At 62.2% G+C, this 204,866-nt stretch carries 201 protein-coding genes, 1 other RNA gene and 1 pseudogene; 107 read left to right on the top strand and 96 right to left on the bottom strand.

Annotated elements, in window-relative coordinates; all coding sequences use genetic code 11:
* Nucleotides 1–1,804, bottom strand: a 1,804-nt coding sequence (locus HY26_RS01010) for a copper resistance system multicopper oxidase (protein ID WP_112072746.1), incomplete at its 3' end; no start/stop codon positions are given.
* Between the two features lie 76 nt (nucleotides 1,805–1,880).
* Nucleotides 1,881–2,279, bottom strand: coding sequence for a hypothetical protein (locus HY26_RS01005; RefSeq protein ID WP_034769353.1), 399 nt, complete (start codon nucleotides 2,277–2,279; stop codon nucleotides 1,881–1,883).
* Nucleotides 2,280–2,473: 194 nt separating this feature from the next.
* On the opposite strand from HY26_RS01005, the gene murI reads away from it, so the two are divergent.
* Entirely contained in the window at nucleotides 2,474–3,343 is an 870-nt protein-coding gene (gene murI / locus HY26_RS01000; RefSeq protein ID WP_051600306.1) for a glutamate racemase, read from the top strand.
* Here the strand turns inward: murI and HY26_RS00995 are convergent.
* Nucleotides 3,289–4,482 (bottom strand): type III PLP-dependent enzyme, encoded by a 1,194-nt coding sequence (locus HY26_RS00995; protein ID WP_034769348.1) that lies wholly within the window; start codon nucleotides 4,480–4,482, stop codon nucleotides 3,289–3,291. The genes murI and HY26_RS00995 overlap by 55 nt on opposite strands.
* A gap of 277 nt (nucleotides 4,483–4,759) precedes the next feature.
* Between HY26_RS00995 and HY26_RS00990 the strand changes: the two genes are divergently transcribed.
* Nucleotides 4,760–5,869 (top strand): substrate-binding domain-containing protein, encoded by a 1,110-nt coding sequence (locus tag HY26_RS00990; RefSeq protein ID WP_034769347.1) that lies wholly within the window; start codon nucleotides 4,760–4,762, stop codon nucleotides 5,867–5,869.
* 11 nt (nucleotides 5,870–5,880) lie between these two features.
* On the opposite strand, the gene HY26_RS00985 is transcribed toward HY26_RS00990, so the two are convergent.
* Entirely contained in the window at nucleotides 5,881–7,059 is a 1,179-nt protein-coding gene (locus HY26_RS00985) for a glycosyltransferase family 1 protein (protein ID WP_083180797.1), read from the bottom strand.
* Nucleotides 7,060–7,262: 203 nt separating this feature from the next.
* On the opposite strand from HY26_RS00985, the gene putA reads away from it, so the two are divergent.
* Together putA and HY26_RS00975 are read left to right on the top strand one after the other, a co-directional pair.
* A complete protein-coding gene (gene putA, locus HY26_RS00980) occupies nucleotides 7,263–10,397 on the top strand; it encodes a bifunctional proline dehydrogenase/L-glutamate gamma-semialdehyde dehydrogenase PutA (protein ID WP_065383300.1) in 3,135 nt (1,044 codons plus the stop codon).
* Nucleotides 10,398–10,406: 9 nt separating this feature from the next.
* Nucleotides 10,407–11,267 carry a DUF3298 and DUF4163 domain-containing protein gene (locus HY26_RS00975; protein ID WP_034769345.1) on the top strand — a complete coding sequence of 287 codons (861 nt, stop codon included), beginning with the start codon at nucleotides 10,407–10,409 and terminating at the stop codon, nucleotides 11,265–11,267.
* A gap of 3 nt (nucleotides 11,268–11,270) precedes the next feature.
* On the opposite strand, the gene HY26_RS00970 is transcribed toward HY26_RS00975, so the two are convergent.
* The 3 genes from HY26_RS00970 to HY26_RS00960 form a co-directional block, all read right to left on the bottom strand.
* Complete coding sequence (locus HY26_RS00970) at nucleotides 11,271–11,711, bottom strand: DUF6265 family protein (protein ID WP_034769344.1); 441 nt, start codon at nucleotides 11,709–11,711, stop codon at nucleotides 11,271–11,273.
* A gap of 199 nt (nucleotides 11,712–11,910) precedes the next feature.
* The gene (locus HY26_RS00965; RefSeq protein ID WP_034769343.1) at nucleotides 11,911–12,342 is read right to left on the bottom strand and encodes a PaaI family thioesterase; all 432 of its coding nucleotides are present in this window, start codon (nucleotides 12,340–12,342) and stop codon (nucleotides 11,911–11,913) included.
* Nucleotides 12,342–12,821, bottom strand: a complete 480-nt coding sequence (locus HY26_RS00960; RefSeq protein WP_051600305.1) for a PaaI family thioesterase — start codon at nucleotides 12,819–12,821, stop codon at nucleotides 12,342–12,344. The genes HY26_RS00965 and HY26_RS00960 overlap by 1 nt, the downstream gene beginning before the upstream one ends.
* 90 nt (nucleotides 12,822–12,911) lie before the next feature.
* On the opposite strand from HY26_RS00960, the gene HY26_RS00955 reads away from it, so the two are divergent.
* The 8 genes from HY26_RS00955 to HY26_RS00920 all read left to right on the top strand — a co-directional run bounded on the left by HY26_RS00955 (nucleotide 12,912) and on the right by HY26_RS00920 (nucleotide 20,769).
* Nucleotides 12,912–14,243 (top strand): NAD(P)/FAD-dependent oxidoreductase, encoded by a 1,332-nt coding sequence (locus tag HY26_RS00955; protein ID WP_065383299.1) that lies wholly within the window; start codon nucleotides 12,912–12,914, stop codon nucleotides 14,241–14,243.
* Complete coding sequence (locus HY26_RS00950) at nucleotides 14,240–14,911, top strand: M23 family metallopeptidase (protein ID WP_065383298.1); 672 nt, start codon at nucleotides 14,240–14,242, stop codon at nucleotides 14,909–14,911. The genes HY26_RS00955 and HY26_RS00950 overlap by 4 nt, the downstream gene beginning before the upstream one ends.
* 91 nt (nucleotides 14,912–15,002) lie before the next feature.
* Nucleotides 15,003–15,701: a DUF6498-containing protein gene (locus HY26_RS00945; protein WP_034769339.1), complete on the top strand. Its 699-nt coding sequence runs from the start codon at nucleotides 15,003–15,005 to the stop codon at nucleotides 15,699–15,701.
* 4 nt (nucleotides 15,702–15,705) lie between these two features.
* Nucleotides 15,706–16,740: a hypothetical protein gene (locus tag HY26_RS00940; RefSeq protein ID WP_065383297.1), complete on the top strand. Its 1,035-nt coding sequence runs from the start codon at nucleotides 15,706–15,708 to the stop codon at nucleotides 16,738–16,740.
* A 134-nt stretch (nucleotides 16,741–16,874) separates the two neighbouring features.
* The gene (locus HY26_RS00935) at nucleotides 16,875–17,498 is read left to right on the top strand and encodes a TetR/AcrR family transcriptional regulator (RefSeq protein ID WP_034769335.1); all 624 of its coding nucleotides are present in this window, start codon (nucleotides 16,875–16,877) and stop codon (nucleotides 17,496–17,498) included.
* 72 nt (nucleotides 17,499–17,570) lie between these two features.
* A complete protein-coding gene (locus HY26_RS00930; protein ID WP_034769333.1) occupies nucleotides 17,571–18,605 on the top strand; it encodes an alpha/beta hydrolase in 1,035 nt (344 codons plus the stop codon).
* Between the two features lie 9 nt (nucleotides 18,606–18,614).
* Nucleotides 18,615–19,589: an NADPH:quinone oxidoreductase family protein gene (locus HY26_RS00925; RefSeq protein WP_065383272.1), complete on the top strand. Its 975-nt coding sequence runs from the start codon at nucleotides 18,615–18,617 to the stop codon at nucleotides 19,587–19,589.
* A gap of 40 nt (nucleotides 19,590–19,629) precedes the next feature.
* Nucleotides 19,630–20,769, top strand: a complete 1,140-nt coding sequence (locus HY26_RS00920) for a zinc-binding dehydrogenase (RefSeq protein ID WP_065383273.1) — start codon at nucleotides 19,630–19,632, stop codon at nucleotides 20,767–20,769.
* Nucleotides 20,770–20,773: 4 nt separating this feature from the next.
* Here HY26_RS00920 and HY26_RS00915 read toward each other — a convergent pair whose 3' ends face one another.
* The 6 genes from HY26_RS00915 to HY26_RS00890 all read right to left on the bottom strand — a co-directional run bounded on the left by HY26_RS00915 (nucleotide 20,774) and on the right by HY26_RS00890 (nucleotide 25,568).
* On the bottom strand, nucleotides 20,774–21,514 hold the full coding sequence (locus tag HY26_RS00915; protein ID WP_065383274.1) for a type I pantothenate kinase: 741 nt from the start codon (nucleotides 21,512–21,514) through the stop codon (nucleotides 20,774–20,776).
* A gap of 35 nt (nucleotides 21,515–21,549) precedes the next feature.
* A complete protein-coding gene (locus tag HY26_RS00910) occupies nucleotides 21,550–22,449 on the bottom strand; it encodes an SDR family oxidoreductase (protein ID WP_112072745.1) in 900 nt (299 codons plus the stop codon).
* 100 nt (nucleotides 22,450–22,549) lie between these two features.
* Nucleotides 22,550–22,903, bottom strand: coding sequence for a hypothetical protein (locus HY26_RS00905; RefSeq protein ID WP_051600292.1), 354 nt, complete (start codon nucleotides 22,901–22,903; stop codon nucleotides 22,550–22,552).
* Nucleotides 22,896–24,026: a mechanosensitive ion channel family protein gene (locus tag HY26_RS00900; RefSeq protein WP_051600291.1), complete on the bottom strand. Its 1,131-nt coding sequence runs from the start codon at nucleotides 24,024–24,026 to the stop codon at nucleotides 22,896–22,898. The genes HY26_RS00905 and HY26_RS00900 overlap by 8 nt, the downstream gene beginning before the upstream one ends.
* Nucleotides 24,027–24,067: 41 nt before the next feature.
* Nucleotides 24,068–24,904 (bottom strand): mechanosensitive ion channel family protein, encoded by an 837-nt coding sequence (locus HY26_RS00895; protein ID WP_051600290.1) that lies wholly within the window; start codon nucleotides 24,902–24,904, stop codon nucleotides 24,068–24,070.
* Between the two features lie 13 nt (nucleotides 24,905–24,917).
* The gene (locus HY26_RS00890; RefSeq protein WP_139068774.1) at nucleotides 24,918–25,568 is read right to left on the bottom strand and encodes a hypothetical protein; all 651 of its coding nucleotides are present in this window, start codon (nucleotides 25,566–25,568) and stop codon (nucleotides 24,918–24,920) included.
* A 240-nt stretch (nucleotides 25,569–25,808) separates the two neighbouring features.
* Here HY26_RS00890 and HY26_RS00885 point away from each other — a divergent pair, with 240 nt between their 5' ends.
* The gene (locus tag HY26_RS00885) at nucleotides 25,809–26,225 is read left to right on the top strand and encodes an HU family DNA-binding protein (protein ID WP_034769228.1); all 417 of its coding nucleotides are present in this window, start codon (nucleotides 25,809–25,811) and stop codon (nucleotides 26,223–26,225) included.
* Between the two features lie 69 nt (nucleotides 26,226–26,294).
* Here HY26_RS00885 and HY26_RS00880 read toward each other — a convergent pair whose 3' ends face one another.
* The gene (locus tag HY26_RS00880; RefSeq protein WP_065382756.1) at nucleotides 26,295–27,896 is read right to left on the bottom strand and encodes a cisplatin damage response ATP-dependent DNA ligase; all 1,602 of its coding nucleotides are present in this window, start codon (nucleotides 27,894–27,896) and stop codon (nucleotides 26,295–26,297) included.
* 88 nt (nucleotides 27,897–27,984) lie between these two features.
* Here HY26_RS00880 and HY26_RS00875 point away from each other — a divergent pair, with 88 nt between their 5' ends.
* Entirely contained in the window at nucleotides 27,985–28,599 is a 615-nt protein-coding gene (locus tag HY26_RS00875; RefSeq protein WP_034769226.1) for a glutathione S-transferase family protein, read from the top strand.
* 72 nt (nucleotides 28,600–28,671) lie between these two features.
* Here the strand turns inward: HY26_RS00875 and HY26_RS00870 are convergent, their stop codons facing one another.
* From HY26_RS00870 to HY26_RS00855, 4 genes are all read right to left on the bottom strand, one after another.
* Nucleotides 28,672–29,244 (bottom strand): hypothetical protein, encoded by a 573-nt coding sequence (locus HY26_RS00870; protein WP_065382754.1) that lies wholly within the window; start codon nucleotides 29,242–29,244, stop codon nucleotides 28,672–28,674.
* Nucleotides 29,241–30,443 carry a trypsin-like serine protease gene (locus HY26_RS00865; protein WP_051600289.1) on the bottom strand — a complete coding sequence of 401 codons (1,203 nt, stop codon included), beginning with the start codon at nucleotides 30,441–30,443 and terminating at the stop codon, nucleotides 29,241–29,243. The genes HY26_RS00870 and HY26_RS00865 overlap by 4 nt, the downstream gene beginning before the upstream one ends.
* 109 nt (nucleotides 30,444–30,552) lie before the next feature.
* Nucleotides 30,553–31,014: a nuclear transport factor 2 family protein gene (locus HY26_RS00860; protein ID WP_051600288.1), complete on the bottom strand. Its 462-nt coding sequence runs from the start codon at nucleotides 31,012–31,014 to the stop codon at nucleotides 30,553–30,555.
* Between the two features lie 95 nt (nucleotides 31,015–31,109).
* Nucleotides 31,110–32,138 carry a ligase-associated DNA damage response exonuclease gene (locus HY26_RS00855; RefSeq protein WP_034769217.1) on the bottom strand — a complete coding sequence of 343 codons (1,029 nt, stop codon included), beginning with the start codon at nucleotides 32,136–32,138 and terminating at the stop codon, nucleotides 31,110–31,112.
* 178 nt (nucleotides 32,139–32,316) lie between these two features.
* Here HY26_RS00855 and HY26_RS00850 point away from each other — a divergent pair, with 178 nt between their 5' ends.
* Nucleotides 32,317–33,870 (top strand): serine hydrolase, encoded by a 1,554-nt coding sequence (locus HY26_RS00850; RefSeq protein WP_081813221.1) that lies wholly within the window; start codon nucleotides 32,317–32,319, stop codon nucleotides 33,868–33,870.
* A 14-nt stretch (nucleotides 33,871–33,884) separates the two neighbouring features.
* On the opposite strand, the gene HY26_RS00845 is transcribed toward HY26_RS00850, so the two are convergent.
* Entirely contained in the window at nucleotides 33,885–34,571 is a 687-nt protein-coding gene (locus HY26_RS00845) for a hypothetical protein (protein WP_034769216.1), read from the bottom strand.
* Between the two features lie 98 nt (nucleotides 34,572–34,669).
* Between HY26_RS00845 and HY26_RS00840 the strand changes: the two genes are divergently transcribed.
* On the top strand, nucleotides 34,670–37,177 hold the full coding sequence (locus HY26_RS00840; RefSeq protein ID WP_065383247.1) for a ligase-associated DNA damage response DEXH box helicase: 2,508 nt from the start codon (nucleotides 34,670–34,672) through the stop codon (nucleotides 37,175–37,177).
* A gap of 79 nt (nucleotides 37,178–37,256) precedes the next feature.
* On the opposite strand, the gene HY26_RS00835 is transcribed toward HY26_RS00840, so the two are convergent.
* A complete protein-coding gene (locus HY26_RS00835) occupies nucleotides 37,257–38,378 on the bottom strand; it encodes an acyltransferase (RefSeq protein ID WP_065383248.1) in 1,122 nt (373 codons plus the stop codon).
* A gap of 249 nt (nucleotides 38,379–38,627) precedes the next feature.
* Here HY26_RS00835 and pdeM point away from each other — a divergent pair, with 249 nt between their 5' ends.
* The 4 genes from pdeM (at nucleotide 38,628) to HY26_RS00815 (ending at nucleotide 42,837) form a co-directional block, all read left to right on the top strand.
* Nucleotides 38,628–39,353 (top strand): ligase-associated DNA damage response endonuclease PdeM, encoded by a 726-nt coding sequence (gene pdeM, locus HY26_RS00830; protein WP_034769211.1) that lies wholly within the window; start codon nucleotides 38,628–38,630, stop codon nucleotides 39,351–39,353.
* A gap of 354 nt (nucleotides 39,354–39,707) precedes the next feature.
* The gene (locus HY26_RS00825) at nucleotides 39,708–40,325 is read left to right on the top strand and encodes a helix-turn-helix transcriptional regulator (protein ID WP_065383249.1); all 618 of its coding nucleotides are present in this window, start codon (nucleotides 39,708–39,710) and stop codon (nucleotides 40,323–40,325) included.
* 67 nt (nucleotides 40,326–40,392) lie between these two features.
* Nucleotides 40,393–41,892, top strand: a complete 1,500-nt coding sequence (locus tag HY26_RS00820; RefSeq protein WP_051600287.1) for a pyridoxal-dependent decarboxylase — start codon at nucleotides 40,393–40,395, stop codon at nucleotides 41,890–41,892.
* A 39-nt stretch (nucleotides 41,893–41,931) separates the two neighbouring features.
* A complete protein-coding gene (locus HY26_RS00815; RefSeq protein WP_034769208.1) occupies nucleotides 41,932–42,837 on the top strand; it encodes a LysR family transcriptional regulator in 906 nt (301 codons plus the stop codon).
* A 159-nt stretch (nucleotides 42,838–42,996) separates the two neighbouring features.
* Here HY26_RS00815 and HY26_RS00810 read toward each other — a convergent pair whose 3' ends face one another.
* The 3 genes from HY26_RS00810 to HY26_RS00800 form a co-directional block, all read right to left on the bottom strand.
* Nucleotides 42,997–44,469 (bottom strand): sodium:solute symporter family protein, encoded by a 1,473-nt coding sequence (locus HY26_RS00810; RefSeq protein ID WP_065383250.1) that lies wholly within the window; start codon nucleotides 44,467–44,469, stop codon nucleotides 42,997–42,999.
* A 93-nt stretch (nucleotides 44,470–44,562) separates the two neighbouring features.
* Nucleotides 44,563–45,027 (bottom strand): Dps family protein, encoded by a 465-nt coding sequence (locus HY26_RS00805; RefSeq protein WP_051600285.1) that lies wholly within the window; start codon nucleotides 45,025–45,027, stop codon nucleotides 44,563–44,565.
* An 89-nt stretch (nucleotides 45,028–45,116) separates the two neighbouring features.
* Complete coding sequence (locus tag HY26_RS00800) at nucleotides 45,117–46,328, bottom strand: pyridoxal phosphate-dependent aminotransferase (protein WP_065383251.1); 1,212 nt, start codon at nucleotides 46,326–46,328, stop codon at nucleotides 45,117–45,119.
* A 256-nt stretch (nucleotides 46,329–46,584) separates the two neighbouring features.
* On the opposite strand from HY26_RS00800, the gene HY26_RS00795 reads away from it, so the two are divergent.
* Both HY26_RS00795 and uvrC read left to right on the top strand, forming a co-directional pair.
* A complete protein-coding gene (locus tag HY26_RS00795) occupies nucleotides 46,585–46,908 on the top strand; it encodes a hypothetical protein (RefSeq protein WP_034769204.1) in 324 nt (107 codons plus the stop codon).
* Nucleotides 46,909–46,947: 39 nt separating this feature from the next.
* Complete coding sequence (gene uvrC / locus HY26_RS00790; protein WP_065383252.1) at nucleotides 46,948–48,822, top strand: excinuclease ABC subunit UvrC; 1,875 nt, start codon at nucleotides 46,948–46,950, stop codon at nucleotides 48,820–48,822.
* On the opposite strand, the gene HY26_RS00785 is transcribed toward uvrC, so the two are convergent.
* A complete protein-coding gene (locus HY26_RS00785; RefSeq protein ID WP_034769200.1) occupies nucleotides 48,804–49,430 on the bottom strand; it encodes a TetR/AcrR family transcriptional regulator in 627 nt (208 codons plus the stop codon). The two genes, uvrC and HY26_RS00785, sit on opposite strands and share 19 nt — an antisense overlap.
* A 55-nt stretch (nucleotides 49,431–49,485) precedes the next feature.
* Between HY26_RS00785 and HY26_RS00780 the strand changes: the two genes are divergently transcribed.
* Nucleotides 49,486–50,871, top strand: a complete 1,386-nt coding sequence (locus HY26_RS00780; protein WP_197020309.1) for an oxygenase MpaB family protein — start codon at nucleotides 49,486–49,488, stop codon at nucleotides 50,869–50,871.
* Between the two features lie 66 nt (nucleotides 50,872–50,937).
* On the opposite strand, the gene HY26_RS00775 is transcribed toward HY26_RS00780, so the two are convergent.
* Nucleotides 50,938–52,431 carry a M20 family peptidase gene (locus HY26_RS00775; protein ID WP_065383253.1) on the bottom strand — a complete coding sequence of 498 codons (1,494 nt, stop codon included), beginning with the start codon at nucleotides 52,429–52,431 and terminating at the stop codon, nucleotides 50,938–50,940.
* A gap of 111 nt (nucleotides 52,432–52,542) precedes the next feature.
* Between HY26_RS00775 and HY26_RS00770 the strand changes: the two genes are divergently transcribed.
* Nucleotides 52,543–53,910 carry an MFS transporter gene (locus HY26_RS00770; RefSeq protein ID WP_065383254.1) on the top strand — a complete coding sequence of 456 codons (1,368 nt, stop codon included), beginning with the start codon at nucleotides 52,543–52,545 and terminating at the stop codon, nucleotides 53,908–53,910.
* On the opposite strand, the gene HY26_RS00765 is transcribed toward HY26_RS00770, so the two are convergent.
* Both HY26_RS00765 and ubiG read right to left on the bottom strand, forming a co-directional pair.
* Nucleotides 53,907–54,518, bottom strand: coding sequence for a DUF924 family protein (locus tag HY26_RS00765; RefSeq protein ID WP_034769196.1), 612 nt, complete (start codon nucleotides 54,516–54,518; stop codon nucleotides 53,907–53,909). The genes HY26_RS00770 and HY26_RS00765 overlap by 4 nt on opposite strands.
* 5 nt (nucleotides 54,519–54,523) lie before the next feature.
* A complete protein-coding gene (gene ubiG / locus HY26_RS00760; protein WP_034769194.1) occupies nucleotides 54,524–55,306 on the bottom strand; it encodes a bifunctional 2-polyprenyl-6-hydroxyphenol methylase/3-demethylubiquinol 3-O-methyltransferase UbiG in 783 nt (260 codons plus the stop codon).
* An 89-nt stretch (nucleotides 55,307–55,395) separates the two neighbouring features.
* On the opposite strand from ubiG, the gene HY26_RS00755 reads away from it, so the two are divergent.
* The 4 genes from HY26_RS00755 (at nucleotide 55,396) to ispG (ending at nucleotide 61,159) form a co-directional block, all read left to right on the top strand.
* Entirely contained in the window at nucleotides 55,396–56,643 is a 1,248-nt protein-coding gene (locus HY26_RS00755; RefSeq protein WP_034769192.1) for an aspartate kinase, read from the top strand.
* A 25-nt stretch (nucleotides 56,644–56,668) separates the two neighbouring features.
* Nucleotides 56,669–58,933, top strand: a complete 2,265-nt coding sequence (gene ptsP / locus HY26_RS00750) for a phosphoenolpyruvate--protein phosphotransferase (RefSeq protein WP_034769190.1) — start codon at nucleotides 56,669–56,671, stop codon at nucleotides 58,931–58,933.
* Nucleotides 58,934–59,024: 91 nt separating this feature from the next.
* Nucleotides 59,025–59,942, top strand: coding sequence for a helix-turn-helix domain-containing protein (locus tag HY26_RS00745; RefSeq protein WP_034769188.1), 918 nt, complete (start codon nucleotides 59,025–59,027; stop codon nucleotides 59,940–59,942).
* Between the two features lie 83 nt (nucleotides 59,943–60,025).
* Nucleotides 60,026–61,159, top strand: coding sequence for a flavodoxin-dependent (E)-4-hydroxy-3-methylbut-2-enyl-diphosphate synthase (gene ispG / locus HY26_RS00740; protein WP_034769186.1), 1,134 nt, complete (start codon nucleotides 60,026–60,028; stop codon nucleotides 61,157–61,159).
* Nucleotides 61,160–61,162: 3 nt separating this feature from the next.
* On the opposite strand, the gene HY26_RS00735 is transcribed toward ispG, so the two are convergent.
* The 3 genes from HY26_RS00735 to HY26_RS00725 are packed head-to-tail and all read right to left on the bottom strand — an operon-like array spanning nucleotide 61,163 to nucleotide 63,560.
* Nucleotides 61,163–61,696 (bottom strand): DUF1254 domain-containing protein, encoded by a 534-nt coding sequence (locus HY26_RS00735; RefSeq protein ID WP_034769184.1) that lies wholly within the window; start codon nucleotides 61,694–61,696, stop codon nucleotides 61,163–61,165.
* A complete protein-coding gene (locus HY26_RS00730) occupies nucleotides 61,693–62,298 on the bottom strand; it encodes a DUF1214 domain-containing protein (protein WP_034769183.1) in 606 nt (201 codons plus the stop codon). The genes HY26_RS00735 and HY26_RS00730 overlap by 4 nt, the downstream gene beginning before the upstream one ends.
* A 56-nt stretch (nucleotides 62,299–62,354) precedes the next feature.
* Nucleotides 62,355–63,560 carry an acyltransferase family protein gene (locus tag HY26_RS00725; protein ID WP_034769181.1) on the bottom strand — a complete coding sequence of 402 codons (1,206 nt, stop codon included), beginning with the start codon at nucleotides 63,558–63,560 and terminating at the stop codon, nucleotides 62,355–62,357.
* A 182-nt stretch (nucleotides 63,561–63,742) separates the two neighbouring features.
* On the opposite strand from HY26_RS00725, the gene HY26_RS00720 reads away from it, so the two are divergent.
* The 7 genes from HY26_RS00720 to clpB all read left to right on the top strand — a co-directional run bounded on the left by HY26_RS00720 (nucleotide 63,743) and on the right by clpB (nucleotide 72,134).
* The gene (locus HY26_RS00720) at nucleotides 63,743–64,579 is read left to right on the top strand and encodes a LytTR family DNA-binding domain-containing protein (protein ID WP_034769179.1); all 837 of its coding nucleotides are present in this window, start codon (nucleotides 63,743–63,745) and stop codon (nucleotides 64,577–64,579) included.
* 86 nt (nucleotides 64,580–64,665) lie between these two features.
* A complete protein-coding gene (locus HY26_RS00715) occupies nucleotides 64,666–65,952 on the top strand; it encodes an alpha/beta hydrolase (RefSeq protein ID WP_034769177.1) in 1,287 nt (428 codons plus the stop codon).
* A gap of 49 nt (nucleotides 65,953–66,001) precedes the next feature.
* A complete protein-coding gene (locus HY26_RS00710; RefSeq protein WP_034769175.1) occupies nucleotides 66,002–66,436 on the top strand; it encodes an MAPEG family protein in 435 nt (144 codons plus the stop codon).
* Nucleotides 66,437–66,488: 52 nt separating this feature from the next.
* Nucleotides 66,489–67,565 carry a peptide chain release factor 1 gene (prfA, locus tag HY26_RS00705; RefSeq protein ID WP_034769173.1) on the top strand — a complete coding sequence of 359 codons (1,077 nt, stop codon included), beginning with the start codon at nucleotides 66,489–66,491 and terminating at the stop codon, nucleotides 67,563–67,565.
* Between the two features lie 35 nt (nucleotides 67,566–67,600).
* Nucleotides 67,601–68,455, top strand: a complete 855-nt coding sequence (gene prmC, locus HY26_RS00700; protein WP_158531379.1) for a peptide chain release factor N(5)-glutamine methyltransferase — start codon at nucleotides 67,601–67,603, stop codon at nucleotides 68,453–68,455.
* Between the two features lie 196 nt (nucleotides 68,456–68,651).
* The gene (locus HY26_RS00695) at nucleotides 68,652–69,323 is read left to right on the top strand and encodes a DUF4167 domain-containing protein (RefSeq protein ID WP_112072742.1); all 672 of its coding nucleotides are present in this window, start codon (nucleotides 68,652–68,654) and stop codon (nucleotides 69,321–69,323) included.
* 195 nt (nucleotides 69,324–69,518) lie between these two features.
* Nucleotides 69,519–72,134: an ATP-dependent chaperone ClpB gene (clpB, locus tag HY26_RS00690; protein WP_112072741.1), complete on the top strand. Its 2,616-nt coding sequence runs from the start codon at nucleotides 69,519–69,521 to the stop codon at nucleotides 72,132–72,134.
* A gap of 73 nt (nucleotides 72,135–72,207) precedes the next feature.
* On the opposite strand, the gene HY26_RS00685 is transcribed toward clpB, so the two are convergent.
* Nucleotides 72,208–73,581, bottom strand: coding sequence for a M23 family metallopeptidase (locus tag HY26_RS00685; protein WP_112072740.1), 1,374 nt, complete (start codon nucleotides 73,579–73,581; stop codon nucleotides 72,208–72,210).
* A gap of 189 nt (nucleotides 73,582–73,770) precedes the next feature.
* Between HY26_RS00685 and HY26_RS00680 the strand changes: the two genes are divergently transcribed.
* The 8 genes from HY26_RS00680 (at nucleotide 73,771) to mnmA (ending at nucleotide 81,431) form a co-directional block, all read left to right on the top strand.
* The gene (locus HY26_RS00680; protein ID WP_112072739.1) at nucleotides 73,771–77,124 is read left to right on the top strand and encodes a YdbH domain-containing protein; all 3,354 of its coding nucleotides are present in this window, start codon (nucleotides 73,771–73,773) and stop codon (nucleotides 77,122–77,124) included.
* Between the two features lie 77 nt (nucleotides 77,125–77,201).
* A complete protein-coding gene (locus HY26_RS00675; RefSeq protein ID WP_112072738.1) occupies nucleotides 77,202–77,387 on the top strand; it encodes a YnbE family lipoprotein in 186 nt (61 codons plus the stop codon).
* A 19-nt stretch (nucleotides 77,388–77,406) separates the two neighbouring features.
* Nucleotides 77,407–77,754 carry a YdbL family protein gene (locus tag HY26_RS00670; protein ID WP_034769162.1) on the top strand — a complete coding sequence of 116 codons (348 nt, stop codon included), beginning with the start codon at nucleotides 77,407–77,409 and terminating at the stop codon, nucleotides 77,752–77,754.
* 43 nt (nucleotides 77,755–77,797) lie between these two features.
* Nucleotides 77,798–78,037, top strand: coding sequence for a hypothetical protein (locus HY26_RS00665; RefSeq protein ID WP_034769160.1), 240 nt, complete (start codon nucleotides 77,798–77,800; stop codon nucleotides 78,035–78,037).
* Between the two features lie 102 nt (nucleotides 78,038–78,139).
* Nucleotides 78,140–78,787 (top strand): histidine phosphotransferase family protein, encoded by a 648-nt coding sequence (locus tag HY26_RS00660; RefSeq protein WP_034769158.1) that lies wholly within the window; start codon nucleotides 78,140–78,142, stop codon nucleotides 78,785–78,787.
* Between the two features lie 86 nt (nucleotides 78,788–78,873).
* Nucleotides 78,874–79,239, top strand: coding sequence for a PleD family two-component system response regulator (locus tag HY26_RS00655; protein ID WP_034769156.1), 366 nt, complete (start codon nucleotides 78,874–78,876; stop codon nucleotides 79,237–79,239).
* A gap of 69 nt (nucleotides 79,240–79,308) precedes the next feature.
* Nucleotides 79,309–80,154, top strand: coding sequence for a protein-glutamate O-methyltransferase CheR (locus HY26_RS00650; protein ID WP_034769154.1), 846 nt, complete (start codon nucleotides 79,309–79,311; stop codon nucleotides 80,152–80,154).
* 92 nt (nucleotides 80,155–80,246) lie between these two features.
* Entirely contained in the window at nucleotides 80,247–81,431 is a 1,185-nt protein-coding gene (gene mnmA / locus HY26_RS00645; RefSeq protein ID WP_112072737.1) for a tRNA 2-thiouridine(34) synthase MnmA, read from the top strand.
* A 7-nt stretch (nucleotides 81,432–81,438) separates the two neighbouring features.
* Here the strand turns inward: mnmA and HY26_RS00640 are convergent, their stop codons facing one another.
* The 7 genes from HY26_RS00640 to HY26_RS00610 all read right to left on the bottom strand — a co-directional run bounded on the left by HY26_RS00640 (nucleotide 81,439) and on the right by HY26_RS00610 (nucleotide 89,077).
* Entirely contained in the window at nucleotides 81,439–82,170 is a 732-nt protein-coding gene (locus HY26_RS00640; protein WP_112072736.1) for a LuxR C-terminal-related transcriptional regulator, read from the bottom strand.
* A gap of 73 nt (nucleotides 82,171–82,243) precedes the next feature.
* Nucleotides 82,244–83,320: a mitochondrial fission ELM1 family protein gene (locus tag HY26_RS00635; protein WP_034769150.1), complete on the bottom strand. Its 1,077-nt coding sequence runs from the start codon at nucleotides 83,318–83,320 to the stop codon at nucleotides 82,244–82,246.
* Nucleotides 83,321–83,794, bottom strand: coding sequence for a transcription elongation factor GreA (gene greA, locus HY26_RS00630; RefSeq protein WP_034769148.1), 474 nt, complete (start codon nucleotides 83,792–83,794; stop codon nucleotides 83,321–83,323).
* A gap of 67 nt (nucleotides 83,795–83,861) precedes the next feature.
* Nucleotides 83,862–87,125: a carbamoyl-phosphate synthase large subunit gene (carB, locus tag HY26_RS00625; RefSeq protein WP_034769146.1), complete on the bottom strand. Its 3,264-nt coding sequence runs from the start codon at nucleotides 87,123–87,125 to the stop codon at nucleotides 83,862–83,864.
* Between the two features lie 125 nt (nucleotides 87,126–87,250).
* Nucleotides 87,251–87,811 carry a hypothetical protein gene (locus HY26_RS18810; protein WP_146740148.1) on the bottom strand — a complete coding sequence of 187 codons (561 nt, stop codon included), beginning with the start codon at nucleotides 87,809–87,811 and terminating at the stop codon, nucleotides 87,251–87,253.
* 89 nt (nucleotides 87,812–87,900) lie between these two features.
* Nucleotides 87,901–88,239, bottom strand: a complete 339-nt coding sequence (locus HY26_RS00615; RefSeq protein WP_112072734.1) for a YMGG-like glycine zipper-containing protein — start codon at nucleotides 88,237–88,239, stop codon at nucleotides 87,901–87,903.
* 100 nt (nucleotides 88,240–88,339) lie between these two features.
* Complete coding sequence (locus HY26_RS00610) at nucleotides 88,340–89,077, bottom strand: MBL fold metallo-hydrolase (RefSeq protein ID WP_112072733.1); 738 nt, start codon at nucleotides 89,075–89,077, stop codon at nucleotides 88,340–88,342.
* Nucleotides 89,078–89,199: 122 nt separating this feature from the next.
* Between HY26_RS00610 and HY26_RS00605 the strand changes: the two genes are divergently transcribed.
* Both HY26_RS00605 and HY26_RS00600 read left to right on the top strand, forming a co-directional pair.
* On the top strand, nucleotides 89,200–90,171 hold the full coding sequence (locus HY26_RS00605; RefSeq protein ID WP_233351487.1) for a M48 family metallopeptidase: 972 nt from the start codon (nucleotides 89,200–89,202) through the stop codon (nucleotides 90,169–90,171).
* Nucleotides 90,172–90,394: 223 nt separating this feature from the next.
* Nucleotides 90,395–90,982, top strand: a complete 588-nt coding sequence (locus HY26_RS00600; RefSeq protein WP_051600280.1) for a TetR family transcriptional regulator — start codon at nucleotides 90,395–90,397, stop codon at nucleotides 90,980–90,982.
* Here the strand turns inward: HY26_RS00600 and HY26_RS00595 are convergent.
* Both HY26_RS00595 and carA read right to left on the bottom strand, forming a co-directional pair.
* On the bottom strand, nucleotides 90,979–91,650 hold the full coding sequence (locus HY26_RS00595) for a 2OG-Fe(II) oxygenase (RefSeq protein ID WP_112072731.1): 672 nt from the start codon (nucleotides 91,648–91,650) through the stop codon (nucleotides 90,979–90,981). The genes HY26_RS00600 and HY26_RS00595 overlap by 4 nt on opposite strands.
* 26 nt (nucleotides 91,651–91,676) lie before the next feature.
* Nucleotides 91,677–92,864 carry a glutamine-hydrolyzing carbamoyl-phosphate synthase small subunit gene (carA, locus tag HY26_RS00590; RefSeq protein WP_112072730.1) on the bottom strand — a complete coding sequence of 396 codons (1,188 nt, stop codon included), beginning with the start codon at nucleotides 92,862–92,864 and terminating at the stop codon, nucleotides 91,677–91,679.
* 133 nt (nucleotides 92,865–92,997) lie between these two features.
* Here carA and HY26_RS00585 point away from each other — a divergent pair, with 133 nt between their 5' ends.
* The 5 genes from HY26_RS00585 to HY26_RS00565 all read left to right on the top strand — a co-directional run bounded on the left by HY26_RS00585 (nucleotide 92,998) and on the right by HY26_RS00565 (nucleotide 98,935).
* Entirely contained in the window at nucleotides 92,998–93,495 is a 498-nt protein-coding gene (locus HY26_RS00585; RefSeq protein ID WP_233348864.1) for a GatB/YqeY domain-containing protein, read from the top strand.
* Between the two features lie 86 nt (nucleotides 93,496–93,581).
* Nucleotides 93,582–94,346 (top strand): PRC-barrel domain-containing protein, encoded by a 765-nt coding sequence (locus tag HY26_RS00580; protein ID WP_034769139.1) that lies wholly within the window; start codon nucleotides 93,582–93,584, stop codon nucleotides 94,344–94,346.
* A 111-nt stretch (nucleotides 94,347–94,457) separates the two neighbouring features.
* Complete coding sequence (gene dnaG / locus HY26_RS00575) at nucleotides 94,458–96,338, top strand: DNA primase (RefSeq protein WP_112072729.1); 1,881 nt, start codon at nucleotides 94,458–94,460, stop codon at nucleotides 96,336–96,338.
* 65 nt (nucleotides 96,339–96,403) lie between these two features.
* Nucleotides 96,404–98,389, top strand: a complete 1,986-nt coding sequence (rpoD, locus tag HY26_RS00570) for an RNA polymerase sigma factor RpoD (RefSeq protein WP_034769138.1) — start codon at nucleotides 96,404–96,406, stop codon at nucleotides 98,387–98,389.
* A 3-nt stretch (nucleotides 98,390–98,392) separates the two neighbouring features.
* A complete protein-coding gene (locus tag HY26_RS00565) occupies nucleotides 98,393–98,935 on the top strand; it encodes a hypothetical protein (protein WP_146740147.1) in 543 nt (180 codons plus the stop codon).
* Between the two features lie 66 nt (nucleotides 98,936–99,001).
* Here the strand turns inward: HY26_RS00565 and HY26_RS00560 are convergent, their stop codons facing one another.
* Both HY26_RS00560 and HY26_RS00555 read right to left on the bottom strand, forming a co-directional pair.
* The gene (locus HY26_RS00560; RefSeq protein ID WP_112072727.1) at nucleotides 99,002–100,288 is read right to left on the bottom strand and encodes an O-acetylhomoserine aminocarboxypropyltransferase/cysteine synthase family protein; all 1,287 of its coding nucleotides are present in this window, start codon (nucleotides 100,286–100,288) and stop codon (nucleotides 99,002–99,004) included.
* Nucleotides 100,289–100,401: 113 nt separating this feature from the next.
* Nucleotides 100,402–101,250: a neutral zinc metallopeptidase gene (locus HY26_RS00555; RefSeq protein ID WP_034769130.1), complete on the bottom strand. Its 849-nt coding sequence runs from the start codon at nucleotides 101,248–101,250 to the stop codon at nucleotides 100,402–100,404.
* A 108-nt stretch (nucleotides 101,251–101,358) separates the two neighbouring features.
* Between HY26_RS00555 and HY26_RS00550 the strand changes: the two genes are divergently transcribed.
* Complete coding sequence (locus tag HY26_RS00550) at nucleotides 101,359–101,781, top strand: secondary thiamine-phosphate synthase enzyme YjbQ (RefSeq protein ID WP_112072726.1); 423 nt, start codon at nucleotides 101,359–101,361, stop codon at nucleotides 101,779–101,781.
* On the opposite strand, the gene HY26_RS00545 is transcribed toward HY26_RS00550, so the two are convergent.
* A complete protein-coding gene (locus HY26_RS00545; protein ID WP_233351486.1) occupies nucleotides 101,778–102,869 on the bottom strand; it encodes a class I SAM-dependent methyltransferase in 1,092 nt (363 codons plus the stop codon). The two genes, HY26_RS00550 and HY26_RS00545, sit on opposite strands and share 4 nt — an antisense overlap.
* Complete coding sequence (lgt, locus tag HY26_RS00540; protein ID WP_233348863.1) at nucleotides 102,821–103,777, bottom strand: prolipoprotein diacylglyceryl transferase; 957 nt, start codon at nucleotides 103,775–103,777, stop codon at nucleotides 102,821–102,823. Before lgt ends, HY26_RS00545 begins: the two co-directional genes overlap by 49 nt.
* Nucleotides 103,778–103,866: 89 nt before the next feature.
* Between lgt and HY26_RS00535 the strand changes: the two genes are divergently transcribed.
* From HY26_RS00535 to recR, 14 genes are all read left to right on the top strand, one after another.
* Nucleotides 103,867–104,124 (top strand): accessory factor UbiK family protein, encoded by a 258-nt coding sequence (locus tag HY26_RS00535; protein ID WP_034769126.1) that lies wholly within the window; start codon nucleotides 103,867–103,869, stop codon nucleotides 104,122–104,124.
* A 130-nt stretch (nucleotides 104,125–104,254) separates the two neighbouring features.
* The gene (locus HY26_RS00530) at nucleotides 104,255–104,758 is read left to right on the top strand and encodes a YbjN domain-containing protein (protein WP_034769124.1); all 504 of its coding nucleotides are present in this window, start codon (nucleotides 104,255–104,257) and stop codon (nucleotides 104,756–104,758) included.
* A 4-nt stretch (nucleotides 104,759–104,762) separates the two neighbouring features.
* A complete protein-coding gene (proC, locus tag HY26_RS00525; RefSeq protein WP_034769122.1) occupies nucleotides 104,763–105,569 on the top strand; it encodes a pyrroline-5-carboxylate reductase in 807 nt (268 codons plus the stop codon).
* A 15-nt stretch (nucleotides 105,570–105,584) separates the two neighbouring features.
* Nucleotides 105,585–106,241 carry a hypothetical protein gene (locus HY26_RS00520; protein WP_112072725.1) on the top strand — a complete coding sequence of 219 codons (657 nt, stop codon included), beginning with the start codon at nucleotides 105,585–105,587 and terminating at the stop codon, nucleotides 106,239–106,241.
* On the top strand, nucleotides 106,207–107,292 hold the full coding sequence (locus HY26_RS00515; protein WP_112072724.1) for a phosphotransferase: 1,086 nt from the start codon (nucleotides 106,207–106,209) through the stop codon (nucleotides 107,290–107,292). The genes HY26_RS00520 and HY26_RS00515 overlap by 35 nt, the downstream gene beginning before the upstream one ends.
* 206 nt (nucleotides 107,293–107,498) lie before the next feature.
* Nucleotides 107,499–107,771 carry a DUF1153 domain-containing protein gene (locus HY26_RS00510; RefSeq protein ID WP_034769116.1) on the top strand — a complete coding sequence of 91 codons (273 nt, stop codon included), beginning with the start codon at nucleotides 107,499–107,501 and terminating at the stop codon, nucleotides 107,769–107,771.
* 82 nt (nucleotides 107,772–107,853) lie between these two features.
* The gene (locus HY26_RS00505) at nucleotides 107,854–108,516 is read left to right on the top strand and encodes a hypothetical protein (protein WP_112072723.1); all 663 of its coding nucleotides are present in this window, start codon (nucleotides 107,854–107,856) and stop codon (nucleotides 108,514–108,516) included.
* Nucleotides 108,513–109,445 (top strand): flagellar motor switch protein FliG, encoded by a 933-nt coding sequence (locus HY26_RS00500; RefSeq protein ID WP_112072722.1) that lies wholly within the window; start codon nucleotides 108,513–108,515, stop codon nucleotides 109,443–109,445. Before HY26_RS00505 ends, HY26_RS00500 begins: the two co-directional genes overlap by 4 nt.
* A complete protein-coding gene (locus HY26_RS00495; protein WP_112072721.1) occupies nucleotides 109,445–109,864 on the top strand; it encodes a hypothetical protein in 420 nt (139 codons plus the stop codon). Before HY26_RS00500 ends, HY26_RS00495 begins: the two co-directional genes overlap by 1 nt.
* Nucleotides 109,861–110,127 (top strand): FliM/FliN family flagellar motor switch protein, encoded by a 267-nt coding sequence (locus HY26_RS00490; RefSeq protein ID WP_034769108.1) that lies wholly within the window; start codon nucleotides 109,861–109,863, stop codon nucleotides 110,125–110,127. Before HY26_RS00495 ends, HY26_RS00490 begins: the two co-directional genes overlap by 4 nt.
* Before the next feature lie 213 nt (nucleotides 110,128–110,340).
* Complete coding sequence (locus HY26_RS00485) at nucleotides 110,341–111,351, top strand: flagellar biosynthesis protein FlhF (RefSeq protein ID WP_034769106.1); 1,011 nt, start codon at nucleotides 110,341–110,343, stop codon at nucleotides 111,349–111,351.
* A gap of 4 nt (nucleotides 111,352–111,355) precedes the next feature.
* Nucleotides 111,356–112,198: an AAA family ATPase gene (locus tag HY26_RS00480; protein WP_034769103.1), complete on the top strand. Its 843-nt coding sequence runs from the start codon at nucleotides 111,356–111,358 to the stop codon at nucleotides 112,196–112,198.
* A 134-nt stretch (nucleotides 112,199–112,332) separates the two neighbouring features.
* Nucleotides 112,333–113,046 (top strand): response regulator transcription factor CtrA, encoded by a 714-nt coding sequence (gene ctrA / locus HY26_RS00475; RefSeq protein WP_112072720.1) that lies wholly within the window; start codon nucleotides 112,333–112,335, stop codon nucleotides 113,044–113,046.
* Nucleotides 113,047–113,163: 117 nt separating this feature from the next.
* Nucleotides 113,164–113,772 (top strand): recombination mediator RecR, encoded by a 609-nt coding sequence (recR, locus tag HY26_RS00470; RefSeq protein ID WP_112072754.1) that lies wholly within the window; start codon nucleotides 113,164–113,166, stop codon nucleotides 113,770–113,772.
* A gap of 6 nt (nucleotides 113,773–113,778) precedes the next feature.
* Here recR and HY26_RS00465 read toward each other — a convergent pair whose 3' ends face one another.
* The 3 genes from HY26_RS00465 to HY26_RS00455 all read right to left on the bottom strand — a co-directional run bounded on the left by HY26_RS00465 (nucleotide 113,779) and on the right by HY26_RS00455 (nucleotide 120,559).
* On the bottom strand, nucleotides 113,779–114,915 hold the full coding sequence (locus tag HY26_RS00465; RefSeq protein WP_112072719.1) for a PQQ-dependent sugar dehydrogenase: 1,137 nt from the start codon (nucleotides 114,913–114,915) through the stop codon (nucleotides 113,779–113,781).
* A 126-nt stretch (nucleotides 114,916–115,041) separates the two neighbouring features.
* Complete coding sequence (locus HY26_RS00460; protein WP_112072718.1) at nucleotides 115,042–117,843, bottom strand: TonB-dependent receptor; 2,802 nt, start codon at nucleotides 117,841–117,843, stop codon at nucleotides 115,042–115,044.
* Nucleotides 117,844–118,066: 223 nt separating this feature from the next.
* Nucleotides 118,067–120,559 (bottom strand): TonB-dependent receptor, encoded by a 2,493-nt coding sequence (locus tag HY26_RS00455; protein ID WP_158531378.1) that lies wholly within the window; start codon nucleotides 120,557–120,559, stop codon nucleotides 118,067–118,069.
* A gap of 311 nt (nucleotides 120,560–120,870) precedes the next feature.
* Between HY26_RS00455 and queC the strand changes: the two genes are divergently transcribed.
* The 3 genes from queC to HY26_RS00440 are packed head-to-tail and all read left to right on the top strand — an operon-like array spanning nucleotide 120,871 to nucleotide 122,608.
* Nucleotides 120,871–121,590 carry a 7-cyano-7-deazaguanine synthase QueC gene (gene queC / locus HY26_RS00450; protein WP_112072716.1) on the top strand — a complete coding sequence of 240 codons (720 nt, stop codon included), beginning with the start codon at nucleotides 120,871–120,873 and terminating at the stop codon, nucleotides 121,588–121,590.
* Complete coding sequence (gene queE / locus HY26_RS00445; protein ID WP_112072715.1) at nucleotides 121,587–122,234, top strand: 7-carboxy-7-deazaguanine synthase; 648 nt, start codon at nucleotides 121,587–121,589, stop codon at nucleotides 122,232–122,234. Before queC ends, queE begins: the two co-directional genes overlap by 4 nt.
* On the top strand, nucleotides 122,189–122,608 hold the full coding sequence (locus HY26_RS00440) for a 6-carboxytetrahydropterin synthase (RefSeq protein ID WP_112072714.1): 420 nt from the start codon (nucleotides 122,189–122,191) through the stop codon (nucleotides 122,606–122,608). The genes queE and HY26_RS00440 overlap by 46 nt, the downstream gene beginning before the upstream one ends.
* On the opposite strand, the gene HY26_RS00435 is transcribed toward HY26_RS00440, so the two are convergent.
* From HY26_RS00435 to HY26_RS00380, 12 genes are all read right to left on the bottom strand, one after another.
* The gene (locus HY26_RS00435; RefSeq protein ID WP_035571882.1) at nucleotides 122,605–123,090 is read right to left on the bottom strand and encodes a hypothetical protein; all 486 of its coding nucleotides are present in this window, start codon (nucleotides 123,088–123,090) and stop codon (nucleotides 122,605–122,607) included. The two genes, HY26_RS00440 and HY26_RS00435, sit on opposite strands and share 4 nt — an antisense overlap.
* A 79-nt stretch (nucleotides 123,091–123,169) precedes the next feature.
* Entirely contained in the window at nucleotides 123,170–123,865 is a 696-nt protein-coding gene (locus HY26_RS00430; protein WP_112072713.1) for a pirin family protein, read from the bottom strand.
* A 118-nt stretch (nucleotides 123,866–123,983) separates the two neighbouring features.
* Complete coding sequence (locus HY26_RS00425) at nucleotides 123,984–124,169, bottom strand: DUF3008 family protein (RefSeq protein ID WP_112072712.1); 186 nt, start codon at nucleotides 124,167–124,169, stop codon at nucleotides 123,984–123,986.
* Nucleotides 124,170–124,510: 341 nt separating this feature from the next.
* Nucleotides 124,511–125,206 (bottom strand): hypothetical protein, encoded by a 696-nt coding sequence (locus tag HY26_RS00420; RefSeq protein ID WP_146740145.1) that lies wholly within the window; start codon nucleotides 125,204–125,206, stop codon nucleotides 124,511–124,513.
* Complete coding sequence (gene gyrB / locus HY26_RS00415) at nucleotides 125,199–127,625, bottom strand: DNA topoisomerase (ATP-hydrolyzing) subunit B (protein WP_035570397.1); 2,427 nt, start codon at nucleotides 127,623–127,625, stop codon at nucleotides 125,199–125,201. The genes HY26_RS00420 and gyrB overlap by 8 nt, the downstream gene beginning before the upstream one ends.
* A gap of 168 nt (nucleotides 127,626–127,793) precedes the next feature.
* Entirely contained in the window at nucleotides 127,794–129,845 is a 2,052-nt protein-coding gene (locus HY26_RS00410; RefSeq protein WP_112072753.1) for a DEAD/DEAH box helicase, read from the bottom strand.
* Between the two features lie 232 nt (nucleotides 129,846–130,077).
* Nucleotides 130,078–130,917, bottom strand: coding sequence for a class I SAM-dependent methyltransferase (locus tag HY26_RS00405; RefSeq protein ID WP_112072710.1), 840 nt, complete (start codon nucleotides 130,915–130,917; stop codon nucleotides 130,078–130,080).
* A gap of 5 nt (nucleotides 130,918–130,922) precedes the next feature.
* Nucleotides 130,923–132,152: a cytochrome P450 gene (locus HY26_RS00400; protein ID WP_035570403.1), complete on the bottom strand. Its 1,230-nt coding sequence runs from the start codon at nucleotides 132,150–132,152 to the stop codon at nucleotides 130,923–130,925.
* A 74-nt stretch (nucleotides 132,153–132,226) separates the two neighbouring features.
* Entirely contained in the window at nucleotides 132,227–132,658 is a 432-nt protein-coding gene (locus HY26_RS00395; protein ID WP_112072709.1) for a PaaI family thioesterase, read from the bottom strand.
* A complete protein-coding gene (locus HY26_RS00390) occupies nucleotides 132,655–133,113 on the bottom strand; it encodes a PaaI family thioesterase (RefSeq protein WP_112072708.1) in 459 nt (152 codons plus the stop codon). The genes HY26_RS00395 and HY26_RS00390 overlap by 4 nt, the downstream gene beginning before the upstream one ends.
* Nucleotides 133,114–133,122: 9 nt before the next feature.
* Nucleotides 133,123–133,605, bottom strand: a complete 483-nt coding sequence (locus tag HY26_RS00385; RefSeq protein ID WP_112072707.1) for an SspB family protein — start codon at nucleotides 133,603–133,605, stop codon at nucleotides 133,123–133,125.
* Nucleotides 133,606–133,782: 177 nt separating this feature from the next.
* On the bottom strand, nucleotides 133,783–134,013 hold the full coding sequence (locus tag HY26_RS00380; protein ID WP_035570410.1) for a hypothetical protein: 231 nt from the start codon (nucleotides 134,011–134,013) through the stop codon (nucleotides 133,783–133,785).
* A 151-nt stretch (nucleotides 134,014–134,164) separates the two neighbouring features.
* On the opposite strand from HY26_RS00380, the gene HY26_RS00375 reads away from it, so the two are divergent.
* The gene (locus tag HY26_RS00375) at nucleotides 134,165–135,403 is read left to right on the top strand and encodes an aminotransferase class V-fold PLP-dependent enzyme (RefSeq protein WP_112072706.1); all 1,239 of its coding nucleotides are present in this window, start codon (nucleotides 134,165–134,167) and stop codon (nucleotides 135,401–135,403) included.
* 23 nt (nucleotides 135,404–135,426) lie between these two features.
* Here the strand turns inward: HY26_RS00375 and cls are convergent, their stop codons facing one another.
* Nucleotides 135,427–136,890 carry a cardiolipin synthase gene (gene cls, locus HY26_RS00370; protein WP_112072705.1) on the bottom strand — a complete coding sequence of 488 codons (1,464 nt, stop codon included), beginning with the start codon at nucleotides 136,888–136,890 and terminating at the stop codon, nucleotides 135,427–135,429.
* A gap of 62 nt (nucleotides 136,891–136,952) precedes the next feature.
* Here cls and HY26_RS00365 point away from each other — a divergent pair, with 62 nt between their 5' ends.
* Both HY26_RS00365 and HY26_RS00360 read left to right on the top strand, forming a co-directional pair.
* Nucleotides 136,953–137,684, top strand: a complete 732-nt coding sequence (locus HY26_RS00365; RefSeq protein ID WP_233351479.1) for an endonuclease/exonuclease/phosphatase family protein — start codon at nucleotides 136,953–136,955, stop codon at nucleotides 137,682–137,684.
* 390 nt (nucleotides 137,685–138,074) lie between these two features.
* Nucleotides 138,075–138,500 (top strand): hypothetical protein, encoded by a 426-nt coding sequence (locus HY26_RS00360; protein WP_112072704.1) that lies wholly within the window; start codon nucleotides 138,075–138,077, stop codon nucleotides 138,498–138,500.
* On the opposite strand, the gene HY26_RS00355 is transcribed toward HY26_RS00360, so the two are convergent.
* Entirely contained in the window at nucleotides 138,497–139,507 is a 1,011-nt protein-coding gene (locus HY26_RS00355) for an LLM class flavin-dependent oxidoreductase (RefSeq protein ID WP_112072703.1), read from the bottom strand. The genes HY26_RS00360 and HY26_RS00355 overlap by 4 nt on opposite strands.
* A gap of 189 nt (nucleotides 139,508–139,696) precedes the next feature.
* Between HY26_RS00355 and HY26_RS00350 the strand changes: the two genes are divergently transcribed.
* Nucleotides 139,697–140,368 carry a glutathione S-transferase family protein gene (locus HY26_RS00350; protein ID WP_112072702.1) on the top strand — a complete coding sequence of 224 codons (672 nt, stop codon included), beginning with the start codon at nucleotides 139,697–139,699 and terminating at the stop codon, nucleotides 140,366–140,368.
* Between the two features lie 5 nt (nucleotides 140,369–140,373).
* On the opposite strand, the gene HY26_RS00345 is transcribed toward HY26_RS00350, so the two are convergent.
* The 7 genes from HY26_RS00345 to dapB form a co-directional block, all read right to left on the bottom strand.
* A complete protein-coding gene (locus HY26_RS00345) occupies nucleotides 140,374–140,871 on the bottom strand; it encodes a hypothetical protein (RefSeq protein ID WP_146740144.1) in 498 nt (165 codons plus the stop codon).
* Nucleotides 140,861–141,505, bottom strand: coding sequence for a DUF5671 domain-containing protein (locus tag HY26_RS00340; protein ID WP_112072700.1), 645 nt, complete (start codon nucleotides 141,503–141,505; stop codon nucleotides 140,861–140,863). The genes HY26_RS00345 and HY26_RS00340 overlap by 11 nt, the downstream gene beginning before the upstream one ends.
* Nucleotides 141,506–141,598: 93 nt before the next feature.
* Nucleotides 141,599–141,962: a transfer-messenger RNA gene (gene ssrA, locus HY26_RS00335) on the bottom strand.
* Between the two features lie 36 nt (nucleotides 141,963–141,998).
* Entirely contained in the window at nucleotides 141,999–143,690 is a 1,692-nt protein-coding gene (locus tag HY26_RS00330) for a M20/M25/M40 family metallo-hydrolase (protein ID WP_199288524.1), read from the bottom strand.
* Between the two features lie 61 nt (nucleotides 143,691–143,751).
* Complete coding sequence (locus tag HY26_RS00325; protein ID WP_034769054.1) at nucleotides 143,752–144,045, bottom strand: HPr family phosphocarrier protein; 294 nt, start codon at nucleotides 144,043–144,045, stop codon at nucleotides 143,752–143,754.
* A gap of 23 nt (nucleotides 144,046–144,068) precedes the next feature.
* Nucleotides 144,069–144,473: a PTS sugar transporter subunit IIA gene (locus HY26_RS00320; RefSeq protein ID WP_034769051.1), complete on the bottom strand. Its 405-nt coding sequence runs from the start codon at nucleotides 144,471–144,473 to the stop codon at nucleotides 144,069–144,071.
* A 92-nt stretch (nucleotides 144,474–144,565) separates the two neighbouring features.
* A complete protein-coding gene (gene dapB, locus HY26_RS00315; protein WP_112072699.1) occupies nucleotides 144,566–145,402 on the bottom strand; it encodes a 4-hydroxy-tetrahydrodipicolinate reductase in 837 nt (278 codons plus the stop codon).
* 180 nt (nucleotides 145,403–145,582) lie between these two features.
* Here dapB and HY26_RS00310 point away from each other — a divergent pair, with 180 nt between their 5' ends.
* The 8 genes and pseudogenes from HY26_RS00310 (at nucleotide 145,583) to HY26_RS00275 (ending at nucleotide 150,918) form a co-directional block, all read left to right on the top strand.
* On the top strand, nucleotides 145,583–146,689 hold the full coding sequence (locus HY26_RS00310) for an S-(hydroxymethyl)glutathione dehydrogenase/class III alcohol dehydrogenase (protein ID WP_034769047.1): 1,107 nt from the start codon (nucleotides 145,583–145,585) through the stop codon (nucleotides 146,687–146,689).
* Complete coding sequence (locus HY26_RS00305; RefSeq protein ID WP_112072698.1) at nucleotides 146,689–147,186, top strand: thioredoxin family protein; 498 nt, start codon at nucleotides 146,689–146,691, stop codon at nucleotides 147,184–147,186. The genes HY26_RS00310 and HY26_RS00305 overlap by 1 nt, the downstream gene beginning before the upstream one ends.
* A gap of 22 nt (nucleotides 147,187–147,208) precedes the next feature.
* Entirely contained in the window at nucleotides 147,209–147,733 is a 525-nt protein-coding gene (locus HY26_RS00300; protein WP_051600272.1) for a DUF1993 domain-containing protein, read from the top strand.
* A gap of 387 nt (nucleotides 147,734–148,120) precedes the next feature.
* Nucleotides 148,121–149,176, top strand: a pseudogene (locus HY26_RS00295) (acyltransferase family protein); the annotation flags it as partial.
* Between the two features lie 83 nt (nucleotides 149,177–149,259).
* Nucleotides 149,260–149,637 (top strand): VOC family protein, encoded by a 378-nt coding sequence (locus HY26_RS00290; protein ID WP_034769045.1) that lies wholly within the window; start codon nucleotides 149,260–149,262, stop codon nucleotides 149,635–149,637.
* 129 nt (nucleotides 149,638–149,766) lie between these two features.
* Nucleotides 149,767–150,084 (top strand): hypothetical protein, encoded by a 318-nt coding sequence (locus HY26_RS00285; protein WP_051600270.1) that lies wholly within the window; start codon nucleotides 149,767–149,769, stop codon nucleotides 150,082–150,084.
* Between the two features lie 17 nt (nucleotides 150,085–150,101).
* Complete coding sequence (locus HY26_RS00280) at nucleotides 150,102–150,593, top strand: RidA family protein (protein ID WP_233351474.1); 492 nt, start codon at nucleotides 150,102–150,104, stop codon at nucleotides 150,591–150,593.
* Between the two features lie 13 nt (nucleotides 150,594–150,606).
* Nucleotides 150,607–150,918, top strand: a complete 312-nt coding sequence (locus HY26_RS00275) for a hypothetical protein (RefSeq protein WP_112072695.1) — start codon at nucleotides 150,607–150,609, stop codon at nucleotides 150,916–150,918.
* On the opposite strand, the gene HY26_RS00270 is transcribed toward HY26_RS00275, so the two are convergent.
* Both HY26_RS00270 and HY26_RS00265 read right to left on the bottom strand, forming a co-directional pair.
* On the bottom strand, nucleotides 150,919–151,296 hold the full coding sequence (locus HY26_RS00270) for a rhodanese-like domain-containing protein (RefSeq protein WP_112072694.1): 378 nt from the start codon (nucleotides 151,294–151,296) through the stop codon (nucleotides 150,919–150,921). It abuts the gene before it with no gap.
* Between the two features lie 97 nt (nucleotides 151,297–151,393).
* The gene (locus tag HY26_RS00265) at nucleotides 151,394–152,485 is read right to left on the bottom strand and encodes a glutathione S-transferase family protein (protein ID WP_112072693.1); all 1,092 of its coding nucleotides are present in this window, start codon (nucleotides 152,483–152,485) and stop codon (nucleotides 151,394–151,396) included.
* Between the two features lie 160 nt (nucleotides 152,486–152,645).
* Between HY26_RS00265 and fghA the strand changes: the two genes are divergently transcribed.
* Nucleotides 152,646–153,491, top strand: a complete 846-nt coding sequence (gene fghA / locus HY26_RS00260) for an S-formylglutathione hydrolase (RefSeq protein ID WP_112072692.1) — start codon at nucleotides 152,646–152,648, stop codon at nucleotides 153,489–153,491.
* Nucleotides 153,492–153,631: 140 nt separating this feature from the next.
* Here the strand turns inward: fghA and hemN are convergent, their stop codons facing one another.
* Nucleotides 153,632–154,981, bottom strand: a complete 1,350-nt coding sequence (gene hemN, locus HY26_RS00255; RefSeq protein ID WP_034769036.1) for an oxygen-independent coproporphyrinogen III oxidase — start codon at nucleotides 154,979–154,981, stop codon at nucleotides 153,632–153,634.
* 118 nt (nucleotides 154,982–155,099) lie between these two features.
* On the opposite strand from hemN, the gene HY26_RS00250 reads away from it, so the two are divergent.
* Both HY26_RS00250 and HY26_RS00245 read left to right on the top strand, forming a co-directional pair.
* Nucleotides 155,100–155,624, top strand: coding sequence for a DsrE family protein (locus tag HY26_RS00250; RefSeq protein WP_034769034.1), 525 nt, complete (start codon nucleotides 155,100–155,102; stop codon nucleotides 155,622–155,624).
* An 89-nt stretch (nucleotides 155,625–155,713) separates the two neighbouring features.
* Nucleotides 155,714–156,736, top strand: coding sequence for a GSU2403 family nucleotidyltransferase fold protein (locus tag HY26_RS00245; protein ID WP_112072691.1), 1,023 nt, complete (start codon nucleotides 155,714–155,716; stop codon nucleotides 156,734–156,736).
* Nucleotides 156,737–156,745: 9 nt separating this feature from the next.
* On the opposite strand, the gene HY26_RS00240 is transcribed toward HY26_RS00245, so the two are convergent.
* Together HY26_RS00240 and HY26_RS00235 are read right to left on the bottom strand one after the other, a co-directional pair.
* Nucleotides 156,746–157,105, bottom strand: coding sequence for a RusA family crossover junction endodeoxyribonuclease (locus tag HY26_RS00240; RefSeq protein WP_034769030.1), 360 nt, complete (start codon nucleotides 157,103–157,105; stop codon nucleotides 156,746–156,748).
* Complete coding sequence (locus tag HY26_RS00235) at nucleotides 157,102–157,419, bottom strand: ribosomal protein L7/L12 (RefSeq protein ID WP_034769028.1); 318 nt, start codon at nucleotides 157,417–157,419, stop codon at nucleotides 157,102–157,104. The genes HY26_RS00240 and HY26_RS00235 overlap by 4 nt, the downstream gene beginning before the upstream one ends.
* A gap of 175 nt (nucleotides 157,420–157,594) precedes the next feature.
* On the opposite strand from HY26_RS00235, the gene fumC reads away from it, so the two are divergent.
* The 7 genes from fumC to HY26_RS19330 all read left to right on the top strand — a co-directional run bounded on the left by fumC (nucleotide 157,595) and on the right by HY26_RS19330 (nucleotide 163,034).
* Nucleotides 157,595–158,989: a class II fumarate hydratase gene (gene fumC / locus HY26_RS00230; protein WP_034769026.1), complete on the top strand. Its 1,395-nt coding sequence runs from the start codon at nucleotides 157,595–157,597 to the stop codon at nucleotides 158,987–158,989.
* A gap of 91 nt (nucleotides 158,990–159,080) precedes the next feature.
* Nucleotides 159,081–159,890 carry an SDR family oxidoreductase gene (locus HY26_RS00225; protein WP_175354521.1) on the top strand — a complete coding sequence of 270 codons (810 nt, stop codon included), beginning with the start codon at nucleotides 159,081–159,083 and terminating at the stop codon, nucleotides 159,888–159,890.
* Between the two features lie 116 nt (nucleotides 159,891–160,006).
* Entirely contained in the window at nucleotides 160,007–161,644 is a 1,638-nt protein-coding gene (locus HY26_RS00220; protein WP_112072690.1) for a SulP family inorganic anion transporter, read from the top strand.
* A 99-nt stretch (nucleotides 161,645–161,743) separates the two neighbouring features.
* Entirely contained in the window at nucleotides 161,744–162,040 is a 297-nt protein-coding gene (locus HY26_RS00215) for a hypothetical protein (protein WP_034769254.1), read from the top strand.
* A gap of 3 nt (nucleotides 162,041–162,043) precedes the next feature.
* Nucleotides 162,044–162,634 (top strand): GNAT family N-acetyltransferase, encoded by a 591-nt coding sequence (locus HY26_RS00210; protein WP_051600266.1) that lies wholly within the window; start codon nucleotides 162,044–162,046, stop codon nucleotides 162,632–162,634.
* Nucleotides 162,635–162,643: 9 nt separating this feature from the next.
* Nucleotides 162,644–162,838, top strand: a complete 195-nt coding sequence (locus HY26_RS00205; protein ID WP_034769023.1) for a DUF4169 family protein — start codon at nucleotides 162,644–162,646, stop codon at nucleotides 162,836–162,838.
* A gap of 70 nt (nucleotides 162,839–162,908) precedes the next feature.
* Nucleotides 162,909–163,034, top strand: a complete 126-nt coding sequence (locus HY26_RS19330) for a hypothetical protein (protein ID WP_255342777.1) — start codon at nucleotides 162,909–162,911, stop codon at nucleotides 163,032–163,034.
* A gap of 3 nt (nucleotides 163,035–163,037) precedes the next feature.
* On the opposite strand, the gene HY26_RS00200 is transcribed toward HY26_RS19330, so the two are convergent.
* Entirely contained in the window at nucleotides 163,038–164,084 is a 1,047-nt protein-coding gene (locus HY26_RS00200; protein ID WP_034769021.1) for a hypothetical protein, read from the bottom strand.
* A 176-nt stretch (nucleotides 164,085–164,260) separates the two neighbouring features.
* On the opposite strand from HY26_RS00200, the gene HY26_RS00195 reads away from it, so the two are divergent.
* Together HY26_RS00195 and HY26_RS00190 are read left to right on the top strand one after the other, a co-directional pair.
* Nucleotides 164,261–164,749: a DUF3291 domain-containing protein gene (locus tag HY26_RS00195; protein WP_034769019.1), complete on the top strand. Its 489-nt coding sequence runs from the start codon at nucleotides 164,261–164,263 to the stop codon at nucleotides 164,747–164,749.
* Between the two features lie 127 nt (nucleotides 164,750–164,876).
* Nucleotides 164,877–165,983 carry an NADH:flavin oxidoreductase gene (locus tag HY26_RS00190; protein ID WP_112072689.1) on the top strand — a complete coding sequence of 369 codons (1,107 nt, stop codon included), beginning with the start codon at nucleotides 164,877–164,879 and terminating at the stop codon, nucleotides 165,981–165,983.
* Between the two features lie 293 nt (nucleotides 165,984–166,276).
* Here the strand turns inward: HY26_RS00190 and HY26_RS00185 are convergent, their stop codons facing one another.
* A complete protein-coding gene (locus tag HY26_RS00185) occupies nucleotides 166,277–166,795 on the bottom strand; it encodes a cupin domain-containing protein (protein ID WP_112072688.1) in 519 nt (172 codons plus the stop codon).
* A 122-nt stretch (nucleotides 166,796–166,917) separates the two neighbouring features.
* On the opposite strand from HY26_RS00185, the gene HY26_RS00180 reads away from it, so the two are divergent.
* Complete coding sequence (locus tag HY26_RS00180; protein WP_034769012.1) at nucleotides 166,918–169,260, top strand: ATP-dependent helicase; 2,343 nt, start codon at nucleotides 166,918–166,920, stop codon at nucleotides 169,258–169,260.
* Nucleotides 169,261–169,434: 174 nt separating this feature from the next.
* Here HY26_RS00180 and HY26_RS00175 read toward each other — a convergent pair whose 3' ends face one another.
* The 4 genes from HY26_RS00175 to HY26_RS00160 all read right to left on the bottom strand — a co-directional run bounded on the left by HY26_RS00175 (nucleotide 169,435) and on the right by HY26_RS00160 (nucleotide 176,479).
* Entirely contained in the window at nucleotides 169,435–172,680 is a 3,246-nt protein-coding gene (locus tag HY26_RS00175; RefSeq protein WP_112072687.1) for an efflux RND transporter permease subunit, read from the bottom strand.
* Nucleotides 172,677–173,753 (bottom strand): efflux RND transporter periplasmic adaptor subunit, encoded by a 1,077-nt coding sequence (locus HY26_RS00170; protein ID WP_112072686.1) that lies wholly within the window; start codon nucleotides 173,751–173,753, stop codon nucleotides 172,677–172,679. Before HY26_RS00170 ends, HY26_RS00175 begins: the two co-directional genes overlap by 4 nt.
* Nucleotides 173,754–173,938: 185 nt before the next feature.
* Complete coding sequence (locus HY26_RS00165) at nucleotides 173,939–174,928, bottom strand: CorA family divalent cation transporter (protein ID WP_112072685.1); 990 nt, start codon at nucleotides 174,926–174,928, stop codon at nucleotides 173,939–173,941.
* Nucleotides 174,929–174,940: 12 nt separating this feature from the next.
* Nucleotides 174,941–176,479, bottom strand: coding sequence for an amidase family protein (locus HY26_RS00160; RefSeq protein WP_112072684.1), 1,539 nt, complete (start codon nucleotides 176,477–176,479; stop codon nucleotides 174,941–174,943).
* A gap of 81 nt (nucleotides 176,480–176,560) precedes the next feature.
* Here HY26_RS00160 and HY26_RS00155 point away from each other — a divergent pair, with 81 nt between their 5' ends.
* Nucleotides 176,561–177,448 carry an aminoglycoside phosphotransferase family protein gene (locus tag HY26_RS00155; RefSeq protein WP_112072683.1) on the top strand — a complete coding sequence of 296 codons (888 nt, stop codon included), beginning with the start codon at nucleotides 176,561–176,563 and terminating at the stop codon, nucleotides 177,446–177,448.
* Here the strand turns inward: HY26_RS00155 and HY26_RS00150 are convergent.
* Complete coding sequence (locus HY26_RS00150; protein ID WP_233351471.1) at nucleotides 177,441–178,106, bottom strand: superoxide dismutase family protein; 666 nt, start codon at nucleotides 178,104–178,106, stop codon at nucleotides 177,441–177,443. The genes HY26_RS00155 and HY26_RS00150 overlap by 8 nt on opposite strands.
* A 67-nt stretch (nucleotides 178,107–178,173) precedes the next feature.
* Here HY26_RS00150 and HY26_RS00145 point away from each other — a divergent pair, with 67 nt between their 5' ends.
* Nucleotides 178,174–178,905, top strand: coding sequence for a TlyA family RNA methyltransferase (locus HY26_RS00145; RefSeq protein ID WP_112072682.1), 732 nt, complete (start codon nucleotides 178,174–178,176; stop codon nucleotides 178,903–178,905).
* On the opposite strand, the gene HY26_RS00140 is transcribed toward HY26_RS00145, so the two are convergent.
* Nucleotides 178,899–179,648, bottom strand: coding sequence for a glycine zipper domain-containing protein (locus HY26_RS00140; RefSeq protein WP_112072681.1), 750 nt, complete (start codon nucleotides 179,646–179,648; stop codon nucleotides 178,899–178,901). The genes HY26_RS00145 and HY26_RS00140 overlap by 7 nt on opposite strands.
* Nucleotides 179,649–179,767: 119 nt before the next feature.
* Between HY26_RS00140 and HY26_RS00135 the strand changes: the two genes are divergently transcribed.
* On the top strand, nucleotides 179,768–180,841 hold the full coding sequence (locus tag HY26_RS00135; protein ID WP_112072680.1) for a class I SAM-dependent methyltransferase: 1,074 nt from the start codon (nucleotides 179,768–179,770) through the stop codon (nucleotides 180,839–180,841).
* 240 nt (nucleotides 180,842–181,081) lie between these two features.
* Nucleotides 181,082–181,579, top strand: coding sequence for a porin family protein (locus HY26_RS00130; protein WP_034768995.1), 498 nt, complete (start codon nucleotides 181,082–181,084; stop codon nucleotides 181,577–181,579).
* A gap of 70 nt (nucleotides 181,580–181,649) precedes the next feature.
* Here the strand turns inward: HY26_RS00130 and aroC are convergent, their stop codons facing one another.
* Nucleotides 181,650–182,753: a chorismate synthase gene (gene aroC, locus HY26_RS00125; RefSeq protein WP_112072678.1), complete on the bottom strand. Its 1,104-nt coding sequence runs from the start codon at nucleotides 182,751–182,753 to the stop codon at nucleotides 181,650–181,652.
* Between the two features lie 26 nt (nucleotides 182,754–182,779).
* Nucleotides 182,780–183,760 carry a malate dehydrogenase gene (locus tag HY26_RS00120; RefSeq protein WP_034768983.1) on the bottom strand — a complete coding sequence of 327 codons (981 nt, stop codon included), beginning with the start codon at nucleotides 183,758–183,760 and terminating at the stop codon, nucleotides 182,780–182,782.
* 210 nt (nucleotides 183,761–183,970) lie between these two features.
* Between HY26_RS00120 and pdxH the strand changes: the two genes are divergently transcribed.
* On the top strand, nucleotides 183,971–184,642 hold the full coding sequence (gene pdxH / locus HY26_RS00115; protein WP_034768981.1) for a pyridoxamine 5'-phosphate oxidase: 672 nt from the start codon (nucleotides 183,971–183,973) through the stop codon (nucleotides 184,640–184,642).
* Here pdxH and HY26_RS00110 read toward each other — a convergent pair.
* Complete coding sequence (locus HY26_RS00110) at nucleotides 184,633–185,064, bottom strand: DUF1330 domain-containing protein (RefSeq protein ID WP_112072677.1); 432 nt, start codon at nucleotides 185,062–185,064, stop codon at nucleotides 184,633–184,635. The two genes, pdxH and HY26_RS00110, sit on opposite strands and share 10 nt — an antisense overlap.
* The gene (locus tag HY26_RS00105; RefSeq protein ID WP_034769249.1) at nucleotides 185,064–185,516 is read right to left on the bottom strand and encodes a glyoxalase superfamily protein; all 453 of its coding nucleotides are present in this window, start codon (nucleotides 185,514–185,516) and stop codon (nucleotides 185,064–185,066) included. The genes HY26_RS00110 and HY26_RS00105 overlap by 1 nt, the downstream gene beginning before the upstream one ends.
* Before the next feature lie 285 nt (nucleotides 185,517–185,801).
* Here HY26_RS00105 and HY26_RS00100 point away from each other — a divergent pair, with 285 nt between their 5' ends.
* A complete protein-coding gene (locus tag HY26_RS00100) occupies nucleotides 185,802–186,179 on the top strand; it encodes a DUF4345 domain-containing protein (RefSeq protein WP_034768978.1) in 378 nt (125 codons plus the stop codon).
* On the opposite strand, the gene HY26_RS00095 is transcribed toward HY26_RS00100, so the two are convergent.
* Nucleotides 186,176–186,958 (bottom strand): glycerophosphodiester phosphodiesterase family protein, encoded by a 783-nt coding sequence (locus HY26_RS00095; RefSeq protein WP_233351464.1) that lies wholly within the window; start codon nucleotides 186,956–186,958, stop codon nucleotides 186,176–186,178. The two genes, HY26_RS00100 and HY26_RS00095, sit on opposite strands and share 4 nt — an antisense overlap.
* A gap of 256 nt (nucleotides 186,959–187,214) precedes the next feature.
* On the opposite strand from HY26_RS00095, the gene HY26_RS00090 reads away from it, so the two are divergent.
* Both HY26_RS00090 and HY26_RS00085 read left to right on the top strand, forming a co-directional pair.
* Nucleotides 187,215–188,840 (top strand): long-chain-fatty-acid--CoA ligase, encoded by a 1,626-nt coding sequence (locus HY26_RS00090; protein WP_034768976.1) that lies wholly within the window; start codon nucleotides 187,215–187,217, stop codon nucleotides 188,838–188,840.
* A 5-nt stretch (nucleotides 188,841–188,845) separates the two neighbouring features.
* Complete coding sequence (locus HY26_RS00085; protein ID WP_112072676.1) at nucleotides 188,846–189,619, top strand: SDR family NAD(P)-dependent oxidoreductase; 774 nt, start codon at nucleotides 188,846–188,848, stop codon at nucleotides 189,617–189,619.
* A 33-nt stretch (nucleotides 189,620–189,652) separates the two neighbouring features.
* Here HY26_RS00085 and HY26_RS00080 read toward each other — a convergent pair whose 3' ends face one another.
* Nucleotides 189,653–190,183, bottom strand: a complete 531-nt coding sequence (locus tag HY26_RS00080) for a cytochrome c (protein WP_051600265.1) — start codon at nucleotides 190,181–190,183, stop codon at nucleotides 189,653–189,655.
* Nucleotides 190,180–190,536, bottom strand: coding sequence for a hypothetical protein (locus HY26_RS00075; protein WP_146740143.1), 357 nt, complete (start codon nucleotides 190,534–190,536; stop codon nucleotides 190,180–190,182). Before HY26_RS00075 ends, HY26_RS00080 begins: the two co-directional genes overlap by 4 nt.
* A gap of 286 nt (nucleotides 190,537–190,822) precedes the next feature.
* Between HY26_RS00075 and HY26_RS00070 the strand changes: the two genes are divergently transcribed.
* On the top strand, nucleotides 190,823–191,689 hold the full coding sequence (locus HY26_RS00070) for a DUF1499 domain-containing protein (protein WP_112072674.1): 867 nt from the start codon (nucleotides 190,823–190,825) through the stop codon (nucleotides 191,687–191,689).
* Here HY26_RS00070 and HY26_RS00065 read toward each other — a convergent pair.
* From HY26_RS00065 to HY26_RS00055, 3 genes are all read right to left on the bottom strand, one after another.
* Nucleotides 191,686–192,543 carry an alpha/beta fold hydrolase gene (locus tag HY26_RS00065; RefSeq protein WP_112072673.1) on the bottom strand — a complete coding sequence of 286 codons (858 nt, stop codon included), beginning with the start codon at nucleotides 192,541–192,543 and terminating at the stop codon, nucleotides 191,686–191,688. The two genes, HY26_RS00070 and HY26_RS00065, sit on opposite strands and share 4 nt — an antisense overlap.
* Before the next feature lie 98 nt (nucleotides 192,544–192,641).
* Nucleotides 192,642–193,850, bottom strand: coding sequence for a potassium/proton antiporter (locus tag HY26_RS00060; protein WP_112072672.1), 1,209 nt, complete (start codon nucleotides 193,848–193,850; stop codon nucleotides 192,642–192,644).
* 160 nt (nucleotides 193,851–194,010) lie between these two features.
* Nucleotides 194,011–194,832, bottom strand: a complete 822-nt coding sequence (locus HY26_RS00055; protein WP_112072671.1) for a LysR family transcriptional regulator — start codon at nucleotides 194,830–194,832, stop codon at nucleotides 194,011–194,013.
* 95 nt (nucleotides 194,833–194,927) lie between these two features.
* Here HY26_RS00055 and HY26_RS00050 point away from each other — a divergent pair, with 95 nt between their 5' ends.
* Complete coding sequence (locus HY26_RS00050) at nucleotides 194,928–195,335, top strand: hypothetical protein (protein ID WP_112072747.1); 408 nt, start codon at nucleotides 194,928–194,930, stop codon at nucleotides 195,333–195,335.
* On the opposite strand, the gene HY26_RS00045 is transcribed toward HY26_RS00050, so the two are convergent.
* Complete coding sequence (locus tag HY26_RS00045; protein ID WP_112072670.1) at nucleotides 195,332–196,243, bottom strand: ABC transporter permease subunit; 912 nt, start codon at nucleotides 196,241–196,243, stop codon at nucleotides 195,332–195,334. The two genes, HY26_RS00050 and HY26_RS00045, sit on opposite strands and share 4 nt — an antisense overlap.
* Nucleotides 196,243–197,214 (bottom strand): ABC transporter permease, encoded by a 972-nt coding sequence (locus tag HY26_RS00040; protein WP_233348858.1) that lies wholly within the window; start codon nucleotides 197,212–197,214, stop codon nucleotides 196,243–196,245. Before HY26_RS00040 ends, HY26_RS00045 begins: the two co-directional genes overlap by 1 nt.
* A gap of 132 nt (nucleotides 197,215–197,346) precedes the next feature.
* Here HY26_RS00040 and HY26_RS00035 point away from each other — a divergent pair, with 132 nt between their 5' ends.
* From HY26_RS00035 to HY26_RS00025, 3 genes are all read left to right on the top strand, one after another.
* On the top strand, nucleotides 197,347–197,757 hold the full coding sequence (locus HY26_RS00035; RefSeq protein ID WP_034768966.1) for a TIGR01244 family sulfur transferase: 411 nt from the start codon (nucleotides 197,347–197,349) through the stop codon (nucleotides 197,755–197,757).
* A gap of 134 nt (nucleotides 197,758–197,891) precedes the next feature.
* On the top strand, nucleotides 197,892–198,830 hold the full coding sequence (locus tag HY26_RS00030; RefSeq protein ID WP_112072669.1) for a hypothetical protein: 939 nt from the start codon (nucleotides 197,892–197,894) through the stop codon (nucleotides 198,828–198,830).
* A 35-nt stretch (nucleotides 198,831–198,865) separates the two neighbouring features.
* Complete coding sequence (locus HY26_RS00025; protein WP_112072668.1) at nucleotides 198,866–199,777, top strand: MBL fold metallo-hydrolase; 912 nt, start codon at nucleotides 198,866–198,868, stop codon at nucleotides 199,775–199,777.
* 6 nt (nucleotides 199,778–199,783) lie between these two features.
* On the opposite strand, the gene HY26_RS00020 is transcribed toward HY26_RS00025, so the two are convergent.
* Nucleotides 199,784–202,171, bottom strand: a complete 2,388-nt coding sequence (locus HY26_RS00020) for a transketolase (RefSeq protein ID WP_112072667.1) — start codon at nucleotides 202,169–202,171, stop codon at nucleotides 199,784–199,786.
* A gap of 175 nt (nucleotides 202,172–202,346) precedes the next feature.
* Between HY26_RS00020 and HY26_RS00015 the strand changes: the two genes are divergently transcribed.
* Complete coding sequence (locus HY26_RS00015) at nucleotides 202,347–202,850, top strand: Lrp/AsnC family transcriptional regulator (RefSeq protein ID WP_051600262.1); 504 nt, start codon at nucleotides 202,347–202,349, stop codon at nucleotides 202,848–202,850.
* A gap of 16 nt (nucleotides 202,851–202,866) precedes the next feature.
* On the opposite strand, the gene HY26_RS00010 is transcribed toward HY26_RS00015, so the two are convergent.
* Nucleotides 202,867–203,703 carry an enoyl-CoA hydratase-related protein gene (locus HY26_RS00010; protein ID WP_034768958.1) on the bottom strand — a complete coding sequence of 279 codons (837 nt, stop codon included), beginning with the start codon at nucleotides 203,701–203,703 and terminating at the stop codon, nucleotides 202,867–202,869.
* A gap of 78 nt (nucleotides 203,704–203,781) precedes the next feature.
* On the bottom strand, nucleotides 203,782–204,792 hold the full coding sequence (locus HY26_RS00005; protein ID WP_112072666.1) for an NAD(P)H-dependent glycerol-3-phosphate dehydrogenase: 1,011 nt from the start codon (nucleotides 204,790–204,792) through the stop codon (nucleotides 203,782–203,784).
* Nucleotides 204,793–204,866: the final 74 nt, after the last annotated feature.

Genomic DNA, 204,866 nt, shown 5'->3' with positions numbered 1-204,866 from the left:
CGACCTGCATCATGCCGGCATGCATGTGGTAAAGCAGGTGGCAGTGGAACGCCCAGTCGCCGACATGGTCTGCCGAGACATCGAAGGAGAGCTTCTCGCCCGGTTTCACGATCACCGTGTGCTTGCGGGGCTTATGGTCGCCGCCGCCATTGACGAGTTCGAAGAACATGCCGTGCAGATGGATCGGGTGCGGCATCATCGTATTGTTGATCAGCGTCACCCGCAGGCGCTCGCCTTCATGGAAGATGATGGGCTCCGTCACTTCGGAGAACTTCACCCCGTCGAAACTCCACATGTAGCGTTCCATGTTGGAGGTGAGGTGGATCTCCATCTCGCGGCCCGGCGGGCGCAGGTCCGGATTGCGGGTCAGGCTGCGCAGCTGGGAATAACGCATTACGCGGTGGCCCACGTCTTCAAGGCCGATGCCCGGCTCGTCGAGACGGCTCATCGGCATCATGGCGACATTTGCGACACCGGGGCCGCGTTTGATGGTTTTCTTCTCCACCGGCCAGCCGGCATCCTCAGCCATGCCGTGTGCGGAATGATCCATGGCCATATCGCCCATCTCATGGCCACTCATGTCGTGGCCTTCATGACCGGACATTTCCATTCCGCTCATGTCATGGCCCATTGTGGCGTGGTCCATTTCCGAATGGTCCATCTCGCTCATGTCCATGCTGCCATGATCCATGCCCATGTCCTTCATGGTCAGCGTCGGCACGGCCCGCAGGGCAGGGGCCTCGGCGCGCATGCCGGGTTGCGGACCGAAGGTCGCGACCGCCTGTCCGGACCGGTCGATGCTCTCCGCGACAAAGGCATAGGCATGCTCGTCCTTCGGCTCGATGATGACATCATAGGTTTCGGCGACGCCCATCTGGAACTCGTCGACCTCCAGCGGCTGCACGTTCAGGCCGTCGGCGGCGACAATGGTCATCGGCAGGCCCGGCAGGCGCACATTAAAGATCGTCATCGCCGAGGCATTGATGATGCGCAAGCGCACGCGCTCGCCCTTTTTGAACACGCCGTTCCAGTTGTCGGCGGTCGAATGGCCGTTGATCAGATAGTGATAGGTCGCGCCGGTCACATCGGCGATATCTCGCGGCGACATCCGCATCTGGCCCCACATGGCGCGCTCGTTCCAGGCGGCGCCGAGGCCGCGCGCCTGCGCGTCCTTCAGGAAGTCGCCCACGGTGCGCTGCTGGTAATTGTAGGCATCGCTCATCTTCTTCAGCTTTGCGAAGATCCGGTACGGGCTCTCGAAGCTCCAGTCGGAGAGGACCAGCACATATTCCCGGTCATAGGCGACCGGGTCGTGATGATGCGGATCGATGATGATCGGCCCGTAGTGCCCTTCCTGCTCCTGCAGGCCGGAATGGGAATGGTACCAATAGGTGCCCGATTGCGGCACGGCATATTTGTACGTGAACGTCTCGCCCGGCCGGATACCGGGGAAGGTGACGCCCGGCACGCCGTCCATCTGGAACGGCACGAGAAGGCCATGCCAGTGAATGCTGGTGTCCACGTCCAGCGTGTTGGTCACATTGAGTGTGATTTCGTCGCCTTCGCGGAAACGGATCAGCGGCGCGGGCAGCGTGCCGTTGACGCCGACGGCTTCGCCGGCACGTCCGTCGATCCGCACGGGGAAGCGCCCGACGGAAAGATTGAACTCCGTGGCGGTCTCCCTGGGGAGGCCGGTATTGCCGTCACTGGCGCTGCGGGCCCAGGCCGGCAACAAGGCGGCGGGCAGCATGGACGAAAGCCCCATCAGGGCGCTGCCCTGCAGGAAATGACGTCGATTGAACATGGGAATGATCCTTCTGAATTGAGGGGGAAACGGCATTGGCGGCGGGCGCGCAAAGGCGCGGCCCACCGGGCCGGTCTCAATTCAGGAGGCGGGTTTTCAACTGGAGCGGCGTCAGCCGAGGCGGGCCGGACGCTTCGTAGAGCGTGTATTTCGGCGGCCGCATGGGGGGCGCCGAGACCCTGAATGCCTCGGACGGCAGGAAGACCGCCGGGGCCGTGCTGACAGGCAGCAGGGGAGTGGCCATCGCCTGCGGGGCCTTGGCGATCAGGTCATAGTCAGCATTGCAATGCGGGCAGGCCGATTTGTCATGATGCGGTGTCTGGGTTTCATCGCAGGCATGCCCGGCTGGCATGCTGTGCGCCATTTCCATTGCGGCCGGTGCCTGTTCCTGCGGCGCATCACAGGCGCAAAGCGCCTGCTGGGCAGCGAAGAACAGGGCCAGGCCTGCCAGGAAGAAGGATCTCAGAATGACCATGCTCACTGCCTGCGGGGCTCCCGGCTGGCCGGGAGCGCGTTCCGGACCAGATAAGCACCCTCCGGGACGTTTTCAAAATAACTTTGCTGTGGAGGCGTTGCCGGGCGGGTAGGACATCGATGCGCGCCGAGTCTGAAAATCGACCCGATTTCTGCCCCGTTTTCGCCGCCTGCGAATGCGAATAGGCTTGCATCATGCCTGAGACACTGCCCGGCAATTTCGTTCCGTCTCCCGCCCGCGGGCGGGTGCTCGTCTTCGATTCCGGGGTCGGGGGCCTGACGGTTGCGGAGGAGATCCGCGCGCTCGGCCCGGCGCTTGGCGTGCACTATGCTGCCGATTCCGGTTTCTTTCCCTATGGCGACAAGTCAGACGAAGCCCTGCGAGAGCGCCTGCCGAAAGTGGCCAAGGCGCTGTGCGACCGGGTGAAGCCGGACGTGTTCGTCATCGCCTGCAATACCGCCTCGACGCTCGCGCTGCAGGACGTGCGCGCGGTGCTCGACATCCCGGTTGTCGGCACCGTGCCGGCAATCAAGCCGGCTGCCCAGCTCACCCGCACCGGCACGGTCGGCCTGCTGGCAACGCCGGGCACGATCCGCCGGGCTTACACATCCGAACTGATCGAGACGTTCGCCGGCCACCTGCATGTCATCATGCATGGCAGTATCGAACTTGTCCGCCTGGCCGAAGCGCATGCGCGCGGCGAGGACATTCACATCGACCGGTTTGCCGAAGTGCAGGCGCCTTTGTTCGAGGTGCCGGGCGGGGAGAAGATCGATACGATCGTGCTCGCCTGCACCCATTTCCCGCTTGTGCGCGGCCAGCTGATCGCCAGCGCGCCCCAGCCTGTCAGCTATGTCGACTCAGGCGCAGCCATCGCCCGCCAGACAATCCGTGTGCTGCCGGCAGATACGAAGGCGCGTGGCATCGGCGGCCACGCCTTCCTGACGAGTTCGCCCGAAGACGAGGCGGATCTCGCGCTCGTCCTCAGGCGATACGGTTTTCCGGAACTTCAGCGCGTTGCCATCGACCCGATGGACACGACTTCGGCGCCGATCGACCCGTAGAGCGTCGGCCACGGGGCGTCCTGCACTTCCACCACTTCGGTTTCGCCGAAGCCGTTGAAGCGGCTGGACATGGCACGGCCATAGGCGCCGAGATTGCCGAATTCGATATAGTCGCCCTCGGCCAGGCCCGCCGGCAGCATGATCTCTTCCGGGAACTTGTCGGTCGAATCGCAGGTCGGGCCGTACACGGTGTAAGCCGTCATGCCATGCAGCTTGCGGCCGTCGCCAGCAATGGCGCGCTTCGGGAAGTTCCAGCGCTCGTGCACCGCATCGTAGAGGGCGCCATAGGAGCCGTCATTGATGTAGAGCGCGCCATCTTTCGCCAATTCGATACGGCACAGCAGGCTTTCCGACTCGGCGCAGAGCGCACGGCCCGGCTCGCACCACAGTTCAGCGTTTTCGAGAACGAACATGTTCTCGAACGAGGCTTCGACCATGGCGGCATAAGCGTCCAGCGAAGGCGGGGCGTTGTCTGCATAGATCGACGGGAAGCCGCCGCCGACATCGACGATGTCGACCGTGACACCTGCGGTGATGATGATGCGGGAGACGTCGGCCATGGCGGTTGCCCATGCCGTCGGCTGCATCGCCTGGCTGCCCACGTGGAACGACACGCCCAGCTCGTCTGCATAACGGCGGGCTTCGCGCAGGATCTCTGCAGCGTCGTCTGCACCGGCGCCGAACTTGCCGGCCAGCGGCAGGGCCGCGCCGTCGCAAGACACAGCAACACGGACGATGATCGTCAGGTCCGTCGCGTAGCCGGTTTCCTCGAGGATCTTGTTCAGCTCCGTCATCGTGTCGGTGACGAAGATGCGCACGCCGAATTCCTTGTAGGCACGGGCGATGGCACGGCGATTCTTCACCGGGTGCAGGAACGCAATGCGGGCTTCCGGGAACCGGGTACGGATCAGTTCGACTTCCGTGTCGGAGGCGCAGTCGAAGCTGCGCACGCCGCCGGCCCAGAGCGCGTCCAGAACATGCTCGGCCGGGTTTGCCTTCACGGCGTAGAACGGCTCGGCCGAGAACGAGTCATGGAACCATTTAGCGGCCGCAGTGACGCGCTCCGGACGGAAACACCATACGGGCAGGTCCGGCTGGGACGCACGAACAACATGAATGGGAGTAGCATAGGAGTGCATGACACCTAACCTCCAAAGGGCTTTTAACCAGCTTTGGGCGTTAGTACGGGGGCCCCCACCGAGTGGGTTAGCGCAGAGTGTCCGCCACATCTCTTTATTTCGAAGGGGCATGTAATGGACTACATCCGGGCGTGCAAGTGAATTTTTGGGCCGGGACTGAAATTTTTCACGAAACCTTCTTCATCCCGGCCTGTAGCAGTTACTGAAGAAGTCCTACCTTGTTTGGCGCCGGCCCGGATTCCGGATAGAGGCAGGCGCAACTGGGAAAGAGTCAGGCATGACACGCGCACTCTCTTCAGGCCTTGCGCCAATCCTTGCAGCCGCGGCCTTGTTGTTGGCGGCGGCGTGCGGACGCACGGACCTGTCAAAGCTGGAAGTGGGCGACCGGATCGTCACGCCATCCATCACCGGCGTGGATGCCGAAAAGATCAAGATTGTCGGATCGTCCACCGTCTCGCCCTTCGCCACGGCGGTTGCCGAACAGTTTGGCGCCGTCACCAAATGGCCGACACCGGTGGTGGAGACGACCGGGACGGGCGGCGGCTTCAAGGCCTTTTGTCTCGGCACGGGGCCGTCGCAGCCTTCGATCTCGGACGCGTCCCGCCCGATCAAGGAAGGGGAGCGGGCGCTTTGCGCTGCCAATGGCGTCAACAATCCCGCCGAAATCCGCGTCGGTTACGACGGTATCGTCATCGCCAATTCCAAGGCCGGGCCTGATTTCGACATCACCAAGGCCGAGCTCTACCGCGCGCTCGCCATGGAGCTGCCGGACGGTGAAGGCGGTTTCGTGCCCAATCCGTACAAGTCGTGGAACGAGGTGAGCCCGTCTCTCCCGGATGAGCCGATCCTCGTCTTTGGTCCGCCGCCGACCTCCGGTACGCGCGACGCTTTCGTCGAGCTCGGCATGGAGCATGGTGCGCTGGAGGATCCGCAGATGGCCGCACTGCGCGAGCAGGACGAGACGGCCTTCCTGCAACGTGCCCGGACGATCCGCACCGATGGCGCCTGGATCGACTTCGGCGAAAATGATGCCGCAGTCGTGCAGGCGCTGACCAAGACGCCGGCGGCCATCGGCATTCTTGGCTTTTCCTTCCTTGAGCAGAATTCAGACCGTGTGAAAGCCGGGCTCCTGTCCGGTGTTTCGCCGGACTTCGTGCATATCAAGGACGGGGAGTACGGCCTCTCCCGCATGCTCTACATCTATGTGAAGCGCGAGAATCTGGGTGTTGTGCCGGGGATCGCCGAGTTCGTGCAGGAATTCATATCCGATGGCGCCATGGGGCCGGATGGTTACTTGCTCGAAAAGGGCCTGATTCCGTTGACCGAAGAAGACCGTGCGGTCGAACAGGCGCGCGCTGCAGAGCTGAAAGACGCGCCCGCAGACTAGGGCGCCTTCGCCTAGGGCTTGTCGTCCGGCTCCTCGGAGGTTTCCGGTGCTTCCTTCGGTTTCGGGCTGAGGTCCAGCAGGGGCGGGATCACCAATTCCAGCGGTTTCTTGCGACGCCGTAGGCGGATCTTCTGCCAGAAACGTTTCCGCGCCGGTGCGGGCAGGGGCTGCAGGTTTTCGATGAACGCTTCTGCGCAGGCCCGCCAGCTATAGCCTTCGGCATATTTGCGGCACGTCTCGCGGTTGAGATCGAGGCAGGCGATCGCGCCTGCGGCGAGGTCTCCGTCGACCGGCGTGATGGTGCCGGCATTCGAGCCCGGGATCACATCGCGCGGGCCGGTCGCATCATAGGCGGCTACCGGCGTGCCGGACGACATGGCCTCCAGGACGACCAGGCCAAACGTGTCCGTCAGGCTGGGGAACACGAACACGTCCGCGCTGGCATAGACGGTGGCGAGGTCCTCATTGAACCGCGCCCCGAGGAATTTGACGTCCGGATAGCGCTTCTTGAGTTCCTCGCGCTGCGGGCCGTCGCCGACGATGACCTTGGTGCCGGGCAGGTCCAGCTCGGCAAAGGCTTCGATATTCTTCTCCACCGCCACGCGGCCGACATTCAGGAAGATCGGGCGCATCAGGCCCTCGAACGGATCGCCTGGCTGGCCTTCCTCGATCCGGCGGGACGGGTTGAAAAGGTCCGTATCCACCCCGCGGCCCCAGGCGACGAGATTGATGAAGTTCTTGACCCGCAGCTCCTCCACCATGGAGGGCGTCGGCACCATCACCTTGCCGGAATACTTGTGGAACCAGCGGACGAAATTGTAGCCCCAGGAGATCGGGATCGGCAGGCGGGCGCTCACATATTCCGGGAAACGGGTGTGATAGGCGGTCGAAAAGGGGTGCTTGATCTTCAGGCACATGGCCCGGCCTGCCATGCCCAGCGTGCCCTCGGTCGCGATATGGATGGCGTCCGGCTCGAATTCGTTGAACCGTTCCTCGATTTCACCCCGGGCGAACAGGGCAAGCTTGATTTCGGGATAGGTCGGCAGCGGCATGGTCATGAACCCCTGACCAGGATGCACGATCTCCCATTCATGGCCCAGCGCCTCTGATTCGGCGATAACGCGCTTCATGGTGCGCACGACGCCGTTGACCTGAGGGTCCCAGGCGTCTGTCACGAGCATGATCCGCATGTGGACTCCCATCAATGCCACGCAGCCGAGCGCAACATGGCGGGCTTGGGCGGTATGGTAAAGGCCTGAAACGCTGTCCACTCCCCTCGCAACCGGCCGTCGAAGTCGATATAGATTTTCCCTGAATTCGGTGGAACCCGTACAAGTCCTGCCCCGTTAGTACGTTTTTGTGCCAAAACCATTGCCAGAAGGGAACTCTATTTATGTCCGACACCCTTGCCGCCACTCGGTTCGTCTGGGACGCGCTCGATTCCAACAAATTTGTGGATGAGGAGGCGTTGCTGGAGGATCTGCTGAAGGAGACACCCGTCAGCGACGATCTGCGACAGGCGGCCATGCGGCGGGCGCTCGACCTCGTCGAGACGGCGCGGGCGACCGGGCGCCGCAAGGGTATGATGGAGAGTTTCCTGGAGGAGTTCGGCCTGTCGAACGCCGAGGGCCTCGCCCTGATGTGCCTTGCCGAGGCGCTGTTGCGCGTGCCGGACGCCGAAACCCGCGATGACCTGATCGCCGAGAAAATCCGCTCGGGAAACTGGGGCTCGCATCAGGGCCAATCGGAATCCTGGCTGGTCAATGCGTCCACCTGGGGCCTGATGCTGACGGGCCGTGTGATCGGTGTGCCTGCGGCGGCCAAGAAAGGCCCCGGCCATTTTGTCTCCAGTCTCGTGCGCGAAAGCGGCGAGCCGGTGATCCGCGCTGCCATGATGCAGGCCATGCGGATCATGGGCGAGCAGTTCGTCCTTGGCCGGAACGTGAAGGACGCGCTAAAGCGCGGCACCCGGATGGTCCGCCAGGGCGATGCGGCGAATTTCAGTTTCGACATGCTGGGGGAGGGCGCCCGCACTGCCGCCGATGCCGAACGCTATCTGAAAGCCTATCAGGGCGCCATCGAACAGGTTGCCGCCAGCAAGGACAAGTCCGTTGCGCCGGAAGCGTCCAATGGTGTGTCGGTCAAGCTCTCCGCGCTGCACCCGCGCTATGAGGCGGTCAATGAGGCCCGCGTGATGGAGGAGATCTATCCCGGCCTGCTGGGGCTCTGCAAACAGGCGGCGGATGCGAACATCAATCTTTGTCTTGATGCGGAGGAAGCCGACCGGCTGGTCATCTCGCTCAAGCTGATGGAGGCTCTTGCGCGCGAACCGTCCCTGAAAGGCTGGAACGGTCTCGGCATTGCCGTGCAAGCCTATCAGAAACGCGCCCGCGGCGTGATCGAGAAGCTGAAGCAGCTGGCTGGCGACACCCGCCGGCGTTTCATGGTGCGTCTTGTGAAAGGTGCTTACTGGGATAGTGAGATCAAGCACGCCCAGGTCGAAGGTTTCCCGAACTTCCCGGTCTTCACGACCAAACAGGGCACGGACTTCCACTATCTTGCCTGCGCCAAACAATTGCTGGAGGCGAGCCCGGTCCTCTATCCGCAATTCGCGACCCACAATGCCCACACGCTGGCGACGGTGGACCTGATGGCAGACTCCATGGGCGTGACCGCATTCGAATTCCAGCGCCTGCACGGCATGGGCGAGGCGCTCTACGCCGCGGCCAAGGCTGGTAGCAAGGTGCGGGTCTATGCGCCTGTCGGTGCGCACAAGGATCTGCTGCCCTATCTCGTCCGCCGCCTGCTGGAGAATGGCGCGAACACGAGTTTCGTACATTCCTTCCTCGATCCGGACGTGCCGGCCGAACAGGTCGTTGCCGATCCGATCACCAAGGTCGAAGCTGGTCCGCGTCGCCATCCGCGCATTCCCACGCCGCCGCGCCTTTACGGGCCGGAGCGGCGCAATTCCTCCGGCATGGACCTGTCGCAGCAGAATGTACGCGACGACATCGCCGGAGCGATCCGCATCTTCCGCGACAGCCCGGCCATCGCTGCGGGCGCCATCGTCTCCGGCAAACCGGACACGGGCGGGGGCGAGCTGTGCCGCGTGCCGTTCCACACGGAAACCGTGCTCGGGGCCTGCAAGGAAGCCAGCGAAGAGGCGATGGACCGCGCGCTCGATGCAGCCGTCAAGTTCCAGCCGGAATGGGACAAGCTCGGCGGGCCGCAGCGGGTAAGCCACCTTCGCGCCATGGCCGAAGCGCTGGAAAGCAACATGCCGCGCCTCATCGCCCTGATGGCACGCGAGACCGGCAAGACGCTCAATGACGGCATCGCCGAAGTACGCGAAGCGGTCGACTTCCTGCGGTATTATGCGATGGGCGCCGAGAAGGATTTCGCCGCGCCGGTGCGCCTGCCAGGACCGACGGGTGAGACGAATCATCTGTCCCTGCACGGACGGGGTGTGTTCTGCTGCATCAGCCCATGGAACTTCCCGCTGGCCATCTTCACCGGCCAACTCGCCGCGGCGCTTGCCGCCGGTAACACGGTCGTGGCGAAGCCAGCCGAACAATCGCCGCTGATTGCCTTCGAAGCCGTGAGGCTGTTCCACAAGGCGGGCCTGCCGGTCGATGCCTTGCATCTCTTGCCCGGCAAGGGCGAGACGGTCGGTGCGAAGCTGACCTCCGACCTTCGTGTCTCCGGCGTCTGTTTTACCGGCGGTACGAACACAGCTCGCCTGATCAATCGCACGCTGGCAGAGCGCAATGGGCCGATCATTCCGCTGATCGCGGAGACGGGTGGCCTCAACGGCCTGTTCGTGGATACGACCGCCCTGCGCGAACAGGTGCTCGACGACATGATCATCTCCGCCTTCGGGTCAGCGGGCCAGCGCTGTTCCGCGCTGCGGGTCGCCTTCCTGCCGAATGAAACGGCAGACCACCTGATCGAGAGCCTGATCGGGGCGATGAACGAGCTGAAGCTGGGTGACCCGGCCCAGCCCGACACGGATATCGGTCCCGTCATCGATGCAGAATCCCGCGACATGTTGCAGGCCCACCTCGACGATATGAAGTCGCGGGCGAAAGTCCTGCATCAGGTCGATGCCGGCGTCATTGGTACGGAAGGCTATGGCTTCGGTCCGGCTCTGGTCGAGCTTTCCTCGCTCGATCAGATCACGGAAGAGAAGTTCGGCCCCATCCTGCATGTGATCCGCTACGATCCGGACGACATCGATGAGGTCGGCGCCAAACTCCACGCCAAGGGCTATGGCCTGACGCTGGGCGTGCATTCGCGTCTCGACAGCTTCTACAAGGAAGTCCGCGAGGCCTGTCCGGTGGGCAACACCTATGTGAACCGGTCGATGATCGGCGCCGTTGTGGGCGTCCAGCCCTTCGGCGGGGAAGGCCTTTCCGGGACCGGCCCCAAAGCGGGCGGGCCGCATTATCTTCATCGCTTCGCCGCAGAAAGGGCGCTGACCGTGAATATCACGGCACAAGGTGGTGACGCCGAACTGCTCAGCCTGTAGAGAATAGCGATGAAACGAGCCCTGCTTCTGTCCGCCGCCCTGATGCTGGCGATTGTTCCGGCTGCCTGCGGACAGGCAGGCGAGACGGCGGAGACGCCGGACACAGTGGTGCAGGTGGCCGGGGCCGACGGTGCGGCGACGGATCCGCAGGACATGTCCACAGCGGACATGCCGCGTTTCCTTCTTGTGGACACTGAGACTCTGAAGGCCGATGTCCGGTTCGAGGAAGCGATCTTCTCCCTGGCGCCCGCCATCGCGGCAGACCTCATCGAAGATGCGAATGGCCGGATCGAGGCCATGCAGGAAGATGCAGACACCTACAAGGACGCCGACCCGGAATATTTCCGGCCCTATGGCCTGAAGATCGACTGGCGTCTCACCGGTGCGGCGGGAACACTCGCCGGGCTGGAAGGGTTTATCTTCACCTTCACCGGCGGGGCGCATGGCAACTACATGACCGATGCGCGCATCTATGACACGCAAACCGGCGAGCGGATGCGGGCAGGGGATCTGTTTGCAAACCGCGCCGCTGCCGCCAGCGCATTTGCCCCCATTGTGTTCGAAGGCATTGCCGAAGCGAAGGTCCAGCGCAGCGGGTCACCTGACAGCCGGGACACTTTCCTCGGCGAAGCGAAAGACGCGCTCGGTGACCTCGATGTCCTCTCAGGAGAGATCAGCCTGATCGCCTCCACTGAAACGGACAAGCTCGGTGGCATCGTCCTGCATTTTGCCCCCTATGAAATCGGTTCGTATGCGGAAGGGGCCTATCATGTCACCCTGCCGCAGGCCGGTTTCCATGACCTGTTGAAGCCGGAATATGCGGACTTGTTTGCCGGAGACCCGGCAGACATCCAGCGCTTCGGCGATTGACCTCTAGTCTCTGCAGGCGCGGAAGGCGAAGCCCTGTCCTTCCGAGCCGTCGATCAGCGAAATTTCCGCCGTCATCCGGTCCCCGTCGCGAGCATAGCGGATGCGCTGGGGATAATCGTGACTGGCGTCTGCAAAGACGATGAATTTTTCGCCCCGCTCGATTTCGGTGAAGCGGAAGGGGCCCTCGCCGCCCGGATAGGCGTTGAATGTGAAGGCCTTGCCGGGGTGGATGCGGGACTGTTCGAAGAAGGTGACGGCTTCGCCTTTCAGGGACATCGCATAGCCGAACAGGTAGCCATGATCCGGCGCCGACCAGACTTCGCGATAGTCTCCGTCGGCATTCTCCCAGCAGCCGCTGATCCAGCCCAAAGGGTGGTCGCTTGTCGCCGCCGGCGCCGTCACGCAGCCTCCCAGAAGGAGGCAGGCAGCCAGCGCGCGCTTCATCGCATGCCTTGAAGTGCAAATGGGTGAGTCACGATTTCCCCTTGTCCCGATGCCGGAGATTAGGGGGCCCGCCACAGGATAGGCAATAGAGGACTCATGCCCGGCTTTGAGCGGCGCAAATCCGGGCCGTCTTCATGGTGAGTACATGGTGTATTCATTGGATTGTTCATTGCCTGAAGGCGGCCTTATCCAACTCCCCTCAGTCGCCGCTTACCTTGAAGTGCGCCAGCAGGCTGGTGACCGGTTTGGACCGCTCGTCCTGCCAGGCCTCGGCTCGCACCGAGCACATGCGCCGGCCCATCTTGGTGATGGTGGCGCGGGCAAACGTGTCCTTGGCGTGGCCCTGGCGGAGATAATCGATCGTAATGTTGATCGGCCGCGGCGGGCGCTCCAGATGCTCAGTCACGAGGTAGACCTGCGCCATGGCGGTCAGTTCCAGGAAGGCGGCAATGGCGCCTCCATGCAGAGCCTGGATTGTGAAATTGCCGATCAGTTTCTGCTGGAACGGCATGATGGCGGTCATCTCGTCGCCCATGACTTCGCAGCGCATGCCGATTTCCTGCGCGAAGGGCGTGCGGCCGAGGAAGGCCTGAACCTGTTCGCCGCGGGTGGGGAGAAGATCGTCAGACATTAGAACTCCCTCAGCGACTCGACCGAGCGGGGCTTGTTGATGGCAAAGGCGCCTGCAGCGGTGGCGATCACCTTGTCCCGGCTCTCATGATAGGCCCAGGCATGGGTGAAGCAGACATTGCGGGTGATGTGATAGCACTCGGCCTCGCCAAGGATTTCCCGGTGCGGCTCTGCCGGGCGCATATAGTCGATGCGCAGGTCCAGAGTGGAGACGAAGCGGGCTTTTTCGAGCGAGGAACTTGCGGCCATGCCGGACAGGTTGTCGAGGAAAGACGTCAGCACGCCGCCATGGATCACGCCGGTGTCCGGGTCGCCAACAAGGCGCTCCTTCCAGGGCTGCACGCCCCAGACGCGGCCCTTTTCCAGCTTCGTCACGCGGAAGCTCATCCGGCGTCCCCACGGGATGCCACCGGTCATGATGTCCAGGTTTTCTCCCATAACCTGCCACGGTTCGGCAGTTGGCGTGGCGTCATCTTCCATATGGGCCCTCATTCATTTGACCTGCATTTCGCCTCGGATAACATCCGCAAGGGCGAGAACATACATATGACCTGAGGTCAGGAGGAAACAATGGCATTTGAGGGAACGGGCAAGCCGAAAACCTGCATTATCGGCGCAGGATGTTCGGGCTTCACCATGGCGAAGCGGTTGAAAGACCGGGGCCTGCCCTATGATTGTTTCGAGATGTCGGACAATATCGGCGGGAACTGGTACTACAAGAACCCCAATGGTGCCTCGTCCTGCTACCAGTCGCTGCACATCGATACGTCGAAGTGGCGCCTCGCCTTCGAGGATTATCCCGTGCCGGAAGACTGGCCGGATTTCCCGCATCACGCCCAGCTGCTGCAGTACTTCCACGACTATGTGGATCATTTCGGCCTGCGCGAGACGATCACCTTCAATACGGCTGTGACGAATGTCGAAGACCTGCCGGGCGGGCGCTGGAAAGTGACACTATCGACCGGCGAGACGCGCGAATACGATGCCGTCGTGGTCGCCAATGGTCACCACTGGGACCCGCGCACGCCGACCTATCCCGGGCATTTCGATGGTTACCAGGTCCATTCCCACAACTATACCGACCCGTTCGAGCCTTACGATTTCCGCGGCAAGCGCGTGATGATCGTCGGGGCAGGGAACTCCGCGATGGATATCTCGTCGGAACTGTCCCAGCGCCCGCTGGCGGAAAAGCTGTTCATCTCCATGCGCCGGGGCGTCTGGGTGATGCCGAAATACATGGACGGCAAGCCGGCCGACAAGGCGGTGCTGCCGGCCTGGATGCCGGCCAGCCTCGGACGCAAGCTCGCGCGCAAGAAGATCAAGAAGACCATCGGCATGATGGAAGACTATGGCCTGCCAAAGCCGGACCATGAGCCGCTGGAAGGCCACCCCTCTGTCTCCGGCGAGTTCCTGACCCGCGTGGGTTGCGGCGACATTACGCCGAAGCCCGGCATCGAGAAGCTGGACGGCGACGCCGTGATCTTCACCGACGGCACGCGCGAGAAGATCGATGCGATCGTCTGGGCGACGGGCTACAATGTCACTTTCCCATTCCTCAAGCAGGACGACCTGACCCCGAAGGAGAATGTCTTCCCGCTCTACAAGCGCATGGTGAAGCCCGGCCGCGAGACGATCTTCTTCCTCGGCCTCGCCCAGCCGCTGCCGACGCTGGTGAACTTTGCAGAGCAGCAGTCAAAGCTGGTGGCTGCGGCCCTTGATGGCGAGTACGCTTTCCCCGACGCTGCCGAAATGGAACGCATTACGGTCGCGGACGAGAAGGAGCACCTCGGGCACTTCTATGACAGCCCGCGCCACCGCATGCAGGTAGACTTCAACCTCTATTGCCGGGACCTCTTGAAGGAGATCGAAAAAGGCATGAAACGCGCGAAAGTTCCCGCATGAGGCAGCTGCTGGGGGCTGCACTCACGCTTGTTTTCCTCGCTGGTTGCGCCTCTTCGCCGGCCCCGACACAGGTGCGGACCTATACGCCGCCACCGGGGCCGCCGCAGGTCACTGCAGCACAAGGCAGCTTCCAGCCGAACGCCTATCTCCGCTCCTGTGGGGGCATCTACGTCACCAATGCACCGCCCATGGATCGCGATTTCTGGGTGGTCGATTACAAGCCGATCATCGTCGTCGGTTCGGTCGTTCTGGCGACGGCGCCAGCCAACGAGGTGTGCCTCTCGTCTGGCTTCGGCATCCGCTCCGCCCGGCGCCATGACGGGATCGACCTGCAATCCATTCCGGCCGGGCCGATCTATGCCGCCGCGCCGGGGCGCATTCTCGAAGCACGCGTTTCGACCGGCTATGGCAATATGGTCCTGATTGATCATGGCGGCGGCGTATACACGCGCTACGCTCACCTTGCGCACTTTGCTCAGGGGATCCGCACCGGCGCGGAAGTGGGTTTCGGGCAGGAGCTTGGCATGATGGGCAGGTCTGGCAATGCGACAGCCATCCACCTCCATTTCGAGATCCTGACGGGCAACTACAATAATCCGAAAGGGTCCAAAGGGCTGGCGCCCCGCAACCCGTTCGAGTTTCCGGCCTACGATCCAGCGGGCAGCTGATACACAAAAGGGTGGAGGGACAAGACATGGTGAGGCGCTTTTCGACCTGGGCCGCTGGCCTAGTCATTGCAGCCTGTGCGCAGGTGCCGGAATGAACCGCTTTTTCGACCCTGACCTGTTTGCCCGGACCTATCGGGACCCGCTGGCCTGGCTGACCCTGTTGGTCGACTTGCTGCCCATCATCGCAGTGATTTTCTTCGGCTGGAAAGCTGTGCCGCTGGTGGCGCTCTACTGGCTGGAGAATTTGGTCATCGGCGCCTTCACTATTTTCCGCATGCTGGGAACGATTGCCGCCAACGCCCTGAACATCCCCATTGCGTTGTTTATGGTTCCGTTCTTCACAGTGCACTATGGCATGTTCTGCTTCGGCCATGGCATTTTCCTGAGCGCTTTTGCGGGTGGGAAGGTTGGCGATGCAGCCCCCGGAATCGATGGGATGCGGACGCTGGTCGACTGGGCCCTCGGCACCGGTCCCTATATGTTGTGGTTCATTGGCGCGATCATCCTCGTGAACGCGATTTTCTATCTGGTCGATTTCATCGGCCGCGGAGACTACCGGAATACGCAGCTGCCCGTCGAAATGTTCGCGCCCTATGGCCGGATCGTCACCCTGCACGTTGCGATCATTCTGGGGGCAGGCCTGATGCTGGCAGTCGGCCAGCCGCTGCTCGGCGTACTGATCCTGATCATCCTGCGCGTCGCGTTCGGCATGATCCTGAACATGCTTCGTCGACGGAAGATTGAGGGTGGCGGCAGCAAGCTCATGAATGCGGTAGCAGAAGCAGGATAGGGCCATGACACTGAACATTGCTGCGATCGAGGCACAGGCAGAGCTGCATCACCAGTGCCTGCTCGGGCTGGAATTGATGGTCGCAACGCGGGAAGGGCCAGAAGTCGTCGGCGACTGGATGTTCCGCCTGTTCCGCCGCCAGCATGAAGACAAGTTCCTGTCATCCTTCCGCAAGCTGGGTCTTGATGGCCTGCCGGACGCGGTGGCCTGCGCGAAGTATCACGTGCTTTCCAATGGGGTCGGCGGCGTGGCGGTCGAATACATGGAAGAGAGCGATACCAAGGCCTGGGTCCGCTTCCGTTATCCGCGCTGGATGTATGATGGCGCCGTGATCTGCGGCGTGCCGGTGGAGGCCAGCCGGGGCTTCCTGCGCGGCTGGTATGGACAGAACGGTGTCTCGCTCGGCAATCCGCGCCTCGGCTTTGTCTGCGTATCGGAAGACATGACCGGCCAGTTTGGCCTCTGCGGATATTTCCGGGAATATGACCACGACCTGTCGGACGAGGAGCGCCTCCGGTTCGCGCCGGACGAGCGCCCGCCGCCTTTCGATCCGGCGAAGCAGCCGGAACCACCCCCCGGGGAGTGGAGTGCGGAGCGCCTTGCCAAGGCCAACCGGAACTATGCGGTCGAGTATATCCGCAACGGTGTGCGCGAACTGGTCAATGTACTGGGGCAGGACCGGGCGCTTGAGCTCTGCCATCTTGCCGCGCGCCTGACGGGCCTGCAGCATTTCCGGCGCATGGCCGATGCTGTCGGCGGCGTCGATGGCGGCCCTGCAGAGGCGGCCAAATTCCTGGCCGCCATGTTCGCCGGCATGGGCGATGATGCCTGTGTCGAAATTGCCGGAGACGGGGCCGTTGTTCGGCAGTCCGGGCTCCGGATCGTGCGCGGTCTGGACGGCGCCGAACGCGACAATCTCCTGTCCTGCTGGACCGAAATCTGGCGCGGCGCCGTGCATTCTCAGCGGGCCTTCATGGATGTGGCCTGCGAACCGTCAGGAGATGGCCTGACGTGGCGGATCAGCCCGGCTGCACAGTAACCCGCATAAACCGCTGGCAATCCGGCAAACCCCTGATTCTTTTGAGACGAAATGCATTGCAGCCTTGCAGTGTTATAAAGTTGACACATGATGACGCCTTCGGCGACGATGTCGTCAGGTGAGGACAGGTATTCATGACGATTGACGTGAAAACGGCAGGCAAATCCGGCAAACGTGCGCGCTCAAAAGCTGCGAACCGCCGGGCGATTCTGGATGCTGGCCGGCGCGTATTCGCTCGCATCGGGTTCGAAGCAACGACGGTGCGTGACATCATCCGGGAAACCGACCTCGCCGCAGGGACGTTCTACAACTACTTCAAGTCCAAGGAAGAAGTGTTCGAGGCAATCGCCGAGGATTCCACGCGCCACTTCCGGGAACTTCTGAAAGACGTCCGCGCCAGCGCCCGCACAGCGCATGACTACATGCACGACGCCTACTACGCCTATTTCAGCTTCATTGCCGAAGAGAACCGGCAGGCCCTGTCCGAAGGGGCGCCGCACATGGCGCTGATCGGTGTCCGGGTGGATACGCCGGAAATGTCCGCCGTTGCCGCCGAAATCCGGTCGGACCTTGAGCGCATCCTGTCCGCGGATACCTCCTCAACGATCGATATCGACTATCTGACTGCTGCCGCCATCGGTACCGCCCGGGAAATGGGTGAAATCATGCTGCTGCGCCGGCCGGTTGATGTGGAAGGCGCGACAGAGTTTGCCTCGCGCATGCTGATGGCCGGCGTGAAGGAACTTGCCGCGAAGTAAGCCTGTTGCCCCCTTGGCGAGCGAGGCAGGGCAGGTCTAAGCTTTGCCTGACAATACAACAGGGGAGCGGCCATGAGCCTTCAGCAGACCATCACCAAGCTCGTCATGAAACTGCCGGGCGGCCTGCTCGTGAAAATGGCGGGCGGCAAACCGCTGACCATCCGCGGCCGTACGCTTGAGCCGCAGCTGCAGCTGATGGCGTGGAACGGCCGTAATGCGCCGCCGCTTTCCAGCCTGCCAGCGGAAACCGTCCAGGCGGTCACCAAGGAAACGCTCGCCTCCGTCGCCGCGCCCATCGAACCTGGTGTGCGGACGGAAGACCTGACTATTCCGGGCCCGAACCAGAACCAGATTCCGGCCCGTATTTACCGTCCAGACGGCCAGGATCCGAAGGCGCCGCTGATGGTCTACTACCATATGGGCGGCGGCGTGATCGGGGATCTGGAAACCTGCCATGCCTGGTGCTCCATTCTTGCCAGCCGCGTGAAATGTCCCGTCCTGTCAGTGGACTACCGCCTCGCGCCCCAGCACAAATTCCCGGCCGGCATCGATGATTGCTGCGCAGCCTATGAATGGGGCATGCGCAATGCTGCGAAATTCGGTGCGCCGGAAGGTGTTGCGGCCGTGGGCGGCGATTCCATGGGTGGCAATTTCTCGGCGATCATCGCACAGGAGATGCAGCGCGAGGACAAACCCCTGCCGGCGATGCAGCTGTTGATCTATCCGGCCATCGATCTGGTCGAGGAGTTTCCGTCCCGCAAGGAATTCAGCGAGACCTTCTCCCTGTCCACAGACACGATGGACTGGTTCATGGAGCAATACCTGCCGGAAGGCTTCGACAAGTCCGACAAGATGCTGTCGCCGGGCCAGACAGGGCATCTCGATGGCCTGCCGCCGGCAGTCGTTATCACGGCCGGGCACGATCCGCTGTGCGACGAGGGCGATGACTATGCCCGCCGCCTGAAGGATGCCGGCGTGCCAGTGATCCACAAATGCTACGACAATCTCGCGCACGCCTTCACCGCCTTCACGCTGATCTCGCCGGGCTCGCGCAAGGCCTGTCTGGAAATCGCGGACATGGTCCGCACCGTCTACTCAAAGCTCTAGGAGCGCCGCTTGAAAGCGCTAGTCTGTCACCAGATCACGGATGACTTTTCCGGGCTGGAGGTGCGGGATATTCCCGTGCCGCAGCCGGGAGAAGGCGAGGTTCTGGTTCGCGTAAAAGCCGCCGGGGTAAACTTCCCGGACCTCCTGATGAGCCAGGGCAAGTATCAGTTCAGACCGGAACTGCCGTTCACGCTCGGTATGGAAGTCGCGGGCGTGATCGAAGCGGTTGGTGAGGGTGTCGCGGAGTGGAAACCCGGCGACGAAGTGATCGGCGGCAACAAGACCGGCGCCTATGCGGAATACGCCGTGCTGCCGGCAGCGAGCCTGTCGCCCAAGCCTGCGCCTTTCTCCTTTGCCGAAGCCGCCGCATTTCCGGCGGCCTACATCACCGCTTATGTGGCGCTGGTCGTGCGAGCGAATCTGCAGCCGGGCGAGACCCTGCTTGTGCATGGCGCCAGCGGCGGGGTCGGCATGGCGGCGGTTGATGTCGGCAAGCTGCTTGGCGCGACCGTCATTGCCACGTCTGCCTCCGACGCCAAGCTTGAAAAGGTGCTGGAATACGGCGCGGATTACGGCATCAATGTCAGCCAAGGTTTTCGCGACAAGGTGAAGTCGCTGACGGGCGGGCGAGGCGCCGACGTCATCTTCGACCCGGTCGGCGGGGACGTTTTCGATGAAAGCGTGCGCTGTATCGCCTTCGACGGACGCCTGCTGGTGGTGGGCTTCACATCCGGCCGCATTCCGGAAGTCAAAGTGAACATGCCGCTGATCAAGGGTTTCTCGGTTGTCGGCGTGCGCGCCGGAGAATATGGCCGCCAGTTCCCGGAGCGGGGGCGAGCGAACCAGGCCGCAATCCGGAAATGGGCCAATGAAGGCAAAGTACATCCGCATGTCTTCCGCGAGATCGCGCTGGAGGACTGGCGCGAAGCGTGGCGCCTGCTGACGGACCGCGAAGTTGTCGGTAAGGTCATTATAAGGCCCTGACACACATTCAAAAATTCAAACCCTTAGAGAGGAATACCCGATGGCTGATCAACTTCCCGAGACAAGCCTCCAGATCCGCACGCTGGTGACGCCGGAAGGCAAACTCGAACTCTCCCTCGCCGAGGCGCCTGTAAAAGGGCCCGGCCCGGACCAGGTTGTAGTTCGTGTTGAAGGCACGCCGATCAACCCGTCCGATCTGGGCCTCCTGGTTGGCGGCGCTGACATGTCGACCGCCGTTCAGGGTGGCACGAAAGACAATCCGACCATTTCTGCCGATGTGCCGGAGGGCGGACTACGTGCCATGAAAGCCCGGCTTGGCCAGTCGCTGGCCGTTGGTAATGAAGGCGCAGGCACCGTGATTGCCGCGGGCGACTCCCCGGCAGCACAGGCCCTGCTCGGCAAGATGGTTACCTGCCTTGGCGGGAACATGTACCAGCAATACCGTACACTGCATGTCTCGCAGTGCATGGCCCTGCCGGACGGCACGACGGCAGAGCAGGGGGCATCCTGCTATGTGAACCCGCTGACGGCGCTGTCCTTTGTGGAAACGATGAAAGCCAAAGGGCATGAGGCGCTGGTTCATACCGCTGCCGCTTCAAACCTCGGCCAGATGCTGAACAAGATCTGCCTCAAGGACGGCGTGCCTATCCTCAACATCGTCCGCAAGGAAGAGCAGGCGGAAATCCTGCGCGGCATCGGTGCGAAGCATATCGTCAACTCGACCTCGCCGACTTTCATGGAAGACCTGATCAATGGCCTCGTCGAGACAGGCGCCACAATGGGCTTCGATGCCATCGGTGGCGGTCCGCTGGCCGGACAGCTGCTGATCGCGATGGAAGCGGCCGCCAGCCGCAAGATGAAGGAATATTCCCGCTACGGCTCTGGCACTGAAACGCAGGTCTATATCTATGGCCGACTCGACATGTCACCGACCATCGTCCCGGCCGGCGTCGGCTTTGCCTGGAACCTCAGCGGCTACCTGTTGACTCCGTTCCTGGAAAAGGCCGCTCCGGAAGTGCGTGCACGCATGTACAAGCGCGTCATAGACGAACTGAACACGACCTTTGCCAGCCACTATACGAAGACGATCTCGCTGGCCGATGCGCTCGATCTGGAAACACTGCACGCCTACAATGCCAAGGCGACCGGCGAGAAATACCTGATCGACCCGACCCTCTAGGCTGTTAAAGCAGCCTGTCTTCCGCGATCGTGATAGTATGGTCGCGGGTCTTGAAGAGAACGATATCGGCCCGCTGTTTCAGCGGGGCGATATTTTCTCTGAGGTTCGCCAGGTTGATCCGCTCCCAGACGGACTGAGCGAATTCGAGCAGCTCCGGTTCCGACATGTGCAGGAAGTTCGCATAGAAGGATGACGGATCCTCCCGTGCGGCGTTCCACAGGCGCACGAAGCGTTCCAGGAACCAGGCAAGCAGGTCGTCCTCGCTGGCATCAAGATAGATCAGCAGGTCCGGTTCGTGCGTTTCGCGCGGGGGCGGCGACAATGGCTGGAAGCCGAGCCCTTCCAGGATCAGGACGTCCGGCTGGGCGATGACGCGTGTCAGAGCCGGGTCCACATCATAGGTGACATGGCTATAGGCCGGAAAGGCGGCTTCGCCCGTGCGAAGGGTGCGGAGCGCCTCGCCGAGGGCCTGATGGTCATAGGTTTCGGGGAAGCCTTTGCGAAGCGTCAGCTCCCGCTCAGCCAGCACGCTGTTCGGGTACAGGAAGCCGTCTGTCGAAACGGTTGCGACGTCCAGCGTATCGTCCAGCACGTCGGCGAGCGCCCCGGCAAGTGTGGTCTTGCCGGAGGCGACGGAACCGGTGAGGCCGGCGATCAGGCCTTCCCGGTCCGCCTGCAGTTCAGAGAGGCGGACGGCCAGCGCTTGGATGCCGCCCCCATCGGTGTTCTGCGTCTCTGTCGTCATTCTGGTCCGTTCTGGTATTGCGAAACGCTCGCAACCTACACGGTTCGTTTCGCCTTGTCCTCTGCATTCGCGCCTTCAATGGCTTCGCGGGCAGCGGTCCATTGCTCGTCGCTCCAGGCGGCCAGCGCGCTGAAGTTTCCGCCGGAGGCGTTGTACATGCCGCCATCGATCGCGATGGTCTGGCCGTTGATGTACTCGGCGCCCGGCGCCATCAGCAGGACGGCAAGGTTCACCAGCTCATGCATCTCGCCCACGCGGCCCATCGGGTTGGCGGTGGAGCGCTCCATGCTGCTCGTGCCGGAGTCCGGCGAGAGACGGGCCCATGCGCCCTTGGTGGGGAAGGGCCCCGGTGCGATCGCGTTGAACCGCAGGCCGTAGCGGCCCCACTCGACGGCGAGGGATTGCGTCATCGTGTTCACTGCCGCCTTCGACATCGCCGAGGGCACGACAAATGGCCCGCCATTCCAGACCCAGGTCGTCAGGATGGAGCAGACACTGCCCTTGCGCTTCTGGTCGATCCAGCGCTTGCCGATGTCGTGCGTCATGTAGAACGAACCGCGGAACACGATGTTCGAAATCGCATCGAAGCCGCGGATGGAAAGATCTTCCGTGCGCGAGATGAAATTGCCTGCGGCATTGTTCATCAGGCCCGTTAGGGCCCCGTGCTTTGACCAGATCTCATCGTTCATGTCCGTGATCGCTTCGGCGACCCGGATATCGCAGGCATGCGGCACGACCTTGCCGCCATGCTTTTCTATGAGTTCGGCCGCTGTTTCTTCGCACACGCCGCCGCGGCGGCCGCAAATGTGCACCTCCGCGCCGAGTTTCAGGAAGCCTTCGGCCATTTCCTTGCTAAGGCCGGTGCCGCCTCCTGTGATGAGGATGCGTTCATCCTTCATCAGGCCGTCGCGAAACATGAGTTTGGATGTGTCCATGATGATCCTCCCGAGATCTCTGCTTGTTTTGGAGAGATCATAGGACGGGCAGCCGGACTGAACAGCCCGTATCGCGGCGTCAGCGAAAACAGATCGCTTGCTATTTGCGGAATGGCAGGCTGACCAGGCGCCAGAGTATCCAGAGTGGCAGGACAATGGTGGCTCCGGCGAGCGCAGGCTTCCAGAAATTACGGATCGCCCAGCCCGCAGCAGCCAGTGTCTGTTTTGCAATTGCCGCCAGGGCGGCCGGAATGTTTGCATCCGGAGCGGCCGGATTGAAGTTTGCCGCCATCACGAAAAAGCCGACCAGAATGCAAAGCCCGGTCAGCTTCACGCCGCCCCAGAGGCTGATCCCGAACAGGCGCCGCAGGAGCGGGCGTTTCGGCGGCTTGCCGGGCTTCTCCAGCGGAGCGGACGCCGGTGCCGGATCGCTAGTGGGGGGAAGGTCAGTCATCTTCCGAAGGGGCCATGGGTGGCGGCGCTGCCGCAGCACTCTGATTGGCATCAGCCGGTGCCTTGTACGGAACATAGACAACGTGCTGGAACGGGATTGTTACGCCATTGGCATCGAAGGCTTCTTTTACGGCCTTGGTGATATCTGCGCGGACATCGACGAATTCAGGTGTCGCCACGAAGGCGCGCAAGCGAACCTGGACGCTGGAAGAAGCGAGGGCGTGAATTCCTACCCAGGTTTCATCGTCCGCCAGAATTCTCGGATGCGCATCAGCGACTTCCCGGACCAGGCGCATGGCAAGGTCCATATCGTCATCGTAGGAAATGTCGAAATAGAGATCGAGGCGCCGGCGTGTCTGACGGGTGTGGTTGATCAGCGGTTCGGCCCACACCTTGTCATTGGTGATGGAGACGATCTTGTTGTCGATCTGCTTCACCTGCGTGAGGAAAGGCGTGATGTCGATCACTTCACCATCGAGCCCGGCCACGCTGACATAGTCACCGATCCGGAACGGCCGGAAGATTGCCAGCATGATCCCGGCGGCAACAGCCTTCAGCGTGTCCTGCAGGGCAAGACCGATGGCCAGGCCAGCTGCGCCGAGCAAGGCGGCAAGCGATGCCGTCGGGAAGCCGAGTTGTGTCAGCGCAAAGACGATCGCAACAGCAAAGATCAGGTATTTGAACAGCGACGCGGCAAAAGCAAACAGCGTGTCGTCCGCGCCAGTACGCCGATGCGCTTTCCGTCCGAACCGGCGCAATGAACGGGCAGTCCCATTGGCGATGATCACCGCGACCACGAGGATTGCCACGGCCCCGACGGCACCCGGTCCGCGTTGCTCCACCATGGCTTCCCAGTCATACCCGGCAAGGCCGAGCGGAATGGGGCTGAGCAGGATCAGGGCAAACACACGGGTGATGGAGGCCGCAAGGTCCCAGTTTGACCCCTCGAACTCCTTGTCCTTGGACAGGGCCCGTTTGCCGATCAGCAGAACCAGTCGGCGTGCCAGCCCGGCCATGATCCACACAGCGATGGCCGAAAGGAGCACGAACCCCCATTTCTCGACATAGGGTTCAATCGTTGTGGCCCATACCGGCCAGCCTGTGGTGTCTATCTGCAGCTTCATGCAAATCTTCTGTCATGCGGCGTGGCGTGCCACAACTGACTTCAGCTGACCTCTCGCGTGATATTCACCTGGTGTGGATACGGGATGGAGATGCCAGCAGCATCCAGGGCTTCCTTGACCGTTCTGGTGAGGGTCCAGCGGACTTCCCAATAGTCCGGCGTTTTCACCCACGGACGGGCCACAATGTCGACTGAGCTGGCGCCCAGCGTATTGACGCGCACTACGGGCGCCGGGTCTGCGAGCACACGGTCGTCGGCTTTCACCGCCCGTTCAATCACCTCCATCGCATTCTCCAGGCCATCGCCATAATCGACGCTGAAGACCAGATCGACCCGGCGTGTCGGATAACCGGCATAGTTGCGGATCACGCCAGAAATCGCCTGGCTGTTGGGGACGATGATCTGAACATTGTCGGGGGAGGCAAGGATGGTCTGGAACAGATTGATGTCCTTCACCGTGCCGCCCTCGCCGGCGAGTTCGACATATTGGCCGACGCTGTAGGGACGGAAAAGCAAGATCATGATGCCCGATGCGATGTTGCCGAGGGCGCCCTGCAGCGAGAGGCCAATGGCCAGTGTCGTGGCGCCGAGTATGGCGACAAAGCTGGTTGCCTGAACGCCGAACAGCTGCAGCGCGGCAATGATTGTCGCTGCCGTCAGAAACCAGCGCGTGATGGAGGCGAAGAAACTGCCGAGCGTATCGTCAATATTCGGTCGCTTCGTGGCCTGCGTGCGCACCATGCTGGCCACCCAACCGGAAATGCGGAGACCAATGATCAGGACAATGAAGGCCCCGACGGCTTTCAGCGCATAACCTGCAAGTACCGGCCAATGTTCCGCCAGCTGGGCTTCCCAGTCGATATTGTTCAGAAAATCCATTTTGTACTCCGTATCAAATTCCGGCTGGGACAGTCGTTCCGTCTGCGCCGCGCAACAGGCGCAGGCCGAGGATCAGCACCCCGGACACGCCAGTCATGATGGCAAGCCACCCCATGCCCGTCACCGTCCAGTTATTGGCGATAACGCCCATCAGGCCCCAGGCGAGGGCCGCAAAAAACCAAAGGCTGCGGCTGATATAGCGCGCAAAGACCCACGATCCCAACGCAGCAGTTGCCAAAAAGATCCATAGCATCTGCCATGGAAGATCGGTTGGGCCATAGCTCGTGAAATTACGAATCAGCAGGGGGACGGAGATGCTGATGGCAACGAGAATCCAGCCGGAAAGCAGGCCGGTGGCGGCGTCTGCGATTAATTTTACGACACTTCCGCCCATGCCTCGCATGTGGTCGAAACGTGCCGCGGCGGTCCAGGACAAGGCCGCGATGGGAAACAGGAGCAGGAAATCGAGTGGCTGATAAGCGATCAGTTGCGCGCTCAACATCCACGCAATGTTTGCTGCACCCGCCAGCGCGAGCGGTGCGCCGACGCGCAACATCCATGGCTCACGATGGCGCCATGTGGTGTAGGCAAAGGCAATATATGCCCCAAAAATAAGGCTCCAGATGGAAAAGAAGGCGGGCAGGGGCTGTTCCGGTGCCTGCATTCCGCGTGTGGCATCCCCGATGGGTGTGCCAATTCCAAGCCATGGCGCCATCGCGCCAGAGAGCGGCTGAAGGATTCCGAAGACGACAAGGAGAAGTGGAAGACGCGGTTTCATCAGCACCCATGTGGCAGGGTTTGTGTGTGTAGAAAATTGCGTCGAACTGAAAAAAAGCAAGGCAGGCCGGCATTTTTACGCTATTCGCCTGCCGACTCATTTGAGTCGGAATAGAGGAATTTGCTCATGGCAAAGAAACCTGTGGCCAAGAAGGCCGCTGCGAAACCCGCCGCTAAGCCGGCAACGACCCGGGCTGCTGCTGCGAAGCCGGCCGCAAAGCCTGCTGCACGCACTGCTGCGAAAACGGCTGCTGCTCCGAAGAAGGTCGTCACCGTCACCCTGCGCCAGCTGGCTGCTGAACTGGCCGAAGCGCATGGCATGACGAAAAAGCAGACCGAAGCTGTTCTGGGCGATCTGGTCACCATGACCACGAAGCGCCTGAAGAAGGGCGAAAAAGTCCGTTTCACGGGCCTTGGCACGATGGAAGTGCGCAAGCGTCCGGCCCGTATGGGCCGCAACCCGGCAACCGGCGAAGCCATCAAGATCAAGGCTTCCAAGAAAGTTGCTTTCCGCGTTGCGAAGGAACTCAAGGAATCCGTCTGATAACAGACGAAATTCCAGACTTACTGAAGGCCGGGCGTATTTTGCGCCCGGCCTTTTCTTATTCGCGTCCTATTCCGGCAACAAGGCTTCCAGCGTTTCCAGCCGGTCGGCTTCTTCAGCGGGTTTGTCCCAGCGGATGCGGTTGATGCGGGGGAACCGCATGGCGAGACCGGATTTGTGACGGGCCGATCGCTGCAGGCCTTCGAACGCAACTTCCAGGACGATTTCCGGCGTGACCGACCGCACAGGTCCAAAACGGTCGATCGTGTTTTCACGGACGAATTTGTCGAGCTGTTTCAACTCCTCATCCGTAAAGCCGAAATAGGCTTTGCCGACGGGGGTCAGCGCTTCGTCCTTCCAGACACCGAAGGTGAAATCGGAATAGAAGCCAGAGCGCTTGCCATGGCCCCGTTGGGCGTAGAGCAGCACGGCATCGACGAGGAACGGGTCACGCTTCCATTTGTACCAAAGGCCCGCCGGACGTCCGGCCACATACGTGCTGTCCCAGCGTTTCAGCATCAGGCCCTCGATTTCGGGGGCTGGCGGGTTCATGCGCAAGTCATCGAGGTCTTTGAGGTTCGCCACGGGGACGAGCGGCGAAAGGTCCAGCTGTTCCGTTCCATGCCTGGCGATGAAGTCTTCGAGCGCGGTACGCCGATGCCGGAAGGGCAAGGCGCGAAGGTCGCCATGGCCATCGTGCAGCAGGTCATAGGCGCGGATGAAAGCCGGATGGCTTTCCATCAGCCGCTTCGTGACCGTCTTCCGGTTCAGACGCTGCTGCAGCGCATTGAAGGACGCGACGCCTTCGCCGTCCTCCGTGCGGATCAGCAGCTCCCCGTCCAGCGTGCCCTGAAAATTCATGCCGGCCAGCACATCCGGAAAAGTGTGGGAAATGTCGTCGCCCGTGCGGGTGTAGATGCGCCGGACCGTACCTTCAACGGACGCCTGGATACGAACGCCGTCATACTTCCATTCGGCGGCGAACCTGTCCGCTGTGACGAGCGCCGGGTCTACCGCGTCCGGGTTGTCCCGGTCCGCTTTCGGGATCAGGGGATGGGCCAGCATAACAGGCCGGAAGGGCGCGGCAATATCCGGAGACGGACGGCTGGTTTTTCCTTCCAGCCATGCAAACAGGGTCTCATAAGGCGCCGCGAGGCCGTGCCAGATTTCCTCAATCTCTGTGATGTCGACATCGCCGAAGTCCGCCAAAGCCATTTTGGCCATGCGCGCTGACACGCCGATGCGGAGGCCGCCCATGATCAGTTTCAGCAGCGCCCACCGGCCAGTCGCATCCAGCCCGTCCAGCCAGCCGGCTACGAGGCGCGGTGCTTCGGCGCGTGTGGCCTCCTGCAAGGTTTCAACGATCTCGGAGAGGGGCGGGGTCCGGTTTACCCCATGCTCTCCTTGCCAGACGAGGCTGACCGTGTCGGCAAGGTCGCCGACATAGTCATACGACATGTTGAACAGGACCGGGTCTATCCGCTCTTCTGCCAGCGCGCGGATCGCGGCAGGCTTGATGCTTTTCAGGTCCAGCTCGCCGGTGAGGGCAGCGAGGGCATAGCCCCGGTCAGGATCTGGCGCGTTCGCGAAGAAGACCGTCATCAAATGCAGCTTGCCATTCCGCGAAGGCGTCAGCAGCAGGCGTTCGAGCAGGTCGGCAAAAGCTTGCATGGACTGATACATAGGGCCAAATGCGACGCATAACAGCGCCGGAAGCCTCGGTGCGCGATTAAATCAGGGCATCGAGAGGGAACGCCACATGACGCTGAAGCTCCATCACCTTAACGCATCCCGGTCGCAACGGATCGTCTGGCTGCTGGCCGAACTCGGTGTGCCGCACGAGATCGTTCACTACAAGCGCAACGAGGTGACGAACCTCGCGCCGCCGGACCTGTTGAAAATCCACCCGATGGGCAAATCGCCTTTGCTGGAGGACGGCGATGTCGTGATTGCGGAAACCGGCGCGATCGCGGAATACCTGATGGGCAGGTATGACACCGACTATCACCTGCACCCGCGTCCCAGCTCTCCGGAGTTTCCGCGATATCTTGAGTGGATCCACGCGGCCGAGGGCGCCGTGTTCCTTCCGGGCTTGCTACAGGTCTATTTTGCCCGTGTGGACATGACCGGCAATCCCGCAAAGGCCTTGATGGCGGCGGAACGGGAAAAGGCGGCGGACACGATTGAGGCGCACCTTTCCAAATATCCGTATTTCGCAGGCGAACGGTTCACCGCTGCGGACTGCCTGATGGGATTCCAGATCCTCATGTCCGATGCGCAGGGCGTGCTGGAAAACAGGCCGGCGACCAAGGCGTGGCTTGAAAAGATGAAAGCCCGGCCGGGTTGGCAGAAAATGATGGAAGTCGGGATCTAGGCGAAGTCGGGATCCAGACAAAGACCGTCCGGCTTCCGGAGGCTTAAACCGGAAGCCGGGAAATCCGGTCGTTTACTCTTCGTCGCCCATGTCGTCCTCCACGGTCACGGCCCCTTCGAATATGTGGGTGAGATCTGACATTTCCGCCAGAGCCTCCGTCACAAATTCTGCGCGCCGGGCATCAAGCGAGCCGGAACAGCCGGTGTCATAGTTGATCCGCTGGCCTGTATCCCCCCGGCCAAGGTGGATGTAATAGACCCGGCCGCGCTGCAGGTATTGCGGGCAGAGGGCCGGAATGTCCTTTGTGATGTCGAGCACGCTGTCGGTATCGTCAAAGCCCTGATCTTCGAAAGCTGTCTTCACGGCGGCGTACAGATCCCCCGGCGCGATGCCGGAATAGGCGCCGTCCTCCGCTGAGCGCTGCCAGTAATTGTCCGGGTCCAGCAGGACGTTCACGACCGGGCATCCAGCCGTCTGGCAGTCCATGATCGAAATGCTGATTGAGTGTGGGCCGCCGGTCGGCAACTCGTATGCAGCATCCGGCCGGGCGGGCAGGGGCGCGTACCGGTCCGCCTCATCCGCATTGCGGCTGGCACATGCCGCGAGAACGAACCCGGCCGCGAGTAGAATCAGATTACGTATCACCGGCAAATATCCTCGTCGCTGTCGCACAACGCCATCACATCGCTCAACCAGCCCGAATAGCCCTGCAGGTTTGTGTAGCGGCCATTATAGTCTCCGGCACAGAACTGCCCGGTTTCACGGTTCTGTTCGACGACGGACAGAACCCCGACCGCGGTCTTCGAACCGTCTTCCTCGGTCACGTAGAGCGGCCCGCCGCTGTCGCCGACACAGGGACCGGCACCTGCCTGGCTGGCGACATAGATGGTTGCAGGACCGGTGCCTGTGATGCGGATGCTGGCGGCAAGAAGACTGTTCGACAGCTTCCCACCGAAATGCGTCAGGCCCCAGCCCGCCATCTCGGCGGTCTGATAATTCGCAGGCGCCAGCGGCATATCCGTCGCGCCGTAGCGGGCGACGGGCACATCACCCAGCGCCTCCACTTCCTCATCAGACAGGCGGATCAGGGCGAGGTCGTTTGCATATCCATTTGCCGTGCCGGCATAGCCGCCATGGCAAATGGCAAACTCCCCCTCGGTCGTGTGGGCCAGCGGTGAACTCAGGTTTTCAGCCGTGCCGATGATGCGCAGCTGATCGAACGGCTCGTCGACGCAGTGGGCGGCCGTCGCCAGCCAGTGGTCCGCAATGCGCACCGCGCCGCAATGGCCGGTGGCGATCATGCCATCCTGGGCCGGTTTCACGGGCTCCAGCTTCACAATGCCGGGGAAACTGGCGAGGCTGGCTGCGAGGCCGTTCACTGCTTCGGCGCCGACGGCGGTCTCTTCGACCTCGGTGGCGCCGGCGACCGCGCCGACGGTCAGGGTGGGCGGGGCGTCCGCCGGCAGGCCACAAGGCACCGCGTTCAACTCGGCCAACGTCAGGCCGGGAACCGCGATGGCGGCGTCCTCGCTTTCGTCTTCGTCCACTTCTGGTTCGGCATCCGCTTCTTCGCCAACAATGCTTTCCGGGGACAGGAGCGTTTCCTCCTGCACCTCATCAAGAGGCATGTCCCGATCGACGGTTGGCGTTTCCCCCATGCCTGCAGAGTCTGCTTCAGGTTCGGCCATCAGCAGATCCGAATCGCTCTCGGTCATTTCGGTCGCGGGTGCGGCTTCGGGCTCTTCCTGGCCCGCCGGATTGATTCCCGGCAGGCGGACTGCATCGCAAGCGGGCAAGGCACTCAGCGCGATCAGCGCAGCACCGGCAAGCAGGTGGCGTTTCATTCTGAAATCCCCTTCTGGAACACCGTAGTGCGCAGTTAATGCCGGTGCCGCAGGCGGGGTCAACCGGCCTGATCGTCATGGCCAGTCAGACGCAGGAGGGAATGTGTCCTCAGAACATGGAATTCCCATGCTGCGAGGTTTCAGGCACCGGCTGGCTTGCGCCCCAGTGCTCTGCGAACTTACCGTCTTCCATACGGAAGATATGGATCACGGCATTGCCGCGGGAGTCCGGTTCCGCCTTGAAATGGACGTGCAGCCAGACAAGGTCGCCATCCGCAGCGGCGCGTTTGACGTCTGCATGCATCTCTGGGAATTTCTCAATGCGTCCGGCGAAATAGGCAAGGAAGCCATCCTTGCCATCAGGGACGTGCTGCGAATGCTGGATATAGCCGTCAGCGATGCATTCGCGGCCGGCCGTTTCAAGGTCAAGCTCCACCTCAATGACATTCATACACCAGATCGCCTTTTCAAGGTTTGCGGCTTCCAGTTGTTCCTGTGCGCTGGGTAGCGTTGCGCATGCACCAAGCGTGGTCAGGGTGAGCATGCTGAGAAGGGAGCTTTTGATACGCATAAATGTCCTTCCGGGGCCAATTTGAAACTGATTTGAGGCGTAAAGCCGAGGGGCGTGCAAGTCGATGCAACTAATTGTTATCGCTCACCGCCCCCTTATCCGGCCTCTTCCTCGTAGCCCACCAGGCGCAGCGGCCGGGCGCGGCGTCCTTCCAGCATGGCCCAGCGCACCAGCGCATCTTCCCGGCCATAGGTGACCCACAGCTCGTCGGGATTCACGTCCCGCACCGTGCCGGTCAGCTCGTCCCAGTCGGCATGGTCGGAAATGATCAGGGGCAGCTCGACGCCGCTCGCCTTGGCGCGCTGGCGCACGCTCATCCAACCGGAAGCAAAACCGATCAGTGGATCCGGGAAGCGCTGCGCCCATGTCCCTTCGAACGAGCCCGGCGGAGCGATCACGACCTGGCCGCGGAAGGCTTCGCGGGCAGCTTTGGATGTATCGTCCGTTGTGGCCGGGCGCAGGTCGCCCATCGGGACGCCGGCATCTTCATAGACCGCGCAGAGCTTTTCCAGTGCGCCATGGATGTAGATCGGCGCGTCATGCCCGGCGAGGCGCAGGTGACGGATCATCCGCTGCGCCTTGCCGAGGGAGTAGGCGCCGACACAGTGCGTGCGGTCCGGGAAGTCCGCGATGTTGCGCAGCAGCTTGCCCATTTCGTGCTCGGTCGGCGGGTGACGGAAAACCGGCAGGCCGAAGGTCGCTTCGGAGATGAAGACATGCGTGCCGTCGACGGGCTCGAAACTGGCGCAGGTCGGGTCCCACCGGCGCTTGTAGTCGCCGGTAAAGGTCATCCGCAGGCCCTTGTATTCCACGGTGATCTGGGCAGAGCCGAGGATGTGCCCGGCGGGCGTCAGCCAGACCGAGACGCCATTGATGTCGATGACTTCGCCATATTCCAGCGCCTGCGTGGATTTCGCGAAATTCTTTCCGTATCGCGCCGCCATGATAGCCAGCGTGTGCGGATGCGACAGTACCGCGCCATGGCCGCCGCGGGCGTGATCGGAATGGCCGTGGCTGATGACAGCCCGGCCGACTGCACCGCGCACGGGATCGAGATAGAAATCCCCCGGCGGGCAATAAAGGCCTTTTGGCGTTGGCTGCAGCAGGAGGTCCGGGCGGAGCATGCGGTTAATGTAGCGGTCCGTTGGCGGCAGGGAAGGCGGGGTTCGGTCAATTTCAACCCCGGCAGAAATGCCTCGCCCTGAATTTTCAGAGATTTTTCCAAATTCTAACTGAGTTGCCACACTTGCGACACGAAAGCCTGTGCATAGACTTCCCCCGGAGAAGAGGGAGTTTTCCAACATGCAGCCAGCCCGTTCCGTTTTTGCCTCCGCTATCGCGCTGGCCCTGATGGCCATGCCATCTTTCGCCCAGGAGGGCGGGAATACGGACCTGATGGACAAATCGCTGGCAGCTGGCTGGAAAGCGAGCTTCATCTGCTCCGACACGTTCGTTGCGGGCATGGATATGGAGACGATCGAGGACAACGACCTCGACGGCATCTACACCGACTACCGCCGCGCCTTTAACCAGCTGCCCGACGCGAAGATCGACTTGAACGAGCAGACGGTGAGTGTGCAGTATGACCGCTCCATGCCGCCGCGCATGGCGGTTTACCGGCCAGGCTTTGGCTGTACCCAGCTGCCGGCAGGCGCTGATGAAATCATGATCGGCTACCTGCCGCGCTTCGCGGCCTGGCCGGAAGCGACCGGTGAGGACCGGGGCAGTGCCATCGGGTCCAATGTGAAAGTCAGCCTGCGGACCGAAGAGGCAGAGCGTCTCGACATTCCGGTCTCTTTCGCCTTTGACGAACGCACCTATGGCAATGGCACGCGCACCAGCGCCGTGGTTGTGGTCAAGGACGGCCAGATCGTGGCCGAGCGCTATGCCCGCGGGATCGATCATGAAACGCCGCAGCGGACCTGGTCCGTTGCCAAGTCGATCACCGCCACTGTGCTTGGCGCCGCGCGCCGTCAGGGCATGATCGATATCGATTATCCGGCCGTGATCGAAGCCTGGGATTCCGGCGCCGACCCGCGCCGCAACATTACAATCCGCAATCTGATGCACATGGCCAGCGGCCTGGACAGCGGCGAATCCGGTTCGCGCACCGACCGGCTCTATTTCGGCGGCGGGCGCGTCGTGGATCAGGCGGCGTCCAAAGTGATGGAGGCGATGCCCGGCAAGCGGTTCAAATATGCCAATGACGATACGCTGATCGCCATGCGCTCCCTGCGGGAGGCGCTGGAGGATGACAGCAAGTTCCACAGCTTCCCGTACGAGGCTGTGCTGCACAAGATCGGCGCGCGCCACACCACGATGGAAGTGGACTGGAATGGCGACTTCATCTCATCCAGCCAGGTCTGGTCGACGGCGCGGGATCTCGCCCGTGTTGGCCAGCTCTACCTGCAGGACGGCATGTGGGGCAGCGAACGCATCCTGCCGGAAGGCTGGGTCGATTTCGTGAAGGCTCCGGCACCGGCCCAGCCGGCCAGCGGCCCGGGTTACGGCGCCCAGTTCTGGCTGATGACGGATGCGGAAGGCGTGCCGGCGGACACGTTCTACATGGCCGGTAATCGCGGACAGTATGTCGTCATCGTGCCCAGCATGAATGCCGTTATCGTGCGCCGCGGCTTCGATGTGATCGGCGGGGCCCGGTTCAACATCAACAATTTCACGCGCGATGTGCTGATGGCGCTGCAGGCGGCCGCAGACGAGCGGGCCGCTGTCACCGCGCAGCGCGATGCTGCCGAGGCTGAAATCGAAGCTGAGATCGACCGCCGGCGCGCGCGCAGCGAGAAGGCCATTCAGGCGATCCGCGAAGAGATCCTGGCGAAGTACGGGCTGACGGAGTAGCGGCGGACCAGGGCCTAGCGCTGGCCGAGCGCGGTGTCTGCCGAGTCAGGCAGGGCCACGAGATTGGTCACTTCGCGCCGCTCCGACTGGCTGAAGGGCTGCATCATCGCATTGCCGCTTATGTCCAGCGCGAAGGCCTGGATGTACGTCCGCCCATCCGGGGCGCGGGCGCAATTCGCCTTCATGCTGAAGCTGTCGATCTTTGCGACCATGGCAGGCTTGAACGGCTTTTCAGCGAACATCTCAAAGGCGAGGATACCGGGCGCGTCCTTGGACACCGTCACCCGACCGGTGAGATGCTTGTAGACTTTTGCGGTTTCCTCATCGTCGCCGGGCAAGGGCGTGAAGCTGTAGACGGCGGCCTCGCCGGATTCCGAAATCATCTTCGCGTCGGCAGGAATGTTCTCCTTGAAGCTGCTGCACCAGATCTTGTCACCGGAAGTGTTGGCCTTCAGGTCCGCGTAGCGCTCTGCGGCGTCGCCCTCCAGTGTGTCGGCGGCGGGGGAGATCAGCACCAGACGCTCGCCTTCCGGCAAGGACGGGTCGACCTGCGCCTCAGCGTTCAGGTCATCACCTTCGAGCTTCAGGTCGAACTTGTAGGCCGGCCCTTCCGCCGGTGCGGAGAGGGCGGCTTCCAGCGGTGTTTCAGCGAAGGCCGGAAGGGCAAACAGGGGCAGGGCGATCAGGAAGGCAGGGCGCATCGGGTTTCCATCAGCTGGGGAGAAGGCCTCACCTTGCCGGAAAGTGACTGGAAAAAAACCCGCAAATGCCGTGTCTTGCGGTAGTTTAATCTGAAGCCATGCCAGACAGCGCCCATCCTCCCGCATTTACCTTGCCCGAGCCTTTCGCAGGCTGGTTCGGCGCGCGCGGCTGGTCGGCGCGGCCGCACCAGCTGACGCTGGCGGAGGCATCGCTCGCTGGCGAGAGCGCGCTGCTGATCGCGCCGACGGGCGGCGGCAAGACGCTGGCCGGCTTCCTCGGCAGCCTGATCGAGCTCAGCCAGCAAGGCGCGCGCAAGAATTCCGGCATCCCGGCGCTGCACACGCTCTACATCTCGCCGCTGAAGGCGCTGGCGACGGATGTGCAGCGGAACCTCATGATGCCGGTCGAGGAGATGGGGCTCGGCCTGCGCATCGAGACGCGCACGGGCGATACGCCTTCCCATGTGCGCCAGCGGCAGCGCAAGACCCCTCCGGACGTGCTGCTGACCACGCCGGAACAGCTCGCCCTGTTCATCGCGTCCGACCATGCGAAAGAGTTCTTTGCCGACCTCAAATGCGTGATCGTGGACGAGATCCACGCCATCGCGGCTTCCAAGCGGGGGGATTTGCTCTCCCTTGGCCTTGCGACATTGGCGCAGTGGGCGCCGGCCTGCCGCTTCCTCGGCCTCTCCGCCACGGTGCGGGACCCGCAGGGCCTTGCCGACTGGCTGGATGTGCGCGGCGATGGCAAGGGCGTGCGGATCCTGCAGGCCGAAGGCGGCGTCTCGGCAGATGTCGATATTCTCATTTCAAATCAGCGTATTCCATGGAGCGGTCATTCCGGGCGGTTCGCCGTTCCTGAGGTTTATGAGGCCATCAAGCGCGCGACGATGACACTGGTCTTCGTCAACACGCGCAGCCAGGCGGAGCTGATGTTCCAGGAGCTGTGGAACGTGAACGAGGACGGCCTGCCGATCGCGCTGCACCATGGCTCCTTGTCGCGGGAACAGCGCACAAGAGTCGAGGCGGCGATGGCGGCAGGCAAACTGAAAGCCGTTGTCTGCACGTCCACTTTGGACCTTGGCATCGACTGGGGGGAGGTGGACCTCGTCATCCAGATGGGCGCGCCCAAGGGGGCCGCGCGGCTGATCCAGCGCATCGGCCGGGCGAACCACCGGATGGACGAGGCGAGCCGCGCCGTGCTGGTGCCGACGAACCGGTTCGAAGTGCTGGAATGCCGCGCCGCCGAGGCCGCCGTGGAGGCAGGCGAGATCGATGGCGAAGGCCTGAGACAGGGCGCGCTCGACGTGCTGGCCCAGCATGTCATGGGCCGCGCCTGCGGCGACGGGTTTGATCTTGCGGAGCTCTATGACGAGATCGTCCGTGCCGGGCCGTATCAGGACCTGGACTGGGAAGTCTTTGAAAGAATTGTCGATTTTGTTGCCACCGGTGGCTACGCGCTGAAGACTTATGACCGCTATCACCGCATCGTGCGCCGGCCCGACGGGCGCTGGGTGGCGCGCACGCCGCGGGATGCGCAGGCGCACCGGATGAATGTCGGCGCCATCGTTGAGGCGCCCATGCTGTCGGTGCGGATGGCGAGCTTTATCGGCAAACCCACAGCAGGTGAGCCGCGAGCGGTTCGGGCCGGCCACAAGCTGGGCGAGATGGAAGAATACTTCCTCTCGCAGCTGACCCCCGGCGACACGTTCCTGTTTGGCGGCGAAGTGCTGCGCCTTGTCGGCATCGAGGGGCTGGACGCGCTGGTCGTCCGCGCGACCGGCGACCGGCCCGCGATCCCCAGCTACAATGGCGGCAAGTTCCCGCTGACGACCTTCCTGGCCGACCGCGTGCGCCACATGATCCACAACCCTGCTGAATGGCGCCACCTGCCGCAGCCAGTGCAGGAATGGTTCGAGATCCAGCGCCTGCGTTCCGAGATCCCGCCGCCCGATCACCTTCTCGTCGAGACCTTTCCGCGCGGTGACCGGCACTACCTCGTCACTTACCCCTTTGAAGGCCGCCTTGCACACCAGACCCTCGGCATGTTGCTGACCCGGCGGCTGGAGCGGATTGGCGCCAAACCAACTGGTTTTGTGGCTAGCGAATACGCGATGGCCGTCTGGGGTATGGAAGATTTGAGTCCTGCAAACATGGAAGAATTGTTCCATCCGGACATGCTGGGCGATGACCTTGAAGCCTGGCTGGACGAGAGCGCGCTGATGAAGCGCACCTTCGGCCAGTGTGCGCAGATTTCCGGCCTGATCCACCGGAACCTGCCGGGCAAGGAGAAGAACTCAAGGCAGGTGAGCTTTTCCACAGACCTCATCTATGACGTGCTGCGCAGCCATGAGCCGGACCACGTCCTCCTGCAGGCGGCACGGCAGGATGCGGCGACGGGCCTGCTCGACGTCAGGCGTCTTGGTGAGATGCTGGTGCGTATCCAGGGCAAGATCGACCATGTGCCGCTCACCCGGATCAGCCCCTTTGCCGTGCCCGTGATGCTGGAGATCGGGAAGGAGCCCGTCTTCGGCGCGAGCGTGCAGGATGCGATCCTCAGCGAGGCGGAAGACACGCTGGTGCGCGACGCCATGCGCATCGATTAGGTGTTGGATAGATTGGTCCCCGGGACCATGAACAACACCGTGTATACACCATAAATACCTTGGCCCGGTGCGACGAACCTCAGGTGCCGCGCGCCTCGGCCGCCGGGAGGGCGGTGAGCCGCTGGAGAAGCGCGCTGACCATCCGTTTCCAGACATCCAGCCGCCGTTCCGACACTTCCGCGAGCGCAAAGCAGGCGGCCAGCGTCGCGGCCAGCAGCATCTGAACATGGAGCGGGTTGGCGGCGTCATAGCCCGGCAGCGCATGCAGGAAGCTGAGAATGGGGAAGTGGAACAGGTAGATCGAGAAGGTGGCGCCTGCGCACCATCGGATGAGATGCCCGGCCCGCGTGGACATCCACTGCGCTTGCCCGGACAGGCAGTAGACGCCAAGGAAGTGCACCGCAATCAGGAGGCCAAGCAGGTTTTCCCAGACGAACCTGTCGGAAAACCCGAGCAGACCGGGCGTCAGCCCCAGATCGATCGCGACCGATGTCAGCTTTAGCGGCACACCGCCGGCCAGCATGCCGGCGTACAGCCCCAGCGGCGCCGCGGCAAAAATCAGCGCCATCGGCCGCGACACCCGCTCCGCGCCTCCAGCCCGCAGGTGCAGGAACAGGCCTACGCCGATTGCCCATGCGGGCGCCAGCAGAAGGATCCGCGGCCCCGCTGCCAGGGCAACGGCCGCCAGGAGCAGGGCGCGCATCCGCCCTTTCGCGAACACGGCGATGCCGAAGGCGAGGTAGTACCAGGCCTCGTACGAGACTGACCAGAAGGGCGCATTCGAGCCGAGCCGGATGTTTTCGGGCATGATCTGGGTGCTGAAGAAAAATGCCTTCAGGTATTGTTCGGCGCGCCCGGCATCATTGTACCAGGCGGCGTGATAGGTCTGCGGGAACAACATCGTGCCTGCCGTGTCCAGCGCGAAGGTCAGGATCAGCGCCGGAATGACAACGGAATAAAGGCGGGCCAGCCGCGCTTCGGCGAAAACCTGCGCGCCGCGTGTTCTGGCCAGCGTCGTATAGGCAATGACAAAGCCGGACAGCACGAAGAAGACGATGACCGCATCGCTTGCCATGTCCAGCTGGCGCAGCCGGTTCAGGAAGCCATCACTGAAGCGCGCATGGCCGGCGTGCGAAACGAAGACGAAAACGGCCGCGAGAAAGCGGATGGCGTCCAGGTACAGTGAAAAACCGCGGGACATTTCCGCAGATCCGCCTGTGTGGGCGCCGCCTCCATGAGGGGCAGACAGAGACTTGCCGGTTTTCAGAACTAGTCCCGCCCAGATTCCCGAATTCGAGCCCATCATGACAGAGCGGCCCTAATTTCTGCGTCAAACGGAGGGGGAAATTTCATTGAAAATTGAACGTCCTTCTCGGGCCGCCTTTGGCAGCAGGACGCGTGGCGGCATTCGGCATTTGACCGGTTTTGCGAGCCGGTCCAGAGTTCGCCCATGACCGCAGCCCTCGCAAACCGGCGTGAAGAGACTTTCCTGCATCTTGCGGGCGAGCTGCTCGTGCCGCTGCCGGAGGGCGGCCTCTGGTGGCCGGGCCAGCGCCTGCTGGTCGTCTCGGACCTGCACCTTGAGAAGGGCAGTTCCTACGCCGCGCGAGGCCAGATGCTGCCGCCCTATGACACGGGCGCGACGCTCGGCGTGGTCGAGCGGCTGTGTGCGCAGTTGATGCCGCAGACGATCATCTCGCTTGGTGACTCTTTTCACGACCGTGCGGCCGAGCTGCGCCTGCCGGAACCCTATGCGGAGCGCATCCGCGCGCTGACCTCTGCCCATGACTGGATCTGGGTGGAAGGCAACCACGACCCGGACCCGCCGGCGCATCTGGGCGGCCGGGCGGAGAAGACGGTTCACCTCGGCCCGCTCGTCTTCCGGCACGAGCCGGAAGGGGAGGCGGGCGAGGTCGCCGGGCACCTCCATCCCGTTGCGAAAGTGAAAGGCCGTGGACGGAATGTCCGCCGCCGCTGCTTTGCCAGCGACGGCGCGCGGCTGGTGATGCCCGCCCTGGGCGCCTTCACCGGCGGCCTCAACGTGCTCGACGACGCCTTCGGCAAAGTCTTCCCGGAAGGCCTGACGGCCTTTGCCCTCGGCGAAGGGAAAGTGTTTGTGCTTTCGGGTGGGAACCTGCTTGGGGATGTTCCGCGTGGGGCGCAATGGAAGTTGTGAAGATTCCCGAGGGTGGGGTACCCGGTAAGCAGAAATCGTGGGATCTTCGTTTGGTGTGCGCTGTTCATCGCTGTCACCAGCTTAGGAGTTTTAAAGGCGTATATCAGCCTGTTCTGTGATGATGGGTCGATCTGTTGGGCTACACCAAACAACGATAGCTTATTGCAACCGTGGCAGTTGCTTGTTGCGTGCATTTTGGTAGGCGGTGTTTCCGCGACAATCGCCTTGTATGAGCTCACCAGAGACTAGTTTGGCGCGGGGGAATTCGCTCTATGACGATATTTCTCCCTCGCTTAACCGTAGGCAAATAATCCTATAGCGCTGGCCTCCGCGAACATGGCGGAGTGTGGCCTCATGCGGCACAAGGATATCTGGCGGGGGATTGACCAGCTGGCGGCCCATCATGGGCTGGCCCCCTCGGGCCTCGCGCGCCGGGCGGGGCTGGACCCGACGGCCTTCAACCCGTCGAAGCGCGAGAGCGCCGATGGCCGCCCGCGCTGGCCGAGCACCGAGAGCCTCGCCCGCGTGCTAGACGTGGTCTGCTCGGGCTTTGACGATTTCGCTGCGCCGATCGATGCCCGCCAGGGCGCGGCCGCACCGCTGATCGGCTTCGCGCAGGCGGGCCGGGACGGCTATTTCGACGATGCCGGCTTTCCCTTGGGGCAGGGTTGCGAAGAGGTGCGCTTCCCCGGCCTCGGCACGGAAACGGTCTACGCCCTCGAAATCAGCGGCGACTCGATGGAGCCTGCCTACCGCGCGGGGGCCCGGATCATCGTTGCCCCCGGGGCAGAGGTGAAAAAGGGCGACCGTGTCGTTGCGAAAACCACTGGCGGGGAAGTGATGGCGAAGGTTCTGGAGCGGAAAAACAGCCGCACAATCGCGCTGGCCTCGCTGAATCCCGACTATCCCACGCGTGAGTTCAAACCGGGTGAAATCGCGTGGATCGCGCGGATTTTATGGGCGAGCCAATAGAAATTATTGACACCCTTGTGACATCCGGTGCTTTGCAAAACGCCTAAAAGCGGGTGATTACGCGCGCATGACTGACAAGCCCATTGAAGAGCCGACACCGCAGGAATCCCTCGACCCGGAAAACTGGGACGAATTCCGCGCGCAGGCCCGTCACATGCTGGATGCCGCCATCGACCGGCTGCAGGACGCGCGCCAGGGCCGCGTGTGGACAGAGCTGCCGGGCGAGATCAAGGACACGCTGAAGGCTCCGCTGCCCCGCGAGGGCTGGGGTGTGCCCGACGTGATGGGCCGGATGGAGGCGCTGCTGCCCTATGGCGCGGGCAATACCAATCCGCGTTTCTTCGGCTGGGTGCACGGCTCCGGCACGCCGGCAAACCTGCTGGCCGAGATTGCCGCCAGCGCGATGAACGCCAATGTCGGCGGGCGCGACCATGGCGCGATCTATGTCGAGAAGCAGGTCGTCGCCTGGTGCCGGGAACTGTTCGAGTTTCCGGAGACCGCGAGCGGCATCGTCGTCTCCGGTACGTCCATCGCGACGATCATCGCGGTGAAGGTGGCGCGCGATGCGCGGCTGAACTTCCATAGCCGCAAGGAAGGCATCTGCGGGCATGGCCTCGTCGGCTATACCTCGACCGAGACGCATTCCTGCGTGGCGCGGGCGTTTGACCTCCTGGGCCTCGGCACGGATGCGCTGCGCAAGATCCCGGCGAATGACCGGTTCGAGATTGACATGGACGCGCTGAAGGCCGCCATCGCCACCGACCGGGAAGCGGGCCTGACGCCCTTCATCGTGATCGGCACGGCCGGCACGGTGAATGTCGGCGCGATCGACCCGCTGGAAGAACTGGCTGACCTCGCCGCCGAAGAGAGCATGTGGTTCCACATCGATGGCGCCTTCGGATCGCTCGGTGTACTGAGCGACCGGGTGAAGGGCCGGTTGACCGGCGTGAAGCGCGCCGACTCGCTGGCCTTCGACTTCCATAAATGGCTGCACGTCAATTACGATGCTGGCTTCGCCCTCATCCGCGACGAGAAACTGCACCGCGCCGCCTTTACCGACCGGCCGGATTACCTGACCGCCAAGGCACGCGGCCTTGCAGGCGGTAATCCGTGGCCTGTTGAATATGGGCCGGAGCTGTCACGTGGGTTCCGGGCCCTCAAAGTGTGGGCGCAGATCGCCGAGTTCGGTACCGACCGCCTCGGCCGCATGATCGAGCGTAATTGCTATCAGGCCTCATATCTCGGCGAGCAGGTGGAGAAGACGCCGGGCCTCGAATTGCTGGCGCCGGTGGCGCTGAACATCTGCTGTTTCCGCTATACCGAGCCCGGCCTCTCTGACGCTGTGCTCGATGCGATGAACGACGAGATCGTCATCCAGCTGCAGGAGCAGGGGAGCGCCGCGCCATCGACCACGCGGCTGAAAGGGCGCCTCGCCATCCGCGTGAATATCACCAATCACCGCACGGCCCGCGCCGATCTCGACATCCTGCTGGATGAAGTGCAGCGCATCGCCGCTTCGCCGGAAGTTGCAGCAGTTAAGGAAGCGGCGCTCAAGGATGCGGGCTAGGCCCTTGCCGCAGGCACAAGAAACGGTCAGAAGTCACAGATGGATTGGGGCAAACTGAGATCTTTCCATGCTGCAGCGGAAGCTGGCAGCCTGACGTCCGCCGGAGACCGGCTGGGCATTTCGCAGTCGGCTGTCTCGCGCCAGATCGCGGCGCTGGAGGAAACGCTGGGCGTGTCGCTGTTCCAGCGCCATGCCCGCGGCCTTGTGCTGACCGATGCCGGCCACACACTGTTCCGCTCGACCATGGACATGGCGCAGGCAGCCCAGTCTGCGAACACGGCGCTGCGTGACCAGCAGGAAACCCCGCAGGGCGAACTGATTGTGTCCGCGCCGGTGGCCTTCGGGTCCACCTGGCTGGTGCCGCGGCTCGGCGGCTTTGTGAAGAAGCACCCGGACCTGCACCTCGACCTGCGCCTGGAAGACCGGGAATACGACCTCCTGAAGCTGGAGGCCGAATGCGCTATCCGCCTCTGGGCCGCTGACAAGGCAGACCTGATCCAGCGCAAGCTCGGCACGGTGGCGACGAACCTCTACGCCTCGCCGGAATATCTGAAGACCGCCGGCATGCCGCGCACGCCGCAGGACCTCGATAATCACCGTATCATCGCCTATGGCGACGAAAGCTCGCCCCTGCAGGAGATGAGCTTTGCCTGCCGTGTCGGCCGCGACGACGCCCCGCCGCGCCCGGCCACGCTGAAGGTGAACAATGTCTTCGCCATGCTCCGTGCGGTCGATGCCGGTCTCGGAATTGCGGACGTGCCGGACTATATGGCCTCCACCATGCCGCGGCTGGTGAAGGTCTTGCCGGAAAATGTCGGCCCGATCTTCGATCTCTACTTTATCTACCCAAGCGATCTGCGCCGTTCGAAGCGGGTTGCGGCCTTCCGCGACTTCGTAACAGCTGAAACAGAACAGCTACGCCGCTCAGCCATGCGGCAGGTGTAAATTAACTGCAGTTAATCATGCATAATTGCATGAGTGATCTGACGCAGTGGTGGTTGTGCAAGTGCGAAAAGGGACTATCTAGGCGTCATGCCAAGGGTCCCGGGCATTACCCAATCATTCCTCCGATTGGGCGTTTCCTCCCCCTTCGGGACCCGATACTCACAAGCCCGGCGCGTCAATCGCAGCCGGGCTTTTTTTTCGATCCCCAATCAGGCCGCGGGATTCCAACTGGCCAATTACCAGATAGACCGCCAACGCAGCGAGTACGGCAAACAGGTATGAACCCTCATAGCCCTGCGTCCAGCCGGGCATGGACTGCGCTGTTGCCTCGTCGAACAGGCTGACGAACCAGGCCGGCATACCCTCACCGAAGAAGCTGGCGAGCGCCCCGGCCACCATGGCCCCGAGGGCCGCCATTTCGCGTCCAAATTTGGAATGCAGTCCGATCAGCAGCGCGACGGCAATGCCCGCCGAGCCAAAGGAGGAGGCAATCTCGACAAGGCCCTTGATCGTCTCGCCCGAGGCCGCGATGGCATAGGCGAAGAGACCCGCCAGCAGGGTCAGCGAGCGGCCGAAGAGGAGTTTGCGAGGCTCCGGCAGGTTGCGCGCCACCCGCTCGATCAGGTTCCGGCTGGCAATGGCGGAGACGGCCAGCAGCGTCGTGTCCACGGTCGACAGGATGGCCGAAACGAGCGCGCCCATCAGCACGGTGTACATAAGCGGGGAGAGGTATTGCCGCGCGAGTTCCGGCAGGTAGCTGTCGGTGCTCTCGGCCTCGAACCCTGCCGCATGGCCGAGCAGGCCGATGATCAGCGGGATGGCGCCGAGCACCAGGTAGAGCCCGGAGGCGAGGTAGCAGCCCATACGGGCGATGCTGGCGGACTTCGCACCGAGGAAGCGGGAGATTGCCTCCTGCGCCACGAGCGAGCCGACAATGGGGGTCATCCAGGCGTCGATCATGGAGAGCCAGCTTTCCTTCGTGCCGTCCTCTTCGGTGAGACGCCATTGCATCTGTTCCGGCCCGATATGAGAGAAGGAGAAGTCCCCGGTCGCCAGTACCGTGATCAGCAGGACGACGAGGCCGCCCATCATCACGCTACCTTGTACCATGTCGGTCATCGCATCGCCGAGCAGGCCGCCAATCGTCGTATAGGCGATGATGATCACGGCGCCTGCAAACAGAGCAAAGCCGAGATCTATCCCTGCCGTCTCCGACAGGATCTGTCCCATGGCGAGGAGCTGGGCCGAGGCCCAGATAATCGATGTGGGGATGGTCAGCACAGCGGCGGTGACCTCCGCCCGTGCACCGAAACGCAGCTGCATGTAGTCCGGAAACGTCATGACGCCGGAATCGCGCAGCTTGTAGGCTAGGAAGAGGGCCATGCCGATCAGGCAGAGCGTGTAGCCAAACGGGTCTGCCCGCCCGCCCGCAAGGCCTTCCTCCGCGACGGCGCCGGAGGCGCCCATCACCGTCTCCGCCCCGAACCAGGTGGCGAACACGGACACGCCGACCATCAGCACACCGAGCCGGCGCCCGGCGACAAAGTAATCGGCTTCGGAATTGACGAACCGGCTGGCCCAGATGGCGATGGCAAACTGAAGGACAATATAAACTGCAAGCGCAGCGACCATCCGCCAGATCTCCCGTCTCAGTCCGTCAGAAGAGCGAAACGGTTATGAGGTTTTGGCCGCCGCGCAAGCGGTTTGTTTTGCTGGCCGGATGCCTCAGATGCTGGCGCGCAGCATCCAGGCGGTTTTCTCGGCGATCGTGGCCCGCTGGGTCATCAGATCGACCGTGACAGCGTCGCCCACTTTCTCGGCCACCTCGATCCCGTGCTTGGCGGCACGGCTGACGGCCTCATGCCCCTTGGCGAGGTTGGCGACCATGTCGCTGGCATCCGGGATGCCGTTGTCCGGCTTGATCGTGGCGAGGTCCGTCATCTCACCGGGGGAGCCCGGGGCGAAATGATCGAGCGCGCGGATGCGTTCGGCGATCTCGTCGAGGGCGGCCCAGAGCTCTGTGTACTGGGTCATGAACATGGCGTGCAGCTCGTTGAAGCGCGGGCCGGTCACGTTCCAGTGGTAGCCATGGGTCTTGGCATAGAGCGCATAGGTCTCGCCCAGCAGCTTCTTCAGTGCCTCCACGGATTGGGCCCGTTGGTCTTCCGTCAGTCCGATGTCGATCGGCATGAAATCTCTCCTTCTGGTTACCCCAATCATATGGGGATTTGCTGCTGTTGCAGCCAATCGAATGGTCGCAGGCAACCTATAGGGAAAATCTATTTCAGGGCTTCGCAGAAGCGCTGAATCCGGGTCAGCGCTTCCTTCAGGGCCTCTTCCGAGGTCGCATAGGAGACACGGAACGCCGGGGAGAGACCAAAGGCAGCGCCGAACACGACGGCGACCTTTTCGGTTTCCAGCAGTTCGGTGGCGAAATCCTCGTCCGTCTCGATCACCTTGCCGGATGGAGCCGTCTTGCCCAGCACGCCCGCGCAGGACGGATAAACATAGAACGCGCCTTCCGGTGTCGGGCAGTGCAGGCCGGGCGCCTTGTTCAGGCCCTCGACCACCATGTCGCGGCGGGCCTGGTAGGCGGCCTTGCGGACGGGCAGGAAATCCTGCGGGCCGTTCAGGGCCTCGATGGCGGCATACTGGCTGATCGAGCAGGGGTTCGAGGTCGTCTGGCTGATCACCTTGCTCATCGCCTTGATCAGCTTGTCAGGTCCGCCGGCATAGCCGATCCGCCAGCCGGTCATGGCGTAGGCTTTCGACACGCCATTGATGGTCAGCGTGCGCTCCCACAGGGCCGGCTCGACCTGGGCGATCGTCGTGAACTCGAAATCGTCATAGACGAGGTGCTCATACATGTCGTCGGTCATCACCCAGACGTGCGGGTGGCGCAGCAGCACATCGGCCAGCGCCTTCAGCTCGTCACGGGTGTAGGCCGCGCCGGTCGGGTTCGACGGCGAGTTCAGGATCAGCCATTTGGTGTTCGGCGAGATCGCCGCTTCCAGAGCCTCCGGTGTCAGCTTGTAGCTGGAGTTCGGGCCGCACTCGACCTTCACCGGCTCGCCGCCTGCCATGAGCACCATTTCCGGATAGGACACCCAGTAAGGGGCCGGGCAGATGACTTCGTCGCCGGGGTTCAGCGTCGCGACGAGGGCATTGTAGATCACCGGCTTGCCGCCCGGGGCGACGTGGATCTGGGCTGGGGTATAGGTCAAACCGTTTTCGCGCTTGAACTTGCCGCAGATGGCTTCCTTCAGCTCCGGCAGGCCGTCGGCCGGTGTGTACTTGGTCTTGCCTTCCTGAATGGCGCGAATGCCGGCCGCCTTGATATTCTCCGGCGTGTCGAAATCCGGTTCGCCCGCGCCGAGGCCGATGACGTCATGGCCAGCGCGTTTCAGTTCGGCCGCCTTGGTGGTGACGGCGATGGTGGCAGAGGGTTTGACGCGGTCGAGCGCGTCCGACAGGCGGAGATCAGCAGCCATGATAAGTCCTTGAGGCGGTCCCAGGAGTTCGGCCCCGGCAGGAGCGCCGGGCCGTGCCCGCAATACGCTTCGCAGACGGTGCCCGCAAGCCCTGTTCCCGCGGCATTTCGGGCACGGCGATGGTTAACAAAGCATGGCGCGGGCTGGCGCGATTTCACGTCACGCGGCGCACGATATTTAAAGATTATATGCGATCCTGCCCCGCGGTTGAGGGAGCTTTCTTTTCCTGTGGCAGGGGAGGAGAGGTGTCATGAGAATGGCGAACATACCGAACGCGTACGAGAAGATCGAACGCGACCTCGGCAGACTGATCGACGAAGCAGCCAGAGACGCACAGATCTGGTTTGAGCGGCTTTCCGACATGGAACGCCTGATGGGGCTTTGCGGCTTCATCCTGATATTGTTCTGTCTGGTCATTTCGAAATCGGCGACCCGGGCGGCAGATCCCGGCACCAGCCGCAGCTTTGCCGGCTCGTTCACACTGGTCGTGGTGTTCAGCTTTCTGGCAGGCATGCTGATCGACAGTCCGTTCGATCCGCGCAACTTCGTGAACGAAGACTTCATCCGCCGCATCCTCTAAAGCTCGCATAACGGCGCCAGCTCGCCTATTTTGCGGTTCATGGAGACTGAATCGCCGGGCGCAGCCCCCTTGCGGGGTGTTGACGTCATCAAGGACAATCTGACCCGCCTGCCGGCGAAGCCCGGCGTCTACCGCATGTACGGGGACGCCGACGAAGTGCTGTATGTCGGCAAGGCGCGGAACCTGAAGGCGCGGGTCTCGAACTATGCCCGCCTTGGCGGCCATACCCAGCGGATCGCCCGGATGATCGCGCTGACCAAGCGGATGGAATTCGTCGTCACCGAAAGCGAGACCGAGGCGCTGCTGCTGGAGGCAAGCCTGATCAAGAGCCTGAAGCCGCGCTTCAACGTGCTGCTGCGGGACGACAAATCCTTCCCCTACATCCTGATCCGCCGGGATCATGAGGCGCCGCAGATCAAGAAGTATCGCGGATCGAAACAGGACCAGGGGGATTATTTCGGCCCCTTCGCCAGCGCCGGCGCGGTGATGCGCACGCTGGACACGCTGCAGAAGGCCTTCCTGCTGCGCACCTGCGAGGACAGTGTCTACAATGCCCGCACGCGGCCTTGCATGCTGCATCAGATCAAGCGCTGCGCGGCGCCCTGCGTGGGCCTGATCTCCATTCGCGACTATCAGGAGCTGGCCGATGAGGCGGCCGACTTCCTGCGCGGGAAGGGGGCAGACCTGCAGAAACGGCTCGCCAGGGAAATGGAAGAGGCCGCCGAGGCGATGGATTTCGAGCGCGCTGCTGCCCTGCGCGACCGCATCCGCGCCATCGCTCATGTGCGCGGCAGCCAGGACGTGAATCCGGACGACATCGAGGAAGCCGACATCTTCGCCATCTCGATGGAGGGCGGGGTGTCCTGCGTGCAGGTCTTCTTCATCCGCGCCGGGCAGAACTGGGGCGCGAGTGCGCACTATCCGCGCCATGAGCGTGATCAGACAGCGGAGGAAGTGCTCTCGGCCTTCCTGGTGCAGTTCTATGACAAGCGTCCGCCGCCGCGGCTGATCCTGGTTTCCGACATGCCGGAACAGGCGGACCTGATCGCCGAGGCGCTGAGCCTCAAGGCCAACCGCAAGGTCGAGATCCGCAAGCCGGAGCGCGGCAGCAAGAAGGATCTCGTCACTCAGGCCGCCCGCAATGCCAGCGAGGCCGTGACGCGCAAATTGTCGGAAACGGCCAGCCAGGCGCGGCTCCTCTCCGAAGTGGCGAAAGTGTTCGAGCTGGAGAAGCCGCCGGAGCGGATCGAGATCTACGACAACTCCCACATTCAGGGCACGAATGCCGTGGGCGGCATGGTGGTCGCGGGGCCGGAGGGCTTCATGAAGAACGCCTACCGCAAGTTCAATATCAAGGATACGAGCCTCGAGCCGGGCGACGATTATGGCATGATGCGCGAGGTGATGCGCCGCCGGTTCAATCGCGCCAAGAAGGAGCGGGAGGAGGGTGACCCGTCCAACTGGCCGGACCTTGTTCTGATCGATGGCGGCCTCGGCCAGCTGAACGCCGTGATTGAGGCGCTGAAGGAAATTGATCTGACGCCGGATGATGTGACGCTGGTCTCCATTGCGAAGGGCGTCGACCGGAATGCCGGGCGGGAGCAGTTCTTCCGTCCGGGCAGGGCGCCGTTCAAGCTGCCGGAGAATGCGCCGGTGCTTTATTACCTGCAGCGCCTGCGCGACGAGGCGCACCGCTGGGCGATCGGCGCGCACCGGCAGAAACGCTCGGCCGCGATCGGCAAGTCTCCGCTGGACGAGATCGAAGGCATCGGCCCTGCGCGCAAGAAGGCGCTGCTGCACCATTTCGGCTCGGCGAAGGGCGTGTCCCGCGCGAAGGTGGCGGACCTGATGGAAGTGGACGGCGTGAACGAGGCGCTGGCAGAGCGCATCCACGGTCACTTCAACGGAGGCTGACCGTCCACATAACCCGCGCGTGCCGCCAGGTTTGCGATATAGCTTTCCATCAGGTGGACGAGTTCGTCTTCCAGAGTCTGCGGATCGAGTTCCAGTTCAGGCTCAGCGATCGTTGCGCGCAGCAGGTAGATCACGGTGTGCGTCAGGATGAAGGACGCCTCTTTGCCGAGGCCGAAGCCGAATTCCTCCCGCTGGCCGAGGGAGTCCATGAAGGTGAAATGCTGGCGGCTGACTTCCTTGCCGCCCTGGGACTGGAAGACGGTGTTGGACAAGATGAGCTGCGTTTCAGGCGTGCCCTGAACACCCTGCATGGCGGCGCGGATGATCAGGCGCACCGAGCTCATGTTCGGCTCGTCGAGCAGCAATTGCGTGATCTTTTCCCGCAGGGCGTCGCTGTAACGCCGGCTGAGTTCCACCAGGATTGCGTCGCGGTCATCGAAATACTGGTAGAGCGTGCCGATGGAAACGCCCGCCCGCTTGGCGATGCGACTGGTCGTGAATTTGGCGTATCCGTCCGAATCCAAAACCTGAAAGGCGGCTTCCAGAATTGCGTCGACCGTGGCTTTGGCGCGCGCCTGTTTTGGATTTCTTCTATTTATATCAACCATTTAGATCGGGCCCGCACTTTCTGAGACTCGCGTTTTCAGAAAGCGAATAGAAAATATGAGGATTTCTTACATTATTGGCGAAGCAGCGTCTGAAACGCAACCGGAGTACATGATGACCGCATCGCTCGAAGATGTGCACAAGCGCATTGCGCTTCAAAAAACGGCCTTGCCGGTGATGTATGGAGACATCGACTTTTCGATGGTGCCGGAGCGTTACACCGAGGATCTCTCCGTCAGTTCCATGCGGGACTATGCGAAGAAATTCCCGCCGCCGCCGGCTGACATGGTGGAGCGGGTGAAGGCCTATACGATGCTGGGCGACATCACGGCGGACGCCTATGCGGCCCTGATGCCGCAATACGGTTTCAAGCGGCTGGTCGACATGCTGACCACGGCCTGTGACGAAGGCATCGACGCGGTGCCGGACGCGCCGGCGGAGCTGGCCGCGCTGATCGCTGAAATGGAAGTGAAGCCCGAGTGGCTGAATATGGACCTTGTGCGCGAAGGCGCGCGGCTGAACCGGCTGCCCATGGCCGAGACCTCGCCCTGGATGATCCGCGGCGCATTTCTCGCAACCTTCCTCAACAAGTATACCGCGCTTCCCATGGCGCTGACCGGTACGCTCAGCCACTCGACGGCATCGCGCCGTGTGAACGAGACGGCGACCTTCTTCACCATCACGACACTGCCGGGTGCGCTCGAGCCGCGTGGGGAAGGTTTCAAGGCCGCCGCCATGGTGCGCCTGATGCATTCCATGGTGCGGTTCAACGTGTTGCGCCGGGTGAAGGGCTGGGACCCATCCGTCTACGGTATTCCGATCCCGCAGGTGGACCAGATGCCGGCTGGCCTGATCGATGTGTTCCTGCTGGCCTTCAAGATGGTGGAAGAAGGCCGGACAGAGTTCACGGCAGAGGAGCGCGCCCGCGTAGAGTTCAGCCGCTACCGCTGTTTCCTGCTGGGCCTGCCGGAAGACCTGTTGATGGATACGCCGCAGGGCATCATCGACATCATGAATGCGCGCAGCGGATCGATCCTCGCCGGGTTCGATGACGAGACCTGCGGGGCGCTGGTGCGGGCGACCCTGTCGACCTATCTGCCGCCGAACAAATCTCTCGGAAACCGGATCCACAACGCTCTGGAGCGCCGCCTCGCGCGGCTGGTCCTGGTGCAGCACTTCCTGGGTGGGAACAGCCAGATGGCACGCGATATCGGCGTGCCCGTCGGCCCGCTGGACTATGCGGTTGCCGGCGTTCTGTTCCCGATGATAGCGGCGAAAATGGCGATCTACAGCACGGCACTGAAGGTGCCGGGTCTGCGCGGGCTCGTGGATCGTCACCTCGTCGCCAAACTCCGCCGTCTGCTCGTACGCTACGGCCATGCCGAGTTCACGACGGACGCGTCAGCCTATCGACAGGCTGCACCTGCTGTCCCGGCGGAGTAGGGGGGCGCAGCGGCCGGCTTCTTCAATTGAAGGGCCGGCCGCTGTTGTTCCGTAACCGGAGAAGAATCAGTCGCCCTGGTCCATGGCGACGATGATCTGGGCGAAGCCGTTGGAGATGCGGCCCATATTCTCAACCGACATGCGTTCATTCGTTCCATGGAAACCGGTCAGGTCCACCGGCGTGATGACGGCTGGCGAGAAACGGTAGACGCGCGGCGTGATCGCCGTGGCGTAGCGGCCATCCGTTGCGCCGATCACCAGGGCCGGGGCAACCGGGGCGCCGTCACCGGCCGCTTCGGCCACACTGGCCAGCACGGCATAGGGGCGGCCATCGGTCGGCGAGACGGGCGAGGCTTCGCCGCCACCTTCTTCCGGCACGCCGACCTGGATGCCTTCGATATCTTTCGTCACGTCCTTCACATGCTCGACCACGTCGGCGACCGTGTCGTTCGGGTGGACGCGGAAATTGACCACGGCGGTCGAGCGTTGCGGCAGCACGTTTTCCTTAGCTGATCCGCCCAGCATGGTCGGTGCGGTCGTGGTCCGGATCATCGCATTGCCGGCAGGCGTCGCGGCGAAGGATTTCTCCACCATGCCGCCGAACAGCCACATGTTTGCCAGCGCCATTTTCTGCATGAACGGCATGTCACCGGAAGAGGCGAGCAGGAGGTCGGAGACCGGCGGCCTGGAGAAGTCTGCCGGCATCTGGTTCTCGTCGAGTGCGACGATGGCCTTGCCGAGCTGCACGTTCGCAGAGTCGCGCGGCGGCATGGACGAGTGGCCGCCGGTGCCGACCGAGGTGACCTGCAGCGTGACATAGCCTTTTTCCGAAACGCCGATCATGCCCATCTTGGCGCCGGTCAGTGGCGACGGATCAAGAATGGCAAAGCCTTCATCGACGGCCATCACAGGTTCGATGCCACGGGATTTCAGCAGGGCGATGGCTTTTTCCGCGCCGGAGCCCAGCACTTCCTCGTCATGTCCGAACTGGAGAATGACGGTCCGCTTCGGCTGGAAGCCGGAGGCGGCGAGGGCTTCGACCGCTTCCATGATACCGATCAGGTTGCTCTTGTCGTCGAGGGCGCCGCGGCCATAGATATAGCCGTCGATGATGTCGCCCTTGAACGGCGCGCCGGTCCAGTCACCCTCAGTACCGATGTTCACGGGCACGACGTCCTGGTGCGCCATCAGCAGCAGGGGCTGGAGCGACGGGTCGGAGCCCTGCCAGGTGTAGAGCAGGGTCAGCGTGTCCGGCACGATTTCCTTCGTCATCGCCGCATGCGCGGCCGGATAGGTTGCTTCCAGCCAATCGTGCAGCGCCAGCCAGGGGCCTTCCTGTCCGGGGCGCGGATCGCCGCCTGCCAGCGTGATAGTCTTGAACTGGATCGCCTCTGACAGGTGTTCCGCCGCGGTGTCAGCCGAGATGGCCGGCACGTCCGGCAACTCCACCCGGTCGCCCACAGGGGCGCCGCCATAGGTGAAGGTGCGGTACAGCACGACGGCAACCAGCAGCGCGACTAGGGCGCCGAGCCCCAACAGGAATTTCTTGAACACTGACATACCCTCCAGTCCGTTCGGCGCGGACGGTCGCGGGTCGCCCGGGGTTCGTCAAGCCGTCGGGTGGCAAAAAAATGACTTGGCCGTCACGATTTTCGAGGCAATCATGGACGCATGACTGACGCTCCGGCCAAGCGCCTGTCCCTGCCAAGGGTTCTCGCTTTTTCCTCTCTGAGTATCCCGCTCGCCGGAGTCGGCTTGCCGGTCGGTGTCTACCTTGCGCCGCTCTATGCGCGGGAAGTCGGCCTTGGCCTCGAGCTGACTGGCCTCCTGTTCATGCTGCTCAGGTTCTGGGACATCTTCACCGATCCGGTGATGGGCTACCTGGTTGACCGCTACCGCAGCCCGTGGGGCCGTGTGCGCCACTGGATCGTGCTGTCGGTGCCGATCCTGGGACTGGCCACTTATTTCGTCTACATGCCCAGCGTAGGGGCAGGGCCGGGTTATTTCGTCGGCTGGATGGTGCTCTTCTATATCGGCTTTACCCTGTTGCAGACGGCCCGCTCGGCCTGGGTGCCGGCGATCGCGGTCGACTATGATGACCGATCGCGCTTCTTCCAATGGGCCGAAATTGTCAGCGTTCTGTCGATGCTGTTCCTGCTGGCGATCCCGGTGGTGCTGGAGCTTGCCGGCTTTGGTGTCGGGCGGATGGGGCAGGTGGCTGTCATGGGCTGGGTGCTGCTGATCGCGCTGCCGATCTCGGCTTTCCTGTCGTGTGCCTTCGTGCGCGACGAGCCCGTGCGCGGCGACAAGGGGAACGCCGAGAAGTTCCGGTTGCGTCCCTTCATTGCCGCGCTGCGTAACAAATACCTCGGGCACATCCTGCTCCTGGAACTGTTGTCCGGAACGGCGATCGCCGTGACCTCGGCGAACTATTTGTTCGTTGCGGAATTTGTGTTCGGTCTTTCGGACGGCATGAGCAGCCTGGTCCTGATGTTTTTCTTCATCATGGCGGTCTGTGCCTTGCCATTCTGGCTGAAACTGGCCGCGCACACCGAGAAGAGCTTTGCGTTCAAGGTTGCGGCGCTTTTGTCCTGTTCCAGTTTCTTTATCTACTATATCGCCGGGCAGGTCGGCGGGTTCTGGCCGCTTTTCATCGGTGCCTTCTTCAATGGCGCGGCGTTCAGCGCCCCCATGGTGCTGGCGCGGTCAATGACGGCGGATGTTGTGGAATGGCAGGTGTCTCAGACCGGGAAGAACCGGTCCGGCATCTATTATTCCCTCATCACCAGCGCCTACAAGGTCGGCAGCAGCCTGGCCCTCGGCGTCGGCTACCTGATTCTCGGTCAGTGGGCCGGATTCCATCCGAACAAGGATAACTCGCCGGAAGCGATCCATGGCCTGTTGCTGGTCTTCTGCCTGTTGCCGGGCTCGCTCTACCTGCTCGCAGCGCTTGCCGCGTCGCGCTACCCGTTCACGCGGGCCATGCAACAGGAAGTCAGTAAATCGCTTGACCCGCGCGGGCCGGAGATCATGGACTAGAAGCCGCCGCCTTCGGCGAGCCATTCCTTCTCCGCATCTGTCGACTCCCGGCCGAGCGCCTTGTTGCGGTGCGGGAAGCGGCCGAATTCGTCGATTACCTTCTTGTGATCCTTGGCATATTGCAGCGTGCTTTCGATCAGGTTGCGGAAGCCTTCGCGGGATTCGACCAGAAGGTCTGTGAAGACCGACACCGAACGCTCCTGGTCCTCCGGCACTTCGGAATGTTCGAGCGGCAGGTAGAAGAAGATCCGTTCCACTTCCGACATGCCCTTGTCCTGTTTCAGGGCGAGGCCGTCCTTGCAGAGGAGAAGGGCGAGGCTGTCCTGTTCGAAGGCTTTGGCCTCATCGCGGTAGAGGTTCCGGCTGAACTGATCGAGCACGATGATGACGGCGAGGCGTTCGCGCGGGCCGCGGGCTGCCCAGTCTTCGGCGGAAGGCAGGTCTGAGAGTGTCTCCAGCAACTCACCGAAGCGTTTGCGGATCTCCGCGTCTGTCTCTTGCGACTTGCCGAACCAGAGCTTGTGCTTTTTCCCCGCTGCGTCCGGTGAGGCAGACGCCTCGCCGATCCAGTAATCGATGACGTCCTGCGGGGTGGGAAGTTCGCTCATTCTGTTCAGGCCTGCTGTTCGGGTCTCGTGGCAATAATCATGTAATTGACCGAGGTGTCGGTACTGATCTTCCATGCCCCGGTCAGCGGCGTGTAGGAAACGCCGGCCGGCGGCTCCGGTTCCAGACCGGCTGCAGCGAGGGCGTCGTGCACGGTTTCCGGCGGCAGGAATTTCGACCAGTCATGTGTGCCGCGCGGCAGCCAGCCAAGAATGTATTCCGCGCCGACCACGGCCGTCGCCAGCGCCTTGGCCGTCTTGTTCAGCGTCGCCACGATCATCAGCCCGCCGGGCTTCACGAGGCTGGCGGTGTCCTTCAGGAACTGCACAGGGTCTGCGACATGTTCGACCACTTCGAGGTTCAGAACGATGTCGAAAGGCGGCTCACCCGCATCGATCAGGCCTTCGGCAGTGCCGGCCCGGTAGTCGATGGAGAGGCCCTCTTCCTGCGCATGCGTCAGCGCAGTCTTTATGTTGGCTTCGGAGGCGTCGACGCCGCTCACGGTCGCGCCGAGCCGCGCCATGGGCTCGCAGACGAGGCCGCCGCCGCAACCAATGTCCAGTAATCTCAATCCTTCCAAGGGTTTAACCTTACCCGGCGCGATCCCGAAATGCCGTTCTGCCGTCTCGCGGATGAAGCGCAAGCGGACGGGGTTAAACCGGTGCAAAGGGCGAAATTTGCCCTTTGGGTCCCACCACTCTGCAGCGATGGAGGAAAATTTTTCCACCTCGGCCGGGTCGATGCTCGGCGTCCTGGGTGCCCCTAGGGAGCCTTCAATTGTTTTCACCATGCTCTATCAAACCTGTTTGATCCGGCTTCGAACAGCCCCTATGAGGGCGCTTATAGGGGCATACCCGTTTCTACAGGATATAGGGCGAAATGGCGCGCACGGTACTCAAGTTTGGCGGAACCTCAGTCGGAGACCTCGATCGCATTGCGAACGTGGCCGACATTGTGGCCGCTCGCGCAAAGCAGGGTGAGCATATGGCTGTGGTCGTTTCGGCCATGGCAGGGGAGACCAACAAGCTGGTCGCGCTGGCCGAGGGAGCTGCGGGCACCGAGCTGACCCGCGATCAGTTCGACGACGAGTATGATGTCGTCGTGGCCTCGGGCGAGCAGGTGACGGCGGGCCTTCTGGCACTGGCGCTGCGCAAGCGCGGCCTGAAGGCACGATCCTGGCTCGGCTGGCAGCTGAAGCTGAAAACCAACAAGAGCCACGGCAAGGCCCGCATCATGGGCTTTGACGATTCCCGCCTGCCGGATTCCATTGATGCGGGCGAGATCGCCGTGATCGCCGGTTTCCAGGGCGTGACCGAAGATGAGCGTGTCGCCACGCTCGGCCGGGGCGGGTCCGACACCAGTGCCGTGGCGGTCGCCGCCGCGCTGAACGCCCAGGTCTGCGACATCTATACCGATGTCGACGGCGTCTACACGACCGACCCGCGCATTGTTCCAAAGGCGCGGCGGATCGAAAAAATCTCGTTCGAGGAAATGCTCGAAATGGCTTCGCTGGGCGCCAAGGTCCTCCAGACCCGCTCAGTTGAGATGGCCATGAACCATAACGTGCCGGTGCGCGTGCTCTCCAGCTTCCTGAAGCCCGGAGAGCCCAATCCCGGAACCCTAGTCTGCGCAGAGGAAGAAATCGTGGAAAAGCAGGTTGTCAGCGGCGTCGCCTATTCGCGTGATGAGGCGAAGGTCACTCTTTACGGCATGCCGGACAAACCGGGCGTTTCGGCAAAACTGTTTGCCGCACTCGCCAAGGCCGGGGTCAATGTCGACATGATCGTCCAGGCCAATGCCCGTGGTCCGGACCGCGCCAACATGGTTTTTACCTGCACCGACCGAGACAGCCCGTTCGCAAAAGAGACGCTGGAAAAGATGCAGGACGAGCTCGGTTTTGAGTCGATGGAAGTCACACGCGATGTCTCCAAGGTCTCGATCATCGGCGTCGGCATGAAGAGCCATACGGGTGTCGCCGAGACGATGTTCCGCGCGCTTTCGGAGAAGAACATCAACATCGATGTCATCGCGACGTCCGAAATCAAGATTTCGGTCCTCATCGCAGCGCCTTATACGGAACTGGCCGTGCGGGCCCTGCACACTGCCTTCGGCCTTGACGCCGAGTAAGACCGCCTGCGACAAGCAGGACTAGATGGCCTACAATCTACCTGCCACGCGTCTGCTGATGAACCGCCTCCGCCAGATGATGGCAGAGGATGGAGAAGCACGTTCACGGCTCGACAATGTGGTCCGGCTGATCGCCTCCACCATGGTGGCGGATGTGTGCTCGATCTACCTGCGCGATCGCGGCGGCCAGCTTATCCTCATCGCGACCGAGGGCCTGAAGCCGGAAGCGGTCGGCAACACCCGCCTGTCGGCCAATGAAGGCCTTGTCGGCCTCGTGTCCCGCCGGGCCGAACCGATGGCGATTCAGGATGCGCCGCGTCATCCCTCCTTCTCCTATCGCCCGGAAACGGGGGAGGACCCGTTCCACGCCTTCCTCGGTGTGCCCATTCTGCGGGGCGGCCGGGTGATCGGCGTGTTGACCGCCCAGAACAGGACCGAACGGGTCTATGGCGATGAAGAGATCGACACGCTGCAGACCATCGCCATGGTGCTGGCAGAGATCGTCGACCGGATCGATCCCGAACACCTCGACAATGGCAACGGGCATGAGCGGACCCGCAATCCCGTCTCCCTGCGCGGGCGCGTTTTCTGCGAAGGCCTCGGCTATGGCCGCGCGGTGCTGCATGACCCGGTCGTGCCGGCGGCGAAATTCTTCGCCAGCGATCAGGAGCTTGAGGCGGAACGGCTGACCCGCGCGCTGAGCGGCCTCAGGAAATCGATTGACCGGATGATGGCCATCGATGGCGCTGTGCTGGGCGACGACCCGCGCGACGTGATGGAGACCTATCGCCTGCTGGCGCATGACCCGTCCTGGGCCGAGAAACTGCAGGAAGGTGTGCGTTCGGGCCTTTCCGCTGAAGCGTCGATCGACCGGGCCCGCCGCGAACACCGCGCCCGCCTGCAAAGCGCGCGTGACCCCTATCTGCGCGAGCGGCTGCATGACCTCGAAGACCTCGACAACCGCCTGTTGCGCATTCTGGGCGGGGACGAAGGCCGTCCGGAGATCAGCGAGGAACGCAGTGTTCTGGTGGCCCGGCGCCTCGGCCCGGCGGAATTGCTGGAATATGCGAATGCCGGCCTGCGCGGCATCCTGATGGAAGAGGCAGCAGCCTCGTCCCACGCCGCCATCGTGGCCCGCGCGCTCGGCATTCCGACGCTGGGCGGCATCGAGGGCCTGACGACTAGGATCGATCAGGGCGACTGGCTGATCGTCGATGCAGAGCAGGGCGTGCTGCACGTCCGCCCCGATGATGCGCTCTATGACGCCTACAAGGACCGGGTGGCCCTGCGCTCTGAGCGTCAGGCCGCCTATGCCGCCCTGCGCAACAAGCCCGCCCGGACAAAAGACGGAACAGACGTCCGCCTGATGCTGAATGCGGGCCTGGAGCTGGACCTCGACACGCTGGACCAGACCGGCGCTGACGGCGTGGGCCTGTTCCGGACCGAATTCCAGTTCCTGGTCTCCGAAACGCTGCCGCGGCTGGACGATCAGGTTCAGCTCTACCGCCGCGTGCTGGACAAATCGCTGGGCAAGAAGGTGATTTTCCGCACGCTGGACCTCGGCGGCGACAAGGTGCTGCCGGCGCTGAACCTGCAGCGGGAAGAAAACCCCGCGCTCGGCTGGCGGTCCATCCGGTTTGCGCTGGACCATCGCGGCCTGTTCCGCCGCCAGCTGCGCGCGCTGATCCGGGCTGCGGGGGAGAACGCGCTGACGGTCATGTTCCCGATGGTGACCGTGCCGAGCGAATTCTTTGCAGCCAAAGAGCTGCTGATGAAGGAAGTCGAATGGACCTACGAAGCGACTGGCAAACGTCCGTCTCGCATCGAGGTCGGCGTGATGCTGGAAACCCCGGCGCTGGCCTTCAGCCTGAAGGAACTGGCCGGCGAGGCAGAGTTCCTGTCGGTTGGCACCAACGATCTGATGCAGTTCTTCTATGCCGCCGACCGCATGACGCCGTCTGTCTCGGATCGGTACGACCTTGTTTCACCGAGCGCTTTGCGCTTCCTGAATATGGTTTCCGAAGAGTGCAGAACCCACGGAATCGGGATGTCCGCCTGCGGGGAGGCGACCGGTTCCAGCCTCTCGGCGCTCTGTTTCGTTGCGCTCGGGTTTACCAATCTTTCAATGTCTGCTGGATCGATCGGTCCAGTCAAACGTATGATCAGAAGCCTTGATCTTACAGCGTTTCGGGCCGATTTCATGGATGCGCTCGATAAACCGAACGATGCGTTCCGTAACCAGTTGTTAGCTCTTGCGGCTGAACATGGCGTGGAATTGGCGGAAGGTTGATAGATTGGCTCTGTGAGTTAACCTCACTCATGGACCATTTCTTGCGCGATGGTGGGACAAATCAGAACCATCACGGCTGTACTGGACGAACATGGCACACGACGACGACACCCTTCACGATCAGGCCGGGCCCGCGGCAGGGACCGAAGGCAAACCGTTGACTGACACCGAACGCTTCCTGCGCGCCAAAGAGATTTTCGAGTCCCGCTCCTATGAGGGCGAAGAGCTGCGCATGGGCCAGGTCCTGCGCCGGGTGCGCGAGGTCAAAGGCCTGGAATTGCAGGATGTTTCCACCGCGACCCTGCTGCGCCGGGACTATCTGATGTGGATCGAGCGCATGGAAGTCGGTGAACTTCCAGGCGGTGGCTACCTGACAGCCATTCTCGGCACCTATGCGAAATTCCTCGGGCTGCCCGAGAAGGACGTGATCGCAATCTACACCAAGGAATGCGGCGCCGTTCAGGAAGTGAAAGAGGCGGCACCTGTCCCGAAAATGGGCCAGATCGCTGCTGAAAAGGCCCGCTGGCCGCTGGCACTCGCCTCCGCGGCTGCCCTTGTGGCGCTCGCAGCCGGCGCAATCGGCGTGTCACAATTCATGCGGCCCGCGCCGGAAGTCACTGAATCGGCGGCCATCGTGGCGGTTAACGGCGCCCGAGACAGTCTGTTCGCAGAGTCTGAATCGCAGCGCCCGGTGCCGGATACGCTGCCGCTGGAACTGGTCGCTGTGCGTCAGGGCTGGCTGGAAGTGCGCGGCGCCGACGGCACGATCTTCCGCAGCCGCGTCATGGCGGCAGGCGAGACCTATTTCCCGCGCCTGAACGCCGGCTGGACCGTGTCGGCCCGCGACGGCGGCGCGTTCGAATGGCGGGTCGGCGACATCGTGGTCAGCCCGCTTGGCCCGGACGGCGCGGAAATGTTCTCCGTCAGTGTGGACGAGCAGCTGGCCCGTGCCGCGGAAGTCTCCGCCCCGGCCATGGCGGCCAATGGCGGCAGCAAAGCGACCCGCTGAGGCAGTTGAAGTTTCCGTAAACGCATTGCCGGATCGGCGCGAACGCGCCATCTAGGGGCCTTGAGGCACCAGAGGCACATGACATGAGCCACAATCCGATCCGTCCATGGCGCGACATCACGCGGCGCAAGTCCCGGCAGATCCGTGTCGGCGATGTGTTGGTCGGCGGGGATGCCCCCATCGCCGTCCAGACCATGACCAACACGCCGACCGAGGATGCGGCGGCCACCATCGCACAGATCCAGCGCGCGGCAGAGGCCGGCGCCGACATCGTGCGTGTGTCCTGCCCGACGGAAGACGCAACCGCCGCCATGCCGGAAATCTGCAAGGCGAGCCCTGTGCCGATCGTGGCGGACATCCATTTCCACTACAAACGCGGCATTGAGGCGGCAGATGCGGGCGCGGCCTGCCTGCGCATCAATCCGGGTAATATCGGCTCAGAAGCCCGCGTGAGGGAAGTCGTCGCGGCGGCCCGCGCCAATGGCTGCTCCATCCGGATCGGCGTGAATGGCGGCAGCCTGGAACGCCACCTGCTGGAAAAATACGGCGAGCCATGCCCGGATGCGATGGTGGAGAGCGCGCTCGACCATGCGCGCATTCTCGATGATCTCGGCTTCCACGAATACAAGATTTCGGTGAAGGCCTCCGACATGTTCCTCACCGTCGCGGCCTACCAGCAGCTGGCCGAAGCGACGGATGCGCCGCTGCACCTGGGCATTACAGAGGCCGGCGGGCTTCGTACGGGGACGGTCAAATCCTCGATCGGCATGGGTGCGCTGCTTTGGGCCGGCATCGGCGACACGATCCGCGTGTCTCTCTCCGCCGATCCGGTGGAAGAAGTCAAAGTCGGCTTCGAAATGCTGAAGTCGCTGGGCCTGCGCACGCGCGGCGTGAACATTGTGGCGTGCCCCTCGTGCGCGCGCCAGGGCTTCGACGTGATCAAGACGGTCGAGATCCTGGAACAGCGTCTCTCGCACATTCATGAGCCGATCTCGCTGTCCATTATCGGCTGTGTCGTCAACGGCCCGGGCGAAGCGGCGCTGACTGATCTCGGATTTACCGGCGGCGGCAAGGAAAGCGGCAAGATGTTCGTGGCCGGACGGCCGGATCACAATGTCTCCAATGCCGACATGATCGAGCACATTGTCGACCTCGTCGAGCAGAAGGCCGAACGCATGCGCGCCGAACGGGATGAAGCCGAAGTTGCGGCGGAGTAATCGCTAGAGCGGTTTGCAGCTGCTGTCCGGCACCAGCGCGGCGGCGGCATCATAGGCCTCCTGTGTCGCGGCCAGCCGTCGGACGAGGGCCAGAGCCTCAGGCTGTTTCACACGAACGACATCGGCGGAACCCTTTTCCGGAACCGCTTGCCCGTCCATTGCGACGATGACCCGCCGCACAATCGGTGTACCGGAGGCGCGGGCGTCGAGTGAGCCGGCATAGACATTGTCCGTCGTCGCGGCGAACACCGACAGGGACCCGTAATCGGGCCAGGCGGGCGCGGTCAGCTCGACCGGTCCGGATGACAGGTCGATCAGGCAAATGGTGTAGGCAAGATCGGGCGCGGGGCGTACCACTGTTTGCGTTTCCGGACTGGTGCGCGGGCTCATCCGCCAGACATTCTCCGTCAGGCCGCCTTCCATCATCCGGTCACGGACTTTGGTCATGATCTTGCCGGGCAGGGCATTCAGCACGACGAAATGCGCCAGGGCGCCGATGAGCAGAAACGCGGCCAGACCTGTCAGGAAACTTTTCATGATCCTTGCCCTCCGCAGGACACCCGCTCGATCCTCGGCGCAGGAAGCGTTGCTTCCGGATCGGCCAGCAGGGCTGGTGACGGTTTGTAGAGGCGCAGGGTCAGGTCGAAATCGCCTGCGGCGCGGCTGGAGACCCAGCCGCCGTCATCCGGTTGGTCTGTGGAAACAGTAAAGGCCCATGCCTCTGCGCTGCCTTCAGCAGCGGCTTCAGTCAGATCGTAGGAAAGCGCATCGTCCGTGTTGGGCGGAAGGCGGCTGTCCCCGTCATAGAGGGTGACGGACCACCAGAGCGCCGGCATGGCCGTACCGCTGACCCGGTAGGTGCAAGCTTCCTTCAATGGAGTGCCGTCCTGATCCGTCGCGCGGGTGAAGTAGACGGCTTCCTCCTTGGTCAGCGCCAGCAGGCCGTGGCGGGCGATGCGGGCGCGCGTCCACGGATTTGCGCTTGCGGAGCCGATAGTCCAGTCGCTCTGCCAGCCGCCGGCATCGACCCCGCCGGAAAGCCGCACGCCGGAGCCAATCATGCCCGCCATGACGAGGGCGGAGACGGCACCGGCGCCGAGGCCAAGGACGCTGCCAATCAGGAGAGGGATCAGTTTCATGCCGGCAGGTTAGCGGGGCCGCCGCGCTGCGCAAACATGAAACTGATCGGGAGAGCCTATTCCGCCGGGACGGGAACACGGGACATTTTCGCGGCCGGCTTCAGTCCGAAAAGGGGACGCAGGAAGCCGACGCGGCGGATGACCAGTTCGTGCAGCAGGGCGCAGCCGCCGAATGTGGCGAGGATCACCAGCGGCACCTCGACCCAGACGCCGAGGCCCTGACGGGTCAGCCAGTAGCCGGCCATGACCGTGATCGTCTGGTGCAGAATGTACCAGGGGAAGATCGCCTCGGTCATATAAGTGAGTGCGCGGCTGGGGCGGTTCAGGTAGCGCTGAGCCAGGCCGAGCATGGAAACAATGGCCAGCCAGGCATAGAAGATCCGTGCGATACGGGCTGGCCAGACCAGCCAGTTCCAGTCGGCGCTTTCGGCCATGGCGTCCCAGTTCGCCCAGAGCGGGGTGAGCACCGCGCCTAGCAGCAACATGCCGGTGACGGCGAAGGGCAGGACCCGGCGGATCGCGCTCCAGAAGTTGCGGTCCTTGGCCAGCAGGAAGCCGATCATCAGAATGGTCAGGCTATGGGCGTGATTGGCCCAGTCATTTGTCAGATCATGCGTCGTCCGGAAATAGGGGTCGAGCGTGAAGCGGTAGAGGATGAACGGGGTCACCGGCAGGACAAGGGCGACGAAAGGCCCCCAACGGCCAGCGAACAGGAATTCGGTGATGCGCGCCCCGGTGCCGGTCATGAACCGGGCCAGCGGCGAAGCGACCGGGGCCAGCATCAGCGTGTAGACCAGCAGGTAGACGACGTACCAGAGGTGGTTCCACGTCGGGGTCGTGATGGAGAAATCGGACCCGAAATCGAGATATTGCGGCCAGAACTGCCAGAAGCTGCCGGAGAACTCGCCGCTTTCCACCAGCTGCAGCCAGCTCTGCGGCGCCACGATGACAATCATGCCGAACAGGATGGGCAGGCCAAGACGAACGACGCGTTCCCGCGCGAGTTTCGATCCGCCGAGCTTGTCCGCCGCGAAGCGCAGGGCGACGCCGGAAATGAAGAAAAGGAGCGCGAGGCGCCAGGGGTTCAGCAGCATCATCGCCCATTCGGCGCCGGGACTGACATGCACGCTTTTCACGTGCCAGTCCCACGTCACGTAGAACATGCCGGTGTGGTAAAAGATGAGCAGGCCGAAAGCGATGACGCGCAGCCAGTCGAGATCGTAACGGCGGGGGAAGGCAGGGGCCTTGGGCGGTGCGGGCATGGGGTAACTCCTTGTCTCTGGAGCGCACACTGCCGCTGGCCCTGTGGCACGTCAGCGGGGAAGGGCTATGGGGTGGATCGGTGGGACAAACGGCCCATCCCGGGGATGAACGGCGGCACTGAGGGATGAAATTTTGCCGTTTGCCTTCCGGTTCTCACGAGGAATGTGGCAGGAGTGGCGAGATGAATGCGCCGACTCGCCACCCCGAGACCGAAGCCGACCGTCAGGCAGATCGCTGGGCCTTGGCGGGCTTTGTCATTTTCATGCTGGCCTCATTCGTGATCCAGGCGACCTCGATCCAACTGGAGGACCGGCATGCCCGGCTGGAGCCATGGGTGCGGGAGGGGGCATCGCATCTCTCCCTCCTGTGCCTCGTTCCGTTCTTTCCCCGCATCCTGGACATTGCGCCGCTGTCGCTGCGGCGCTGGCGCTGGTCTGTGCCGGTACATCTCGTCGCCTGCCTCGCCTTTACCGTGCTGCACGTGCTCGGCTTCGTCCTGCTGCGAAAGCTGACCTATCCGCTGGTCCTGGATCACACCTACACATTCGGCCTCTCCGATCCGATCAACTGGATCTATGAGGGGCGCAAGGACGCTTATGGCTACGGCATCACGATGCTGACCTTCGCGCTGGCCCGCATGGCGATGCAGAACAGGCTCGAATCCCGCGCCGTGGATGAAGTGGCATCGCGCGAGCAGCGCCTGATGCTGAAATCCGGCGGGCGGACCATCATGCTGAATGCAGGGGACGTCATCCATGCCAAGGCCGCGGGAAACTATGTCGAGGTGAGCACGGCCGGAAAGACGCATCTGGTCCGCATGACGCTGACAGAGCTGGAACGTCTACTGGAGGAGACCGGCGGTCACCATGTGCGCGTCCACAGATCTCACATAGTCAATCTTGATCATGCCATGGTCATCACGCCGACAGGGGAGGGGGATGCGATGATCGAGCTCGATACCGGCGAAACCGTGCCAGGTTCGCGCCGCTACCGGGACCGTTATGCGCAAACCGCATAAGCACTATTTCGTGAGGGGACTGGCCCGGACCGGGAATATTGGTAAGGGTCGCCGGCGGTGAGGCAGTTCATGAATACAGGTAATCTATGATCCGCCCTATACTCTGGTTCCTCGCCCGTCTGCCGCTTCTCGTCCTGATCCTTGTCGTGGCGCTCGTCATGTCGAGCTGCACGATGCTCGGCATGAATTATGCGAGCCTCGACACCGACAACAAGCCCGCCCCAGTGCCTGCGCTGGACCTGCCCGCGATTACGGCGGAAGGCAGCCCGCAGCGTGAGGCGCTGAAGCAGAAATTCGAGGACGTGCTCTACGGGCCATGGCCTGCCGGCATGCCGGTCAGCTATGGCGACTGGCAGATGATCGACCCGGAATACCTGGATGGGCGCGGCACGCTGGAAGAAGTGGAAATCACCATCGGCAGTGGCGATGGGGCCCGGACATTTACCCTCGTCACCGCCTTCCCGAAGGCGTCGGGACCGGTACCCATTGTGATCAGCCAGACCTTTGCCGACACGTGCTCCGTTTTCCCGGACGAGCCGGTTACCAATGCCGAAGGGCAGGTCTGCGACGGCGGCATGATGGAAGGCTTTCCCGGCTGGGCCGCAACGCAGATCTTCGGCACCTATATCGCGCTGGCGCCGGTGGAGCGGTATTTCGATGCCGGGCTTGCCTATGCCAGCTTCTATGCTTCCGATTTCGTGCCGGACAGCCGCAAGCAAGCCCCGCCGACCATGGCTGCGCTCGGCGGGCCGGTGAACCCGACATCCGCCCTGATGGCCTGGGCCTACAGTTTCTCTGCCGCCGTTGACGTGCTCGATGCAGATCCGCGCATCGATCCGAAGGGTATTGGCGTGATGGGGCATTCCCGGCACGGCAAGTCGGCCCTGATGGCAGCGGTCTGGGACCGGCGCATTGCCGCTGTCGTGGCGCACCAGTCAGGCTTTGCGGGCGCCTCCTTGTCGCGGTCGCTGACCGGCGAACGCCTTGATCGGATGGCAAAAGCCTATCCGCACTGGCTGGCGCCCGAAGCACAGGACTGGACCGACCGACTGGAGGACATCCCGGTAGATCAGCACGAACTTCTGGCGCTGGTCGCACCGACGCCGGTCCTGCTGGGCAATGGCCGCCGCGACGTCTGGTCTGACCCGAATTCCTCCTTCCGGGCCGCAGAGGCGGCAAGCGCAGCCTATGAAGCGACCGGGCATGCCGGTCTGACTGCGTCCGGTATGCGGGACTTCGATCCGGCAGCTGGAATTTCCTGGTGGCTGCGCCCCGGCGGGCACAGCGTGGTGTCGGAGGATATCGACGCTTTCACGGTGTTCCTGCACACTCACCTCGTCGGGGAAGGCGCCTCACAATACGCTGTTCACTAAAGGCAAAGCGCAGTAAGCGTAAGAAAAACAGTGCTTAGGGAGGGCACCCATGCCAATCAATGTTGGATTTCTTTACCCTGTTCTCGCCCTTGTGGTGTGGACGCTTGTTATGTGGCTGTGGATGTATGCGACGCGCATTCCGGCGATGCAGAAAGCGCAGATCAATCCTGACGAAGCGCGCCATCCCGGCACTTATGTCGACAGGATGCCGGCGAACGTCCGGTCGGTGGCCGACAATTACAACCACCTGCACGAACAGCCGACGATCTTCTACGCCCTGATGTTCTTCGCCGCGCTGACTGGCGGGGGCGATCATGTCGCGACCTACCTCGCCTGGGCCTATGTCGGCCTGCGGGTGGTGCATTCCTTCGTGCAGATCCTGTCGCCGAAAGTGACGCTGCGGTTCATGATGTTTGCGCTTGGCTCGCTGACGCTGTTCATCCTGGCCGGCAAGGAAGTGGTCCGCATCCTCACGCTGGCATAGAACCGCCGGAAGGGGCTTACCAGTTGCCGTAAACGGCTCTAGAGAAGCCGCCATGGCAAGCATTTCTAATTCCCGCCTCGAGCAGGTGATCGACCGATTTGAAGAAGTCGAGGCGCGCATGGGCGCGACCTCGGATACGGCCGAGATCATCGCGCTGTCGAAGGAACATGCGGAACTGAAGCCCGTCGTCGAAAAGGCGAGGGACCTTCTGAATTCGCGCAAGGGTCTGAAAGAGGCCCAGGCGCTGGCATCTGGCAGTGACAAGGAAATGGCCGAGCTGGCCGAGATGGAAATCGAGGAACTGAAGGAGAAGCTGCCTGAGCTTGAGCAGGAAATGCAGATCCTCCTGTTGCCGAAGGATGTCGATGACACGGCCGATATTGTGCTGGAAATCCGCGCCGGAACCGGCGGGGACGAGGCGGCGATTTTTGCCGGTGACCTCTTCCGCATGTATTCGCGCTATGCCCAGCTGATGGGCTGGAAGGTGGACGTGGTCGATGCATCACCGGGCGATGCGGGCGGCTACAAGGAGATTGTCGCCAACGTGTCTGGCGATGGCGTGTTTGGCCATATGAAATGGGAAAGCGGCGTGCACCGGGTGCAACGCGTTCCGGCCACCGAGACGCAGGGCCGGATCCACACATCCGCGGCAACCGTCGCCGTGCTGCCCGCGCCGGAAAATATCGAGATCGACATCAAGCCGGAAGACATCCGTATCGATACAATGCGCTCCTCCGGGGCAGGCGGGCAGCACGTCAACACGACCGACTCCGCAGTGCGCATCACGCACCTGGCAACGGGTATCATGGTGACGAGTTCCGAAAAGTCGCAGCACGTGAACCGTGAGAAGGCGATGGATCAGCTGAAGATCCGGCTTTATGAGAAGCAGCGAGCTGAAGCCGATGCCGAGCGTGCCGAGGCGCGGGCCAGCCAGATCGGCTCCGGCGATCGCAGCCAGAAAGTACGCACCTACAACTATCCGGAAAACCGCGTGACCGATCACAGGATCGGCCTGACGCTTTATTCGTTGGACCGGATCATTTCGGGCGACAAGCTGCAGGACGTGATCGAAGCGCTGATTACGGAAGACCAGGCGCGCAAGCTCGCTGCCATGGAAGACGCAGGCTGACCGCCGAAGCAGGCGTCAGGATGGAGGTATCCGGCGTGCAGATCTATCAGGAGCTTCTCCGCGACGGCGTAAACCGCCTGCGCGAAGCCGGCATCGAAGAAGCCGGCCATGAGGTGCGCCGGATGCTTATGGCTGCGTCCGGCCTATCCCGCACGGGGCTGATCTCTGCCGAAACGGACGCGGTGCCTCACGAGGTTGCAAGCCGTTTCGGCGAAATGCTCCGTAAGCGGCAGACACGGCAACCGCTCCAACACATTCTCGGTTCGACCGAGTTCTATGGTCTCGAATTCCTTTGCGATGGGCGCGCGCTGATCCCGCGACCGGACAGTGAAGTGGTGGTGGAGGCCGCCCTGCGCCGGATCCCGGAAGGGGAGGCGATGATTGTCGCAGACCTTGGTACGGGAACGGGCTGCCTTCTGGCGGCCATCCTCGCCAACCGTCCGCGCGTCCGGGGTGTCGGCGTTGAGGCGAGTCCGCAGGCGGCGAGCCTGGCGCGTGAAAACCTCACCCGGCTGAAGCTTCAGGACCGTTCGACCGTTTTCGAAGGAAGCTGGGCAGACTGGCGGGATTGGCAGACGGCGGACCTGGTCATTTCCAACCCTCCCTACATCGCCAGCAGCGAGATTGCCGGTCTTGCGCCGGAAGTCCGTGCGCATGATCCGGTTTCCGCGCTGGACGGTGGCGAGGACGGGCTGTTCGCCTATCGGGAGATAATCGAACTCGCCAGGGACTATCTGAAACCCGGTGCGTGGCTGGTTTTCGAGATTGGCCACGACCAGAAAGAAGCGGTGTCCGGATTGCTCGAGTTGGCAGAATTTACCGAAATCGGGGTCTCAAAAGACCTTGGCGGAAATGATCGTGCCGTATGGGGCCGGAAACCTGAAAAGTGATACTTACATTTTCGCTTGGCGGCCAAGGCATTACAGGATAGAAGAATCGTGTGAAACGAGATGAGCGGGTTCCGTTGGTTTCCCTCTTCGATCACAGGCTTCGCGCAAAAAATGGGGCTGTGGCCAGCTGAACAAAGGGCCAGCGCGACGGAATGCCTGCACAGACTAGCAGGCGCATGAACATGGGACTGACTTCATGAAACGCTCACGCGGGCGCAACCGCCGGTCAGGCGGTAACAACCAGAACAATTTCAACAATCCGAACCGGCACTTCGAATCTGTCGGACCGGACGTGAAAATCCGCGGGTCTGCCCAGCAGGTGCTTGAAAAGTACCAGCAGTATGCGCGCGATGCCCAGACCAGCGGTGACCGCATTCTCTCGGAAGCCTATTATCAGTTTGCCGAACATTACCAGCGCATCGTTGCCAAGCAGCAGGAAGCGCGGGATCGCCAGCAGCAACAGCGCGGCGGCAGCCGCGATGAGCGCGACCAGAACCGCCGTGACAATCCCCGCAATGACGGCGATGACAATTCGAATGAGTCCGGAAAGGACGAGTCTGAAAAGACCGAAGCCAGCGTCGAGCGCCGTGATGCTCCGTCGAAGCAGGACGACAGCGGCGATGACGCCATGCGGGTCATTGATGAGGATACCGCCTCCGACGAATCCAGCGCGTCTTCGGACGATGACGACAAGGACGACAAGCAGAAGCCGCGCCGCAAGAGCCCGCGTCGCAAGACCTACAAGAGCGGGGAAAATGAGTCTTCAGACGATTCCGATCCGTCCGATGGTGTGTTGAAGACGGTTTCCCGCGGCCGCCGCAAGGCCAAGGACGAGGAAGCGGAAACGTCCGCCGAAACGACCGACTGAGCGAACAGGCTCCGTCGCAAACAAACAGCCCGGTGCGCTTCAGGCGGCCGGGCTTTTTCTTGTGTGAGCCTTCCCGCCGCAGGGGAGTTGCAACACCGGAATCTGTTCCCACATTGGCTATGAAGGACAATGGCACTGCCGCTAAGCGGGGCGCCGGAATCCCGAAACAAATCTGCCTTTGAAAGGGGATGATACATGAATATTGAGCAATATACCGAGCGGGCCCGGGCCATTATCCAGGGCGCTCAGACAGCCGCATTGGCGGCTGGCCATCAGGTTCTGACACCTGCCCATGTCCTGAAGGAGATGCTGGAGGATCGCGACCAGTTGGCCGTGAACCTCATCCGTGCGAGCGGCGGCCGGCCTGAACTTGTGGTTCAAGGCGTCGACACGGCGCTCGGCAAGATCCCGAAAGTTTCCGGCTCGAACACCGGCCTGCGCCTTGAGCAGGCTGGGGCGAAACTGTTCCAGGATGCTGAAGCCGGGGCCAAGAAGGCGGGCGATTCCTTCGTAACAACCGAACGCCTTTTGCTGGCGATTGCCGGCCTCACCGGTGATCCGGCTGCAAATGTTCTGAAGGATGCTGGTGTGACACCAAAAGGGCTGGAAGGGGCGATTGCCCAGCTGCGCCAGGGGCGCACAGCCGACAGCGCCAATGCCGAAGAAGGCTATGAAGCCCTCAAGAAATATGCCCGTGACCTGACCCAGGATGCGCGCGACGGCAAGCTCGACCCGGTCATCGGCCGTGACGAGGAAATCCGCCGCACGATCCAGGTCCTGTCGCGCCGGACCAAGAACAACCCTGTCCTGATCGGTGAGCCCGGCGTGGGTAAAACAGCAATTGCCGAAGGCCTCGCCCTGCGTATCGTCAATGGGGATGTGCCGGAAAGCCTGAAGGACAAGAAGCTGCTCGCCCTCGATATGGGCGCGCTGATTGCCGGCGCGAAGTTTCGCGGTGAATTCGAGGAACGCCTGAAAGCAGTGCTGAATGAAGTGCAGCAGGCCGAAGGCGGCATCATCCTGTTCATCGACGAGATGCATACGCTGGTCGGGGCCGGGAAGGGCGACGGGGCGATGGACGCCTCGAACCTGTTGAAGCCGGCGCTCGCCCGCGGTGAGCTCCACTGTGTTGGTGCCACGACGCTGGATGAATACCGGAAATATGTCGAAGGCGACCCGGCACTTGCCCGCCGCTTCATGGCCGTGTTCGTGGACGAGCCGACCGTGGAAGACACGATCTCGATCCTCCGTGGCCTGAAGGGCCGGTATGAGGCCCACCATGGCGTACGCGTATCGGATGCGGCGATCGTTTCGGCGGCCACGCTGTCGAACCGCTACATCACGGACCGCTTCCTGCCGGACAAGGCCATCGACCTGATGGACGAAGCGGCCTCACGCCTGCGCATGCAGGTGGACTCCAAGCCGGAAGAACTGGACGAGATCGACCGCCGCCTGCTGCAGCTGAAGATCGAAGCCGAAGCGCTGAAGAAAGAGAAGGATGCTGCCTCCAAAGAGCGTCTCAACACGCTTGAGGAAGAGATTGCAGAATTGCAGGCCCATTCCGATGAGCTGACGACGGCCTGGAGCGCCGAGAAGAACAAGCTGAAAGGCGCTGCTACTGCGAAGGAGCAGCTGGACCGGGCCTATGCCGAAATGGCCGAAGCCCAGCGCCAGGGTGATCTCGCCAAGGCATCCGAGCTGAAGTTCGCGACCATTCCGCAGCTGGAAAAACTGATCCGGGAAACCGAGAGCAGCGAAGATGGCGGCGGCGGTGTCGTCTCCGAAGTTGTGAAACCTGAAGACATCGCGGCGGTCGTCTCGAAGTGGACGGGCATTCCCGTCGACAAGATGATGGAAGGCGAGCGCGAGAAGCTGCTGAAGATGGAGGACGCCCTGCGCAAGCGGGTCGTTGGCCAGGACCCGGCCCTTGAAGCTGTATCCAACGCCGTGCGCCGCGCGCGTGCCGGCCTGCAGGACCCGAACCGTCCGATCGGCTCGTTCCTGTTCGTCGGTCCGACCGGTGTCGGTAAGACGGAGCTGACCAAGGCGCTCGCCGAATTCATGTTTGACGACGACACGGCCATCTTGCGGCTCGACATGTCGGAGTTCTCGGAGAAGCACTCCGTGGCCCGCCTGATCGGCGCGCCTCCCGGCTATGTCGGATATGATGAAGGCGGCGTGCTGACCGAAGCGGTCCGCCGGCGTCCTTATCAGGTCGTGCTGTTCGACGAGGTCGAGAAGGCCCACCCGGATCTGTTCAACACGCTGCTTCAGGTGCTGGACGATGGCCGCCTGACAGATGGCCAGGGCCGGACCGTGGACTTCAAGAACACGATCATCATCATGACGTCGAACCTCGGCGCCGATGCGCTGGCCTCAGGTGAGGAAGGCGATATCTCCGAGAGTGCGAAAGATGCGGTGATGGGGGCCATCCGGGCGCACTTCCGTCCGGAGTTCATCAACCGGATCGACGAGATCGTCTTCTTCAAACGGCTGGGCCGCGGCGAGATCGACCACATCGTCGACATCCAGATGGAGCGCCTCGAAGGCCTGCTGAAGGACCGAAAGATGAAGCTGGAGCTCAGCCTCGACGCCCGCAACTGGCTGGCCGCCCGCGGTTATGACCCGGTCTATGGCGCTCGTCCGTTGAAGCGCGTGATCCAGAAGGAGCTTCAGGACCCGCTGGCCCGGCTGCTTCTGGAAGGCCGGATTCATGATGGCGAAACCATCAAGATCGGCGTGGAAGGCGATCAGCTCTCCATCAACGGCGTCCCGAACGACTTCGCCAAGGGCGCAGCTGTTCTGAACTAAGCAACGTCACATCAAACGGAAACGGCGCAGGAAAACCTGCGCCGTTTTCTTTTTTCTGCGGGTTTGCTGTGCCTCAGGGGGAGGGTGGGTTCATTGGCAGCGAAACGCTGAGCAGGGACCCGCCCTCTTCGGCGCGGATCGCATCGATCTCGTCACGGGTTTTCAGGAATTCATCCATCATGAGCGGCGTCTCGGCCAGTTTGCGGCCGGTGGGCAGTTTCAGCTTCATCGCGTTTACCGGCTTGCCATTGATGTACACCTCATAGTGCAGGTGGGGTCCTGTGGAGGCGCCTGTTGATCCGACATAACCAATGATTTCGCCCTGACGCACACGGCGCCCTTTGCGCAGGCCGCGGGCATAGCGCGACAGGTGGGCATAAGCTGTTTTGTAGCCATTGGCGTGGCGAACGATGATGTAATTGCCATAGCCGCCGCGGCGGGCGGCCCATTCGACCGTGCCGTTACCGGCCGCATAAACCGGTGTGCCGGTCGGCGCGGCGAAGTCCGTGCCCTTGTGCAGGCGGGTATAGCCGGAAATCGGATGGACGCGGTTCCCGAAGGAAGAGGAAAGCCGCGCGCCGTTGATCGGCGTCTTCATCAGGAATTTCGTAGCGCTTTCACCATTGAAATCGAAGTAATCGGTCTCGCCATCGTCTGAGGGCGCGAAGCGGTAGAAGCTGCGCGTCAGGGCCTGGCCGTTAAGGGCGGCGTAGATCAGGTTGCCGGTCTTTACCGGGTGCCCGGCCTCATCGGTGTACGTTTCGTACACCATTTCGAAGGAGTCGCCTGGGTGAATTTCGCGTTGGAAGTCAACGTCGTAGGCGAAGACGGAGGCGAAGTCGACGACTTGCTGGTCCCCCGCGCCGAGGTTCAATGCCGTTTCATAGATCGAGGTTTCGATCGGGGCGCCGACGCGGTGATATTGCGGAATCAGACGCGCATTCAGGGCCGCGGCGGTCCAGCCGCCGTCCGCGCCGCGTTTGATGAACAGGTTCCGCCCAGCCTCGGCCTTCACGTTGAGGGCACTGAGATGCCCGTCATCCAGGAATACTTCGGCTTCAAGACCGGGCAGAAGTCGCCGCGGATCGATCAGGTCCTGGTCGTAAAGGGTCTGAAGGGCACTGGCCGCTTCGTTTGCGGGGGCGCCGAGACGTTGGACGAGGCCGGTCAGCGTCTCGCGGCGGGCCAGCGTGCCGGTCGCCGTCTGCAGCGGCGTTGCGGGTGGCTCAATATCTGTGGCGGTCAGCAGGGTCGTCGCCAGCGGCGGTGGGGCGGGGGCTGCTTCTGCGGCGCCCGGCCCGTTCTGGCCGTTCGGTCCGGCGATCAGCAGACCCGCAAGGGCCGAGCCTGTTCCCAGTACCAGCAGCGCAACAAGGCTCTTCACGCCATGCGAAAGAGTCGAGCGCGCTGGCGCCTGGGGTTCGGTCGTCTGTTGAGTGTCTTGCATGCTGCAAGCCCCTCCATTTTGTTCGCCACCCTGGCCTCCTGCCTGCAAATCCCATGCAGACGGACGTTTATTCGCCAAATTGTTATCGCCTTTGCCTATTAAGGCTTTTGAAACAAGGCCGGAAAGGAATTCCCCTTTCAGGCAAGATTCTAAATTCCACAGCGAGCCGGACGCAAGCCGGATGAGTCAGTGACGCAGGCAGATGACGGAGATTTTAGCAAAACAGGCCGCAAGGCGCCATCGGCGCGTGCGCGCTGGGCACGTCGTGTGCTGGCAGGGGCTGTGCTGCTGGTACTGCTCGGCCTGATTGCTGGCTGGGCGATGCGGAAAAGCATTGCCCGTCAGGTGCTGGCCGACTGGTGCGCCGGACGGAACCTCGCCTGTACGGCCCGGTTTGACGAGCTGGGGCTCGATGGCGCTGCGATCAGTGATCTTGCTGTAAAAGGGCAGGGCCAGACGGCTTTCGAAGCGCCTTGGGCTCGCGTCCGGCTGGATTGGCCTGGGCTATTCACGCCGCGTGTTGCTGGCGTTGAGCTGGAAGCGCCCGTTGTGCACGGGGCGCTCGCTGACGGACAAATCGGCTTTTACGGGCTTGAGCGGCTGGTGCCGTCTGGTGGCAGTAGCGGCGGTGGGGCGCTTCCGGCGATCGACATTCGCGATGGTCGCATCCTGATCCGGACGAGCGCCGGTGAGGTCGGCGCCAGTGTCTCGGCGAACGGTCTGTTTCCGAAGGATGCCACAGCCTCCATCGTTATGGACCCGGCCCATCTGGACGAACCGCAGGGATACCTTCGCTGGTCTGGCGGTGTTGCGGATCTTGTTGCGCGGAATGGCCAGCTGGAAGGCCGCGTGAACCTCACCCTCGAAGAAATGCGCACTGACGATCTGAGCCTGATCGACGCCCAGCTGGTAGCGACCATAGAGTCAGGTCTCGATGAAGAGGCGCCCGCGCGGCTGGTCTGGGAGGGGCGGATAACGGAAGCCTCTGGCGCCGACTTTGCGCTCTCCGGCCTCGAGACCAGTGGTCATGCGCAACTGGACCGGGTGGCCGATGCGACGCGAGAGGCGCTGATCGACGCATTGACCGAGGCAGACATTCAACTGGAATCCGGTAAATCGGGGTGGCGTGGCTATTCCGCGGGCAAGGCCCGTGTCGAAGCCTCAATGCGCAAAACGGACGGCACGATTGCTGGGCCAACGGATTTTTCCCTGAAGGATGTCTCGATACCGCAAGGCAAGGCGGGTGACCTGTCCGCGGCAGGCCAAGTTGCCTGGACGGAAGCGGAGGGTGTCCGCTTCTTTGGCCAGATCGCCGCCACAGATGCTGCCCTGACCGAAACATTTGCAGAGGGCCCGCTCAGCCGCGTGAAACTGCCGTCTCCCCTGACGGCGCATGGTGACAGTCTGAGAGCGGCCTTCAGCCAGGCGCTGTCTGATTTCGATGCTCAGGCGCAGGTCGGTGTGACAGTGCGCGAAGGGAATCTGACGCTGGATGCGCAGGACACTGCGTCGCTCAAGGCGGCGAGCGGTCTGGCTTTGTCCGTGTCGTCACAGCGGACGGACAAGCCCTGGTTCAGCCTGAATGGCGGAACGGCCTCCATTGGCGGCGAGCTGTCCCTGAAAGGCGGCGGTGCGCCACGAGTGTCTGCAGACCTCAACTCACTGGCATTTGGAAGCAGCGGCTTGCTCATCGATGCGCGTTCTGTGGATATGTCCCCCTGGTCCGTGAACGGAACACGGTTTGGTATGGATCTCTCATCACTAAGAGTCAGCTCGAAGCCAGATGATCTGAGCGTAAATGCAGGCGGTTGGGTGTCGCTGTCCGGACCCGTGTTCGGGATTGAGCTCTCCGACTCTCGGCTGAGCGGCACAATCCAGGTGATCAATCGGGAAGAGGGGCTTCGCGTTGAGCCAGTGAATGAGCCATGCCTTCGGTTTGATACGCAAGGCGTGAAGCTTGGCAGCGTGATGTTCCAGCCAAACAAGCTCAACCTCTGTCCGCGCAAAGGCGCGTTCATGAAGCCCGGGAACGGGGATGCATCCGGTACAGCCTCCCTTGGCAAATTGTCCTGGCCATTTGAATCAAAATCGGTCACCGGTCAGCTCAACCTGACGAATGCCGCGATCGATTGGTCGGTGCGTAAAGGCTTCACCCTGTCGCTTTCCTCGCCTGATCTCACCCTGCCATTGGATATTGGAGACCGTACACTGTCGATTGATGCGGCAAATCCGCATGTCCGCCTTGTGACGGCGAAAGGCAAAGTGCCTGCGCTTGCCGCGACGCTGGGCAATACGGTGTTTGGCGGAACACTGATCCCGGCAAAGGTGACCGCTAAGGAAATCAGTTTCGATGGTGAAATCGGTTCTGGCGGCTTGTCCGGAGACCTCGCAGGTGGATCGGTCCTTATCCGGGACTTCCGCGATGACCCTGTCTATCAGCCGCTCGTCTCTGATCTGACGGCGCAGATGCATGAGTGGCAATTGGCGCTCAGTGGTCCGCTACGCCTGAAAGCCAATGATGTGCCGGTCGGCGACATCACGGCAGACATCAATGTGCTGACGCTCGACGGCACGGCGCGGGTCGCCACGCGCGTGTTGGAATTCAAGAAAGGCGGACTGCAGCCCGTCATGCTGTCGGAGCGTTTGCGCGGCGTTTACACAGATGCGGCAGGCCAGATGGAAGCCGCTTCCGATGTGAAGATAGATGGCGGGCGTCTGGCCGGCACCGCGGATGTGTCCGTCACGGACTTCGGATTTCAGACGACTCGCCTCGGGCGGGTGGAGAATGTGAATGGGCAGGTTCACTTTGCGGATCTGTTTACGCTCTCCACCGATCCGAGCCAGGTGCTGACGGTTGGCGGCATGAACCCCGGCGTTCCGCTTCGCGAAGGCCGGATCGTGTTTGCGTTTTCAGGCGGGAAAGTCCTTGCGGTTGACTCTGCGGCCTTTCCCTTTGCTGGCGGAACGCTGGCGCTGGCCCCGTTTGACTGGGCCCTTGGTGCAGATGCGCAACATGTCGAAGTGACGGCAGATGCGATCGATCTGGCCGAGCTCGTCCGTATCCTGAAGCTTCCTAAGATCGAGGCAGAAGGCACAGTGTCTGGCCGGTTCCCGATCGATGTGGAACGGACGAAAGTCCTGGTTCGTGATGCGCGGCTTTTTGCGGACGATAGCGGCGGTCGGGTTGCCTATCTGGGAGATGCCGCAGACTCTGCGGCCCAGTCCGACGCCAATGTCCGCCTCGCATTCGAGGCGCTGAAGGATTTTGACTTCACGGTGCTCGAGGTCGGGCTGGACGGGGATGTGACCGACCGGGTGAAGATCACGCTGAAACTGGCTGGCAAGAGCCGGAACGACATCACTTATGGGTCGAACGCCCATATTGTGAAGGGCCAGCCCTTTGAATTCAAGATCGCTGTGGATTCGGCGCTGGCGGAACTCTTCCGCTCCAGCCAGTTCTACACCAACCAGCAGAAGCTGACCGATTTCGTCGTTGAGGAAGTGCTGACGGACCGCGGGCTGAAAATCGCCGAAGATGAATAGGGGACAACCATGTCCTTGATTGACGTTAAGCCGCGCCATGGCATGGTGGCGCAAGCTTCAAGGAGGCCGCCACGCCCATGACCCTTCGAAACACACTCCTTGCCGGCGCCGGATTTGCTATCCTGGCTGCCTGCACGCATACGATAAAGATCGAACCGTCGGACAAGCCGATCAAGATCGATCTCAATATCACCCAGGAAGTGCGCATCATCCTCAACAAGGAAGTCGAGGAACTGATCGCGGACAACCCGGATCTGTTCTAGCGAAGAGAGGAGACATTTCATGACATCCCTTCGCACTTTCGCTGCCGCCTCCGTATTCGCCATCGCATCCTTTGCGGTGGCGCCTGCCGCTTTTGCGGGCGACCCCGTGATCGATGCCGCCATAGATGCCGGCCAGGTGGGTGAAACCATCGACGGCCTTCTGGGTGTCGTGGGCGCCGCCGATCCGGCCATTGTCCGCAAGGTCAATGAGATCAACAATCGCCGCGCGGCCAAATATGCCGAGGTCGCTGCCCAGACAGGGACGACGCCTGCGCAAGTCGCCCGCCTGACCGGTGAGAAGCAGATCGAGAAGCTGGATGCCGGCGAGTACTACATGGACGAGTCCGGCGTCTGGAAACGCAAGTGACATCGTGACTTGCCCGGCCCGGCTTCGGCTCTAGGGTAGGGTCATGTCTCGTAAAGCCATCGCCGTCATATTCGCCTGCATCGCTGTCCTGGCAGTGGTGCTTGCTGTCATGCCACGTTTCTGGATGGGTGGCAGCGACGGGATCAGCGGGCATGGCTGGGCAGCCTATATTATCGGCGCGGTGCTCACCGTTGGCTTGTCGGGCGGCCTGTTTTTCCTGACATTTTACTCGGCACGCCACGGACACGACGATATCGACCGGCCGGACGACCCAACCCTGTGACCCCTGCAGCTGTGACGGTATCTTCACGCAGCTTTGATTGACACAAACGGCGGAGCACCCAATCCTGCCGCCGTTGTCACACTATCTTCTACAGGGCTGACCATGTCATCGATCGATCCTGCGCGCCTGTCTGCGTACATTGCGTCGCGCATTTGCCACGACCTCGTTTCGCCGATTTCCTCGGTCACAAATGCACTCGACCTCATGGACGAGCCGGGCGATCATGAAATGAAAGCCCAGGCAGAGGCGCTTCTGCATGATGGGGCGGAAAAAGCCGCTGCGCGCATCCAGTTTCTGCGTTATGCCTTCGGGTCCATCGGCCTGAATGCCGGTGCGGCGGATATTCATGAAGCCCGCAAGATTACCGACGCTTTTGTCAGCAGCCACAAGCCGAGCGTCGAGTGGGACCTTCAGGCGGACCATCTGAGCTTTTCTCACGTTCGCCTGATGATGAACCTCGTCATGCTGGCGGTAGAATCCCTGCCGCGCGGCGGTGTGGTCAGCGTCCGCATCCGCAGCGAAGCGGGCGGCCTGACGATCACGTTGACGGCAAAAGGGGATCGCGCCCGCCTCAAGGAAGAAGTGACTGCGGCAATCGAAGGCACCGATCCGACTGAAGGCTGGCGGGCCGAAAACATTCAACCGCTGTTTGCCAAAATGATCTGTGACGGCCTCGAAGGCGAGTTTACCGCCAAGGCGAGCGACGGTCAGGTGATCTTCATGGCCGCGGGGCTGCGCGCCGAAGGCTGAGCCTGCTCGCCGGACGGGCGTTGAAAGATTTTGTTAAGACACTTCGGCGAGCGTCCGGAGATGGTGTTCCAGTGGGGAAAAGGTTCATGAAAACGTGCCTGATAGTCGACGATTCCCGCGTAGTGCGGAAAGTTGCGGCCCGTATCATCAAGGATCTGCGCTTCGAAGTGGTCGAAGCGGGAAATGGCTCGGAAGCTCTGGATATCTGCCGCAAGCAGATGCCCGAGGCTGTCCTGCTGGACTGGAACATGCCCGTGATGAACGGCCTCGATTTCCTGCGCGCCCTGCGGCGGGAAGAGGGTGGTAAAAAGCCGGTTGTCATGTTCTGCTCGATCGAGAATGATGCAGAACATGTCGGCGAGGCGCTACGATCCGGTGCCGATGAGTTTATTATGAAGCCGTTCGACGCAGAGATTCTTGAAAGCAAGTTCGCCGAAGTCGGGCTGATCTAAGTATTTCTTAATAATCCTTGCTGTACCGGTAACTTTTGCGAGCGCATCAGCCCGGGACCGGAGCCAATTATGCAGGATGGGGTGTTCAACGAGTTGGCAGATCTGGCCCTGAAAGGGTCGGGTCAGGCGATTCCGCGATCGAAATCCTATCTGATCGAAGCCCGTCTGGCGCCGATTGCGCGTCGGGAAGGCTTCGGCTCGCTGGACGATCTGGTTCATTGCCTGAAATCCCGCGCTAATCCGGTGTTCGCTGCAGAATGCGCCGCGGCGCTGGTGTCAAAGGACACGTGGTTCTTCCGGGAACGCGACACGTTGCACCGCCTGGTCAACGATATCCTGCCCATGCGCCTCAAGGCCGGTAATACAGGCCGAGTGAAAATCTGGATTGCCGGTGGCTCCACGGGCCAGGAAGCCTACTCGCTTGCCATGTTGCTGGAGGACGATCTGCCCTCCGCCCTGCGCGGGGCCAAGATCGAGATCCTCTCCACCGACCTTTGCAAGACGGCCACAGAGCGGGCCCGGGCCGGTCGCTATGGGCATTACGAAGTCCAGAAGGGTCTCTCCATTCACCGCCTTTTACACCACTTCACCCGCACCGATAGCGGCCAGTGGGAAATCTCCGAGGCACTGCGCAGCAAGGTCAGTTTCCGTCAGCACAATCTGCTCGAGAGCGCCGGCGGGCTCGGCAAGTTCGATGTCATCCTGTGCCGCAACGTGCTGTCCGGCATGGACCGGTCGGCCCGCAGCCGCGTCGCTGACTCGCTTGCCGCGCAGCTGATGCCGGGCGGTCTGGTCATTCTGGGGCAGGGCGAGAGCCTGATCGGCCTGACGAACCAGCTGGAGCCGTCGCGCGATTTCCGCGGCACCTGGATCGCCTCGAACGGCACTCCGAAAACGGCCACCTCCGCAGCCTGAGCAGGCCCGGCTCTTCACCTTTGGTCATCCAGCCGCTATATGCGCGCCTCAACCTTGGCTGCTCCGGGCCTTGAACCCGGTGGGAGTGAGAGATGACCGATACGAAAACGGCTGCCTGGACAGGCGGCGTCAATTCCCTTGGATTCGCAAAAGCGCCGGCTGATACCCGCGTCGTCGCCGCCATGTCAGGCGGGGTCGACAGTTCCGTGGTGGCCGCCATGCTGAAGGCTGAAGGCTATGATGTCATCGGCATCACGCTGCAGCTGTACGATCACGGCGCTGCCATCGAGAAGAAAGGCGCCTGTTGCGCCGGGCAAGACATCCATGATGCGCGGAACGTCGCAGACATGATCGGCATTCCGCACTATGTGCTGGATTACGAGTCGAAGTTCCGCGAGCAGGTGATGGAGGATTTCGCCGACACTTACCTTGCCGGTTCGACGCCAATCCCCTGCATCCGCTGCAACCAGACCGTCAAATTCTCTGACCTCCTGAAAACGGCGAAAGACCTTGGTGCGGACTGCCTCGCCACAGGGCACTATATCCGCCGTACGGATGGCGCAGATGGACCGGAACTGCACCGCGCGGCAGATGCGTCGCGCGATCAGTCCTACTTCCTGTTTGCGACAACCCGCGAGCAGCTGGACTTCCTGCGCTTTCCTTTGGGCGACCTGCCGAAGACGGAAGTGCGGGAACTGGCTGACCGGTTTAATCTGCCAGTTGCCTCGAAGCCGGACAGCCAGGATATCTGCTTCGTGCCGGAAGGGTCGTATGCGAATGTCGTTGAAAAACTCCGTCCCGGTGCCGGGCGCGGCGGCGAGATCGTGCATCTCGATGGACGCGTGCTGGGCGAGCATAATGGCGTCATTCATTACACGATCGGCCAGCGCCGAGGCCTTGGTGTCGCCACCGGAGAGCCGTTGTTTGTTGTGAAGATCGACGCGCCGAACCGCCGCGTTGTCGTTGGCCCGCGTGAAGCGCTGATGACGTCCGGCCTGCTGCTCGAAGAGTTGAACTGGATTGGGGCTGGTAGCCTGGAATCTGCTGCTGATGCGGGCGCCCCTGCGCTTGTCCGTGTGCGGTCCACGCGCCCGCCTGTGCCCGGACGGCTTGGCTGGCATGACGGTACGCCGGTGATCTGGTTCGAAGAGCCGGAAGAGGGTGTTGCACGCGGACAGGCAGCGGTGCTGTATGATCCTGATGGCGGTACGCGCATCCTTGGCGGCGGATTTATCCTGAAGGCTATCCCGGCAGATGACCGCGTCGCCGCAGCCTGACAGGCTGTCAGTCGACCATGCCGAGCGCGATGCCCCGCAGAGCCGCGGAGACACGGTCGTTCACGTCGAGCTTCTCAAAACAGCGCCGGATATAGGTTTCGACCGTATTCCGTGACAGCTGTAAAGCTTCCGCAATCTGCGAATTGGTTCGCCCACGCGCGACCCATCGCAGGATTTCGCGCTCGCGGGCAGACAGGACGGTGCCGTTGGGAAGATCCTTCAGCAGCAGACGGCAATAGGCGAGATGGCCCATCTGAGACGCTGCCTGCAGTTCAAGCACTTCATCCGCGGGCGGGCGTTCTGCCTGGCCGAAACCCAGCGCGGCGTAACCGTTTCGCCCGGCGGGACCGAACAGGGGGATACCGATCCCTTCGCCCATATTCTGCGCGGCGACGCGCTGAAGATATTCGCGTTCTTCCAGTGTCAGGTTCGGCAATTGCGGGGCTTCGGTCCAGAAATAGGGACGGGTGAAATTCACGGCCCTGCGGGCCAGCGGGTCGCACAGGTGCAGCTCTTCCGCGAGGTAGGTTTCCCGCCAGCTTTCCGGATAACCAAACTCTCCGACCCGGATCTGCCCATCGAAATCACGGGCGCCGACCGGCGGATAATGTATGTAGCTCGCCATCACGACATGCGTCGTTTCAAAATAGTTTGCTGCAGCAGTGCGGAGGTCCAGGAGCGTTGCCGCGTCACGGCAATCCCGGAAAAACTGGCGAAGTGGCTCGATGTCGCGCGCCATACCTTGTCCCCAAAGTCAGGGACATAAGGCCTCAGGGAAAATCAAAACGCAAGAAAAAGCGGGGCCGGCGCGATCAACTCAGCCAATCGGGCGCGGCAACCATGTCCGATTGCCCCATATCGGGCTGCGGGTAGCGCTCCAGAAGTCTATCGACAATGGCGTCGGCGACCCGGTCTGCTTCGCGCAGAGGCGCGTAGGTCCAGGTTTCCAGCGTGCCGTCAAACCAGCGCGCCGCACCGTGCGCAATCAGGCTTTCATGCAGTTTGTCGAATTTGTCGGACCGCCCTTCCAGTTTTGCAATATGCAGGGGAAGGCCATGCCAGGTCGCGTCCGAAAGCATGTTGGCACTGTCTTCGGTGACGATGGCGACATCGGAGAAGGTGAGCCAGGCGATATACGGGTTCGGGCCATCTTCCGTGCCCGACCAGAATTTTGCGCCGATCTCATCGGCCAATCGGCGGAACCGCGCCCGGATCGAATCAGGCGTACGACGCGACGCCGTCATCCGCAGACGCCAGCCTTTTCCGGCAAGCTCGCGCAGCTGGGCGTCGAGCCGGTCGGCTGCCGCTTCCGTAAAGGTGTGGGTTTTGCTGTTGCCGCCGAGGATGACGATTGCGCTTTTGCCGCGTTCGTCAGCGAGATCCGCAAAGGCCTGTGCGGCCTCTTCGATCGCATGCGGAGAAAAATAGGAGGGGGAACCAACAGTCTGGATCACGTTCGGTCCCGTCACGCCGTCATGCTTGGGAGTCACAAGAAGGTCGAAATTGTCCGGCGGAATACGTGGATCTAGAATCTGGACGGTCAGTGTACGCCCGCCAGACCATTCTCTCACAGCACGTGTAAAAGCAGCAGACCGGCGGCCTGCGGCGATCCAGACGGTCGGCCAGGGGGCTTGTAGTACAGCGCGCTGGTCAGCAGGTAGCGCGGAAAGTGGCGAAGGCCAATTGTCTGCCGGCAGCCAGGTCCAGGGCATACGTGGTGTCAGGACGATCGGTTCGGCGCGGTGCGCTTCTCCTGGAACATGCCCGATCTTCATCCAGCGGCGTGTCTCGCCCAATGCCTGCACGATTGCGCGCACCTGGGCAGCGTTGCCTGCGCGGCCGTCAGAGACCGCCCAGACTGAGGGTCCGAGCGATCCCGGCCCCGACATTTACAAATACTCGACTTTGACGATTTCGTAGGCGCGCGCCCCGGCAGGTGCCGCGACCTCGGCTTCGTCGCCTTCTTCCTTGCCGATCAGGGCCCGGGCAATCGGGGAAGAGATGGAAATCTTGCCTTCTTTCACGTTCGCCTCATCGTCACCGACGATCTTGTAGGAAGATTCCTCTTCGGAATCGACGTCGATCAGAGACACCGTTGCGCCGAAGCGGATTTTGCCGCCGGTCAGTTTGGAGACATCGATCACGTCTGCACGGGCGAGCTTGTCGTCCAGTTCGCTGATACGGCCTTCGATGAAGCTCTGCTTCTCCTTGGCGGCATGGTATTCGGCATTCTCGGACAGGTCGCCGTGCGCACGCGCCTCAGCGATCGCCGCGATGATGTTCGGGCGCTCAACCGATTTGAGGTTCTTGAGCTCAGCTTGAAGCGCAGCATGGCCTTCTGCGGTCATGGGAATGCGTTCCATAGGGTGTCACCTCTGTAATTGGGCGAAAATCGTTGTCGCAAATGTGAACGTCGTCAAGTGGGAGTTGTCACGCCGATTGCAAGGCGCGTACGGAGATTTCCCGCGACGTCATGCTGGAGATCGCACGAACCGAGGCGATCGAAGCCGCCAGCGTCGTGTAGTAAGGGATCTTGCGGGCCACAGCCGTCCGGCGGATCGAGGCGCTATCTGCAATGGATGTTGCGCCTTCGGTCGTATTGAACACGAGCTGGATTTCGCCATTGATCATAGCATCCACAATGTGGGGCTGGCCTTCATTGACCTTGTTGATGGCACGAACGGGCAGGCCTTCCGCTTCCAGGTGAGCGGCGGTACCTGACGTGGCGACAAGGGTGAAGCCAAGCTCAACAAGGTCGCGGGCCGCTTCGATAACGCCGGTCTTGTCCGAATCCTTCACCGAGATGAACACGGCGCCCTCGGTCGGCAGAATGACGCCGCAGCCCATCTGGCTTTTGAGGAAGGCGGTACCGAAATCATCGTCCCAGCCCATGACTTCGCCGGTCGACCGCATCTCAGGCCCCAGTTGCGGATCGACACCGGGGAAGCGGGCAAATGGGAAGACCGCTTCCTTCACGGCGACCCGGCGGGGGTGGGCGTGAGTGAGGTCGAATTCCGTCAGCTTCTCGCCGGCCATGACCTTCGCTGCGATGGCGGCAATCGGCGCACCGACAGCCTTGGCGACGAACGGGACTGTCCGGCTGGCGCGCGGGTTCGCTTCCAGAACGTAGATCTCGTCGTCTTTCACCGCAAACTGGATATTGATCAGGCCACGCACTTTCAGCTCACGTGCAAGCGCGATCGTTTGCTCGGCCAGCCGGCCCTGAAGGGCGGGCGAAAGCGTGAAGGGCGGCAAGGCGCAGGCGGAGTCGCCGGAGTGAACACCGGCTTCCTCGATATGCTCCATGATGCCTGCGACGTGGACGTTTTCGCCATCGCAGATCGCATCGACATCCACTTCAGTCGCATCGGACAGGTAGCGGTCGATAAAGAGCGAGGCGTCGCCGGAAACCTGAAGCGCCTCGGCTGCGAACTTGCGCAGATCGTCGTCATCGCGCGCGATTTCCATGGCGCGGCCGCCGAGCACGAAGCTCGGGCGCAGCATGACGGGGTATCCGATTTCGTTCGCCTTGATCTGGGCTTCATCCACACTTCTGGCGGTCCGGGACGGCGCTTGCTGGATGCCGAGCTTGTCGAGCAAGGCAGCAAATTGTTCGCGGTCTTCGGCGAGGTCGATCGACTCGGGACTGGTGCCGAGGATCGGAATGTTCTGCCGGTGCAGGGGGCTGGCAAGTTTCAGCGGTGTCTGTCCGCCGAACTGGACAATCACGCCGCGCAGGTGGCCGGTGCCGCTTTCCTTGTTGATGATCTCAAGCACGTGTTCATCGGTCAGCGGTTCGAAATACAGGCGGTCGGACGTATCATAGTCCGTGGACACCGTTTCCGGATTGCAGTTCACCATGATCGACTCGACGCCGAGGTCTTCCATCGCGAAGGCGGCGTGACAGCAGCAATAATCGAACTCGATGCCCTGGCCGATCCGGTTCGGGCCGCCGCCCAGGATCACGACTTTTTCCCGTGCGGTGGGCAGGGATTCACAGTCCGGCTTGTCCTGGCCGAACAGCGGGTGCTCATAGGTGGAGTACAGGTAAGGCGTCTTCGCCGCGAACTCGGCAGCGCAGGTGTCGATGCGCTTGTAGACCGGGCGCACATCCAGGGCGTGACGCTGGTCGCGTACCGCCTGTTCGGTCTTGCCGGTCAGTTCGGCGAGGCGCTTGTCGGAGAAGCCCATCGCCTTGATGTCAGTCAGCGCGTAGGCGTCGTCCGGCAGGCCCTGCGAACGGATCTTGTTTTCCTCAGCAACGATTTCTTCGAACTGGCGCAGGAACCATTTGTCGATGGAGGTGATGGCGTAGATTTCGTCCACGCTGAGGCCGGAGCGGAAAGCCTGGGCGACAACGCGTATGCGGTCGGGTGACTGGATCGCCAGGGCCGCGCGCAGCTTCGTCTCGTCCTCGAATTCCATTTCGTTCAGACCGGTCAGGCCGGTCTCCAGCGAGTTCAGCGCCTTCTGGAAGCTTTCCTTGAAGTTCCGGCCGATCGCCATGGCTTCGCCGACCGATTTCATGGCGGTCGTCAGGACCGGCTCGGTGCCCTTGTATTTCTCGAACGCAAAGCGCGGAATCTTGGTGACGACATAGTCGATGGTCGGCTCGAAGGAAGCCGGCGTCACGCCGGTGATGTCGTTGTCGAGCTCGTCCAGCGTGTAGCCGACAGCGAGCTTTGCGGCGATCTTGGCGATCGGGAAGCCGGTTGCCTTGGAGGCAAGGGCAGAGGAACGCGACACACGCGGGTTCATTTCGATGACAACCAGGCGGCCGTCTTCCGGGTTCACGGCAAACTGGACGTTGGACCCGCCAGTCTCCACGCCGATCTCGCGCAGCACTGCGATCGAGGCGTTCCGCATCACCTGGTATTCCTTGTCGGTGAGCGTCAGGGCAGGGGCGACGGTGATGGAGTCTCCGGTATGGACGCCCATCGGGTCGATGTTTTCGATGGCGCAGATGATGATGGCATTGTCCGCTTTGTCGCGGACGACCTCCATTTCATACTCTTTCCAGCCGAGCAGGCTTTCATCGACGAGGATCTGGGCATTGGGAGAGGCAGCGAGCCCCGAGCGGCAGATCTCTTCATATTCCTCGACATTGTACGCCACGCCGCCGCCTGTGCCGCCGAGCGTGAAGGCTGGCCGGATGATGGCCGGCAGACCAACCGTCTCCAGCGCGTCCATGGCGCGTTTGAGGCCGGTGATACGGTCATACTTGCCTTTTTCGTCGCGCGGCGACGACACGATGGTCGCGCGCGGGTTTTCCAGGCCAATCCGGTCCATGGCCTCACGGAACAGGGCGCGGTCCTCAGCCATCTCGATGGCTTCAGCGCGGGCGCCGATGAGCTCCACGCCATGCTTCTCGAGGATCCCGGCATAGTGCAGGTCCAGCGCGCAGTTCAGCGCCGTCTGTCCGCCCATCGTGGGCAGCAGGGCGTCCGGCTTCTCCACCTCGATGATCTTCTCGACGATTTCCGGTGTGATCGGCTCGATATAAGTCGCGTCGGCCAGCTCCGGATCGGTCATGATCGTCGCCGGGTTCGAGTTCACGAGGATGACGCGGTAGCCTTCATCCTTCAGGGCTTTCACTGCCTGTACGCCGGAATAGTCGAATTCGCAGGCCTGTCCGATGATAATGGGACCGGCGCCGATAACGAGAATGGAGCTTATATCTGTGCGCTTTGGCATGTGCCCCAACTCCTAGCGGTCAAACGGCTGCGTCATAGCAGAGTCGGAGGCTTGAGCAAGGTGAAGTCGGTCAGAAAGTCTGCGCGCGCTGCAGTTCGTTGCCGGAGAATTCCGCCTTCAGGCGGTCAGAGGTATGAACTGCCCGGCGCAATCTTTGTCTGTTCCTGAGCCAGGCGCCAGGCCCCGCCGGATTTCGTATAGGTCTGCTGCATGGTCTGGCGATGCGATTTCCGGTCTCCGTCATGCATGATGCCCTGAAGCTGCGCATCGAAACAAGCCGTTGCATATCTGTCGCCGACGATGACCTGGAGCGGCGAGTCGACAATGAGAAACCACTCTGAAAATGTTTCAGTCAGGAAGGGGGCCCAGAAGGCCGCATAAGCGTCCAGTGAAACGCTGAAGCATGTCACTTCACCGAAATCGGTCGTCATCCGGATTGTGCCGCCCGACGCGATTTCATCCAACCTGTTTCGCTGGAACTTGCCTTCAATACTGCTCCAGGCAGAACACCAGGCAAAGACACGTGCCTTTACCTCGGTTTCAGGAGAGGTTGGTTCAGGATCTGACACAGTAAAGGGAAAGGAGGGGACGTGAGGAGGGGCCATCATGCGCTTGAAAAAGTAATCCGTAATTGATGTAACCCGCGGTAAACGCCCCAAGGTAGATTTGGTTCCGCGATGTTTCATTTTGCCCCCGATTGTCTGAAGGGGTGGGCAAACAAAACGGCCCCGCTTCTTAAGAAACGGGGCCGCGGCTTTGTGAATTGCCGGGCCTGTTACCAGCGCGACCGGTCATACGGGTAGCGGTCATAGGCATTCGCGACGCCGTCACCATCTGAATCGCGTTCGGTTTCCTGATCTTTCACGCCAGGCATGTCGCAGTCTTCGGCTTCGGTACAGCCTTTGGCGGCGCCAGCAGCGCCACCTATGGCACCGCCAATAATTGCGCCGCGTTCTGCGTCGCCATCGCCGACATTGTTGCCGATCACAGCGCCGGCGACAGCGCCCGCTGCGGCGCCATAGGCTGCGTTACGTTCAGTCGTGCCGCTCGAGGTGCAGGCGGCCAGAATGGCTGCACTTGCGCCAATGGCCATCAGTTTCACAGGGAAGGTCATTTGGGGTCCTTTCGGGTGGCTATGACCGCAACAACGGCCCGCACCCGCGCCGGTTCCCCGCGCAACATTACAAAGAACTCAGGGGGCTGAACCTTCCGGATCAGCTCCAGCGCTTGGACAGCTTCTGGCTTGTCTCATCCGGCGCCTGCTTCTCGGCGCCCTGATATCCCGTCACTTCGTCGGCCACAAAAGGATTGTCCTGCCGTTCCTGTCCGAAGGTGGAGAGGGGGCCGTGCCCGGGCACGAACCGCATCTGGGGCCCCAGCGGCCAGAGCTTTCCGGTGATGGAATCGATCAGCTGTTGCTGGTTCCCGCGCGGGAAGTCCGTCCGGCCGACCGAGCCGCGGAACAGGACGTCGCCCACAAATGCCAGCGCGCCTTCCTGCGAGTAAATCACCACGTGGCCGGGCGTGTGGCCGGGCGTGTGCACGACGCCGAACTTGTTACCCGCCAGATCCAGAACGTCGCCATCATGTAGGTAGCGGTCTGGCGTCACGTTCTTGCCGTCCTTGATGCCGTATTTCGCGCCCTGGGTCTCGATCTCGTCGAGCAGCCATTGGTCGTCCTCATGAGGGCCGATCACCGGGCATCCGGTCCGTTCTGCGACCGCTGCGGCCGCGCCGGCATGGTCCATGTGGCCATGCGTCAGCCAGACGGCCACGATTTTCACGCCGAACTGTTCGGCAGCGCCCATGAGTTTGTCCACTTCGCCGCCCGGATCGATGAACACGCCTTCCATGGTCTCGGTCGACCAGATCATGGACGTGTTCTGCTGGAGGGGCGTGACCGGAATGATCCGGATCTCGAGCTTCGGCTGGTTGGCGGGTGTCTCAGTCATGTTTGCTACATAGTCGGTCCAGCTGGGAACGCAAAGCGTGCCGTGGGCGCTTTTCCTGCCGGGGGCTCTCCGCTAACACTCATCGGGCGTTGAAGACGGCGGACAAGGAGGCTTTCGTGCGCATGCCGACCCAACCTGGCGGGATGTATCGCGGCGGAGGGGGCATTGCGCGATTGCTGCGCAGCCGTTTTGGCATCCTCCTGATCGCCGCTTTTGGCCTGTTCCTCTATTGGCAGATGAACCAGAAGCCCGTTCCGTTCTCGGGCCGGTCACAGCTCAACACGGTTTCGATTGAGCAGGAAGTGAAGCTCGGCCAGCAATCCTATCTGCAGATCCTGAATCAGGAGCAGAGCCAGGGAAATACTGTTTTGTGTGCAAATGAGGCCTGTTCCGGAGAGGAAGCGGCACTGACGGCGACGGTGCGTGAGATCGGCGCGCGCCTGCAGGCGGCTGCTGTGGAGCTGGAGCAGGAATTGCGGGGCGATGGATACGCGTTCACCCCGGTCGCGGACAAGTTCGACTGGACCTACTATGTCGTTCAGTCCGCCACGCCCAACGCGTTCTGCCTGCCGGGCGGTTATGTGGCGGTCTATACAGGTATCCTCGACATCACCGGCAATCATGATGGCCGCGTGAGCATGGATGACCTGGCGGATCCGGACAAGCTGGCCGTCGTGATGGGCCATGAGATCGGTCACGCGCTGGCGCACCATGGCGCGGAACGTATGAGCCAGCAGCAGGTCATGCAGATGGGGCAGATGGCAGTTGGCGTTTCCATGGGAGACATGGACCCTGCGCAACAGCGCGCCGTCATGCAGGCCTTTGGCATTGCGGCACAGGGCGGGATGCTGAAATTCTCCCGCGAGCATGAAACCGAGGCAGACAAGATCGGTCTCGATCTGCTGGTGCGGGCCTGTTACGACCCCCGCGAGGCGCCAGAGCTGTGGCAGCGCATGGGCGAGATTGGCGGCGGTCAGCGTCCGCCGGAATGGATGAGCACGCATCCTGCCAGCGAGACCCGGGCCGAGAACTTCCGCAAATGGATGCCTGACGCGATCGCTGAATATGAAAGCCGTTGCGGCGCGCTGCGGTAGAAAGTTCCGGGCCGGATAAATGGACCGCCGAACATAAAACTGCGCCCATACCTTTGCAGGCGGGCGCAGTTCCTTGGCGTCCCGCGCTAGCCTGAGGCCAGTCCCACCCAGCTCGATACATACGCGGTTCCAAAAACACGCTGCGGGCAACGAAATGCCTCCGGAGCGCTTTGAAATGTTACGTACCACTGGTATGATAGGGTAGCAACGAAAATAACGACCCATGCCCAGGCGAACTGCAGAACAGGCAGAAGCCACTCGAGCCGCCATTCTTGACGCGGCCCGGAAGCGATTTGCCGAAGACGGATTTAGCGCCAGCATTGCAAACATCGTTGCCGATGCGGGCGTGACGAAGGGCGCCCTGTTCCACCATTTCCCAAGCAAGCTGGATCTGTTCCGCGAAGTCTGGACAGACCTGCAGACCAAGATGGGGGAGGAGGCTGTCTCCGAAGCCCGCAAAATGAGCGGGGAACACGATCCCTATATTCAGTTTCTGACCGGCGCCCGGGTCTATCTCAAATGGGCGGCGCGCCCGGAATATTTCAAGATCGTGCTCTATGAAGGCCCCGTCGTACTGGGCTTGCAGGGCTGGTACGAGTCCAACCGTAATCTTGGCCAAAGCAATGTACGCCGGGCGATGGAAACGCTGGCGGAACGTGGGCGTATCGCCCCCAGCCGCGTAAATGCCTATTCGGTTCTGGTGCAATCCGCCCTGAACGGTGCGGGGTTTGCCCTCGCGGAAGGTGTTGATGGCCTGACGCCTGACGAAGTCTACGAAGCGTTCGAGATCATGATCCGAAGTTTGAGTTAGGTCAGGGGGTCGATCTGTCCCTGAATGGAAGGATTCACGCGCCACCAGGCGGCAATGCCGAACCGTGATGCCTGTGTGACTTCAACAGCATGCGGAACGGTTTCCGAGAGCATGAATACGACGCCCGCGCGTTCCGGCAGGATACGAGCTGCCGGTTGTGCTGTTTCGTCCGCGCCTTCGGGCCAGACGACAAGGGCGCCGCCATTCTCCTCGGTCCAGTCCTCATTGAGATATACAACGAGTGACACGACCCGGTTGCGCGCGCCTTCAAAACTGTCGAGGTGGCGGTCGTAGAATTCCCCCGGCTGGTAGACAGCGAAGCAGGCTTCGAATTCAAACAGGCCGATTATCAAACCGCGGTTGAGGGCTTGCCGCAATTGCTCTGTCCACTGCAGGAAACCTGCCTGCGCCGGTGTCGACCCATCCATCCAGGAAATCCGGGATTTTCGGATGGTCCGGTCGAGCTGGAAGTCCGTCTCCCTGCCAATCCCGGCAGGGGCGAGATCGTCTTCCGCGTTTGCGGCGAGCACTTCTGTGCGAAGCGCAAGGTAAAGCTCTTCCGGCAACATGTGCGGTTGCCAGCTCCAGCCCTTCGAAGAGAGGTCACCCAATATTGCGCCCATGCGATTATCGCCGGGCAGGGGCACCTCAGAGGCAATGGCCGTCATGGCCGTAAACTTTCAAAAGGAGCCGATTACTTTCCGGCCCGGTGTTGTTCCATCAGGTCGGCGAAGCGCTGGAACAGGTAGAAGCTGTCCTGCGGGCCGGGGCTCGCTTCAGGGTGATGCTGGACCGAGATGATCGGACGGTCCTTCACGGCGAGACCCGAATTCGTACCGTCGAACAGGGAACGATGGCTTTCCTCCACGCCGGCCGGCAGGCTCGCCGGGTCAACGGTGAAGCCATGGTTCATCGACACGATCTCGACCTTGCCGGTGGAGAGATCTTTGACCGGGTGGTTCGCGCCATGATGGCCCTGCGCCATTTTCATGGTCTTCGCACCAAGCGCGAGCGCGAGCAGCTGGTGGCCAAGGCAGATGCCCAGGATCGGAAGGCCGCTGTCTATGACCGCGCGGATCATGTCTCCGGACCGCTTGATGGTGGCCGCCGGATCGCCGGGGCCATTGGAGAAGACGACACCATCCGGTTTGTGCGAGGCGATTTCGTCAAACGAGGCATCGCCGTTCACGACGGTCGCCCGGATGCCGACATTGGCAAGATTGCGCAGAATGTTCTTTTTCACGCCGAAATCGACCACGACGACGTGGAAAGCCGGGGTGTCCAGATGACCGTAGCCGGTTTCAGGATTCCAGAGACTTTCGGAATTATCGAATTCGGCGCTTGTATCGACATCGGCGGCGAGGTCGGCCGTTTCCAGGCCTTCCCAGGCGCGGGCAGCCTCGATCAGGGCGTCGAGGTCGATATTTCCGTTCGGCTGGTGGCAGATCGCGGCTTTTTGCATGCCTTTCTCGCGGATCAGGCGGGTGATCGCCCGGGTATCGACGCCCGAAAGACCGACAATACCGCGTTTCTGCAGCCATGATTCGAAGGTTTCGGTGGACCGCCAGTTCGAAGGCGGTGTGATCGGCTCGCGGAAAATGGCGCCCCGGGCCGCGTGCGATCCGGCTTCCGAAGACTCTTCGTGGTCCTCATCATTGGCCCCGACATTGCCGATATGAGGAAATGTGAACAGGACGATCTGGGAGGCATAAGAGGGGTCCGTGAGGATCTCCTGATAGCCCGTGATCGCTGTATTAAAACACAATTCTCCGGTTCGGATGCCCTCGGCGCCGGTGCCGTGGCCCAGGAACACTGTACCGTCAGCGAGGGCGATCGCTCCCGTGGCTGAAGTCGCCGCTTGAGTTTTGGCCAAGTAGGACATATTTGTCACACCTCCCGGGCGCCGCGTAGGGTCTCGTTAACCCATCCGCATGAAGTTCGACCGGTGTATTGGGGCGGAGTCTCTGCGGCGTCAAGCGAGTGATGCGGCAGGGCTTATGAGAGGCAAACTTGGCATGGGCCGAGAAGACAAGAGTGGATTGATGTCGCTTAAGGCGCGCATTGGAAATGCCCTCAAATCTGAGACCGAAAAGGGCCAGCCCGGCGTACGCCTGGCAACGCTGCGCCTGATCGATTGCGCTGTGCGCGACCGGGACGTGTGTGCCCGTGGACGCGGCGATGGCGAAGGGTGCCCGGAAGCGGATGTGCGCCGCGTGCTGGAGACCATGGTTGCCCAACGTGAAGTCGCGGCCCGCGAGCACGAAGACGCCGGCCGCCTCGAAGAAGCCATCCGCGAGCGCGAGGAAATCGAGATCATCCAGCAATTCCTGCCGGTTCCCCTGCAGGGCAAGGCGCTGGACTCTGCCGTGGAAGAGGTCGTGAGCGACCTGGGTGCCTCCAAGCTCAAGGACCTTGGCCGCTGCATGAGCGCCCTGAAGGAGCGCTATCCCGGCATGATCGAGTCCGGTGCCGCCGGTAAAGCTGTCCGCAAGGCGCTGTCGCGCGCCAGCTGACCCTTTCAGTGAAACCTTCTTAACCTTCGGAACGCTCCGGGGGTCATCTCGTTCTTTCCGGCACAAGCCATGGAAAGGACGATCACATGAAACCCCTTCTTGTTACCGCCAGTGCCGTTGCCCTGATGATGAGCGCAGCCGCCTGCACCAAAGCTACCAGTCATGCCGAAACCACACCGCCGGTGAAGGCGGAAACGGCAGCAGCGACACCGGATCAGGCAAAGGACCAGTACGCAGCTGATCTCAAAGACATGACACGGGCCGAGATTGAGCCGGCAGAGCGTGCGCAATACACGCTGGCCGCTGACGAAATCCTGGCCTCGCGCCTGATCGGGTCAGAAGTGCTGAACCCGGCCGGTGATGAAATCGCGACCGTCGCCGATGTCTGGATAGGCGAGCCCGGCGATACGCCGAAACTGATCATCCGTGACGGCGGTGTTGCCGGTGTCGGCGGCAAGCTCCGCGCCATCGGTTTCGAGGGCGCGCTGATTGAGCCGGTTGCCAATAACGACGAGCCGGATGTCCGTGTGACCTATTCGGAATCCTCGCTGGAAAGCCTGCCGGAGTTCGAACAGAATGGCGTGAATGATTTCCGCCTCGCGTCCGAAGCCATGGGCACGACCGCTTCGCTGACCTTCGGCGATGACCTCGCCCGCGTGAACGACTTCGTGTTGAAGGTCGACGGCACGCCGGAATATGCGGTCATCACAGACGGGCTGGCCGGAACGACCAAATACGTCATCGATGCGGATGCCCTGACCATCGAGCAGGGCGATGGGGACGGCACGCTCGTCATCGACCTTGATGCAGAAGCGTTTGCCCACGCCAAAGTACTGGCAGACAGCCAATAATCCGCCAGTTGTATTGATCAGGTGAGGGTCCGGCATTGCCGGGCCCTCTTTTCATGGTCGAGTGTGAAAAGGCGCGTTTCCCCGGAGGCGGGAACGCGGTATCCTGACAGGATGGCGCCACCTTCCATCCGCATCCCTGACGGCTTCGTAGAGGAGCTGAAGGCCCGTATCCGGCCTTCGGACGTGATTGGCCGCAAGGTGAAGCTGACCAAGAAGGGCAAGGAGTGGGTGGGCCTGTCTCCTTTCACCAATGAGAAATCGCCCAGTTTCTACGTCAATGACCAGAAGCGCATCTTCAAGGATTTCTCCTCCGGCATTGGCGGCGATGTCATCAGCTTTGTCATGGAGACAGAGCGGCTGTCTTTCATGGAAGCCGTGGAAAAGCTGGCCGAAGAAGCGGGCATGCAGCTGCCCAAGGCCAGCCCGCAGGCCGCTGAGGAATACGATCACCGCAAACGCCTGCAAGCCGTTTGCGAAGCCGCAGCGGCCTATTTCGAAGACCGGTTGCTTTCGTCCGAAGGCGCAGCCGCGCGGACCTATCTGGAAGGGCGGGGGCTTCGGCCGGCCGCCTGGAAGCGTCACAGGCTGGGCTATTCTCCGGATGACTGGCGCAAGACGATTGATCACCTGAAATCTGAAGGGTTCTCGACCAAGGAGATCCTGGAGGCCGGGCTCGCCAAGGAAAGCGACCGGGGTGGGGAGCCGTACGATGCGTTCCGTGGTCGCCTGATGTTCCCCATCGCCGATGTGCGCGGCGGCATCATCGCTTTCGGGGGCCGGGCGCTCCAGCCGGATGCCAAGCCGAAATACCTGAACTCCGGCGACACGCCGCTCTTCCATAAGTCGCGCGTGCTCTACCGCTACAAGACGGCGCGCGAGGCCCTCGGCGGCGGCGAGGGCGGCGGGCTGATCGTCTGCGAAGGCTATATGGACGCCATCGCGCTCGCCGAGGCGGGCTTCGGGACATCGGTTGCCCCGCTCGGCACGGCGCTTACCGAAGACCAGCTGAGCCTGATCTGGAAAGCCGGACCGGAGCCTGTCCTCTGTTTTGACGGTGACCGTGCCGGACTGGGCGCAGCTTACCGCGCGATCGACCGCGCCCTGCCGCATGTCGAGCCGGGACGTTCCTTGTTTTTCGTTCTGCTGCCCGACGGCATGGATCCAGACGACCTGATCCGAGCGCGGGGCCCCGGTGCCATGTCCGATGCGCTGGACGGGCGGATCGCCATGTCCGAACTGCTCTGGCTGCGCGAGCGCGATGCTGAGGCGCTGGACACGCCGGAACGCCAGGCGGGTCTTGAGGCGCGCCTCATGGCGGCGGCGGCCCAGATCCAGCACCCCGGCGTCCGCGCCGCCTATGAGCGCGATCTCAAATCCCGCATGCGAGATCATTTCTGGCAGCTGCGTCAGGCCGGCCGAGGCAAGGGAAAAGGCAACGGCGACTACAGGAAGCGGCCCGGAACGGGACAGTTTCCCGCGTCAGGCGACCAGGGGCAGGTGGAACTGAAAAGCGGTGCACCGGCCAAACTGCGCGGCCTGGGACAGGTCGTGCGGGCGGTCGACACGCCGGAACTGCTGGACCTGGGCGCAGAAACCCTTGCCGCGGCCGCCTTTGCCGATCCGGATGTCAGCCTGATGCGCGATGCGGTGCTGGATTTCGCTCATGCAGGAAAACCTATTGACCGCGGCGCTTTGAGTGCCCATTTAGCGGAAGCAGGGAACATGCGCGCTGCCAGTCTGCTCAACGAATATCCCCACACGCCTCCGATAGCGGTCGACGGACCCGAGGCACGGGAATGGCTCATAGCCCTCGAGCAATACATGGTTGCAGGTCGTTCCGTTGAGCAGGACGCTGACGCTGGCATGGATGATGCTGGCGCGGATGCTACGTCGTCGCCATCAGCCTGGCGGCGCAAGCACCAGCTCGTCGCGGAACGAAGGGCTTTGAGAGCCCGCATGAACGAGGCAGCAGGAAAAGTCGGCGAGAGCTGAAGAGGCGCGAAACTTTGAGACGTATGGCGGGATGAGCGCGCGGTACGTCACGGGAGAGAGATTGAATGGCATCTGCCAAGCAGAAGAATACGCAGGGCGACGGCGATAACGACGATAAGGACAACGATTCCGGTCTTGTCGATTTCAACGCAACGGACGTCAAAAAGGTCCTGAAGCGCGCTCAGAAGCGCGGCTTCATCACCCATGACGAAATCAACGCCCTTCTGCCGAATGACGAGATGACCTCCGACCAGATCGAGGACGTGATGTCCCAGATCTCGGAAATGGGCATTGCCGTCGTCGAGACCGAGGAAGAAGCGGAAGAGCAGGGCAAGGCCCTGACCAAGATCGAGGACCGCAAGGTCGTTGCGAAGAAGGGCAACGCGCGCGGTTCCGACCGGACCGACGATCCTGTGCGCATGTACCTGCGCGAGATGGGCGCTGTGGAACTGCTCTCCCGTGAGGGCGAGATTGCGATCGCCAAGCGCATCGAAGCTGGCCGCGACGCCATGATCCGTGGCCTCTGCGAGAGCCCGCTGACCTTCGAAGCCATGATGGTCTGGCGCGACGAGCTCATCAATGAGCGGATCCTCCTGCGCGACCTGATCGACCTTGAGGCGACCTATGGCGCAGAAAACCCGCCGCCGGAGCCGAAGCCCGTCGAGAAGGAAGAAGAGCCGGAAGCCAAAGCCAAGACCCGCCGCGGTGAAGTCGACGAAGTCGAAGCCGAGCGCGAACGTCAGCAGAAAGAGGCTGAAGAGGAAGAGGACGAAGATGATGCCGCCGCCATGTCCATGTCGGCCATGGAAGCGGAACTTCGTGACGGTGTCCTCGCCAAGCTGGACGAGATTGCTGACGGTTTCGGCCGTTACCGCAAGCTGCAGGACAAGCTCGTGTCTCGCCGCATGGAAGGCAAGGAACTGACGCCGAAGGCGCAGAGCGAATATGACGAGCTGTCCAACAACATCGTCGAGAATTTGAAGACGATCCACATCAACAACGCCCGTATCGAGGCGCTGGTGGAGCAGCTCTACGCCATCAACAAGAAGCTGATGGGGCTGGAAGGCAAGCTGATGCGCCTCGCTGACGCGCATGGCGTGCCGCGCAAGGAATTCCTCAGCAATTATTTCGGCCGCGAGCTGGAGCCGGACTGGACCGAGAAGGTCAAGGGCATCTCGGCGAAGTGGAAGCGTTTCGTTGAATCCAAGGAAGGCGACATCGAAGAGGTGCGTGCGGAGATTTCCGAGATCGCGCAGGAAATCGGTATTCCGATCGATGACTATCGCCGCATCGTGCAGACGGTGCAGAAAGGCGAGCGCGAAGCCCGCATCGCGAAGAAGGAGATGGTGGAAGCCAACCTCCGCCTCGTGATCTCCATCGCCAAGAAATACACCAACCGCGGCCTTCAGTTCCTGGACCTCATCCAGGAAGGCAATATCGGCCTGATGAAGGCGGTGGACAAATTCGAGTATCGCCGCGGCTACAAATTTTCGACCTACGCCACATGGTGGATCCGTCAGGCGATCACCCGGTCGATTGCCGACCAGGCCCGCACGATCCGTATCCCGGTGCACATGATCGAGACGATCAACAAGATCATCCGTACCCAGCGCCAGATGCTGCACGAGATCGGCCGCGAGCCGACCCCGGAAGAACTGGCCGAGAAACTGGGCCTGCCGCTGGAGAAGATCCGCAAGGTCCTGAAGATCGCGAAAGAGCCGATTTCGCTGGAAACACCGATTGGCGACGACGAGGATTCAAACCTCGGCGACTTCATCGAGGACAAGGCCGCGCTCCTGCCGGTCGACGCTGCGATCCAGTCGAACCTGCGTGAAACGACGACCCGCGTGCTTGCCTCGCTCACCCCGCGTGAGGAACGCGTGCTGCGCATGCGTTTCGGCATCGGCATGAACACCGATCACACGCTGGAAGAAGTCGGCCAGCAGTTCTCCGTGACGCGCGAACGTATCCGCCAGATCGAGGCCAAGGCGCTCCGCAAGCTGAAGCACCCGAGCCGTTCGCGGAAGTTGCGGAGCTTTTTGGATACATAATCCGTGAAAGCGATGTACGGGCGCATCGAGCACCGCTACTGCGAACCGGTAGCGGAGGCGCTTGCGAGCGATAGAACCTTTGCTCAGTTCTTTATGGAAAGGGCAAACATAAAGGGCTGGGGAGAGGCATTCCGATGTTTGAAGGATGAGCAAGAAAATCTTCGAAAAAGCGCGCGCTTTTGGTGGAAGAATGTATTTTGCCCTGAAAGCAGGTGCCAGTGTCCCAACCTGCGTGGGCGTGAGGTCGATATTTTAGCAGTCTTTGAGCGCCTTGATGGCGTGAGGCTCGGGATGCATATTGAGTGTAAACATCCTAAGGATATTTTTTCTGAAGGTCAGGCTGAACGCTACCGCGAAAGGCTTTCTTGTTGGACCAAATCCGAAAGGGGTCCGCCAACTATTCCTGCGCATGAAGAAGCGGTTGCCATCCTAATCTGTGATCGCGCCAACAATCGTTCGGCAAGTGATCTCGCGCAATTCGATGCAATCATTTTTTTTGACGAGATCGCAGCGCGTATTGCGGAGTATCCGATGGCTGAAGTTTGAGTGCGTTGTTACCCGCCGCCCCCGCCACAGCCGGTGGGCTGAGCGGGAACGGGACACCTCAGTCTTTTATTTTGCTGCTTTCAGTGCCTGATCCAGGTCTGCGATTAGGTCGTCCGCGTCTTCGATGCCGATGGAGAGACGGACCGTGTCCGGCGAGGCGCCGGCGGCGATCTGCTGCTCCTCCGTCAGCTGACGGTGTGTGGTCGAGGCTGGGTGGATGACCAGCGAGCGCGCATCGCCAAGGTTCGCGACATGGCTGAACAGGTTCAGCCCCGCCACGAACTTGGTGCAGGCCGTGTAGCCGCCCTTCAGCTGAACCGTGAAGAGGGCGCCCGCGCCTTTCGGGCAGATCTTCGGAATGCGGTCCTTGTAGGGGGAGCTGTCGAGGCCCGCATAGGTCACCCCCGCGACGGCTTCATGGCCTTCCAGCCAGGCGGCAATCTTCTGCGCGTTGGCGATATGCTTCTCCATGCGCAGCGACAGGGTTTCGATGCCCATCAGCGTATAGTGCGCGCCCTGTGGGTTCATCGTCATGCCAAGATCGCGCAGGCCAATGGCGATGCCGTGGAAAGTGAAGGCGGCCGGGCCAAAGGTCTCGTGGAAGGTAAGGCCGTGATAGGCCGGCTCCGGCTGGGAGAGGGACGGGAACTTGTCACTGGCCGACCAGTCGAACTTGCCGGAGTCGACCACCACGCCGCCGGTCACCGTGCCGTTGCCGGTCATGTATTTCGTCAGCGAGTGGACGACCAGCGTCGCACCATGGTCGATCGGGCGGCAGAGGTAAGGCGTCGCTGTCGTATTGTCGACGATCAGCGGAATGCCGGCTTCGTCGGCGATGGCGGCGACGGCGTCGAGGTCGGTGATATAGCCGCCGGGGTTGGCGATGGTCTCGCAGAAGATGGCGCGCGTGTCGTCATCGATGGCGGCCTTCACGGCGTCGAGGTCGTCGAAGTCGACAAAGGTGCAGGACCAGCCGAAGCGTTTGAAGGTCTGGCTGAACTGGGTGATGGTGCCGCCATAGAGGCGCGTCGAGGCAACGATGTTGCGGCCCGGCGCCATCAGAGGGAAGAGGGCCATGATCTGTGCCGCATGGCCGGACGAGCAGCAGACGGCGCCTGCGCCGCCTTCCAGCGCCGCGATCCGGTTCTGGAGCGCCCCGATGGTCGGGTTGGTCAGGCGGGAATATATGTAGCCGACTTCCTGCAGGCCGAAGAGGGCGGCGGCATGGTCAGCGTCGCGGAAGACATAAGCGGTGGTCTGATAGATCGGCACCTGGCGTGCGCCGGTGGCCGGATCGGCCTCGGTGCCAGCGTGAATGGCCAGCGTGTCAAAGCCCTGCGGTGCGTCGGTCATGTCGTTTCCTCGCTTCGTGTTCCTGCGTTTTCTCTGCCGTCTTTAGGGGAGCGGCAGGGGCGCAGCAATGAGGAAATCTGACGAGTTCGCCGCAGGCTTACTGATACGAGCGCCTATTGGTTAAACGTGTCGCAGGCCGCGGGATCGCCTGTGGAGAGACCCCGCCGCAGCCATTCGACACGCTGGTCGGCCGTGCCGTGGGTGAAGGCTTCGGGCGTCACCTTGCCGGTCATGCGCTTCTGGATCATGTCGTCGCCGATGGCTTGAGCGGTGCGCAGGCCTTCCTCGACATCGCCGGGTTCCAACGCGACCGCGCCGCCGGACACCTCCGCCGCATGGGCCGCCCAGACGCCGGCATAACAGTCTGCCTGCAGTTCCAGCGCGATGGACCAGGCATTGGCTTCTTCCTGGCTGCCAGCGGCCTGTTGGGCCTGGCGGACCTTGTCACTGGTGCCGGTCAGCTTCTGAACATGGTGACCGAATTCGTGCGCGATGACGTAGGCCTTGGCGAAGTCCGCGCCGGACGCGCCGAGTTGGGTCTGCATGTCCTGCCAGAAGCCGAGGTCCAGATACACGGTCTGGTCGGCCGGGCAGTAGAATGGCCCCATCGCGGCCTGGCCATAGCCGCAGCCCGTGCCGGTGCCTTGTTCGTAAAGCACGACCGTGGGTTCGCGATAGCCGCGCAGCGCCTGGCTCCACACATCATTGATATTGGCGCCGATGATGTCGACGAACTGGCCGGCTTCATCTTCCGGCGTGCCGCGGACACCTTCCTGCGTGCTGGCGCTGCCGGCCGGCTGTTCGCTCACGACCTTGGCGATCTCGTCCGGTTCCATGCCGAGCACGAAATAGCCGATCAGGGCGATGATAATGACGCCGATCCCGCCGCCCGCCACCTTGCCGGGCCCCATGCCGCGCCGGTCTTCAATGTTGCCGCCCTTGCGTCCACCTTGCCAGCGCATCCGCCATCTCCTGAAATCCGCCGGGCCCCACGCCCGGCCATTGCCGCCATCCTAACATCCATGCGAGGACGAGACAGTCCCTTTGGCCAGCTTATCCGGCGCGACCGCATGCACGATACGATTTCAATCCGAACGACAGGGCAGGGCCTCTATGAGTTCACCCCGGCCATCCTGCGTTTCCTGTCGGGCGCGGCAGGCGGCGATGGGTTGCTGACCTTGTTCTGCCAGCACACATCCTGCTCCCTGCTGGTGCAGGAGAATGCCGATCCCGATGTGCAGGCAGACCTGAAGGCCTTCTTCCGCCGCCTTGTGCCGCCAGCGAACGACCCGTCGATGAGCTATCTGGAACACCGCACCGAAGGGCCGGACGACATGCCCGCCCATATCAAGGCCGCGCTGACGCAGACCTCAATCTCCATTCCGGTCATCGGCGGCCGCATGACACTTGGCACCTGGCAGGGCCTCTATTTGTTCGAACACCGCGACCCCCCGCACAATCGCCGGGTCGTGGCGCATCTGCTGGAACGCTAGAAACCCGCTGGGGCCGGCAAGCCGCCGGACGACAGGCAGATCGCCTTGAAACGTTCGCCCATGTCTTTCGGGTCGATCAGGCGCTGGGCGGCGTTGAAGATGGCTTCGCCGTCGTCTGGGTTGGCTTTCACCAACTGATTGAGGCGCGCCTGCGCGCCGAGGCCTAACAGGAACATGCCCTGCGGGGCAGGCCCGGCGACGTCCAGCCCGGCCTTGCCGGACATGCGTGCCAGCCGCCCGAAATCGACATCCACCGTCAGGTCGGACTCGCCAGGCAGGGCAAGCGGGCCTACCTGTTCACCATCCTTATACGAACGAAGGCTGTCGCCTGGTGCAGTATCTGATGGGCCATAGTCGATGAACAAGGCCCGGAACGGGGCGTCACGGGTCACGAGGTCTGCAACCAGCAGGTCCATCCCTGTCTGGACTTCCACCACGGCGCTGGCGTCTGCGGCGCCTTCCGGGGCGGCCTGTTCATCGGCAGCGAGGCCGAACACAAGTTCCCGCTTGTCATCGAGACCAATCACGCATTCGCGCCAGCTGGCGCCATCACGTCGGAACTGGCGCGCGGGCAGGCAGTCGAGATATTCGTTCGCGACCAGCAGCATCGGCCCGGCCGGCACTTCGGCGAGGGTGGAGACGAACTCCGGCTGCGCTGCAGCGAGTGCTTCGTTCTGGATTTCTCGCATGGCCGGGGCCGGCTCCACGAGGGTCACGCGCATCGCATTCGCAAAATCTCCGCCGCCCGCCATCATGGCGAGGCGCAGCGCATCTTTCATCAGGACGCCGCGGCCGGGGCCGATCTCGACGATGCGGATTTCCGCCGGCGACCCCATCGCCTTCCATTCGTGTACCAGCCACAGGCCGATCAGTTCGCCAAAGATCTGGCTGATCTCCGGCGCGGTGATGAAGTCTTTCCCGATGCCGGGGCGCGTCGCGTAATAGCCCTGCGCCGTGTCGTGCAGGCAGAGCTGCATATAGGTCGACACAGGGATCGGGCCGCCCGTCTCGATCAGGCGGATAAGGCGTTCTTTCAGAGTCACGCGTTCTTCCGGGCCTTCGGTTTCAGCGCGTTCCAGACCAGCCATGCCCCGCCCAGCCACATGGGGATGGAGAGCAGCTGGCCCATGGTCAGCCATTCCGGCATGCCGTGCACGAAACTGTCCGGCATGCGGAAGTTTTCCACCACCGTACGGCCGAAGGCATACATCAGCAGGAACAGGCCTGCGACGAGGCCGGGGCGTTTCAAAGCGCCGAAGCGCCAGATCAGGATGGACAGCACGATCAGCGGCAGCCAGCCTTCCAGAGCCGACTCGTAAAGCTGGCTCGGATATCGCGCCGTTTCAAAGCCATTATAGACCCATTTGCCGGTGTCCCAATTATAGGCCGGCGGTGTGGAACCCGGCACAATGCCTTCGGGAAACACCATGCCCCAGGGCGAATCCGTGTGGCGGCCATAGAGTTCGGCATTGATGAAGTTGGCGAGCCGCACGAGGCCGATACCGATCGGCGCCACGACGCCAGCGATGTCGCCGATGGAGAACAGGCTCACCTTTCGCGACCACGCGAAATAGGTCAGCGCTATGGCCACGCCCGAGATCCCTCCGTGGAACGACATGCCGCCATCCCATATCCGCAGGATCGTGCCGGGATCGGCCATCAGCGCGTCGAACTGGTAGGGCACCATGTAGAAAAGGATGTAGCCGAGCCGGCCGCCGAGAATGATGCCCAGGATGATCCAGAACATGATGTCGTCGAGCTGGTCCTTGGTCAGCGGGCTTTCCCCTCCGAAGAGGGCCGGGCGCTTCAGCATCGCAGCGGCATACCACCAGGCGAGGCCGATGCCGGCCATATAGCCCAGCGCGTACCAGCGCAGATGGAACTTTCCGAGGCCGATAAAACCGAAATCGATGGAGAAGAGCGCAGGACTCATCTCGGGGAAGGAGAGGGCGCCGGCGGCCAGGTGTGCCCCCAGCAGCGTCATCGTGTCGAACATGCGGCCTCTTTTCCCTGTCTTGCCCCGGACCTATCTGTTACGGAATGTGGCAGACAAGGCCAGCCACCCGCGCGCGAAGGAGTAGCCTCATGGCGACGACAAATCCACTGCTCGATGACATCGCAGGTCTGATGACCGGCGCGCTCGGAGCAGCCCGTACCGCTGGTGAAGAGGCCAAGACGGCGGCGCAGGCCCGGGTCCGCGCCCTGATCGCCGATATGGACCTTGCCGGACGGGACGAAGTGGAAGCGCTGAAGGCGCTGGCCGTGTCCGCGCTGGAAAAGGTCGAGGCGCTCGAAAAGCGCGTGGCAGAGCTCGAAGCTGCCGCAAATACGGGCGACGACTGAGTCCCGCTATTCCCGCAACTGTTGAAGCAGATGGACCTCGCCGCTGAGGGGCGTATGCATGGTCAATGCGTGGGGATAGCGCAGAGGGACGAATCCTGTCCCGATACCCAAGTCTGCGAGGGGAGCGTAAATGAGTGTCGGCCTGACCCGCAATGAATACAACATGATCGATCCGCTGGAGCGGGTCGAGCAGGCGCTGGAAGAAGGCGGCTGGCAGGCCGAGCGCGACGAAGAAGGTACGTTGCAGGCCGTCGCCGAGACCCGTTGGGGCGATCTTGGCGCCCTGTTCGCCTACCGTCCGGAACCGGCCGCAATCCATTTCTCCATGACGCTGGACGTGAAACCGCAGACGGCGCGCCGCGCCCAGATCGCTGAACTGATCATGATGGCGAACGAGCGTCTCTGGCTCGGCCATTTCGACTACTGGGCCGACGAAGGCGTGATCATTTTCCGCTACACTTTCCCGATGATGGACCGCGACGAGCCGACACTGGGCGAAGTGCGCAGCGCAATGGCCGCCGCTGTCAGCGCTGTGGAGCGCTTCATTCCCGCATTCAACTTCCTGATCTGGGCCGGAAAATCCCCGCGCGATGCCATCGATGCGGTGATGTTCGAAACCCACGGCGAAGCCTGAGGCGATGGCGGCGCAATCGATCGCCCTGATCGGGGCAGGCCGGATGGGCGCTGCGCTCGCCAGTGGCTGGCTGGCCGGGAAGGGCAAGCCCGATATCCGCATTCAGGATCCCAAGCCCTCGGAAATCGTCGCTGCCTGGGCTGAGGCAGGCAAGGTTAGGCTGAACCCCGATCCGGAACCGGTCGACGTTCTGATCGTCGCGGTGAAACCGCAGGTCTTCCCGAAGATGGCCGACAGCCTGAAAGCCTGGATCGGCCCGGACACGCTGGTCATCTCGATCATGGCGGGGACGCGCATCAAGCAGCTGATCGAACGCCTGGACACGAAGTGCGTCATCCGGGTCATGCCAAACACGCCGGGCGCCATCGGTAAGGGCGTCTCAGTCATCGCCAGGTCCGATACAGTCATGGCGAAGCAGCTCGAAATCGCCGAAAATCTGCTGAAACCGCTCGGTGCTGTCATCGGTCCGGTCGATGAAAAACATATGTCGGTCGTTACCGGTCTCTCCGGCAGCGGCCCGGCCTATATCTTCCTTCTGGCCGAAGCCATGGCCGATGCTGCCATGGCAGAAGGTCTTCCGGCCGACCTGGCCGAACAGCTCGCCGCGCTCACCATTGAAGGCGCTGCCGCCCTGATGGTGCAGTCGGACGAGCCGCCGAGCGCGCTCAGAAAAGCGGTTACCTCACCCGGCGGCACCACCCAGGCCGCTCTTGACATCCTCATGGATGAGGGTGGGATGCCCATACTGATGCGAAAGGCTATCCGCGCCGCCGCCAACCGCGACCGGGAGCTGTCTCGCGATACCGATTAGGAGACAGGCGAGACCATGGAGGAGGAAACAGGCGACATCGTCGAGCTGGGCCTTCTCGCCGCGCTGCGCCTCGCTGAGGACACGCCCTGGGGCGACATCACCCTCTCCGCCATTTCTGAAGAAGCCGGACTGCCGCTGAGCGAGTTCTACGGCGTCACGCGAGACGACCTCGCCAATGCCTTCGATGCCTACTTTGATCGCGCCATGTCTGCTGAAGGCCCACCGGGCGGCGAGTCTCCGCGTGAGCGCCTGTTCGACGTGATCATGCTCCGCTTCGAGGCGATGGAGGATTACCGCGCCGGCGCTGTTGCGCTGATGCGGGACCGCGAGCGGACGCCGCGCCTGCTGCTGCGCCTGCCGTCGCATAGGGCGGCGAGTGCGCACTGGGCCCTCGCATCGGCCGGTCTGGACGATGACAGCGGCGCCCCGCTGGGCCTCAAGATCGCCGCCATCGCCTTTGTGATCGCACAGACCGAGCGCGCCTGGCGCAAGGACAAGAATGGCGATTTCGCCCTCACCATGGCGGCGCTGGACAAGGCCCTGCGCGCAGCCGAGGCGCGGATGCTGCGCCTGAAGAAATACATCCCAGGAAAATCAAAGAGCGGGCCGGACGAGCCCGACGATGCGGAGGAAACCCATGAGCCGACCCGGCCTCGACACCAATCCCCTTGAACTGACGCCGGACTGGTTCAACCAGCTTTTCGAAGAAATTGGCATCGATGCGGAGGTTTCCAGCCTCACAGCGAAGTCGATCGGCACAGGCCAGATCGGCGAGAATGTCCGCTTTGTCTTCGACTATGCCCGCAAAGGCGACGGCGCACCCGCGACGCTGGTCGGCAAGTTCCCATCGGACAATGAAGCCAGCCTGATGACGGCCAAGATGCTCGGCCACTATGAGCGCGAGGTGAATTTCTACCGCACCTTCCCGAAGGTGGCGGGGCGGATCACGCCAACGGCGCTCTATACCGATTATGACGCAGACACGAACCGGTTTGCCCTGATCATGGAAGACATGGCCCCGGCCGAGCAGGGGAACCAGCTGACAGGCTGCAGCGTGGCTGAAGCCGAACGCGCCATGGATGCCGCGGCGATCCTGCACGCGGCGCACTGGAACGATGCCTCTCTCGATACACATCCCTGGCTGCAGGGCAGCGCGGTGGCGCCGGAGCCGGCGCTGACCATGGAAGCGACAGTCGCGCTCTGGACCGGGTTCAAGGACCGCTACGGTCCCCAGCTCGCACAGGAAGACATCGATGTCGGCGACGCTTACACCGCTGCCTTGCCCAAAATGCAGGAAATCGAGCGGCCGGGTCCATTTGCGCTGACGCACAATGACTACCGCCTCGACAATATGCTGTTCGGCAAGCCGGGCTCACCGAAGCCGCTGGCTGTCGTCGACTGGCAGACGGCCGGAAAAGGCGCGCCCGCCAGCGATGTGGCCTATTTCATCGGGGCAGGTCTGACACGGGATGACAGGCCCAAGCACGAGCAGGCCTTGTTGCGGTACTATCATGCCCGGCTGCAGGATGAGGGGGTCACGGATTACGATTTCGATGCGCTCTATGACGACTATCGGTATACCTGCTTCTACGGCATGTCGGTGGCGTACGGTGCGGCGATGCTGGTCAAGCAGACAGAGCGCGGCGACCAGATGTTCCTGACCATGCTGCGGCGCCACGCGGCGCAGGCGCGGGACAATAATGCTCTCGAATTGCTGCCCTGAAACCGCAGATTTTTCTCAATCGTGTAATATTTTCTGCAGAGTCTCGCCTGGTGTGCCGGGCCGGAACAGGTTTCCAAACATCCTCCTAATGACCGCGCGTAAACTCTCATAGCGGGTTACGCGTGGGCTTAAGGGGAAGTGCGTAGTGTCCATATTCCGGGCTCTCCAGAAGGAGCGTCCGCCCTCTATTGGAAAATGGTGTGGATATGGAACAGCAGAATGCAAAACCGATGAGCGTGAAAGGCCCGGATGGCCAGAAGCTCACCATGGCGGATCTCCCGTCGCCGAATATTTCCCGTTGGGTTACCCGTCGCAAGGCCGAAGTGGTTGCCGCCGTTGCCGGTGGTTTGATCAGCCGTAAGGCAGCTTGCGACCGCTACAATCTGACGGATGAAGAGTTCGAAGGCTGGGAGCGTCTTTACCTGCGTCACGGCGCCAAGGGCCTGCGCACGACCCGCCTGCAACAGTATCGCCGCTAGGGCGCTGTTAAACCCAAATTTACGGGCGCCCCGTTAACTCTGGCGAAAGCATCCGGATTCCTCCGGATGACGGGAGTCCAGTATGGCGCACGGAAGATCCGGTACATCGCGCGGCGCGACGCCTTCCACACGGGCGCTCGCGTTCGCGGCATGTGCCGTGGCGCTCGGCCTGCTCGCATGGCGCGGCAGCGATATTGTCAGCCGTGCGCCAGCATCACCCGGTCCGCTTTCCCAGTCTGAAGCTTCTCTCCTGTCAGTTGCCGAAGCGATGGCGGGGCAGGGGCATGTCCGCATTTCCATCGTTCGCCAACCGGGCGCGATCCGGCAGGTCCTGTTGCTGCTCGACGACAAGGCCAGCGTGGATGACGGGATACTCACCAACACAATTTCCATGGCAGCCGGGCTCGATGCGGCCAAAGGCGAGCGGGTGGATCTGCAGCGCATTGCCTTTGCGCCCGGTGTAACGGGTGCGCCGCTGCCGCGTGACTGGGCCGAATTGTCCTTGCTGGCCTTGCTGGCTGGCCTCGCGGGCTGGATCGGATTCAAATCGGAGCGAAGAGAAGAGACGCCCGTCGAACTGGTACAGGAAACACTTCCCGCCCGCATGGCGACGCAGCCGGCCGAACCCGCGGTCCGCCCTGCACCCCAGCACGATGACGATGCCGCCGATCTTGCCCGCCGGGATCCGGGCCGCGCCGCAGATGTCGTCCGCGCCTGGATGAGCGGCAATGGAGGCAATGCATGAGCGCGCTGACGATCGCCCGCAATGAGACACCGGCTGATGGCCTGATGCGATCTGCGCGGCTGATGCGGGCGCTGGGCCCGGATGCGGCGCCGATCTGGGCAGAACTCTCGAAATCCGAAGTGCAGGCCCTCACCGCTGCGATGGATACGCTTGGGCCTTCGGCAGAAGGGGAATCCGAGGCAGTTTCCCAGTTCATGGTGGCGCACCGGCGGCTACGCACGCCCGCAGGGCGTAGAGCCTCCATCTGGCAGCGCCTGTCAGATACCGGCACGGATACGCTGGCCGGCTTGTTTGAAAGCGAGCATGCGCAGACTGTCGCGCTGGTTCTTTCCCGGTTGCAGGGCGAGGCATCGGCGCGCCTGCTGCGCGCACTGCCGCCGCGCCTGGCCGTCGACGCGATGCAGCGGCTGCTGAACCTTGGGCCGATACATCCGGCAGCGCTCAGCGCCCTCGAAACCCAGCTCGACACGATCCTCGCGGCCAGGGCTGGGGACGGCCAGTCAAATGGCCATGAACGCGTCGCCCGCATTTTCGACCGACTCGACAGCCGCTCCGAAAAGACTTTCCTTGCTGCGCTCGATCACGCCGAACCGGGGGCAGGCGAGAAGGTGCGCGCTTTGATGTTCACGTTTGACGATCTGGCGAGCCTTGATGCAGCAGGTCTGCAGACCCTGCTGTCGGCCGCAGACCGCGCCGTGCTCGTCGTGGCCCTGAAAGGCGCACGGCCGGATACGGCGTCGGTTTTCTTCGCCAACATGACTCAGCGTGCAGGCGATCTGCTGCGCGAGGAGATTGCATCGCTCGGCCCTGTCCGCCGCAGCGAAGTTGAAGCGGCACGCCAGGAACTGGTTGCACTCGCCCGTACGCTGATGCAGCGCGGCGACATCCGGGCAGACGGCCAGGTTGAAGATGATGAGCTGGTCGACTGATGCAGCGCGCCGTCAAATCCCTGCAGCCGTTCGATTTCCGCAGCGATTTCACTCCGCAGCCTGAGCCGGAATTGCCGGCACTGCCTGTTGAGGAAAAGATCACGCTGTCAGCGCCGGATCTGGCCATGTTGCTGACCGAGGCGCGCGCCGAGGCACATGCAGCCGCCATGTCGATGAAGTATGACGAACAGAACGCACGCCTGCAGCAGGTAACGGAAAACCTGACGGACGCCCTCGCGAATCTGGTATCTCTGGCAGGACATCTGGAATCGAGCGCCTATTCGGACGGTTTCCGGGAGTCTGCCTTGCGCCTGGTCAAAATCGCGGCCCAGCGGATCGTTGACGGACAGGGAGACCTGTTTGCACAAAGCCAGGAATTCAGCCAGAACAACCGCCCGACCGAGAAGGATGGACCATGACCAAGCCCGCCAATCCTGCCTTGCAGAAGTCCCTGATGGACGTGCCCGTGCGTGTGGACGTGGTGCTCGGCGAAGTGCGCATGCCCATGGAAGAACTGGTCGCCATGTCGGCCGACGACGTCGTGGCCCTGGAACGGCGGACCGATGAGCCGGTCGAGATTTACGTGTCAGACCGGCTGATGGCGCGTGGGCGCCTCGTTGTTGCAGATGGGCAACTCGGGGTGACACTTTCGGAGATCGTGGACTCGCGCGAAGCCGCGTAACTGCGGGAAAACCCATGGTTAACAATGCGTTGCAGGCCGGTGTGCCCGGCACTGCAGGAATGGGCTGTCTGCGCCTTCCGAATTCGGCAATTCCTAACACCGAAGAGGAATTTGTTAACCTTTAGACGACACTAATGGTTACGGGAGAGTGTGGCCCGTTCGCGTCTGGGGCGCGGGGAAGGCGGGTCTGTTCGAGAGTAAGGACGCCGCCGTATGCGTATGAAAATGTTCGCCGCCGAGACCTTCGAGGCTGCCAAGGCGATGATTTTTGCCGAGATGGGAGCCGATGCGGTTATCCTGTCCGAGCGCGAAATTGATGGCGGTGTGGAAGTCCGTGCGGCAGTCGACAAGATGGGCGGCGTCGGCATGGTTCCCAATGAGCCGCTGTTCCTGCGCGATGCGCGCGGAGGCGGCCATGGCCGGGGTTCAGAGAATCCGCTTTTCAGCCGCGTGCGTGACGCGCTGCTCTGGCATGGCTCCCCGCAGCGCTTTGCAGATCGTACGGCTGCGGAAGGTGCGGGCCGCGCCCAGCATCTGACAGATCCGGAAGAGGCCATTGCCGAAGGTCTTGCCCGCATCGTGACCTGCGATCCGCTGCCGGCGCGCCTCGACCGCGACATTCTTCTGGTCGGCCCTCCGGGACACGGCCGCACGGCAACGGCTGCTAAACTGACCCGCCGCGCTGCTATGGCGCGGGCGGAAATCGCACCCGTTGCGGCTGATCTCGACGGCACGGCCGGCGGAGACCAGCTGGCAGCCTATCTCGAACGGGAGAAGGGCCAGATCCGCACCTGCCACTCGCCGGATGAGCTGTTTGCGACACTGAAAACGCTGAAGACCGAAAACCGCCGCTGCGTGATCGACCTGCCGGCCATCAATCCTTTCGATGATGACGACATGGCCAGCCTGCAGGACCTGATTTCGGTCATCCGCGCTGAGCCTGTTCTTGTCATGTCGGCCGAAGGCCACCCGGATGATCAGCTTGAAGCCGCTCGCGGCTTCGCGCGCGCCGGTATCAAGCGGGCCATCCTCACCAAACTTGATGTTGTCCGAAGGAGGGGCGGGGCCATTTCCGCCTTGTCGTCGGCCGGCATCGCCTTCTCCCATCTTGCAGTCACCCCGTTCATCGGCGGTGGACTGGTCCCGGCAGCGCCCATGCGCCTTGCTGCCCTGTTGATGGAAGACGCCCCGGGCGACGTGATCGCCCTGAAAGGAGCCGCGTAATCCCATGAGTTTCATGATGCGCAAATCGCAGGAACGTCCGGCACCGCGGCCTACACCGCGGCGGGTCGAGCCTGCTTCGATCATCGCGGTTGCGAGCGGGAAGGGCGGCGTCGGCAAGACGTTCATGGCCATCACTTTGGCTTCAGCCTTTGCCCAGGCCGGTAAACGCACCTTGCTGGTGGATGGGGACCTTGGCCTCGCCAATGTCGACGTCCAGCTTGGCATTGCACCGGAAACAGACCTTGCTGCGGTGATCGCGGGCTGGGTCGAGCTCGATGATGCCGTGACCCCGGTCGATGGCGGCGCCGCAGGTGGCGGGTTCGATGTGCTGCCGGGCCGGTCAGGCTCTGGCGCGCTGGCCGAACTGCCGCCGGAAGAAGTTGCCCGCCTCGCGGCCGGCCTCTCGGCGCTGGCCCTGCAATATGACCAGGTGGTCCTCGACCTTGGCGCCGGGATCGAAGCCAACTGCATGCGGCTTGCCCGCGCCGCCGACAAGGCGCTGATGGTGATCACGGATGAACCGACATCGATGACCGATGCCTATGCCTTCATCAAGGTGCTGCGCGGCTATGCACCGAATGTCGAGCCGGTAGTCTGCATCAACCAGGCCGACAGCCGTGCGGCCGGACAGCGGACTTATGAGGCAATTGCCCGGGCCTGCCAGACTTTCCTTGGCTTTCGCCCACATCTCGCTGGTGTGGTGATCCGCGACCCGAAGGTCCGCGATGCGATCCGCTGCCAGAAAACACTGATTTCCACAGATCCTCAGGCGCAACCCATCCAGGACGCCATCGCAATCAGCCAGATGCTGATCGGTGACGCCCCGGCAGCGGAGCTTGGCAATTAATCTGTGTGAAGATTTGGGGGATTTCGACGGGAATCGCAGGGCTCTGTTAACTAGTGTTAAAGAAACAGCCTCTAGGATTCTCAGAGTTAATAAAAACGACTAGCTTGTCGTTAGGCTGATTCGGGAGACGACACATGCGCGTCCTGCTAATTGAAGACGATAGCGCCGTCGCGCGTTCCATCGAGCTGATGCTGAAGTCTGCAGGCTTCAACATCTACACCACTGACCTCGGTGAAGAAGGTGTCGATCTCGGCAAGGTATACGAATACGACATGATCATCCTCGATCTGTCGCTACCCGATATCTCCGGCTACGAAGTCCTCAAGCAGCTGCGCATGGGCCGCGTGAACACGCCGGTCATGATCCTCTCCGGTAACCCGGATATCGAGGCAAAGGTCCGTACGCTGGGCTACGGCGCTGACGACTATCTCACCAAGCCGTTCAACAAGGACGAGCTGATCGCTCGTATCACCGCCATTGTGCGCCGCTCCAAAGGCCATGCCGAGAGTGTGATCCGCACGGGCGAGATCCTGGTGAACCTCGACGCAAAAACGGTAGAAGTGGACGGCGACCGCGTGCACCTCACCGGCAAGGAATACCAGATGTTCGAGCTGCTTTCCCTCCGGAAGGGCACGACGCTGACCAAGGAAATGTTCCTGAACCACCTCTATGGCGGTATGGACGAGCCGGAACTGAAGATCATCGACGTCTTCATCTGTAAGCTCCGCAAGAAGCTGCAGCAGGCCACCGGCGGCAACCATTACATTGAGACGGTCTGGGGCCGCGGTTATGTGCTGCGCGATCCGCGCCCGAGCTCGAAGAACAACGAGGTCGAAGAGGCCGCATAAGCTTCTACGACCCACAGAATTCACGCCCCGGCCTTTGCGCCGGGGCGTTTTCGTTCGGTCTGGGGTTTTCGTGCGGTCCGGACTTGCACCCGGGCGCGAATGGACGACATTGGGGGCATGTCACAGCGTTCTGCCGGCCCAGAGATTCTTCGACTGATCGAGCTGATGTCCCGTCTGCCGGGTTTCGGACCGCGGTCGGCGCGCCGGGCGGCGCTGTTCCTGCTGAAACGGAGCGATACGCTGCTGCTGCCGCTGGCCGAGGCGATGTCCGATGCCGGGCACCGGATCGAGAAATGCGAGATCTGCGGAAACTATGACACGCTGCAGCCTTGCGCCGTGTGCCAGTCGGGCGGCCGCGATGAGGGCCTGATCTGTGTCGTTGAAGACGTGCCGGACCTTTGGGCGCTGGAACGCGGCGGATCCTATCGCGGGCGTTATCATGTGCTGGGCGGGGTCATGTCCGCCGTCGATGGCATCACGCCGGACGATCTCAACATTCCCTCCCTGATCTCACGGATCGATGCGGGCGGGGTGCGCGAAGTGATCCTGGCGCTCAACGCAACATTTGAGGGTCAGAACACGGCCCACTACGTCGCAGACCAGCTCGTCGGAAAAGGCGTACAGATTACCTATCTCGCCCACGGCGTGCCAGTAGGCGGGGAGCTGGATCATCTGGATGACGGTACGCTCGCCGCCGCGCTGCGGGCCCGGCGGACGAGCGAATAGGCTGGTCTATTCCGCGATATCGACTCGGAAAATGCCGTCCAAATCCTTGGTGGCGACATAGAGATGGCCATCCGGCGACTGGACGACATCCCGGATCGCGTACTCATCCTTGAACAGGTTTTCCCGCTCGGTCACGACGCCGTTCTCGAGCCGGATGCGAACGAGTTCCAGGCCGGCAGGGCCGTTCATGCCGCCGACGAAGAAGTCACCCTTCCAGCCGGGATAGACATCGCTGGTGAGGCGAGTCAGGCCGGATGGCGCGATGGAGGGCACCCAGTAGGTGAGCGGCTGCTCCATACCGTTCTTCTCGGTTTTCTCGGTGATGATCGTGCCGTCATAATTGACGCCATAGGTAATCACAGGCCAGCCATAGTTTGCGCCGGGTTTGATGATGTTGAATTCGTCGCCGCCCTTGGGGCCATGCTCTGTCTCGTACAGCGTGCCTTCCGTCTTGTCGTAGTAAAGGCCTTGGATGTTCCGGTGCCCGTAGGAGTACACGGCAGGGTTTCCATCTACTCCGTCGGCAAACGGATTATCGGCCGGAATGGTGCCATCGGAATTGATACGGATGAGAGACCCATGCGTGATTTTGGGGTCCTGAGCATCCTTCATGTATTTGAAGCCTTCGCCGAGTGAGACGAACAGCGTGCCGTCATTGGCGAATTGCAGGCGGCCACCGAAATGATAGGCGGTGTCGCGGGAGTCAGCCCGGAAGATTTCCGTCATGTCTTCCAGCGCGGTGTTGTCATCGCTGAGGCGGGCCCGCACGACCGCGGTTCCGTTGTCGGCTTCGGTGCCCTGGGCATAGGCGACATAGATCAGGCGGTTGGTTTCGAAATCCGGGTCCAGCGCGATGCCGAAATAGCCGCCTTGCCCTTCTGTCAGGGCTGGGGGCATGCCTGTGACCGGCGTGGCTTCGCCTTCGCCGCCTGCTGCATAGTTCAGGCCGCCATCCTTTTCGGTGAACAGGAGGTCGCCATTGGGCAGGAAAGCCAGACCCCACGGGAATTCAGCCTCGATGACAGGGGTCAGCGTGACTTCAAGGTCGCTGGAAACCTCAGGCGTTGCAGGTGCGGCGGCCGAACCGGGGGTGCATGCAGAAAGGGCGAGGGCAGAAACAAGGCCGGCAAAGATCAGGCGCATGGGACGTCTCCCGAGACAGGAAGGTTGGGGAATGGTGTGGGCAACATAAGTCAGGCCGGGCTTTGGGCCAAATAAAAAGGGGCGGCCCTGGCGGGCCGCCCCAATTCGAGCTGGTAACCTGACTTGCTACCAGGTCTTGCCGATCCGGATACCGAACTGACGTGGCTCCAGCAGGAACACGTTAGTATAGAGACCCGACGACGCATCCGTAAGGTATTGCGAAGTGATCTGATCATCCTCGAGCAAATTCTTGACGTAGAGCTCCACTTCGAGGCCTGCGCCTTCATTCGAGAAGGACAAGGACGCGTTCGCGTTCTGCCAGCTGTCGATCTTGTCGGCTTCAAGGTTGAAGATCCGTGAGTACATGTCGGCCTGGTAGTAGAAGTCACCCCGCAAGATGGTGCTCCAGTTTTTGCCCAGTTCCATTTCGTACTGTGCGCCCACCGAGAGGGTGGTTTCCGGTGCGCGAGGCAAGAAGTTGTCCGACACATCCGTCGGGATGCCATTTGGCGCCAGAGCCGGCGTCAGGGCATCTGCTGTTGCCTGCCCCAGATAGGTTGCCAACGTTGCGTTGAGCGCTGTTGGGTTACAAATCAGAGCTGGTGTCCCTTCCAAGGCCGTTCCTGCCGTTGCGGCAAGGAGGGCTTGGACGCCAGCTGCGCTGGCGACACAGTTCTGTGTCGTTGCCGCATCCTTGACGATCAGCCAGTTCGGGTCGCCACCTGTCTGATCATATGTGTCAAGCAAGGACTGATCCTTGAGCTTGGCGCTGAGCAGACCGAGCGTCGTGTCGACCCGGAAATTGTTGGTCATCTGCCAGTAGAATTCTGCCTCGAAACCCGCAACTTTCGCATCCACGTTTTCGTTGATCGAAGAACGATTTACGATCGAGGAGATCTGATAGCCCTTATAGTCATAATAGAAGGCTGCCAGGTTCATCTGGCCCGCACCACCGAAGAGTGTGCTCTTGGTACCGACTTCAAACGCGTTGATGAACTCGGGGTCAAACGTGTTCTTCACTGTGACGAGACCAGCTGATTGTGGCGGGTTGATACCGCCACCCTTGTAGCCCCGTGAGATGAAGGCATAGAGCATCGTATCGTCGGTCGGGCCAAAATCACCCAGTTTCCAGTCGAAGCCGAAGCGGCCAGTAAGTTCCTGGAAGTCGGCTTTTTGAACCGGTCCGCCTTCAAATTCGCCGTTGAGCTGGCCACCGTCATTATAAGTACCGGCAGGGCCTGCTGGTTCAAGCAGAAGGCTTGGCGTGTTCTTCTGGGCCTTCTGGTCATCCGTGTAACGAAGGCCCAGGGTCCATTTGAAGTTGTCGGTCATATTGTAATAGACTTCACCGAAGACCGCTTTTGCGTCCAGCTTATAGGGGCTGTGGCTACGGTAATAGGTGCGGTCGCCGGGTAAACCTGTTGCGACACCGAGTGCTTCAGCGGTGTTGAAGAACACATTATAATCGGTGTCACCTTCTGCGAACAGGCTGAGGGCACCAACCGTGAAGTTGAGCGGACCGTCATAATCAGACTGCAGACGGGCTTCGAAGCTTTTTGTCACGAAAGCCTGGGCCGAACGGTCTGTTGCCAAAAGCGTGTCGGCCGGTACGCGCATGCGGCTATCGAAGGGCAGAGCCTGACCTGTCAGGGCCTCATAACCCAGGAAGTCACCATCCCCATCGCCGTCGACATCGGGTGTCAGGCCCGTGATATTGAATTTAACCGAACCGATGCCTTTGTTGTAATCGTCGGAAAACTCGCGGCTGCTGTCATTGTAAGAACCAAGCAGTGTCAGGGTTAGATTATTATCAAAGTCGTACTGGAACTGACCTGTGATTGTATCCTGGTTGGAGGCAAACTTCGGAATGAGGTTTGTTTCGAATTCCCGCAGGTTGGTCGAGGTTGTGTTGCCAGCGTTGGAGTCCGTTCCGAACGTGCTGTACAATCCGAGATTTGCAGCAAGCACGCCGCCGAGTGTCCCTGCAGAGTTAACGGTTCCAAACCCTGGGCGCACCTGGATCGGATTGCCGTTTCCGTCGCGCGCATATCCAAGGCCAGAGGTCTCGTAGGGCGTACAACCCTGGTTGAACGGGAATGGGCGTGTGTCTTTTGTGCAGAGCTGTTTGGTCGAACGGGTCCGTGTCGAATCCTCTTCATAGGTTTCGTACATGAGCCAGAAGCGGGATTTCTCGTTGAAGTCGCCTCCGATCGTGGCACGGAGGGCGCTCAGGTCGCGACCGTCGACGTCCTGTTTCGTCCCATCCGGCAGGATCGCATCAGAGAAACCGTCGCGCTTCAAGGTGAAACCAGCAAGGCGAATACCAAAATCACCACCAATTGGAATGTTCACGTAGCCGGTCAGTTTTTGCGAGTTGTACTCGCCATAGGAAGCTTGAAGGTTGGCCGAGAATTCATCGTAATTCGGCTTCGCGGTCACCGCGTTCAAAACGCCGCCTGTTGCGTTACGGCCGTACAGTGTGCCCTGCGGTCCTCGAAGAATCTCAACACGTTCGACGTCGAACAATTCCGTTTCGAGAATGTAGGAACCCGAGGATGGAACGCCGTTAATGTGTGTCCCGACCGCGTCATCAGAGGACGCGCCGACAGCTGCATTCACGATACCGCGAATGGAGATCGAGCCGGCCGAGAAGTTGCCTTGCGATGCTTGGAAGTTCGGGATGTTGAACTGAAGGTCAGAACCAGTGTTGATGTTCAGGCGCTCAAGGTTTTCCGGATCAAACGCCGAAACGGCGATTGGAACATCCTGGATACTTTCTGTCCGTTTCTGGGTCGTCACGGTAACGGTAGAAAGTGTTCTTGTGCTTTCGCCATCCTCCTGGGCGACGGCAACCGGTGCCAGCAGGCCCATGGCCAACACGGAAGCGCCAGCCAGCCAGACACATTTCGAGTCTCTGTATTTGGTCATCTAATTTTTCCTCCCCTCGGGCCGGCGGGATTGCTGGCTTCGAGCTGTTCTATGAGCCGTTTCTTTTTGAACGTGCTTCAGAATCCATCGAATGGCAGCCGGGAGGGAAAGTCAATATTTTCAGTTGGAAGGATTGGCCCGGTGGACCCTACGTCAAGGCAAAAAATGAGCGGTGTCCGGGGCCGGACACCGCTCTGTTTGCAAGATTGTGCCTAAAGAGACCTTAGAACCGTGTCCTCAAAGTCACACCGTAAGTCGCGGGATCCTGGATGAACACACCGCGCGCCGTTCCGCGGAGCGGCATGTTGAAGGTCACATTCTTCGTCTGCTCGTCGGTCACATTGTTCCCCCAGATCTCGAACGTCCAGCGGTCGTCCGCCGTGCTGATACCGGCACGAAGGTTCAACTTGCTGTTCGCGTCCTGGATATCGTCTGCGAGCCGGGCACCGGTATCGTCCACGGCCTGGGTCGATGTACGGCGTTCGGATTCGCTGCGAACCGTACCGGTCAGGAAGTAGGGCATGCCGTTGTCGAGCGCGCTCTCCCAGGTCAGGCCAATCAGACCGACCCATTCTGGTGCATTGGTCAGCTTGAATCCGCACAGGCGATTCACAGGGTTCGATGGATCGAACCCGCCCGGTGCGCAGTCATTTGGATAATACGCATCGGTGTAGGTCAGGGCACCATTGGCGCTGAGATTGTCCGTCAGCTGGGTTTGAACTTCAATTTCGACCCCTTTGCTGACGACCTTCGGCACGTTGAACGTCTGGAATTGGGTTCCGGTGAATTCGAGCACCTGGAAGTCTTCCATTTCCTGGTTGAACACAGCCAGGTCGAACCGGCCGCGGCCGTCATTGAACGTCCCTTTGAGGCCGACTTCGGTCGCATCGATCTTTTCAGAGTCGAAGCGTGGATCCGCTCCGCCGGTCGCCGCCGTCGGGTCGAGGTTGAAGCCGCCTGACTTGAAGCCGTGTGTGAAGCCTGCATAGAAGTTCAGGTTCTCGGTCAGCGAGCCGCCGAGTTTCACCGTGTATACCAGCTCCTCATCCTCAAACGTGTCGTTGAACGTCCGAGGCAGTGGCAGGAAGGCTGAGGCCGGAAGGTCGGCTTCGGTGGCGAACGGGAAGCAGGTCAGTGCCAGCGCCGTCGGGGCCAGGGGGGCCACATTGGCAGGGTAGGCATTGGCCACGATACCGTTCGCGATGTTTGCACAGGCCGGCGAGGAAGCCGACATCTGTTCAAACGACCCGTCTTTCGTTTCTTCCACATAGCGAAGGCCGACGGTCAGGTTCAACCGATCCGTCAGTTCAAGGACGTTATGAGTGAAGATGGAGAGAGACTCGCCTTGCTGGTTGAACTTGTTGTCCGCATAGCTGCCGGCAGGGTCGACACCGCCCAGCGCGGCCGGCACATTGCCGCCAAAGCCGACACTGACAGCCTGGGCGCCAAGCGCAGGCACGAGCAGGGCTGAAACATAACGGCCATAGTCGCCGCCAAGCGTCATGGTGGCCCGTTCTTCGATGTCTTCATCCGAATAGTAGGTGCCGAGCAGCCAGTCGAGCCGACCATTGAAGGCCTGGCCCTGCAGGCGCAGTTCATGAGTCGTCGTCTTGATGTCGTCGTAGGACGGCCGGACGCTCGGTGCCGCGAACGGCGCCGTGTTGTCGCCCACAGCATAGACGTCGAGGCTCACATACTCAGAGTGCTGAATGGATTCAGCGTGGAAGTCCCGGTAAGAGCCGATATAGACGAGATCAGCGAAGCCGAGGTTCCAGTCGAGCTGAGCAGAGATGCCTTCCTGCTGGAACGGGTTCTGGAATTGTTCGCCATTGGACGTCAGGCTGTCGAGGGCACGGGGGCCGAAAGCCGAAACACCGCCATTGGCAGGCAGGCCGACAGCCGCATAAATGCCGGCTTCTCCCAGCGGGTCAACGGTGACGATGGCGTCGCAGCACTGTTCATCCGCGTCGGAGTAATCCGCAATCACCCGGAGTTTTGCGTCCGGGGTGATTTGCCAGAGCGCTTGTCCGCGCACCATCCAGCGGTCACGCGTATGGCTTTCTGCACCGGTCGTGCTTTCGACCAGTCCGTCGCGTGTCCGGTAAGCCCCGGAGAGACGCACTGCGAACTTGTCTTCGACAATCGGCGCGCTGAAGCCGCCCTGCACATTCACCAGCCCGTAATTGCCGGCGGTGACGTTGGCAAAGCCGTCCTTTTCACGAAGGTTCGGCGCTTTGGTCGTGATGTTCAGTGCACCGGCAGACGTGTTGCGGCCAAACAGTGTGCCCTGCGGACCGCGCAGGACTTCGATCTGTTGCAGGTCTACAAGGTCACCCAGGGCCACGCCGGGGCGTGACAGGTAAACGCCGTCAAGGAAAACGCCGACCGCGCTTTCCAGGCCGATATTGTTACCGGTGGTGCCGACGCCCCGGATCCGCATGGATGTGCCCTGCGATTCCGTTTGCGTCGAGTTCATGTTGAAGCTGGCCGACAGGTTGTCGAGCGCACGAAGGTCGGCGACCCCCTGGCGTTCAATTTCTGTCGGGCTGATGGCGGTCACTGCCAGCGGCACGTCGAGAATGCTTTCCTCGCGGCGCGTCGCAGTCACTTTCACAACGCTGAGACGTTTGTCTGAGTCAGCGGCGGGTTCGGATGCGGCGGGAGGAGCAGCTTCAACGGTGGTGGCGGTGTTCTGTGCATCTGCTTCCTGTGCCATCGCCGGGGCCTGAATCAGGCTCAATACGGCGGCAGAGGCACCTGCCAGCAAGACGCACTTAGGTTGTCGGTTCAGTTTCAAGTCAAATTCCTCCCCTCGTCCAATGTTCGCGGACAAGATTATTGGTTGTTGGTTTTGGTTTATTTGCGTGCTCTTCTGGCAGGAACACTGCAAATACTACGAAAGGAGGGGCCGCCTCGTCTGTCAACGGGCTACCCTCGCGTAAACATCTGACTATTTTTGATTGCGTGGGTAAAACCACACAGTTTTCCCGGCTTGGCCGGATTTGCCCGGGCTGGTAGAGGCGCGCCATGACCTTGCAGACTTCACCTTCCGTCAACCGCGCGCTCGTCCTTTTTTCTGGCGGACAGGATTCCGCCACATGCCTGGCCTGGGCGCTTGACCGATTCGATGCGGTCGAGACGATCGGGTTCGACTATGGCCAGCGCCACGCCGTGGAACTTTCCTGCCGGGAGAAAGTCCGTATCGGCATGGCCAGCCTGAAAGAGTCCTGGGCGTCGCGTCTCGGCGATGATCACATGATCGACGCTACGGTTCTCAAGAGCCTTGGTGAAACGGCCATGACTCATGATGTGGCTATCGAGACGACCGATGCCGGTCTGCCGTCCACCTTTGTTCCCGGGCGCAACCTGCTGTTCCTGACGCTCGCCGGTGCACTGGGGGTCCGCCGCGGCGTTGGCGTGCTCGTCGGCGGTATGTGCGAGACGGATTATTCCGGCTATCCCGATTGCCGGAACGACACGATCCAGGCCCAGGCCGAAACGCTGCGCCTCGGTCTCGGCAAGCCGATGACGATCGAGACGCCCCTTATGTATATAGACAAGGCGGGCACTTGGGCGATGGCGCTGGAGCTGGGAGGGCAGGGACTGATCGACCTGATCGTGGAGGATACCCACACCTGTTATCTTGGCGATCGCACCCACCGTCATGATTGGGGATATGGCTGCGGCACCTGCCCGGCTTGCGAACTGCGCGCGGCCGGTTGGTACCGCTGGCAGGTGTCGCGATGACCTATTCGGTCAAGGAAGCCTTCTACACCCTGCAGGGGGAGGGCGCGCAGACCGGGCGCGCCGCCGTGTTCCTGCGGTTTGCCGGCTGCAACCTGTGGAACGGGCTGGAGCGCGACCGGGCGAGTGCGGTCTGCCAGTTCTGCGACACGGACTTTGTTGGCACCGACGGCGAGAATGGCGGCAAGTACAAAACCCCGGAAGAAGTCGCCGCGCTGGTCGCTTCGATCTGGAACGCCAATGCGGACACCGCCGGCCGGCCCTATGTCGTCTGCACAGGCGGAGAGCCGCTGTTGCAGCTGGATCCGCCGCTGATCGGTGCGCTCCATGGCGAAGGCTTCGAGATCGCGGTGGAGACAAATGGCACGATCGCGGCACCGGAGGGGCTCGACTGGATCTGCGTCAGCCCCAAGGCGAATGCCGCGCTGGTCCTGAAAAAAGGCAATGAACTCAAGCTGGTTTACCCGCAGGATGAGGCCGAAGCGCAGCCTGAACGGTTCACGGAACTGGACTTTCAGCACTTTTTCCTGCAACCGAAGGACAATTCCGAGGCGGCCCGCAATGTGCAGGCTGCTGCTGCTTACTGTCTGAAGAATCCGCAATGGCGACTGAGCTTGCAAACACACAAACTGACCGGGCTGCCCTGAGCCCTGAGGGCCGCGTGTTCGAGATTACCAAGTCGGTGAATTTCGAGGCGGCGCACTTCATGGGTGGCAAGCCGGAAGGGCATCCTTACCGGAACATGCACGGCCATTCCTTCCGCCTGGAAGCGACAATTGCCGGTGTCGTGAAACCGGGTGAGCAATGGGTCGAGGATTTCGGCCATCTGACAGCTTGCCTGAATGCGACTGCCGAAAAGCTGGATCACAGGCTGCTCAACGAAATCGACGGCCTTGATGTGCCAACGCTGGAGCGGATCTGCCTCTGGGTCGCCGAGGACCTGCGCGAGGCGCTGCCGGGGCTGAAGCGCGTCGCTCTGGCGCGCCCCAGCCTCAACGAGCGGTGTGAACTCGTCCTCTAATTGGCGAGTTCGCCGTCCTTCAGGTCTTCTGCGAAATTCCGGGCGAACCGGTTCGAGGCCCGATTGGCATCGTACCAGGTGGTAATGCCGGTCATTCGCAGGTCATGCTCATACCAGGAATACTCATACTCCCCGGTTTTCTCGCCAGCGTCGTCGTAGGCAACGGCGGAGAGTTTCATGCCGCCGAGGCTTTTTGACAGGCCATAGTCCAGGCCGGGCTGGTCGCCGAGCTGTTTGAAAGTCGGCTTGGACGGTTTGGCATCGACGATGGTGACATCGATCCGGGCCGTGTCCACGCCAGCCTTGTCGAGCTCGCGGGTCAGGTCATCCTTCACGTCCTTGATGAGGTAGTCACCTTCACGGGTGCCGTAATCATCCTGCAGCTTGGTCTGGAAATCGTCAGAGACGGTGACATTGATTTCCGCGGCCATGGCGGCAGGGGCAAGGAGAAGGGCGATAGCGGTGATGGGAACAAGTTTCATTTTCAGAACCTCCATTAAGGTCTCCGATCAACTTACCATCGCCCTGTCTGTTCCCGAAGTCACGCTGATGTGAAACAGGTTAAATCGTGTCCACGAAGACGATCTCGGCGTCTTCGATACTTTTCAGGCGGATCGTCTCGGCGCCGGTGATGGCGGCCCCGTCGCGGGCTTTCAGCACATCACCATTCAGGCTGACCGAGCCGACGGCCAGCACGAGATAGCCATGCCGGCCGGGCGCGACCTCATAGTCCAGCGTATCTCCGGCGCAGAGCGTGGCGCCCATCACCTTGGCGTCCTGCTTGATCGGCAGGGCGTCGCCTTCGCCGTCATTGGCGGCAAACACGGTCCACTTGCCGGAGCGACTGCCTTTCGGGAATTCGCGCGTGCCCCAGCCCGGCTGGCCGCCCTGTTCGCGCGGCAGGATCCAGATCTGGAACAGCTGGCAGGTTTCGTCATCGGCATTCCATTCCGAATGCTGCACGCCGGCCCCGGCGCTCATCACCTGCACGTCGCCGGCCTCGGTGCGGCCGGTATTGCCCATCGAGTCCTTGTGCGTGATCGCGCCTTTGCGGACATAGGTGATGATTTCCATGGACTGGTGCCCATGCGGCGGAAAGCCTGTGTGCGGCTGGATCGTGTCATCGTTCCACACGCGCAGGGCGCCTTCGCCCATGCGGTGCGGGTCGTGATAGCCAGAGAACGAAAAGTGGTAGTTCGCGTCGAGCCAGTCGTTCCGGAAACGGCCGAGACGGTCGAACGGGCGCAGGTCAATCATGGCGGGCTCCTTCAGGTGCCGTATTGCTTCGTGTTGCAGCGAATATGACGTGAAGTGCGCAGGGCTGTAGGGGAGGGCGGCAAACAAGACTTATGCCGCCCCGGAATAAGTGCCCGGTTTACGAGGGTTTTTTCGCCTGATCGCCGTCCTCGTCCGGCTCGGCGATGGCTTCCAGCTCTTCCATGCTCAGCTCGTCATACATCTTCTTGGCCTGGCCTTTCAGGTGCCATTTGGGGGCACGGCCCCGGCGTGCGGCGAGTGCAAGTCCGGCGGCCTGCTGTTCGGGAATCTGTTGTGCGGACATGTCGGCCTCCTGTGTTGTGGTGAAATATCAACGCAGGAAGGGGCGCCCGTGTTCCATCCAGCACGAGCGGCCGACATGGCGGGTGCCATCCGGTGAATAAAGCTGAATTCGGAGGCGGGCCCGGCTAAAGCGGACCCCGGACGTGCACAGCCGGATCGTACCGGACCAGGCCATGACCAGGCATGACCATACCGGACTTAGCCGGATCGTGACGGACTTCGCCGAACGGCACGCGCACAGGCGCGAGACCGGCGCCGCAGACAGCAGGCTGCTCCCAGCGCGGAATGCACGGCGCGTATCCGGACGGTGGGTATCGCTCCGCTCACCCCACCCTACGCATCCTATTTATCGGTGGTTACAACCACTTTGTAATTGGTCTGGCATTGGAACCCACGCGACACCTGACGTTGTTCAGAACTAGCACTCCAAACGCCATCCGTCTTTTGGTACTCCACGACAAAGTCGACGCATGCATACCGGATGTGGTTGGGGCGTGTGACATCAGCAGGGAGTTCTCTCAACGCAACTATGTTATGTTCGGTCGATACTTGAATAGGGCCTAAAAGAGTTGCTAGCCGGTGACCAACCGGGCAACTGCCGGGGATTTTGGCGTGGGTTTCTGTACCGTCGAGGTGACGCTCCACGGAATACTGGCAACCTGAACGATCGTAGTCTTTGCAGACATCAGGAACGGTATTCAGTACTGCGGGTCTGGCTTCATCTGCCAATCGGCAAACATAGTCATCTGGGTGGTCTCGAAGGTATGCTTCAATTGCTGCCTCGGCTTTCGGCGTCAGCTCTTTCTCTGCTCCGTAGGGTCTCAGATACTGTCGAACGCCACTGCCAAAATCCGGACGTCCGTATACCCTATTGTCGAGGGCATCGAACATCTCGCGTTCTAAACGTTCGGCCGTTTCTTGCCGGAATTTTTCAAAACGCATTTGTTCGCGTTCTTGAGTTTTGTCCGCTGAGAACTGGCAGGCGCCCAATGTCAGGAGGAAAACAATGGATGTCTTCCTCCACGACATCTTAAACATCCACCTCCGCGTCCAGCGCGTTCTCTTCGATGAACTCTCTCCGCGGCTCCACCACATCGCCCATCAGCTTCGTGAACATGTCGTCGGCTTCTTCCATATGGTCGACGCGGACTTGCAGCAGGGTGCGGGCGTTGGAGTCGAGCGTGGTTTCCCACAGCTGGTCGGCGTTCATCTCGCCCAGACCCTTATAGCGCTGGACTTTCAGGCCCTTACGGCCGCTGTCGAGCACAGCTTTCAGCAGGCTGCTTGGTCCGTGCACGGTCACTTCGCCGCCCTTGTCCTGACGCAGGATGGCGGGCTGGTCATACATTTCGGCGAGGCCGGCGGCACGCTCGGCGAGGCGCTGGGCGTCCTGGCTGGCGATCAGGGCCGGGGGCAGGGCGATGGTCTCGTCCACGCTGCGCACCGTGCGCTGAAGGACAAGCGCGCCTTCGACGAACCGGCCGGCCCATGTGTCTTCGCCTTCTTCGGCGAAGCGGTTCAGGCGTTCGGCGGTCTTGGCGGCTTCGTCTTCGCCCGCACCGGCGGCCAGGGCCCCGGAGAGGGCGGCATGTTCGATCAGGTCGCCCGAGGCGCGCAGGGCGAGGCGGCGCAGGTTTGCCTGGAAGTTCGAGGCCTGACGCACACGGTCGCGCAGGTCTTCTCCGGCAATCGTGGTGCCATCGGCGAGGATCAGGGATTCCCCGTCGGTGCCTTCGCCGATGAGATAGGATTCCAGCTCCGCATCGTCCTTCACATAGCGTTCGGACCGGCCGCGCGTCACTTTGTAGAGCGGCGGCTGGGCGATGTAGAGATAGCCGCGTTCGATCACTTCCGGCATTTGACGATAGAAGAAGGTGAGCAGCAGAGTGCGGATGTGCGCGCCGTCAACATCAGCATCGGTCATGATGATGATCTTGTGATAGCGCAGCTTGTTGATGTCGAACTCGTCGCGGCCGATGCCGGCGCCGAGCGCCATGATCAGCGTACCGACCTGGTCTGACGACAGCATCTTGTCGAAGCGCGCGCGTTCCACGTTCAGGATCTTGCCGCGCAGGGGCAGGATGGCCTGGTTGTCTCGGCTACGGCCCTGCTTGGCCGAGCCGCCAGCGGAATCCCCCTCGACGATGAAGATTTCGGACTTTGCCGGGTCTTTCTCCTGACAGTCGGCCAGCTTGCCGGGCAGGGAGGTGATGTCGAGCGCAGACTTGCGGCGCGTCAGTTCGCGGGCCTTGCGGGCGGCCTCGCGCGCGGCGGCGGCCTCCACGATCTTGCCCATGATTTCCTGGGCTTCCTTCGGGTGTTCCTCGAACCATTCGGCGAGCTTTTCGCCCATCATGCTCTCGACCACCGGGCGGACCTCGGAGGAGACGAGCTTGTCTTTCGTCTGGGAACTGAATTTCGGGTCAGGCACTTTCACCGACAGGACACAGGTGAGGCCTTCGCGGGCATCGTCGCCGGAAATCTCGACCTTGGCCTTCTTCGCCAGGCCCGTCTCGTTGGCGTATTTGTTGATGATCCGCGTCAGCGCCCCGCGGAAACCGGCCAGGTGCGTGCCGCCGTCGCGCTGGGGAATGTTGTTGGTGAAGCAGAGCACGTTTTCGTGGTAGCTGTCGGTCCACTCCAGCGCTGCCTCGACGGTGATGCCATCCTTCTCGCCGATGGCGTAGACCGGCTCCGGGATCAGCTTGCCCTTGGCCTTGTCGAGGTGCTCGACGAACGCCTTCACGCCGCCTTCGTACATCAGGTCGATCTCGTAGGGCTCGGCCTCACGCTCGTCGCGGAAGATGATGTGCACACCGGAGTTCAGAAAGGCGAGTTCCCGCAGGCGGTGTTCCAGCGTCTTGCGGTCATAATTCGTCATCGTGAACGTGCTGGGCGCGGCGAGGAAGCGCACCGCGGTGCCGGTATAGGGCACGCCCTTGTCGGTCATCGGGGAGTCGCCGCGCGTCTCCAGCGGGGCCTCGACGAAGCCGCCATCGATGAAGCGGACCCAGTGTTCCTTGCCTTCGCGGTGGATGGTCAGTTCCAGCCAGTCCGACAGCGCGTTGACCACGGACACGCCCACGCCGTGCAGGCCGCCGGAGACCTTGTAGGAGTTCTGGTCGAACTTCCCGCCGGCGTGCAGCTGGGTCATGATCACTTCGGCCGCCGAGACGCCCTCGGTCGGGTGCATGCCCACGGGAATGCCGCGGCCATTGTCGGTGATTTCGGCGGAGCCGTCGGGGTAGAGGGTGACCGTCACGCGGTCGGCATGGCCGGCCAGCGCCTCGTCGATGGCGTTGTCCACCACCTCGTAGATCATGTGGTGCAGGCCGGAGCCGTCGTCGGTGTCGCCGATATACATGCCGGGGCGTTTGCGCACGGCCTCAAGGCCCTTCAGGACCTTGATGGAGCCTGCGCCGTACTCGGCATTCTCGCCCTGCGTTTCTTCAGCCATGAGGCTTCCCCGTCGATTCTGTAGATTCGCCTTCAAATATAGGGGATTAACCCCTCAGAGGGAACCGAAACGGGGGTTATTTTACAGCTTAATGATGGTGCAAATTAGCCCTGCAAAAACAAGGTGTTGCAGGGCCAAAATCGGGGCGTTGAGGCGGTTCCTCCGGGATCAGACCTTCGGGGGCGGTTTCCGGTGCTTTTTCAGCGGTTTTCCGCCCTTCTGAAAGGCCGGTTTGCCGCTCTTTGCGGGGCCTTTTCCGGGTCCTTTTCCAGCCGGGCGGGCCGGTTTGCCCTTGCCGCGCATGGGCGGCTTCCAGCCATCCTTGGCGTGCACCTTGGAGAACGATTTGGCCGGCTTTGCAGGCTTCTCCCGGTCGTCCTGGATGTAGTCTGTCTGCGGGGAGGGCGCGCGTTCGGTGGCGGCCGGAGCGTCGTCCCGGGCCGCTTTCTTCTCATAGGGCTTCTTGCCGGAGAATTTGCGCGGGGCATCCGGGTCGAACGGTTTCTTGCGCAGGCGCGGAGCCGGGCGGTCGCTGCGGTCTTCCCGGTCGAACCGGGCCGGTGCAGACGGCGGACCGTCCAGCGGCGAGGCGCGCAGGCCCTTTTCCAGGGTGCCGCCGTCGCCCAGCGCGGCGAAGAAGCGTTCTGCGCCGTCACGGGTCAGCTCGACATGCGTGTCGCCCGGATTGATGCGGATGGCACCGATATCGTCGCGTGACAGGCCGCCCGCCTTGCAGAGGACGGGCAGGATCCAGCGCGCTTCGGCGTTCTTTTTGCGGCCGACATTGAGCTCCACCCAGACGGCATCGTCGAAGCCCTTGCGTTCGGTCTTGTGGCGTTTCTCGCGCGGCTCGCGCTCGGGCCTGTCGCCGCGTTCTCTGCGTTCGCGGCGCTTCGGTGGGGACGTGTCCACGTCGCGCAGGTCTTCGGGCGCTGAGCGGCCTTCACGCTGCTTGCGCAGGAAAGCGGCGGCGACCTGTTCCGGCCCGTGCTGTTCGAGCAGCGCGTCGATCATGGCGCGCTCGCTCTCATGGATGGGGCGGGTGAGGGACGGGTCGCCCAGCAGGCGGGCATCGTCCAGCGCGTTGATCTCATCAGCCGACGGCGGCGTGCCCCAGGTCGCTTCGATCTTTGCGTCGCTCAGCAGGCGTTCGACGCGGCGGCGGGCTTTCGGGGCCACGATCAGGGCGCTGACGCCCTTGCGGCCAGCCCGGCCAGTCCGGCCCGACCTGTGCAGCAGCGTGGCGGAATCCCGCGGCAGGTCTGCGTGGATCACCAGGCCCAGATTGTCGAGGTCGAGGCCACGGGCGGCGACGTCGGTCGCGATGCAGACACGGGCGCGGCCATCGCGCAGGGACTGGAGCGCGTTGGAGCGTTCCTTCTGGCTGAGCTCGCCCGAGAGCGCCACGACCGGGAAGCCGCGATTGCCCATCCGGCTCATCAGCTTGTTCACGGCCGCGCGTGTCGTACAGAAGACGAGCGCGCTTTCGCTGTCGGAATGGCGGACGATATTGACGATGGCGTTCTCTTCATCGCCCGGCGCGACCAGCAGGGCGCGGTATTCGATGTCGCCATGCTGGCGCTGTTCGGATTCGGTGCGGACGCGCTCGGCATCCTTCTGGTAACGGGCCGCAAGGTTCGCGATGCCTTTGGGCACGGTGGCCGAGAACATCAGGGTGCGGCGGGAGTCCGGCGTGCCCTGCAGGATATGCTCCAGCTCGTCGCGGAAGCCCATGTCCAGCATCTCGTCGGCCTCGTCCAGCACAACGACGCGGATGCCGGCGGTATTCAGCGAGCCGCGCTTGATATGGTCCGACAGGCGGCCGGGCGTCCCGACGACGATATGGGCACCGCGGGCGAGCGCCTTGCGCTCGTCGCGCATGTCCATGCCGCCCACACAGGTGGCGAGGCGCGCCCCGGCCGGGCCATACAGCCAGGTCAGCTCGCGGGCGACCTGCATGGCCAGTTCGCGCGTTGGTGCCACGATCAGGGCCAGCGGTGTCTCGGCGCGGGACAGGCGGTCTTCCTCGCCCAGCAGCTCGCCCGCCATGGCGAGGCCGAAGGCAACGGTCTTGCCGGAGCCGGTCTGGGCGGAAACGAGCAGGTCACGCCCGGCGAGCGAAGGCTCGATCACGGCAGACTGGACCTGGGTGAGGGCGTCATACCCCTTATTGGAAAGGGCTTCGGCGAGAGCCGAGGGAACGGACGGATAAACGGACATGGAATGGCTTTCGGGGGTTGGACTGTCAGGGATCGTCATCGAGGCACGATCGACCTGTCAGAGGGATTTTGCCCGCCTATGACACGTTTTTGCGCGCTGCACCATGGTCGCACGCAGGCTGTTCGTTAACGGTGGGGGCGATGTGAAAGGCCCGGGTCCCGGATAAACGCGCCACGTTTTCCGGGGAAAGCCATGTGTGAGGGACCGCGCGGCGCGTCATCCCGGAAAGCCCCTAGATGGGCTTTTCGCAGGAAATGGCGACCGGCACGATACGTCCGGCCTCATAATTCCGTTTCAGGTTCGCGAACTTGTCGCGGGCCGTTTCGCCCATGATCAGGGCCAGCGTAAGCGGCGGGCGCGGCTGGCTGGCCTGTGATGCTGCCTGTGCTGCTGCCTGTGCGAAGAAGGCATCGGCGATGTCGCGGCGCGGTTCGGACTTTGTTACGGCGAACCCGGCAGAGCGGAGGGCCTCTTCATACTGCTGCGGAGGGCGGACAAAACTGCTTGCCTGACTGCCGGCCCAGGGGACGGGGAAAGCGAGCGGCGTTGTCTCGTCTTCGCCGCGCATGATGTCATAGACCAGAAAACGTCCGCCCGGTTTCAGAACCCGGAAAACCTCGTTGAACAGGGCCTGCTTGTCCTCGATGTTCATGCCGACATGGAACATCCAGCCGAGATCGAACCTGGCCGTTTCGAACGGCATGTCGAGTGCGCTGCCGCAATGAAGCAGGACTTTGCCGTCCAGCTTAAGCCAATCCGTCAGTGTTCGGCCCGCGCGGATGAAACTGTCCGTCAGGTCGATGCCTTCGACCGTGCAGCCAAACTGCGCCGCAGCATGACGCGACGTGCCGCCGGTTCCGCAGCCGACATCCAGCGCGCTGTCGGCCGGACGGATATTCAGATCGCGCAACAAGGTGTCTGTGGCCATGCGGCCGCCGACATGGAATTCCTCGATCGGGGCCAGCACGTCCGCCGTGACCGTCTCCGGCGACAGTCCGGCATCTGACAAAGCGGCTTCGATGCGGGCGATCAGGTCTGGCGCATCATAATGGGTGCTGACGGTCCCGCTCATAGGGATCAGACTTCGACCAACAAGGTCTCTATGCCACGGAAGAAGGGCAGGGCGCGCCAGGCGATGTCCTGTTCCGGCAGTTTCATGTCCGGATAGCGTTCGAACAGTTTCTGATAGACGCGCCGGGCTTCCATACGGGCAAGCGGTGCGCCGATGCAGATGTGCGGGCCGCCGCCGAAGGCGACATGGCTGGCGCGTTTCTGCGTAATGTCGAACGTGTCCGGTGCCTCGAACGTCTCTGCGTCGCGGTTGGCGGACGCGAGCGAGCAGAACACGACCTGGTGTTCCTTCACCGGGCAGCCGGCCACCGGCTTGTCGGCTTCGGCGATCCGCGAGGTCGCCGAGACGGGCGCTTCAAAGCGCAGCACTTCCTCCACCGCCTGCGAGGCGAGGCCGGGATCGGCCTTCAACGCGGCGAGCTGTTCCGGATGGGTCAGGAACAGCCAGACGCCATTTCCGATCAGGTCTGTCGTGGTCAGGTTCCCGCCGACCAGCAGGGCCTGAAGATTGATGCGGACTTCATCATCCGACAGCGGAGCATCCCCGGAGGCCTGCAACTGGACCATATCGGTAATGAGGTCGTCGGCGGGGGCCTCGCGGCGGCGCTCCATCAATTCGGCGAAATAGGCTTCCAGCGCGGCGCCGCCAGCCATCATGCGCTCGGTCTCTTCCGGGGTGCGAACCGGGTTGAGGCCGAGGATCACGGCCTCGGACCAGTCGCGGAAATCGGCGAGGCGTTCCTCGTCGACCCCAAGGATGCGGGCGATGACCGTCACCGGAATGGGCACGGCGATCTCTTCCATCAGATCGAACACGCCGCTGGCGGGCGCGGCTTCGATGGTTTCATCGACGATGGCTTCGATCTGGTCCTTCATCTTGTTGATGCGGGCGTAGAACGCCTTGGCCAGCGGGGGGCGGACGCGGGCATGATCCGGGTTGTCCATGAACAGGATGGAGGTACGGCGCGGATTTTCCTCATCGACCAGCTGGCGCGAGATCGAGCCTTCCTCCGCATTCAGCGGATGACGGATGAAGCTGCGGTCGTTGACCGTGGTGCGTACGTCGCCATAGCGTGTGAGGAACCAGGCCTTCGCCATCTCGTCGCGCATGACCGGACAGTTTTCGCGGAGCGCCTTCAGGGGCGGGTGCGGATCGCGCCGCGCCTCTGGCATGAAGGCGGTCACCTCGATAACGGACTTGGGGACTGAAGGTGCGGAGCCCTGATCGTCGGCCATTAATTCCTCCCGGATTTTTTTAAATTTCGGGGAAGATAGCACAGACCGGCGTTCTCGCGCAGCCTGTCGCAGCGTCAGGCCATGGAGCGCGGGATACAGCTGGCGGTTGCCTGAGCAAGCAGCTTGCCGTCTTCGCTGCGCAGGAAACCCTGTGTGAAGATGGCCTGGCGGCCCTTGCGGACGACTTCGCCGCGGCCGAGAAGACGCACGCCAACTGGCACGGGGCGGATGAAACTGACCGTCATCTGCAGGGTCGGCGCCATGGCCGGGCCATCCTGCACGATCGAGCCGGCAATGCTCATGATTTCGTCCAGCGCGGCGGTCACGAAGCCGCCCTGCGCCGTGCCGCCGGGATTGGTGGCCTGGGCCGGCAGGCAGAAAGCGGCCTCGGCCCAGCCTTCCGTCTCATCGAAGGCAATCAGGTCCAAACCGACAAAGTCTGTCGCGGGCGGGCGTTTGCCTTCACCGAGCATGCCTTCCCAATAGGCGCGTTTGTCGAAACTCATTTGGCGAGGCGTTTGAACGGCATCGGGATGGCCGTGGCGGACGCCTTGGCGACCATCTTGCCGTCCGGGTCAAAACATTCTGCTTCCATGAATGCGGCGGACTTTCCCAGACGCACGATGCGGGCATCGACATACGCCTTGCCGGGCATCAGCCGGGTCAGGAAGCTTGTCTTCATTTCCAGTGTCGGCGCCGTCATGGTGACGTTGGAGGCGATGATGACACAGGTGCTCATCGCTTCATCCAGCATGGCGGAGATGAAGCCGCCCTGCACGGCGCCGGTCGGATTGGCGAAGGACGAACTGACGTCGAACTCCATCCGTATGCGCATCGCATCCTGCTCGACCTCTGTGAGCGTCATGCCCAGCGTGTCGGAGCAGGGGGGACGCTTCTTCGAGCCCTGGAAGCGGGCCAGCATGTCAGCGTCGCTGATGCGGGGTTTTTCAGTATCTGCCAATCGTCTGGCCTATTTGCGGCGGAATGCGTCGAGGTTCACGACGGTGCCGGCCTCGCCCGCTGCAGCTTCGCCTTCGCTCTCGTCGTCATTCGTCTCGGCCAGATCGGAAGCCGGGGAGATAACGGTCGCGTCCTTGTCCTGTGCCTCGAAGGTCAGGCCGAAATTCACGGACGGATCGACGAAGCGCGTGATCGCGGCATAGGGCACGAACAAGTGCTGCGGCACGCCGGAGAATTTCAGGATGATCTCGAAATGCCCGTCATGCACTTCCAGGTCCCAGAACTGGTGCTGGACCACGATGGTCATGTCGACCGGGAATCGTTCGGTCAGGTAGTCGGCCATGCGCACGCCCGGCGCCTTGGACCGGAACGTGATGTAGAAATGGTGGTCGCCGGGCAGGCCGCCGTTTGCTTTTGCACGCTTCAGCGCCTCGCGGACCACGCCGCGCATGGCGGCCTGAGTGAGCGCTTCGTAACCGATATAATCCGTCATGGCCCGGTGCTGATCCCCATTAAATTTCTGGCTTGTTCTTTTGTTCACAATATTCCTCCCGCCGCGTGCGGGCAACGGGCTTCGCACAATGCGCGAGCAAAAAGCTGCACTTCGCGCGCAGGCGCACACGGCGGCCGGAATGCCTCGGGATTGCAACGCTCTAGCGGGGGCAGCCGTTCAGTAATTGGCGGGTGGATCGCTCGCCGGGAAGGATTCGTCGCTCTCTTCATCGACCTTGTCCCAGTTTTCGGGCGGGCTTTCCATGCTTTCAGGCCCAGCCGGGCGAATCTTCCGGTCGTCCGTTTCGGTGTCGTGATTCTTGCCGGATTGTGGGCCGGATTGTGGGCCGGATTGGGGGGATGTTCCGCCTTTTTGGCCAGCTTCTTGGATCGTCTTCTGGTCAGTCATTTGAGTCTCCTCCTTTCTTGGGGAGTAAAGACTCAACGTGCCAGGCGGTGAAAAGTTGCACGGGGGCGGGTGGCAGGGGCCAGCCTATGGTCAAGCGGCGATGGCCCGCTTAGGTTTCAAACCAGACAAGAGATCGAGGGAAGGAACAGCCATGCAGATGCCGGAGAAGGGGCGCGACTGGGCCGATGTGCGCCAGGAAATGATCAGCCGCGGCGGAGGCGATGCGCAATGGCGCGACGGGCGTACGGCCGTTTACGTCTTCAATGCCGGCCATGAGGTCGAACAGGTCCAGCAGGAAGCCTATCAGCTCTATATGGCCGAGAACGGGCTCGGCCCGCTGGCTTTTCCGAGCCTTGCCCAGATGGAGAAGGAAGTGATCGGCATGGGCCTCGGCCTGTTGCACGGGCCGGAGGGGGCGACCGGTGCGATGACGTCCGGCGGTACGGACTCCATCACCATGGCGATGAAGACCGCGCGCGATTATGCCCGCGCGCAGGGCAAACCTCGCGAGGGGCAGAATGTCGTGCTGGCGCAATCGGCCCACCTTGCCTTCGACAAGGCCGCCCATTTGATGGATATCGAGATCCGCCGCGTGCCGCTGAAGACGGATGGCAGTTATGAGGCAGACCCCGCCGCGATGGGCGAGGCAGTGGATGAAGCGACGGTGATGATGGTCGGCTCGGCGCCGAACTTCCCGCATGGCATTATCGACCCGATCGCTGAACTGGGCGAGGTCGCCGCGAAAAAGGGCGTGTGGCTGCATGTCGATGCCTGCGTCGGCGGATACTTTGCGCCCTTCGCGCGGATGAACGGCGTGCCGGTGCCAGCCTTCGACTTTGAAGTTCCCGCTGTCCACTCGATGAGCGCGGACCTGCACAAATATGGCTATTGCGCCAAGGGCGCCTCAACGGTGCTGTTCCGCTCCGAAGAGCTCTACAATTACATGCCGTTCGATCTGGCCGGTTGGAGCGGCGCGCCGATGAAGACGCCGACGCTGGCGGGCACGCGGCCGGGCGGCGCGATCTCAGCTGCCTGGGGCGTGATGAACACGCTGGGCGTCGAAGGCTACAAGCGCCTGCAGGGGCAGGTCTGCGCGACTCGGGAAAAGATCGAAGAGGGTGTGAAGCGCCTCGGCTTTGACATCGTCGGCAATCCGATGCTGGGCCTGATGGCCTTTTCCCATCCGGACGCCCATGCCTTTGCGATCTATGGCGAGATCTTCCGGCGCGGCTGGTTCACGTCAGTCACCAAGGAACCGCCGAGCCTGCACCTGATGCTGAGCCCCAAGCATGCCGATGTGGCGGATGCCTATCTTGCCGATCTTGAGGCGAGCCTCGCAGCGGTGAGGGCGGGCAAGGACGGCCCCAAAGTGGAAGCGCGTTACAGCTAGGGACAGTCCGGCGAGGCCCGCACCTAAAGAATCGGGCTGGCGAGGCGCAGGATGTTTTCGAGGAATTTGTGCCACTCCGGGCGCTGTTCCCATCGCGCCGGGTCCAGCGGTGTGCTTTCCGGCAGGTAGGTGTCCGAGTGCTTCCACAGCGTGGCACTGGTGGCGGCGTCATAAATGACCATGGTCAGCTCAAGGTTCAGGTAGAAGCTGCGCATGTCGATGTTCACCGTCCCGAACAGGGCGATCTCGTCGTCCACCAGGATCAGCTTTGTGTGCAATAGGCCGCTGCGATACCGGATCAGGCGCACGCCGGCGCGCAGCAATTCCTTGTAGGATGACTGGCTGGCAAACTGGGCGAGGCGGGAATCGATGCGTTCCGGCACGATGATCTCGACTTCGATCCCGCGCTTGGCGGCTGAGACAAGGGCAAGCTGGACCGAAGGATCCGGAATGAAATAGGGCGAGACGATGCGTAGCCGCCTCTGCGCGCTGAAGATCGCCGAGACGAGGACTTCATAGATCGTGGAGTTGCGCATTTCCGGGCCGGACGGCAGCACCTGCATGGACACAGGCGTGCCTTCGCCCCCGCCCACTCGGGGCACGATGGGAAGGGCATTCAGGTCGGCCCGGCCAATCTGGTAGCCAACGCTGTCGAACAGGAAGTCCGACAGGCAAACCGATGTGAGGGCATCGACGACAGGGCCTTCGACACGCATCATCATGTCGACCCATTGGCCAACACCGCGGTCAGCCTTGAACAGTTTTGGGTCTGCGAGGTTGTAGCTGCCGACATATCCGACGCGCTGGTCGCAGACGAGAATTTTGCGGTGATTGCGCAGGTCGGACCGGCGGAAGAAGGACGAGAACAGATTGACCCGCAGGGAACGGACGATCTGTACGCCCGCCTTCTTCAGCCGCGTTGGCCAGTGTGACCGGAAGAAGGGCTTGGAGCCGAAATCGTCCGCCAGGATCTTGCAGTCGACGCCCCGCTGCGCCGCCCGTTCGACCGCGGCCAGCACATCCCCGACGCGGCCCGCCGGGTCGAGGATATAGAATTCGAGGCAGATGCTGTCCGAGGCCGCGTCGATATCGGCCTGCATGGCGGTATAGAGGTCACCGGCCTCCGCGAAGAATGCCGGAGACAAACCGGTGAGGACGGGAAAGCCGGTATCGGCCTGGATCGAGCGGGACAGTGCCGCGTAGCGGGGAACGCTTGCGATGTCTGGCGGGATGCCGGCGTCTTTCACGCTGAAGACCTGCATGAAAAACGAGCGAAGGCGCTCGCCCATCTTCATGCGCCGCCCGCCCAGCCGGTGGTCGCCGAACAGCACATATAGCGCGACACCCACCACCGGCAGGCCGAACAGCAGGAACAGCCATGCCAGGGTCGTGTTCACGGCCAGCTTGCGGTAAAGCAGGCGCACTGCTGCAAGGACCGACAGGGAGAAGTGCACGAGAAAGGGTATGGAACTGAGAAGAGGAATCATGTGCCCAGCCTGACAATTCGTGAAGCCTTACCCTGTCCTGTCCGAACCGCCAAAGGAAGACCGTGCCCCTGAAACTGCTGACATGGAACATTCAGGCCGCCATCGGGACGGCCCGTTTTACTGATTATCTCATACGCGCGCACCGGCAGGTTTTCCACACGCCGGCAAAGGCCAGCACGCTGGACACCATCGCCGAAACGGTGCGCGGCGCAGATCTTGTCTGCCTGCAGGAGGTCGACCTTGGCGGGCGCCGGGCCGGATATCGCTGTCAGGCAAATGCGATTGCCGAACGCTCGGGCCATGATCATCTGGCGATCCAGGAAAACCGGGTGATCCGCGGTGTGTCGCGCCACGGGAATGCGATCCTCAGCCGGCATCCGCTGTCGAATGTGCGGGACCTGAAACTGCCGGGCAGGGTGCCGGGGCGCGGCTGCCTGCTTGCGACGGTCGAGGCCGCCATGCACTTTGATGTGGCTTGCGTCCATCTCAGCCTTGGCAGGCGCGATCAGGCGCTGCAGCTGGAGTTCCTCTCCCGGCACCTGCCGCGCCATGGGCGCTGGGTGGTCATGGGGGACTTCAATTGCAGCCTGCATGCGAGCCCGGCGGAGGCGTTTCTTGAGCGGATGCAGGCACATTCTGACCGGCAGCCGGAGCCGACCTATCCCTCGTGGCGGCCGCTGCGGGATTATGACCACATCCTCACCGGACCGGCTCTGAAGCTCGGCCAGTACCAGCCGGGGCCGGAAATCTGTTCCGACCATCTGAATGTGACGGCGGAGATGGAACTCGCCTGAACCCTGAATGTCAGAGCGGGGCATCATCCATCATCCGCGCCGATGTCCCGGAGGAGGTGGGCAGGCAGTTTTGTTTTCAGGGAACGGGCCGCGATACGCCGGTCCCGCTGCGATAAGTTATCAGTTTTTTCCGTCCGGCCGCTGAGCCGGAACAGGGCGGCCACCAGAGGCCGCAGAATGCGTCGTGTCATGTGAACCTGTCATGATGAAATTGGAGAAGCGGGTTGTGGTCATTGCCAATCTCCTTTCATCGTCGAGGGTTCATAGGACGCACGTCCGGTGCGGGGTGGTCCGCTTAGGTCAGCCTGCGGTAGATGACAAGCGGCCATAGTCCTGCCTTGGAACTTGGTTTAAGAATGTGCTTCTGAAAACACAGTCAGGGGACGTAGTATGAGACATGGATTTCTGGCAGCCGGCCTCGCGGCGGCATTGATGCTGACGAGCTGCGGCGGAAAAGACGATGTTCAGGGCAAGACCGGTGAGGACATCACCGCGAAGTCTTCCGCCAGCGATATCGGTGAAGCCTACATCAATGAGATGACGCGCATCGCCGACGCGCTGGAAACCGTCGACGACGAAGCAAGCGCCAAGGCGGCCGCGAAGAAGATCCAGGTGGCAGTGGATGGCCTGAACCAGATGTCCGAAGAGCTCGATGGCGAGATTTCCGGCGTCAAAGGCATGCAGATCTTTGGCGGGCGGTATGCCGAACTGATCGAAGTGCAGGGCCGGATCGCGACCTCCATGATCCGCATCCAGTCAGAACATCCGGAACTGATGGACGCGCTCAGCGAAGAAATGGACCGGCTGGAAAACTAGCCGGCCTCAGCGCCCGAGCGTGCGCCGATAGCCTTCATGGCTTCGGCGGCAATTTCGAATGAACGCAGGCGCGCGGCGTGATCGTGGATCTGACCGGTCAGGATGACCTCGTCCGGCCGGTGCCGGTCGATCAGGGCAGACAGTTCTGCGGTGACCTTCTCAGGGCTGCCCGTCGCCGAGACGCGCAGCGCCCGGTCGACCTGCGTAATCAGTTCCGGAGGGGCCACATCCCGGATGTCATCGACGGGGCGCGGCAAGGGCCCCGGCCGGCCGGTGCGCAGATTGACGAAGGCTTGCTGGACGGAGGTTCTGAGCCGGACGGCTTCCTCATCGGTATCGGCGCCGAGCACATTGATCGCCAGCATGAAACGCGGCGCCTGTGTCACTCCCGGCTTGAAACGTGCACGGTAGATCTCGATCGCCTGTTCCAAAGCGTCCGGCGCAAAGTGCGACGCGAAGGCATAGGGCAGGCCCAGATGCGCGGCGAGCTGGGCACCGAACAGGCTCGATCCCAGGATCCAGACCGGCACATGCGTGCCCGCACCCGGCACGGCCTGTACCTGCTGGCCGGGCTCTGCCGGTTCGAAATAGCTGAGCAATTCGACAACGTCCTGTGGGAACATGTCAGCGCTTTGCTGGCCCCGGCGCAGGGCCCGCATGGTCAGCTGGTCGGTGCCGGGCGCCCGGCCGAGGCCAAGGTCGATCCGGTCAGGATAGAGCGTCGCCAGCGTGCCGAACTGTTCGGCGATGACCAGAGGCGCATGGTTTGGCAGCATGATGCCGCCCGCGCCGACGCGGATGGTCGAAGTGGCCCCCGCGACATGGCCGATCAGGATCGACGTCGCGGCCGAGGCAATGCCGGTCATGTTGTGATGCTCCGCCATCCAGTAACGATGATAGCCGAGCCGTTCGGCATGGCGGGCAAGGTCCACCGTATTGGCCAGGGCCTGCGCGGGGGTTGAGCCCGCAGGCACTGGTGAAAGATCGAGGACCGAATACGGGATCATCAGCTTGGCTCCTTTGTCCTGTCTGAGGGCATATGGGGCCGCGACCCGTGCGGCGACACCCCCAGACGCGTCTGAGAGAGCATTTGAACCGGGAATGGAGAAATTCTCGCCCTTCACGCAACGTCATATGATCCGAACACACTGCTGGATCGTAACAGGCGAATTGCTCGAAACCGGAAAGGCCCCGCCATGATCACTCTGCACCATCTCGAGAAGTCACAATCCATCCGCATCCTCTGGCTGCTGGAGGAGCTGGGTGTGCCTTACGAGGTGAAGCTCTATGACCGTGATCCGCAGACCCGGCTGGCCCCCGCGGAGTACAAGGCCGTCTCGCCCCTCGGCACCGCGCCGGTGATCACAGAGGGCAATGTGACCCTCGCCGAGACCAATGCCATCGTGGACTATATTCTCGACTGGCACGATGACGGCCGCCTGCGCCCGGCGCCCGGCACGCAGGAGCGTGTGCGCTACCTGTTCTGGTTCCACACGTCACAGGGCAGCCTTCAGCCGCTGCTGACCAATAAGTTCGTCATGATGGCCATGTCGGCCCGCGCGCCTTTCCTGATGCGGCCGGTCGCAAAGGCAATGGTGAACGGCCTCGACCAGGCCTTCTTCACCCCGCGTCTGAATGCGCTGCTTGGCGAGATCGAGAAACAGCTCGGCCGGACAAAATGGTTCGCCGGTGAAAACCTGACCGCGGCAGACATGGTGATGGGATATTCCATGGAGCTTGCCGCGCACCGGGCGGGCATGGACGAAGCGAACTTCCCCAACGCGCACCGCTTCCTCAAACAGATGCGCGAAACGCCGTCCTACATCCGCGCCATGGAGAAGGACGGGAAGGGGACGATCCTGCTCTAGGCAGGTCAGTATTCCAGCTTGGCCGACAGGTTCAGTTCGTAGCAATATTCGCCTGCGGTCTCGCGGGGCTTGTCCAGATCCAGAATGACAGCACGCGAGGGCGCATATCGGTAGCTGTTGTATGGGGCTTCTGAATTGCCCGTTGCGAATTCAGCGCAGATCTGGGTGACCGATCCATGCTGCCGTTCCAGCCGGAAGTGTTCGTCCGAGACCGGATCTTTCCGGATTTCGGCCTGAGAGCAGGCATCTTGCTGGCGCGCCTCGGACGTGACATGCGCCAGTTCGTTCTCGACAATGGTCAGGTCTTCGGGAATCTCGCCAAACGCTTGCTGGTAGCAGGCCAGCGCCAGCGCCGTTTCGGAGAGTGCCTGCTGGCGGGCGAGATCTTCCCGTTCCTTGCGGGCTTGACCCGGGCCGCCGGTAATTACGATCCCAGCGAGGCTGGCAGCGATGATCACACCGACAAGGACGCTGCCATACAATGTGTGTTGGCTATATGCCATCGGCTTCGTCCCGTTCGGCATGGGTAATGAAATATCCGAAAATACCACCGGCGATCGCCGCGACGACAAACGATTTGAGTGTGAAGCGCCAGGTCAGCTCCCCATTCAGGAAACTGTAAACGAGGGAAATCGCATCCCCGACCAGGATAATGCCGGCAATGACAAGGCTGATATAGATCAGCCATTTGCGGATGCGGGATCTCTGCAGGGCCGGGTTCTCGTGGCGGGCCTTCAGCAGAATGCGGGCGAGCCACAGGAATAGGGGCGTACCCACCACGAGGCCGGAAATCGCGCCGCGGATCTGGCGGTCCTGTGCGCTCGCGCGATAGGTCTCTTCCTCCAGAATATCCGGGACCAGCGCGTCGATCAGCGCGAACAGGAGCGAGCCTAGATTGAAGGCGACGACGCCGAGCAGGATGAAGAAAAGGAGATAGAAGAAGGCTTCCCGGGCAGAGAGGTAGGCGGCCGGTTTTGGTACGGCGATGGGGAAGGCAACATCGGAATAGGCCGCGAGAGCCTCATCGATTTCCTGTTCCCGCCAGCCAGCATTGAGGAGTGCGGCGCGGATGCCGCTCCGGTCCTGCCGTTTCTCAAGGGCCTCCTTCACAAACTGGGTCAATGTGCTGTTCGCCATGGGCGGTTTCCTCCCTGCCTGCTCAGAGGCATGTCATGCACGCGCCGAGATTGAGGCGGAGAGCCTCGCTTGGCAAGCAATTCGGGGAGGGAAAGTGGAGGCTTCTGTTGCCAGGCGCCTCCGGGCCCCGCCTAGGGATCTGAACCCCTAGGAGTTAAGTTCGGTAATCATCCGACTGCTTACGCAGCCATCAGTTCACCTTCAGCAAAGTTGTCGTTTGCAACTATGTTGATTTGGGCTTCTGAGGGGGCCCAATCCGGCGAAGGCCTCGTCTTTACACGTCCGTCGATCCTATTTCGGCCCCGTCAGAAACAGGCCCGGTGAAAAGGCCTGAACCTGCTTTTGGTGGAGCCGCCGGGTACCGCCCCCGGGTCCGAGCCGCTTATTACACGCGCGTTTATCGCCATAGTCCGAAGACCCCACCAATATAGGGGCACAGCGCCGCTGATGAAAGGGGGGCCATGAAGGTGGGGCCCCATGAAGGTGGGGAAGGTCACTCCCGTGCGGCGGCACTCTCGTCGCGCAGGCCCTTGAATTCCGATGTCGGCTTCAGGTCGGGCCATGCCGTGGAGTTGGCGAGGTCTTCGGTCATGTCCAGGAAGAGTTCCACATCCTGCGCTGCGCCGCGAAGGTCCCAGTCCGGATCCCAGGCATCGTTCTGGTTGTGGTAGCGGTTGGCAATATAGCCAGCGACCCATTCGATCCCGGCTTCCCGCCCGCCGTCTACAAGGTCCGGTCCGCCGGCAATCCCCATGATCAGCAATACTGGCACGCCGCGGCGCGCGAGGGAGAAGTGGTCTGCCCGGTAGAACAGGCCGTTCTCCGGCAGACCTTCCGGAGACACCGTGCGGCCCTGTTTGGCGGCGGCCGCCGCCATCATCTCCTCAAGCTCGCTTTGGCCCTCGCCGACCTGGATGACATCTTTTGCCGGACCCGCCGTCTGCAGGATGTCCAGCGTGAAATTGGCGACCGTTGTTTCCAGCGGATAGATCGGGTCCTGCGCATAGGCTTCCGAGCCGAGCAGGCCGCTCTCTTCGCCGGTCCAGGCGGCGACCACGACCGTTCGTTCCGGCGCGGGGCGGGCCTTCAGGTTACGGGCAATTTCCATGATGCCGGCAAGGCCGAGCGCATCATCGTTTGCGCCGGGTCTGACGACGCGGCCCTCCGCATCCGGAATGCCGATCCCGAATGCATCCCAGTGTCCGGACAGCATGATGGTTTCATCCGGCCGCTTTGTCCCGGTGATTTTGCCGAGTACGTTCTGACTTTCGACCGTTTCCACAGACAGGCCCAGATCTGCATTGAAACGCAGATCATCAAGGGTGAAAGCTTCGAAATCGCGCTTGCGGGCGGCGGTTTTCAGTTCGTCGAGGTTGTATCCGGCCTGTGTCAGCCAGTGCCGGGCCATGTCCTCATGCAGCCAGCCGCGCAGGTCGAGCGCCGGTTTCGCCGGGCCCTTGCTGGCAACGGCATAATTCTCGCCCGGCGAGGAGGCGGCGACGTTCCAGCCATAGCCCGCGGGTTGGGTTTCATGGATCACGAAGGCGGCAACCGCGCCGCGGCGGGCGGCCTCTTCGTATTTGTAGGCCCAGCGGCCGTAATAGGTCATCCGTCGGCCACCGAAAACGCCGGCGACGGGGTCGTCTTCCGCCACACCGAAATCCGGGTCATTCACGAGGAAGAGGGCGACCTTGCCGGTCAGGTCCATGTCCCCATAATCGTCCCAGTCACGTTCCGGCGCGCTGGCGCCGAAGCCCACGAACACGATCGGCACATCCTTGATGACGATGTCTTCGCGTGGATTGGGAGAGCTGATGTTGATGTCCAGACCTTGCCTGAGCGGGATCTCAGTCTCGCCATGGCTGACATTGAGTGTGCGAATATCATTCACGACGGAGTGCTTCAGGGTCACCGGATCTGTCCATTTCCCGTCCCGTCCGCCAGGTTCAAGGCCGAGATCCTTAAACCGCTCGATCAGGTAGGCGACGGTCCTGGTCTCGCCTTCAGTGCCGGGCGCGCGACCCATGAATTCGTCGGAAGCGAGGACCTTTACCGTCTCGGACATGTTTTCAGTGCTGATCGGAGGCGCGCTTTCAGAGCTGTTGGCGCTTCCGGTGTCAGCGGCAGGCGTACAGGCCGCCAGCATCAGGGTTGCACTTGCGGATGCCAAAATCGCTCTGATCATTTGCACTACTCTTCGGGGTTTGCGTGGCCAGTCATCCGGCCGGGGGTCAAGGAGAGGGGGATTAGTAAAGCACGTCGCTTTCGCCGCTTTCACCGAAGCCGTCGGCGATAAGGCTGGCGATGGCGGTGACGGCTTCGGCCGCGTCGGGGCCCTTGGCAGCGAGTTCCACTTCGCAGCCCTGAGCAGCGACAAGCATCAACAGGTCCATGATCGAGCGGGCATCCGCCTCCTGGCCTTCATGACTGACTACCACCCTGGACTCGAATTCGTTTGCGAGCTTCGAGAGTTTGGCCGAAGCGCGCGCGTGCAGGCCCTTGCGGTTGACGATTGTCACGCTTTGGCGGGCTTCGGTCACGGCGTTCTGCACAGGGCTCCGGGTCAATTGGATTTGGCGAGGAGTTCGGAGGCGATATTGATGTAGCGCCGGCCTGCATCTGCAGCCGTCTGGGCTGCGTCGGCGAGCGGAAGCTCGTCACGGACTTCGGCCAGCTTGATCAGCATGGGCAGGTTTACGCCCGAGATGACTTCGATATTGCCGGATCCCATGATCGACATGGCGAGGTTCGATGGCGTGCCGCCGAACATGTCGGTGAGGATGATCACCCCCAGGCCGACGTCACAGGCCTTCGCCGTGTCACGGATCTGTTCGCGGCGGGCCTCGATATCGTCTTCGGCTTCGATGGATATCGACTTGAATCGCATCTGTTCGCCCACGACGTGTTCTGTCGCGGCGACGAGTTCCTTCGAGAGTTTGCCGTGGCTGACGACGACGATGCCGATCATGCCGCCCCTTTCAGGTTACGTGACGAATTTGTCATGCTGCCATGGCGAGTATGGCCGTCAACCCGGATTCAGCTGTGCGGTGTGTCGCTTTCTCAGGCGCCGTTGCCTGAAAGCCCCAGCACATCGTCCATGCTGTAGAGGCCGGGTTTCTGGTTAATGGCCCAGAACGCCGCTTTCAGCGCACCTTCTGCAAACATGGCCCGGTCGAGCGATGTGTGGCTGAGGGTGACGATTTCCGTCTCCGAGCCGAAGCTGACCGAATGCTCGCCGATCACCCCGCCCATGCGGCGGACGGAAAAGCCGATCTTGCCCGGCTCCCGGGCAGCGTCCGGCCCGTCATAGGGACCTGTGCGCAGCTGATCCAGCGTGCCGCCGCGGCCTTCAGCGGCAGCTTCGCCGAGCATCAGGGCCGTGCCGGACGGGGCATCCACCTTCTTGTTGTGGTGGGTTTCCAGCACTTCGATGTCCCAGTCCGGACCGAGGCTGGCGGCGGCGCGGCGGATCAACGTTTCCAGCAGCTTGATGCCAAGCGCAAAGCTGCCGGATTTCACGATGGCGAGGTCTCCTGCGGCTGCCTCAAGTGCCTTTTCCTCTGCGGGCGAAAAGCCTGTCGTGCCAATAATCGCAACACGTACAGGCGTGTGCTTCAGCGCTTCCAGCGCTGCGATCGTGGCAGCGGGCCGGGTAAAATCGAACCAGACATCGGCCTTGGCGGCGGCGGTGACCGGGTCGGAGGCCGGCTTCACATTCAGGCCCGGAATCCCTGCGAGGTCTCCGATAGCCGTGTCGAGGTGAGGGGAGCCCGCGATTTCCGTACCACCCGCGACCGTCAGCCCGTGGCGGTGGGAGACGGCGGCCAGCTGGCGGCCCATGCGGCCTGCGACACCTGCAATGGCGACGGCGAAGGATTCGGAAGTCTGGTCTGTCATGGCGCCCTTATAACCGGGTTTTGGCCCAGGGAAACGGGTATGCGTAATTGACGGGAGTCCGCCTCTTGCGCCGGGGAAGCGAAGCTGAAATGGTCCGCCCGTCTGTGCCTGCGGCCCACCATGAAGAACACCATGTATGGACCGTGAATACACCATTGATACGCCGAGGAGCCTCCCGCTATGAAAACCCGCGCCGCCGTCGCCTTTGAGGCCAAGAAACCGCTCGAAATCGTCGAACTGGATCTGGAAGGCCCGAAGGCCGGCGAAGTGCTGGTCGAGATCATGGCCACCGGCATCTGCCACACGGACGCCTACACGCTGGACGGGCTCGATTCTGAAGGCATCTTCCCGAGCGTGCTGGGCCATGAAGGCGCGGGCATCGTTCGCGAGGTCGGCGCGGGCGTAACCAGCGTGAAGCCGGGTGACCATGTCATTCCGCTCTACACGCCGGAATGCCGCCAGTGCAAAAGCTGCCTCTCCGGCAAGACGAACCTCTGCACCGCGATCCGCGCCACGCAGGGCAAGGGCCTGATGCCGGACGGCACCAGCCGCTTCTCCTACAAGGGCCAGACGATCTACCATTACATGGGCTGCTCGACCTTTTCGAACTTTACCGTCCTGCCGGAGATCGCCGTTGCGAAAATCCGCGAGGACGCGCCCTTCGACAAGGCCTGCTATGTCGGCTGCGGCGTGACGACCGGCGTTGGCGCCGTCGTCAATACGGCGAAGGTTCAGGTCGGTGACAATGTCGTCGTCTTTGGTCTCGGCGGCATCGGACTCAATGTGATCCAGGGCGCAAAGATGGCCGGGGCCGACAAGATCGTCGGCGTTGACATCAACGACTCCAAGAAGGAATGGGGCGAGAAATTCGGAATGACGCATTTCGTCAATCCGAAGAACACCGTCGATGTGGTCGCCCATCTTGTGGAGCTGACCGATGGCGGCGCGGACTATTCCTTCGACTGCACCGGCAACACGGACGTCATGCGCCAGGCGCTGGAATGCTGCCATCGCGGCTGGGGCACCTCGGTCATCATCGGTGTGGCGGAAGCCGGCAAGGAAATCAGCACACGGCCGTTCCAGCTGGTGACGGGCCGCAATTGGCGCGGCACGGCCTTTGGCGGCGCCAAGGGCCGCACGGATGTGCCCAAGATTGTCGACTGGTACATGAACGGCAAGATCCAGATCGACCCGATGATCACCCACGTCATGAAGCTCGACAAGATCAACGACGCCTTCGACCTGATGCACTCGGGCGAGAGTATCCGGTCTGTGGTGGTTTACTGATGCGGGGCCGCGGCGTGCGCCATTGTCTTGGCGCGGCGGCGCTGGGGCTGGCTTTGGTCTCGGCAGCGGGCTTTGCGCAGGCGGAAGAGGCGCCAGAAGCGAAGCTCTACCTGTCGGACACATATAACGAGACCGCTGACCCAGCGGCGGATGTTCAACGGGCAATCGAAGAGGCCGATGGCCGGCACATCCTGCTGGAAGTCGGCGGGGACTGGTGCGTCTGGTGCAAGATTCTCGACAAATATCTGGAAGACAATACCGATGTCCGCGAGGCGTTCGGCGAGAGCTTCATGATCGTGAAGATCAATTTCAGCCGCGAGCATCCGAACACGGAATTCCTGGGGGGCTTTCCGGAGGCCGAAGGCTATCCGCATTTCTATGTGCTGGACTCTGACGGCGGTTTGCTTGCCTCACAGGGAACAGCCGAGCTGGAAGAAGGCAAGGGATACAATCGCACGCGCATGCTGGAATTTGCAGAGCGCTGGCGCAAAAACTGAACCGGTTTGGAAGGAAACTCAGATGGGCATCGTCAAACGCAATCTCGAAATTTACCGTACACGTCTTGTGTCGCTGAAGAACATGCTCGGACGGGCGGAAGCGGAACTGTTGCCGGATGATCCGGAGAAGACCGCGCTGCTGACGGCGCGGCTGGCCGAGGACATGCTGCCACTGCCGAACCAGGTCTGGTTCACCTGCCGTCAGGCGGAGCTGCTGCTGGGCAAGCTGAACGCCGCGCCAGTGAAGGAATTCGAGAGCGATAAGGCGAGCTTTGCGGACCTGAAGGCGCTCGTCGCCGAGACGATTTCGCGGATCGAGGCACAGACTGACACGAAGGAAGATTTCGCCGAAGGGAAGACGATCCTGGAGCTCCCCGGCTTTCCGACACTCTCCATCTCCGGGCAGGACTATATCGACGAGTGGCTGACGCCGAACTTCTATTTCCACTTCGTCACGGCCTACGACATCCTGCGGGCAGAAGGGCTGGCCATTGGCAAGGCCGATTATATGAGCCACCTCCGCCCGCTGCTCGCGGCGGCTGGTTGAGTGTAGTCAGTCCGGCACTGGACACAGGTATCTGGAATTTCCTGCGGGCGGCGATTGCCGCCCGTTTTTTGTTTGCTGACCACGTCTCCGACATGACCCGCAGAGGGTCTGTCAAACGGACCTGGCTGGCTGATTGGGAAAGAGGGGGAGGGTGTTCCTTGCGGCGCCTTGATCGAACTTGCCGGCTTCCTGCTGGCTTGCACCTTCAGCGATTCTGGCACATCGTTTGCGGGTGGGATGCGTCTGGTGTGCCAATCCCGAGGAAAGAGCTCTCAAGTGACCAGTATTACTGCATCGAGGCGGGTGGATCTGGTCCCAACCCGCGCTTTTGAAACCATCGATCTGATACGCTTCCTGGCGGCAGCCTAGGTAACCTGGTCCCATGTCTGGCTTGTCATCACGCCAAATCTGACACCTGAAATGGGCCCGTTGTGGCGTGCGGTTTTTCTGACCGCGAGTTTCGGACAGGATGCGGTCCGCATTTTCTTTGTGATCAGCGGGTACTGGATCACCCGCTCGGTGTTGCGGCGCATTGCGGCAGATCGATGGAGCTGGTCATCATACCTGACCGACCGGCTGACGCGCCTCTGGATCGTTGCCGTGCCGGCTTTGCTGCTGGGTGGCCTGCTGGATATTCTTGGCCGGTACGTTTTCGATTTCAGCATCTATTCCAACTACGCCATTCTCGATGAGGCGCCGATTGACCTTGGCGAGCGGCTGACGGTCCCGGCCTTTCTCGGAAACATCGCTTTCCTCCAGAACATCTTTTACGACACGTTCGGTTCCAATTTCCCGCTTTGGAGCCTTGCGAATGAGTTCTGGTATTATCTCTGGTTCCCGGCACTGATTCTGTTGCTGCGTCAGCGCGCTGTCATTCCGGGCCTCATGGCTTTCATCACCTTCATTCTGTTCTTCGACTCCAATGTCAGCGGAGCCTTCGGAATCTGGCTGATCGGGTCGGCTGTTTATGTCTTTACCGAGTTTGTCGGCGGGCAATTGCGGCAATTGCCGATGGTGACACGCTATGGCCTTGGTGGCCTGGCTGGCCTCGTCTTCCTGTCCGCGCTTGGTTTCACCCGAGTCGTGGAATCCAGCTGGCTTATGGACGGCCTTGTCGTTGGCGCCGGCTTCGGGGTCTTCCTTTGTGCGGTGATCCTGTTCGATCTTGGCATCCCGGCTTTGGCGCGGCCCGGCGCCGTTTATGGGGCGGGCGCCTCATACTCCCTCTATGTGTGTCACTTCCCCGCCATGTTGATGGCGATCGCCATCCTGCAGCAGTTCAGCACATTCGGGGTGAACCTCACGACGTTGTTCGTGGCGCTTTCGCTCACGCTCGTCCTGTTCGGTGTCGGCTGGGGCTTCAGCCGGATGACGGAAAACCATACCGCCTTCTTGCGGAGCAAGATCGCAGGCCGGTTGCGACCTACGAGCCTGTCCACCTGACGCAGCGAGAGGCGGGAATTCCTCTGGCGCCGCCCGTGCGGCTGGGGCACACATGCGGCACCAATCAAGGAGGAAGAACACGCATGTTCAGTCACGTCATGGTCGGCACGAACGACCTTGAAAAAGCCAAGGCGTTCTACGACGCCCTGTTCACGTCCATTGGCGGCCGGGAGGCCATCACCGATCCGAAAGGCCGTCTGATCTACCTGCACAATGGCGGCACCTTCCTGGTGACCCCGCCGATCGACGGCCAGCCGGCCACGCACGCCAATGGCGGCACGATCGGTTTCGCCGCCGAGAATCCGGAACAGGCTGATGCCTGGCACGCTGCAGGCGTTGCGGCGGGCGGCACGCCGATCGAGGACCCGCCGGGTTGGCGCGAAGGCGGCGGCATGAAGCTCTACCTCGCTTATCTGCGCGATCCGGACGGAAACAAGATCTGCGCGATGTGCCGCGGTTAAAGGCAAATACCCAGGCCGCCCCTCCCAAATCAGGAGGGGCGGTTTCGCATTCGGGCGACCTTATGTAGTCTGTTGCTCTGACAGACGCCGATAATGCCCCGGCACAGGGGCTGGAGGGAGGCGACCGAGATGACCGAGTTTACCCACTACACTTTGCTGGCCGACGGAGAGGTGTTCTCGCCGAATGCGGATTTCGATACCGAATGCGGGCGATATATCATGGCCATGAAAGTCTGGGCCAAAGATCCGGACCAGGCGGCTGACATGATCGTCGCCATCGGACAGCGCCTCGGCTTCAAGCCCGATGGCGAGCTGCAGGTGTTCGTGACCGACCCCGACGAACCCGCCGACGACGAACCCTTTGGCTATGATATTCAGTTCACGTCCTATTCGCAGGACGAGGAAGATGAGGCGGGCGAGGAAGAGCGCCCCAGATGGATCCACTGACAACAGGAATGACTTGCATGAAAAACATGTTCAGGATGGGCGGCATTGCCGCGCTGGTGATGGCCACAACGGGCCTTGGCGGCTGTGTCATCGCCGATGTCGAAGGCGTTGAGGCCATGTACAAGCCGGATGTCGAATACTATTCCGCCCCGACTGTGGCCGGAATGGATTTGCCGTTCTCGAAGGCCGTGCGCGTGGGTGAAACGATCTACCTGTCCGGAGAGCTGGGCATCGATCCGGCAACGAACACCTTCCCGCCGGGCGGCACGGGCGCGCAGACAACGCAGATCTTCAAGAATATCGAAGCCACGCTGGACGAATTCGATGCAGATCTGTCGGACATCGTCAAATGCAGCGTCTTCCTGGGCGACATGCAGAATTATGGCGAAATGAACGCGGCCTATGACGCGGCGCTGCCGGATCCGAAGCCGGCCCGGTCCACGTTCGGGGCAGGCGGCCTGGCGCTGGGCGCGGAACTCGAAATCGAGTGCCTCGCCATCCGTCCGTAAAGGACCGGCCACAATGGAATGGCGCGACCCGGATGCCCCGGTGGACCTGTCGCCCGTCGGGTCGGAAACGATCCGCCGGGTGATCGAACGGGCCATCGAAGAGGGCAACCGGGTCGCCTCGATTTCCCAATGGACCAAGGCGCTGGTGGCGCATATGGAGCTGGGGTTGAGCGAGGGCCTGAAGGCCGACATCCGAGCACAGTATCCGGCGCTCGAATATTACGAGGATGCGGGCTCGCCCCATAACGAACCGGACGAGGGCTTCATCGAAGACGGTTTTGCCGTGTCCTTCCCGCGGCCCCGGCCTCAGACCAGGCCTGGATGATTACTTGCGGTATTGCTTGATCGGCAGGTTGGCTGCCGTCCAGGCCATCATCCCGCCGCGCACATTGCTGACGTCGGTGAACCCGGCCCCGGCGAGCAGCTTCGCCGCCCGGCCGGACCGCATGCCGGACCGGCAGATCACCGCCACCGGCGCCGAGGCGTCTTCCTTCATGAACCCATAGATCGTGTCGACCATGCGCGGATCGCCCAGGGTGACAGTGTAGGCGCCTTTCGGAATGCCGCTCTCCCATTCGCTTTCGGTGCGGACATCGACAAGGATCAGCTGCTTCTTGCGCACGCGGTCATTCGCGTCTGCCGGATCGATCTGCGGGATGGCGGGCTTGCTGCTGCCGCCGAATAGCTTGTCGAACAATCCCATGGATCGCGCCTCATTGCCGTTACGGCCTGAGATTTAGCATCCGGGTAGAAGCCGCCATAGATGCGGCGCCTGCGACAGATGCAGTCACGGCGTCCCGTCAGGCGAGGACGAGGCGGCAATCCTTCCGTGCCATCCGGGCAGGCAGTTCGAACGAGGCGAGCGCCCGACCGCCAACCGAAGCGAGCAGCGCATCGGCGCGGGCCTTCGCGTCTGTGTCCATGGCGCCGTACGCATCGAGCACAGCCTGCAGGCGCCAGAGCGGGAACGTCCGCGCGGCCGCCGGTCCGGTGAAGCCTTCGATGGAGACCTCGATCTGCCCCACAGCGCGCGGTACGGCATCGCCTGATGAAGCCTCCGCGGCCCAACCGGCAAACAGGTCGTTGGTGGCCTTCAGAGCCGGCAGCTGCTCGCGCATCTGGCGCTTCAGGATCGGCAGCAGCGTTTCCGGAATCCCATCATCAGCGGCGAGGTCACCCGTGCCCGCGTCGCCCGCATGTGTGCGCTCAACCCAGTCCGCCACGCGCGGGGCAAGGCGTTTCATCAGCACGCCGGATTCCGGGTCACGGTAGAGGTGGGCGTAGAGCGGTCCAATGAAGGCGAAATCGGCGAGGCAGGGGCGCTCGCCGAGCAGGAAGGAGTGGGCTTCAAGGTGCTGGGAAAACTCGCGGAGGAAGGCCTCATAGCTCCGCTCGATGCCGGGAATGGTTTCCGGGTGCACACCCAGGACTGGCAGGGCGCCCTTGAAGCGCTGGCCGTTCTTCTTGCCGATCTCATACTGTTCCGGCCGACTGAGCTGGGGGGCGGAGAGGGCGCCGAATTCGGAATAGGCCCAGTCCTCATTATAGGTCCAGCGATAGTGCATGGCAGGCAAGGTGAGCCATTCATCGCCATAGAGCTGGAGCAGGAGCGCCACGAAGCGCTGCAGCGGCGTCGCCGGCAGGGCAGGCGGCTCGCGGTGTTCGGCGGCCTCGACCTGTTCGATGATGTCAGCGGTGTCCTGCACGATGCTGCCGTCCGGCATCTTCAACACAGGGATCACGGGCCAGCCGACATTCGGCAGGATGATGTCGCGATAGACCTGCTGTGTGGCGATCTGTTCTTCGAAGTCTGCCCCGCGCCAGCGGAGATAGGCGCGGGCCTTGCCGGTGAAATAGCTGACCTCGGCGCCGTAGAGCGTGTATGCTGGCATGATGCGTTTTCCTGTCCCTTTGTGGCGGGCTTTGTGCCGCAGGATTGCCCGCGGGCGCAAGGCTGCTATCCCGTAAAGGACAGTGCTTGACGCGCCGCGCCCAATCGTGTTGCCCGTGGGGCAATCCGTTCCAACCAGCCGCAGGACCCTGTACGCGCCCATGACCCAGCTCACTTCTGTCTCTTCCTGGAAATCCTTTGGCGGAAACCTGTCCGTATACGACCATGAGTCTGTGGTGCTGGGCTGCAGGATGCGCTTTGCGGTCTACACGCCGCCGCAGGCAGCTGACGGCCCGGTGCCGGTGCTGTGGTATCTCTCCGGCCTCACCTGCAGCTGGGCGAACGTGATGGAGAAGTCAGGCCTGCAGCGCGTGGCGGCCGAGCATGGCATCATGGTAATCGCGCCGGATACCAGTCCGCGCGGCGAAGGCATCCCGGATGACGAGGCCTATGATCTCGGCCAGGGCGCGGGCTTTTACCTGACCGCCACGCAGGAGCCGTGGGCGAAGCATTTCAAGATGGACCAGTACATCACCGATGAGCTGCCGAAGCTGGTCGGTGCCGAATTCAACAATGCCGACATGGAAAGGCAGGGAATCTTCGGCCACTCCATGGGCGGTCATGGGGCGATTACGCTGCACCTGAAATATCCGGAAACCTACAAGACCTGTTCGGCCTTCAGCCCGATCACCAGCCCGGCGCGCGTGCCGTGGGGTCAGAAAGCCTTCACCGCCTATCTCGGCCCGGCCTCCATCGCGTGGGAGCAGTACGACGCAACTGAACTGGTGAAGGAACGCCAGAGCCGCGCCCGCATCATGGTCGACACCGGCACCGCGGATACGTTCCTCGAAAAAGAGCTGAAGCCAGAGATCTTCATTGATGCCTGCATGGCGAACGGCCAGGCGCTCGATTACAGGATGCGCGAAGGCTATGGCCATGACTACTATTTCATCGCCACTTTCATGGACGATCATATCGCCCATCACGCGGCCGGCCTGAAAGCCTGAGCGCCTCAAAAAGAGAGAATGCGTCCGCAGGCCCCGTTGGGTATCGGGGTTCATGCGCGACCGCTTCCCTGTGCCCTGCAAGCACACGACCTTGCATGAATGCCGGCGTGGGACACCGGCACCTGCGAATCTTGTCTGCGCTACACCGCCTTGGCGTGGCGCGCCTCGACCGGTTTGTACCGGCCGTCGAAACACTGGGCGACCGTGCGCAGCAGGAGGCGCGCTTCCTTCGGTACACTGATGATATCGCCGTCTATCCGGCAGAGGTCGGCGGACTGCAGGAAGCGCGCAGTTTCCAGCGCGTCGTCCAGCGCGCCGGGGTCTGCGCCCATCTCGCGGCAGGTTGCGTCCACATCCACCCATAGCTGGCACATAAGCTTTTCGATTGCGCGGGCGCGCAGACGGTCATCCTCGGTCAGCTCGATACCGCGCTCTGAGGGCAGACGGCCGTCTTCGACAGCGGCCGCCCAAGCGGTGCGCGCCTTGAAGTTCTGCACATAGCCCTGACGAAATTGCGAGATCGAGGTCGAGCCGATGCCGACCAGTGTTTCACATGGGTCGTCGGTATAGCCCTGGAAGTTCCGGCGCAGTGTCCCGCTGCGGGCTGCGCGGGTGAGCGGATCGTCCGGGGCGGCAAAGTGGTCAAGGCCGATGGCGTGGAACCCGGCACCCGTCAGCGTGGCAGCGCCAGCCTCTGCCTGCCGGAAGCGTTCTTCAAGGCCCGGCAGGGCGGATTCATCGATGGCGGCCTGGTGTTTGGCGAACCAGGGCACATGGGCATAGCCGAAGAAGGAGACGCGCGCGGCGCCCATTTCGGCAGCGAAGTGGGCGGCTTCGACGACGTCTTCCACGGTCTGGAAGGGCAGGCCGTACATCAAGTCCATATTGATGGCGTGGATGCCGACCGCACGCAGGCGTTCGATGCCGTCCACCAGCAGCTCCTTCGGCTGGATGCGGCCGACGGCTTCCTGCACTTTCGGGGCAAGGGTCTGCACGCCGAAGCTGACCCGGCAGACGCCGGCGTCCGCCATGGCCTGGATGAAATCCGGTGTCAGCGTACGCGGATCGACTTCGACGGCGATCTCGATATCGGGCTGTGTTCCGAAGGCGTCGATGGCGTGCGACACGAGACCTTTGAAGTCTTCCGCCGAGAGCGCGTTCGGGGAGCCGCCGCCGAAATGCAGGTGCGCCATGCCGGCATGCGGGCCGAGTGCCTTGGCCCAGACGTCGATCTCCTGATGCAGCGTTTCCAGGTATGTGCCGATCCGGCGGTAACCGTTCGGCACGCTGGTGGCGCAGCCGCAATAGAAGCAGAGTTTCTCGCAGAAAGGCACGTGCATATAGACAGAGATCGGCTCATCCGGATTGACGGAGGCCGCCCAGATGCGTGCCTGATCTTCGGCCACGCGGGGACTGAAATCCGCCGCCGTCGGGTAGCTCGTATAACGCGGAACGGGCCGCGTTGCGAAAGTGGTCCATGCCTGTTTCATGCCCCGCGTCTTAGCAGCGTTGGCAGGCCGCCGGATTACGCAGAATCCCGTACGCATCCGCTGTCTCGACGGCGCCGCTGGGCGGGCGTAGGGTCGGCGCATCAAGAGGAGAGAGACCATGATCCGTACCGCCGCCTGCGCCGCCGCCCTGTTTACCCTTGCCATGCCCGCGCTGGCGGGGCCGGAAGCGTTCCAGCCGGGCACGGTGGTGCCGGACTATGGGAAGGTCGCCATGATCGACGGGGTGACCCTGCCGGCGGACACGGTCATGAAGGTCGCGTTCGACATCGGGCAGGCTGGTCCGGAAGATGGCATCAGCCGCAGCCTGGAAACGCCGGCCCGGTTCCTGAACATGCATGCCGCCGCAGGCGTTGATCCGGCGAACCTGCACGTTGCGCTGATCGTGCACGGCGCGGCCGGCAAGGACCTGATGACGGATGAGGCACGCGGCGCGCCCAATCCGAATGCCGGCCTGATTGCGGAATTGCTGGCCGCGGGTGCGACCATCGAACTGTGCGGGCAGACGTCGGCCATGCGGGACATCGCACCGGAAGACCTGCTGCCGGGCGTGACCATCGGCCTGTCGGCAATGTCGACGCACGCCCTGCTGCAGCAGCAAGGCTACACGCTGAACCCGTTCTGACAGCTCAGGCTCTGGTTACACCACAATAGTTGTTATTGTGGTGTAACAATGCTATTACACCACAATAACAACTATTGTGGTGTAATAGCATGGTGCGCAGCTTTCCTCTTTCGGTTCATACGACTTATCAGGACCTGTTGCAGGCGCATCTGGTTCAGGCGGTTTCGGATATTCCGGGCCTTCCATTCGTGCGAGATATGGGGAAAAAGGGTAAGTACTGGTACGCGCGCCAGCGGATCGGCGACAGGACTGTGCAGAAATACATAGGTCCCGACACGCCGGATATTCGCCAGCGGATCGACATGGCGAAAACGGCCAGGTCCGAACGCAAGGCATTTGAACGCCGTTGCGCAAGTCTGGTCGCCCAGCTGCGTGCTGCAGGCGTGCCGACCCTGGATAGGAATTCGGGCAAATTGCTGCATGCCATGGAGAAAGCAGGTGTTTTTCGCCTGGGTGGCACCTTGGTTGGGACGCATGCGTTCCGGCTCTATAGCGCAGAGCTTGGTGTACAGTTCGATGATTCGTTGGCTGTGACAGAAGATGTCGATATTGCAGCCTTCGAAAATCTGAAACTGGTCATTGAAGACGAGGCCGATCCTGCCTTACCGGAAACGTTCAGGGATCTGAACCTTCAGCCTGCGGCGGGGCTCGACCGTAGGCACCGGCCGACAAGGTGGGTCATGGGTGGGGAGGGTGGAACCGAGGTTGAATTTCTTGTGCCGCGCATGCGCGAAGACAGCGAAATCCTGAAATTGGAGCCGCTGGGCGTATATGCGCAGGCATTGCCGTTCCTGAATTTTCTGATTGCAGAGCCCATTGCCGCTGTCGCGCTATACCGTTCGGGCGTGCTGGTTCAGGTGCCAAGACCCGAGCGCTATGCTGTGCACAAACTGATCGTTGCAGCGCGCAGGCGCACCTCTTCAGCACTAAAGGCGAAAAAGGATATTGCTCAGGCGGAGATCCTGTTCGAAGTGCTTCTCGAAGACCGGCCGGCAGAACTCGCAGAAGCATTTCAGATCGCCATAGAAATTGGGCCGAAGTGGCGTAAGGCGATCGAAATGACGCTGAAGAGATCGGCGAAATTGACGGCATTAGCTGAAGAACTGGGTTGAGGAAGAAGTTCAACCCATCGCTTCGGCAAGGAGCCAGATGCCTTCACGCTCCGCCTGGCGGCGTTCGACCAGCAGGCGGGCGACCTGATGGTCGTCGTCGAAGACATTGCCGGTGAGGCTGTCGAGCAGGGCCTTGGCGAGATTGTCGAGGTCCATCCAGGGCGGGTCGCCGGAATATTCCATCATGATGTGTACGGAATATTCGCCATAGCCGGGGCGTAGCGGTGGGAACTCCTTGCGGAAGAATTCCTTCAGCAGCGTCTTGTAATATTTTGTCTGTGTGGTGAGGCCCGTGCAACGCACTTCCAGCGCGCCATCCTCCGTGATGCGTGCCTGAACCTTTCCCGATTTTACCCAATCGCTGTTCAATGCAGCCTCAGGTCGCGCTTACGCTCGCGCGCCTCAATAGCTTCCTTGGAGTCTTTCAGGCCGAGGCCGGTGGTCTGGCGCAGCAGTTTGATAGCGCGGATTTTCTTGCGGGCGTCCAGCTCGGCATCGATCTCCAGCCATTTGGACATGGTGACCCGTTCCAGCGCGGCGTCGACCTCTTCGGGTGTCGGCGGAATGGGGGAGAGGCTGTTCTCCCTCTTCTTGCCGCCAGCGGTCGCGCGGCCGATCAGGAACACCACGAACAGGGTGAACAGGACTTCCGGCTGCAGGATCTTGTCGAAATAGGCTTCCATACCAGCCTCCCCATGGTTGCAGGCGATGGTCCTCCTTAAACGAAGCCGCCGGTGAGGGCGAGGGGGCGCGGATCAGGCGGATCGGGCTGAATCGCCTGCTGCGGCGGCGGGAACAGTTGATTGCGGCCCGGCTTGGGGCTAGTCCGCTGCCAGCAGATCAAGGAGCTTTGCCCTCATGGCCAATACCCGCACCGAATCCGATACGATGGGCCCGATCGAGGTCGCCGATGATGTCTACTGGGGCGCCCAGGCCCAGCGCAGCCTCGGAAACTTCAAGATCGGCTGGGAAAAACAGCCCGAGCCGGTGATCCGCGCCCTCGGAATCGTCAAGAAGGCGGCCGCGCAGGCGAACATGGATCTCGGCAAGATGGATCCGGAAATCGGCAAGGTGATCGTCGATGTCGCCGGTGAAGTGATCGAGGGCAAGCTGAACGATCACTTCCCGCTGGTCGTGTGGCAGACGGGTTCTGGCACCCAGTCCAACATGAACACGAACGAGGTCATCTCGAACCGCGCGATCGAGATCATGGGCGGCGAGAAAGGCTCCAAGAAGCCGGTTCACCCGAACGACCATGTGAACATGTCCCAGTCGTCGAACGACTGCTTCCCGACGGCGATGCACATCGCGGCTGCCGAAGAGACGGTGCACCGCCTCGTTCCGGCGCTGAAGCACCTCCACGCCGCACTGGACGCCAAGGCCAAGGCCTGGACCGAAATCATCAAGATCGGCCGGACCCACACGCAGGACGCAACGCCCGTCACGCTCGGCCAGGAATTCTCCGGCTATGCCAAGCAGATCGAGAACGGCATCAAGCGCATCGAGATGACGCTGCCGATGCTGATGGAACTGGCGCAGGGCGGCACGGCCGTCGGCACAGGCCTCGCTTCGCCGGAAGGCTTTGCAGATCTGGTCGCTTCGAAAATCGCCGAGATCACCGGCCTGCCGTTCACCTCCGCCCCGAACAAGTTCGAGGCGCTGGCCGCGCACGATGCCCTCGTGATGACGCATGGCGCGATCAACACGGTCGCCATGTCGTGCTTCAAGATCGCCAACGATATCCGCTTCCTCGGCTCCGGCCCGCGGTCTGGCCTCGGTGAGCTGGCGCTGCCTGAGAACGAGCCAGGGTCGTCGATCATGCCGGGCAAGGTGAACCCGACCCAGTGCGAAGCGCTGACCCAGGTCTGCGCCCACATCCACGGCAACAATGCCGCTATCGGTTTTGCCGGAAGCCAGGGCCATTTCGAGCTGAACGTGTTCAACCCGATGATGTCCTACAACTTCCTGCAGTCGGTGCGTCTGCTGGCAGACGCCGCGATCAGCTTCACCGACAATTGCGTGGTTGGCATTGAGCCGCGCCTCGACAATATCGAGAAGGGCCTGAAGAACTCCCTGATGCTGGTGACCCCGCTGAAAGAGAAGTTCGGCTACGACCGCGCGGCGAAGATCGCCAAGACCGCCCACAAGAACGGCACCACGCTGCGCGAAGAAGCCATCAAGGACGGTATCCCGGCAGAAGACTTCGACGCCATCGTGCGTCCGGAGAAAATGATCGGGCCGGATCCGCGCTAAGGCTGCATTCGGTTCGTTCTCTTAAGTTTTTTCTTGCTGTTGACCGGCCCCTCCTGCACGAGGGGCCGGTTGTTTTTAGGAGGAGACACCCATGAGCATTGATTTCAGCAATCTCTATTCGGTCAAAGGCAAGACGGTCGTCATCACGGGCGGGTCGCGCGGGATCGGGGAAATGCTTGCGGCAGGGTTCCTGGCCAATGGCGCGAAAGTCATCATTTCCTCGCGCAAGGAAAAGGCTTGCGAAGAAACCGTTGAGCGCCTGAAAGGCGAATATGGCGGCGAGATCTATGCCATCCCGTCCGATGTCGGCCAGATGGTCGGTATCGAGCACCTCGCCAGCGAGATCGCGAAGCGCGAAGAGAAGGTCGACGTGCTGATCAACAATGCCGGTGTCGCCTGGGGTGCTTCGCTGGACGAATTCCCGGAACATGGCTGGGACAAGGTGATGGACGTCAACGTCAAGGGCGTCTTCTTCCTGACCCAGAAACTGATGCCGCTGCTGCGCAATTCGGCCAGCGCCGACAGCCCGGCCCGCGTCATCAACATCGCTTCCATCGACGGCATGCACACTTCGCCGATGAGCGGGTACTGCTACGGCACGTCCAAGGCCGCCGTGATCCACCTGACGCGCTTCATGGGCTCGCAGCTGGCCAAGGAAAACATCCTCGTCAACGGCATCGCGCCGGGCCCGTTTCCGACTTACATGCTGTCCACCGGTGTCGGCTACAAAGGCGAAACCGAGGGTGTGGACTGGGATGCCATCGGCTCGCGCAGCCCGTCGGGCCGTGTCGGCAAGCCGGAAGACATTGCCGGTCTCGCCATGTTCCTGTCGTCCCAGGCTTCGGCCTATATCAACGGTCACACCATCCCGTGCGACGGCGGAATCGTCGCTGCGAGCTGACCCGTCAGGGGCAGAAAAGCCAGCCATTTTGGCCGCGTTCGTGTTGCCCCGCAGCATGAACGCGGCCATAGGGGCGCCTGAAGCCAGCTCCCTCAAACAGAACTGACGATATTCCCGTGGTAAGATCGACTTTTGCAGCGTTCGCCGAACGTCTCGGCGCGCAGGGGCTCTCACAGCCCGATTTCAAGGCCTACACGCCCGCCCAGATCAAGACCGACCTTCTGGCCGGCCTGACCGTGGCGCTGGCCCTTGTGCCGGAAGCCGTGGCCTTTGCGTTCGTCGCACATGTGCACCCGCTGGTGGGCCTCTATGCGGCCTTCATCGTTGGGCTTGTGACCGCGCTGATCGGCGGCCGGCCGGGCATGATTTCCGGCGCGACTGGGGCGCTGGCCGTTGTGATGGTGTCGCTGGTGGCGACCCATGGCGTGGAATACCTGTTCGCGACGGTCGTCCTGATGGGCATCCTGCAGCTTGCGGCGGGCATTTTCCGGATGGGGAAGTTCATCCGTCTTGTGCCGCATCCGGTGATGCTGGGCTTCGTCAACGGGCTCGCCATCGTGATCTTCCTGGCGCAGCTGACTCAGTTCCAGGTGCCCGGCAGCGGGGAAGCCGCCGGGCATGGCATGGCGGGCGGGGAGTGGCTCAGTGGAACGCCGCTTATCCTGATGCTGGCGCTGGTGGGTCTCACAATGGCGATTATCTGGGGCTTGCCGAAGATTACGAGGATCATTCCGGCACCACTGGCCGGCATCGGTATTGTTGCGGCCGTGGTGATCGGCTTCGGCCTCGACGTGCCCCGCGTCGGCGATCTTGCGTCCATCAAGGGTGGCTTGCCGCAATTCCACATTCCAAGCGTTCCGATGAATGTGGAGACGCTGAAGATCATCCTGCCTTACGCGTTCATCCTCGCGGCCATCGGCCTGATCGAGAGCCTGCTGACACTGAACCTCGTCGGCGAGATGACCAACAAAAGGGGCGGGGCGAGCCAGGAATGCGTTGCACAGGGTACGGCGAATGTGATCACCGGCTTCTTCGGCGGCATGGGCGGCTGCGCCATGATCGGCCAGTCCATGATCAATGTGAAATCCGGCGGCCGCACGCGTCTCTCCGGCATCTCGGCGGCGCTGTTCCTGCTGGCCTTTATCCTGGTCGGCTCCAGCCTGATCGAGCAGATCCCGCTCGCGGCATTGGTAGGCGTGATGTTCATGGTCGTGATCGGCACGTTTGCCTGGAACAGCCTGCGCATCATGACCCGCATCCCGCTGACCGATGCGATCGTCATCGTCCTGGTGACCGGTGTGACCGTGGCCTATGACCTCGCCACGGCGGTGATCGTCGGCGTCATCGTCTCGGCGCTTGCCTATGCCTGGAACAATGCCCGCCGCATTCATGTGATCGAACGCGACAGCGTCCGTACGCCGGGGGCACACGTGTATGAGATCGAAGGCCCGCTCTTCTTCGGCTCGACCGACAAGTTTTCCGAGCTGTTCCACCCGGAGAGCGACCCGGACGTCGTGATCGTGGATTTCATGCACTCGCGCGTGGTCGACCAGTCGGCCCTGCAGGCGATCGAAGACCTGGCGGCGAAATATGCCGCGCTCGGCAAGACGCTGCGCCTGCGCCACCTGTCCCGCGACTGCCACAAGCTGCTGGCCAAGGCCGGACAGCTGATGGTCGATTCCGACGATGACCCGGATTACGAGCTGGCTGTAGACTATTCCGTCCGCACCGGCGTCTTTGGCGGCGGTCACTGACGCTCCACAGGCGCCTCCAGTTCAGGGACTGACGCGGGCGGCCTTAAGGCTGTATCCTTGCGCGAGAGAATCACTCCCGCCAAGAAAGGCCTGATCATCATGGCAAACCCTCCCGTCGGCTCGAAGGCCAACCCGTCCCAGTTCGACGTGATCGACAAGCTGGGGGCCGATGAGCCTTATTTCGTGATCCGCGCGCATGACCCGCTGTCCTCGGCGCTGGTGGAGCTGCATGCCTATATCGGCGCGGGCCAGTCCGGCGCGGCGCATAACAAGCTGGCCGAGATCATGGCGCTGACCGCAGCCAAGCCGCCGCGCCCAGCCTCCAGCCCGAAATACCGCGAAACCTTTGCGATCTCGCTCGCCATGGAGCAGTGGCGCGAAACGCACAAGGAATAGGGGATGGACCTGCGGGCCGATGAATTGTCGGACCAGCACGTCACGCTCGTGCCATTCGATGTGGCCCGGGACGGCGGAGACCTGCGGACCATGGCCGAAACGCTCGGAGAGCGGATCGAGACCTGGCCCTATTACAATCCGCCATCGGACTGGATCGGTGCCTGGCTCGCCAATATCGAGGCGCGTATGGCGGACGGCAAACTGATCCCGTTTCGCGTGTCGCGTCCGGATGGGCGGTTTGCCGGCATCTCCACCTATCTCGGTCCGGATGCCATTTCGCGGAATGTCGAAATCGGCATGACGATGTACACGGCGGATGCTCAGGGCACGGAGGTGAATCCCGCCGCCAAGCGCCTGTTGCTGGGGCACGCATTCGAGCAGGGTGCCGTGCGCGTGCAATTCAATATCGACCAGCGCAACCAGCGGTCCCAGGCAGCCGTGAAGAAACTGGGCGGCGTGCAGGAAGGCGTCCTGCGGGACAACCGTATCCTGCCGAACGGCGTCTTGCGTTCCACCGTCGTCTTCTCCATTCTCTCAGGCGAATGGCCGGCCGTGAAAGCGGGCCTCGATGCACGGCTAGCAGCGTTCGAATAGGGGCAGGTGATGAACGAGCCGGTCAATCTGAACAAGTTCCGAAAGGCGAAAACGAAGGCCGAAAAGGAACAGAAGGCGAAGGAAAACCGCGCCAAATTCGGCCGCACGAAATCAGAAAAGCAGCTGGAGAAGGCCCGCGCCGACAAGCTGTCGAAGCTCACCGAAGGCCATCGCCTGAAAGACACGCCCGAGGCGGATGGTTAATTCCGCCTGAAGGCGCGGCCCGCGCCTTGCAGCACTCCCGGAAACGCTGTTCCAATCCGGGAGGACCCAAATGGCTGGGATCGCAAAGAAACTCGTCTTCTGTGCCGCATCGTTCGGTGCCGGTATCGCATGGGGCCTGATCGCGGAAGCCGCGGAATATCAGGGCTCCCTGACGCACCTGCTGCTCGGACAGTAGGCCTCAGCTCCCCACTTCGTCTTCTTCTGCCATGGGCCAGTCTGGCTCATGGGTGACACTGTCCAGGAATGTGTCATCCATCCGGCGGCCTGAGACGCGCTCCAGCGCATCGAAAATCGGACGCGCCTTCTTGTCTTTCAGGAGGGGAATGCGGCTCGCCAGTTCGGCGGCGCGGGCATAGCGCAGCTGGGCTGTTTCCATGTCGCCGCGTGCTTCGGCACAGGCGCCGAGATTATGCAGCACAGCCGGGGCGTCCGGCCATTCGCGGCCGAGCTCATCCCATTGCGCACAGGCGCCGAGCATCTCACCGCGCTTGGTGGCTTGCACGGCGGCCTCAAAGCGCGGATCGTTCTGCTCTTCGGGGATCAGGCCTTCGGTCATGATCTCGGCACGGATGGTTGCATCATAGGGCGCGATGTCAGTGCGGAATCGGCGGACGGCTTCCACGGTGGCATCCACGATCATGCCATAAGGGGCATCGCGCGGATCGTAGCTTGAGCGGACAGGATCCTGCCAGGTGCCAAGCTCCCGGCCGTCATCCTCATACTCGCGGATATCGACACAGGATTCCTGATTGGCACCGCCGCCCTGGTTGTGAGCGAAGACCACGCGGCCAGTGTCAGCATCGATCAGCCGGGCCGTGACGATCACTTCGACGGTTTCCTCGGTACATTCCGTTTCGACGATGGCGCGGTGTTCGCAATCGAACAGGCCGTCATATTCGACGCATTTGCGTTTGCGCTCGAAACGCGTTTCGCCTTCCCAATTGTCGATGTCGACTTCGCCTTCATAGACGCCTTGCGGCCGGCCGGACCCGTCAACGCCGAACCAGTAGGCGCCGTCCAGCACGACATCCCCCAGCATGCGGGCGAATTCTTCCTCGGCGACGTTGCCGGCCGGCCCGCTGAACTGTCCGACCTGCACATCGCGGTAGGTCGCAGCTTCCGGAAAGGTCGGCACCATCCGGGCGCGGTAGTCGTATCCGGGCGTTGTGCAGGCCGCCATCAGGGGCAGGGCCAGCAGCAGGCAGGCAGAGAAGTGACGGCGCATGCGATTCGATCCTCAAAAGAACGGGCCTTGAAATAACAGGGCAATTCCTGCCGCTTTGGACTAAACCTCAGATTAACATCGCGGCAGGGGAGAGAAAAATCCGTTCCGGGGCGAATTCGGGCTGGCGGCGGTGTGGGGGTGGTCCAATATCAGGAAGCCCGACACAGGAGACCTTCATGACCCGTCATCTTGCAGAGCTCAATATCGGCCGGCTGCTGGCCCCCACGGACGACCCGCGTGTGACGGAGTTCATGAATGCGCTGGACCTGATCAACGGCATGGGCAAGCGCATGCCGGGCTTTGTCTGGATGATGGAAGGATCAGGAGAGCCGGGCACCGGGAACACCGAGGCAAAGATCGGCGGCGACCCGCAGTTTGTTTCCAACCTGACGGTGTGGGAATCGGTCGAGACGCTGGAGAATTTCGTCTGGAACACGGTGCATCGTCAGTTCTACGAGCGCCGCGAGGAATGGTTTGAAGTCCTGGGCAGCATGCACTTTGTCATGTGGTGGATCGAGCCGGGCCACGAGCCGACGCTGGACGAAGCGCTGGAACGGCTGGATCTGCTGAACCGGATCGGGGATTCAGAGGACGCGTTTGGCTGGTCCTACCTTAAGGAGGCACGCCTGTGGCGCTCCCGAGGCTGCCGGACGGATGCGGCCTGAGCCCGAAAGCGTACACTGTTAACATCCGCTCATGCGACCCTTTACTTCTGCCACCCACAGCGCTGCTTGACGGGGGCGTCATCCGCCTCCAACTGTCCTGCAGTCCTGCTGAGGAGGCTGAAGCCCAATGACAAGTCCGCTGTTCACCCCGTTCAAGCTGAAAAACATGGAACTGCCCAACCGGGTGGTTATGGCACCGATGACCCGGTCGAAATCACCGGGCGGCGTGCCGGGGGAGAATGTCGCGGACTATTACGCCCGCCGGGCCGCGTCTGATGTCGGCCTGATCGTCACCGAAGGCACCACAGTACGCCGGGGCGGGGCCTCCAACGATCCGAACGTGCCGAACCTCTACAAGGCCGACGCGCTGGCCGGCTGGAAGAACGTCGTCGAAAAAGTGCACGCCAATCACGGCAAGATCGCACCGCAGATCTGGCACCAGGGCATGATGCGCAAGCCCGGGTCGGGCCCGGAGCCGGACGCACCGACCGATGGCCCGTCAGGCGTTACCCACACCGGCAAGCAGGTCCTGCAGGAGCCGACGACGGCGGAAGTCGATGACATGGTCATGGCCTTTGCCGAGGCCGCTGCAGATGCGCAAAGGGTCGGATTCGACTGTATCGAGCTGCACGGCGCGCATGGCTACCTGATCGACGAATTCTTCTGGGAGGTGATGAACAAGCGGTCCGACCGTTATGGCGGCTCGCTGGCGGAACGGGCGACCTTTGCCGCCGACATCATCCGCGAAGTGCGCAAGAAGGTCGGCCCGGACATGGCCATCATCCTGCGCTATTCCCAGTGGAAGCAGCAGGAGTACACCGCCCGCCTCGCGACCACGCCGCAGGCGCTGGAAGAGTTCCTGAAAGTCTTCGTCGATGCCGGCGTCGACTGCCTGCACGTTTCCCAGCGCCGCTACTGGGAGCCGGAATTCCCGGAAATTGACGGCGAGAACGGCCTGAACGGCGCTGGCTGGGCGAAGAAGCTGACCGGCCTGCCGGTCATCACCGTCGGTTCTGTGGGCCTGTCGGGTGACTTCATCGGTGCGTTCCAGGGCCAGGGTTCCGGCCAGCGCTCGCTGGAGGACCTTGAAGAGCGCCTGTCTCGCGGCGAGTTCGACCTCGTCGCCGTTGGCCGGGCGCTGCTGCAGGACCCGCACTGGGCGACCAAGGTGAAAGAAGGCCGCATCAGCGAGATCAGCGACTACGACGCGGCTGCCCTGGCGACTCTCTACTAAAGAGAGAAAGCCGCCTTGCCATGAGCGGGAAATTGTGGCTTCCTGACGTTGCAGCGTTCGGACGCTCCGGCCTTCTGTCGGCCACTACTTCCGGGCGTGGCGAAGAAGGCTGGGTGGGGCATTCTGTGCTTGGAGAATGAACCCGGCTGGTTGTGCCACGTTTGTTGGAGTGATGCCTGACTGAGGGGCCGGAGCGCCTGAAGTCTCCCTCGGGATGCGCATCACACCAGCGTCCCCGTTCTGGCTCCGCCACCGGCGTTTTCTCACTCTCGCGCGCCGTGGCGGGGCTTTTTTTATGCGCAGCCTAGTCGGCGGAGGTTTCCCCCCTCCCAATAATCGACTTCGCTTTCCTGGCGTCCGACATAGCGGAACATCCGCTCGCGCTTGCCGGGCAGGCGCGTCGTCGCGAGGAATTTGCCGCTGTCCGGGTACTCGCAGATTTCCGTATCGGCCTTGCTCGAGATGGCGACATATTTCAGCGGCACACTGCCGGTGTTCGTCAGCTTGTGGGCATGGCCCGGGCCGCCGCGCGGGGCTCCGAGCACATCGCCTGCCTGCACGGCATAGCTGTCCGGCCCAAAGCGATAGATGCCTTCGCCTTCCAGAATGACGAACATCTCGTCCTCTGCGTGATGGTTATGGAAAGGACAGGCGGACTTGCCGGGTGGCACGATGCAGAGCGCCGCGCCAATCTGCGTGAGACCCACGCGGTCTGAAATATCGGCATCAAGCGAGCGATAATGCTCACCCTGTTCGAAAGGTTCAAGCGGCAGCTCGTCCAGCCGTGCGACGGGATTCAGTTTCTTTATCATCACGTTGCTATGCCTCCATGCAGGGCTGCAGATCAATACATTCGCGGGTCAGACCGGACTCGATTTCCTGAGGGAGCATGTGATCTGCCTCAAGCCCTGCCCAACCGGCCAATCCCTGCTATATGTTCCTGATGAGTTCCAATCCGAATCGTCCCTCGATCAGCCAGATGGCTGCGCCGCGCCCGCCTGTCCCGCAGGGGGATGCGTCGTACCTGAATGGCCTCAATCCCGAACAGCGCGAAGCGGTGATGACCACGGAAGGCCCGCTGCTGGTGCTGGCAGGGGCGGGCACGGGCAAGACCCGCGTGCTGACCGCGCGGCTTGCGCACATCATCGCCTCCCGGCTTGCCTGGCCGTCGCAGACGCTGACCGTGACCTTCACGAACAAGGCCGCGCGGGAAATGCGCGAGCGGGCCCTGCGCCTGATCGGCGATGCAGGGGAGGGACTGCGCTGGCTCGGCACATTCCACTCGATCAGCGCGCAGATCCTGCGCCAGCATGCCGAACTCGTCGGGCTGAAATCCAGCTTCACCATTCTCGACACAGATGACCAGGTGCGGCTGTGCAAACAGATCATCGTGGCTGAGGATATCGATCCGAAGCGCTGGACACCGCGCTTCCTGGCCGGCCTGATCGATGGCTGGAAGAACCGGGCCCTGACGCCGGAGCGTGTGCCTGCCGACGAGGCGTTCCAGTTCGCGGACGGCAAGGGTATCAAATGCTACGAGATCTATCAGGCGCGCCTGAAAGTTCTGAACGCCTGCGATTTCGGTGACCTGCTGATCCACAACATCACGATCTTCCAGCAGAACCCGGACCTCTTGAAGGATTTCCAGTCGAAGTTCCGCTACATCCTCGTGGACGAGTACCAGGACACGAACGTCGCCCAATATCTCTGGCTGCGCCTGCTGGCACAGGGCTCGCAGAATATCTGCTGCGTGGGCGATGACGACCAGTCCATCTATGGCTGGCGCGGGGCGGAGGTGGACAACATCCTGCGCTTCGAGAAGGATTTCCCGGGCGCGAAAGTGATCCGGCTGGAGCGGAACTACCGGTCCACCAAACACATCCTCGCTGCAGCTTCATCCGTGATTGCGCACAATCGCGGCCGCCTCGGCAAGACGCTCTATGTCGGTGACGACAACGCGATCGAGAACATTGATGCCGACAAGGTGAAAGTGCGTGGCCTGTGGGACGGCGAGGCCGAGAGCCGTCTGATCGCGGACGATATCGAAAGCTGGGTGCGCGGCGGCGGCAAGCATGACGATTGCGCCGTGCTGGTGCGGGCCTCCTGGCAGATGCGGGCGTTCGAGGAACGCTTCATCCTGCTCGGCATTCCTTACCGTGTAATCGGCGGCCCGCGCTTCTTCGAGCGTGCAGAGATCCGCGATGCGATGGCCTATCTGCGCCTGATCCGTTCGCCGGATGACGACCTTGCTTTCGAGCGCGTGGTGAACCAGCCGAAGCGCGGGATCGGCAACACGACTCTGGCGAAACTGCAGGCCTATGCGCGGGCGGATGGGCGCAGCCTGTTCGTGCTGACGCCGATGGTGCTGCAGACTGACGAGGTGAAAGGCGCGGCCAGGCGTGGCCTCACCCAGTTCATTGACCAGATCAATATGTGGCGGGACCGTCTCAATAATGGCATGCCGCACACAGAGCTGGCTGAGGTCATCCTCGAAGAGTCCGGCTACACAGACATGCTGCAGAAAGACCGCAGTCCGCAGGCGCAGACGCGGCTGGACAACCTCAAGGAACTGGTCCGCGCCATGGGCGAATTCGATACGCTCGCAGGCTTCCTCGAACATGTGGAACTGGTCATGGATGCTTCCACTGGCGGGGCCGACGAGGATCAGGTCCAGATCCTGACGCTGCACGCGGCCAAGGGCCTTGAATGGCCGGTCGTCTTCCTGCCGGGCTGGGAGGAGGAAGTGTTCCCCTCGCGCCGCAGCCTGGACGAGAGCGGGTTGAAGGGCCTCGAGGAGGAGCGCCGGCTGGCCTATGTGGGCATCACCCGTGCGCGCGAGCGCGCCTATATTTCCTTTGTCGCCAACCGGCAGATCTATGGCCGCTGGCAAAGCGTGATGCCGTCGCGCTTTGTCGATGAGCTGCCGCATGAGAATGTCGAAGTGATCTCTGAAACCGGCTATTCCGGCATGCCGGGTGGGGAGGATGCCTTCAGCGGTTCCATCGAAGACCTCGGCGAGCGCAGCGACTATTCCAGCCCCGGCTGGAAGCGCCTGAAGGAGAACGCGGGCAAATATCCGAGCACAGGGGCCCCGCGCGATGCCTCGAACCTCACCGCCACCAGCGGCGGACCGGAAGCCTTCCGGAAAGGCCAGCGCGTCTTCCACGACAAGTTCGGCTATGGCCGCGTTGCCTTCAGCGAGGGCAACAAGCTGACCGTCGATTTCGAAAAGTCCGGCCGAAAGAAAGTCATCGCGACCTTCGTCTCGCAAGCCTGATTTCCAGCGCCTGAGTTCAGGAGGGCAGCGCCGGGCGGCCTGTCAGGGGAGGACCAGGCGGGGCGTCAGGGAGGGAACGCGTGGCGTGCCCGGCGCTGCAGGTCCTGTTTGGCATGGCCGGGCCGAACGCATGCCGAATGCCGCGTTCATGTTCCGCTCAGCTTGTGAGGCTGTTTACTCCGCTGCCGGCAGGGCGCTGTCCGGCTTTTCGTCGGACTTGTCATTGGCCGGTTCGCCATTTTGCAGGAGCCGCACTTCGTCTGCCGGGCGTTGGCCGCGAACGCGGGCCGCGATCCGGCGGATCATGTTGCCCGTCCGGTGCGGCACGAGCAGCCAGACCGGCGTGACCAGCAGGATCATGATGGTCGAGAAGGCGAGACCGAACACGACCGCCGTGGCCAGCTGAACCCACCATTCGGCCTCAGAGCCGCCGAAATTGATGGCGCCCTCGCCGAAGTTCACGCTCATCTCGAACACCATCGGGAGCAGGCCGCAGATCGTCGTGCCGGTCGTCAGAAGGATGGGACGGATCCGCTGGGCGGCCGTCGCAATGGCGGCTTCCTCCGGGCTGCGGCCATCCTTGCGGAGGCGATTGTAGGTGTCGATCAGAACGATGTTGTTGTTCACCACGATGCCCGCCAGCGCAACGATCCCGGTACCGATCATCAGGATCGACATATAAGGCAGCACCAGCTGGATACCGACCAGCACGCCCGAGGTCGAGATGATCACGGCGGACAGGGTCAGCACGACCTGCCAGAAATTGTTGAACTCCCAGAGAAGGATCACGGCCATCATGAACAGGGCAGCCATGGCGGCCCCGCCGAAGAAGGCATTGGCTTCCTTGGTGTCCTCGTCAGCGCCTTCAAAGCGCACTTCGACGTCGGAACTGAAGCCCGCCTGGTCGATCCAGTCACGCACTTCCTGCACGATCGCGGCACCGGCGCCCTGTTCCCTTGCATTGCCGCGGACATAGTAGACGCGCTTGCCGTCAAGCCGCTCGATCTGGCTGACGCGCGGCGCAGGCACGCGCTCGACGAAGAGGTTCAGCGGCACATTGCCGTTGGCCGTGGCGACACGGAGTGTGTCGATGGCAGACGCGCTGCGGCTGTCTTTCGGGAAGCGCACGCGGATATCGACTTCATCATCGGCATCGTCCGGCCGGTAGCGGCCAACGAGAATGCCGTTCGTGACGAGCTGCACCGCTGCACCGATCTGGGCGACGTCGAGGCCGTACTTGCCGGCTTCGGCCCGGTCCACTTCGAGACGGTATTCAATGCCGGGCAGGGGACGCGTATCGTCAAGCTCGCGCAAATCACCGCGGTTTTCGGCATAGGTGCGCAGCCGGGCCGTTGCTTCGTCGAGGGCGGCCTGATTGTCCGACAGGAGCGCAATTTGCAGATCCTTGCCCGCGGGCGGGCCCTGTTCGCGAGCCTGGATCTGGAAGCGAAGGCCTGGCACCTGCTGGAGGCGTTCACGCACGGCTTCAAGAGTCTTGCGTCCGTCATGGGAACCGTCAGCCGTTGCAAGGTCCAGCAACAGGCGACCGATCGTGTCGAGCGGCTGGTCATTGGCACCGTCGAAGCTGACACCGCCGCTGCCGCCGGAAGAGCCTGAGCGGGACGAGATGGACTCGATGCCATCAATGTCCGCGACTGCGAGTTCGGCGCGCCGGACGAGTTCCTTCTCTTCCTCGGCCGAAAGCGCGCCCTGCGCCTGGACGAAGACGAAGGCCTGTTCAGGTTCGATATCGAGGAAGAATTCGGAGCGGTGCGGTGTGGAGCCGAACCACATGAAAATGAAGATCACAGAGCCGATGGCGACGCCGGTCACCATCCACGGACGGGCGATCAGGGATTTGACGATACGCACGTACGAGCCGACCCAGCCTGTGGCCTTTGCCGGGTCTGCATCTGCGGCGAGGGCCGCGAGGTCTGCGTCCGTGCCTTCCGGACGCGCGCCCATGACAGAACCCAGAACCGGCAGGAAGATAAGCGCCATCACCAGAGACGCCGTCAGGACACAGATCAGCGTCAGCGGCAGATAGGCCATGAACTTGCCGGGCATGGAGTTCCAGAACAGGAACGGCACAAAGGCAGCAAGCGTCGTCAGCGTGGACGAGACGACGGGCCAGAACATGCGCTTGCCGGCCATGGCATAGGCGTCCTTGCGGTCCAGTCCTTCGGCCATTTTCCGGTCGGCATATTCGGTCACGACGATGGCGCCGTCGACGAGGATACCCACGGCGATCACCATGCCGAACATGACCATCATGTTGATCGTGAACCCGAACGTGCCGAGCAGCAGGAAAGCCATCACGAAAGAGGCCGGGATCGAGATGCCGACCAGCAGGGCAGAGCGCCAGCCAAGCGCGGCGACGACGATAATCATCACGAGCAGCACGGCGGTAACGATGGAGCTTTGCAGCTGGCCGAGCTGGTTGCCGATCTCTTCGGACGTGTCAGAGGTGACCGTTGCCCGGACCGTTGCAGGCCAGTTGGCCTGTTCCTCGGCAATCGTCTGGCGGACAAAATTGGCCGTATCCAGAACGTTCGCGCCAGAGCGTTTCACCACTTCAATCAGCATGGCCGGCTTGCCGTTGAAGGTCGCAAAGCCCGTCGCGTCCTTGTAGGTGCGGCGGATTTCGGCAACGTCCTGCAGTCTGACGACCGCATTTTCCGTGCGCTTGATGGGCAGGTTCAACGCGTCCTGGGCCGTTCGGATCAGGCCCGGCACCTTGACCGCAAAGCTGCCGTCACCGGTGTCGATCTCGCCCGCCGGAACCAGCTGGTTGTTCGACGAAACAATGTTGTAAATCTCCTGATAGGAGATGTTGTAGGTTTCCAGCATGGCCGGATCGATGACGATCTCCAGCACATCCTCGCGCTGGCCCTGAATGCGGGCTTCGAGGATACCGGCATTGCGCTCCAGCTTGTCCTGCAGCTTCTCGGCGATGTCATTGAGACCGCGCACTGGCGCTTCGCCATAGAGGTTCACCACCATGACCGGGAATTGCGAGGCGTTGAATTCCTGGATCACCGGCTCGCGCGCGTCCTGCGGGAAGAAGCGCTTGGCGAGGTCCACCTTGTCTTTCACGTCCAGCACGGCCTGATCGACATCGACGTCGATTTCGAACTCCAGCAGCAGCGTGCCTGCGCCTTCAGAGCCATACCCATTGAAGGTTTTCAGGCCTTCGATGGACTGGATTTCCTGTTCGATCGGTCGCACCAGAAGGCGTTCGGCGTCTTCCGGTGTCACACCTGCCAGCGGTACGGTGATCACGACAAACGGGATCGGAATGTCCGGGTCGGCTTCCTTGGGAAGCTTGGCATAAGTGACGGCACCCGCGATGACTGCGCAGATCAGGATGGCGAGCACCATACGTGCCCGCCCGATGGCGCCGTCGACGATACTCGTCATGGCTGGGCTCCGCTGGCGGGCACCGGTTCGACCTGGGCGCCTTCAGACAGATAGTCCTGGCCCAGCGAGATGACATTTGCCTGATCCGGCAGGCCCGTAACCCAGGCGCCATTCGGTGTTTCGTCGATCACAGCGACAGGCGCGAAGCGGACTGTGTCTGTGTCGTCGACATAGCGCACGCCCAATTGTCCGGCATCTGACAGGGTGAGCAGGCCGGCGGATATCTTCGTTGCCTGAACATCCCCAACCGGAATGATCAGCTGCGACGTCACCCCGGCCGCGACAATGGCATCACCGGTCTCCAGCTTGGCTTCAACCAGGAAAGTCCGCGTCGTACCGGAAGCCGTCCGCGCGACGTAGCGCAGCGTGGCCGGGAAACGGCGGCCATCGGCCAGCAGCGTTTCACCGCTCATGCCGACTTTCAGCTTGCCTGCCTCTGCTTCGGAGACCTGAACCGAAACGATCACCGGATCCATGTCGACCAGCACGCCGCAGGCCTGACCGGGCGACAGGAAATCACCTGCCTCCGCGAGACGTGTTTCGTAAATTCCGTCGAACGGCGCGCGGATCTGCGTCTTGCCGAGTTCGACTTTTGCGGCGTTGAGAGCGGCTTCGGCTGCATCGAGCTGCGCTTTGGCGGCGGTTGCCTGGTTGGCCGGGCCGAGGCCTTTTTCGGCGAGGCTGGCGGCTGCTTCATAGCTGACTGCAGCAGAAGCGCGCTGGGCCTTGGCTTCTTCCACGCGGGCCGCCCGGGCTTCCACGTCGAGGCCGCAGAGAAGGGTTCCGGCTTTCACGAAGCTGCCTTCGCGGGCCGGCGTCGAGATGACCGTACCCGTGGTTCCGGCTTTCACGGTGACGCTCTTGTCCGGCTCTGTGCGGCCTTTGGCATTGATCCGCATCATGTGCGGTTCGGCGCTCAGCGCTTCAATCACGGCAGACGGCACATCATCGGTGCGCGCGGCCACGGGCTCTTCCTTGTGAGAAGAAATACTTCCGCGCATCACGCTGCGCAGCCCGAAATAGGCCACGATAACTACGAGGATCGTTGCGGCGATGATAGTCGAACGGTTCACGTCTGGATGTCCTTCCCGCGGACGAATAGCAAATATAGGGCGGCAGGTCGCATGAAGAACCGCCGCACGCAAATTTCCTTAACACCCCCCATCTTGCCATACGGCAAACAGACGGGATCAGTTTACCAACAAGCGGCAAGCGTTGGTTAATCTCTAACGTAGGGAATTTGGAAATCCGTCGCGGATTAAATCCAGCGTTGCCAACGCAATAGGGCCAGCGTGCCAACGACCGATACAGCCAGCGCCACGACCAGCGTGATAAAGGCTGCCGGGCTGCCGGCACCGGGAATCCCGCCCAGATTGACGCCAAAAAGTCCGGTCACAAAACTGATCGGCAGGAAAACGGCCGACAGGATCGCCAACACAAACAGGCGTTGATTGGTTTCTTCCGTACTGTTTTGGATCGCTTCCTCATACAGGACGGTGGATCGTTCCCGGATGTTTTCAACCAGTTCTGTGAGCCGCGTGATCCGGTCCGCGGATTCGCGCAGGAAGAGCAGGTCCTGTTCGCTGAACAGGCCGGACTGTGCGCCATCTCGCACCAGCGTACTCAACGCTTCGCGTTGCGGCATGATGTGGCGGCGCACCTGCAGGACCCGCCGCCGGAAATCCGGCAATACGGACCGGTCGATATGTGTTTTCGGGTCCAGCAGTTCATCTTCATACCGGTCGGCTTCGTCGTCGAAATCGTCCAGCACGGTTTCCATACGGTCGGTCAGCCGGTCGGCAATGCCAGCGACCAGTGCGCCAGTGGAAGTGTCGATCTCTCCTGCCTCGACCAGCTTGCGGACGTCCGAGGCCGAGCGCACCGGCCGGGCACGCAGGGTGATCAAAACGTCCTCAGTGGCCCACATACGCAGGGTGACGAGGTCTTCGACATCTGCCCCTTCATTGAGGTTCGGGCCGCGCAGATTGATCAAGTAGCCGCGTCCGTGGCGCGCGGCACGCGGACGCGTCTCTTCCTGCAGCAGCGCCTGCACGGTCACGCGGTCCAGGCCACTCTTGCGGTAGAGCCAGCCCTGTGCCTGGGCGGAGTGCCGGTTGAGGTGAAGCCAGACACGCTTGAACTTCGCGTGCTCGCCTTCCAGAACCTCATCCCAGGTCAGGGGCGTGTGGTGCCCGGCCTCGTCGAAACCGAAGCCGAAGAGAAGCGGTTCGTTGTTTCCGGGCTCCATCACTATCTCCGGTTAGAAAGCGGAAACCGGAGGAATTTTGCCGGCCCAAGGCCGTGCCTGTTCCAGTTCCAGTGCCAGTTCAAAGAGCAACTGGTCGTCACCGCGCTTGCCTGAGAACATCGCGCCAACGGGCAGGCCGCCATCGGTCCAGGCCAGAGGTACGCTCATGGAGGCAGCCCCCGACACGTTCATCGGCGCCGTGAACGCCGCGAAGGTGATGATACGGTCATACAGGATTTCATAATCGACCGTTGGAGCCTGTTCGCCGAGTTTGACGGCCGGGCTGCCGGTCGTCGGCGTGAGCAATACGTCGATGTCGGAGAAGCCGGTGTCGTACACGGACTCGAAATTCTTCAGCCATGCGACGGTCGCGTCCATTTCGTCCTGGCGCGACAGGAACATGTTGGTCAGGCCGAGTGTCCAGGGTTCGACAATGTCCGGGCCGACCGGCTTGCCGGAGAAGTCACTCGCCTGCTGGGCGAATTCGGCGGCGCCGGCGGCCCAATAGAGCAGGAAGCGGTCGATGAATTCCTCGCCGGAGAAGGGCGCCTTCCAGGCGACGACTTCGTGGCCGAGGTCGGTGCAGAGTTTGGCAACGTCTTCCAGGGCGGCTTTTGTTTCCGGGGCGACCGGTGTGCCGGCATAGGCGTCGGTCGTGAATCCGATTTTCAGGCGGCGGCCGACGGGCTTCAGGTCTGCAGCGAGCGGCGCATATGTGCCGTCATTCACCTGCGTGTCGCGGAACAGGCTGATGGAGTCGCGAACAGAAATGGTGACCGCATGCTGGACAGAAATGTCGACCGGCGGGGCTTCCGGCCCATGGGCGGGCAGCTGGCCGCGGGACGGCTTGAGGCCGAACACACCGCAGGTGCTGGCCGGGATACGGATCGAGCCGCCGCCATCGCTGGCATGGGCAAACGGCACGACGCGCGCGGCAACAAGCGCCGCTGCGCCACCGGAAGACCCACCGACAATGCGCGTCGTATCCCACGGATTGCAGGTCTCTCCGGTCACCAGCGCCTCGCTGGACGCCATCAGGCCCATTTCCGGAGAGGTGGATTTGCCGAGCACGACAACGCCTTCAGCGCGCCACTTTGCGGGCAGCGGATCGTCCGTGCCGGGGTTGTAGCCTTTGAACGCCCGGCTGCCATACCAGGTTTCGGCGCCATTCCAGTTGTGCAGGTCCTTGATAAAGGTCGGCACGCCCTGGAACGGACCGGCCGGTGTGTGGCCCGCTTCAGCGCGGGCCCTATCGAAGATTTCGGTCACAACGGCATTGAGCTTGTCATTGACAGCATTGGTGCGGGCGATGGCGGCGTTGACTTCAGCCAGCGAGGTCGTTTCGCCGCTGGCAATGCGCGCGGCCATTTCCGTGCCGTCGATCCAGCCGGCCGGTACGGACGAGGTGGGGGCGACAGGCGCGGCGGCCGGTGTTGCTGCGGTGCCGACCGCAGCTTCCGGTGCCGTCTGGGTTCCAGTCTGGCCGCAGGCGGCCAGTGCGCTCATCGCGGCTCCGCCAAGCAAGACGCCCCGTCTCGTGATCCGTGCCATGTGTTTCGCTCCGATTCTGTTTTTTGCTTTGTGGGCCGGCAAGGTGTAACGGAGCGCCCCGCAGTGCAAGAGGAGAGAGGGATGACGACAGGATCACCCGCAGCCGAAGTTGACATCACCGAAGCTTTGGTTCGCAAGCTGCTGCAGGCGCAACACGCGGACCTTGCTGACCTGCCGCTCGAATTCGCGGGGGAAGGGTGGGATAATGTGATGGTGCGCCTGGGGGAAGACCTCGCTCTTCGCCTGCCACGCCGCGGTGTCGCCGACCAGCTCTTGCGCAATGAACAGCGCTGGCTGCCAGAGATTGCACCGGATCTTCCGCTGCCTGTTCCGGTTCCGCTTCGAACGGGCCAGCCGCAGGATGAATACCCTTATGCGTGGAGTGTGCTGCGCTGGATCGAGGGGGAGACGGCAGACCTGGCGCCGCCGGATGCATCAGAAGCGCCCATCCTCGCGCACTTTCTGAAAGCCCTGCACCAGCTTGCTCCCGACGAGGCACCGGATAGTGATGTGCGCGGTTGCCCGCTTAGCAACAAGCGGGAGGATACCGAGCGTCGCATGGCGGTGCTCGCAACAGAAACGGACACGATCACGCCAGCAATCCGTCGGGCATGGGACGCGGGGCTGGCGGCGCCGACAGACCTGCCGCGTCTCTGGGTGGCGGGCGACGTGCATGCGCGGAACGTCCTTGTACAGAACGGGAAATTCGCCGCTTTCATCGATTGGGGAGATCTCTGTGCCGGTGATCCGGCGAGCGACCTCGCCTCGGTCTGGGGCTTGTTTGAATCTGCAGATGCCCGGCGCACGGCCATCGACACCTATGGCATGAGCGATGCGACACTGGCCCGGGCGCGCGGCTGGGCTGTCTTCTATGGGGTCATCCTGCTGGAGACGGGCCGGCACGACCATCCCCGCCATGCGAAGATGGGCGCCGACACGCTCCGCAGATTGAGCGCGGACCTTACTTGATCACGCCGCAGGCAACGCGGGCACCAGCTCCACCGATCGGCTGGGTCATGTGGTCGTCTTCGCCTTCATGGATGATGATGGCTGAGCCGTCATCGGCAACAAGGGCACCCAGCGTGTCGAGCGTGGTGAAGGCTTCATAGCCGGCCGAGCCGTCGGCGGCCGCCCAGATGTTCGGCAGGTCGCCATTCTCCGGCCCTTTCGGGTTCAGCAGGCCATGTCCGCCTTCCATCTTGCCGACATGGCCGCCGGACATCTTGTACATGCCGACATCCGAGCAATTGCCAGTGGCATGGAGGTGGATGCCGTGCCAGCCGGGGGCGAGGCTGCCGGGGGCGAGTTCGAGGCGGATCATCAGTCCGTTCGGTCCGTCGAGCAGGTTCGCAGACCCGATGCTCTGGCCTTCCAGGCCAATCATGTCGGCCGTTCCACGGGCCATGGTCGGGAAGACGCCGTCGGCCGGGCCCGGCATGTCGGGCATCATGCCCTCATGGTCCATCATGCCCTCGTGGTTCATCATTTCCATCGGCATGGCGGGTGCGGCGTCTTCGGTGGCTGCGGGAGGAGTCTCGCTACCGGCTTCCTGCGGCGTTGCCTGGGCGACGCTCGCGCAGGCACCGAGGGCGATGGCGGATCCGAGAAGGGCAATGCGGCTGATCATGGGGAGTCTCCTGTTTACGGGTCTTTGCTATAGCATGCTTCCAACGTGTGTCGGGAAGACCTGTTCCATGAAAGATCGTGCAGATCGCCTGCTGGTAACACTTGGCCTGTTCGAAAGCCGCGCCAGTGCCCGCGCAGCCATCGAAGCAGGCCTCGTGCGCGTGGATGGTGTGCAGGTCACAAAGCCTGCGCAGGACATTTCAGCCAACTCCGTGATCGAGGCGGACCCGGCCCACCCTTATGTCTCGCGTGGCGGGCTGAAGCTGGCGCGCGGGCTGGAGGCCTTCGGCATCGCCCCGGCTGGGCGCGTGTGCCTCGACATCGGCGCCTCGACCGGTGGATTTACAGAGGTGCTTCTTATGAACGGTGCAAGCCATGTTATCGCCGTCGATGTCGGGCGCGGCCAATTGCACCCGCGTATCGCCGGGCACGCACGTGTCACCAATTACGAGGCGACCGATGCGCGCAGCCTGACACCGGAGATGCTGCCGGAGCCGCCGTCGCTGCTCGTCTGCGATGCGAGCTTCATCTCGCTCGAAAAGCTGCTGGAGGTGCCGCTGTCGCTCGCCGCGCCGGGGGCGGATTTCGTCGGCCTGTTCAAGCCGCAATTCCAGGTCGGCCGGGATCATGTCGGCAAGGGCGGCATCGTCACGGACATTGCGGCCGCCGATGCTGCGGCAGAGCGGTTCGAGGCCTGGATGAAAGAAAAAGGCTGGCCCATCCATGCCTGGACAGCCAGCCCGATTTCTGGCGGCGACGGCAATGCCGAGCGCCTGTTTCATGCGGTGAAGACTCAGTAGCCGCCGTAGAGCTCGTCCTCGTCGATGATTTCCCATTCGCCATTATAGCCTTCACGGCAGGCTGTGGCCGGATCGCGGATCACCTGGCCGTCCGGCAGCTCAACTTCACGCCAGACGGTGCGGCATTCCTCAGGTTGAGGGGCAGGGGCCGGCGCTGACGCGCGCGGCGCAGGTGTTTCCGGATAGCTCGGATAAGAGGAGGGGTAGCTGGCCGGTGCGGGCGCTGTTGCGCGCGGATGCGTACGCAGGTCCTGCGGCCTGCCATAGAGGCCTTCCGTCGTTTGCGGGATCGAGCTGCCGGAATATTCCGATGCGATGTAGGGATAGGCGCCATAGTCAGCGCGGTAGCTGCCGCCATAAGGCGTGGCGACCTGGCACGGCGTCGAGCTGCTGGACGCCATCGCATTCCCGGCGACGCCGCCGACAATCGCGCCGAGCAGCGCGCCGGCGACGACTTCGCCGTCATTGTTGCCCTTGTCCCAATAGCCGTAGCGGCCGTGACGGCCATAGCGGTTGTAGTGCCAGCGGCTGTCATTGTCGCCGATATTGTTGCCGATGGCCCCGCCGGCTGCTGCGCCGACAATTGCGCCGATCACCGTGCCAGCAGTCTTGTTGTCCTTGTTCTGGCGCTCACAGGCCGAATTGTAGGGCGTGTTGTAGCCATAGGCCTGCGCCGAAGCCGCGAGGGGAGCAGCACTGACGGCCGCCAGGGCGATACCGCCGATCAGAAGAGACTTCACCATCTCATGTTCTCCTTTTCCGGTGGCCGCAGGACCACCAGTCTGAGAGCCACACTGGCAAAGCCAACCTGAACCGGACCTGAAGGCTGGACGCGCGCCAGCAGCGCCCACATATTCAGGTCATGGGACTGTTCAATCGTGCCGCCCTTGCAGCAGGACGCGCCCGTTATGCGGCGGCGCAGGGGATGCGCTCGGCCTGGTATGCGGCGCAGATGCGGGCGGCGAAATCCCGCACGACCGGCTTTTACCGGCCGGATGATCCGGATTTCGCTCCGACACGCGGCAAGCCGGACATGGCCCGGTTGCGCAAGGCCTATTTCGATTTGTTCCTGCAGGACCGGCGGAATGTCGAGGCGGGTCTCTATCCCGCGCCGCGCGATGTCAGCATCGTACAGCTTCCCAATGCGCTGAAATCCGCCCGTGCCTTCCAGGCCGATGTCGAAGCGGTGGAACGCCGCCGGCAGGAACGGAACGGCACGGAAGTGCAGGCGGCGCTGCCGGAAGGCTCGAACCGTTATCCCGAGTACTACCGCCAGAATTTCCACTACCAGTCCGGCGGCTGGTTCAGCGATGACAGCGCAGAGCTTTATGACACGCAGGTCGAGGCGCTGTTCACCGGCACGGCAGACGCGATGCGCCGTGCAGCGCTGGCCGAGATTGCGCGCGAACTGAAAGGCCAGGATCAGCGAGGCGTTTCATTGCTGGATGTCGCCTGCGGCAATGGGCGGTTCCTGAAGACGGTGATGAATGTCTGGCCGCGACTGCAGGCCGCCGGACTTGATCTGTCCCCGAACTATACGGACGCTGCTCGCAAGCGGCTTGCGCCCTGGCAGCAGGTGGAGGTTTTCCACGAAGCCGCAGAAGCCATGCCGCTACCGGATGCCTCGCGCGATATTGTCGTCTCCATTTTTCTGTTCCACGAACTACCGCCGGAAGTGCGTGCGCCGGTGCTGGCGGAGGTATTCCGTGTACTGAAGCCAGGTGGCCTGTTCGTGCTGGCGGACAGTCTTCAGTTCGGAGATTATGACGGGGTCGACAGTGTGCTGGAATATTTCCCGCACGGCTTCCACGAGCCTTATTACAACTCCTACCTCGCCTGGGATGTGACCGATGCGGCCACCGCGCAGGGCTTTGTCAAAGAACGTGAACAGCTGGCTTTCCTGACGAAAGTTACAACCTGGCGGCGGCCTGACTGACGAGGCCTTTCGTTTAAGCCCTGTGATCGATGCGTGACCGGTTTGTGGCAGCCGTGTGGCATAGGTGTTCACAAGGTTTCTGCCACTCACATTTCAGTAAATTACCGAGGTTTCACAAAGTGTTGTGGCGCCGCCACAGGCGGATCACAGCATGCGAAGATGCTGTTTCCGTAAGCTTCTTTTCAGCTGAAACAGGCCTAGTTCATGCCCACGCAATCTTGCGGACACAGGAGTAAAAAAATGAAACTTGCACTTGCTTCAATTGCCGCCCTCGCTGTCGTGGCCCCCGCTTTTGCCGAAGGAAATGTCGAGCTTGGCCTCGGCTATTCGCACTTCGATGCAGACGGTGCTAACCTCGACGCACTCACCGCGCGCGGCACCTATTTCTTCAACCCGCATGTCGGTGTGGAAGGCGAAGCCTCGGTCGGTATTGGTGATGACAATGTCGGCGCAGCCAAAGTCGAACTCGACAATTCGCTGGCAGCCTTCGGTGTCGTCCAGATGCCTGTCGCCGAACGCGTCGACCTGTTCGCCCGGGCCGGTTACGCCAGCAATGACTACAATGTCGATGTCCCGGGCCTCGGCAGTGCATCCGGCAGCGATGATGGCTTCGCTTACGGCGTCGGCGGCAAGGTCTATCTGAACGACCGCTTCGGCGTGCGCGCAGACGTCACCCGCTATGAGGGCGACGACACCGATGCCGACGTGATTGCCATCGGCGGCATCATGAAATTCTAAGCTTCCCACCTCTCCAACGGGAATACGCTGTCCCCGGTGCTGCGGCACCGGGGACTTTTTTGTTTTTTGATCAGTTGCCGGTCTGGCCGCGGTGGCGCAGTTTCTGGTCGGCCAGTACGCAGGCCATCATGGCCTCGGCCACCGGCACGGCGCGGATACCGACGCAAGGGTCGTGGCGGCCTTTGGTGCGCACATCCACATTCTCGCCGTCGCGGGTGACGGACTGGACCTCGTTCAGAATGGAAGATGTGGGCTTGATGGCGATGCGGACGATCAGATCCTGGCCGGTGGAGATGCCGCCAGCGACGCCGCCATTATTGTTCGACAGGAAGAGGGGGCCGTCATTGCCCGCGCGCATCTGGTCGGCGTTCTCTTCGCCGGAGAGGGCGGCGACGCCAAATCCCGCGCCGATCTCGACGCCCTTCACGGCATTGATGCTCATCATGGCGCCGGCCAGTTCGCCGTCGAGCTTGCCATAGATGGGCGCGCCCCAGCCGGCAGGCACGCCGTTGGCCTGCACTTCGACGATAGCGCCGGTGGAGCTGCCCGCCTTGCGCGTCGCGTCCAGGAAGTCTTCCCACTTCGGGACCATGTCCGCATCCGGGCACCAGAAGGGATTGTCCTCGACGATGTCCCAGTTCCAGTTGTCGCGGTTGATCGCATGCGGGCCGATCTGTACGACCGCGCCGCGGATCACGATGCCATCGCCCAGCGCGCGGCGGGCCACAGCGCCAGCGGCGACCCGGGCGGCTGTTTCGCGCGCAGAGGAACGCCCACCGCCGCGATAGTCGCGCACGCCATATTTGGCGTCATAGGGATAGTCGGCATGGCCGGGCCGGTAGCGGTCGCGGATCTCGCCATAATCCTTGGATCGCTGGTCGGTGTTCTCGATCATCAGCGAGATTGGTGTGCCCGTGGTAACCGGGCCACCAAATTCTTCAAGTGTCCGGTCGTCCTCGAAGACGCCGGAGAGGATTTTCACCGCGTCCGGCTCCTGGCGCTGCGTGACGAAGCGCGAGGTGCCGGGGCGGCGTTTGTCCAGGAATTGCTGGATGAAGGCTTCATCCAGCGGCAGGCCGGGCGGGCAGCCATCGACCACACATCCGAGGGCCGGCCCGTGGCTTTCGCCCCAGGTCGTCACACGGAAGAGATGGCCGAACGTGTTGTGAGACATGGCTGCCCTTGATGGCCAGTCAGCGCTTAGCTGAACAGGTGCTCGACGGCGGCGCGTTCTTCACGCAGTTCGGCGTCGGTGGCGTCCATCTTGGCGCGCGAGAAGTCGTTGATCTCGAGGCCCTGCACGATCTCGTACTTGCCGTCCTTGCAGGTGCATGGATAGCCGTAGATCACGCCCGGTGCGATGCCGTAGGAACCGTCCGACGGGATGCCCATGGACACCCATTCGCCTTCCGGCGTGCCGAGCGCCCAGCTGCGCATATGGTCGATGGCGGCCGAGGCGGCCGACGCGGCAGAGGAGGCTCCGCGCGCCTTGATGATGGCCGCACCGCGCTGCTGCACGTCAGGGATGAAGGTGTCCTGGTACCAGGCATCGTCGACCATCGGCTTGGCGGCTGCGCCTTTGACGGTGGCGTGGTGGATGTCCGGATACTGGGTGGCCGAGTGGTTGCCCCAGATCACGATGTTCTTGATGTCGGTGTTGTGCGTGCCGGTCTTCTCGGCCAGCTGGCTCATCGCGCGGTTATGGTCGAGGCGGACCATGGCTGTGAAGCACTTCGGATCGAGGTCCGGTGCGTTCTGCTGGGCGATGAGGGCGTTGGTGTTGGCCGGGTTGCCGACGACGAGCACTTTTACATCGCGCGAGGCGTGGTCGTTGATCGCCTTGCCCTGCGGGCCGAAGATGCCGCCATTTGCGGACAGGAGGTCCTTGCGCTCCATGCCTTGCTTGCGCGGCATGGCGCCGACGAGGAGGCAGAAGTCCGCGTCCTTGAAGGCAACGTTCGGATCGTCGGTAGCGACGATATTGTTCAGCAGCGGGAAGGCGCAGTCTTTCAGCTCCATGATCACGCCTTCAAGCGCGCCGAGGGCCGGGGTGATTTCGAGCAGCTGCAGGTCGACCGGCTGGTCCGGTCCAAGCATGTCGCCGGCGGCGATGCGGAAGAGGAGGGCGTAGCCGATCTGGCCAGCGGCACCAGTGACGGCAACTTTGACAGGCTGTTTCACAGGGAGGGTCCTTCTTGCAGAGCTGAATTCTGTGGCCTCCACATGGCGAATTTGTCGCCGGAGGGCAAGCCGTGCTGCGCGGATGCCGCAGATAACCAGTCTACCTGCCGCCCTTATACGTAGGTGTCACAGTGGGCATTCCGCCCCTGATGGCCTATATCGGCAGCAGATTCAGACCGTAAAAGGCCGCCACAAAGGGACATTCCCGTCATGACCAGTACCACCGACAAGGCCGTTATTCCCCCAAGCCCGAGCGCTTCAGACTATGCCACGGACCCGACGGGCAAGCCGCTGATCCCCAACGTGACGGATCCGTTCGCCCTGTTCAATGACTGGATGGCCGAAGCCCGCGCCAAGGAATTGAACGATTCCAACGCGATGTCGCTGGCCACGGTCGACGCTGATGGCATGCCGGATGTGCGGGTCGTACTGCTGAAGGAAGTGACGCCGGCCGGCTTCGTCTTCTTCACCAATCTTGAAAGCGCCAAGGGCCAGCAGCTGAAGGCGAACCCTGTGGCAGCGCTCGGCTTCCACTGGAAGAGCCTCCGTCGCCAGGTCCGCATTCGCGGCACGGTCGAACGGGTCACCGACGCCGAGGCGGATGAGTACTTTGCTACCCGCGCGGCGCAGAGCCGGATCAGCGCCATCGCATCCGACCAATCGCGCCCGTTGCCGGATCGCTCCGTTTTCGAACAGCGCATTGCTGAGCTGTCCGAAATCTATGGTGACGGGCCGGATATTCCGCGCCCGAAATTCTGGGGCGGCTTCCGCCTGACACCTGTCGAGATCGAGTTCTGGCAGGACCAGGCCTTCCGCTCGCACGACCGGTTACGGTTCGCGCGGAAGGGCGATGCCTGGGAGACCGGTCGGCTTTATCCGTAATTCGCGGATGTCGGCAGTTCAGCGAGAGGCAGAAGTCGTGAATCTTCGACGGCTGCCGTGCGGTGGCCGAGGATTTCCATATAGTCCGGGTCCTGCTCGAAGCCGAAGAAAGTCTCCATGTCCTTCTGGCGTACCAGAAGGGCAAGGTCCCAGCGTTCGTCTTCCGGGCCGATCAGCCAGCTGCCGCCTTCCGCCAGAAAGTCCAGCCGTCCGCCGCTTTTCTGAAGAAAGGGCAGCGTATGCTCGATATAGAGATCATACGCCGCCCGGCCGCTGATCGGACTTTCCGGCGCAAGGTCCGGAAAGTCCGAATAGTCGGCGACTGTCCGCAAGCGGATCAGGTTCAGCATGATGACATTCCCGGTCAGGCCCCGCATCACGAAGCGCCGGCCGAGTTCCTGCGTCGGAGCAAGATAGGCCATCAGACCAGTCCGATCGATGTGCGTTCCACAACGAGGTGCGGCACGCCATCGCTGGTTTTCGAGAACGAAACGCCTGCGGAGGAAACCGTCGCGGTGACCCGTTTGCGGAAGGCCGAGAAGCTTTCGAACTCGACCACATCCACCGGGTCATCGAATTCCAGCGTCACTTCAAACGCCGAGCCACCAGCCATTTCGCGAACCGCAAGAACGCGGCCATCAAACGCCTGCTTCAGGTAGCGCCCAGCCACCTGGTCGCCGACCTGCAACACAACTTCGGGCATGTTCGACAGGCGGGCCGAGGCCGTATTCCAGTCGCGATAGCCGAGTTCTTTCGCGACGCATTCCAGTGCCTCGGAATGAGAGATGGGCGTTCCGGCCGCTGCCAGTTCTGCCCGCAATTCACGCGCACGGGCTTTCGCCTGGTCGCGATTTGAGATCGATAGATAAGACATCGGAATCATCCTTGTCCGGGCAGTCACTTATCAGCGGGGCTCGCCTTGCCGCGGGACTGCCGGCTGGACCGGTGTTCCGTCTTTACGCGTCGCGGCACTTTCGCGCCGGGGGATCTTCACCGTAAGATATTTGTCTCGCGAGCGGCGGGCGTCCCAGAGCCCGGAGCGTCACATAATCCTTTCGGGTCGCAACGTCAATCATTGCCATGTCCGGCGGGTCCGGGCTAGGAATTGGCAGTCGGCATGGCAATTTATGACCGGGTCGTCTTAACTCAGGGGGTATCCATGAAACGTGGCCTGCAGGTCTTTCTCGGCGTCTTTTCCATCATTCCGGTCGTGTTCGCCATTCTCGGCTTCGTGCACGGGGCAGGGCGCCTGTCGCCCGAAGGCGTCACCATCGATCTCGACAATCAGTACCGGTACTTTTCCGGCATGTACCTTGTCGTCGCTTTCCTGCTCTGGTCAATCATCCCGGCCATTGAGAAACATGGCCGCACGCTGTTCCTGATCAGCGCGGCGATCTTCATTGGCGGCCTTGGACGCGTCGTCTCCTACATGACGATGGGCGCGCCCTCTCAGGACCTGATGGTTGGCATGGGCATCGAACTGGTCGTGCCGGTGCTCTTCGTGGTCTGGCAGCGCGCGGTCGCTGCGAAGGCCTAGCGCCCGCAGGCCTCCCGGCCGACATCGTCGGCGGTGATCAGGTCAGCCACGCGATAGGGCTCGTCCGTGGCGAGCAGGACGAGCCCGTCGGCGGCAAGTGCGTCGTATTCGCTGGCATCGCCATCGGCGAGATAGACGTCATCCAGCCGTTCGCCCGGCCGGCCCAGCGTGCCGAAAGCCGGCTCGACGCCAACCTTCATCAGCCTTTCCCAGGCATAGGGTTTCGGCGCGTCGACACCGGTCCAGCCGATCAGGCGGGTGCGGTCGATGCCGCGGCCTTCCAGCTTCGCCACATCCCGGTCGCCATAGGCGGAGGCGGTCATCATCAAGCCCGGGTCAATTGCGGCGACTTCGGCGGCCTGGTCGTCATTATAGGTGATGAAGATCACATTCTCTAAGGCATCTGCGGCTTTCACGGCGGTAGCGATGTTGCGGAAGCTCGTGGTCGGTTTCTTGTCCAGTTCCAGCACGGCGCCGGTCTGTTTTGCCCAGAGCAGCGCGTCGGTGAATTTCGGCGGATTGAAGCCGGTGCGGCGGCCGTCATCGTCTTCCAGCTCCAGTCCGCTCATCGTCTCCCAGTCGGTGTCGGAGACATAGCCGGAGCCGGTCGTGGTGCGGTTCAGCCGGTCGTCATGCATCAGCGTCAGCACGCCATCGCGGGTCTCTGCGATGTCGATCTCGAACACGCGGATGCCCTTGTCGAATCCGTGCTGGAAGGTTTCGATCGCATTCTCGGGGAAGCCTGCGTCTGGCCCGCCGCGATGGGCGGCAATAGCCATCCCCTTATTCTTACGCAGGCAGTCAAAATATTCCGGCAAAGGAAGCGCAGTGGAGGAAATGTTTGCGGTCTCTCCGCCGGCTTGCTGAGGGCCTGTCTGAGCTGCGCCGCAGGCCGTCAGGGCCAGCGACATCACGGAAAATGCAAAAGTTTTCATGGTGCGACCCTCAATTCCTTGCCTCGCGTCATCCGCGCGCATACACACACTTCCGCTAGAGCACAATGACGCCACGTAAGGCGCAAATGGAGGACATGGCATGAAAGGCCTGATGCAGGACTGGCAGCTCACGACGAACAAAATTCTCGAGCATGCCAAACGGGTCAATCCGACCCGTGAGATCGTCACGCGCCGCGTGGAAGGGCACATCGAGCGCATCACTTATGGCGACCTGTTCGACATGTCGAAGCAAGTGTCGACCGCGCTGAAGGATGAAGGCATCGGCCTCGGCGACCGCGTCGCCACGCTTGGCTGGAACTCCGAACGCCACATGGCGTCCTGGTATGGCGCGATGGGCATCGGCGCCGTGCTGCACACGGTGAACCCGCGCCTCCACCCGGAGCAGATCGCCTGGATCATCAATCACGCCGAAGACAAGGTGCTGATCTTCGACAAGACCTTCCTGCCCGTCGTCGAGGCCATCAAGGACACGATCCCGACGGTGAAGTCGTTCGTCATCTATGCCGGCGCCGACACGATGCCGGAAAACACGCTGGGCGCCGTGCCGTTCGACATCTGGATTGACGGCCGCTCCACCAATGTGCGCTGGGGTGACTTCCCGGAAGATACAGCCTGCGGCCTCTGCTACACATCCGGCACGACGGGCGACCCGAAAGGCGTGCTCTACTCGCACCGCTCCAACGTGCTCCACACGATGATCACCATGCAGCGCGATGCCATCGGCATGGGCGCGAACGATGTCGTTCTGCCGGTGGTGCCGATGTTCCACGCCAATGCCTGGGGCCTGACCTTCAGCTGCCCGGCGACGGGCGCGAACATGGTGATGCCCGGCGCGCAGATGGACGGCGCCTCGATCTATGAGCTGCTCGACACCGAAAAAGTGACCATCACCGCTGCCGTGCCGACCGTCTGGCTGATGCTGCTGACGCATCTCCAGCAGAACGACCTGAAACTGCCGCACCTGAAAAAGGTGATCATCGGCGGGTCGGCCGTGCCGGAGAAGATCCTGCGCGCCTTCGAGGAAGACTATGAAGTCGACGTCGTCCACGCCTGGGGCATGACGGAAACCTCGCCGCTCGGCACGCTGGGCACGCTGCCGCCGCACATGGTGGATGCCGACATCGACACCCGCATGAAGCAGAAGCTGAAGCAAGGCCGCCCGCCTTTCGGCGTGGAGCTGAAGATCGAGGACGATGAAGGCAACGAACTCGCCTGGGACGGCCAGACCTCCGGCCGCCTCCTGGTGCGCGGCGCTGCCATTGCGGGCGCCTACTTCAAAGGTGCCGGCGGCAATGTGCTGGACGAAGACGGCTATTTCGATACCGGTGACGTCGCCAATATGGACGAATACGGCACGATGCAGATCACCGACCGCGCCAAGGATGTCATCAAGTCCGGCGGTGAGTGGATCTCCTCCATCGACATCGAGAACATCGCTGTCGGCCATCCGAAAGTTGCCAACGCAGCGGCCATCGGCATCTATCACCCGAAATGGGACGAGCGTCCGCTTCTGATCATCCAACCGGTCGAAGGTGAAAATCCGACCAAGGAGGAAATCTTCGCGGCGCTGGAGGGCAAGATCGCCAAATGGTGGACCCCGGATGATATCGCCTTTGTCGACGACATTCCGCTGGGCGCCACGGGCAAGATCAACAAGCTGGCCCTGCGCAAGACGTTTGAAGACTACAAGCTGCCGACGGCGTAAGCGTCATGGATCTCGGCCTGACAGATAAGGTGGTCTTTGTCGCCGGCGCGAGCCGCGGTATTGGCCTTGGGATTGTCGAGGCCTTGCTGGCCGAAGGCGCAAAGGTCGCCATGGCGGCGCGCGGGGAGGAGGCGCTGGAAGCCCAGCGCGCCCGCCTTGCGGCCCAATATGGTGAGCACAAGGTCTGGGCCCGGGCAGGGGATCTGCGCGACAGCCGCACCATCGACGAGATGGTCGAGGCAATCGAGCATGAGTTCGATCCGCTCTGGGGCTCTGTCGCCAATGTCGGCCTGCATCCGTGCCCGCCCGGCTATGAGGTGGACGACGAGACCTGGACGGCCGGCCTTCAGCAGAACCTCGACAGCGCCTTCCGCCTCGCTCGCTCAAGCCTCCGGAAGATGGAGCCGCGCGGAGAGGGCTCGATCCTGATGATCTCGTCCATTGCGGGCCTTGGTGCGCTCGGTACGCCGGTCACTTATGGCACGTCGAAGGCGGCGATGAACCATCTCGCCAAGGAGCTGGCCCGCGTGGCCGGCCCCTCCGGCGTCCGCGTGAATGCGATTGCGCCGGGCAACATCATCTTCCCGGGCGGGGACTGGGAAGAGCGCTCCACTGGCCCGCGCGGCGATGCGTGGACCCGCTGGATCCGCCGCGAAGTCCCGCTGCAGCGTTTCGGGCGTCCGGACGAGATCGGATCAGCCGCTGCCTATCTGCTGAGCCCGCTGGCCAGCTTCATCACCGGCGCCATCCTGCCTGTGGATGGCGGCCAGACGAAGTAGGGAATGGCGAAATAAGCAATGGTGAGGTAGGCCTCAGCCCTCGTCGGTCACGTGGATCGACGGGTCCGGCTCCTGAATGCTCATCAGGTAGCTCAGCAAGAGGTCGGTGCTTTTCGGGCCGAACTGGAATTGCGGCATGTCCGGATGGCCGACTTTCAGGCCGTCGCGGAAATCCTCGGCCAGCGCATCGCCGTCATAATCGGCGAGGATATAGCGCAGCGCCGGGGCGTCGGTGCGGCGTGGATCTTCCTTGTCGATGCCGTGGCAATCGGCGCATTGGGACGAGGCGATCTGGCGGCCGAGCTCGACCTCCTCGGCGACGGGCAGGCCGGTCAGGCCCAGATTCTCCTCTGCCGTCACCTCGGCGATTTCCGCTTCATACGGCGAGGTTTGCACGCAGCCCATCAGGGGCAGGGACAGCGGAACAAGTGCATAGATCAGGCGGCGCATGGCGCTCTCCTTTACCGGACAAGAACCCATGATCGCGCGATGCGACGCCGAACGCAATTCGTGAATGTTACGGATATCACCCGGCTGTGGTTCCAGCCAGGTGAAGCCGGTCAACCGTCTGCAGGCTCAGGCTCCTGAATGCTCTTCAAGTAAGTCAGCAGCACGTCGGCGCCGAGCGGACCGAAATGGAATTGCGGCATGTCCGGGTGGCCGACCTTCAGGCCTTCCTCGAAATTGTCGTGCAGCGTGTCGGCATCGTAATTGTTGAGCACATGGCGCAGGGCCGGCGTGTCGGCGCGCAGCGCGTCCTGATGGTCGAGGCCGTGGCAGTTGGCGCAGACGGCAGAGGCAACCCCGCGGCCCTCGTCGATCTGCTGGGACAGCGGTGCCTTCTGGGATTCGCGGATTTCCATCGCTTCGCACCCGGCGAGTGCAAGCGGAATGAGAATCATACTCAGTTTACGCATTATGATACCTCCCGTTAAATATGGCCTCAGTGTCTCAGAGAAACGCCCTTCCGGCAATTGAGAAGGTTTACGGCCCGGCGGAAAGGCCGGACTTCCTGCGCCAGTCCCTCATCGCCTCTCCCCGACACGAGCCGGGCCACTCAGAAATCAGGAGAATTGCCCGAGCGCGACCAGCGCTTGTGGGCGAAGGTGCTGGAACGCAACTCACGCAGTTTTGATCCAATTAGGGCGACAAGGCCGTATAGGCGCTGTATGCCTCGGCAGACCAACAGGGAGAGGGAAGCCCATGTCAGATATTTCGCAGAATGGCGGCTGGCGCGGCCGGTTTTCGGCTTTTGCGCTTGCTTTCGCGATATTCGGAGTCTTGTGGTTCTTCATCGCCGCGGGCGGCACAAAGCTCGGCCTCTGGGACTGGCGGACTGGCTTTGGGACGCTGACCATGGGCTGGGGCCCGAAAATCGTCATGGCGGCGCTCGCGGTCTCCATGATCGCCATCATCGTTTCGCTGGTCATGGCGCCGCGCAAACGGCCCTTCATCCTGGCGCTGGCAGCCCTGCTTGTGTCCGGTCTCTCCATGGGACGCCTGTTTGCTGCTGGCGAGAACGCCAAGCGCTTGCCGCCGCTGCACGACATCCAGACCGACTGGACAAAACCAATCATGCCGACCCCGGCGCTGCTCTCGGCCCGGGCCTCGACAGGCGCCTATAACGAAATCGAGGAAGCCCCCGTCATTTCCGACGGTGCCAAAGGCAACTGGCCGGGCATGGAAGGGCGCCTTGTCTCCGAAGTGCAGGAACAGGCCGAGTTCGACCCTGACACTCAGAAAAAAGAAGTCGCGGCGCCTTACCCGCAGCTGGAGACGGTGATCCTGCCGGCCGTGCCGTTCGACATCGCCTATCAGGCTGCGCTGGAAACAGTGAACGACCGGGGCTGGACCATTGTCACGGCAGAGCCTGAAGAGGGCCGGATCGAAGCCACCGACACGACCTTCTGGTTCGAGTTCAAGGACGACGTGATGATCCGCGTGATGCCGGAAGGCGAAGGCGGCTCGCGCGTGGATGTCCGCTCTGTCAGCCGCGTCGGCCTGTCGGATCTCGGCGCCAACGCCAAGCGTGTGAAACTGTTCCTCGAAGATTTCGAAGCGCGGCTCTAGCGCCCTTCATTCAGGAAGGCGATGATCGCCTCCGGCAGCGCCGGGTCACCCACGGCGGATACGTGGGTGCCGGTGACCTGCTGGTATCGTGCGCCGGAGATGATCTGTGCCAGCGCTTCGCCGGATCCATTGTCCGTATCCTGATCGCCTGTGACCACCAGGACGGGCAGGTCGAATGTCTCCAGCAGGTCCCGCCCGGTATAGACCCGGGCCGACAGCGCGCCGAGATAGCCTTCCAGCGTGCCGCCGGTGGCTTTCGCCCGCGCGAGGATGGCTTTTGCACCGGGTGTATCTTCTCCGCGCATCGCGGACTCGATGGCCGCCCGGAAGCCGTCATTGCGGCTTGAATTTCTCTCATCAGCGACGGAGTCCCCAACACCGCCCAGGACAAGCCGGTTGCTGGATCTTGTCAGGAGCTCATAGCGCAGCGCGCTGATCGCACCCATGGAGTAGCCGACCACGGCATAGGGTGCGGCGCCGAGGTGTTTCATCAGGGCGATCTGGTCGCGGGCGATGGCATCACGCGGCCAGCTGGCGGGATCGTCCGGCACCGGCGAGGCGCCATGGCCGCGCATGTCCGGCGCGATGACGCGATAGCCTGCGTCCGCAATCTTCTGCGCAATGCCCGGCCGGACCCAGTTCGTGTCCGCATTCGCCGTGAAGCCGTGCAGCAACAGGACGACCGGCCCGTCGCCAAGCTCAAGATAGGAGATGGTGGTGCCGTCAAACGACTGGAAGGCATGGGTCTTGGGGGCTGTCATCTCGGTCTCCACTGGCGGGGAGGCGCATGCGGCTGGCTGGGCAGTCAGCGCAAGGCTGAGCATGACAGCGCTGATGGCTGTTTTCCGGCGCATGGATTGTCCTCCCGTTACGGGGAGTGTGCCGGGCCTTCACAGGTCAGGCAAGAGGCCGGCGGAGCCGTCACGGGCTTCTCCACGGAAGCCCGGATGGGCTAGGTCTTTGCGGGCTGGGGCTCCGCTGTATCGCCGAGCTTCAGCCAGCGCGCCGCCTGGGAAATCGTCCAGCCCTGTGTAATGAGAGACACCGTGACGATGACGAAGACGATGTTGAAGAAGCCGACGGTCACCGGCCCGGGTGCGATGACGGGATAGATCGCCAGCAGTACCGGCACCGCTCCGCGCAGGCCCACCCAGCTGAGGAACAAATTTTCCTTCAGCGAAAAGCCCATCCAGCTCACGCTGGCGAACACGGCCAGCGGGCGGGCGATCAGCATGAGCACTCCGGCGCAGGCAATCGCCGGCCAGAAATCCTTGAGCAGCGCGCTCGGTGTCACCAGCAGGCCGAGCATCAGGAACAGCACCATCTGGCATAGCCACTGGAAGGCCTCGTTGAAATCCTCGATCCGGTCGATCGGACGGTGCAGATAGGCCTTCAGCATAAACCCGGCGAGGTAGACCGCCAGGAATCCACTGCCCCCCAGAAGGGTGGTGCCCGCATAGATGGTCAGCGCGCCGGACAGGGTCATCGCCGGATAGGTGCCCATTGGCAGGCTCAATCGGTCTGTCAGCCAGGCGAGGAGCCGTCCGCCGCCAAGCCCTGCCACAAGTCCGATCCCGGCCTGCTGGGCGAGGAAGAGGGCAAAACCGGCAAGGTCCGTTGCCGTGCCTGCAGGCTGGGCTGCGACCAGCATGGTGAGCGAGACGGTGAGGAAAATGGCCATCGGGTCGTTGATCCCGGACTCCAGCATCAGCGTGTCCCGCAGTTTCCGGCGCAGGTTCACGCCGCTTTGCTGCACCAGAAGGAAGGTCGCCGCGGCATCTGTCGAGGCAACGGCGGCGCCCAGCAGCAGGCCCTGCAGCCAGGGCAGGTTCAGGATGAAGATGGCGGCAATTCCTGTCACGGCGCCCGTGATCAGTACACCGAGCGTAGCCAGGCTGATGGCGGGAATGCCCGCCGTGCGGAAGACCGAACGCTCGGCCTCCAGCCCGCCGGCAAACAGGATGACCGCGAGCGCCACACTGCCCAGATCAAAGGCCAGACCGAAATTGCTGAACTGTATTCCGCCCGGGCCATCTTCCCCAAGCAGCATGCCGATGACGAGGGCCAGGAGCAGGAACGGCGCACCCGCCCGGCGCGCCAGCGGCATCATGGCAAAGCTGGTAAAGACGACCAGGCTGCAAAGGAACAGGAATAGCGCCAACCGGGCCGCCTCTCTCGGATTTCGGGATACTGGAGAGATGGGACACCCACAGGAAAAATCCAATCCCGTCAGGGGTGTTTCAGGTCAGTATGTGCCCGGCAGAACACAAAATTCTGCAGCTGAGGGCGCTTTCGGGGCCAGCGCTTCGCGTCCGGCGTTATCAGGTCGCCGGACGGGTCAGTGTCAGCTCCTGAGCCAGTCCTTTGGCGAAGGCTGTCTTGCGATGCGAGATGCCGACCTTGCGTGTGCCTGTTTCCACGTCGCGCAGGGGCAAAACCGTGATGTCGTCACGCCCGTCTCCATGCGAGCGGGGCACAAACGCGATGCCGAGCCCGGCCGCCACCAGCTCCAGCAATTGGCTGTCATTCATGGCCTGCGCGACAGGAGACGCGAGGGACGGGACGAGCTGCATATGATCCGCATTCGGGCAATAGGGCCGGTGGATCAGCGGATACTCCTGCAGATCGGCCAGATGCAACCCGGACAGGGCGGCGAGTGGGTGGAAACGCGCAACAGCAACGCAGAAGGGTTCTTCCGTCAGGGGGATGAACGCATGATTTCCCGGAACGCAGGCTTCGGACAAATAGGCGATATCGCTGTCTTCTGCGGTTTCGGTGAAGCTGAAGGTCAACGTCGCGGATTTGCGGCGGACGCGGCTCAGGTCTGGCGCGATCCCGTGAACCAGAACATCAGGCGCGCAATGAAAGCGGACGGTCTGCTGCGGCAGGTCGCGCAGGCGGTCTTCCAATGTCGAGAGATGGGTGACGCTCTGCTCGGCATCGGAATAGAGCCGGCGTGCCAGCGCCGTCGGCGTCAGGCCGGATTTCGACCGCTGAAACAAAGGGGCGCTCAGCGTTTCTTCCAGCTTCTGGATCGCCGCGGACACGGTCGGCTGGCTGACGCCGTTTGCGCGGGCGGCCTGGCTGAAGGTGCCGGTCTCGAAGGCACTGGTGAAGTAGCGCAGTGTGGTCAGATCAATCATAGGCAATAACTATATTAAACATATATATAATAGCAATAGCCTAGACTTCTGCGCGGTCGCATATGGAAGGCATCACAGCGAAAGGAGCTTTGATCATGCAACCGACCCTTACCAAAACAACAGAGACGACCATTGGGCAGGTACTTTCCAGGTTCGCTGCCGGCGATCCGTCACTCTTCGAACTGATTGCGGACGACGTCGATTTCCGCATCGACCACTTCCGCGACGAAGCGGATACGAGCTGGCAGCTGGCAAATTCCCGTGAAGCCCTGATGGGTGTGATGGTCCAACTCAGCCAGGACGTCTTTCCAAAAGGCACTGAAGCGCTGGGAATTGATGTCTTCGCATTGGGAGATGGCTGGCATCTGACACGCTTCAATCAGCGCTTCTTTTACGGTGAAAGACAGCGCGATGTGACCAGCGTTACGTTCATTATCTCACATGAGACGGACGGCATGTTGGATTTCTTCCGTGAGACCGTGACGAATATTGTGAACGTCTAGCGGTCCTTCGGGTCCAGCGCGTCGCGCAGGCCGTCGCCGATGAAGTTCAGGCAGAGCAGGGTGACGGCCATCGTCCCGGCCGGGGCGAGCAGCATCCAGGGCTTCTCTTCCATCCGCGCCGCGCCATCGGAAATCAGCACGCCGAGCGAGGTCAGCGGCTCATTCACGCCGAGGCCGAGGAAGGAGAGGAAGCTCTCTGCCAGGATCACGACCGGGATGGTCAGGGTCACGTAAACGGCCACAGGACCGATCACGTTCGGCAGGATGTGGCGCAGGATGATCGCGCGGCGGCTGACACCGGCGGCGCGGGCGGCCTCGATGAACTCCTTGCCTTTGATGGCGAGGGTCTGGCCGCGAACGATCCGTGCCATGGTCAGCCATTCAATCGCGCCGATGGCGGCGAAGATCAGGAAGATGTTCCGCTCGAACACGGTCAGCAGCAGGATGACGAAGAAGATGAAGGGCAGGGCGTAGAGCACGTCCACGATGCGCATCATGAAATTGTCGACCCGGCCGCCGAGATAACCGGCGGTGGCGCCCCAGGTGACGCCGATGACGAGGCTGACCGCGGTCGCGACAACACCGACCATGAGCGAGATGCGCAGGCCGATCATCAGGCGGGCCATCAGGTCGCGTCCCTGCAGGTCCGTGCCAAGGATGTGCATATTCTCGAAAGTCGGGGCAATCGCGCGTGCCCCCGAGATCGCGCGATAGTCGTGTACCCAGACCATCGGGCCGATGATTGCGATGACAACCAGCACGCCCAGCACCCACATGGAGGCCACAGCGGCCTTGTTGTGGAAGAGGCGCGCGCGGGCGTCATCCCAGAGGGAGCGGCCGCCGGCGATGGCCTGGTTCACAGGTTCCACGCGGCCGGTGGGATCGAGAAGCGGGTCAGCCTGGCTCATCAGTCGTACTTCACTTTCGGATCGAGCACCGCGTAGAGGATGTCGGCGACGAGGTTCAGGATCACGATCAGGCCGGCGTAAACGATGATCGCGCCCATCACGAGCGTATAGTCACGGTTCAGCGCGCCATTGACGAAGTAGGAGCCGAGCCCCGGTAGGCCGAACACCTTCTCGATCACGACCGAACCGGTCATGACCCGCGCCATGGCCGGGCCGGCATAGGAGATCAGAGGTAGCAGCGCGGCAGGCAGCGCATGGCGGGCGATCACCTGGCGCTCTGACAGGCCCTTGGAGCGGGCGGTGCGGATATGGTTGGAGCGCATCGTCTCAATGATCGAGGCGCGCATCAGGCGGGAGATGATGGCGATCTGCGGCAGGGCCAGCGTGATGACCGGCAGGGTCATGTTGTGCCAGCTCATGCCGATATTGGGGTAAGTGCCGAGGCCGCCCACGGCAAATATGCCGGCACCAAGCGCGAAAATAAGGATCAGGATCGGCCCGGTCACAAAGGTCGGAATGGATATTCCGAACATTGCGAGGCCCATGACGCCATAATCTGCCGAGGAGTTTTGCCTGAGCCCCGCAAATACGCCCAGCAATGTGCCAAGTGTTATGCCCAGGATCATTGCCAGGGAGCCGATAGCCAGGGAAATGGGCAGGCCGTCGGCGATCAGGTCATTCACGCTCTTGCCGAGCGTCTTGTAGGAGGGGCCGAAATCGCCCTGAAGGACGCCGCCGACATAGTCGAAATATTGCTCATGCAGAGGCTTGTCGAAGCCGAATTTGGCGGCGATGGCCTTCTCGGTGGCCGCTGGGAGCTTGCGTTCCCCGTCAAATGGCCCGCCAGGCGCCGCACGCATCATCAGGAAGGCCATGGTGATGATGGCCAGCATGGTGGGAATGGCGATCAGCAGGCGGCGGGCGGTGTAGCCCCACGGGATCCGGCTGAGGGCGCGCTGCAGGGTGGACAAGGGCAAATTTCCGTCGTTGTTGCAGGGCCATAGCGAAAAGGTGTTCCGCCAAAACCTTGGCAGAACGGATATCCTTCCTTAGCTAGGTATCCGAATCGATCAAGACCGTCTCAACAGACAGGACCCTCCCAAATGGCTGATATTCGCCGCGTTACAGACGCATTCGCCGTTGCTCCGCAAATTTCCGAAAAAGACGTTGAGGAAATCGCTGCAGCCGGTTTCAAGACCATCATTGCCAACCGGCCGGACGGGGAAGGCGGCATCGAACAGCCGCGCATGGGGCCGATCCGGGCGAAGGCTGAAGCGCTTGGGCTGACCTTCGTCGCGCTGCCGTTTTCTGGCGCTCCGACGCCTGAAATCGTCGAGCGCATGGGCGGAATCCTCAATGAGGCCCCTCAGCCTGTACTGGCTTATTGCCGCACCGGAACGCGCTGCATCACGGCCTGGGCGCTGACCCATGCGGGTCAGGGCACCGGGCAGGAAATCGTCGACGCTGCTGCAGGTGCGGGCTACGATCTTTCCAGTATCGAATCACTGCTCTAAGGGCAGTTCCGTATGGCCGGTGATCACAAATGCGCCGCATTAAGTGTGTTGTCAGTGAGCTGGCGGCGTGCGAGGCAGGAAACCGGCCGCGAACCGTGCTTAAGTGTACTGTTCGCCAGTCAGGAGAGTACGGAATGACAGACCGGTTGTGGCTGACCGATTTCAAGTACGATGACGGCGCGATGCTGGTGAAGAAAACCGGTGCCCGCATTCCGCTCACCTTGTCGCTGATAAACGACGTCTTCACCTGGCTGGCATTCTACGGAGCGGCACAATCCTGGCGCATCTGGCGCCGGATCGAGGGCCACAAGCGCCCGACCATCGCTTTCTACCCGGACAAGCCACGCCCCTGGTACTTTATCTGGCCAGTGATGCACGTTTCCGGTGCGAAGCTGATCGACGATGTCACCAAGGCCGACATTGTCATGCAGTTCGACGATTGTACCGAAACGAACAACAAGCTGCCGGACGTCAAGGAAGGCGCACGCCTCGTCAATTTCGAATGCCATGACGTGTCCAAGTCAAAGGTCGGCGTCGCCTTCGAAAAGGCCGCGGGCTATTCGCTCGCAGTTGATCCGACGACTTACACGGGCCGGATGGTGGAAAAATCCGAACTGAACGCCGCCCATGACGGGCGGGTTCTGGAGGGGCCGCTGGACGAGGCGGTGCCCGGCAAGTGTTATCAGGTCCTCGTCGACAACGAGATTGAAGGTGGCCTGGTGGAAGACCTCCGCTGCTGCCTCGTGAACGGGTCTCCGGTCGTTGTCTTCCGCAAGCGCAGGCCGCTGGAACGGCGTTTTGCAAACGAGAATGCAGAGGTGCTGCTCGACGAACCTCGCAATTGTTACACGGCGGATGAAATCACCGTGATCGAACGCTTTGCGAAGGAAATGGGACTGGACTGGGGCGGCATTGATTGTCTACGTGATCGCAACAGCGGACGACTCTATATCGTCGATGCGAACAAGACCGACATGGGCCCGCCGGTTGCCTTGAAGCTTGGTTCCAAGCTGAGAGCGACCCGTCGTATGGCGCAGGCTTTCGGTACACGGTTCGCACCGAAGCGGCGATAGGATATGTCTGCAGGCTGAATATCGAGAGACTGCACATGGCCATCCCTTATATCAAGGATATCGAATTCGAATACGGCGTCGTCCAGCAGATGACCCCGCTGATCCGCCGCGTGATCGCGAACAATCCCGGCCCGTTCACCTATGTCGGTACCGGGGTCTACATTATCGGCCATGGTGAAGTGGCCGTGCTCGATCCGGGGCCGGAGCAGCCAGAGCATTTCGAAGCCCTGAAAAAGGCGCTGGAAGGCGAAACGGTTACCCATGTGCTGGTCAGCCATGGCCACTCCGATCATTCGCCGCTGGCGCAGCCGCTGGCCGAATGGGCAGGCTGCAAGACCTATGCGAAGAATTGCGGTGTGCCGACGGCCAAGGGCGAACTGGGCAGTGCAGACGATCTCGGCTTCATGCCGGATGTGAAGGTCGGCGACGGCGATGTCATCTCAGGCCCTGGCTGGACGCTGGATGTCATCGAAACGCCCGGTCACACCTGCAACCATCTCTGCTTTGGCCTGCGCGAAGAGAATGCCTGCCTGTCGGGCGACCATATCATGGGCTGGTCCACCACAGTCGTCGCGCCGCCGGACGGCGACATGGGTGACTATATGCGCAGCCTTGAGAAGATCCGTGGGATGAAGTTCGACTCGCTCTACCCGACGCATGGTGACCCGGTGAAGGGCAAGGATTTCGTCGAGCACTTCATCACTGAATATGCCGAGCACCGCCGCGAGCGTGAACGTGCGATCCTGCACCATCTTTCCGAAGGGGAGAACCTCATCCCCGAAATGGTGAAAGAGATGTACAAGGACGTCGACAAGCGTCTCCATCCGGCGGCGGCCATGTCGGTGCTGGGCCACATGATCGAGCTGGTGAAAACCGGCCGCGTGACCACGCCGGACGAAAAGCCGACCGTGCGTTCCCACTTCGAGCTGGTGCGTTCTGCGGCCTGATCCTGCCTAGCGCACGCTGAGGCCGATCCGCCTTCCTGCCGAAAGATAATTTGCGGCGGCCACGATGGAATCCGCGTCGATCATGAAGTGTCGGTAGAGGTCGTCGATCGTGCCGGTCTGCCCGAAATGTTCGACGCCCAGCGGCGCGGTGCGGTGACCCATCACAGACCCGATCCAGGCAAGTGTCGCGGGGTGGCCATCGGTCACCGTGATCAGCGTCGCGTCGCGTGGAACGTCCGCCATCAGACGTTCGATCTGGCTCGTCGCCTCCCGGTGGCCGCGGGCACGCGCCCGGCGCGCCGCCGTCCAGCCGGAGTTCAATCGGTCGGCTGAGGTGATCGCCAGCACGCCGATATCGCGCCGGTCGTTTCCGATGCGGCCTGCGGCCTCAATGGCTTCCGGGGCAACACAGCCCTGATAGGCGATGACGACTTCGCAATTCGGGCCCGGGTCACGGAGCCAGTAGGCGCCGTCCACGACGCCTTGCCGGAACGCCTGATCGTCCCGCGCTTTCAGGCCCAGCTGTTCCAGCGGGCGTGTGGTGAGGCGAAGATAGACTGAGCCGCCGGTCTCATCGCGCAGCCAGGTGCGTTCGTCCGGATCATTCTCGCCGCTGCGCTGGAGATAGTCGAAGCTCCAGTCCATGATGATGGAAAGCTCGTCGAGATAAGCCGGTTCGAAACTGACAAGGCCATCCTGGCTCATGCCGATCAGCTGGGCGCCGATGGATTGGTGTGCGCCGCCCTCCGGTGCCAGTGTTACCCCCGACGGCGTGCCGGCGATGATGAAGCGGGCGTCCTGGTAACAGGCATAATTCAGCGCATCGAGGCCGCGTGCCACGAATGGATCATACACCGTGCCGATGGGGATCAGCCGCTCACCGAACAGTGAGTGCGACAGGCCCGCTGCGCCAAGCAGCAGGAACAGGTTCATCTCCGCAATGCCGAGCTCGATATGCTGGCCTGCGGGGGAGAACTGCCATTTCTGTGTCGAGGGGATGCGCTGCTGACGGAACGTGTCTTCCTTCTCCGTCCGGGCAAAGAGGGAACGCCGGTTCACCCATGGGCCGAGATTGGTGGAGGAGGTCACATCCGGCGAGGTCGTCAGGATGCGGTCTGCAATCCCGCTCTCGCCTTTGGCCAGCGTGTCGAGGATCTTCCCGAACCCAGCCTGCGTGGAAAGCGTGCGGTCATCGAGGAATACCGGGCCGGGGCTTTCCACTTTCGGCGCGGTGAAGCGGCGCGGGCCCGCCTCGAAGAAGGGGGCGCGGCCGAGGAATGTCTCCAGCGCAGCCTTGTCTTCGACGGTCGCCAGTTTCTCCCATTCCTCGCCTTCCGGCACGCCCATGCGGCTCTGGAAGTCTGCCATCTGGGCCGGGGTCATCAGGCCGGCATGATTGTCCTTGTGACCTGCCAGCGGCGTGCCCCAGCCCTTGATTGTGTAGGCGAGGAAGACGGTTGGGCGGTCGTCGGTGATACTGTCGAAGGCCTCGGTCAGCGTTTCGAGGCACTGGCCGCCGAGATTGTTCATCAGGGCGTTCAGTTCTTCATCGCTGCGCTTTGACAGCAGGGCAGAGACATCGCCCTGGTCGCCAAGGTCGTCCATCAGGCGTTTACGCCACGCTGCGCCGCCCTGATAGGTCAACGCCGAATAATCCGCATTCGGACAGGACTGGATCCAGCTTTTCAGCGCTTCGCCGCCCGGTTCTTCGAAAGCGGCCCTTTGCAGGGCGCCGTGGCGCAGCACGACGACGCGCCAGCCGAACGCCTTGAAGATCGACTCGATCTTTTCCCACAGGCCCTCATGCACTACGCCATCGAGGCTCTGGCGGTTATAGTCGATGATCCACCAGGTGTTGCGCAGCTCATGCTTCCAGCCTTCCTGAAGGCACTCATAGACATTGCCTTCGTCCAGCTCCGCATCGCCCACCAGCGCGACCATCCGGCCGAGCGGGCGCTCAGCCGCCCAGTCCTTGGCGGCAAGATAGTCCTGCACGATGGAGGCGAACGCCGTCTCCGCCACGCCGAGGCCGACGGAACCGGTGGAGAAGTCCACATCGTCCACGTCCTTCGTGCGGCTGGGATAGGACTGCGCGCCGCCATAGCCGCGGAAGCTCTTCAGCTTGTCCAGCGTCTGGTTGCCCATGATGTACTGCATTGCGTGGAAGACAGGCGAGGCGTGCGGCTTCACCGCCACACGGTCTTCCGGGCGCAGCGTGTGGAAATAGAGCGCGGTCATGATCGAAACCATCGACGCGCAGGAGGCCTGGTGCCCGCCCACTTTCACATCGCCTTCGCCTTTCGGGCGCAGGTGATTGGCATTGTGCACCATCCAGGCTGAAAGCCAGAGCAGGCGTTGCTCGAGGGTTTTCAGATGATCCAGCTCGTTCGGCATGTCCGTTTCCCTTTACCACATAACCGCCCATTGGACGCGGCGGGTGTTCTGTCGTGTCCGGGCCATTGTGCTTGGGAAGATTACCATCTGTGCCGTAGGAAATCCCACTAATTCACATTGCCTTTTGGTCGTCTGGCTATGTATTTACCTATGAATATTGATTTCTGAGGTTAAAATGACTGCTCTGGATAAAATTGACATCAGAATTCTCGATTCCCTGACTGAGCAGGGCCGGATCAGTATTTCCGATCTGTCTTCCGCGGTCGGCCTGTCGCAGACGCCGACGGTGAACCGTATTCGCAAACTGGAAGAAATGGGTGTGATCCAGGGTTACCAGGCGCACCTGTCAGAGGCGCTGCTGGGCGGCGCCTTCTCGGTCTTCACCTGGGTGTCTCTGGTCGATCAGAAGCGCGAGACTCTGTCCGTCTTCGAGAAGACGATGGAGGAATCGCCTGAAGTCATGGATTGCTATCTCATGACGGGAGACGACGATTATCTGCTTCGCATCGCCGTGGACGGGCTGGACGAGTTCGAGCGCTTCCTGACTGAGCGGCTGGCCGGCCTGTCGGAAGTGCGCAGCATCAAGTCCAGCTTCGCCCTGCGCCCTGTGGTGCAGAAGCGCCGCCCGCCGGAACTCTCCCGGCAGGTGCAGGCCAATCAGACCCAGGCGCGGAAGTGAGATTCCGCTGCGCGGCCTACATCGCAGTGTCGCGCAGTTCCGAGAGTTCCGGATATTCCGGATCGCGCTTTTCGATCCGGGCCTTGAAGGCTTCAGCCATGTGCGGCGGCGGGAACATCGCGGCGTTCCAGACGCCGATATAGTCCAGCGTGTCGGCAGTGTTGTGGTCGCGGCCATAATTGATCAGCACCTTGCAGCCGGTGACGGCCAGCGGGCTGTTGGCGGCGATCTCGCGCGCGACACCCATCACGGCTTCCATCATCTCTTCATGCGTGTCGAAGACGTCATTGACGAGACCGATTTCCTTCGCCTTGGCGGCAGGCAGGCGCATGCCGGTATAGGCCATCTGCTTGACCCAGCCTTCAGGGATGTAGCGCTGAAGGCGCGGGAAGGTGCCGACGTCCGCCGTCATGGCGATATTGGTTTCCATGATGGAGAAGAAGGCGTCCTTGGTGCACCAGCGGATGTCGCCGGCGGAGATCATGTCCACCGCGCCGCCGATCACGCCGCCGTGCAGCGCGAACAGAACCGGCATGCGGGCCTCTTCCATGCAGCTGAAGCTGTGCTGGATGTGCTTGATGTTGGACCGCAGGGCCTCGGCCATGATGTAGCGGTCATGCTTGGGCGCATCGCGGTCGCCGGTGAAGACGGTCGTGTCCATGCCGCCGGAGAAGTGCTTGCCGGTGGACGAGATCACGATCACCCGCGCGCGGGCATTGTTGTCGATGTCGTGGATGATTTCCGGCAGTTCATTCCAGAACGCCTTGTTCATCGTGTTCAGCGCCTCAGGCCGGTTCATCCGGATGTGGGCGATCTTGTCTTCGATGGTGACTTCAAAACACTCGTAGGCCATGCGTTTCCTCCTGTTTGGAAGGAACCTTAGCAGCGGGCCCCGGCCCGGCCAGACATGACGGCGGGTCAGGTTTAAAGGTCAGGCGGTGACGGCTTCGGCCCGGTTCGGCCGCATCAGGAGTCGGACGATGGCTTCGTCCACGCTGATCTCGCCTTCGATCACGGCGGCGACGGCATCTGAAATCGGCATTTCCACGCCATGCTTCGCCGCCAGCTTCCGGAGCACTGGTGCTGTGGCAACGCCTTCGGTCACCGCATTCCGCGCGCCGAGGATGCTCTCCAGCGACTCGCCTTTGCCGAGTGCCATGCCGCAGCTCATGTTACGGCTGGTCTCCGAGGAGCAGGTCAGCACGAGGTCACCGAGGCCCGAGAGGCCCGCCAGCGTTTCCCGCTCCGCGCCGAGCTTCAGGGCGAGCCGGGTCATCTCTGCGCTGCCGCGGGCAATCAGGGCCGCATGGGCCGAACGGCCGAGGCCTTTGCCGAGGGCAATGCCGCAGGCGATGGCCAGCACATTCTTCACCGCGCCGCCGACTTCGGCGCCCAGCAGGTCATGCGCGAGGTAGGGCCGGAAAGTGGGGGTCGAGATTGCGGCGATCAGTTCGGTGCCAAGCTTTTCGTCATCAATGGCGAAAGTCACTGCTGTCGGCAGGCCCTGAGCGACATCGATGGCAAAGCTCGGGCCGGACATCACCGCCGGCACCGCATCCGGCAGTTCGTCCTTCAGCACCTGCGTCATGAACTCGCCGGTCGCCAGTTCAATTCCTTTGGAGCAGAGCACGACCGGCGTGCCGGGCTTCAGCGTGCCTTTCAGCGCCTTCAGCGTGGCACGTGTGTGCTGGGCCGGGGCGACGGCGAAGACGGCGTCCATACCGGCAAGGTCGGCAAGCTCACTCGTCGCTTTCAGGGCAGGCTTGAGCGGCACGCCGGGGAGGAACACGGTGTTCTCGTGCGCGGTGTTGATCGCCTCTGCCACATCCGTCTCGCGGCACCAGATCAGCACATCCTGCCCCTCGCGGGTCAGCATCTGTGCGATGGCGGTGCCCCAGGCCCCGCCGCCGATCACGCCGAACTTCTTGAAATGCGTTGTCATGCCCGGAATTTGGGCGAAACCGTCAGTCTGGGCAAGCCGCAGAGATCAGAGGCGGGATCAGAGGCGGGATCAGA

The sequence above is a fragment of the Hyphomonas sp. GM-8P genome (assembly GCF_003263315.1).
Taxonomy (GTDB): domain Bacteria; phylum Pseudomonadota; class Alphaproteobacteria; order Caulobacterales; family Hyphomonadaceae; genus Hyphomonas.
The sequence above is the reverse complement of the archived record's forward strand: the minus strand, read 5'-3'. Positions and strand labels throughout refer to the sequence as shown.

What these genes read in the sequence shown, in the direction of transcription:
- HY26_RS00355 (WP_112072703.1), bottom strand. Translation starts at nt 139,507, where the DNA reads ATGATCCCGTATTCGGTCCTCGATCTTTCACCAGTGCCTGCGGGCTCA.
- HY26_RS00465 (WP_112072719.1), bottom strand. Translation starts at nt 114,915, where the DNA reads ATGCGCCTGATCTTTGCCGGCCTTGTTTCTGCCCTCGCCCTTTCTGCA.
- HY26_RS00305 (WP_112072698.1), top strand. Translation starts at nt 146,689, where the DNA reads ATGCGGGGCCGCGGCGTGCGCCATTGTCTTGGCGCGGCGGCGCTGGGG.
- HY26_RS00380 (WP_035570410.1), bottom strand. Translation starts at nt 134,013, where the DNA reads ATGACTGACCAGAAGACGATCCAAGAAGCTGGCCAAAAAGGCGGAACA.
- HY26_RS00105 (WP_034769249.1), bottom strand. Translation starts at nt 185,516, where the DNA reads ATGTCTTATCTATCGATCTCAAATCGCGACCAGGCGAAAGCCCGTGCG.
- HY26_RS00135 (WP_112072680.1), top strand. Translation starts at nt 179,768, where the DNA reads ATGGGACTGTTCAATCGTGCCGCCCTTGCAGCAGGACGCGCCCGTTAT.
- HY26_RS00815 (WP_034769208.1), top strand. Translation starts at nt 41,932, where the DNA reads ATGGATTGGGGCAAACTGAGATCTTTCCATGCTGCAGCGGAAGCTGGC.
- HY26_RS00805 (WP_051600285.1), bottom strand. Translation starts at nt 45,027, where the DNA reads ATGCCGATCGACATCGGACTGACGGAAGACCAACGGGCCCAATCCGTG.
- HY26_RS00030 (WP_112072669.1), top strand. Translation starts at nt 197,892, where the DNA reads ATGACAGACCGGTTGTGGCTGACCGATTTCAAGTACGATGACGGCGCG.
- HY26_RS00375 (WP_112072706.1), top strand. Translation starts at nt 134,165, where the DNA reads ATGCAGATGCCGGAGAAGGGGCGCGACTGGGCCGATGTGCGCCAGGAA.
- HY26_RS00780 (WP_197020309.1), top strand. Translation starts at nt 49,486, where the DNA reads ATGAGGATTTCTTACATTATTGGCGAAGCAGCGTCTGAAACGCAACCG.
- HY26_RS00490 (WP_034769108.1), top strand. Translation starts at nt 109,861, where the DNA reads ATGACCAAGCCCGCCAATCCTGCCTTGCAGAAGTCCCTGATGGACGTG.
- HY26_RS00485 (WP_034769106.1), top strand. Translation starts at nt 110,341, where the DNA reads ATGCGTATGAAAATGTTCGCCGCCGAGACCTTCGAGGCTGCCAAGGCG.
- HY26_RS00025 (WP_112072668.1), top strand. Translation starts at nt 198,866, where the DNA reads ATGGCCATCCCTTATATCAAGGATATCGAATTCGAATACGGCGTCGTC.
- HY26_RS00050 (WP_112072747.1), top strand. Translation starts at nt 194,928, where the DNA reads ATGCAACCGACCCTTACCAAAACAACAGAGACGACCATTGGGCAGGTA.
- HY26_RS00290 (WP_034769045.1), top strand. Translation starts at nt 149,260, where the DNA reads ATGTTCAGTCACGTCATGGTCGGCACGAACGACCTTGAAAAAGCCAAG.
- HY26_RS00715 (WP_034769177.1), top strand. Translation starts at nt 64,666, where the DNA reads ATGATCCGCCCTATACTCTGGTTCCTCGCCCGTCTGCCGCTTCTCGTC.
- HY26_RS00165 (WP_112072685.1), bottom strand. Translation starts at nt 174,928, where the DNA reads ATGGAGCCCGGAAACAACGAACCGCTTCTCTTCGGCTTCGGTTTCGAC.
- HY26_RS00425 (WP_112072712.1), bottom strand. Translation starts at nt 124,169, where the DNA reads ATGTCCGCACAACAGATTCCCGAACAGCAGGCCGCCGGACTTGCACTC.
- HY26_RS00660 (WP_034769158.1), top strand. Translation starts at nt 78,140, where the DNA reads ATGTCATCGATCGATCCTGCGCGCCTGTCTGCGTACATTGCGTCGCGC.
- HY26_RS00020 (WP_112072667.1), bottom strand. Translation starts at nt 202,171, where the DNA reads ATGCCGAACGAGCTGGATCATCTGAAAACCCTCGAGCAACGCCTGCTC.
- HY26_RS00505 (WP_112072723.1), top strand. Translation starts at nt 107,854, where the DNA reads ATGGCGCACGGAAGATCCGGTACATCGCGCGGCGCGACGCCTTCCACA.
- HY26_RS00460 (WP_112072718.1), bottom strand. Translation starts at nt 117,843, where the DNA reads ATGACCAAATACAGAGACTCGAAATGTGTCTGGCTGGCTGGCGCTTCC.
- HY26_RS00150 (WP_233351471.1), bottom strand. Translation starts at nt 178,106, where the DNA reads ATGATCAGCCGCATTGCCCTTCTCGGATCCGCCATCGCCCTCGGTGCC.
- HY26_RS00835 (WP_065383248.1), bottom strand. Translation starts at nt 38,378, where the DNA reads ATGTCCCGCGGTTTTTCACTGTACCTGGACGCCATCCGCTTTCTCGCG.
- HY26_RS00085 (WP_112072676.1), top strand. Translation starts at nt 188,846, where the DNA reads ATGGATCTCGGCCTGACAGATAAGGTGGTCTTTGTCGCCGGCGCGAGC.
- HY26_RS00635 (WP_034769150.1), bottom strand. Translation starts at nt 83,320, where the DNA reads ATGTCGGGGCCGGGATCGCTCGGACCCTCAGTCTGGGCGGTCTCTGAC.
- HY26_RS00155 (WP_112072683.1), top strand. Translation starts at nt 176,561, where the DNA reads ATGACGACAGGATCACCCGCAGCCGAAGTTGACATCACCGAAGCTTTG.
- HY26_RS00880 (WP_065382756.1), bottom strand. Translation starts at nt 27,896, where the DNA reads ATGCAAGCTTTTGCCGACCTGCTCGAACGCCTGCTGCTGACGCCTTCG.
- HY26_RS00035 (WP_034768966.1), top strand. Translation starts at nt 197,347, where the DNA reads ATGGCTGATATTCGCCGCGTTACAGACGCATTCGCCGTTGCTCCGCAA.
- HY26_RS00860 (WP_051600288.1), bottom strand. Translation starts at nt 31,014, where the DNA reads ATGCGTATCAAAAGCTCCCTTCTCAGCATGCTCACCCTGACCACGCTT.
- HY26_RS00935 (WP_034769335.1), top strand. Translation starts at nt 16,875, where the DNA reads ATGACGATTGACGTGAAAACGGCAGGCAAATCCGGCAAACGTGCGCGC.
- HY26_RS00655 (WP_034769156.1), top strand. Translation starts at nt 78,874, where the DNA reads ATGAAAACGTGCCTGATAGTCGACGATTCCCGCGTAGTGCGGAAAGTT.
- HY26_RS00930 (WP_034769333.1), top strand. Translation starts at nt 17,571, where the DNA reads ATGAGCCTTCAGCAGACCATCACCAAGCTCGTCATGAAACTGCCGGGC.
- HY26_RS00055 (WP_112072671.1), bottom strand. Translation starts at nt 194,832, where the DNA reads ATGATTGATCTGACCACACTGCGCTACTTCACCAGTGCCTTCGAGACC.
- HY26_RS00140 (WP_112072681.1), bottom strand. Translation starts at nt 179,648, where the DNA reads ATGGTGAAGTCTCTTCTGATCGGCGGTATCGCCCTGGCGGCCGTCAGT.
- HY26_RS00225 (WP_175354521.1), top strand. Translation starts at nt 159,081, where the DNA reads ATGAGCATTGATTTCAGCAATCTCTATTCGGTCAAAGGCAAGACGGTC.
- HY26_RS00855 (WP_034769217.1), bottom strand. Translation starts at nt 32,138, where the DNA reads ATGCTCCGCCCGGACCTCCTGCTGCAGCCAACGCCAAAAGGCCTTTAT.
- HY26_RS00340 (WP_112072700.1), bottom strand. Translation starts at nt 141,505, where the DNA reads ATGGCGAACAGCACATTGACCCAGTTTGTGAAGGAGGCCCTTGAGAAA.
- HY26_RS00310 (WP_034769047.1), top strand. Translation starts at nt 145,583, where the DNA reads ATGAAAACCCGCGCCGCCGTCGCCTTTGAGGCCAAGAAACCGCTCGAA.
- HY26_RS00710 (WP_034769175.1), top strand. Translation starts at nt 66,002, where the DNA reads ATGCCAATCAATGTTGGATTTCTTTACCCTGTTCTCGCCCTTGTGGTG.
- lgt (WP_233348863.1), bottom strand. Translation starts at nt 103,777, where the DNA reads ATGTTCGACACGATGACGCTGCTGGGGGCACACCTGGCCGCCGGCGCC.
- gyrB (WP_035570397.1), bottom strand. Translation starts at nt 127,625, where the DNA reads ATGGCTGAAGAAACGCAGGGCGAGAATGCCGAGTACGGCGCAGGCTCC.
- HY26_RS00530 (WP_034769124.1), top strand. Translation starts at nt 104,255, where the DNA reads ATGAGTGTCGGCCTGACCCGCAATGAATACAACATGATCGATCCGCTG.
- HY26_RS00190 (WP_112072689.1), top strand. Translation starts at nt 164,877, where the DNA reads ATGACAAGTCCGCTGTTCACCCCGTTCAAGCTGAAAAACATGGAACTG.
- HY26_RS00745 (WP_034769188.1), top strand. Translation starts at nt 59,025, where the DNA reads ATGGCACACGACGACGACACCCTTCACGATCAGGCCGGGCCCGCGGCA.
- HY26_RS00640 (WP_112072736.1), bottom strand. Translation starts at nt 82,170, where the DNA reads ATGGCGCGCGACATCGAGCCACTTCGCCAGTTTTTCCGGGATTGCCGT.
- HY26_RS00615 (WP_112072734.1), bottom strand. Translation starts at nt 88,239, where the DNA reads ATGACCTTCCCTGTGAAACTGATGGCCATTGGCGCAAGTGCAGCCATT.
- pdxH (WP_034768981.1), top strand. Translation starts at nt 183,971, where the DNA reads ATGACCAGTACCACCGACAAGGCCGTTATTCCCCCAAGCCCGAGCGCT.
- HY26_RS00820 (WP_051600287.1), top strand. Translation starts at nt 40,393, where the DNA reads ATGACTGACAAGCCCATTGAAGAGCCGACACCGCAGGAATCCCTCGAC.
- recR (WP_112072754.1), top strand. Translation starts at nt 113,164, where the DNA reads ATGTCACAGCGTTCTGCCGGCCCAGAGATTCTTCGACTGATCGAGCTG.
- prfA (WP_034769173.1), top strand. Translation starts at nt 66,489, where the DNA reads ATGGCAAGCATTTCTAATTCCCGCCTCGAGCAGGTGATCGACCGATTT.
- HY26_RS00160 (WP_112072684.1), bottom strand. Translation starts at nt 176,479, where the DNA reads ATGGCACGGATCACGAGACGGGGCGTCTTGCTTGGCGGAGCCGCGATG.
- HY26_RS00005 (WP_112072666.1), bottom strand. Translation starts at nt 204,792, where the DNA reads ATGACAACGCATTTCAAGAAGTTCGGCGTGATCGGCGGCGGGGCCTGG.
- HY26_RS00945 (WP_034769339.1), top strand. Translation starts at nt 15,003, where the DNA reads ATGAACCGCTTTTTCGACCCTGACCTGTTTGCCCGGACCTATCGGGAC.
- HY26_RS00435 (WP_035571882.1), bottom strand. Translation starts at nt 123,090, where the DNA reads ATGAAACTTGTTCCCATCACCGCTATCGCCCTTCTCCTTGCCCCTGCC.
- HY26_RS00955 (WP_065383299.1), top strand. Translation starts at nt 12,912, where the DNA reads ATGGCATTTGAGGGAACGGGCAAGCCGAAAACCTGCATTATCGGCGCA.
- HY26_RS00605 (WP_233351487.1), top strand. Translation starts at nt 89,200, where the DNA reads ATGCCGACCCAACCTGGCGGGATGTATCGCGGCGGAGGGGGCATTGCG.
- HY26_RS00345 (WP_146740144.1), bottom strand. Translation starts at nt 140,871, where the DNA reads ATGGCATATAGCCAACACACATTGTATGGCAGCGTCCTTGTCGGTGTG.
- HY26_RS00110 (WP_112072677.1), bottom strand. Translation starts at nt 185,064, where the DNA reads ATGGCCTATCTTGCTCCGACGCAGGAACTCGGCCGGCGCTTCGTGATG.
- HY26_RS00845 (WP_034769216.1), bottom strand. Translation starts at nt 34,571, where the DNA reads ATGCGCCCTGCCTTCCTGATCGCCCTGCCCCTGTTTGCCCTTCCGGCC.
- HY26_RS00970 (WP_034769344.1), bottom strand. Translation starts at nt 11,711, where the DNA reads ATGAAGCGCGCGCTGGCTGCCTGCCTCCTTCTGGGAGGCTGCGTGACG.
- HY26_RS00685 (WP_112072740.1), bottom strand. Translation starts at nt 73,581, where the DNA reads ATGCAAGACACTCAACAGACGACCGAACCCCAGGCGCCAGCGCGCTCG.
- HY26_RS00350 (WP_112072702.1), top strand. Translation starts at nt 139,697, where the DNA reads ATGATCACTCTGCACCATCTCGAGAAGTCACAATCCATCCGCATCCTC.
- HY26_RS00770 (WP_065383254.1), top strand. Translation starts at nt 52,543, where the DNA reads ATGACTGACGCTCCGGCCAAGCGCCTGTCCCTGCCAAGGGTTCTCGCT.
- HY26_RS00510 (WP_034769116.1), top strand. Translation starts at nt 107,499, where the DNA reads ATGGAACAGCAGAATGCAAAACCGATGAGCGTGAAAGGCCCGGATGGC.
- fumC (WP_034769026.1), top strand. Translation starts at nt 157,595, where the DNA reads ATGGCCAATACCCGCACCGAATCCGATACGATGGGCCCGATCGAGGTC.
- HY26_RS00075 (WP_146740143.1), bottom strand. Translation starts at nt 190,536, where the DNA reads ATGCGTAAACTGAGTATGATTCTCATTCCGCTTGCACTCGCCGGGTGC.
- HY26_RS00720 (WP_034769179.1), top strand. Translation starts at nt 63,743, where the DNA reads ATGAATGCGCCGACTCGCCACCCCGAGACCGAAGCCGACCGTCAGGCA.
- HY26_RS00280 (WP_233351474.1), top strand. Translation starts at nt 150,102, where the DNA reads ATGAAAAACATGTTCAGGATGGGCGGCATTGCCGCGCTGGTGATGGCC.
- HY26_RS00300 (WP_051600272.1), top strand. Translation starts at nt 147,209, where the DNA reads ATGGGCATCGTCAAACGCAATCTCGAAATTTACCGTACACGTCTTGTG.
- HY26_RS00215 (WP_034769254.1), top strand. Translation starts at nt 161,744, where the DNA reads ATGGCAAACCCTCCCGTCGGCTCGAAGGCCAACCCGTCCCAGTTCGAC.
- HY26_RS00755 (WP_034769192.1), top strand. Translation starts at nt 55,396, where the DNA reads ATGGCGCGCACGGTACTCAAGTTTGGCGGAACCTCAGTCGGAGACCTC.
- HY26_RS00205 (WP_034769023.1), top strand. Translation starts at nt 162,644, where the DNA reads ATGAACGAGCCGGTCAATCTGAACAAGTTCCGAAAGGCGAAAACGAAG.
- HY26_RS00885 (WP_034769228.1), top strand. Translation starts at nt 25,809, where the DNA reads ATGGCAAAGAAACCTGTGGCCAAGAAGGCCGCTGCGAAACCCGCCGCT.
- HY26_RS00285 (WP_051600270.1), top strand. Translation starts at nt 149,767, where the DNA reads ATGACCGAGTTTACCCACTACACTTTGCTGGCCGACGGAGAGGTGTTC.
- HY26_RS00555 (WP_034769130.1), bottom strand. Translation starts at nt 101,250, where the DNA reads ATGCGCTGGCAAGGTGGACGCAAGGGCGGCAACATTGAAGACCGGCGC.
- HY26_RS00950 (WP_065383298.1), top strand. Translation starts at nt 14,240, where the DNA reads ATGAGGCAGCTGCTGGGGGCTGCACTCACGCTTGTTTTCCTCGCTGGT.
- HY26_RS00495 (WP_112072721.1), top strand. Translation starts at nt 109,445, where the DNA reads ATGCAGCGCGCCGTCAAATCCCTGCAGCCGTTCGATTTCCGCAGCGAT.
- HY26_RS00045 (WP_112072670.1), bottom strand. Translation starts at nt 196,243, where the DNA reads ATGAGCCAGGCTGACCCGCTTCTCGATCCCACCGGCCGCGTGGAACCT.
- HY26_RS00890 (WP_139068774.1), bottom strand. Translation starts at nt 25,568, where the DNA reads ATGCAGGCACCGGAACAGCCCCTGCCCGCCTTCTTTTCCATCTGGAGC.
- HY26_RS00265 (WP_112072693.1), bottom strand. Translation starts at nt 152,485, where the DNA reads ATGCCAGCATACACGCTCTACGGCGCCGAGGTCAGCTATTTCACCGGC.
- HY26_RS00985 (WP_083180797.1), bottom strand. Translation starts at nt 7,059, where the DNA reads ATGCGGATCATGCTCGTGACAGACGCCTGGGACCCTCAGGTCAACGGC.
- HY26_RS18810 (WP_146740148.1), bottom strand. Translation starts at nt 87,811, where the DNA reads ATGAAACATCGCGGAACCAAATCTACCTTGGGGCGTTTACCGCGGGTT.
- HY26_RS00665 (WP_034769160.1), top strand. Translation starts at nt 77,798, where the DNA reads ATGTCTCGTAAAGCCATCGCCGTCATATTCGCCTGCATCGCTGTCCTG.
- HY26_RS00975 (WP_034769345.1), top strand. Translation starts at nt 10,407, where the DNA reads ATGAAACGAGCCCTGCTTCTGTCCGCCGCCCTGATGCTGGCGATTGTT.
- HY26_RS00095 (WP_233351464.1), bottom strand. Translation starts at nt 186,958, where the DNA reads ATGGCTATTGCCGCCCATCGCGGCGGGCCAGACGCAGGCTTCCCCGAG.
- HY26_RS01005 (WP_034769353.1), bottom strand. Translation starts at nt 2,279, where the DNA reads ATGGTCATTCTGAGATCCTTCTTCCTGGCAGGCCTGGCCCTGTTCTTC.
- HY26_RS00585 (WP_233348864.1), top strand. Translation starts at nt 92,998, where the DNA reads ATGGGCCGAGAAGACAAGAGTGGATTGATGTCGCTTAAGGCGCGCATT.
- HY26_RS00765 (WP_034769196.1), bottom strand. Translation starts at nt 54,518, where the DNA reads ATGAGCGAACTTCCCACCCCGCAGGACGTCATCGATTACTGGATCGGC.
- ctrA (WP_112072720.1), top strand. Translation starts at nt 112,333, where the DNA reads ATGCGCGTCCTGCTAATTGAAGACGATAGCGCCGTCGCGCGTTCCATC.
- HY26_RS00960 (WP_051600305.1), bottom strand. Translation starts at nt 12,821, where the DNA reads ATGGAAGATGACGCCACGCCAACTGCCGAACCGTGGCAGGTTATGGGA.
- HY26_RS00015 (WP_051600262.1), top strand. Translation starts at nt 202,347, where the DNA reads ATGACTGCTCTGGATAAAATTGACATCAGAATTCTCGATTCCCTGACT.
- HY26_RS00650 (WP_034769154.1), top strand. Translation starts at nt 79,309, where the DNA reads ATGCAGGATGGGGTGTTCAACGAGTTGGCAGATCTGGCCCTGAAAGGG.
- HY26_RS00920 (WP_065383273.1), top strand. Translation starts at nt 19,630, where the DNA reads ATGGCTGATCAACTTCCCGAGACAAGCCTCCAGATCCGCACGCTGGTG.
- HY26_RS00560 (WP_112072727.1), bottom strand. Translation starts at nt 100,288, where the DNA reads ATGACCGACGCACCGCAGGGCTTTGACACGCTGGCCATTCACGCTGGC.
- rpoD (WP_034769138.1), top strand. Translation starts at nt 96,404, where the DNA reads ATGGCATCTGCCAAGCAGAAGAATACGCAGGGCGACGGCGATAACGAC.
- HY26_RS19330 (WP_255342777.1), top strand. Translation starts at nt 162,909, where the DNA reads ATGGCTGGGATCGCAAAGAAACTCGTCTTCTGTGCCGCATCGTTCGGT.
- HY26_RS00515 (WP_112072724.1), top strand. Translation starts at nt 106,207, where the DNA reads ATGAGCCGACCCGGCCTCGACACCAATCCCCTTGAACTGACGCCGGAC.
- HY26_RS00670 (WP_034769162.1), top strand. Translation starts at nt 77,407, where the DNA reads ATGACATCCCTTCGCACTTTCGCTGCCGCCTCCGTATTCGCCATCGCA.
- HY26_RS00915 (WP_065383274.1), bottom strand. Translation starts at nt 21,514, where the DNA reads ATGACGACAGAGACGCAGAACACCGATGGGGGCGGCATCCAAGCGCTG.
- carA (WP_112072730.1), bottom strand. Translation starts at nt 92,864, where the DNA reads ATGTCCTACTTGGCCAAAACTCAAGCGGCGACTTCAGCCACGGGAGCG.
- HY26_RS00550 (WP_112072726.1), top strand. Translation starts at nt 101,359, where the DNA reads ATGCACGATACGATTTCAATCCGAACGACAGGGCAGGGCCTCTATGAG.
- fghA (WP_112072692.1), top strand. Translation starts at nt 152,646, where the DNA reads ATGACCCAGCTCACTTCTGTCTCTTCCTGGAAATCCTTTGGCGGAAAC.
- HY26_RS00385 (WP_112072707.1), bottom strand. Translation starts at nt 133,605, where the DNA reads ATGACGGATTATATCGGTTACGAAGCGCTCACTCAGGCCGCCATGCGC.
- HY26_RS00545 (WP_233351486.1), bottom strand. Translation starts at nt 102,869, where the DNA reads ATGGCTGGTCTGGAACGCGCTGAAACCGAAGGCCCGGAAGAACGCGTG.
- clpB (WP_112072741.1), top strand. Translation starts at nt 69,519, where the DNA reads ATGAATATTGAGCAATATACCGAGCGGGCCCGGGCCATTATCCAGGGC.
- pdeM (WP_034769211.1), top strand. Translation starts at nt 38,628, where the DNA reads ATGACCGCAGCCCTCGCAAACCGGCGTGAAGAGACTTTCCTGCATCTT.
- HY26_RS00610 (WP_112072733.1), bottom strand. Translation starts at nt 89,077, where the DNA reads ATGACTGAGACACCCGCCAACCAGCCGAAGCTCGAGATCCGGATCATT.
- HY26_RS00905 (WP_051600292.1), bottom strand. Translation starts at nt 22,903, where the DNA reads ATGACTGACCTTCCCCCCACTAGCGATCCGGCACCGGCGTCCGCTCCG.
- HY26_RS00440 (WP_112072714.1), top strand. Translation starts at nt 122,189, where the DNA reads ATGGCGACTGAGCTTGCAAACACACAAACTGACCGGGCTGCCCTGAGC.
- HY26_RS00965 (WP_034769343.1), bottom strand. Translation starts at nt 12,342, where the DNA reads ATGTCTGACGATCTTCTCCCCACCCGCGGCGAACAGGTTCAGGCCTTC.
- HY26_RS00330 (WP_199288524.1), bottom strand. Translation starts at nt 143,690, where the DNA reads ATGATCAGAGCGATTTTGGCATCCGCAAGTGCAACCCTGATGCTGGCG.
- ispG (WP_034769186.1), top strand. Translation starts at nt 60,026, where the DNA reads ATGAGCCACAATCCGATCCGTCCATGGCGCGACATCACGCGGCGCAAG.
- HY26_RS00410 (WP_112072753.1), bottom strand. Translation starts at nt 129,845, where the DNA reads ATGTCCGTTTATCCGTCCGTTCCCTCGGCTCTCGCCGAAGCCCTTTCC.
- HY26_RS00735 (WP_034769184.1), bottom strand. Translation starts at nt 61,696, where the DNA reads ATGAAAAGTTTCCTGACAGGTCTGGCCGCGTTTCTGCTCATCGGCGCC.
- HY26_RS00395 (WP_112072709.1), bottom strand. Translation starts at nt 132,658, where the DNA reads ATGAGTTTCGACAAACGCGCCTATTGGGAAGGCATGCTCGGTGAAGGC.
- murI (WP_051600306.1), top strand. Translation starts at nt 2,474, where the DNA reads ATGCCTGAGACACTGCCCGGCAATTTCGTTCCGTCTCCCGCCCGCGGG.
- HY26_RS00910 (WP_112072745.1), bottom strand. Translation starts at nt 22,449, where the DNA reads ATGGACACATCCAAACTCATGTTTCGCGACGGCCTGATGAAGGATGAA.
- HY26_RS00940 (WP_065383297.1), top strand. Translation starts at nt 15,706, where the DNA reads ATGACACTGAACATTGCTGCGATCGAGGCACAGGCAGAGCTGCATCAC.
- queC (WP_112072716.1), top strand. Translation starts at nt 120,871, where the DNA reads ATGACCTTGCAGACTTCACCTTCCGTCAACCGCGCGCTCGTCCTTTTT.
- HY26_RS00895 (WP_051600290.1), bottom strand. Translation starts at nt 24,904, where the DNA reads ATGGATTTTCTGAACAATATCGACTGGGAAGCCCAGCTGGCGGAACAT.
- HY26_RS00065 (WP_112072673.1), bottom strand. Translation starts at nt 192,543, where the DNA reads ATGCGCCGGAAAACAGCCATCAGCGCTGTCATGCTCAGCCTTGCGCTG.
- HY26_RS00200 (WP_034769021.1), bottom strand. Translation starts at nt 164,084, where the DNA reads ATGCGCCGTCACTTCTCTGCCTGCCTGCTGCTGGCCCTGCCCCTGATG.
- greA (WP_034769148.1), bottom strand. Translation starts at nt 83,794, where the DNA reads ATGGAACGCATTCCCATGACCGCAGAAGGCCATGCTGCGCTTCAAGCT.
- HY26_RS00420 (WP_146740145.1), bottom strand. Translation starts at nt 125,206, where the DNA reads ATGTTTAAGATGTCGTGGAGGAAGACATCCATTGTTTTCCTCCTGACA.
- HY26_RS00245 (WP_112072691.1), top strand. Translation starts at nt 155,714, where the DNA reads ATGGTGCGCAGCTTTCCTCTTTCGGTTCATACGACTTATCAGGACCTG.
- HY26_RS00455 (WP_158531378.1), bottom strand. Translation starts at nt 120,559, where the DNA reads ATGGCACAGGAAGCAGATGCACAGAACACCGCCACCACCGTTGAAGCT.
- HY26_RS00775 (WP_065383253.1), bottom strand. Translation starts at nt 52,431, where the DNA reads ATGTCAGTGTTCAAGAAATTCCTGTTGGGGCTCGGCGCCCTAGTCGCG.
- HY26_RS00535 (WP_034769126.1), top strand. Translation starts at nt 103,867, where the DNA reads ATGGCGACGACAAATCCACTGCTCGATGACATCGCAGGTCTGATGACC.
- HY26_RS00400 (WP_035570403.1), bottom strand. Translation starts at nt 132,152, where the DNA reads ATGGCCGACGATCAGGGCTCCGCACCTTCAGTCCCCAAGTCCGTTATC.
- HY26_RS00695 (WP_112072742.1), top strand. Translation starts at nt 68,652, where the DNA reads ATGAAACGCTCACGCGGGCGCAACCGCCGGTCAGGCGGTAACAACCAG.
- HY26_RS00865 (WP_051600289.1), bottom strand. Translation starts at nt 30,443, where the DNA reads ATGAAACGCCACCTGCTTGCCGGTGCTGCGCTGATCGCGCTGAGTGCC.
- HY26_RS00900 (WP_051600291.1), bottom strand. Translation starts at nt 24,026, where the DNA reads ATGAAGCTGCAGATAGACACCACAGGCTGGCCGGTATGGGCCACAACG.
- uvrC (WP_065383252.1), top strand. Translation starts at nt 46,948, where the DNA reads ATGGAGACTGAATCGCCGGGCGCAGCCCCCTTGCGGGGTGTTGACGTC.
- HY26_RS00235 (WP_034769028.1), bottom strand. Translation starts at nt 157,419, where the DNA reads ATGGAAGCCTATTTCGACAAGATCCTGCAGCCGGAAGTCCTGTTCACC.
- HY26_RS00010 (WP_034768958.1), bottom strand. Translation starts at nt 203,703, where the DNA reads ATGGCCTACGAGTGTTTTGAAGTCACCATCGAAGACAAGATCGCCCAC.
- HY26_RS00405 (WP_112072710.1), bottom strand. Translation starts at nt 130,917, where the DNA reads ATGAGCGGGACCGTCAGCACCCATTATGATGCGCCAGACCTGATCGCC.
- HY26_RS00210 (WP_051600266.1), top strand. Translation starts at nt 162,044, where the DNA reads ATGGACCTGCGGGCCGATGAATTGTCGGACCAGCACGTCACGCTCGTG.
- HY26_RS00840 (WP_065383247.1), top strand. Translation starts at nt 34,670, where the DNA reads ATGCCAGACAGCGCCCATCCTCCCGCATTTACCTTGCCCGAGCCTTTC.
- HY26_RS00100 (WP_034768978.1), top strand. Translation starts at nt 185,802, where the DNA reads ATGAAACGTGGCCTGCAGGTCTTTCTCGGCGTCTTTTCCATCATTCCG.
- HY26_RS00795 (WP_034769204.1), top strand. Translation starts at nt 46,585, where the DNA reads ATGGCGAACATACCGAACGCGTACGAGAAGATCGAACGCGACCTCGGC.
- carB (WP_034769146.1), bottom strand. Translation starts at nt 87,125, where the DNA reads ATGCCAAAGCGCACAGATATAAGCTCCATTCTCGTTATCGGCGCCGGT.
- HY26_RS00800 (WP_065383251.1), bottom strand. Translation starts at nt 46,328, where the DNA reads ATGGCTGCTGATCTCCGCCTGTCGGACGCGCTCGACCGCGTCAAACCC.
- HY26_RS00785 (WP_034769200.1), bottom strand. Translation starts at nt 49,430, where the DNA reads ATGGTTGATATAAATAGAAGAAATCCAAAACAGGCGCGCGCCAAAGCC.
- HY26_RS00995 (WP_034769348.1), bottom strand. Translation starts at nt 4,482, where the DNA reads ATGCACTCCTATGCTACTCCCATTCATGTTGTTCGTGCGTCCCAGCCG.
- dapB (WP_112072699.1), bottom strand. Translation starts at nt 145,402, where the DNA reads ATGACAGACCAGACTTCCGAATCCTTCGCCGTCGCCATTGCAGGTGTC.
- HY26_RS00130 (WP_034768995.1), top strand. Translation starts at nt 181,082, where the DNA reads ATGAAACTTGCACTTGCTTCAATTGCCGCCCTCGCTGTCGTGGCCCCC.
- HY26_RS00320 (WP_034769051.1), bottom strand. Translation starts at nt 144,473, where the DNA reads ATGATCGGCATCGTCGTCGTCAGCCACGGCAAACTCTCGAAGGAACTC.
- HY26_RS00580 (WP_034769139.1), top strand. Translation starts at nt 93,582, where the DNA reads ATGAAACCCCTTCTTGTTACCGCCAGTGCCGTTGCCCTGATGATGAGC.
- putA (WP_065383300.1), top strand. Translation starts at nt 7,263, where the DNA reads ATGTCCGACACCCTTGCCGCCACTCGGTTCGTCTGGGACGCGCTCGAT.
- mnmA (WP_112072737.1), top strand. Translation starts at nt 80,247, where the DNA reads ATGACCGATACGAAAACGGCTGCCTGGACAGGCGGCGTCAATTCCCTT.
- proC (WP_034769122.1), top strand. Translation starts at nt 104,763, where the DNA reads ATGGCGGCGCAATCGATCGCCCTGATCGGGGCAGGCCGGATGGGCGCT.
- HY26_RS00195 (WP_034769019.1), top strand. Translation starts at nt 164,261, where the DNA reads ATGACCCGTCATCTTGCAGAGCTCAATATCGGCCGGCTGCTGGCCCCC.
- HY26_RS00430 (WP_112072713.1), bottom strand. Translation starts at nt 123,865, where the DNA reads ATGATTGACCTGCGCCCGTTCGACCGTCTCGGCCGTTTCCGGAACGAC.
- HY26_RS00875 (WP_034769226.1), top strand. Translation starts at nt 27,985, where the DNA reads ATGACGCTGAAGCTCCATCACCTTAACGCATCCCGGTCGCAACGGATC.
- HY26_RS00360 (WP_112072704.1), top strand. Translation starts at nt 138,075, where the DNA reads ATGAGACATGGATTTCTGGCAGCCGGCCTCGCGGCGGCATTGATGCTG.
- HY26_RS00480 (WP_034769103.1), top strand. Translation starts at nt 111,356, where the DNA reads ATGAGTTTCATGATGCGCAAATCGCAGGAACGTCCGGCACCGCGGCCT.
- HY26_RS00500 (WP_112072722.1), top strand. Translation starts at nt 108,513, where the DNA reads ATGAGCGCGCTGACGATCGCCCGCAATGAGACACCGGCTGATGGCCTG.
- queE (WP_112072715.1), top strand. Translation starts at nt 121,587, where the DNA reads ATGACCTATTCGGTCAAGGAAGCCTTCTACACCCTGCAGGGGGAGGGC.
- HY26_RS00070 (WP_112072674.1), top strand. Translation starts at nt 190,823, where the DNA reads ATGTCAGATATTTCGCAGAATGGCGGCTGGCGCGGCCGGTTTTCGGCT.
- HY26_RS00850 (WP_081813221.1), top strand. Translation starts at nt 32,317, where the DNA reads ATGCAGCCAGCCCGTTCCGTTTTTGCCTCCGCTATCGCGCTGGCCCTG.
- HY26_RS00595 (WP_112072731.1), bottom strand. Translation starts at nt 91,650, where the DNA reads ATGACGGCCATTGCCTCTGAGGTGCCCCTGCCCGGCGATAATCGCATG.
- hemN (WP_034769036.1), bottom strand. Translation starts at nt 154,981, where the DNA reads ATGAAACAGGCATGGACCACTTTCGCAACGCGGCCCGTTCCGCGTTAT.
- HY26_RS00250 (WP_034769034.1), top strand. Translation starts at nt 155,100, where the DNA reads ATGATCCGTACCGCCGCCTGCGCCGCCGCCCTGTTTACCCTTGCCATG.
- HY26_RS00520 (WP_112072725.1), top strand. Translation starts at nt 105,585, where the DNA reads ATGGAGGAGGAAACAGGCGACATCGTCGAGCTGGGCCTTCTCGCCGCG.
- HY26_RS00175 (WP_112072687.1), bottom strand. Translation starts at nt 172,680, where the DNA reads ATGACGAGTATCGTCGACGGCGCCATCGGGCGGGCACGTATGGTGCTC.
- ubiG (WP_034769194.1), bottom strand. Translation starts at nt 55,306, where the DNA reads ATGGTGAAAACAATTGAAGGCTCCCTAGGGGCACCCAGGACGCCGAGC.
- HY26_RS00275 (WP_112072695.1), top strand. Translation starts at nt 150,607, where the DNA reads ATGGAATGGCGCGACCCGGATGCCCCGGTGGACCTGTCGCCCGTCGGG.
- HY26_RS00810 (WP_065383250.1), bottom strand. Translation starts at nt 44,469, where the DNA reads ATGGTCGCTGCGCTTGCAGTTTATATTGTCCTTCAGTTTGCCATCGCC.
- HY26_RS00825 (WP_065383249.1), top strand. Translation starts at nt 39,708, where the DNA reads ATGCGGCACAAGGATATCTGGCGGGGGATTGACCAGCTGGCGGCCCAT.
- HY26_RS00270 (WP_112072694.1), bottom strand. Translation starts at nt 151,296, where the DNA reads ATGGGATTGTTCGACAAGCTATTCGGCGGCAGCAGCAAGCCCGCCATC.
- HY26_RS00675 (WP_112072738.1), top strand. Translation starts at nt 77,202, where the DNA reads ATGACCCTTCGAAACACACTCCTTGCCGGCGCCGGATTTGCTATCCTG.
- HY26_RS00600 (WP_051600280.1), top strand. Translation starts at nt 90,395, where the DNA reads ATGCCCAGGCGAACTGCAGAACAGGCAGAAGCCACTCGAGCCGCCATT.
- cls (WP_112072705.1), bottom strand. Translation starts at nt 136,890, where the DNA reads ATGATTCCTCTTCTCAGTTCCATACCCTTTCTCGTGCACTTCTCCCTG.
- HY26_RS00730 (WP_034769183.1), bottom strand. Translation starts at nt 62,298, where the DNA reads ATGAAACTGATCCCTCTCCTGATTGGCAGCGTCCTTGGCCTCGGCGCC.
- HY26_RS00145 (WP_112072682.1), top strand. Translation starts at nt 178,174, where the DNA reads ATGAAAGATCGTGCAGATCGCCTGCTGGTAACACTTGGCCTGTTCGAA.
- ptsP (WP_034769190.1), top strand. Translation starts at nt 56,669, where the DNA reads ATGGCCTACAATCTACCTGCCACGCGTCTGCTGATGAACCGCCTCCGC.
- dnaG (WP_112072729.1), top strand. Translation starts at nt 94,458, where the DNA reads ATGGCGCCACCTTCCATCCGCATCCCTGACGGCTTCGTAGAGGAGCTG.
- HY26_RS00180 (WP_034769012.1), top strand. Translation starts at nt 166,918, where the DNA reads ATGTTCCTGATGAGTTCCAATCCGAATCGTCCCTCGATCAGCCAGATG.
- HY26_RS00185 (WP_112072688.1), bottom strand. Translation starts at nt 166,795, where the DNA reads ATGATAAAGAAACTGAATCCCGTCGCACGGCTGGACGAGCTGCCGCTT.
- aroC (WP_112072678.1), bottom strand. Translation starts at nt 182,753, where the DNA reads ATGTCTCACAACACGTTCGGCCATCTCTTCCGTGTGACGACCTGGGGC.
- HY26_RS00090 (WP_034768976.1), top strand. Translation starts at nt 187,215, where the DNA reads ATGAAAGGCCTGATGCAGGACTGGCAGCTCACGACGAACAAAATTCTC.
- HY26_RS00990 (WP_034769347.1), top strand. Translation starts at nt 4,760, where the DNA reads ATGACACGCGCACTCTCTTCAGGCCTTGCGCCAATCCTTGCAGCCGCG.
- HY26_RS00725 (WP_034769181.1), bottom strand. Translation starts at nt 63,560, where the DNA reads ATGCCCGCACCGCCCAAGGCCCCTGCCTTCCCCCGCCGTTACGATCTC.